The sequence below is a fragment of the Pseudomonas sp. TH39(2020) genome (genome assembly GCF_016650715.1).
GTDB lineage: Bacteria > Pseudomonadota > Gammaproteobacteria > Pseudomonadales > Pseudomonadaceae > Aquipseudomonas > Aquipseudomonas mandelii_C.
This window is the reverse complement of the sequence record NZ_JAEKFF010000006.1, coordinates 2,446,808-2,676,935: the sequence shown is the minus strand read 5'-3', so window position 1 is coordinate 2,676,935 and position 230,128 is coordinate 2,446,808. Positions and strand designations below refer to the sequence as shown.

Genomic DNA, 230,128 nt, shown 5'->3' with positions numbered 1-230,128 from the left:
CCAGTCGCAGTACCTGGTCGCCGACATCGTGACCGTGGGTGTCGTTGAATTTCTTGAAGTGATCGACGTCGCTCATCGCCAGCACGTAATTGCGGCCGAGCCGCTGCATGCGTTCGTTCAGCGCACGACGTCCCGGCAAACCGGTGAGTTCGTCGCGGAACGCCATCTGATATGCCTCGTGCGCCACGGCGGCCGCGATCATCAACATGACCTGGCTGCACATGATGTTCAGGGTAAACGGCAGGATGAAGGTTTTCGGCAACATCCAGAACAAGCCGAGCAAACCGACCAACTGCGCCGCATGCAGCGGTCGCGGGTTGCGCCAGTACTGCCAGGCGAGCAGCACGAAAGAGGCGATGAACACCGGATATGACAGCTGGATCAGGCTCATCCACGCGCCATGCAGTGCCGGCCAGCGAATTTCCGAGAGCCACATCAACAGCGCTTGTGGATAACTTTGTTCGAGACCCAGCGCGACGCTACCGAACGCCAGCAACACAGCGAACCGCGCCACCATGTCTTGAAACAAATGAGTGCGTTCCTGCCACGCGGCGAAGATGCCGAACAGCAGCGGCAACAGCAGGCAACACAAATGGAACACCACGGCTGCGTCTTCGCGGACCTTGCCGTTATCGCGGTAAAAGTCGGTCTGGGTGTCAAGCAGGAAGTAGGCGATGTACACCGTGACCATCAGAAACAGCTCACGCTGACGTCGGTAAACCGCGCAGTAAGCACCGCCGAGCAACAACACCAGGGTTGGCAGTACGTTGAACAGCGAGGTGAAAAAGACGTTCAGATCCTTCACGTACGCAGCCGCCAGCCCCGCGAGCAAAAGCAGTAATGACGGCAGGAAATGGCTGAAACGTACAGCGGAAGAACGCGGCAAGGGTAAAGCTCCGACCCGGCAAACAAAGATGGCATTGTGCCTTCTCTTCGAGCGACATGTCACATCGCCACCCTCTTTAACGGCAGCAAAGGCATTCTTCTTAGCGTTTTAGTCAGGAATATTTACGCGTCGATATCGCGCACAAAAAAGCCGCTGCTCCCGAGGAAGCAGCGGCTTTATGAATCGACAGCGTTGGGCTTAGTAACCCAGCGCGAAGTCTTCTTCTTTCATGTCCATCAGGTTGTTGGCGCCCGACAGCATGGTGACAACGTGAGTGCGGGTACGCGGCAGGATGCGCTGGAAGTAGAAGCGCGCAGTCTGCAGCTTGGCGGTGTAGAACGCCGTTTCGGTGGTGCCGGCAGCCAGTTTCTCGGCAGCCAGACGTGCCATGTCCGCCCAGAAGTAAGCCAGGCAGGCGTAACCGGAGTACATCAGGTAATCCACCGACGCCGCGCCGACTTCTTCGCGATCCTTCATGGCCGCCATACCGACCTTCATGGTCAGCTCGCCCCACTCTTTATTCAGCGCAGCCAATGGCTCGACGAACTCTTTGACCGCTTCGTTGCCTTCGTTGGTCTGGCAGAACTTGTGGACGATCTTGGTGAAGCTTTTCAGGGCTTCGCCTTGAGTCATCAGCACTTTACGGCCCAGCAGGTCGAGTGCCTGGATACCGGTGGTGCCTTCGTACAGCATCGAAATACGGCTGTCGCGAACGTTCTGCTCCATGCCCCACTCTGCGATGAAGCCGTGGCCGCCGTAGATTTGCACGCCGTGGTTGGCGGATTCGAAGCCGACTTCAGTCATGAAGGCTTTGGCGATCGGCGTCATGAACGCCAGCAGTGCGTCGGCCTTCTTCTTCTCTTCTTCGTCCACGCCGTACTTGACGATGTCGACTTGCTTGGCAGTGAAGTAAACCATCGCACGGTTACCTTCGGCGAAGGCTTTCATGGTCAACAGCATGCGACGTACGTCAGGGTGAACGATGATCGGGTCAGCGGCTTTTTCCGGCGCTTTCGGGCCAGTCAGGGAGCGCATTTGCAGACGATCACGAGCGTATTTCAGACCGCCCTGGAAGCCGATCTCGGCGTGAGCCAGACCTTGCAGCGCGGTGCCCAGACGTGCGGTGTTCATGAAGGTGAACATGCAGTTCAGGCCTTTGTTCGCCGGGCCAATCAGGTAACCGGTGGCCGCGTCGAAGTTCATCACGCAGGTGGCGTTACCGTGGATGCCCATCTTGTGTTCCAGGGAACCACAGGTCACAGCGTTGCGTGCGCCGACCGAACCGTCTTCGTTCGGCATGAACTTGGGCACGATGAACAGCGAAATGCCTTTGGTGCCAGCCGGAGCATCCGGCAGACGTGCCAGCACGATGTGGACGATGTTGTCGGCCATGTCGTGTTCACCGGCCGAGATGAAGATCTTGGTGCCAGAGACTTTGTAGGAACCGTCGGCCTGAGGTTCAGCCTTGGTGCGCAGCATGCCCAGGTCGGTGCCGCAATGCGGTTCGGTCAGGCACATGGTGCCGGTCCATTCGCCGGAAACCAGCTTGGTCAGGTAAGCCTCTTGCTGCTCAGGCGTGCCGTGCTCGGAAATGGTGTTCATCGCGCCATGGGACAGGCCTGGGTACATGCCCCACGACCAGTTGGCTTCGCCAACCATTTCGCTGACGGCCAGACCCAGAGACTCCGGCAGGCCTTGGCCGCCGTGCTCTACGTCATGAGCCAGGCTTGGCCAGCCGCCTTCGACGAATTGTTTGTAGGCTTCTTTGAAGCCCGTCGGGGTTTTAACGCCGGACTCGCTCCAGGTGCAGCCTTCGGTGTCACCCACGCGGTTCAGCGGAGCCAGCACCTGCTCACAAAACTTGGCGCCTTCTTCGAGAATGGCGTCAACCATGTCTGGAGTTGCGTCCGAGCAAGCCGGAAGGCTCTGATAGTGCGCTTCGTAGCCGAGCAGTTCGTCACGAACGAAGCGAATATCACGCAAGGGGGCCTTGTAGTCAGGCATAGCGATAAACCTCTGCTGATGTAACCGGGAATGAACGACCGCGTTGATTTGTTGTGACGGTCAAACAGTTGTTTGAAACATACGTTTACGCCTAAATCTTGTCAAGCGCCGATCTTTTGCCGTTCGTCATCACCTGAGGCAAATACCAGACCCACAGCCACGCAACACCGTCGCCTGAGCGATTCGCGGTGGAGGAAAGATTAGTTGAGAGAGAAGGACTCACGCAGAAAAACGCCGCGAATATTCGCGGCGTTGAGGGAACGGGTCCAGCGAGGGTTCAAGCGTAGGTATCAATCAGCGTACCGAGCACTTCATCGGATGCCTTGGCGACTTTGACGCCTAGTTCAACCTGAAATTTGCCTTGGGACATCTCGACCATATTGCTGGCCAGGTCCGACTGCTGACTGCGATCCACCGAACGCAGACGATCGACCTGAGCCTCGGAAGACTGGCTGGTCACCGAACGCTCGATCGTCGTGTTGGCGATCTGCCCAGAGGCTTGATCGACACGGTTCTGCCCTGTCTGAATAGTGCTCAGACCGGCATAAAAAGCGGTGTTTCCTGAGATTTCCATGGGAGAACTCGTCCTACAAAGGATCAACAGCGGCCATTGAACCAGACCCACTGACAAAAGGCCCGACAAAAACACTAATGGCACAGTGCCTCGTCATAGTTAAAACCCCTGCCAGAAAACTCAGTCCAGTAGATCCAGTTGCAGATGCTCCGCCACCGCTTCAGCCGTTACCAACTTGAGTTTCGGTACTCGCCCAAGGCACGGCGCCGGGATCCGCTCAGCGAGTGTCGCAAGGTTTTCTTCCAGGCGCGAAGTCTTCGGATCGATGATATTGGCCACCCACCCCGCCAACTGCAAACCGTCCTGAGCAATCGCCTCGGCCGTCAGCAGCGCATGGTTGATGCAACCCAGGCGCACGCCCACCACCAGGATCACCGGCAGATCCAGCGCCATCGCCAGGTCCGACAGATTGTCCTGATCCGCCAACGGCACTCGCCAACCTCCGGCACCTTCGATCAAGGTGAAGTCCGCTTGCATATCGAGAATTTCCCGCATGGGCGTCAACAGTGATTGCACCGTCAATGCCACGCCGGCCTCCCGCGCTGCCAGGTGCGGCGCGATCGGCGGTTCGAACGCCATAGGGTTGACCTGTGCATAAGTCAAAGGCACTGAGCACTCCGCCAGCAACGCCAACGCATCGGCATTGCGCAAGCCCTTGGGCGTGACATCGCATCCTGAGGCGACCGGTTTGCCCGCCGCCGTGCTCAAACCGGCCGACCGCGCGGCATACAGTAAACCTGCTGCAATGGTGGTCTTGCCGACATCGGTGTCAGTGCCGGTGATGAAATAGGCTGCGCTCATAAGGGTTTCTCCAAAACGGCGTAGACCACTTGATAAGTCGCCGGCAATCCTTCGGCCTGACGAAACCGCTCATAAGCCTCGATCAAACCGAGGATCCGCGCCCTGCCGGTCAAACCACCCGGTCGACCGGGGTTCAGGTTGTGGGCACCCAGCGCCTTCAGTTCATGGGTCAGGCTGCGCACATCCGGGTAATGCAACACGTGCGGTCGGGTTTCCAGACTCGCGACGCTCAACCCACTGTCCGCGCAAAGCTGTTGATAAACCCCGAACTCGCGGAAGCGGTTGACGTGCACCATGCCATCCACCTGTCGCCAGCTGTCACGCAGCTCGAACAGTGTGCCTACGCAAAGACTAGCAAACGCGAAAATCCCACCCGGTTTCAACACCCGATGCGCCTCACTGAGCACCGAAGCGAAGTCCGCGCACCACTGCACCGCCAGGCTGGAGAAGATCAGATCGCAGGTCGAATCCTGCAAGGGCAAGCGCTCGGCATCGCCAGCGATAAAATGCGTTGCACCACCCAATGGCCGGGCGTGATTGAGCATGCCTTCGGCGATGTCCAATGCCAGCCCGTGACTTGCAGGAAATCGCTCGCCCAATGCACGGCTGAAATGCCCGGTGCCGCAGCCCAGGTCCAGCCAGACACCCGGCACGAAGTCCTCTGGCAAACGACTCGACAATTCACTGCCAACGTCGCGCTGCAATTCGGCCACGCTGTCGTAGCTTGCCGCCGCACGGGAAAAAGATGCCGCTACCTGGCGTTTGTCGGGCAAACCGCCGGGCAGGCTGGGAAAGGATAAATCAGTCATCACCGGACTCATGCAAAAAGGCCTGAATCGCCCCCGCCACACCGTGGGGGTCTTCCAGAAGAAACGCGTGACTGGCCTGCTCGATCAGACCAATTTCAACATCCGGCAGCAATGTCAGCAGGTCGCCCGCCGCTTCGGCGGGAACCAGTCCGTCGAGACCAGCGAACAAATGGAGTTGCGGGCCGCGGAACGTCTGCAAAGCCTGGCGGGTATCCAGTTGAGCGAGCAACTCCAGGCCGCTCATCAGCACCTCTGCCGAAGTGTGTGGCGCGCCACCGAGCAACAGCCGAGACAACCCGCGCGGGTCTTCGGCACCCTGAGCGCAGAGCAGCGAGAAACGTTTCAACGTCATGCGAGGATCAGCCTTGCAGCCGGCCAGAAACGCATCGAAGGTTTCGGCAGGCATCGCACTCGGCCATTGCTCATGCGCGACAAAAGAAGGATTGCTCGCCAGGGTCAGCAAGCCGCAGCAGCGATCGCCGCGCCGGGCTGCCAACGCTGAAGCGAGCATGCCGCCCAGCGACCAGCCGCCGAGCCAGGTGTCCTGAGGCACCGTCGAATCCAGCTCATCGAGCCACTCCTCAAGATCGCTCGATTCCAGTTCCGGCAACGGTTCAATTTCGACCCGCAAGTGTTCATCCAGTCCTTGTAACGCCGCCGCCAAAGGCTCCAGGGGAGAAATTCCGAGGCCCCAGCCGGGCAGCAGAATCAGACGATCACGCATGGCTTGGCTCCGGTCCCAGTTGTTGAAAACAATCGGCCAGTCCATTTAACAATAGCTGTACCTGCGCCTCGCTGTGCGCTGCGGTCAGGGTCACCCGTAGTCGGGCGCTGCCAGCGGGCACGGTCGGAGGACGGATCGCAGTGACCATCAGACCGCGTTCACGCAGCATCTGCGACAGTCGAACCGCACGCCCGGCATCGCCGATCATGATCGGCTGGATCGGCGTGAAGCTGTCCATCAACTCCAGGCCTATCTGCTCGGCACCGTGGCGGAACTGGCGGATCAACGTTTTCAGATGCTCACGTCGCCAGTGCTCAGTGCGCAGCAACTCAAGGCTTTTCAGCGTCGCACAGGCCAGCGCCGGCGGCTGGCTGGTGGTGTAAATGTAGGGACGGGCGAACTGAATCAGGCTCTCGATCAGCTCTTCGCTGCCGGCAACAAAAGCACCCGCCGTACCGAAAGCCTTGCCGAGGGTGCCGACCAATACCGGCACATCCTCCTGGCTCAGACCGAAATGCTCGACGATCCCGCCGCCATTGGCACCCAGCGGACCAAAGCCGTGAGCGTCATCGACCATCAACCATGCACCTTTGGCTTTCGCCTCCCGAGCCAGCGCCGGCAGGTCGGCGATGTCGCCGTCCATGCTGAACACGCCGTCGGTGACCACCAGGGTATTGCCGGTCGCCTTCTCGAGACGCTTGGCCAGACTCGCCGCGTCGTTGTGCAGATAGCGATTGAAGCGCGCTCCGGACAACAGACCGGCATCCAGCAGGGACGCGTGATTCAGCCGGTCTTCCAGCACCGTATCGCCCTGCCCGACCAGCGCGGTGACCGCGCCGAGGTTGGCCATGTAACCGGTGGTGAACAACAGTGCGCGCGGGCGACCGGTGAATTCGGCCAAGGCCTCTTCAAGCGCGTGATGCGGACTGCTGTGGCCGATGACCAAATGCGACGCCCCGCCGCCGACGCCCCAACGGGCCGCACCAGCACGCCAGGCTTCGATCACTTGCGGGTGATTGGCCAGGCCCAGGTAGTCGTTGTTACAGAACGCCAGCAACGGCTGACCATCGACCACCACTTCCGGGCCTTGAGGGCTTTCGAGCAATGGGCGTTGGCGGTAGAGATTTTCGGCACGACGGGCAGCAAGGCGTGCGGCGAGATCGAAAGACATGCAGGCCTCGTGGATCAGAATTCAGAAGCGATGTCGCAGAACCTGTGGGAGCGAGCTTGCTCGCGATGGCGTTGGTCCAGTCGACATTCATGTTGAATGTCAGTCCGTCATCGCGAGCTAGCTCGCTCCCACAGTGTTTTGCATTTCAATCAGAGGTATCAGTGGCACGATCAAACAGCAGCGTTATAGAACTGCTCACTGCTCTTCTGCTCAACCAGTGCTTGTTCGATCGCGGCCTGATGCACTTCGTCAGCGTGCTCTTCGCGCGCTTCCGGCAGAATGCCCAAGCGCCCGAACAGTTGCATGTCCTTGTCGGCCTGCGGGTTGGCGGTGGTCAGCAGTTTGTCGCCGTAGAAAATCGAGTTGGCACCAGCGAAGAACGCCAGGGCCTGCATCTGCTCGTTCATCGCTTCGCGGCCGGCGGACAGGCGCACGTGGGATTGCGGCATCAGGATGCGCGCAACCGCGAGCATGCGGATGAAATCGAACGGGTCGATATCGTCGGCATTTTCCAGCGGCGTACCGGCGACTTTTACCAGCATGTTGATCGGCACCGACTCCGGATGCTCCGGCAGGTTGGCCAGCTGGATCAGCAGATTGGCGCGGTCATCGAGGGACTCGCCCATGCCGAGGATGCCGCCAGAGCAGATCTTCATCCCCGACTCACGCACGTAGGCCAGGGTTTGCAGGCGCTCGCTGTAAGTGCGGGTGGTGATGATGCTGCCGTAGAACTCAGGCGAGGTATCGAGGTTGTGGTTGTAGTAGTCGAGGCCCGCATCGGCCAGCGCAACGGTCTGGTCCTGATCGAGACGACCGAGGGTCATGCAGGTCTCCAGGCCCATGGCTTTCACGCCCTTGACCATTTCCAGCACATAAGGCATGTCTTTGGCCGACGGATGTTTCCACGCCGCGCCCATGCAGAAACGGGTCGAACCGATGGCCTTGGCGCGAGCGGCCTCTTCGAGGACCTTCTGCACTTCCATCAGCTTTTCTTTTTCCAGGCCGGTGTTGTAGTGACCGGACTGCGGACAATATTTGCAATCTTCCGGGCAGGCACCGGTTTTGATCGACAGCAGCGTCGACACCTGGACCCGATTGGCGTCGAAATGCGCGCGGTGCACCGTCTGCGCCTGGAACAACAGGTCGTTGAATGGCTGAACGAAGAGTGCTTTGACTTCGGCCAAAGACCAGTCATGACGCAGGGTTGCAGTGGTGCTGGCGCTCATGGGCGTTTCCTTTGTTTTATGCTTGGCAAGCGGCTGGGGAATGGAATACCCACAGACGCGACACGGATGTTCGGCATATTTAAGGAAGACTCATGCGCTGTCAACCACGATACGATGGACCGGTTTACATCTGGTTAAAAAACGAACAGCGCTGTTTGCTCTGTTCAGAACCCGCCGATGAATGCACACCCATCTGCATGGCCTGTGAAACGGAGTTGCCCTGGCTGGGCGATCAATGCCAAACCTGCGCTCTGCCGTTGCCCACCGCTGGCCTGACCTGCGGTCAATGCCTGAAACAACCGCCAGCCTTCGAACGTGTTGCCGCACCATGGGCTTACAGCTTTCCGGTGGACACGTTGATCACACGCTTCAAACATTCTGCGAAGTGGCCATTTGGCCGCCTGCTCGCCGAACTTCTCACTCAGTTCCTGCAACATCGCTTTGATGAAGACCTGAATCGACCCGATGCGCTCATCCCGGTTCCGCTGGCCTCCAAACGACTGCGTAAACGGGGTTTCAACCAGGCCGCGATGCTCGCCCGTTGGCTCAGCACCAGCCTCGACATTCCGTGCGATGAAACGCTGTTGCTGAGGATTCAGGACACCAGCGCCCAACAGGACCTGAATGCCGAGGCCCGCAAAAAGAACCTGCGCAACGCCTTCGCTCTGGCACCCGATGCTTTCATCAACGGTCGTCACCTGGCGCTAGTGGATGACGTACTCACCACCGGCGCCACGGCCCAAGCCCTGGCTCGCCTGCTGATGGACGCCGGCGCTGCGCGGGTGGACGTCTATTGCCTGGCCCGCACACCCAAACCCGGCGATGCGCCCTGACTTGACTCCCGAGCCCCAAGCCGCCAACGTCCTTCCCATCGCCACAGCCCAAAGCGTCTTGCCATGTCCTTGCCTACGTTGTTGTCGCAGCACATTGTCCGTCGTCCGCAGCGTATTGCGTTGCTGCAACACATCGCCGAACAGGGCTCGATCACCCGCGCCGCGAAAAGCGCGGGCCTGAAGCTACAAAGCGGCCTGGGACGCCATCGACGAACTGAACAACCTCGCGCAAAAACCGTTGGTGGAGCGCAGTGTCGGCGGCAAGGGCGGCGGTGGCGCCAAACTCTCCAGCGAAGGCCAGCGCGTATTGCGCCTGTATCAAAAGCTGCAAGCCTTGCAGGCTCAGGTGCTGGAAGCCGCCGAAGATGCCAGCGATCTCGACTTGCTCGGCCGACTGATGCTCAGAACCAGCGCGCGCAATCAACTGCATGGCAAGGTTGTGGCGATTGATACCCAAGGGCACAACGACCGGATTCGTCTTGAATTGGCCGAAGGCTTGAGCATCGATGCGCAGATCACTCACGACAGCACCCTGCGTCTGGACCTCGAAACCGGCACCGAAGTGGTCGCGCTGATCAAGGCCGGTTGGCTGGAGTTACTGGGCATCGATCAAGTGGCAACACCCGGCAATAACTGCCTGAAGGGCATCATCGAAGAAATTCTCGACGCCGAGGACGGCCCCAGCGAAGTGCGCATCGGCCTGCCCAACGGCCAGACACTCTGTGCTCTGGCCGAACCGCTGCACTTGAAAACCCTCGGTCTGGCCGACGATAAACCGGTGCTGGTGCAGTTCGCGCCATCCAACGTTTTACTCGGTACACCGCTTTGAAACACAAGTGTCATTAACGCTCATTAAGGTGACTGCAAAAACCCGCAGGGAGCCTGATGTGAGCCTATTAGAAGACAACCAATCCACCGACCTCGAGAAAATGGTCGGCCTCAGCCGTCGAGGCTTCATCAGCGCCGGCGCCCTTTGCGGTGCAGCAATGTTCCTGGGCGGCAACCTGCTGAGCCGCAGCGTGCTGGCCGCCAGCGTCAGCGCCGGCTCCAGCAAACTGTTGGGTTTTGACAGTATTCCCGCCGCCACCAGCGACGCCATCACCCTGCCGCCAGGTTACAAATCTTCGGTATTGATCAGTTGGGGCCAGCCCCTGCAGAAGAACGGTCCGGCATTCGACCCGAGCGGCAACGGCACGGCCGAACATCAGGAAGTCCAGTTCGGCGACAACAACGACGGCATGAGCCTGTTTGAATTTCCCGGTGACAACAACCGGGCGCTGATGGCGATCAACAACGAATACACCAACTATCGCTACCTCTACGCCCACGGCGGCATGCCGCAATCGGCTGCTGACGTGCGCAAGGCACTGGCCTGTGAAGGCGTGTCGGTGATCGAAGTGCAGCACAAGAACGGCCAGTGGCATTTCGTCCAGGGCTCGCGCTACAACCGGCGCATTCACGGCAACGCGCCGATCAGCCTGAGCGGTCCGGCCGCCGGCCACACGCTGCTGAAAACCAGCGCTGATCCGCACGGCAAGAACGTCCTTGGCACCTTCCAGAACTGCGCCAACGGCAAGACGCCGTGGGGCACGTATCTGACCTGCGAAGAAAACTTCACTGACTGCTTCGGCAGCAGCAATGCCGAACAAAAGTTCGACGCCGCACAGAAACGCTACGGCGCGGTGGCGGCCAGTAAAGAGATCAACTGGCACCCACACGACGAGCGTTTCGACCTGGCGAAAAACCCCAACGAACTCAACCGTCACGGTTGGGTCGTGGAAATCGACCCGTTCGACCCGCAATCGACGCCAGTCAAACGCACTGCACTGGGCCGCTTCAAACATGAAAACGCCGCCCTGGCCGAAACCAGTGACGGTCACGCGGTGGTGTACATGGGCGACGATGAGCGCGGCGAGTTCATCTACAAATTTGTCAGCCGCGACAAGATCAACCACAAAAACCCCAAGGCCAATCGCGATCTGCTGGACCACGGCACCTTGTACGTGGCGCGCTTCGATGCGGGCGACGGCAATGCCGATCACCCAAAAGGCCAGGGCGAATGGATCGAACTGACCCACGGCAAAAACGGCATCGACGCCAGCAGCGGTTTCGCCGATCAGGCCGAAGTGTTGATTCACGCCCGCCTCGCAGCCAGCGTGGTGAAAGCTACGCGCATGGACCGCCCGGAATGGATCGTCGTCAGCCCCAAGGATGGCCAGGTCTATTGCACGCTGACCAACAACGCCAAGCGTGGCGAGGACGGGCAACCGGTGGGCGGGCCGAACCCGCGCGAGAAGAACGTCTACGGGCAGATTTTGCGCTGGCGCACTGACCGTGACGATCACGGCTCGAAAAGCTTTGCCTGGGATCTGTTTGTGGTCGCGGGCAACCCGGGCGTCCACGCCGGCACGCCGAAGGGCGGTTCGTCGAACATCACACCGCAAAACATGTTCAACAGCCCGGACGGCTTGGGTTTCGACAAGGCCGGAAGGTTGTGGATTCTCACCGATGGCGATTCGAGCAATGCCGGTGATTTCGCGGACATGGGCAACAATCAGATGCTGTGTGCCGACCCGATAACCGGGGAGATCCGCCGCTTCATGGTCGGGCCGGTGGGCTGCGAAGTGACAGGAATCAGCTTCTCGCCAGACCAGAAGACCTTGTTTGTCGGGATTCAGCATCCGGGGGAAAACGGCGGGTCGACGTTCCCTGAGCATTTGCCGAATGGCAAGCCGCGGTCTTCGGTGATGGCGATTTCACGGGAAGATGGCGGGATCGTCGGCGCCTGATCGGGCCTCTTCGCGAGCAGGCTCGCTCCCACATTGGATCTGTGGCACACCGCAAATCTCCTGTGGGAGCGAGCCTGCTCGCGAAAGCGTCAGCCCAAACACCACTCATCTCAAGGCCAGGCCCTAAAGACCCCCCGTCTGCGCTACCATGCTTGGCCGGACGCGGCAGCCTGCTGCGCGCAGGAGTCAGCATGGCCCACCCGTTTGCAACCCTCACCCCAGACCTCGTGCTCGATGCCGTCGAAAGCATCGGCTTTCTCAGCGACGCGCGCATTCTGGCGCTCAACAGCTACGAGAACCGTGTCTATCAGGTCGGTATCGAAGACTCCGAGCCGCTGATCGCCAAGTTCTACCGTCCGCAGCGCTGGACCAACGAAGCGATTCTCGAAGAACACCAATTCACCTTCGAACTCGCCGAGTGCGACGTGCCGGTGGTCGCGCCGATGATTCACAACGGTGCCAGCCTGCACGAACACAACGGTTTCCGCTTCACCCTGTTCCCCCGCCGTGGTGGCCGTGCGCCGGAGCCCGGCAATCTCGATCAGTTATATCGCCTGGGGCAACTGCTCGGTCGCCTGCACGCCGTCGGCGCTACAAAATCGTTCGAACACCGCGAAGCGCTGGGCGTGAAAAACTTCGGTCATGACTCGCTGACGACATTGCTCGAAGGCAATTTCGTACCCAAAAGTCTGCTGCCAGCCTACGAGTCCGTGGCTCGTGACCTGCTCAAGCGAGTGGAAGAGGTCTACAACGTTACGCCGCACAAGAACATTCGCATGCACGGCGACTGCCACCCCGGCAACATGATGTGCCGCGACGAGATGTTCCACATCGTCGACCTGGATGACTGCCGCATGGGCCCGGCGGTGCAGGACATCTGGATGATGCTGGCGGGTGATCGTCAGGAATGTCTCGGTCAGTTGTCGGAATTGATGGACGGCTACAGTGAGTTCCACGACTTCGATCCGCGGGAACTGGCTCTGATCGAACCGCTGCGCGCCTTGCGCCTGATGCACTACAGCGCCTGGCTCGCCCGCCGCTGGGACGACCCGGCGTTCCCGCACAGTTTTCCGTGGTTTGGCAGTGAACGGTATTGGGGCGACCAAGTGTTGGCTTTGCGTGAGCAACTGGCTGCACTGAACGAAGAACCGCTGAAGCTCTTCTGACCAACACAGATCCAAATGTGGGAGCGAGCCTGCTCGCGAAAGCGGTGTGTCAGACGACATTGATATCGACTGACCTGTCCTCTTCGCGAGCAGGCTCGCTCCCACAGGTATTGTGTTCACAATTGCCCAACCTAATCAGGTAGGACATCCGTAGACAATTCTCCTTACAATCCCCTCTTTGTTAGCTGCCTAAGCAAGGATTCTGCATGCAAGCTGCCAACCCGCGTCGCGGGTACATCCTGGGCCTGAGTGCCTACATCATCTGGGGACTTTTCCCGCTCTACTTCAAAGCCATCGCCAGCGTGCCCGCCGTGGAGATCATCATCCACCGAGTGCTCTGGTCCGCGCTGTTCGGCACCTTGTTGCTGATGGTCTGGAAACATCCGGGCTGGTGGCGCGAGTTGCGTGATAACCCGAAACGCCTGGCAATCCTGGCCCTGAGCGGCACGCTGATCGCCGCCAACTGGCTGACCTACGTCTGGTCGGTGAACAACGGGCGCATGCTCGAAGCCAGTCTCGGTTATTACATCAACCCGCTGGTGAACGTGCTGTTGGGCATGCTGATACTTGGCGAACGACTGCGGCGCATGCAATGGCTGGCGGTTGGCCTGGCGGCAGTCGGCGTCGCGCAACAGGTCTGGCAAGTCGGCAGTCTGCCGTGGGTGTCGTTGGTGCTGGCGTTGACCTTCGGTTTCTACGGATTGATCCGCAAGCAAGCGCCGGTCAAGGCGCTGCCAGGGCTGGTGGTGGAAACCTGGATGCTGGTGCCGATTGCGGTCGCCTGGTTGCTGTTCAATCAGACCGCCACTAGTGCGCAGCCCGAGTTCTGGACCACATCCCAAGCCTGGTGGCTGGTGGCCGCCGGTCCGGTGACGCTGGTGCCGCTGGTGTGTTTCAACGCGGCTGCACGGCATTTGCCCTACACCACGCTGGGCTTTCTCCAGTACCTGGCGCCGACATTGGTGCTGCTGCAAGCCGTTCTGTTGTTTGGCGAACATTTGTCGTCGAGCACACTCATCGCGTTCATCTTTATCTGGGCGGGCCTGGCGGTTTACAGCATCGACGCGTGGATAAGTCTGCGCCGCCGCAGCTGATCAAAAAACGCACAAAACTCTGCAAGCCACGAATCTCGTGGCCTGCATCGATCCTTCCCAAGGTTATCCACAACGTGATCCCCGGCGTTTGTGCGCAAGTCCCTGAAACTGCTGGTTTTTTGATCAGTTCCTGAAGAGTCCCGGCCGACGTGGCCTAGAGGACGGTCTCTACAGGTTATCCACAGGCAGGTGCACGTATAACTTGGATAACCTGTTCAGGGTTCACTGCGCAGCACCAATTCGACCATCAAATCATCCGCCAGGGTTTCCAGGCGCGATTGCAGCACGTCCAGGGATAGCGTCAAGGGCACTGCGAGAATCGCTTCAGCGTGGAATAAAGGCTCGCTGCTCATCGGCGCCGGACGTACTTCGGTCACCAGACGCTCCAGGTTCACCCCCTGTTCACTCAGCAGACGCGTGATGTCGCGTACGATCCCCGGGCGGTCATTGCCCACCAATTCCATGGCGATCGGTTTCCAGGTGCAGGATTGCTCGATGCCGCTTTCGGCAATCAGCACGCGAATGCCATGGGCGGACAACGCCTGTAAGGCATCTACCAATTCGTCGTAAGCCTCGGCCGGCACGCCCACCCGAAGAATCCCGGCGAACTGCCCGGCCATGCGTGACATGCGGCTCTCCAGCCAGTTGCCGCCGTGCTCGGCGATGCATTGGGCAATGCGCTCGACCTGCCCTGGCTTGTCCGGAGCGAATACAGTGAGTACGAGGTGGTCCATGGCGCAGCCCTCTTTTGTTATAGAAAAAGAAGTATAGGCAAAGGTGGTTGCTGCGCTGAATCGGCTGACGCCTTCGCGAGCAGGCTCGCTCCCACAGGATCCGCGCAGGCCTTTGTGGGAGCGAGCCTGCTCGCGAATGGAGCACCGCCGGTCTAGTAGGAAAAACAAATCGTGTACAAGTTTTTATATTTAACTGGAACAATCCAATAGTTTTTTGAGAACATCCCGCTCCCCGACGTGACTGCAATGCGTCATGGCGTCGCAGAACGACGTAATTAGTCTAATTTTCACAAGCGCAATTCATCATGTAGTATGCCGCAGCGCGCACTACATAACGCTGGATCGATGTCTGCCGCAGGTGCAGCCACAACCCTGAAAGCCCCGTCAGCAAGGCCTCAACGCCGTTGATTGGTCATAACCCAGCCGCCCGCAATGGCATGTACTGGTCGAAAGGTTTGTGGTTTAAATGCCAGAGGCTTGATTGTTAAATTGAAGAGCTGAAAAGCGAAATAGCTGAGCAGAGTGAGGCAAGCAATGACTGAACACGTTCAAGTCGGTGGCCTGCAGGTCGCCAAAGTCCTGTTCGACTTCGTGAACAACGAAGCCATTCCCGGTACCGGCCTCACCGCCGATAAGTTCTGGGCCGGTGCCGACAAGGTCATTCATGACCTGGCGCCGAAGAACAAAGCCCTACTCGCCAAACGCGATGATTTCCAGGCTCGTATCGATGGCTGGCACCAATCCCGTGCCGGTCAGGCGCACGACGCCGTGGCCTATAAAGCCTTCTTGCAAGACATCGGTTATCTGCTGCCAGAAGCGGCTGATTTCCAGGCAACGACGCAAAACGTCGATGACGAAATCGCCCGCATGGCCGGTCCACAGCTTGTGGTTCCGGTGATGAACGCCCGTTTCGCGCTCAATGCCTCGAACGCCCGTTGGGGTTCGCTGTATGACGCGCTCTACGGCACCGATGCCATCAGCGAAGCTGGCGGCGCGGAAAAAGGCAAAGGCTACAACAAGGTTCGCGGCGACAAGGTCATCGCCTTCGCCCGCGCCTTCCTCGACGAAGCCGCGCCATTGGCTGCCGGCACTCACGTCGATTCCACCGGCTACAAGATCGTTGACGGCAAACTGGTGGTCGCCCTTAAAGGCGGCAGCAATACCGGCTTGCGCAACGATGCACAGCTGATCGGTTTCCACGGCGATGCAGCCGCACCGACCGCGATCCTGCTGAAAAACAACGGCCTGCACTTCGAAATACAGGTCGACGCCAGCACCCCGGTCGGCCAGACCGACGCTGCCGGCCTCAAAGACATCCTGATGGAAGCCGCGCTGACCACCATCATGGACTGCGAAGATTCCGTCGCTGCAGTCGATGCCGATGACAAAGTGGTGATCTACCGCAACTGGCTCGGCCTGATGAAGGGCGATCTGTCGGAAGAAGTCTCCAAGGGCGGTCAGACTTTTACCCGCACCATGAACGCCGACCGCACCTACACCGCCCTCGATGGCAGCGAATTGAGCCTGCACGGTCGCTCGCTGTTGTTCGTGCGCAACGTCGGTCACCTGATGACCATCGACGCGATCCTCGATAAAGAGAGCAACGAAGTGCCGGAAGGCATCCTCGACGGTCTGGTCACCAGCCTCGCGGCCATCCACAGCCTCAACGGCAACAACTCGCGCAAGAACAGCCGTACCGGCTCGGTCTACATCGTGAAACCGAAGATGCACGGCCCGGAAGAAGCAGCGTTCACCAACGAGCTGTTCGGTCGCATCGAAGAAGTACTCGGTCTGCCGCGCAACACGCTGAAAGTCGGGATCATGGACGAGGAACGCCGTACCACGGTCAACCTCAAGGCCTGCATCAAGGCTGCCAGCGAGCGTGTAGTGTTCATCAACACCGGTTTCCTCGACCGTACCGGCGATGAAATTCACACCTCCATGGAAGCCGGCCCGATGGTGCGCAAGGCGGACATGAAGGCTGAGAAGTGGATCGGCGCCTACGAGAACTGGAACGTCGATATCGGTTTGAGCACCGGCCTGCAAGGTCGCGCGCAGATCGGTAAAGGCATGTGGGCCATGCCGGACCTGATGGCAGCGATGCTCGAACAGAAAATCGCTCACCCGATGGCCGGTGCCAACACTGCATGGGTTCCATCGCCGACCGCTGCTGCGCTGCATGCGCTGCACTACCACAAGGTCGATGTGTTCGCCCGTCAGGCCGAGTTGGCCAAACGTGCGCGCGCTTCGGTGGATGACATCCTGACCATCCCGCTGGCCGTCAATCCAGACTGGACTGCAGAGCAGATCAAGAACGAACTGGACAACAACGCCCAGGGCATTCTCGGTTATGTGGTGCGCTGGATCGACCAGGGCGTGGGCTGTTCGAAAGTGCCGGACATCAACGACGTCGGCCTGATGGAAGACCGTGCGACGCTGCGGATTTCCAGCCAACACATCGCCAACTGGCTGCGTCACGGCATCGTCACTGAAGATCAGGTCATGGAAAGCCTCAAGCGCATGGCGCCAGTGGTTGACCGTCAGAACGCCAATGACCCGCTGTATCGTCCGCTGGCACCTGACTTCGACAGCAACATCGCCTTCCAGGCGGCGGTCGAACTGGTGGTCGAAGGCACGAAGCAGCCGAACGGCTACACCGAGCCGGTCCTGCACCGTCGCCGCCGCGAGTTCAAGGCTGCCAATGGCCTGTAACTAAACGCTGACGCCGGACAAAAAAAGCCCTGATCGAGAGATCAGGGCTTTTTTGTTTCAACTCGGTACCTACGCATCCATTCCCAACTCATGCTTGACCAGCTCCAACAGCTTGCCGGTATCGACAGGCTTGAGCAGGAAGTCGACCACGCTCAAGTGCATCGCAGCGATCGCATCTTTCACGTCGGCGTCACCGGAAACGATGATGAACGGCATTGCCGCCCGAACCGATTCACGGACCTGGCGGATCAGGTCCAGACCATCGACATTTCCCATCCGCAGATCGGTAATCACCAGGCCAATCGATGGCATCGTCTCCAACATCTTGAGTGCCGTTTCGCCACTGGCGGCAGTCATGCAACGCACCCCGTCCAACGCCAGAATCTCCGACAGCAACTCGCGCGCGTCTTTATCGTCGTCGACGATCAGCACCCGTTGCGGCGGCAGGTCAGGTTCCAGCATGACGTCACTCAGCGCCTTGCGCTCGGCGTCACTCAAAATATCGTGGTCGGACATAGCTTTCTCTACGTTTTCAATCCAATTGCTATCACTTCCGTGTGACATCACCCAGCAGACCTTCAGGGTGCACTTCGTCGGAAAGTTTTCCTATAGCCAATGTAGGAGGTTTTTCCCACAGTTGCGTCAGACATTTCCCAAATACCGACAGCTTCACTGCCTACCTAGACTTACGTCCAATGGGCACCCTGCGCGCGGGGGCCGACCATGGCTGAGTCATCCGACAACAACAATTCAAAAAAAGACTGCGGTAATGGTTATGAGCAAAGAGGACGCCTTCACACAGGCCGGGAAAACCGCGGTGTTGCAAAACATCCAGGGCACATTGCAATTCCTTCAGCGTTTCCCGCCCTTCAATCAAATGGAACACGCCCACCTGGCGTACCTGGTCGAACAGTGTCAGCTGCGTTTTTATGCGCCCGGCGAAAGCATCCTCAAGCCCGCCGACGGTCCGGTTGAGCATTTCTACATCGTCAAGCAAGGCCGGGTCGTGGGTGAACGTCCCCACACGGCCAAGGGTGGGACCGAAACCACCTTCGAAATCACTACCGGCGAATGTTTCCCCCTCGCCGCCCTGCTGGGTGAGCGCGCGACTCGTACCGAACATTTGGCCTCCGAAGACACCTTTTGCCTACAGCTGAACAAGCTGGCGTTCATCAAACTGTTCGCGATTTCCAACGCGTTTCGCGACTTTGCCCTACGCGGCGTGAGCAGCCTGCTGGATCAGGTCAACCAGCAAGTCCAGCAAAAAGCCGTGGAAACTCTCGGCACCCAGTACTCGCTCAATACCCGTCTGGGCGAATTGGCCATGCGCCATCCGGTCACCTGCAGCCCGACCACGCCACTGCGTGAAGCCGTGACCCTGATGCATGAGCAGCAGGTCGGCAGCATTGTGGTGGTCGACGAACATAAAGCGCCGTTGGGGATTTTCACCCTGCGCGACCTGCGCCATGTGGTGGCCGACGGCACTAACGATTTCAACGAAGCTATCGAACGCCACATGACCCGGGCGCCGTTTTACCTGTCGCCGGACCACAGCGCCTTCGATGCGGCAATTGCCATGACCGAGCGGCACATCGCCCACGTCTGCCTGGTGAAGGATCATCGCCTGTGCGGCGTGGTCTCGGAACGTGATCTGTTTTCCCTGCAACGGGTCGATCTGGTGCATCTGGCGCGGACTATCCGCAGCGCCCAGAAGGTGGAAAATCTGGTCGCGATGCGCGGCGAGATCGGCCAACTGGTAGAGCGCATGCTGGCCCACGGCGCCTCTTCAACCCAGATCACGCACATCATCACCCTGCTCAACGACCACACCGTGTGCCGGGTGATCGAACTCACCCTCGCCGAGAAAGGCGACCCCGGAATTCCGTTCAGCTGGCTGTGCTTTGGTAGCGAAGGCCGTCGCGAACAGACGCTGCACACTGATCAGGACAACGGCATTCTGTTCGAAGCCCGGGACGCGGCCCACGCCGCCGAGATTCGCGGCAAATTGCTGCCCATTGCCCAGCAGATCAACCAAAGCCTGGCGCTCTGCGGTTTCACCCTGTGCAAGGGCAACATCATGGCCGGCAACCCGGAGCTGTGTCTGTCCCGGGCCGAGTGGTCACGACGTTTTGCCGCGTTTATCCGCGAGGCCACGCCGGAGAACCTGTTGGGTTCGAGCATTTATTTCGACTTGCGGGTGGTGTGGGGCGACGAGCAAGGCTGCGAGCAGCTGCGTCAGGGCATTCTCGATCAGGTGAATGACAACCGACTGTTCCAACGGATGATGGCCGAGAACGCCCTGCGCAACCGTCCGCCCGTAGGACGTTTCCGTGAGTTCGTACTGGCTCGCAAGAATGGCGAGAAAGCCACCCTGGACTTGAAGGTCCAGGGGCTGACGCCGTTTGTCGACGGTGCCCGACTGCTCGCGTTGGCCCATGGGGTCGAGGCGAACAACACGTTGGAGCGCTTTCGCCAACTGGTGGACAAAGGAGTCATCGAACGCCTGGACGGTGCGGCGTACGAAGAGGCCTATCACTTCATCCAGCAAGCCCGCATGCAGCAACATCAGCTACAGACTCGGGAGAACTTGCCCTACTCCAACCGGGTCGATCCAGACAGCCTCAATCATCTGGATCGACGGATCCTTCGTGAATCCCTGCGCCAGGCACAACGCCTGCAAAGCAGCCTGGCCCTGCGGTATCAGCTATGAGCCTGTTTTCATGGCTGCGCCCGGCAGGTCCGAGCCTTCCCGGTGAACTTCAACAACGTCTGCAACGCTTGCCTTCGGCGGCAGAGCTGGGCGAGTGCAGCCTGCGCGAACAGCGCTGGGTGGTGCTCGACCTGGAAACCACCGGATTGAACCTGAACAGGGATCGGGTGTTGTCCATCGGCGCGGTGGTGATCGAGGACGGGGCCATCGACTTCAGTCAGCAGTTCGAACGCACGTTGCAATGCGCCGACATGAAGTTGGCTCCCAGCGTGTTAATCCATGGCCTGGGACCGAGTGCAATTGCCGCGGGCAGCGACCCTGCTCAGGCCTTGGTCGAATTCATGGAGTTCGTCGGCGACAGCCCGGTGCTGGCGTTTCACGCGCCATTCGATCAGCACATGCTCGGGCGCGCCTTGAAAGATCATCTGGGCTACAAATTGCAGCATCCGTTTCTGGATGTGGCTGATATCGCACCGCTACTTTGCCCCCAGGCGCACATTCGCGATGCCGGGCTGGATCAGTGGATCGACTGGTTCAAACTGGAAGTGTTCGAGCGCCACAATGCCAGTGCCGATGCGCTGGCCACCGCTGAGCTGGCGTTGATTCTGTTCAGCCGGGCGCGGCTGCTGCAGATTCATAGCCCGTTGAATCTGCAGCAGCGGTTGAGTCAGTGGAAGCGCAGACAGCGAGCGCCCTCTTTCTGACAGCCACCGCAATCCTTTGTAGCAGCTGCCGAACGCAGCCTTCGGCAGCTGCTACAAGGTTCGGTGCCGGGTCCAGAATCCCGGTTATCCCCACCCGACCAGCGCCAATTGCTTACCTCCCCCGCCTCTGCCACAATCGCGAACAATTCTCGTTAGTTAATACTTCCCAATCGGTGATGCTGCGTGTCGTCAGTCCAAAGCCCTCAAAGTGAGCTCGTTGGTGCGTTGTATCGCGACCATCGCAGTTGGCTATTGGCCTGGCTGCGACGCAATGTGGCCTGTCCGCAACGGGCCGAAGACCTGAGTCAGGACACTTTCGTGCGTTTGCTGGGTCGTGAAGAGCTGAAGGAGCCGCGCGAACCGCGCGCGTTTCTGGTGGCGATTGCCAAGGGTCTGCTGTTCGACTATTTCCGCCGCGTCGCGCTGGAACAGGCCTACCTCATTGAACTGATGCTGATCCCCGCAGGTGAACAACCGTCGGTGGAGCAACAGCAACTGATTCTCGAAGACCTCAAAGCCATCGACCGCCTGCTTGGCAAGCTCTCAAGCAAAGCCCGGGCGGCGTTTCTCTATAACCGTCTCGACGGCCTCGGCCACGCCGAAATCGCCCAGCGCCTGGGCGTGTCCGTTCCCCGAGTGCGTCAGTACCTGGCCCAGGGCATTCGTCAGTGCTACATCGCGTTGTACGGTGAGCCGGTATGAGCCCGGTCAGCTCTAAACCCGTCTCAGCGCAGGTGCTGGATGCCGCGATTGCCTGGCAGTTGTCCCTGGACTCCGGCAACCCGGTGGAGCGCGAAGAGTTCGCCAAATGGCACGCCGCCCACGAAGAACATGCGCGGGCATGGCGCCAACTGGGCATGCTCGACCAGCGCTTCAGCGTTGCCAGCGGCCCGGCTCGCACTGCTTTACTGCAATCGCGCGAAAGCATTCGCCGGCGTGTGCGCAAACTCGGCAGCGGCGTGGCCAGCATCGTCGCGGTGATCGGGTTGGCGTTGTTCGCCGGTGATCGTTACCTGCCGATCGACTATTGGCTGGCCGACCAGCGCACTGCCACCGGTGAGCAACGCACCCTGCGCCTGACCGACGGCACGCTGATCAACCTCAACACCCACAGTGCCGTGGATGTGCGTTTTGATGAAAAACAACGGCTGATCATCCTCCAGGAAGGGGAAATCCTCGTCGAAACCGGCCATGGCGACGCCCGGCCGTTTATCGTCGAAACCCGCGAAGGCAGCCTGCGCGCGTTGGGGACAAGGTTCTTGGTCAAGCGCGAAGAAGAAGGTACGCGCCTGAGCGTGCTGAAATCGGCGGTAGCGGCCCATCCCGAGTCGAGTCCTGAAGAGCAGATTCTGCGTGAAGGCCAACAAGTCCTGATGCGCAGCAATGGCCTCGGGCCGATCGTCGCGCTCAACCTCGGCGCCGATGCCTGGACCCGCGGCATGCTGGTGGTGGACAACACACGGCTGGAGGACCTGATTCATGAACTCGGTCGTTATCGACGCGGGCATCTTGGCGTTGCTCCAGAAATCGCCGACCTACGCATCACCGGCAGCTTCCCGCTGCACGACACCGATCTGGCCCTGAGCGCCCTGCTGCCGACCCTGCCGGTGCAGATCGAACAGCACACGCCGTGGTGGGTGACGGTAGCGAAGGCTGAAGGCAAGTGATGTTGAGCCAGGTAAGACGCCTTCGCGAGCAGGCTCACTCCCACATTTGAAATGCGTTCCCTTGTGGGAGCGAGCCTGCTCGCGAAGGGGCCATCAGCTTCAGCACAAACCTGATGACATCTGACAATCCATAACGGCTTGTTTACTGAATCGAAATTATTTCCAATCAGCTCTATCACTTTCGGATTCTCGTGCGGCACCTAGGCAATTGAGAAACATTTCCATTCAGGAGCCGCTGTATGTCCCGTTCGCTAGACACCGTGTTGCGCCCCAGTTTGCTGGCGATTGCCATTGCCCTTTGCGCCCCTCTGGCCAGCAGCCAGCTGATGGCCGCTGAACAGGCGTCCAGCGTTCGTGCCTACAACCTGCCGGCCGCGCCCTTGGCCAGCACCCTGAACCAGATCGCCAGCCAGGCGGGTCTGGCGCTGTCGTTGAATCCTTCACTGGCAGCGGGCAAGACCTCGGCGCCGGTCAAAGGCCAATTCGACGCAGCCGGCGCTCTGCGTGAAGCCTTGCGCGGCACCGGTCTGCAACTGGAACAGAGCAGCGCTGGCACTTATAGCCTGGTGGCCGTGCCTGAAGGCGTGATGGCCCTGCCGGAAACCGCCGTCATTGGCGTGGAAAACACCGAAAGTGCCTGGGGACCGGTGCAAGGTTACCTGGCGACCCGCACCGCCGCCGGCACCAAGACCGATACCGCGCTGGTCGAAGCACCTCGCTCGATTTCGATCGCCACCCGCGAGCAAATGGACGACCGCAATGTGCATAGCCTCGATGACGCCGTGCGCTATATGCCCGGCATCGTCGCGAGTAGTTACGGCAGCGACACCCGTGCCGACTGGCTGCGCGTGCGGGGTTTCGAACCGACGCAATTCCTTGATGGCCTGCCACTGCCAAAAGGCGTGTACGCCAACCCGAAACAGGAAACCTGGAACCTCGACCGCCTCGCCCTACTACGCGGACCGGCCTCGTCGGTTTACGGCCAGACCCCGCCAGGCGGCTTGCTGGACATGGTCAGCCGTCGTCCCAGCGCCGAGTCGAGCAGCGAAATCCAAGTGCAATACGGCAGTGACAACCATCGCCAGATAAACTTCGCCAGCACCGGCAAGATCGACGACGAAGGCCAGTTCCTCTACGGTTTGAGCGGTGTGGTGCGCGACAGCGGCACGCAGATCGACCACGTCGACAACAAGCGCTACAACATCGCGCCGAGCCTGACCTGGAACATCGACGAAGACACCCGGTTCACCCTGCTGACGCAATTCACCCGCGACGATACCGGCATCACCAGCCAGTTCTTGCCGGTGCAAGGCACCAGGATCCATTCGCCACTCGGCAAGATTTCCCATCACAAGAACCTCGGCGACCCGGACTGGGAATTTTACGACCGCACCTATTACGCACTGGGCTACGCCTTTGAACATCGTTTGAACGATGTCTGGCAGTTCAAGCAGAACCTGCGCTACACCAAATCGGACCTGTCCTTCCAGGCCCTCACCCCCGGCGCCTACCCGTTCACCCAGGTCGATGCCGAGGGCAACGTTGGCCGCTCGAGCACCAGTGTCGACGAGGACATCAGCCAGTTCGCCGTGGACAACAACTTCCAGGGCGACTTCGCGACCGGCGACATCCGTCACACCCTGTTGATCGGCCTCGATCACCAGCGCACCAACACCAACTACACCTCGATCTTCGGTGACGGTCTGACCACCAACGTCAACAACCCGATCTATGGCCAGCCCATTGTTCGTCCGCCACGTTCGGCGGCGTTCTATGACTACGACCAGAAGACTTACCAGACCGGCCTGTACGTCCAGGACCAGATGGCCCTCGACCAATGGCGTCTGACGTTGGGTGGTCGTGAAGACTGGGTCCACACCGGCACCAGGTTCTTCAACAAAGGCGATGCCACCAACACCGAGCGCGACAAGAACTTCAGCGGCAACGCGGCGATCAGCTACGTGTTCGAATCGGGCTTCGTGCCCTACTTGTCCTACGCCGAGTCGTTCCAGACGACCAGCAACGCCACGGCATCGCCGACCGATTCGTTCAAGCCGACCGAAGGCAAACAGTGGGAACTGGGCATCAAGTACCAACCGCCTGGCAGCAGCACTCTGTTGACCGCTGCGGTCTACGACCTGACCCAGAAAAACGTCTCCGTCACCACGACCAACTCGGACAACGTTTCGATCACCAGCCAGACCGGTGAAGTGAAAGTCAAAGGCCTGGAACTGGAAGCCGTCTCTGACGTGACCGAGAACCTCAAGGTGATCGCCGCTTACACCCTGGCAAAATCCGAAGTGCAGAAAGGCGATTTCAAAGGCAATCGCCTGCAACTGATGCCCAATCAACAGGCTTCGCTGTGGGCCGATTACACCTGGCACAACGGCGTGCTGGACGGTTTCGGCATCGGCGCCGGCGCTCGCTACACCGGCAATACCTACGGCGATCAGGGCAACACCTGGCTGGGCAAGGCCGACGCTTACACGGTGTTCGATGCGGCGGTTCATTACGATCTGGGTCGTCTGGACAACAGCCTGAAAGGTGCCTCCCTGGCCCTGAACGCCACCAACCTGTTCGACAAGGACTACATCTCCACGTGCGACAGTTTCTATTGCTACTACGGCGACCAACGCAGCGTCGTCGCCAGTGCCACTTACAAGTGGTAATGGCCTGACCTTGCACGCCCAAGTCCCGAGCCGTCCGACATGGACGGCTTTGGTATTTCTGAAGGCTATGAAATGAAAAGCAAAACAATTCGCCGCTGGTCCTTCGTCCACACCTGGACCAGCCTGATCTGCACCGTGTTCCTGCTGATGCTCGCGCTGACCGGCCTGCCATTGATCTTTCACCACGAGATCGACCACTTGCTGGGCGATGCCGCTGAACTGAAGGCGATGCCGGCGGACACCCCGCTGCTGAATTTGCAGCAGTTGGTGCGGGCGGCTGAAAAGCATCGGCCCGGCGAGGTCATGCAGTATTTCGGCTTTGACGAAGAAGAGCCCAACGCCGCGATTACGATCATGGCGGCCACCGCCGGCACCGAACCGAACTCGTCTCACACCTTCATGCTCGACGCCCGCACCGGCGAAGCGCTGGAGATGCCGTCGGCCAACGGCGGCTTCATGATGATCATGTTGCGCCTGCACGTGGACATGTTCGCCGGTCTGCCGGGCAAGTTGCTGCTGGCGTTCATGGGCATTCTGTTCGTGGTGGCGATTGTCTCCGGGACGGTGCTGTACCTGCCGTTCATGCGCCGTTTGAAATTTGCCACCGTGCGCCAGGACAAATCCACCCGCCTGCGCTGGCTCGACCTGCACAATTTGATCGGCGTGGTGACGCTGACCTGGGCCTTGGTGGTCGGCGTCACCGGCGTCATCAGCGCCTGCGCCGACCTGCTGATCGCCGCCTGGCGCAACGACAGCCTGAGCGCGATGGTCGCGCCGTACCGCGACGCACCGCCACTGACACAACTGGCGCCCGCGACCCGCTTGCTCGACATCGCCAAGGAAGTCGCACCGGGCATGCAGCCGGACTTCATTGCCTTCCCTGGCACACGCTTCTCCAGCGAACACCATTACGCGGTGTTCATGAAAGGCAGCACTCACTTAACCTCGCACCTGCTGACACCGGTGCTGATCGACGCCAGTACCCTGCAAGTCACCGCCGTGGCCGAACGTCCTTGGTACATGGACGCCATGGGCATGTCTCAACCGTTGCACTTCGGCGATTACGGCGGCATGCCGATGAAGATCCTCTGGGCGACCCTGGATGGGCTGACCATCATCGTGCTCGGTAGCGGGGTTTACCTGTGGGTGGTGCGGCGCAAGGCGGCGAAACCGGTGCTCGATAACGCGGAGAGTCCAGCATGAGGCCGAGGCAGTCGAATTTCTGGAAGGTTTTCTCCACCCCTACAGTCATCGCCCTGCTCAGCGCCGCGGGGTTGTTTGCCGCGTTGCTGGGGGATGGCGTGTGGGACGCGTTGAGCTGGCTTGGCCTGGGCATTCCCGCCGCCCTTGCCCTGCGCGGCCTGCTGCAGCGCCGCTGATCCAAATCGATTGGCGAACTCCTGTAGCAGCTGTCGAGCAGCGCAAGGCTGCGTTCGGCTCGGCAGCTGCTACAGAGCCACAGATCAATGCGCCAACCGCTTGAGCTCCCGGATCAACGCGCTATGCTGCCCAGCACTGCCCCATACCGAGACGCTGCCATGTCCGCCGCCAGCATGACCCTGTTCCACAACCCCTTGTCGCCCTTCGTTCGCAAAGTCATGGTGCTGCTGCATGAAACCGGTCAACAGGACCGCGTGGCGCTGCAAGACTGCGTGCTCACACCGGTCAGCCCGGACCTGATACTCAACGAAGACAATCCGCTGGGTAAAATTCCGGCCTTGCGCCTGGCCGATGGCAACGTCATCCATGACAGCCGGGTGATCCTCGATTACCTCGACCACCAGCACGTCGGCAACCCGCTGATACCGCGCGACGGCTCAGCCCGCTGGCGGCGCCTGACCCTGGCCTCCCTGGCCGATGGGATCATGGACGCTGCGGTGCTGATTCGTTATGAAGTCGCCCTGCGTGCCCCGGAAAAACACTGGGACGAATGGCTCGATGGCCAGCGCGAGAAGATTCGTCGCGGCCTGGCATTGCTGGAAGCGGACGCGATTGCCGAGCTGACCAGCCATTTCGATGTGGCGGCGATCAGTGTTGCCTGTGCGTTGGGTTACCTGGATTTGCGCCATCCGGATCTGGAATGGCGCACGACGAATCCGAAGCTGGCGAACTGGTACTTTGAGGTGAGTCAGCGGCCTTCGATGCTGGCGACTATGCCGAAGGTTTAGAACTTCGCTCGCTGTCAGGGCCTCTTCGCGAGCAGGCTCGCTCCCACAGTTGATCTTTGGTGGGCACGAATTTTGTGTTCACAGGAGATCCCCTGTGGGAGCGAGCTTGCTCGCGATTGCACCACACCGGATCTAACGCAAACAACCCGCGAATCAGCGTCGCCAACACCTCGCCCTCCTGCTGATCCTCACGCAACCCCAACGACCGGCTCATTCCACAGCCCCAATATCAAACGCCAACGGCTTGGCCGACTTCGGCCCAATCCCATACCAGTCCAGCTTGCGGGTCAGCACCATAAACACGCCCAACAACCCGAACAACAGCAGCGAACCCATCAACAACGCGTAATCCTCTGCACTGAGCAAGCCATAGAGCAAGCCATACAACGCCGCCAATCCCGCCGAAAAACTCAAGCCGTGACGCACGCTGCGTAGCACATGGCAGACATAAAACCCGATCAACAACACACAGCTGCCCGCCGATAACAGATACGCCAGGGCAAAGCCGATGTGCTCGGACAGCGACAACAACAGCAGGTAGAAAAACGCCAGGGCGACGCCCACCAGCGCGTACTGGATTGGATGCACGGCCATGCTTTTGAGTACTTCGAACAGGAAGAATCCGGCAAAGGTCAGGGCAATGAACAGCAGCGCGTATTTGATCGCCCGATCACTCTTGAGGTACTGATCCACCGGATCGATGAAACTCACCCCGAAGTTGCGGCTCTTGAACTCGTCACAACGGTCGCTGGTCAGGCAGTTGGTCAAGGCTTCTTCCAGGTTGGTGGAAAAGAACGAAGTCTGCCAATTCGCGGTAAAACCTGTCCCGGTGACTTCACGCTGAGCCGGCAAGTACTTGCCGATAAAGCTCGGGTGAGGCCAGTTGGCCGCCAGTTGCACCTTGCTGGTTTTGCCGACCGGAGTGATCTGCAACTGGCCGGTGCCCTGCAGGCGCAGGTCAAAGGCGAACGCCAGTTCCGCGCCTTTGTGCCTGTCCAGCGCGGGCAACATGACGTGTGCCCCCTCGCCTAGCCAGCCCAGCTGCGTGCCCGGTTCAAAGTCCAGACTCTGACCATTGAGGTCCAGTTTCAGGGCATTTTCGATCCCGCGGATATCGCTGATGCCTATCGTCAGAAACGCTTGATCAAACTGATAATCGGCGAAATCTTCCTTGATGCCCAGCTGCGCGGGAATCGAAAACAGGCCGCTGATGTGGTTGTCGGCGTGGTACAGCCGCGCCTCGTAAATACCCCGCGAGCGCAACTCGGTCTGCACCTTGCCGTCGAGCTCGAAACGCTCCGGCAGAAAATACAGATGGCCGCGTTCTTCGCCGGTTTCCTGGTAGCGCTTGTTGGTTTTCTCATTGGTCTTCCAGATCCGCACCACTTTGCGATACGGCACCACCATCAGCGGCCCGCTGAGTTGCTGGCTATAGCTGGAACTGCGGGCGATGTCTTCGAGGACACCGTCGCGCAGTTGCTGGCGGTCCTGGATCACGCCGTTAATCATCAGGAGCGGGATCAGCAACAACAGAATCAGAAGGGCAATTGCCCCGAGTTTTAGGGTCAGGCTGCGGTTCATGGGACTCTCCCTGTTTGGATGGGGCGAGTCTGGGATTTGTATGTGGAGGGGGTGTGGGGGGAATGTGGAGACTTTATGGAGAGTGTTTTCGACAGGGAAAACCACCCCTCACCCTAACCCTCCCGAAACGTCGGACCGCCCCAGGGGGTAGAGGGGACTGACCGAGGTGTTCCTGAGAAATTTTGCGACCGGGGAAATAGAGTCGAACTCAGGTTTTGAAAAGCTTGAAGATCTGCTCCCTTTCCCCCTCTCCCGCGTGGGGAGAGGGCTGGGGTGAGGGGTGGCTCTAAGCAGGCATACACAACTTGACCTCAACGCCGTCGTCGACATTACCGATGCTTACCGCTCCACCATGCAACTTCACCACCTCCTCAACAAAGTTAAGCCCCAGCCCTGTGCTTTTGCGCCCACTGTCCGGGCGCGGCAGCGAATAGAATCGTTCGCTCAACCGCGGTAACGCATAGTCGGGAATCGCCTCGGCCTGGTTGAACAGTTTGAACTCGATCTGCTCACCGATCCTCTCGGCGCTGAATCGCAGCAAGCCCTGCGCCGGGGTGAAATCCAACGCATTCTCCAGCAAATTACCCAATGCCTGACGCAACAGGAACGGTTCACCGGTCAGCACCAGATCCGCTGCAACGGTGTGCTCCACGCGCAACTGCTTGCCTTCGATGCGCGCCGCCTGAGCGCTCAGCAATTCATCTACCAACTTCGCCAGCGGTACCGCCACCCGTTCCTCCAGCCCTTGGCGTTGCTCGACCAGGGCCAGATTCAACAGGCGTTCGATCAACTGCTGCATCCGCGCGCTTTCGCTGTCGATGTTGCTGACAAAACGCTGTTGCTGGGCCAGCGGCATCTCGCCTTGCAGCAACTCCGCCGCGCCGCGAATCGCCGCCAGCGGGCTTTTCAGTTCGTGGGTCAATGTGTGCACGTAACGCTCAACGTAGGCTTTGCCTTCGAGTTGCGTGCGCATCTGCTCCACCGCCGTCGCCAGTTGCTCGAGTTCACCGCCACGGTAGTGCGGAACCTCGACCCGTCGACCTTCACTGACTGCCTGAGCGTAAGCAGTCAGCCGCCGCAGCGCCGCGCTCAGCCACCAGGACAACAGCGCGCCAAACAGCAGACCGAGGCCGATCAGCCCGGCACCCCAGGCAAGCAATCGCCGTTCGGTGCGATCAACGTATGGCTGCAACGAGCTGTTGGGTTTGGCCACGGTAACCACGCCGATGATCTGGCCGTTGTCGCGGATCGGCGCGCCGACGTGCATCACCGAGGAGTTCGGATCGTCCGGATCGCTGCGGCTGGAACGAGCGCCATATTCGCCTCGCAGGGTCAGTAAAACGTCGTTCCAGCGCGAGTAATCCTGCCCCACAGCCACACCGCTGGAGTCCAGCACCACAACGCCCTTGGCATCGGTGACGTAGATCCGGTGGTTGACCTGATTCTTCGGCAATCCCCAGATGCTCGCCTTCGGTTGTCGTTCGCCATAAGCCTTGAGCAGTTCCGGCCAACGGTTCTGATTCAGGGTGCCGGCCTTGAAGTCGTCGCGCAGAATTTCGGCCATCAGGTTGGCGGTGTCGACCAGCGTTTCTTCGGTTGACTGGCGCACGCCGGGACGGATTTCTTCCATCACGGTGTTCAGAACGAAGTAACCGGTCAGGCCGATAAACAGCACATAAACCAGAAAAATCCGGATCCCCAGAGGCATCAGCTACGCCCCGGGCTGTAACTGTAGCCGAGGCCGCGATGGGTCTGGATCGGCTCCGCGTCGGCCTTCACCTGACGCAATTTGGCGCGCACGCTCTTGATGTGGCTGTCGATGCTGCGCTCGTACCCGGCATCAGCAGCCACGCCCAGCGCATCGAGCAATTGCTCGCGGCTGAAGACGCGTTCGGGTTGGTCCAGCAGGCATTGCAGCAGACGGAACTCATGGCGGGTCAGGGTTAGAAGCTGACCGCGGTAGCTGATCTGCACCCGTTCGCTGTCAATGCGAAACAGCGCCGATGCCACCTCGGCGGTCGCTCGCGGCGCCATGCGTTTGAGAATCGCCCGGACCCGCGCCGCCACTTCCCTTGGGCTGAACGGCTTGACCACGTAATCGTCGGCACCGATTTCCAGGCCTACGACGCGATCGATTTCAGCATCACGGGCGCTGAGGAAGATCACCGGCACTTCGCTGAAACGCCGCAATTGCTTGCAGGTCTCGAAGCCGCTGATGTCCGGCAGACCAATGTCGAGAATGATCAGGTCGGCCGGAGTCTGGCGCTGATGCTCAAGCGCAGCGGCGCCAAGGCTCAGCCAGGTGGTGGTGAAGCCCTCGCCCTGCAAGGCGAAAATCAGGGTGTCGGCAATCGCCGCTTCGTCTTCGACAATCAGGATATGAGGCATGGCGTCCGAGCCCGGGAGTTAAGTGGGCGAACGGTGCCCCAAGGCTCACGTCACGTCAATGAGACCACTTGAAATCAGCAGTCGGGTTTGTCCGCCGTAAAGCGCCGTGCCGGGTTCACCGCCGCGCCGAACTCACGCAAGGCTTTGGCACCGATCAACAAAGGGTAGTTGAAGCTGCTGCGGTCGGTGAGGTTGACCTCAACGGTGCGCTTGACGTTGCCCAGGCACAGTTCCAGATCGACCACCGGACGCTTGGTGGGTTCGACGGCGTCCTTGTCATCCTCGTCTTCTTCGGAGCGGGTCTTGATTTTGCTGATCCGCGCGACCTTGTGTTCGTAGACCTTGTTGCTCGCGCCTTTGGTAGCGAGGCGGAAACGCACCCACTCGTCGCCGTCACGGGTAAAGGTTTCGATGTCTTTGGCCGACAGCGACGCGGTCAGGGCGCCGGTGTCCATCTTGGCCTTGAGGACTTCGCCACCGATTTCCGGCAGCGCGATGTATTCGTAGCGCCCGTACAGGGTCGGCTCAGCGGCCAGGACCGGCAGGGCCACGAGGGAAAGCAGAGCAAGGAGGGATTTCACGTAATGGGCTTCCTTGGGCAATTGGGGCGTCGAACGCGGAATTTTAGACCGCCAGTAGGGAATTCGTTCGTTCTTCAGATCTTTCGCGAGCAGGCTCGCTCCCACAGGGATCTCTATTGTTCACAGTTCATGTGTTCAACACACAAATCCTGTGGGAGCGAGCCTGCTCGCGATGGGGCCGGAATGATCACGACAGGACCAGCATAACCACGTAAAGGTGAAACATTCGTCGTCGCCGATTTGGCCTGCCGTCCGAAGCTGCTTATCATTGCGCGCCCAAAAGCTTTCAAGAGTTATTTATGCGCCGCCTGCTCACCGGCTGTTTCGTTACCCTGCTGCTGTTGCTCAACACCCTGGCCCTGTTCGGGCCGCTGATGGTATTCGCCTTGCTCAAACTGGTCCTGCCCGGGCGCTTGCGTGATTACGCGTCATGGACGGTCATGGGGATCGCCGAGACCTGGGCCGAAATCGACAAGCTGATTTTCCGCCTGTGCATCCCCACGCAATGGGACATCCGCGGCGGCGATGACCTGCGGGTCGACACGTCGTATCTGGTGATCAGCAACCATCAATCCTGGGTCGATATCCCGGCGCTGATCCAAACGCTGAACCGACGCACACCGTTCTTCAAGTTCTTCCTCAAGAAAGAGCTGATCTGGGTACCGTTCCTGGGGTTGGCGTGGTGGGCGCTGGATTACCCGTTCATGAAACGCTACACCAAGGCATTCCTGGCGAAACACCCTGAGTTGGCTGGCAAGGATCTGGAGATCACCAAAGCGGCGTGCGAGTTGTACAAACGTCAGCCGGTGACGGTGGTCAATTACCTGGAAGGCACACGCTATACCGCGGCGAAAAGTGCCCAGCAGCAATCACCCTTTATGCACCTGCTCAGGCCCAAGGCTGGCGGCGTGGCGTTCGTACTGGCAGCAATGGGTGAACAACTGGACGCCGTCCTTGATGTGACGGTGGTGTATCCGCAGCAGACGATCCCGGGATTCTGGGATTTGCTCAGCGGCAACGTGCCGAGGGTCATCATCGACATCAAGACCCGCGAACTCGACCCGGCGCTGTGGCAGGGCGATTACGAAAATGATCCGCCGTTTCGCGACACCCTCCAGAACTGGGTCAACCAGCTCTGGATCGAGAAGGACCTGCGCATCGACGCGTTGCGCGCCGAGCGCCGCTGAATTAGGTACCGGTGCCTGCGCCCCAGATCCCGCCCAGGTTTGTCAGCAGCGACCCGCCGACGCCCTGCTGACCGAAAAATTGCAGAAGCACGGGGGCAAACAGGCCGATCATGCCAGTGTCCATGCCCAATGCGTTGAAGGCACTGTTCAGGTCATTGGTGTTACTCACGTTGCCCAAGACGTTGCCCAGACCTGCCGCTTTACCGGACGAGCCAAGCAAGCCGCTGAGGACGCCCAGTTCACCGCCACCGGACAGTAAGTCGATTCCGGGCACGCTTTTGGCCAACGCCGAGTAGTCGGTCGAACTCAATTGATTCTTCGCCAGACCGAGCATCGCCCCGGCACCGCCAATGGCTTGTTCTGGTGTCACGTTCAATTGGCTGAGCGCACTGAGCAGACCGGCCGTCTGCGCGGTCGGCGCGGCTGCGGCGGCGTCATCGTCCTGCGTGCCGGAGATGGCATTGGCCGCATCGAACAGGCTGAACTGAGCAAAGACCGGACTGGCCGCCAGACACATCAGCGAAGCCAGTGCAAAACCGCGTGAAATCTTCATCCAGACATCCTCATGGGCCATGAAAACCGCCCGGCAATGGGCGGCGAAAAACCGTGGTTTGGACTGGCATCCCGGGGGATTGTTCCCAGCCTTGGCGAGCCCCTGACGAACAGTCGAAAAAGAATTCACCGGCGCTGCATCCAGTCTGGCCCCGCCCGCGTATATCAAGCACGGACAGACACTCCTGGCCGATTCCCTTCACGAGGATCATCACCATGAAACGCACTTCGATCAAAACGCCGTTGATTGCCAGCCTGCTGACCCTGACCCTTGGCGGTGGATTCGCCCTGAACACCGTGCAAGCGGCAGACACGAGCCATGCGGTCATCGTCGGCGGCCAGAGCATGATGCCGAGCAAAGACATCATCGATAACGCGGTGAACTCCGCCGACCACACCACCCTGGTCGCCGCCGTGAAAGCCGCAGGCCTGGTAGATACCCTCAAGGGCAAAGGCCCGTTCACCGTGTTCGCCCCGGTGAACTCGGCTTTCGCCGCCCTGCCGGCCGGCACGGTCGATACTCTGCTCAAACCCGCCAACAAGGCGACCCTGACTCACGTCCTCACCTACCACGTGGTCGCCGGAAAACTCGACATGCTGACCCTGGCCGAGAAGATCAAGGCCGGTGGCGGCAAAGCCGAACTGACCACCGTCGCAGGCGGCAAGCTGTGGGCGATGATGAACGGCCCGCACAACATCACAATCAAGGATGAAAAAGGTGACGTCGCCGACATCACCACCTATGACGTGTACCAGTCCAACGGTGTGATTCAGGTCATCGACAAAGTACTGATGCCGAAAAGCTGAGGGGTGCCGCCGACCCTGTCCATCGGGGTCGGCGGTTTCCGAGGTGGCCGCCCGTGAATGGAACTACCGCGCACCGTGAACTAACCTCTGCCTGCAACCGGCACCTCACGCAGCCCACCTCGATTGCCTGGAGAACTGCCATTCCCATCGCCGACGCCGATCAGCTCAGGCAGCTTCTGGCCCAGTGTTCACTGGGCGACCGCCGCGCTTTCGAGACGCTTTATCGCAGCGTCGGCCCACGGCTGCATGGCGTAGCGCTGCATTTCATGGGACGGCCGGATCTGGCTGAAGAAGTGCTGCAGGAAAGTTTCGTGCGCATCTGGAACAACGCCTCGCGCTATGAGGCGCATCTGTCGGCACCGCTGACCTGGATGATCAACATCACCCGTCATCAGGCCATCGATCAGTTGCGCAAACACCGCGACCGGCCGTTAAGCGACCTTGAAGAACAGGCGCTGGTGGATGAAAGCCCATCGGCCCACGAACAGCTCAGCAGTGCCCGTGAGGCCAACGCCTTGAACCGGTGCCTGGAAAGCCTCGACGGCATGCAGCGTCAATCGATCACCGTGGCTTACTTTCAGGGGTTGTCCTGCTCTGAGCTCGCCGAACACCTGGCCGCGCCGCTGGGCTCGGTGAAATCCTGGATCCGCCGCGGAATGGAGCGACTGCGCAGGTGCCTTGAATCATGAACTATCAAACCCCGACCCTGCGCCGCGCCCTCGCCGCCGATTACGCCATTGGCTTGATGCCGTCTGCCGCTCGACGGCGTTTCGAACAGTTGTTGCTGGAAGACGCCGCATTGCGCGCGGAACTGGCGCAGTGGCAGGAAAGCCTGGTCAGCTTGACCGAAGCCCTGCCGGAGCAGCCGGTGCCGGATCGGGTGTGGCAGGGAATTACGGCGCGGATTGAGCCGCAAGTACTGCACATGCCGGAAAAACGTCGGTTCTGGAGCTGGTTGCGAGTGACGGCTGCGGTTTGCTCGCTGGTGATCGCCGTGACGTTGGGCGTGATTTACAACCGCGACAGCGCGCGTTACAGCGCCACACTGCTGACGGCCGACGCGCAGCCGGCGCTGAAGGTTGAAGCGCATGAGGATTATTTGAACGTTGAGCCGCTGACGCTGGCGGCGGTCGATCCGGGGCGCAGTCTGGAGTTATGGGCGATTCCGGCGGATGGCAAGCCGATTTCCCTTGGGGTGATTCCGGCGGGCGGCAAGGGCCGCGTAGAGCTGAGCGATACGCAGAAGACGTTGATCGGCAAGCCGATTGCGTTGGCGGTCAGTCTTGAGCCGAAGGGTGGTTCGCCGACTGGGCAACCGACGGGGCCGGTGTTGTATCAAGGGGCGTTGGCGGCGTTGTGATCGACTGGAAATCGACCCCTCACCCTAACCCTCTCCCCAGGGGGGCGAGGGGACTGACCGAGTTGTCCTTAGAGCTACATCAACCTGAAATTCCTGAGTCGAACTCAGGTTTGAAAAGCATAGAGATCGGCCCCCTTTCCCCCTCTCCCTCTGGGGAGAGGGCTGGATTTCGAATACGACATACCTCGATCTGCCGACATCAAAAACACAAAAAAGGCGATCCGAAGATCGCCTTTGTTTTGCCTGAAGCCTTACGCCGCACTAAACAACTTGTGCGGATCGATCACAAACTTCTTCGGCACGCCCGCATCAAACTCGCCATAACCACGTGGCGCGTCATCCAGGCTGATCACCTCAACACCAACAATGTCGGCAATGTGGATACGGTCCCACATGATCGCCTGCATCAACTGGCGGTTGTACTTCATCACTGGCGTCTGGCCAGTGTGGAAGCTGTGGGATTTGGCCCAGCCCAGACCGAAGCGGATGCTCAGGCTGCCCATCTTCGCGGCTGCATCGACTGCACCCGGATCTTCAGTCACGTACAGGCCAGGGATACCGATTTTGCCGGCAACCCGAACCACGCCCATCAGCGAGTTGAGCACGGTGGCCGGAGCCTCGTGTTTCACGCCGTCATGGCCGTGACCACGCGCTTCGAAGCCCACGGCGTCGACGGCGCAATCCACTTCTGGCTCGCCCAGCAGTGCAGCGATCTGTTCGTGCAGCGGGGTGTCCAGGGACAGGTCGGCGATTTCGAAACCCTGAGCCTTGGCGTGCGCCAGGCGGACGGTGTTGACGTCACCGATGATCACCACGGCCGCGCCCAACAGGCGAGCGGAAGCGGCAGCGGCCAGACCGACAGGACCGGCACCGGCGATGTACACGGTGCTGCCCGGGCCAACGCCGGCCGTCACTGCGCCGTGGTAACCGGTCGGCAGGATGTCGGAGAGGCAGGTCAGGTCGCGGATTTTTTCCATCGCGCGATCGCGATCCGGAAGTTTCAGCAGGTTGAAGTCGGCATACGGCACCATCGCGTATTCAGCCTGACCACCGGTCCAGTCGCCCATGTCGACATAACCGTAAGCACCGCCGGGACGGGCCGGGTTAACACTCAGACAGACACCGGTGTGCATCTCTTTGCAGGAACGGCAGCGCCCGCAAGCGACGTTGAACGGGACGGACACCAGGTCGCCGATCTGCAGGTTCTCGACGTCGCTGCCCTTCTCGATCACTTCACCGGTGATTTCGTGACCCAGTACCAGGCCAGTTTGCGCCGTGGTACGACCGCGCACCATGTGCTGGTCGGAACCACAGATGTTGGTGGAAACCACACGCAGGATGACAGCGTGATTAATCTTCCTGCCGCGCGGGTCCTGCATTTTCGGATAGTCGATTTTCTGTATTTCGACTTTGCCATTGCCGAGATACACCACACCACGATTGCCAGACATGCTTTCACCTCGCTGTTGTTTTTATGTAGCGGTCGCGTCGCCATGGAGCGGCGGCGCGTTGATTGCTCGGGTTATTGCCTGTGTGTCTTTGCGTTGTTTGTCAGGGCCTCTTCGCGAGCAGGCTCGCTCCCACATTGGATCGGGGTGTACACAAGGTCTGTGACCAACACAAAACCTGTGGGAGCGAGCCTGCTCGCGAAGACGATTTAGAGAACGACCGTACGATTGGCGTTGAGAAACACCCGTCGCTCAATGTGATATCCAACCGCCCGCGCCAACGTCAGCCCTTCGATATCCCGCCCCTTGGCGATCAAATCTTCCGGGTAATGACTGTGGTCCACGGCTTCTACGCCCTGGGCGATGATCGGGCCTTCGTCCAGGTCGTTGTTGATGTAGTGCGCCGTGGCGCCGACCAGTTTCACGCCCTTGTTGTAGGCCTGGTGATAGGGCTTGGCGCCCTTGAAACCCGGCAGCAGGGAGTGATGGATGTTGATCGCCTTGCCGTCGAGTTTGCGGCACAGCTCTGGCGACAGGACTTGCATGTAGCGGGCAAGGATCACCAGTTCGGCGCCGGACTCTTCAATCACCTGCCAGACCTGACGCTCCTGGGACGGTTTGTCGTTCGGGTCCAGCGGGAAGTGGTAGTACGGAATCTGGTGCCAGTCGGCCAGCGGCTTGAGGTCCGGGTGGTTGGAAACCACAGCGGCCACGTCCATCGACAATTGGCCGATGCGCTGGCGGTAGAGCAAGTCGTTGAGGCAGTGATCGGCCTTGGAAACCATGATCACCACTTTCGGGCGGTAGTTCGGCGGCGTCAGCTCGAAAACCATGCCGAAGGCTTTGCCACGCTCTTCCAGACCTGCGCGGAAGGCTTGCTCGTCGAAGCCATCCGGCTGGCGGAATTCCACGCGAATGAAGAAACGGCCCGAAAGCCGATCATCGAAGGAATGGTGCTCGGTGACGTAGCAGCCCTGCTCGAACAGAAAGCGGGTCACCGCATCCACGGTGCCGAGGACGCTTGGGCAGTCGGCGGTCAGAATCCATGTGTCTGGGGCGCGGCTCATAGTGCGGTGACTCCTGTTCATTGTGCTGGGTGTCAGGGAAATCCCCCCCTCACCCTAACCCTCTCCCCAAAGGGGCGAGGGGACTGACCGAGTTGTTCTTGGAGCGACATCGACCTGAAATACCGAGGCGAACTCAAGTTCTGGAAAAGCAATTTCAAGCCAGACACACATTTTGAAAACACTGGAGATCGACTCCCTTTCCCCCTCTCCCCCATGGGGAGAGGGTTGGGGTGAGGGGTCGATCTCAAACCAGTCCTTGATAACAGGACCAACTCGCTCTGCTCTTAAGCCTGAACACTCAACCCGTACTCAGCCGCCGCATCCTGCAACCACAACCACCAGTAATCCGAGAAGCTGCGACGAATCAGCAGTTCCCAGGTGTCTTCCGCGGTGTGGCGGATCACCAGTTGCGACTTGGCAAACACGGTGCCCACAGCCTTGCCCACCGGAAAACTGTTGGGGTGCACGTCGTAGCTGGTGGACTTCATCAGCACCTGGCGCACGTTCGGGCCGCTCAGTTCGAGGAGCTGCTGGCCGCCGCTGACGTTGGTGATCGCGATGTGCAGGTCGCCCAGCGCTTCACGCAGTTTCTGCTCGGCGGCGAATTCTTCACCGGTCGGCACGATCAGCAGCCATTCATCCGGCCCCATCCATTGCAGGCTGGATTCGCCTTTGACGACGACGGTCAGCGCGCCCGGCAATTCGATACCGAGGGCTTTGTGCACACCGGCAGCGAACGCCGCATCGTGGCCATCGCCACGAATGGTCAGGTGGCCGAGGAGTTTTTCTCACGCACGATCACGCCGGCGCTTTTGCGACCCTTGCCCACCAGGCTGGCGAGGTCGGCGTGATGCAGCGACGACTCGGCCTTGGCCCCGGTGGTTGGGCGTTGTTGGTAAACATTGGCTGCGGTCATAAAGCACCTTTCCTGAATTCTGTTGGTTCTGGCCCTTGTGGTGACTGTGCCGCCGCTTTCGCGAGCAGGCTCGCTCCCACACTTGACCGCGATCTCCTGTGGGAGCGAGCCTGCTCGCGAAGGCGGTAGCAGGCACCCCACAGGACCCGAAGCCATTAGATGTTCTGGCGATCACCCTTTGGATCGAAGAACACCGAAGAAACGATTTCCGCCTCGATCACGCTGCCATCGGCCAGCGGTGCGAACACGCGCTCACCGATACGCTTCAAGCCGCCCTTCACAACACCCATGGCAAACGAATAGCCCAGGGAGTTGTGCAAGTAGCTGGAGGTGACGTGACCGACCATGGTCATCGGGATCGCTTGCTTGGTGTTGAACACCAGTTGTGCACCTTCCGGCAGCCATTTGTTCGGATCAATCGGCTTCAGACCGACCAACTGTTTGCGTTGATCACGCACGCAGTCTTCGCGGTTCATGCCACGCTGGCCAATCCACGAGAATGGTTTGGTGCGACCGACACACCAGCCCATGTTCAGGTCGTCCGGGGTCATCGAGCCGTCGGTGTCCTGCCCAACGATGATGAAGCCCTTCTCGGCCCGCAGCACGTGCATGGTCTCGGTGCCGTACGGGGTCAGGTTGTACTTCTTGCCGGCCTCGACGATTTTTTCCAGAACGCCCATGGCGTAGTCGGCCTGAACGTTGACTTCGTACGACAGCTCACCGGTAAACGAAATCCGGAACACCCGCGCCGGCACACCGCCGACCAGGCCTTCTTTCCAGGTCATGAACGGGAAGGCTTCGTTGCTCAGATCAATGTCGGTGACTTCGCTGAGCAGTTTGCGGCTGTTCGGCCCGGACAAGGTCATGGTTGCCCAGTGGTCGGTGACCGAAGTGAAGTACACCTTCAGGTCTGGCCATTCGGTCTGGTGGTAGATTTCCAGCCATTGCAGCACACGTGCAGCGCCGCCAGTGGTGGTGGTCATCACGAAATGGTTGTCGGCCAGGCATGCCGTCACGCCGTCGTCGAACACCATGCCGTCTTCTTTGCACATCAGGCCGTAGCGCGCCTTGCCCACGTCGAGCTTGGTCCAGGCGTTGGTGTAGATACGGTTGAGGAACTCACGCGAATCCGGGCCCTGGATGTCGATCTTGCCCAGGGTCGAAGCGTCCAGCAGGCCGACGCTGTCGCGCACGGCTTTGCATTCGCGCTTCACGGCAGTGTGCAGGTCTTCACCGTTTTTCGGGAAGTACCACGGACGTTTCCACTGACCGACGTCTTCAAATTCGGCGCCGTTCTTCACGTGCCAGTGATGCAGCGCGGTGAAACGCACCGGTTCAAAGATGTGCCCACAGTGACGGCCGGCCACGGCGCCGAAGGTTACCGGCGTGTAGTTCGGACGGAACATCGTGGTGCCCATCTGCGGGATGGTCACGTTCAGCGAACGGGCGGCGATGGCCAGACCGTTGACGTTGCCGAGCTTGCCCTGGTCCGTACCGAAGCCCAGTGCGGTGTAGCGTTTGACGTGCTCGACCGACTCGAAACCTTCGCGGGTCGCCAGTTCGATGGCGGCAGCGGTGACGTCGTTTTGCAGGTCGACGAATTGCTTCGGCGCACGTGCGGTGTTCTTTTCGTGCGGCACCTGGAACAGCGCCAGTGTTGGCTCTTCCAGACGGCTCAGGGCTTTCGGCAAGGTGCCTTCGACCACGCTGAAACCGGCTTCGCTGGCTGCGCGAGCGCCACCTTCAAAACCATCGGCCAGGGAATCGCCGAGGCCGTAGACGCCGTTGATGCCACCGACGCACACGCGTTTCTGCGGTGCTTCGCCCGGTACGAAACCGAGAATGTCTTCACGCCAGATCGGCTTGCCACCCAGGTGCGAGGCCAAGTGAACCACCGGGCTGTAACCGCCGGAACTGGCAACCAGGTCGCATTCAAGCCACTCACCTGGGCTGGTCACGGTGTGCGCTTTGACATCGATCGCGGCAACGCGAGCGGCGGTCACGTGCTTGCTGCCACGCGTCTCGATCACGGCGCTGCCGGTCAGGATGCGAATGCCTTTGGCGCGCGCTTCTTCAACCAGCGCACCGCGCGGATTGCTGCGGGCATCGGCGATGGCCACGACTTGCAGACTGGCGTCGAGCCAATCCAGTGCAACGCGATAGGCGTGGTCGTTGTTGGTCGACAGCACCAGTTTCTTGCCCGGAGCCACGCCGTAACGACGAATGTAAGTCGACACAGCGCCGGCGAGCATGTTGCCCGGCACGTCGTTGTTGCCGTAAACCAGTGGACGCTCGTGAGCGCCGGTCGCCAGCACTACACGCTTGGCGCGAACACGGTGGATGCGCTGACGAACCTGGCCAATCGGGGCGCGGTCGCCGAGGTGATCGGTCAGGCGCTCGTGAATGGTCAGGAAGTTATGGTCGTGGTAGCCGTTGACCGTGGCGCGCGGCAACAGCAGCACGTCCGGGGTGTCTTTCAGCTCGGCGATGACGCTGGCAACCCATTCGGTCGCCGCTTTGCCGTCGAGGCTTTCGCGGGAGTCGAGCAGGCTGCCGCCGAACTCTTCCTGCTCATCGGCCAGGATCACACGAGCACCGCTGCGTGCAGCGGCCAGTGCAGCGGCCAGGCCAGCAGGGCCACCGCCGACGATCAGCACGTCGCAGTGCTGGTTCATGTAGTCGTAGGTGTCCGGATCGTTCTCGGTCGGCGAGCGGCCAAGGCCGGCAGCCTTACGAATGTACTTCTCGTAAGTCATCCAGAACGATTGCGGGTACATGAAGGTTTTGTAGTAGAAGCCCGGCGGCATCAGCTTGCCGCCGACCTTGCCGAGAATCCCCATCATGTCGTTGTTCACGCTTGGCCAGCCGTTGGTGCTAGTGGCGACCAGACCTTGATACAGCGCTTGTTGCGTGGCGCGTACGTTCGGGATCTGCGTGGCTTCGGTCGCGCCGATTTGCAGCACAGCATTCGGCTCTTCGGCACCGGCAGCGAAGATGCCGCGCGGACGGGAATACTTGAAGCTGCGACCGATGATGTCCACACCGTTGGCCAGCAAGGCCGCGGCCAGGGAATCGCCCTCAAAGCCTTTATAGGTCTGGCCGTTGAAGGTGAAGCTCAGCACTTTATTGCGGTCGATCCGTCCGCCGTTGGACAGGCGATTGATCTGGCTCATACCTTCTCTCCCAGAGCCGTGGCGGCCGCTTTCGGGCTGTCGGTCTTGTCGGTGAATTGTGGCTTGGTGCCGATCTTGTAGGTTTCGAGAATCTCGTAGGTCACGGTGTCACGGGTGGCGTTGAAGTACTGACGGCAACCGGCGACGTGATCCCACAGCTCGTGGTGCAGACCGCGAGGGTTATCGCGGAAGAACATGTAGTCGCCCCACTCCTCGTCGGTGCAGTTGGTCGGATCCAGAGGGCGCGGGATGTGCGCCTGGCCGGATGCGTGGAATTCCTCTTCGGAGCGCAGTTCGCCGCAGTGAGGACAGAAGATATGCAACATGGGGATTTCTCCTGTTAGTGGGCAACCGCAGCAGCGCCGTGTTCATCGATCAACGCACCGTTGTGGAAACGGTCGATGGAGAAAGGTGCAGCCAATGGGTGCATTTCACCCTTGGCCAGACTCGCGGCAAACACGTTGCCCGAGCCAGGTGTTGCCTTGAAGCCACCGGTGCCCCAACCGCAGTTGAAGAACATGTTCGGGACCGGAGTTTTCGAAATGATCGGGCATGCATCCGGCGTGGTGTCGACGATGCCGCCCCACTGACGGTTCATGCGTACGCGAGACAACACCGGGAACATCTCGACGATGGCCTGAATGGTGTGCTCGATCACCGGGTACGAACCACGCTGGCCATAGCCGTTGTAGCCGTCGATACCGGCGCCGATCACCAGGTCGCCCTTGTCGGACTGGCTGATGTAACCGTGTACGGCGTTGGACATGATCACGCTGTCGATAATCGGCTTGATCGGTTCGGACACCAGCGCTTGCAGCGGGTGGGATTCGATCGGCAGACGGAAACCGGCGAGTTTGGCCATGTGCCCGGAGTTACCGGCGGTCACTACACCGACGCGCTTGGCACCGATGAAACCTTTGTTGGTTTCAACGCCGATGCATACACCGTTTTCCTTTCGGAAACCGATCACTTCGGTCTGTTGAATCAGGTCCACGCCCAGTGCGTCAGCGGCACGAGCAAAGCCCCACGCCACGGCATCGTGACGGGCCACGCCGCCGCGACGCTGGACAGTTGCGCCCATCACCGGGTAGCGAGTGTTCTTGGAGCAGTCGAGGTACGGAATCTCGTCGGCAACCTGTTTGGCATCGAGCAGTTCGCCGTCCACGCCGTTGAGGCGGTTGGCGCTGACCCGACGCTCGGAATCACGAATGTCCTGCAGGGTGTGGCACAAGTTGTAAACGCCACGCTGGGAGAACATCACGTTGTAGTTCAGGTCCTGGGACAGGCCTTCCCACAATTTCATCGCGTGTTCGTACAGGTGCGCCGACTCGTCCCACAGGTAGTTGGAGCGAACGATGGTGGTGTTGCGCGCGGTGTTACCGCCGCCCAGCCAGCCTTTCTCGACCACGGCCACGTTAGTGATGCCGTGCTCTTTGGCCAGGTAGTAGGCGGTCGCCAGACCATGCCCGCCACCGCCAACGATGACCACGTCATAGACCTTTTTAGGGGTCGGCGTGCGCCACATTTTCTGCCAGTTTTCGTGATGGCTGAGGGAGTGTTTGAAGAGGCCGAAGCCCGAGTAGCGTTGCATAGTCATTTACTCCAAAACCGCGCTCAGCGATAAACCGGGAAGTCCGCGCACAGGGCCGCAACTTGCTGCGCAACATTGGCCTCTACATCGGCGTCGCCGAGGTTGTCGAGGATGTCGCAGATCCAGCCGGCCAGCGTGACGCACTGGGTAACCTTGAAGCCGCGAGTGGTCACCGCCGGGGTGCCGATACGCAGGCCGGAGGTCACGAACGGCGACTGTGGATCGTTCGGGACAGCGTTCTTGTTCACGGTGATGTGGGCGCGACCGAGTGCTGCATCCGCCTCTTTGCCGGTGAGGCCCTGACGGATCAGGCTGACCAGGAACAGGTGGTTATCGGTGCCGCCGGACACTACATCGTAGCCGCGTTTGATAAATACGCCGGCCATGGCCTGGGCGTTGTCGATCACTTGCTGTTGGTAAGCCTTGAAACCAGGTTCCAGCGCTTCCTTGAAGCACACCGCTTTACCGGCAATCACGTGCATCAGCGGGCCGCCCTGGGCACCCGGGAATACTGCCGCGTTGAGCTTCTTCTCGATTTCTTCGTTGGACTTGGCCAGGATCAGGCCGCCACGCGGACCGCGCAGGGTCTTGTGGGTAGTGGTAGTGACCACATCGGCGTATGGCAGCGGATTCGGGTACAGGCCAGCGGCGACCAGACCGGCCACGTGGGCCATGTCGACGAACAGCAGCGCACCGACCTTGTCGGCGATCTGACGGAAACGTGGGAAGTCGAGGGTCTTGGAGTAAGCAGAGAAGCCGGCAACGATCATCTTCGGTTTGCATTCGACAGCCAGGCGCTCGACTTCGTCGTAATCGATCAGCCCGGTTTTAGTGTCAATGCCGTACTGCACGGCGTTGTACAGCTTGCCCGAGGACGACACTTTGGCGCCGTGGGTCAGGTGACCACCGTGGGCCAGACTCATGCCGAGGATGGTGTCGCCTGGCTGGATCAGGGCCAGATACACAGCGCTGTTAGCCGAAGAGCCGGAGTGCGGCTGGACGTTGGCATAGTCGGCACCGAACAGTTGCTTGGCGCGTTCGATGGCCAGCGCTTCAACCTTGTCGACGTGCTCGCAACCACCGTAGTAGCGCTTGCCCGGATAGCCTTCGGCGTATTTGTTGGTCAGGCCACTGCCTTGCGCTTCCATGACGCGTTTGCTGGTGTAGTTCTCTGACGCGATCAGCTCGATGTGATCTTCCTGGCGTTGCTCCTCGGCATTCATCGCCGCCAGCAGTGCATCGTCGTAACCCTTGATCTGGTCTTGCTTGCTGAACATCGCGTCTCTCCCAGCGGCATCTATGCGCCATTCGTCTCGGTAAGGCACTGGTGTTTCGACAGTGCCCTTTGAATGCGATGGTATGACCGGCGCAGACAGGCCAAATGCCTACGGACGCCACGCAAAGGTGCGTTTACGACATGGATCGAAATGGCTGGCCGGACACAACCTTCGAACCAACGAAGATCCCCTGTGGGAGCGAGCCTGCTCGCGATAGCGGCCTCACATTCAACATTGATGTTGCCTGAGCTGCCGCCATCGCGAGCAGGCTCGCTCCCACAGGGTCAGGCGATGACCTGTCGCACTGCCAGCAACAGCAGGAAATGCGCGGGATAGAGCGCATACGCCCAACGGCGCATCGGCGGCGGCTTGAAAGACTGGGCATGTCGCAACAAGAGCAGCCCCAGCAATGGCGCGATCAGACAAGCGGCGATGCCGAGGATGGCTTCAACATTGTGAAACTGCGCGGAGGAATACAGCACTGGCCACTGATTGGCTGCCAGACAGACCAGCCCCGGCAACAGGCTGAAGTACCAGGGACGCTTGATCACCAGCAACATCGCCAGTGGCAACAGGACGCCGTAGAAGCCGAACATCAGTCGCTCCGGGAATAGCGCCGCCAGCAGCAAGGCGCCTGCCGCCAACAGTCGCGTTTGCAGGGTTCGGTCCTGCCAGCCACGGGCCACCAGCAATCCCAGCGCCAACGTGGGCAGCACGTTTAAGGTGTCGGGATCAGGAATGTACATCCGGTAGGGAATTTCGCTGATGGCGCTAAACAGCAGCAACCACCCCAGATAACGCCACTGGCCGTCGGTGGTTACTGCGCGGGCCCGCGCCAGGTTTGCGGCCATTGCCAAACAGAACCACGGGAACGCCAACCGCCCCGGCACATACAGAAGATCGACGGAATAACCGACATATCGCAGGTGATCGAGCACCATGCTCAACAGCGCCAGCCACTTGAGCAGATCCAGTGCCCCATCCCTTTGCGTCATGTGCATAATTGCCCGTCGTCTTTGGATTTTTCTGTCAGACGCATCGCGTGTGCTCCCCGGATGATCTTCGGTAAAGTGCGCACCATCATTGACCACGAGTCGCTTCACCATAAGCGCCTCGATCACGGAAAGCAGGGCCATGACCGATAAGAGCCAACAATTCGCCAGCGACAACTATTCCGGTATCTGCCCTGAAGCCTGGGCTGCCATGGAACAGGCCAACCACGGCCACCAGCGCGCTTATGGCGACGATGAATGGACCGCCCGCGCGTCCGACGATTTCCGCAAACTGTTCGAAACCGACTGCGAAGTGTTCTTCGCCTTCAACGGCACCGCCGCCAACTCCCTGGCCCTGTCGTCGCTGTGCCAGAGTTACCACAGCGTGATCTGCTCGGAAACCGCCCACGTCGAAACCGACGAATGCGGCGCACCGGAATTCTTTTCCAACGGTTCCAAGCTGCTCGTCGCCCGCACTGAAAACGGCAAGCTGACCCCGGAATCGATCCGCGAAATTGCGCTCAAGCGCCAGGACATTCATTACCCGAAACCGCGCGTCGTGACCCTGACCCAGGCGACCGAAGTCGGCAGCGTCTACACCCCGGAAGAAATCCGCGCCATCAGCGCCACGTGCAAAGAACTGGGCCTGAACCTGCACATGGACGGCGCGCGCTTCTCCAACGCCTGCGCTTTCCTTGGCTGCACGCCGGCCGACCTGACGTGGAAGGCCGGCGTCGACGTGTTGTGCTTCGGCGGCACGAAAAACGGCATGGCGGTGGGGGAAGCGATTCTGTTCTTCAACCACAAACTGGCCGAAGACTTCGACTACCGCTGCAAACAGGCTGGGCAACTGGCCTCGAAGATGCGTTTCCTGTCGGCGCCGTGGGTCGGGATTCTGGAAAACGACGCCTGGCTCAAATACGCCCGCCACGCCAACCACTGTGCGCAGTTGCTGGCCGAACTGGTGAGCGACATTCCAGGCGTGGAACTGATGTTCCCGGTGCAGGCCAACGGCGTGTTCCTGCAACTCTCGGAACCGGCCATCGCTGCACTGACGGCCAAGGGCTGGCGCTTCTACACCTTCATCGGCAACGGCGGCGCACGCTTCATGTGCTCGTGGGACACCGAAGAAGAACGCGTACACGAATTGGCGGCGGATATTCGCGAAGTGATGTCCCGCTAATCCCTCCCCCGTAGGAGCTGGTAGGAGCTGTCGAGTGAAACGAGGCTGCGATCTTTTGATCTTAAAAAACCAACATCAAAAGATCGCAGCCTCGTTTCACTCGACAGCTCCTACAGTCTGATCGTTTGCCCTGAAAGACATGGTCTACATTGTTTGTCGAGCCTTCGCTCACATAACAATAATCAGGAGCGCACGCATGTCTTTACAAGGCAAAACCCTGTTCATTACCGGTGCCAGCCGTGGGATTGGTCGTGAGATCGCGCTGCGGGCTGCGCGGGATGGGGCCAACATTGTGATTGCCGCCAAAAGCGCCGCCCCCCACCCCAAACTGCCCGGCACGATTTTCAGCGTGGCCAAGGAAGTTGAAGACGCGGGCGGCAAGGCGTTGGCCTTGCAGGTGGATGTTCGCGATGAACTCGCGGTACGCGAGGCGCTGGCCCAGGCCCACGAACATTTCGGCGCCATTGATGCGCTGATCAACAATGCCGGGGCGATCAAGCTGACCGGTGTTCAACACATCGAGCTCAAGCGCTTCGACCTGATGCACCAGATCAACACCCGCGCCGTGCTCCTGTGCAGCCAGGTCGCCCTGCCCTATCTGAAAAAAACCAATGGTCACATTCTTAACCTGTCGCCACCGTTGAACCTGGCGACGAAATGGTTCGCCCAATACAGCCCCTACACGGTGACCAAATACGGCATGAGCATGCTGACCCTGGGCATGAGTGAGGAATTTGCCAGTTATGGCATCAGCGTCAATTCGTTGTGGCCGCAGACGATGATTGCGACGGCGGCCATCGAGTTTCAGCTTGGCTCGAGGGAATCCTTCAAACACGCACGAACGCCGGCGATCATGGCCGATGCCGCCCATGTCATTCTGGACAGCAGCGGTCGCAGCATTACCGGTCGGTTGCTGATTGATGAAGAGATTCTGAGTGAGCACGGGGTGACGGATTTTGAACAGTATCGGTTTGCGCCTGACACTACCGACCCGCTGATGCCGGACCTGTTTGTCGACTAAAGAAAACAACCGATCAGAAAAGATACAAAACCTGTGGGAGCGAGCCTGCTCGCGAAGGCGTACTGACATTCAACATTGATGTTGACTGATCCGGCGCTTTCGCGAGCAGGCTCGCTCCCACAAGGGATTGGCGTTGCTTAAAACTCGATGCGCACGTCGCCCTTCGGCACGCTGCAGCAGGAAAGAATGAACCCTTCCGCTTCGTCTTCCTCGGTGATCCCGCCGTTGTGCTCCATTTCGACCTCGCCCCCCAGCTTCATCACCTTGCACGTCCCGCAAATCCCCATCCCGCAAGCCTTCGGAATCAACAGCCCCAACTTGGCAGCGGCGGCGTGAACGGTTTCCCCCGGCGCCACACGAATGCTTTTCCCGGACGCGGTGAATTCCACCTGGTGCAGGTCCGCCACGTCGATGTCCGGTGCGTCTGCGGCGATTTCGGCTTGTTCCACCGCATCGGCACGGGCTTCCGCTGGCGTAGCGCCGAAGGATTCCTCGTGATAACGGGACATGTCGAAGCCAACCGCGTCGAGCATGCGCTTGACCGCGTTCATGTAGGGCGTCGGGCCGCAGCAGAACACTTCGCGCTCCATGAAGTCCGGGGCCATCAGTTCGAGCATCTTGTGGTTCAGGTAACCGCGATAACCGGCCCACGGCTCGCCCAGACCATGCTTCTCGCAGATCAGGTGCAGGCTGAAGTTATCGATTCGCGACGCCATGTGTTCCAGCTCGCGGTGATAAATGATGTCTTTGGGCGAACGGGCGCTGTGGATAAACACCATGTCGACGTTGCCGTTGGTGTCGTAGAACCAGCGCGCCATCGACATGACCGGCGTGATACCGACGCCACCGCTGAGGTACAACACCTTCGGCGCGGTGAAGTCCATGGCGTTGAACAACCCGACCGGCCCGTGCACGGCCAGCTCCTGGCCTTCATGCAGCGTGTCGTGCAGCCAGTTGGAGACCTTGCCGCCCGGTACGCGCTTAATGGTCACCGAAAAGCTGTAAGGCACCGACGGCGAGCTGGAAATGGTGTAGGAGCGCATGATCGGCACGCCTTCGATTTCCAGCTCCAGGGTGACAAACTGCCCCGGCTTAAAGAAGAACAGGATCGGCTGGTCGGCCATAAAGCAGAAGGTGCGCACATCCCAGGTTTCCTGGATGACTTTGACGCAACGGACGATGTGTCGACCATTGGCCCAGGTCTGGGTAGTTACCGGATTCAGGAAGCTGTTGGACATGCTGTTCTCCACCGCCGATGGTCGGCCTTATGTTGGCGATTCTGCGTAACGTGCGAACCACCCATTTACCTATCTGCGACATTCACATACTTATCGCGACCAGCCCGCATCTACCGGGGGTTGCGCGTCGGGAACAGATTGGGCCATGTCGCCCATGGATAAGGTTCTGGCGTGCGCCGGCCCCACACTCGCTCCACACAGAGACGATTTCTTTACACCCTTGCGTAGCAAACCGTATCAGCCACTATTTCGCCGGCCGCACAGAATGGCCTTGAGGATCAAATCGATGGACGTCACCGCAAAAATCAGCCTGGGCGATCCGCTGGAACCCGCACGCAAGGCCACCGCACAGATGCTGCAAGAGCGCGAGCGCACTTACTCGCTGCCGCAGCCGTTTTACTCTGACGAGCGGCTGTTTGATATCGACATGCAGGAAATCTTCCAGAAAGAGTGGTTGATCGCCGGTATGGCCTGCGAAATCCCGACCAAGGGCAACTACCTGACCCTGCAAGTCGGCAAGAACCCGATCATCGTGATTCGCGGCGCCGAGGGCGTGATCCATGCGTTCCACAACGTCTGCCGTCACCGTGGTTCGCGGCTGTGCACCAGTGAAAAAGGCAAGGTCGCCAAACTGGTCTGCCACTACCACCAGTGGACGTACGAACTGGACGGTCGCCTGCTGTTCGCCGGCACCGAGATGGGCGCCGACTTCGACATGAAGCAGTACGGCCTCAAACCGGTCAACGTGAAGACTGCCGGCGGCTACATCTTCATCAGCCTGTCGGAGAATCCGCCGGCCATTGATGACTTCCTGTCGACGCTGAACCATTACATGGAACCGTACGACATGGAGAACACCAAGGTGGCAATTACCACCACCTTGATGGAAAAGGCCAACTGGAAACTGGTGCTGGAAAACAACCGCGAGTGCTACCACTGCAACGCGTCGCACCCGGAACTGCTGAAAACCCTGCTGGAATGGGACGACGTCACCGACCCACGAGCCGACCAGGCCTTCAAGGACCACGTCGCCGCCTCCGCCGCTGCCTGGGAAGCCGAGAAGATTCCTTACGCCCACGCCAGCTTCGGTTTGCGTAACCGCATCGTGCGCATGCCGCTGCTCAAAGGCACCGTGTCGATGACCCTGGACGGCAAACAAGGCTGCGCCAAACTCATGGGCCGGATCAAAAACCCGGACCTGGGCTCGATGCGCATCCTGCACCTGCCGCACTCGTGGAACCACTGCATGGGCGATCACATCATCGTGTTCACCGTGTGGCCGATCAGCGCCCAGGAAACCATGGTCACCACCAAGTGGATCGTCCACAAGGACGCGGTCGAAGGCGTGGACTACGACGTGGAGCGCATGCGCCAGGTCTGGGATGCGACCAACGACCAGGACCGTCGCCTGGCCGAAGAGAACCAGCGCGGCATCAACTCCACGGCTTACCAGCCAGGCCCTTACTCCAAGACCTATGAGTTTGGCGTGGTGAACTTTGTGGATTGGTACAGCGAGCGGTTGCTGAATAACCTTGGGGCAGAGCCTGCGGCTTACCTCAAAGGCGTTCCGGTTCAGGGCTGACCTGACCACCCGATCGTTCCCACGCTCCGCGTGGGAATGCCTCTTCGGACGCTCCGCGTTCGGCTCTTGGGACGCGGAGCGTCCCTGGCTGCATTCCCACGCAGAGCGTGGGAACGATCATTGGGCTGATGAAGACCACCTCACGCTGCCATCCTCCCCAATAAACGTCTCTTCGATGTTCTCCCCCACCAACCGCACCTTCACATAACCATTCAGCACCCGATCCGGGTACGCCTCATCCCGCGCATTCTGCGTTTCCGACCACAACACCCGCGAATGCCCGTCCAGTTCACTGGCATTGCCATACGGAATCGCCCCGTGCCCGGCACAACGCGCATGCAGCCCACCTTGAGCCGCGTAGCAGATGCCATTGTGCAAATGCCCCCAATACCAGTAATCCGGCTCACGCCCCAAGGCATCACACACTGTTTGATACAGCGCGGTCTTGTTGTGCCCGGAGATATCAAAACCCTGGTGGTGGCTGAGCACCATGATCTTCTTGCGCTGGGGCAGGTCTTTCATCCAGGCGATCTGCTCCTTGTTCAGCGTGCCGTCCATGTACAGATTGATCGCATCGGAGGCGTAAGCGCTGTCGAGCCCGACCACCAGCCAGTCGTCGTTGTACAACGCGAAATAGCTGGTGCCCTGCTGCGCCGGAAAACGTTTAGCCAGTTCCTTGAAGTAACCGTGGGCACCGCTGTACATCTCGTGGTTGGAATTGAGGGTGAATGAACCGTGCTTGCCCATGGGCCAGCCGACCATGTCGACGTCTTCCTGTGAATGCGAGCCGGCGTAATACACATCCCCGAGGTGAATGGTGAAATCGGCCTGGGCCAGTTGCATCTGGTTGGCCACCGCCACTGCCGGGGCGTGGCTGTCGAACGGTCCGGTGCCCCAGTCGCCAGCGATCGCCAGCACCACGTCGCTGTCCATTTTCATCAGCGCCGGGTTAGTGGCGAACGGTGCGTGATGGCGCAGATTCTCGATCCACTTCAGCAGTGCCTCGCTCCACAGCAGATCCAGCAGTTCCCATTTGCGACATCCGAGCAGGCTGCCGTCCTTGAGCACCCGGGTTTGCAATTCGTCTACCGATTGCGGCAAGGGGGTGGCGTTGCCAATGTGCAGGATCGACAAACCGTGGGACAACTCCCACGGCACGCTCGGCTGATCGTCTGGCAGGTCGCCGTGTTTGAGCACGTACTGCGCCTGATCGTGACCCCGTTGCAGCAGCGCGACGATCGCCTCGAACTCCTCGGGCTCGAGATCGCTGATGAGCTTTTTCCAGGACATCTCCAGCCGCGTGAACAAACCGTGCAGGCGGACCTTGACCTTGTCGTATTCATGTTCCCAATGAGTGACGAGTGACATGTCGGTATTCCTCCATCCGTAGTGGGATTACAGGGTTTTCATGAACTCGATGAGCGCCCGCTTATCGAGTTCCGACAGCTGCGTGCCGTACAGGTGGCCACCGTTGTGGTTGCCCTCAAGACGCGTGTCGTATTTGAAGTCCGCCGAGGCTTTCATTTGCTCACCGCTGGTGACGAAGCCGACCTTGTCCTGGTCGTACACATCGGAGCCAGTGAAGAACACCTGCGGCCGCTGTTCCGGTGGTTGCAGCAAATCCCAGAGGGTCGGCACCGAACCGTTGTGCAAGTACGGCGCACGCAACCAGACGCCGTCGGTCGGCGTGTTGCTGTAGCTCTGGGTCTTGCGGTAGGCGCCAAAATCGAACGGCGATGTCTTGAAGCCGTGGAAGGCCGTCACTAAACCGGTGGTGAACGAGTTCAGCCGATGGGGATCGGTGCCCAGTTCATCAATGTTGGTGGTGACCTGACCGGTGTCGGCGCGGCCAAAATCATGGCAACCGGCACAGTTGTTTTCCCAGACCGGTTTACCCCGGGCAACCTTGGCCTGATCCAGCGCGAACGGCCAGGCCGGTGATTTGTGGCCCAGCAGCCAGTTGGTCACCCGGTTGAAACTGGCCGGCAGCACCGATTCCGGCGTCGCGCCCACGGCCATGGCCGCGGCGTAGTTGCGCTCATGAATGTCATTGTTGTTGCCGTCCCAGTGCAGGTACAGCGACTCCCGGGGTTTCTGGTTCCAGACTTGCGGCAAGTCGACGGTGCCGATAGTCGAGTCATCCGGGAAGCCGAACACCACCATTTTTGTCGGGTTGAAGGTGTCGGTGCGTCCCGGCCCTTGCGGTGCGCGCAGTTGCTGCCAGGCATAGGCCTGTTTCTGTTTGATCAGCGCGCTCGTGGCCATCGGAATGATCAGGTAGCGGGTATACAGGCGCTCGAAGAACCCGAGCTGGAACTTGCTGTTGATCGCGGTCATCACCGCGTCGGTGGTGAATTTCGGATCGCTGGCGCAATCGTAGGCGAACCACTGGAAAGCCTGCAGTTGCAGGGTATTGGCCGGCGCGGTGGCCACCGGGATGGCGACGTCGCTGGTATTGGCCCGATAGGAGCCGGTGTGACACAGGGCGCAGTTGGGCTCCACGGTCGGGTAGCCGATCTGCCGCTTGGCCATGCCGATGGGCAGATCCTTGCCGTTCTCGTAGAGGAAACCGAAGACTTCGTAGCCGCCGGGTTTTGGCATTTTTTCCGGGCATATCTGCGGCAACACGGCGAACAGGTAATAGGGAATCCGCGCTTCGATGCCCAGGCCGATGGCGGCGTACTTGTAGTGATCTTCATCGGAGGCGTATTGCTCTACCGGCACTACCCGCAGCATCTGGTACCAGGTCTGGTAACCGATGAATCCCAGCGCCAGCACCACGACCAGCGTGGCGACCTTGAAGCTGTGCCGCTGCCAGCGTAACGCCCAACCTGCGCGCCATTCCCGCCAGCCGTCGCGAAGCAACGCCAGCGGTCGATTCGCCGGAGCGCTGCCCAGGTACAGCAGGATCCCGAGGATCAGGAACATGCTCAGATCGCCCATCAGCATCGGCACGAACACCTGAGCCTGGTTGCTGGTGTTGATCAGGTAGATCCAGAATGCTACGGCGACCAGTCGCGACAACACGCACAGCCACGAATGCACGACGTATCGGGGTGCGTTGAAGCCTGACGGCATGTAGAACAGGCTGATTCCTACCAGCAGCATGCCGGCGTTTTCCAGCCACGGATCGGAGAGTTGCGGTGGCATCCCGAGCATCGAGGTCAGCAGCGCCGGAGCGAAAAGCGCCGGGATTGCGAAGACCATGTTCATCACGATGCCTAGCCAGATGAAGCGTTGAAACCAGCGGATGTAACTGTCCATATCATCCTTTTCCTTCTAATCCTGAACACCGTCCACTGTGGGAGCGAGCCTGCTCGCGAAAGCGGTGTATCAGGCAACGTCAATGTTGACTGTGCCGCCGCTTTCGCGAGCAGGCTCGCTCCCACAGGTTGTGCGACAAATCTCCAGCCACCGGCAGTGCTAGCCGAGGGCGGTTTTCTCCAGGTGTTGCAGGATGATCGGGTACACATCGACCACCGCATCCTTGCCAAACATGCAGTCGATATGGCCATACCCGGGCACCACATGCCGGCTATAGCGCTCCGGCCCGTGGACCTGGCACACGCGCTCGTAAGTCTTGAGCGTGCTTTCCGGCAGGTAGCACTGGTTGTCCGCGCCGCTGATAAAGCAGATCGGCATGCTCAACCGGTCGAAGTGCGGCATGTAGACATCCTCGCCCTTGAAGTCCACCAGATGCCCTTTGCGCACGATCAGCGCCAGATGCTCGAAGGTGTGCATGTTCGACTCGCCGAACAATTCGTGCAGGTTGTCGTGCAGGGTTTCGTTGAGGGTGTCGTGGCGATACAACGATGCGTACATGAAGGTGATGCGATGGCACACCGGGTTGGTGCAGTAGCCCTGAGCCTCGATCCGGGCGTAGCCGTTGAGGGCTTTGTCATAGAGTTTGTTGAACCAGTTCTCCTTGTTGTCGGCGTAAGCGGTGAGGGATTTGATGCCAATGGCGTCGAGCATCCCCGGCAGGTGCAAGCCGGCCTTCAGGCCTGTCGCTGTGGCCACAACGGTGTCCGCCGCAATCTGCGAGCAGACAACGGAACGTACGCCCTGCAACCCGGCCAGCAATGACATAAAGAAGGTCGTCGCGCCGTAGCAATGCACCACACACTGCACGTCCGGCGCCTGGGTCGCTTGCCGGATCTGTTCAATGGCAGCCTTGAAGTCGTATTGGGCGATCTGGTCGCCGTTCCATTCCTTCTTGCTCGCCGGCAGCAGGATGCTCACCCGCAAGTCCAGCAACCAGACGTCGTACTCGTGCTTGCACAAATACTCCAGCAGGTTGGTCTGGATGGTGTCGGTGGAGAAAATGTTCGACCCCACCCCCAACCCATGAACCAGCATCACCGGCCCTTTGCTGCCGCCCTGATAACGGGTCAGGCGCAGTTCGACGTTGTCTTCGGTCTCGAAGAAATGCACAACCGGGGTCGGCGCATCCAGCGGTCGCTTCAGCCGTGGTGGTGCGTCGGGGTTGAAGTAGATGTCGCCGGCAAACACGCCGCCGTAGCTCTCCCAGAGTATCCCGGCGAAGAACTTGCCGAAGCGCGCCAGCCCTTCGATGCGCTCGCGTTCGTTACGGGCATTGAGCACCTTCATGGTGGTCATTTGCTTGGCGAAATCGGTCGGATGGATGTGCATCACCCCCGAGCCGATCACCTCGCCGGTCTTGTCCGGCCCGCGATACAGCGTCACGTAGAGGGTGCTGGTGTCGTGCCAGATGTTCAGCACACCGTTGTCTTCGGGCACGGTTTTGAAGGCGCTGAAGAAATAGTCGTTGCCGTCCTCGGCGGTCAGTTTCATGTCGTACTTCATGTGCCGCACGCCGACCTGTTCCTGATACTGCTCAAACAGGTTGAACACGCCATTGCTGGCGGTCAGCGGCTGAGGCGACAGGCTCGGCGCGTTGACCGTCCCCACCAGCGTCGCGGCGTGCTCCGGCTCCTTGATCATGCGATTGAGGTCGTTGGCGGTGATGGTCAGGGTGAAATCGATGGGCGAGTTATCCGCCTCACCGCGCTTGGCCGCCGCTTCGTAAACCTTCAGGTCAGTGCTCTGGGCCGCCGTGAACGCCCGGGAGAAGTAGCCTTTCATGGTTTCGGTGAACTGCACGCCAAGGGTTTGTGGTGCCACTTGTTTGCGCGGCGCCGAGGGCAGCGTGTAGTCGATCTGCCATCCGCGATCGGCCGCCAGCAGGCCCATGTTGCGCTCGCTCACCGCCGAAATGGTCAGCAACGGGTTAACGGCCAGGGACGTCGGGATGACCGCGCCATCGGTCACGTACAAACTGGCATAGACATCGGTGCCGCTGGCCCCGCTGAACACCTGGCCCTTGTGGTTGACCACGCCCTGCCCCGCGTCCTCGCCCATGACACAGCCGCCCAACGGATGAACGGAAACGATGCTGTGCTTGAGCAGTTGGGTCCAGATCGGGTTCTCGACCCAGATCCCGCCCAGCGCCTTGGTGCTCAGGTGCAGGCGTTCGTTGCCGATCTTGACGTTTTCCTGCTCGCCGACGCCTGGCCAGTCGATGCGCAACTGATCCTTGCTGTCCAGCACCATGCGGCCCTTGCCGTCGTCGTGACTCATGATCAGGTACGTCTGCATGTTGTGCAGCGCGCCGTAGTACGGGCCACGGACGAAGCTTTCGGCTTCGCGCTCCTTGTACTTCAACTTGCCGGTCAAATTGTCGTCGGTGGGTTTGCCGATCAGCTCGGCGAACCCGGCCATGCTCGGCACCATCGGCCGACCGAGGGCACCGGGGATCGAACCTTCTTCAATGACCATTCGGCTGCGCCAGTCGCCTTCGGTGCGCAGGTCGATGACCGAGGTGATGCACGGGCCAACCGGGTGAAGTTCCTTGGCCGGATGAGCGCCAAAACCGATGCCGTTGATCGGTTGCTCGCAGTTGTGGCCAAAACCGAGGATGTCGCCATTACCGCTCATGTTTTCCCCGAGTTCGCCGGACATCGACAGGCCTTTGTCCCGGGAGCGCAGGAGGATTTCAGTAGAGCCCAGGGTGCCGGCGGAGACGACCACGATGTCGGCTTTGACGAACAGCGTCGGTGCGGAAAACTTCTCGCGACCGCTGTCCAGGTACTGGAAGTGCACGATCCAGCCATCGCCGTCGCGTTCCAGATGCCGCACCTCGGCCTGGCAGAAAATCTCCGCGCCGTGATTCCAGGCGTCCGGCAGGTAGTTCATCAGCGTGGTGTTCTTGGCCTTGTTGTTACAGCCTGAAACGCAGTCACCGCAATGGTTGCAAGGCAATTGCTCAACGCCGACGTGGTTGAGGTTGTTCGGCAGTTTGTCGAAGGTCACGTTGATCGGCGGCCTGTAGAAGTGCGCGCCTTGCTTGAGGTAATCCGCCGACTTCTTGTTGGCTTCGAGTTTGGGCAACACCGGCGAAGTGCTGGGGTACGGCATGGGCTTGAGCATTTCCCGAGCCCGGGCATAACCGTCCTTGAGCAAGGTGTCGCGATGTTCACGCACCGCCAGTGGCCAGCGGGGGTCGTCGAACACACCGGGCTCCGGCTCCAGGGCGACGTTGGCGTTGATCAGCGACGTACCACCCAGGCCGCAACCAACCACCACGTTCTGCTGGGCGTTGACGTGCAGGTCGAACAGGCCAGTGCGCGAGCCGATGTGACCGTCCGGGTCATGCACCTGCAATTCTTCGGTCGCCGCCACCATCGTGTTCGGGTACTCGCCGGGCTGCATTTCCCGCCCTCGCTCCAGCAGGCACACCCGCTTGCCGGCCCGTGACAGGCGCGACGCGGCAATACCGCCGCCGTAACCCGAGCCGATGACGATCACGTCGTAATGTTCCTTGATGTCGCTGATGGGCGTTGCGATCCGAGTCATGGGTCTATTCCTCTGTCAGGCAGATGGGGCAACTCTGCGGTTGCCTGCAATCAATGGGCGAACGAATACCTGGCCACTGAGTGAACTCAGCGGCAGCCAGCGGGGGCATTGGAAAAGGTCAGGCGCTATAGGCGAGCACGCTGATTGGTGGCGTGTCGGTGAATGCGTCTGCGCAACAAAGCCGCCGGCGTGGGCACGCAGGTTGCGCAACGAATGGGGGGCGAGCGATGTGGCTGGCTATCCATCACGCGTTCTCCCTGAACCAGATGTGGATAAGTGACGGCTGTCCTTGTGCCCTGAGAGTGAAGACAGCCGAGAGTTCGAAGTCAAGGAACCCATTTAGACCTGTATGAAATCTGATCTATTCCGTTCAGGCCTATACGGGACGTGGCTTCCAGGGTTTCGCGAACAAGTTATCCACACCTCCACCCACAGTTATTGGGGACAAATGTGGATTTCGTGGAGACTTTCTCCACAGAAAGCGAAGAAAATCCGTGACTTATCCAGAAGCAGGGTTTTGAACAACGATTGGTTGTTTTTTGATCTAAAGCTTGTAAGGCACGTTATACGTGGCTTGCAGAGGATGGCGAACACGTTATCCACAGAAGCGCCAACAGACTTTGGGGGCAACTTGGGCGGATCTGTGGAAAACCGTTGGAAGCCACGATAAATCGGGGTTTGCGCGAGGTTTATCAGCTTAAAACGGTGATTTGATCGTTTTTTGATCACTCGCCTGATAAGCCCGTTTTATATGGCTTGTAGAGGACAGCGAACATCTTATCCACAGATGCGCTAACAGAGATTGGGGGCAAGTATTGGCTCGCGCTGAAAGTTATCCTCTGGAAAAAGCGTGAAAAAACCGCTAGTTAGGCTGGTTGTTTTTTGTACGAAGGGTTGCAGGGCTTGATTTGTATGGGGTGCAGCGATGGGCGAACACCTTATCCACAGAAGCGCTAACAGGGATTGTGGGTAACCACGATCAGATCCTGTTCAAACACGACCGGCCCGAGTCGATGTCCAGATTCAACTCATAGTCATTGAATGCACGCCACCCAAGCAAAAGCGAAGGCACGTACTGACCCAGCAATAACGACGGAGGAATCGTAAAGTCCGGGTAGTAGTTGTAGCTAATCGATTGAATATGGCCCGACAGGCTCAATTCACCCTTGAAGGTCTGGGAAGGCGGCTTATCGGTGACATAAACGGGTGAGTTGCCCGGCGAGGACGACGTCAGGTAATCAGCATTGCCGGTGTCAATAATCGCCGGCATGGCCCGACGATCCAGGCGTGCGGAAATGGTCAGTCTTTGATTGATGTCGATACGCGCATAGGTAACTTGCGAATCGCATCGCGCGGGAGGTTCGGCGTTAAGCTCCAAGGTCTTTTTGGAGACCTTCAAACGCCCCAACTTACCGATCAGATCAAGTCCAAGTAAGTTATCCCGGTCGCTGACAAACACCAGGACGTTTCTGAACTCGCTCGAACCTATCTTTAAAGACTCAAAAACTCCGAGTTTGGCAGACAGGTCACGTTCACCATAGAACGTGCTGTAGCCATAGTGAGAGTCGGTTAATAACCTGATTCCCATCAACTTCGCGGTTTCGTGGTTGACCCGGGTTTGCGGTGCGCCGGTGTCCAGAATGAAGCGCGACGAGACACCATTGGCCGCTTTGACATCAAGGTAGGGCAGCACCTCGTCAGTCACGTGACCGTCATGGGTGTAAGGATGGATAACAAGTACCTCGTGCCGCTTCGCTCTTGTCACCGAAAAATCGCCGACCGTCCGCAGGGTCGCGAGGGATTCGCTGCCGAACATGGAAAACATCGCGTTGAGCTCAGGGTCATTCGCAATTGCCAGAGCATGGCGACGCTTGATCGCAAGATAGTATTCGGGAAGCTGGTTGGCGGTTTTGGCCTCGAACATTCGGGCGAAAACGGACACTGAACAATTCAGGTTTTTTTCAGCATCCAACACCTTGTCGCATTGCTGTTTCATCTGCGCCAGGGAGGCTTTTTGTCCCTGTTCAGACTCCAGCCATTTATAAAAATCCGGATCTTCCTTTCTGGTATCAGCCATCGAACTCGCGGATATACCCAGAAAAAACACAACAAGCATCACGCCACAGATCAGACATGTCTCATGTCGACTGACCGCTTGCATGTTCAACCCATTCTTGAAAACGAGTTTGATGAATTAGCGCTGCTGCCACCCCGCCCCGCTCATGGAAAGCCAGCTCATAGAAGAATGTAGCTCATCAGGGCCTATACATCAGATAGGCCTCACCCGTGACCCGAATCATCGGATGGGGAGTGATCTGGCAGGTATCGACGATACGAAAACCATGTCGCTCGTAAAACCGACGGGCGCCGGTGTTCACGGCGTAGTCGATCAGGCTCAGGCCATTGAGCCCCAACTGGTTGGCACGGTCGTAAGCGTAGGCGAGGAACTGCTTGCCCAGGCCCTGGTTTCGCCAGCCTTCATGCAGCGCCAGGCTGGAAATGTAGAGGGTGTCGGGGATTTCCATCGTGGCATACGGCGCCAGGACTGGATCGGTGACGGGAGCGGCCAGCGGATCGTGACGCATCACGTAGCTGTGCATCATGCCGATGACGCGACCTTGCGCCTCGGCGATGAGGCAGTTTTGATAAGAAAAATCGACGTCGTCACGGGCGTAACGACTGGCGCCTACGTCCAGTAAATCCTGGCCGGGTTGCGCCATCTGGCTCCAGATGTAATCCGCAGCCCCCTCAGACGAAATCTGGAACAAGCGAGCAATCTCCCGCGCATCCGCGCGCAGGGCGGAACGAAATTCAACGGTCATTGTTTCCCCATAAATGTCGGTGACACGAGCACCCTGTGGGAGCGAGCCTGCTCGCGAAATGCGGTGGATCAGTCGCCGGAGATGTTGACTGCGCCCCTTTCGCGAGCAGGCTCGCTCCCACATTAGATGGGTGTTGATAGCTGTTAGCGGACCACGCCTTCTTCGATCAGTAACTTGAGAATGGCTTCGGCACCGGCCTGCGCCGTAACGCCTTTGAGCACCTGACCGCCCCCGCCACTGGCCTTGGCCGTTGCCGCTTTCATCCGGTCGGCGCCGCTCTTGGCCTTGATCACTTTCAAGCGTTTAGGCCGTGGCTTGGCCGGTTGCAGCGTAGCGACCGCCAGCAGTTCATCGTCGATCACTTCGACTTCATCCGCCTGCAACACGCCACGCCGGGCCGGGCCGTAAGCGCTCTGCCGAGGTTTCGGTGCAGCGTTATCCACAGTTGCGAGGAACGGCAGCCGCACTTTCAGGCGACGGCGCTGACCACGTGGCAAGGCTTGCAGCACCAGCGCTGAATTACCGTCAATGGATTCAACTTGAGCCAGCCCCACGACCAGCGGCCAACCCAGGCTTTCGGCCAGCAGGAACGGCAACATGCCCGAGCCTTCACCGGTTTCCGCCTGGCTGCCGGTCAGCACGACCTGAGCCCCTGCGTCGCGCAAATACGCGGTCAATGCCGGCAGTGCATCGGCGCCTGAAGGTTGTTCAAGCACGTGCAGCTGTTCCAGGCCCATGCCCAGATACGCACGCAACGCCGGTTCCGCGACATCGCCGGCATGCAGCACTTGCAGGTTATCCCCAGCCAGCTGCAGACCCAGCTCCACCGCCCGCGCATCCTGTTCCGCGCGACGTGGCCGGCCGGAGGTCGGGTGGGCGCCGATGGACACCAGGCTGATGATTTTCGTGCTCATAACCCTTTCCTTCCCTTAAGCCGCATCGCGCTTGGCTTCGTTGCGGTAAGCCTCTACCGCATCGATCAAGGCTTGAAGAATCTCGGCGCTCTCGCCGATCACCGACAGGTCGGCCCGTTTGATCATGTCGCAGCCAGGGTCGAGGTTGATTGCCACCACCTTGTCGCAGGCACCGATGCCTTGCAGGTGCTGGATCGCCCCGGAAATCCCCACCGCCACATAAACCCGCGCGGTGACCCAGGTGCCAGACGCACCGACCTGACGGTCGCGCGCCATGAAACCATCGTCCACCGCAACACGGGACGCGCCTTCGGTTGCGCCGAGGGCTTCGGCCGTCCTGTGGAAAAGTCCCCAGTCCTTGACCCCGTTGCCGCCGGAGAAGATGAACTCGGCTTCGGCCATCGGAATCGCCGCCGGATCCACCGCCACCGCGCCCAAATCCTCGATGCGCGACAGGCTGCGCGCCACCGCTGTGGATAACTCCACCGGCAAGGCTTCGTGACGGGTTTCGCTGACCGGTTCGGCGCACTCCACGGCCGCCAGAATCAAGCGAGCGACCGGACGCGCAAGGTCTTGCAAGCCCGCACCGGCGCGGCCGATGCATTCCTGATCCTTGACCTGCCAGACCCGCGTGGCCGGGCGTTCGCCCAGCGCTGCGGCAAAGCGTCGACCCAATTCACCACCACCGCTGCGGCTGTCCGGCAGCAACCAGTGACGCGGGCTGAACTGGTTATCCACAGCCCGCAGGCCCTGGACTCGTTGTTCCGGTGCATAACCGCTGAATTCTTCGCCATCCAGCACCAGCAAGCGATCGACGCCTGCGGTGGCGAAGGCGTTTTCCTTGTGTTCACCGAAGACCACAGCCAACACCGCGCCGTCCTTGCCGGCCAATTGGTGAGCCAGGCCCAGCAAGTCGCGGTCGTGGCTGCTCAAGCGGCCGCCGACCATGTCTGGCACCACGCTGATGTAAAACGCAGGTGCAGGCACTTGATGCAGTGGCAATTGCACTTCAACCGCAGCCGAGCGTTTGCTCGCCCCGCCCTGTTGAGCGCCACTGCGGTCGATTCGCTTGATGCCGTTGGGGCCGATAAAACCGATGCCATGGGGATTTTTGCGGATGACGCCGTTAGGCCCCATCCAGCTGTGTTGAGCCGGTTGCATGGCCGCGTGCAGCGGATGCAGACGGTTACGGGCGATCCATTCGGCGCGTGGGTCGCGGCGGATAATGTCGCTCATCAGTGGGCCTCCGCAGGTTCACGTTGGGCCGGTTTGGTCGGCTTGCTCGGGGCAGCGTCTTCGAGCAACGCGTCCGCCACCAGTTCGGCGATGTCCTTGATCAGCGGTCGAGGTTCGACCACGCCTTCGAGCATCGCGGTGCACTGTGGACAACCCACGGCCACCAGTTCGGCGCCGGTTTCGCGGATGTCTTCCATGCGCATGTCGGGGATCCGTTGCTTGCCCGGAATGTCGGTGATTGGCGCACCGCCACCGCCGCCGCAGCAGCGCGAACGGAAACCGGAACGTTGCATCTCTTTCACTTCAATCCCAAGGGCGCGCAGCACTTCACGCGGCGCCTCGTATTCGCCGTTGTAGCGACCGAGATAGCACGGGTCGTGATAAGTCACGCTGCTGCCTTTGTGCTGACCGAGGTTCAGGGCGCCAGCGCCGATGATTTCCGCCATGTAGGTGCTGTGATGCTGCACGAGGTAGTTGCCGTCGAAGGCGCCGTACTCGTTTTTCAGCACGTGGAAGCTGTGCGGGTCGCAGGTGACGATGCGGTTGAAGTTGTATTTGGCCAGGGTCTGGATGTTGCGTTTGGCCAACAGCTGGAAGGTGGCTTCGTCGCCCAGACGCCGGGCCACATCACCGCTGTCACGCTCTTCGAGGCCCAGTACCGCGAAGTCGACCTTGGCCGCTTTCAGCACTTTGACGAAGGCGCGCAGGGTGCGCTGGTTGCGCATGTCGAAGGCACCGTCGCCGACCCAGAACAGCACGTCGACGGATTTCTTCTCGCTCATCAGATTGAGGTTCAAGTCCGCCGCCCAGTTCATCCGCCCACCCGGGGCGAAGCCGCCAGGGTTGTCGGTGGCGATCAGGTTTTCGAGGACTTCGGCACCCTTGTTCGGGGTCGCGCCTTTTTCCAGGGTCAGATGGCGACGCATGTCGACGATGGCGTCGACGTGCTCGATCATCATCGGGCACTCCTCGACACAGGCGCGGCAAGTGGTGCAGGACCACAGGGTTTCAGCGTCCACCAGACCGTTGACGATCGGTTGATGCGGGTTGCCGGCGTGTTCGCCAATCGCTTTGCCTGGATAGGGGCTACCGGCGAATTTGGCATCAGTGCCACCGGCAAGGCCGACGACCATGTCTTGAATCAGCTTTTTCGGGTTCAGCGGCTGGCCGGCGGCGAACGCCGGGCACGCGGCTTCGCACTTGCCGCACTGCACGCAGGCGTCGAAGCCGAGCAGTTGGTTCCAGGTGAAATCCTTGGGTTTTTCCACGCCCAGTGGCGCGTTTGGATCGTTCAGGTCCAGCGGTTTCAAACCGGTGGAACGGCCGCCGCCAAAACGCTCGGCGCGACGGTGCCAGGCCAGGTGCAAAGCACCGGCGAAGGCGTGCTTCATCGGCCCGCCCCAGGTCATGCCGAAGAACAGTTCGCTAACGCCCCACAGCACACCAACGCCGAGGATCGCCGCCACCACCCAACCGCCGAAGTTTTCCGGGAGGATGCCAGCGACCGGCAGGGTCAACAGGAAGAAGCTCGCCGAGAACGCCAACAGGCTTTTCGGCAGACGCATCCATGGCCCTTTGGAAAGGCGAGCCGGTGGGTTGCGACGACGCAGGAACATGAAAATCGCACCGACGAACATCACCGCCGAGGCAATCAACAGGGCAACACCGAGAATGCGATTGTGCAGGCCGAAACCGTGAACCAGGATCGCCAGCACAATGGACGCCACCGCACCGCCAGCCGTGGCGACGTGTGTGTTGGCGATGTATTTGTCCCGCGCGACGACATGGTGCAAATCGACCATATAGCGCTTGGGCATGGCGAACAGGCCGCCGATCAGGTCGACTTTCGAAGCCCGGCCTCGGCGCCACATAGCCACCCGCCGCAACGCGCCGAGGACGGCAAGGCCCAGGGCTGCGAACAACAGGATTGGAAGAAGGGTGTTCAACATGTGGAGCTCCCAAAGACCTCGGGGTCTTGCAGGCTTAACTAGCTGGATACCTTGCTCGATTCCTGTGGGAGCGAGCCTGCTCGCGAAAGCGCTGGGTCAGTCGACATCAATGGCGGCTGACAGATTGCATTCGCGAGCAGGCTCGCTCCCACAGGGTTATCCACAAGCTCTTAGAAATCCTTGCACAACCGCAGCGCGTCGTAGATCGCCGCGTGGGTGTTGCGTTGCGCCACGCAGTCGCCGATGCGGAACAGCAAGTAGCCGTCACCCGGTTGGCTCAGCGAAGGTTGTGGCTTGATCGCGAACAGGGCTTCGATGTCCATCTGGCCTTTGTTGCGCGAGCCTTCCTTCAGGGCGTAGTAGATTTCTTCGTCCGGACGCACGCCGTTCTCGACGACGACCTGGTCCACCACCCGCTCCTCTTTGGCGCCGGTGTATTCGTTTTCCAGCACCGCCACCAGCTTGTCGCCTTCGCGGTAGACCTTCTCCAGCATCATGTCCCCGGTCATGATCACTTCTTTGGGGTACATGCTGCGGTAGTACGTCGGGAACGAGGTGCCGCCAATCGCCACGCCCGGTTTGATGTCGTCAGTGACGATCTCGACCTGGCTGCCCTTGTCGGCGAGGAAGTCGGCGGTCGACATCCCGGTGAACTCGCAAATGGTGTCGTAGACCAGCACGTTCTTGCCCGGTGCAACCTTGCCATCGAGGATGTCCCAGCTGCTGACCACCAGGCCTTCAGCCGCGCCCCAGTGCTCGTTCTGCTCCAGGAATGGGTGACCGCCGACGGCGAGTACCACCACGTCCGGACGCAGGTCGAGAATGGTTGCCGCATCGGCCGCCACGCCCAGGCGCAGGTCGACTTTCAAACGCGCCAGCTCAAGCTGGAACCAGCGGGTGATACCGGCGATCTGGTCCCGTTGCGGGGCTTTCGAAGCGGTCGTGATCTGCCCGCCAATGAATTCTTTCTTCTCGAACAGGGTCACGTCGTGGCCACGTTCAGCAGACACACGAGCGGCTTCCATCCCGGCAGGACCGGCACCGACCACCACAACCTTGCGCTTCACACCGGTCGACTTCTCGATGATGTGCGGCACGCCCATGTATTCACGGGAGGTCGCGGCGTTCTGGATGCACAACACGTCCAGGCCCTGGTACTGACGGTCGATGCAGTAGTTGGCGCCGACGCATTGTTTGATCTGGTCGACCTGACCCATTTTGATTTTGGCGATCAGGTGCGGGTCGGCGATGTGGGCGCGGGTCATGCCGACCATGTCCACGTAGCCGCCTTCCAGAATACGGGTCGCCTGGTTTGGGTCCTTGATGTTCTGCGCGTGCAGCACCGGGGCCTTGACCACTTCTTTGATACCGGCGGCCAAATGCAGGAATGGCTCCGGTGGATAACTCATGTTCGGGATAACGTTGGCCAGGGTGTTATGGGTGTCGCAACCCGAACCCACCACACCGATGAAGTCGATCATGCCGGTGTCGTCGTAGTACTTGGCGATCTGCTTCATGTCCTCGTGGGACAAGCCGTCCGGGTGGAACTCGTCACCGCACAGACGAATGCCGACACAGAAATCCGGGCCGACTTCAGCCCGCACAGCCTTGATCACTTCCAGGCCGAAACGCATGCGATTCTCGAAGCTGCCGCCCCATTCGTCGGTACGTTTGTTGACTCGCGGGCTCCAGAACTGGTCGATCATGTGCTGGTGCACGGCGGACAGCTCGACACCGTCCAGGCCACCGGCCTTGGCCCGCGCGGCGGCGCTGGCGTAGTTGCCGATCACCCGCCAGATTTCTTCCGGTTCGATGGTTTTGCAGGTCGCACGGTGCACCGGTTCACGGATGCCCGATGGCGACAGCAGGGTTGGCCAATGCTCGCCGTCCCAACGGGAACGACGGCCCATGTGGGTAATCTGGATCATGATCTTGGCGCCATGCTTGTGCATGGCATCGGCCAGGTTCTGGAAGTGCGGAATGATCCGGTCGTCGGCCAGGTTGACCGACTTCCACCAGCCTTGCGGGCTGTCGATGGCCACACTGGAGGAACCGCCGCAAATCGCCAGGCCGATCCCGCCCTTGGCTTTCTCTTCGTAATACTTGACGTACCGGTCGGTGGTCATGCCGCCGTCGGTGGCATAGACCTCGGCGTGCGCGGTGCTGAGCACGCGGTTGCGGATGGTCAGTTTGCCGATCTGGATCGGCTGGAACATTGCTTCGAAAGCCATGGCGGGTTCCTCGACTTACAACGGCTTGACGGTGAACAGGCCGTCGTCGTGGCCTTCTTCGGAGCCACCGTAAACCTGTTCGGCAACGGTGCGGATCTTGCTGCCACGGGCTTGCAGAATCTGGTCCATGGCACCGGCAAACCAACCGGTGAACATGTAGTCGACCTTGCGCCCGACCTTGCCGTAGACGTAGACGAACGCCGAGTGTTCGAGCTTGACGCTGGCAGTGCCTTTGTCGAGGTCGATGTCCTGGATCTTGAACAGGCCCCAGCCGCGCTGCGACAGGCGCTTCATGTAGTGCTCGAACACCGCAACGCCTTCCAGGCCGTGGCATTCAGCTTCTTTTTCACACCAGTGCCAGGCGGATTTGTAGCCGGCCTTGTAGAGGATTTCGGCGTAGGCGTCGGCGCCCAGTACTTCCTCGATGCCCATGTGGTTGTTGACGAAGAAATGACGCGGCACGTACAGCATTGGCAGGGCGTCGGAGGTCCAGACACCGGTTTCGCTGTCGACTTCGATTGGCAATTGCGGGGCGATCTTGGCCATGGAAACTTAACTCCAGAAAAATTTTGGTGTTGCCCCCGGCGCGGACGGCCGGGGGAAAGGATTCAGAGGTGCTGCGGCTTACTCGCCCCAGACGTCCTTCAAGACGTTGACCCAGTTCTCGCCCATGATCTTGCGGACCACGCGCTCGGAATGGCCGCGCTTGAGCAGGGTTTCGGTCAGGTTCGGGAACTCGCCGACGGTGCGGATGCCCAGCGGGTTGATGATCTTGCCGAAGCTGGTCAGGCGGCGGGCGTAGCCCTTGTCATGGGTCAGGTATTCGAAGAAGTCCTGGCCATGGCCCTGGGTGAAGTCGGTGCCGATACCGATGGCGTCTTCGCCGACGATATTCATGGTGTATTCGATGGCTTCGGCGTAATCGTCGATGGTCGAATCGATGCCCTTGGCCAGGAATGGCGCGAACATGGTCACGCCGACGAAACCGCCGTGATCGGCGATGAACTTCAGCTCTTCATCGGATTTGTTGCGCGGGTGAATTTTCAGACCCGACGGCAGGCAATGGGAGTAGCAAACCGGTTTCTTCGATTCGAGGATGACTTCTTCGGAGGTTTTCGAACCCACGTGGGACAGGTCGCACATGACGCCGACGCGATTCATCTCGGCGACGATTTCGCGACCGAAACCCGACAGGCCGCCATCACGCTCGTAGCAGCCGGTACCCACCAGGTTTTGCGTGTTGTAGCACATCTGCACGATACCGACGCCCAGCTGCTTGAACACCTCGACGTAGCCGATCTGGTCTTCAAAAGCGTGGGCATTCTGGAAGCCGAAGAGGATGCCGGTCTTGCCCTGCTCTTTGGCTTTGCGGATATCGGCGGTGGTGCGCACCGGAATCACCAGGTCGCTGTTCTCGCGAATCAGCTTCTGGCTGGCGGCGATATTGTTCACGGTGGCCTGGAAGCCCTCCCACACCGACACGGTGCAGTTGGCCGCGGTCAGACCGCCCTTGCGCATGTCTTCGAACAGCTCACGGTTCCACTTGGCAATAATCAGACCGTCGATAACGATGCTGTCGGCGTGCAATTCGGCTGGGCTCATCAGGCTGTCCCCTATTAGCGATTCATGCGCCGAATCGTATGCCGGCGCTTTGGGGCCAGCATATGCCTGAGGGAGGGGGCAGCCGGGTGCAAAAACGACAGGGGGTTTGCCGAAAGCGTCAATCCGCGACAAAGGGTCGTCGCCGGACGTCATGGGCCACCTGTTCAAGGGCCCGCGCATGAGCCAGAATTCGCGGCATTACTGGATGCTTTACTGGAATAAGGGGCGGCGGCGCAATGAAATCGATCTTCCTGGCTTTGGCACTGATAGCGACCGGCGTACACGCGGCGGAAGAGTCCGACGACAACCCCTGCGACAAAGTCGAAAACGAGGTTCAGACCCTGGAATGCTCGGCCTTCAGCAGAACCACCGCCGAACAGTTGCTCAAAGACAACTATCAGGGCCTGAACGAGCGCATGCAAACGGCCTACAGCAAGAACCCGGCGCAACTGGCCGACATCACCGGCAAGCTCAAAGCCGCACAACAGCAGTGGTTGAAGACACGAGATGCGGATTGCGCGGTTGAGGCGTTTCCGGCGACGACCGGTAGCAAGGCATTCACCATCGCGCAGAATGATTGCGTGGCGCGAATGAGTGACGAGCGGTCGGAGTTTTTGGAGTCGATTGGGCAGGAGTAAGCACAAACCCCAGCCAACAAGACCTGTAAGCTGAACATCTTCAGCCAGTAAAGGGATTCAAATGAAAATCTGCGGCATCGAAATCAAAGGCAGCGAAGCCATCATCGCCGTGGCCTCCCTCGACGATCAGGCCCTTAGCCACATCCCGCTGAACACCAAGAAAATCGCCCTCGACGATGACGACGAAGCCGCCAACGTCAAAGTCTTTGCCGCTCAGGTGGCGTCGTTTGTGCGCGAGAACTCCATCGACCGGATCGCGATCAAGAAGCGCAGCAAAAAAGGCGAGTTCGCCGGTGGGCCGACCACGTTCAAGATCGAGGGTGTTTTCCAGTTGCTGGGAAATTGCGAGGTCACACTGCTGTCGCCACAGACGATTAATGCACAGAACAAGAAGTTCGACTTTGAACTTCCGGCCACGCTGAACAAGTATCAGCATGAGGCGTTTAAAGCGGCCTGCTCGGCATTGATGAAGAAGTAACGCCCACAGCGGATCAAAACTGTGGGAGCGAGCCTGCTCGCGATAGCGGTGGATCAGTCGACATCAACTTGAATGACAGACCGCCATCGCGAGCAGGCTCGCTCCCACAGGGGGTCTATGGTGTTGTCGAAATCTGTGTTCAAACCAGTTCTCGCCCATCCCCCAACCGTCGTCGGTCCTCTCGCGGGCACCGGGCAAATTTTGCCCGATAGCTTCGGGTGAAATACGACGGCGATTCAAACCCGCACGCAATACTCACTTCCAACACACTCATGTCCGTCTGCCGCAGCAGCTGCCGGGCTTTTTCCAGTCGTAACCGCAGGTAGAAATTGCTCGGTGTGTCGTTCAGGTGCAACCGAAACAAGCGTTCCAGCTGCCGCCGTGTCACCTTGATCGACTCCGCCAATTCCAGCGTGCTCAGCGGCGGTTCGCTGTGCTGCTCCATCTCCCCAATCACCTGCACCAGTTTCTTGTTGCTGATGCCATAACGCGTGGCGACTTCCATGCGCTGGTGATCTTTGCGTGGGCGAATGCGGCCGAGTACGAATTGTTCGCTGACCTGGATCGCCAGTTCCGGGCCATGGGCCTGGCTGATGAGGTCGAGCATCAGGTCGATGGACGCGGTGCCGCCGGCGGAGGTAATGCGCCGGCGGTCGATCTCGAACAGCTCCTGGGTGACGCTGAGCTGTGGATAGGACTCCTTGAAGGCGTCGATGGCTTCCCAGTGCAGGGTCAGGCGATGGCCGTCGAGCAGGCCGGCTTCGGCGAGGACGAAGCTGCCGGTGTCGATGGCGCCGAGGGTCACGCCTTCGTTGTCCAGGCGGCGCAACCAGTGTTCCAGCGCCGGGGTTGCGAATTTCAGGGGCTCGAAGCCGGCGACCACCAATAGCGTTGCGCCCTTCTTCAGCGGTTCCAGCGCCGCATCAGCGTTGACCGACATGCCATTGCTGGCCAATACCGCCCCGCCATCCGCGCTGAGCACATGCCAGCGGTAGAGCTCGCCACGAAAGCGATTGGCGACTCGCAGCGGCTCGATGGCCGAAATGAAACCGATGGCCGAGAAACCCGGCATCAACAAGAAGTAGAAATCCTGGGACATGGAGCGCACTCGACTGGCAGGTAACGAGAGGGCGGGTAGCGTGTGGACGTTGATACGCCACTTGCACGCGGCATTCAAGAGCGCAGGTCGCCGCAGTGCAAGAGCTGGTCGCCGCAGTGCGTTTTCACAGGGCCTTAGCTGCGTAACTTGGCATCACCGGCACACAAAGATGCCGGAACCCACAATAACGTCTGCCGAGGAACCCGACATGAAACGACTGATCAGCAGCTGTGTTCTTGCACTCAGCGGTACCGCTTTCCTGAGCGCCAGCGTCATGGCGGCCGAACCTGCTTCATGCCAGAACGTGCGCATGGGCGTCGTGAACTGGACCGACGTGATCGCTACCAGTGCCATGACCCAAGTCCTGCTCGATGGCCTCGGCTACAACACCAAACAAACCAGCGCGTCCCAGCAAATCATCTTTGCCGGGATCCGCGACCAGCGCCTGGACTTGTTCCTGGGCTACTGGAACCCGCTGATGACCCAGACCATCACCCCGTTCGTCGCGGCCAATCAGGTCAAGGTGCTTGAGGCGCCAAGCCTGAAAGACGCTCGCGCCACACTCGCGGTACCGACTTACCTCGCCGACAAGGGCCTGAAAACCTTCGCTGACATCGCCAAGTTCGAGAAAGAATTGGGCGGCAAGATCTACGGCATCGAGCCAGGCTCGGGCGCCAATACCCAGATCAAGGCAATGATCGCCAAGAACCAGTTTGGCCTCGGCAAGTTCCAGTTGGTCGAGTCCAGTGAGGCCGGCATGCTCGCGGCGGTGGATCGCGCCGTGCGACGCAAAGAGGCCGTGGTGTTCTTCGGCTGGGCGCCGCATCCGATGAACGTCAACGTGAAGATGACGTACCTCACCGGCAGTGACGACGCCCTGGGCCCGAACGAAGGCATGGCCACGGTCTGGACCGTCACCGCGCCGAAATACGCCGAGCAATGCCCGAACATCGGTCGTTTGCTGAGCAACCTGACCTACACCGCCGAAGACGAGAGCCGGATGATGCAGCCGCTGCTGGATCACAAGGACGCCTTCGAATCGGCCAAGCAATGGTTGAAGGATCACCCGCAAGACAAGCAACGCTGGCTCGAAGGTGTGACCACCTTCGATGGCAAGCCAGCCGCTGAAAACCTGCAACTGACCGCCAAATAAACCCGATTGAACCACCGACTCGCAGCCCGACCGGGCTGCGAACGGAATCATCACGCCTGTAAGGAACCCGCCTCATGAACCACGACGTCATCATCACCTGCGCACTCACCGGTGCTGGCGACACGACCAGCAAAAGCCCACACGTGCCGGTCACCCCGAAACAAATCGCCGCGGCCGCCGTAGAAGCTGCCAAGGCCGGCGCCACTGTCGTTCACTGCCACGTTCGCAATCCCGAAACCGGCAAATTCAGCCGTGATGTAGCACTGTATCGCGAAGTGATGGAGCGCATCCGCGAGGCGGACGTCGACATCATCGTCAACCTCACCGCCGGCATGGGTGGCGACCTGGAAATCGGTGCTGGCGAGAACCCGATGGAGTTCGGCCCGAACACCGACCTGGTCGGCCCGCTGACCCGTCTGGCCCACGTTGAAGAGCTACTGCCGGAAATCTGCACCCTCGATTGCGGCACCCTGAACTTCGGCGACGGCGACACCATTTACGTGTCCACCCCAGCCCAGCTGCGCGCTGGCGCCAAACGCATTCAAGAGCTGGGCGTGAAGGCCGAGCTGGAAATCTTCGACACCGGTCACCTGTGGTTCGCCAAGCAGATGATCAAGGAAGGGTTGCTCGACGACCCGCTGTTTCAACTGTGCCTGGGCATCCCGTGGGGCGCGCCGGCCGACACCACCACCATGAAAGCCATGGTCGACAACCTGCCTGCCAATGCGGTCTGGGCCGGCTTCGGCATCGGTCGCATGCAAATGCCGATGGCTGCGCAAGCGGTGCTGCTCGGCGGCAACGTGCGGGTCGGTCTGGAAGACAACATCTGGCTGGACAAAGGCGTACTGGCGACCAACGGCCAACTGGTCGAACGCGCCTCGGAGATCCTCAGCCGTCTCGGCGCCCGTGTTCTGACGCCGGCGGAAGGCCGGGCAAAAATGGGCCTGACCAAGCGCGGTTAAACACGAACAACTTTTTCCAATTGTGGGAGCGAGCCTGCTCGCGAAGAGGCCGTCACATCCGGCATCTCTGCCGACTGACACTCCGCATTCGCGAGCAGGCTCGCTCCCACATTAGGTCACCGAATTCTTTTAGGACGTCGCCATGAGCTTTATCACTGAAATCAAAACCTTCGCCGCCTTGGGCAGCGGTGTCATCGGCAGCGGTTGGGTGTCCCGCGCCCTCGCTCACGGCCTCGACGTGGTGGCCTGGGACCCGGCGCCCGGTGCCGAAGCCGCGCTGCGCAAACGCGTCGCTAATGCCTGGGGCGCTTTGGAGAAACAGGGCCTTGCGCCGGGTGCGTCGCAGGATCGGCTGCGCTTTGTCGCAACCATTGAAGAATGCGTTCGTGACGCGGATTTCATTCAGGAAAGCGCCCCTGAGCGTCTGGACCTGAAACTGGAACTGCACGCCAAAATCAGCGCGGCGGCCAAGCCCAATGCCTTGATCGGTTCCAGTACTTCCGGCCTGTTGCCGAGCGAGTTCTACGAGAGTTCGACGCACCCGGAACGCTGCGTCGTCGGCCACCCGTTCAACCCGGTTTACCTGCTGCCGCTGGTGGAAGTGGTGGGCGGCAAAAACACGGCTCCCGAAGCCGTTCAAGCGGCCATGAAAGTCTATGAATCCTTGGGCATGCGTCCGCTGCATGTGCGCAAGGAAGTACCCGGTTTTATCGCCGACCGCTTGCTCGAAGCGTTGTGGCGTGAGGCGCTGCACCTGGTTAACGACGGTGTGGCGACCACCGGTGAAATCGATGATGCGATTCGCTTTGGCGCGGGTCTGCGCTGGTCGTTCATGGGCACGTTCTTGACGTACACCCTGGCGGGTGGCGATGCGGGTATGAGGCACTTCATGGCGCAATTCGGGCCGGCGTTGCAGTTGCCGTGGACGTATCTGCCGGCGCCGGAACTGACCGACAAGTTGATTGACGATGTGGTGGATGGCACCAGCGATCAGTTGGGCACGCACAGCATTTCGGCGCTGGAGCGCTATCGTGATGATTGCTTGCTGGCAGTGCTGGAGGCGGTGAAGACCACCAAAGAGAAGCATGGGATGGCGTTCAGCGAATAATAAGCCAGCAAGACCGGCCGCATCGCGAGCAGGCTCGCTCCCACAGGGAATTTGCTGGGTGACACAGTTTAAGTTCACACCTCAAATCAACTGTGGGAGCGATCCTGCTCGCGATGACGGCAGCCCAGTCACCCCAACACTCCGGATCCTCATCATGCCCACCCTCACCACCTACCAAACCAAAATCATCCCCGACTGGGTCGACTACAACGGCCACCTGCGCGACGCCTTCTACCTGCTGATCTTCAGTTACGCCACTGACGCGCTGATGGATCGCCTGGGCATGGACAGCAACAACCGCGAAGCCAGCGGCAACTCGCTGTTTACCCTCGAACTGCACCTCAATTATCTGCACGAAGTGAAGCTCGACGCCGACGTCGAAGTGCACACCCAAATCATCGGCCACGACAGCAAACGCCTGCACCTCTATCACAGCCTGCATCTGGCGGGTGATGAGAAGGAATTGGCGGGCAACGAGCAAATGCTGCTGCACGTCGATCTTGCCGGGCCGCGCTCCGCACCGTTCAGCGAAGACACCTTGAGCAAGCTGCAAGCCATCGTCGCCGAGCAAACCGACCTTCCCGCCCCCGACTACATTGGCCGAGTGATCGCGTTACCCCCTAAAAAATAACAAGGAGATCGCCATTGAACACCGCCGCCGCTTTTGCCGACTTCCGTACTTACCCGTTGATCAGCGCGTTGACCGCCGTACACACCCTGGCGGACCGAATTCAAGTGAAGTGGGCCGATGACCGTGTCAGCCCCTTTCATCATCAGTGGCTGCGGGACAACTGCCCGTGCCCGCTGTGCGTCTACACCGTCACCCGCGAACAAGTGCTGGAAGTCGTCGACGTCGCCGAAAACCTCAAGCCCTCGGACGTCATCGTTGATGCCGAAGGCTGCCTGCGTGTCGACTGGCAGGACGGCCATCTCAGCCGCTTCGATCCTGGCTGGTTACGGGCCCACGCCTACGATGACGAGTCCCGCGCCGAACGCCGGGCTGCCAAGCCAAAAAGCCAGCTCTGGAACAGCAACCTGACGCTGCCGGTGTTCGATTACCAGGCGTTGATGAACGACAACGACGCCTTGCTGCAATGGCTGCTGGCCGTGCGCGATACCGGCCTGACTCAGGTCCGCGGTGTGCCCACCGAGCCTGGCTCGTTGAAGTTGATTGCCCAGCGGATTTCCTTCATCCGCGAGAGCAATTTTGGCGTGCTGTTCAACGTGCAATCCAAGGCCGATGCCGACAGCAATGCCTACACCGCTTTCAACCTGCCGCTGCACAGCGACCTGCCAACCCGGGAGTTGCAACCGGGGCTGCAATTTCTGCATTGCCTGGTGAATGACGCCGAGGGTGGCGAGAGTATTTTCGTCGACGGTTTTGCCATTGCCGAAGCCTTGCGCGATGAAGATCCCGAGGCGTTTAAAAGCCTCTGCGAAATCCCTGTGGAGTTCCGCAACAAAGACCGCCACAGCGACTACCGCTGTCTCGCGCCGATCATCGCGCTGGATGCCTTTGGGCAGGTGTCGGAAATCCGCATGGCGAATTTTCTGCGCGGTCCGTTCGATGCGTCGGTCGAGCAGATGCCCGCTCTCTATCACGCCTACCGCCGCTTTATTGCGATGACCCGGGAAACGCGATTCCGGGTGATGACGCGGTTAAACCCCGGCGAAATGTGGTGTTTCGACAACCGCCGCACCCTCCACGCCCGCAACGCCTTCGACCCCGCCACCGGCGCCCGGCATTTTCAGGGTTGCTATGTCGACCGTGATGAATTGTTGTCGCGCATCCTCGTGTTGCAACGCTAGACCGCGTCATCGTTCATCGCGAGCAGGCTCGCTCCCACAGTTGACCGGGTTCTTTCAGAGTATTGCGGTTGAATGTGGGAGTGAGCCTGCTCGCGATGACGCCAGCCCAGACACCCCATCTCTCCCTGAATTACAGGCAAAAAAAACCCCGATCAAGCCGTGACAGGATCGGGGCAGAGGTGGGTACTGTTGAGGAGCCGTTGCGCGAGGGTGACCAAACCTTCGTGAAGCCAGCTGATCCCAGTGTGCCCACTCTCCCTTCTCGCAAGTTAGCCGAAAACGACCTGTTCATAGGTATTGCGGCCATTGCGACAATTCGTCCTTGCCGCCACTCCGTACCCCTACGAGAATCGAACCACGACACCGTTCCCTGAAGAAGGATTGCGTCATGATGTACGCCGATTTGATTGACCAGGAAGACCTGTTGGGCCAGCTCAAGGCGTTAGGATTTGCAGTACCCCCTGGTGCCACCGCTGAGCAGGCCTGCGAATGCGCGGTACGGGGCTTGAACAACGAACGGGCAATGGAACTGCGGACCATGGTCAAGCAGATGTACACCAGCAGCGCGACCATTCTGCCGGCCGTGCGCCAGGCCATCGACAGGCAATTGCTGCCCGCGTTGGCGGAGTATCAGCAGAGCCGTAGCGCCTGATAAACCGCTTTCGCGAGCAGGCTCGCTCCCACAGTTGACCGATTCCTCTCAGAGGAACGCGATCTAATGTGGGAGCGAGCCTGCTCGCGAATGAAGGCGCCTCGGTTTAGAGTCTTACGCTAGCAAACGTCGACTCATTACGCGCCTGACTCAACGCCGACAACGGCCCGGACAACGGTGACAACACCAGTGCTTGCGGCAGCGGCATCATCGCCACTTGTTGCGTGGTGTTGGAGCCTACGCGCTCGTCACGCGGCGGAATGCCGAAGTATTCGCGGTAGCACTTGGAGAAGTGCGGCGTAGACACGAAGCCACACACCGACGCCACTTCGATGATCGACATCGGCGTTTGCTTGAGCAGTTGCCGAGCGCGGATCAAGCGCAGTTTCAGGTAATAACGCGATGGCGAGCAGTGCAGGTATTTCTGGAACAGCCGCTCCAGCTGACGGCGCGACACGGCGACGTACACCGCCAGTTCGTCGAGGTCGATCGGCTCTTCGAGGTTGGCCTCCATCAGCGCGACGATTTCCTGCAGCTTCGGCTGGTTGGTGCCGAGCATATGCTTGAGCGGCACACGCTGGTGATCCTGCTCGTTGCGGATGCGCTCGTAGACGAACATTTCCGAGATCGCGGCCGACAGTTCACGGCCATGATCGCGGCTGATCAGGTGCAGCATCATGTCCAGCGGCGCGGTACCGCCGGAGCTGGTGAAACGGTTACGGTCGAGGGTGAACAACCGGGTGCTCATGGCCACACGCGGAAACGCTTCCTGCATAGCGGCCAGGCATTCCCAGTGCACGCTGCAATCGAAACCGTCCAGCAAACCGGCGCAGGCCAGCGCCCAGCTACCGGTGCAGACCGCGCCCAGACGCTTGGACTGACGCGCCTGGCTTTGCAGCCATGACACGTGTTCACGGGTAACAGTGCGTTGAATACCAATACCGCCACAGACAATGATGGTGTCCATGGGAGGCGCTTTGTGCATGGAGGCGTCGGGGGTGATCTGCAGACCGTCACTGGCCCAGACCTGACCACCGTCGACGGTCAGAGTGGTCCAGCGATACAGCTCGCGGCCGGACAATTGGTTGGCCATACGCAGGGGTTCTACTGCGGAGGCCAGAGAAATAAGCGTGAAATTGTCCAGCAGCAAAAAGCCGATGGATTGAGGCGCACGGTTCTGGGGTTGGGCCCCGGAGTTGAACGTCGTCATCGCGGTATCTCCTCACACAAAGCGGGTGATGGCCTCAGGCGGAGGCTCTTGTTATTGCCATCGTTCTCGCGTGGGAGACGGGCTTTGTAATGACAGAGCAAATGCCATGCCTAAAGTTGAATGGCCGTTCAATAACTCCTGAAAACGACGTCGCACCGCGTCTATATAAGCCGCGCCGCGAGTGGGGGTTATAAGTGCCATTATCGGCGGGAGGCGCTCTGCCCCGTTGGGCGTGAGCAAATCGGTAGCACTTGTGGGAACAGGGCTACAGCGACCTGGTGAAGAGTGTCACCGCAAGCACAGGTGACAGGCGGTAATGGCCAACTTGGATCCCGGATCTCGGGCAAGTGGCTTATCTGTAAGCGACGCGCCAAAACGTGGCGCGTTTTGATTCCGGTGTTCACTTAGCGCGCAGTTTTGACTGGTCTGACGCTATCGCGAGCAGGCTCGCTCCCACATTTGATCTGCGTCGTTCACAAATCCAGTGTGGGAGCGGCGGTGCGACGATTCGACTTGCTCGCGAAGCAGGCGACTCGGTCTTACTGAATCAGCACTCGACGGCGCTAACCGCCAACCCACCGCGCGATGTCTCTTTATATTTGTCATGCATGTCCGCGCCGGTATCACGCATGGTGCGGATCACCCGATCCAGCGAGATAAAATGCTGACCGTCGCCACGCAGCGCCATCTGCGCTGCGTTAATGGCTTTCACCGCGGCAATCGCATTGCGCTCGATGCACGGGACTTGCACCAGCCCGCCCACCGGGTCGCAGGTCAGACCGAGGTTGTGTTCCAGGCCGATTTCCGCTGCGTTACACAGTTGCTCCGGTGTCGCCCCCAGAATCTCCGCCAGCCCGGCCGCCGCCATGGCGCAGGCCGAACCGACTTCGCCCTGGCAACCGACTTCGGCACCGGAAATCGAAGCGTTCTTCTTGCACAGAATCCCGACCGCTGCCGCACTGAGGAAATAGTCGACCACGTTGGCGTCGGTCACCACCTCGCTGAATTTCATAAAGTAGTGCAGCACCGCCGGAATGATCCCCGCCGCGCCATTGGTCGGTGCAGTCACCATGCGCCCGCCAGCGGCGTTTTCCTCGTTGACCGCCAGGGCGAACAGGTTGACCCACTCCATGGCGCTCAAGGTCGAGCCGATCACATTGGGTTTGTTCAATTCTTGCAGGCTACGGTGCAGTTTGGCCGCGCGACGGCGCACATTCAGGCCGCCGGGCAAGATACCTTCGTGCTTGAGGCCTTGTTCGACGCAATCCTGCATGGCGCGCCAGAGTGTCATCAGGCCGGCGCGGATTTCCTCTTCGCTGCGCCAGACCTTCTCGTTGGCCATCATCAATTCGGCGACGCGCAGGTTGTGCTTCTGGCACAGGCTCAGCAGTTCGACGGCGCTGGAGAAATCGTACGGCAGCACGGTGCGGTCCAGATCGACCACGCCGCTTGAAGCCTGCGCCTCATCGACGACAAAACCGCCGCCGATGGAATAGTAGGTGTCGCGATGCAGCTCGCCGTCATCACCTTCGACGATCAGCGTCATGGCGTTGGGATGGAACGGCAGGTTCTCGTCGATCAGGCGCATGTCCCGGGCCCAGATGAACGGGACCGACAAACGACCGTCGAGCAATAGTGTGTGGGTTTCGCGCAGGGTTTCGATGCGAATGCCGATTTGCGACGGATCGATCGCGTCCGGCCACTCGCCCATCAGGCCCATGATCACTGCGTTGTCGCTGCCGTGACCGATGCCGGTGGCCGATAACGAACCATAAAGCTGAACTTCGACGCGCCTTACTTGTTCCAAAAGACCCTGCTCACGCAAACCTTGCACGAACAACGCCGCGGCCCGCATAGGTCCCACGGTGTGCGAACTGGAAGGGCCGATGCCGATTTTGAACAGGTCGAAAACACTGATAGCCATTACTGCCGAACTCCTGGATGTGCCAACTCCAGACGCAAAAGCGCCCAGTGACGGAGCTGCTACGCTCAAGCTGCAATCCGCCGAGATGGCCGCATCATCAGGCTTTTGTCATGTCGTTCGACGTCTCACACCGACGCACTCATGCCCACCAACGCCGCGAGGCTTTGACGCTGCGTTTTCGCCGTTTTTTTGCGGATCAGAGGGGAAAAAGGGGCTGAAAAAAGCTGTAAACGACGTCACCGACACTGGATGCGACCATCCCTGTACTGGTTACGACGCACCCTGTAGGCGTCAGATTTTCACTGGTACATGATCGTATCGACTCGATTGCAAGGCGCCGTGGTAGAGCTGTCTCCAAAACGCCATCCAACCGCAACCTATAAGTGCGGTGGTCCAGTCGGAACACTGCCAAAAAAAACACCAAGGAGTCCATCCATGAAAGGTTCCCCGTCGTTGTTGTTGGCCGCCATGCTGAGTCTGCCGTTTCTGGCTCAAGCCGCAGAACCGGCTCAGTGCAACACCGTAAACTTCTCCGATGTCGGCTGGACCGATATCACCGCAACAACCGCCACCACCAGCGTCGTCCTCCAGGCACTGGGCTACAAGACCAAAACCACGATGATTTCCGTGCCGGTAACCTACAAGTCCCTGGCCGACGGCAAGAACATGGACGTATTCCTCGGTAACTGGATGCCGACCATGGAAAACGACATCAAGGCTTATCGCGATGCCGGCACCGTGGACGTCGTACGCACCAACCTCACCGGCGCCAAGTACACCCTCGCCGTACCTCAGGCGCTGTATGACAAAGGTCTTCACGACTTCTCTGATATTCCGAAATTCAAGAAAGAACTCGACGGCAAGATCTACGGCATCGAGCCGGGTAACGATGGCAACCGTCTGATTCAGAGTATGATCGACAAGAACGCCTTCGGCTTGAAAGACGCCGGATTCAAGATCGTCGAGTCCAGCGAAGCAGGCATGTTGTCGCAAGTCGACCGCGCCCAGAAACGCGACACCGCCGTGGTGTTCCTCGGCTGGGCGCCGCACCCGATGAACAAGCGCTTCAAGATCCAATATCTCACCGGTGGTGACGATTTCTTCGGCCCGGACTTCGGTGCCGCCACCGTGGCGACCAACACCCGCAAGGGTTATGTCCAGGAATGCAGCAACGTCGGTCAGCTGCTGAAAAACCTGGAGTTCACCGTCGACATGGAAAGCTCGCTGATGGGCAACATCCTGGACGACAAGATGAAGCCTGACGCGGCCGCCAAGGCCTGGCTGAAAAAGAATCCACAGGTCCTCGATACCTGGCTCGCTGGCGTGACCACCATTGACGGTAAACCAGGCCTGGAGGCCGTGAAAGCCAAGCTCGCGCAGTAATCGCTTACGCCGGGCGAGTTCGCTCGCCCGGGCTGTTTATTTCCTTGCATGCGGACGTTCACTACCATGCTGATTGATCAGAAAATCCCTTTAGGCCAGTACATCGCGGGCTTCGTTGAATGGTTGACGCAACATGGCGCCAGCACCTTCGACGCAATCGCCGTGTCACTGGAAACGATGATCCACGGCGTGACTTTTGCGCTGACCTGGTTCAACCCGCTGGCATTGATCGGCCTCATCGCGCTACTGGCACACTTCATTCAACGAAAATGGGGCTTGACCGTTTTTGTCATCGCCTCCTTCCTGCTGATCCTCAATCTGGGGTACTGGCAGGAAACCATGGAAACCCTTGCCCAGGTGTTGTTCGCCACCCTGGTCTGCGTGGTCATCGGCGTGCCGTTGGGCATTGTTGCCGCGCATAAACCGATGTTTTACACACTGATGCGTCCGGTGCTCGATCTGATGCAGACCGTACCGACCTTCGTGTACCTCATTCCTACCCTGACCCTCTTCGGTCTGGGTGTGGTCCCGGGTCTGATTTCTACGGTGGTGTTCGCGATTGCCGCACCTATCCGCCTGACTTACCTGGGTATTCGCGATGTTCCCGCAGAATTGATGGACGCCGGCAAAGCCTTTGGCTGCTCGCGCCGTCAGCTGCTCGCGCGCATCGAACTGCCCTACGCCATGCCAAGCATCGCGGCCGGTATCACCCAGTGCATCATGCTGTCGCTGTCGATGGTGGTGATCGCGGCACTGGTAGGCGCCGACGGCCTGGGCAAACCCGTGGTCAACGCACTGAACACTGCTGATATCGCCCTGGGCTTCGAAGCGGGCCTGGCGATCGTACTGCTGGCGATCATGCTCGACCGTATCTGCAAACAACCCGAAGCCAAAGTAGGGGGTGACGCATGAGCATTATTCGCTTCGAAGACGTCGACGTAATCTTCTCCAAAGACCCGCGCGAGGCCTTGAAACTCCTCGACCAGGGCATGACCCGCGACCAGATCCTGAAAAAGACCGGGCAGATTGTTGGCGTTGAAAAGGCCAGCCTGGACGTCGAAAAAGGTGAAATCTGTGTACTGATGGGCCTGTCCGGCTCCGGCAAGTCCAGCTTGCTGCGCTGCATCAACGGCCTCAATACCGTCAGCCGCGGCAAGTTGTTCGTCGAGCACGAAGGCAAGCAGATCGACATCGCTTCCTGCACCCCGGCGGAACTGAAAATGATGCGCACCAAGCGCATTGCGATGGTGTTCCAGAAGTTCGCCCTGATGCCTTGGCTGACCGTTCGCGAGAACATCAGCTTCGGTCTGGAAATGCAGGGTCGTCCAGAGAAGGAACGGAGAAAACTGGTCGATGAAAAACTTGAGCTGGTGGGCCTGACCCAGTGGCGCAACAAGAAGCCGGACGAGCTCTCCGGTGGTATGCAGCAACGTGTGGGCCTGGCCCGCGCGCTGGCGATGGATGCCGACATTCTGCTGATGGACGAACCGTTCTCGGCCCTTGACCCGCTGATCCGCCAAGGCCTGCAAGACGAACTGCTGGAGCTGCAAAGCAAGCTGAACAAAACCATCGTATTCGTGAGCCACGATCTAGATGAAGCCCTGAAGCTCGGCAGCCGTATTGCGATCATGAAAGACGGTCGCATTGTTCAGTACAGCGTGCCAGAAGAGATCGTATTGAACCCTGCGGACGATTACGTGCGGACCTTCGTGGCCCACACCAATCCGCTGAACGTACTGTGCGGTCGCAGCCTGATGCGCACCCTGGACAACTGCAAACGCATCAACGGTTCGGTATGCCTGGATCCGGGCGGCGATTCGTGGCTGGACCTGGCGGAAGGCAACACCATCAAGGGCGCTCGCCAGAACGGCGCGAGCCTGGATCTGCAGAACTGGGTGCCGGGTCAAGCGGTTGAAGGGTTGGGTCGTCGGCCAACGGTAGTGGATTCGAACATCGGCATGCGCGAAGCGCTGCAGATTCGTTATCAGACGGGTAATAAGCTGGTGCTGCACGACAACAACAAGGTGGTCGGGATTCTCGGTGACAGTGAGCTGTATCACGCACTGCTCGGCAAGAACCTGGGTTAAAGCAACACACACAAAAACGCCGCGAGAGGATCGCGGCGTTTTTGTTTACGGGATATCGGGTCAAACAGCTTTGTCGGTGAAGGCCCCTTCGCGAGCAGGCTCGCTCCCACATTTAACCGTATCTCTCTGGTAGAACTCGGTCACCTGTGGGAGCGAGCCTGCTCGCGAAGAATACGACTCGGTGCTTCAGACAGAAACACCGCGCCCTTCAACCTTTAGCTATAGACACGGCCAAGGAGCTGCCGATGGCTTTCAAACTGATCAAGCACGTCACGGGTGATCTGATCCTGAGTGAAGCCCATCAAGTCGTAGTCCTGACTGCCGTTGTGCAGGTACACCTCGGCGCGGTAGTAACGTGCGCGGGGTTCATCAGCACTTTCAGCCGAAACCATGTCGCTCGCCGCTGCCAGATAGCCGTCCAGGCTTACTTCGTAGACAAAAGGGTTGCCCTCTTCCATCTCGATCCGCAGCCCCATGCAACGCTTCGACTTGCCCAACAGCGTCTGCACATCCAGACCCTGAGCACGCAATTGCACAGCCGCATCTTCCAGCGCCGGGCTGACTTGCTTGTCCATGAAACGCTGAACAATCGACTGATTCGGCTGCAAGTCCAGCTGAGTCAAACGCTCGCTGAAACCACGACGACCGCGGGCTGCGAGCTCCGCTTGCTCCTGTTCGATCTGCACGTCCTGGCGCATCGCCTTGTGCAGGCCAAACATGAAGAACACCAGCACCACCGAGAACGGCAGACCGGCCAGCACCACCATGGTTTGCATGGCTTCGAAGTTACCGGCGAACAGCAGGCCGATGGTCACCAGTGTGATCACCGCCGACCAGAAGATCCGCAGCCAGTGCGGGGCATCTTCGTCGACGTTGCCGCCCTTGCACGAAAGGTTCGCCATCATCACCGCGCCGGAATCCGCCGGGGTCAGGAACAGCACGAAACCGACAAAGATCGACACGCCGATCACGATCTTCGACGCCGGGTAATGCTCAAGCAATTGGTAGATCGCCATGGACGGCTGTTCCAGCGCCGTCTTGCCGAGCTCCACCGCCCCATGGTTCATCACCAGGTCCAGGGCCGAGTTACCGAAGATCGACAGCCACGCCAGGGTGAAACCCAGTGGAATCAGCAGCACGCCGGCCACCAGTTCACGCACCGTGCGACCACGGGAAATACGCGCGATGAACATACCCACGAATGGGGCCCAGGAAATCCACCAGGCCCAGTAGAACAGGGTCCACAGGCCCAACCAGCGGTCAGACTTCTCGCTGTCGCCTTCGTACACATAGAGGTCGAAGGTCTTCAGCACCACGCCGTTCAGGTAGTCGCCGATGTTTTGCACAAAGCCGTTGAGCAGGTGCAGGGTCGGGCCGAACAGCAGCACGAAAATCAACAGGCCGCTGAACAGCACGATGTTCAGGTTGGACAGACGGCGAATACCGTTTTCCACGCCGGATACAGCCGCGATGGTCGCCACGGTGCTCATCACGATGATCACGATCAGCAGGTTGGTGTTGCTGTGTTCCATGCCGAACAGGTTTTCAAGCCCCGACGACACTTGCAGCGAACCAATCCCCAGGTTCGTCACCAGACCCAGCAGGGTCACGAACATGCCGAAACCATCCACCGCATGACCGGCGGCGCCTTTGACCCAACGCTCGCCCACCAGCGGATACAGCGCCGAACGCAACGCCAGCGGCTGGTTATGACGGTAAGCAAAGTAAGCAACGGCCAGGCCGACCAATGCGTAGATCGCCCAGCCGTGCAGGCCCCAGTGCAGGAACGTCAGCTGAACGGCCTGACGTGCAGCGAGGTTGCTGCCGGCAACGCCTTCCGGCGGATTGAAGTAGTGGTCCAGCGGTTCGGAAGCACCAAAGTACAACAGCGAGATGCCGATCCCCGACGAGAACAGCATCCCCGCCCAGGCGCCGTAACTGAAGTCCGGGGTGTCGTCCTTGCTGCCCAGCTTGAGCTTGCCGTAGGACGAAAACGCCAGGCCGACCACGAAAACCAGGTAAGCGGCGATCACCACCATGTAGTACCAGCCGAAGCTGCGGGACAACCAGGCCTGGGCAATACCAAGCAATCTGCCGGCCTCTTGCGGGGCGATGATCAGAATGGCGGTCAACAACAGGATCAACGCGGTAGAGGTGTAGAACACCCAACCGTTGACCGTCACCTTCTCGGGTGGGGTCTTTATAAGAGAGGCAGAACTCATGGCACAGATGCTCCAGGCAGTGCGAGAGAAGAACACAAGGCAACGCGTTACCCGACCAATCGGTTAGTTGGCAGCCGACCAGCGGGTGATATAAAGACAGCCCGAAAAAAGCCCGAAGCCCATGAGCGCCAGTGCGCGTGGGTTTCGAGCGTTTTCGGATGTCGTTTTTCCGCCAACTACATGTAGGAAAAACCTGTAGGCAGCGACGAATTGTCGCAGATCTTATTCTTTGTTGATTGAACGTTCAATCAAAACAAAATAGACTGGCCTTCAATCCGATAGACGTTTTACGTCAGCCGGAAGGCCTAAGGAGATGTGCAAGATGCCCAAGGTCGGTATGCAACCCATCCGCCGCCAGCAGTTGATCGAAGCCACATTGCAGGCGGTAGATCAGGTCGGAATGGGGGACGCCAGCATTGCGCTGATCGCCCGTTTGGCCGGTGTCTCGAATGGCATCATCAGTCACTATTTTCAGGACAAGAACGGCCTGATCGCTGCCACGGCGCAGTATCTGATGAGCGTCCTCAGCGAGAACGTCACCGCGCGCCGTCAGGCGCTGGAGGACAGCAGCCCGCGGGCGCACCTCCAGGTGATTATCGAAGGCAACTTCGACGCCAGCCAGGTCAATGGCCCGGCAATGAAAACCTGGCTGGCCTTCTGGGCCACCAGCATGCACCACCCGTCTTTGCACAGGTTGCAGCGGATCAACGATCACCGTCTGTATTCCAACCTGTGCTGCCAGTTCCGCCGTGTATTGCCGCTTGATCAAGCGCGCAGTGCAGCCCGAGGCCTGGCAGCCCTCATTGACGGTTTGTGGTTGCGCGGCGCGCTGTCGGGAGATGCTTTCGACACCGAGCAGGCGCACCAGATCGCTTACGAATACATGGATTTACAACTGGCCAAGCAGGTGAGTTAGAGCACATATAAACGCTCAGCCCCTGAACTGCTACTGATCGGTGTTGCCACAACCTTATGGCATCACCGCAGTGGCCTACGCCAACCACTTATGCACTTGCGAGGACACTATGGCCCGTTTCGAACTGCAAAAACTTTACATCGATGGCGGTTACTCCGACGCCAGCAGCGACGCCACCTTCGAAGCCATCAACCCGGCTAACGGTGAAGTCCTCGCAACCGTACAGCGTGCGGCCAAGGAAGACGTTGAGCGCGCCGTCGTCAGCGCCGAAAAGGGCCAGAAAATCTGGGCCGCGATGACCGCCATGGAGCGTTCGCGCATCCTGCGTCGTGCCGTCGACATCCTGCGCGAGCGCAACGATGAACTGGCTGCCCTGGAAACCCTGGACACCGGCAAGTCGTTCTCCGAAACCAAGTACGTCGACATCGTCACCGGCGCTGACGTGCTGGAGTACTACGCTGGTCTGGTTCCGGCCATCGAAGGCGAGCAAATCCCGCTGCGCACCACTTCGTTCGTCTACACCCGTCGCGAGCCGCTGGGCGTCGTGGCCGGTATCGGCGCGTGGAACTACCCGATCCAGATCGCCCTGTGGAAATCCGCCCCTGCCCTGGCAGCCGGTAACGCGATGATCTTCAAGCCAAGCGAAGTCACTTCCCTGACCACGCTGAAACTGGCCGAGATCTACACCGAAGCCGGCGTTCCGGCTGGCGTGTTCAACGTGCTGACCGGCAGCGGCCGTGAAGTCGGCACCTGGTTGACCGAGCACCCACGCATCGAAAAGATCTCCTTCACCGGCGGCACCGACACCGGCAAGAAGGTCATGGCCAGCGCTTCCGCCTCGTCGCTGAAAGACGTGACCATGGAACTGGGCGGCAAATCCCCGCTGATCATCTTCGACGACGCCGACCTCGATCGCGCCGCCGACACCGCCATGATGGCCAACTTCTACAGCTCCGGTCAGGTCTGCACCAACGGCACTCGCGTGTTCGTGCCAAGCCACCTGAAAGCCGCGTTCGAAGCCAAGATCGTTGAACGCGTCGCACGCATCCGCGTCGGCAACCCGGAAGACGAGAACACCAACTTCGGCCCACTGGTCAGCTTCGCCCACATGGAAAGCGTGCTGGGTTACATCGCCAAAGGTAAGGAAGAAGGCGCTCGCGTCCTGTGCGGCGGCAGCCGTCTGACCGAAGGCGAATTCGCCAAAGGCGCGTTCGTGGCACCGACCGTGTTCACCGACTGCACCGACGAGATGACCATCGTTCGCGAAGAAATCTTCGGCCCGGTGATGAGCATCCTGACCTACGAAACCGAAGAAGAAGTGATCCGTCGTGCCAACGACACCGACTTCGGCCTGGCCGCTGGCGTTGTCACCAAAGACCTGAACCGCGCTCACCGTGTGATTCATCAACTGGAAGCAGGTATCTGCTGGATCAACGCCTGGGGCGAATCCGACGCCAAGATGCCGGTCGGCGGCTACAAGCAGTCGGGCGTGGGCCGTGAGAACGGCATCAGCTCGCTGAACAACTTCACACGCATCAAATCGGTACAGGTCGAACTGGGCGATTACGCCTCGGTGTTCTAAGCCCCGGCTGAAAACCCTGTAGCAGCTGCCGAGGTACGAGGCTGCGTTGCGTGTCCGCAGGACCGCCCTCAGAGGGCCGCTGCGCGACCCAACGCAGCCTCGTACCTCGGCAGCTGCTACAGGCGACCTGACCAACTTCAAGAGGGTGCATTCAATGTCCCAAGAATTCGATTACATCATCATCGGTGCCGGCTCGGCCGGTAACACCCTGGCGACCCGTCTGACTGAAGACGAAGGCGTCACCGTCCTGCTGCTCGAAGCAGGCGGTCCAGACTACCGTGCAGACTTCCGCACGCAAATGCCGGCCGCTTTGGCGTTCCCGCTGCAAGGTCGTCGCTACAACTGGGGCTACGAAACCGATCCAGAGCCACACATGGACGGTCGCCGGATGGAATGCGGTCGCGGCAAGGGCCTGGGTGGTTCTTCGCTGATCAACGGCATGTGCTACATCCGCGGCAACGCGATGGACTACGACAACTGGGCCAAACTGCCAGGTCTTGAAGACTGGGACTACCTGAACTGCCTGCCGTATTTCCGCAAGGCTGAAACCCGCGACATCGGCCCGAACGACTATCACGGTGGCGAAGGTCCGGTCAGCGTGACCACGCCAAAAGCCGGCAACAACCCGCTGTTCAACGCGATGGTTGAAGCCGGCGTGCAAGCCGGTTACCCGCGTACCGAAGACCTGAACGGTTATCAGCAGGAAGGTTTCGGTCCGATGGACCGCACCGTGACGCCGAACGGCCGTCGCGCCAGCACCGCTCGCGGTTACCTGGACATCGCCAAGAAGCGCTCGACCCTGACCATCGTCACCCACGCCCTGACCGACAAGATCCTGTTTGAAGGCAAGCGTGCGGTCGGCGTGCGTTACCTGATCGGCGCCGCTGAAGAGCGCGTTGAAGCCCGCGCCCGCAAAGAAGTTCTGCTGTGCTCCGGCGCTATCGCTTCGCCGCAGATCCTGCAACGCTCCGGCGTCGGCCCGGCCGAGCTGCTGAAAAAACTCGACATCCCGGTGGTCCATGACCTGCCGGGCGTGGGTGAAAACCTGCAGGATCACCTCGAGTTGTACCTGCAATACGCCTGCACTCAACCGGTCTCGCTGTACCCGTCGCTGCTCTGGTACAACCAGCCGGCCATCGGTGCCGAGTGGCTGTTCAACGGCACCGGTATCGGCGCCAGCAACCAGTTCGAAGCCGGCGGTTTTATCCGTACTCGCGAAGAGTTCGATTGGCCGAACATCCAGTACCACTTCCTGCCGGTCGCGATTAACTACAACGGCAGCAACGGCGTGAAAGAGCACGGTTTCCAGGCGCACATGGGTTCCATGCGTTCGCCGAGCCGCGGTCGCATCCAGGTCAAGTCCAAGGATCCGCGCGAGTACCCGAGCATCCTGTTCAACTACATGGCCACCGAGCAGGACTGGCAGGAATTCCGCGACGGCATCCGCCTGACCCGTGAAATCATGCAACAGCCTGCACTGGACGCTTACCGTGGCCGCGAAATCAGCCCGGGCATCGACGTGCAAACCGACGAGCAGCTCGACAAGTTCATCCGTGAACACGCCGAAACCGCGTTCCACCCATCCTGCTCGTGCAAGATGGGCACCGACGAAATGGCCGTGGTTGATGCCGAAGGTCGTGTGCACGGCATGCAGAGCCTGCGTGTGGTCGATGCCTCGATCATGCCGATCATCACCACCGGCAACCTGAACGCGCCGACGATCATGATCGCCGAGAAAATCGCCGACAAGATCCGTGGTCGCAAGCCGTTGCCGCGTAGCAAGGCTGCCTATTTCGTGGCCGGCGATGCGCCGGTGCGTGGCAAGCCGTTGCGGGATGTGAGCCTGACTGCTCAGTAAGTCTTAACACCGCGGCGGGGCCTTCGCGAGCAGGCTCGCTCCCACATTTGATCTTGGGTGTTCACAGAATTTGTGTTCACTGAAGATCTCTTGTGGGAGCGAGCCTGCTCGCGAAAGCGTCCGACCAAACGACACAGATCTGCCTGCCCCTCCCTCGGTTAACCTTTCCTACACCTCTCCAAGCTTGATCCTACCCCCACGCAGGCCTAATCTAGCGCCACGCAAACGTTTCACCCCCCTCGCAACATCGATACACCGCCACTCCATACCAAGGAGGTTCCCGAATGTTCGATTTCCACCCCCAGCTCAAGCAGCGCTTCGCTGCCTTGCGCACGGGCGCTGAATTCTTTTCGCTGCGTTATGTGCGCGAGTCCGGTCAGTACCTGTCGGTGCGCAAAAACGTTGCCGAACCTCCCAGCCTGAGCCGTGACGAAGGCGCGATGCTGACCGTTCGGGTCAACGGCGTCGAAGCCTACGCGGCGACCAACGACCTGTCGCAACAAGGCCTCCAAGCCGCACTGGAGAAGGCCGAGCAACAAGCCCGCCGACTCAAGCCCCACGCCCTGCTCGACCTCAGCGCGCAAGTGGTCTCCAGCGACCGCGCCGACTACTTTTCGCCGAACCTCGACCAGCCCTTCCCGTCCCTGAGCGATTGCTACCAACTGCTCGGTGCCGAATCCGCCGCCGTGCCCAAGGATGAGCGACTGGTGAACTGGGAAGTGAGCATCGGCATCACCCATGTCGAACAGATCTACCTCAGCAACGCCGGCGCCGAACTGCGCCAGGCCCAGCGGTTCGTCTACCCGAGCCTGGAAGTCACCGCCTACGACGGCAACGACAGCCAGACCCGAACCTTGGGCCGCGAGAACTTCGGTCAACAGGGCGGTTTTGATGTGATCAGCCGCTGTGGCCTGGTCGGCGCCGGTCCAAAAATCGCCGATCAGGCGCTGCAATTGCTGCTGGCGCCGAACACCCCGAAAGGCCCGCGTGACCTGCTGTTGATGCCGGACCAGATGATGCTGCAGATCCACGAGTCCATCGGTCACCCGCTGGAACTGGACCGCATCCTCGGTGACGAGCGCAATTACGCCGGCACCAGTTTCGTCAAGGCCGAAGACTTTGGCAGCCTGCAGTACGGCTCCAAACTGCTCAACGTGACCTTCGACCCGGACATCCCCGAGCAGCTCGCCAGCTATGGCCATGACGACGACGGTACTGCCGCGAGCAAACAATTCCTGATTAAAGAAGGCTTGCTGCTGCGCCCATTGGGCGGCGCGCTGTCGCAGTTTCGCGCGGGCATGGAGGGCGTGGCCAACAGCCGCGCCTGCAGCTGGAACCGTCCGCCGATCGATCGCATGGCCAACCTGAACATCGAGGCCGGCGATCAACCGCTGGAGCAGATGATCGGCAACATCGAGCACGGCATCTTGATGAGCACCAACCGGTCCTGGTCCATCGACGATGCCCGCAACAAGTTCCAGTTCGGCTGTGAATGGGGCCAACTGATCGAAAACGGCGAACTCAAAGGCGTGGTCAAGAATCCGAACTACCGGGCGATTTCCGCGCAGTTCTGGAAAAGCCTCAGCGCCGTTGGCGATGCCAACTCCGTCAAGGTCCTGGGCACGCCGAACTGCGGCAAAGGCGAGCCGAACCAGGTGATCCGTGTCGGCCATGCCTCGCCGGCCTGTGTGTTCAGCAACGTTGATGTGTTTGGGGGAGATGCCTGATGAGTACGTCGAAAAATCAGGCCGAGTCATTCAAAGTCTTGGTCAACTGGGTGCGTGATGCGATTCGCGAGCCGGAACAATTCACCCTCAGCTACGCCGCCGAATCCTCGGCCTTCGTGCGCTTCAACCACGCCAAGGTCCGTCAGGCCGGGCAGGTGCAACAGGCGAGCGTCGGTTTCAAACTGATCAACGAGGGGCGCCACGCCGACCTGAACATCACGCTGTCGGGTGATGCCGCAGTCGATGTGCAGCGCCTGGCCGAAGGTCTGCAACAGCTGCGCGAAACCTTGCCGTTGCTGCCGCAGGATCCCTACCTGCTGCTCAACCACAACGGTTGGCAGAGCAAGAATGTTCAAGATCACCCGCTGCCGGACACCGAGCAGGTGGTCGCTGAAATCACCCAGGCCGCCGAAGGGCTGGACCTGGTGGGTTTCTACGCCGCCGGCCCGATCAGTCGTGGTTTCGCCAGTTCTTCGGGCGCGTTCGGCTGGCATCAGGCCAACAGCTTCAACTTTGATTTCAGTCTGGTCCATGAAAACGGCCAGGCGGTGAAAGCCAGCTACGCCGGGCACGACTGGAACAGCGAAGGGTTTGCCAAGCGCTTTGCGCAGGCACGCGAGCAGTTGGCGTTTCTCGGCAGACCGCAACACACCCTGGCGCCGGGTCAGTACCGCGCGTATCTGGCGCCGGCAGCCCTGGGAGAAATCATGGACATGCTGGGCTGGGGTGGTTTCTCGGCGCAGTCGATTGCCAGCAAAAACAGCCCGCTGCAGAAGCTTTACGCGGGCGACAGTGCGTTCAGCCCATTGGTATCGGTCGATGAAAAGGTCAGCGGTTCGTTGAGCCCGGCATTCTCCGGCGAAGGTTATCCGCGCAGCGATCTGGGGTTGATCGTCAATGGCAAGGCCGGCGCGCAGATGGTCAGTTCACGCAGTGCGGCCGAGTACGGCCTGACCGCCAATGGCGCCAGCGGTGGTGAAATGCCAAGCGCAGTGAACATGGCGGCCGGTACGTTGCCTGATGCAGAGATTCTCAAGCAATTGGGCACTGGCCTGTACATCAGCAACCTCTGGTACCTGAACTACTCGGACCAACCGGCAGCACGCCTGACCGGCATGACGCGGTTTGCGACCTTCTGGGTCGAGAACGGCGAGATTCAGGCGCCGGTGAGCACCATGCGATTTGATGACAGTGCCTACAGTTTGCTGGGATCGCAGCTGGAAGCGTTGACCGAGGAGCGCGAGCTGATGTTGTCGGCAAGCACCTACAGTCAGCGGGCCACAGCGTCGGCGTTGTTGCCGGGGGCGCTGATCAACCGGTTGACCTTGACCCTCTGACACCGATCGTTCCCACGCTCTGCGTGGGAACGATCATCGTCGTCGTATAAATCAAATGAGGTCCCATGCCCAACCGCCCGCCTCTCGACGCTGTCACCGCCCGCTGGGTGCCGTGGGTCGTCGCCATCGCGTTCTTCATGCAATCCCTCGACGGGACCATCCTCAACACCGCCCTGCCCGCCATGGCCCGAGACCTGGCCGAAGACCCTCTGCGCATGCAGGGCGTAATCATCGCCTACATGCTCACCGTCGCGCTGCTGATCCCCGCTTCAGGCTGGATCGCCGACCGTTTCGGCACCAAGAAAATCTTCTTCAGCGCGATCCTGTTGTTCAGCCTCGGCTCGTTGCTCTGCGCGCTGTCGAGCACCCTGAGCATGCTGATTGGCGCACGGGTGATTCAGGGCCTGGGCGGTGCGCTGATGTTGCCGGTCGGGCGACTCGTGGTGTTGCGCGCCTACCCTCGTTCGGAGCTGGTGCGGATCATGGGCTTCATTACCATTCCCGGTCTGCTCGGCCCGTTGATCGGCCCGACCATGGGCGGCTGGATGGTGGAATACCTGACCTGGCACTGGATCTTCCTGATCAACCTGCCGGTCGGCGCTGTCGGTTGCTACGCCGTGTGGAAATTCATCCCCGACCTGCGCGGCACTGAGCGCACCCGCTTCGATAGCCTGGGCTTTTTACTGTTCGGCGCCGCAATGGTCCTGATCACCATCGCCATGGAAGGCCTCGGCGAATTGCACCTGCCGCACTTGCGCGTGATGTTGCTGCTGTTCGGCGGCATGGCCTGTCTGGCGGCGTACTGGTTGCGGGCCGGACACATTGATAATCCGCTGTTCGCGCCGTCATTGTTCAAGACCCGGACGTTTGCCGTGGGCATCCTCGGCAACCTGTTCGCCCGTCTGGGCAGCGGCGCCCTGCCGTTTCTCGTTCCGTTGCTGCTGCAAGTGGCGCTGGGTTACTCGCCGTCCCAGGCCGGGATGAGCATGCTGCCGCTGGCGGCGGCAGCGATGGTCGCCAAGTCGGTGGCGCGGCCGCTGATCGAACGCTTGGGTTATCGCATCGTGCTGACCGGCAACACATTGGCGCTGGGGCTGATGTTGGCGAGCATGGGGCTGGTCAGCGAGCAAACGCCGTATTGGTTGCTGTTGGTGATGCTATCGATTCTGGGGGCGATCAACTCGTTGCAGTTCACCGCAATGAACACCGTAACCCTGATCGACCTCGACGACGCCAGCGCCAGTAGCGGCAACAGCTTGCTGTCGGTGGTCGCGCAATTGTCCCTGAGCCTTGGCGTTGCCTGTGCCGGTGCCTTGCTCGGCGGGTTCACCGCAGAAGTCGGCAACGATGGCGTGGACACGGTTTTGGGCGCGTTCCAGCTGACCTTTGTGACGGTCGGGATCATGGCGATGCTGGCTGCAACCATCTTCTCCCAGCTCTCAAAGGAAGACGGACGGCGCGTCAAGCGTCCGGAAGAGCACATAGAGCCTTAGGGCGAATGGCCACCGGACTGGTACACTGCGCGACATTTTGTTTTGCAGGCCAGTCCCGTGACCACCATCGCCACCGCTTTTAATACTTTGCCGCTGTCCGCTGCCATGCTGGCTAACCTCGACTCCCTCGGTTATGCCCAGATGACGCCGATCCAGGCGCAAAGCTTGCCGGTGATCCTCAAGGGGATGGACCTGATCGCCCAGGCCAAGACCGGCAGCGGCAAGACCGCCGCCTTCGGTATTGGCCTGCTGAACCCGATCAATCCGCGCTTCTTCGGTTGCCAGGCGCTGGTCATCTGCCCGACTCGCGAACTGGCCGACCAGGTTGCCAAGGAAATCCGTCGACTGGCCCGCGCCGAAGACAACATCAAGGTCCTGACCCTGTGTGGCGGCGTGTCGTTCGGCCCGCAAATCGGCTCTCTGGAACATGGCGCGCACATCATCGTCGGCACCCCGGGTCGTATTCAGCAGCACCTGCGCAAGGGTTCGCTGATTCTTCATGGCCTGAATACCCTGATCCTCGACGAAGCCGACCGCATGCTCGACATGGGTTTCTACGATTCCATCGAAGAAATCATCGCCCAGTGCCCGGAACGTCGCCAGACCCTGCTGTTCTCCGCCACGTACCCGACGGGTATCAAGCAGTTGGCGTCGAAATTCATGCGCACCCCTCAGATCGTGAAGGCCGAGGCGTTCCACGACGACACGCAGATCGAGCAGCGCTTCTACGAGATTTCCCCGGAAGAGCGCATGGACGCCGTGGTCAAAGTCCTCGCGCATCATCGTCCGGCCTCCTGCGTCGCCTTCTGCTTCACCAAGCAGCAGGTTCAGGAAACCGTCGATCACCTGACCTCCAAAGGCATCTCCGCCGTCGGCCTGCACGGCGATCTGGAACAGCGTGACCGCGACCAGGTGCTGGCCATGTTCGCCAACCGCAGTACTTCGGTACTGGTCGCCACCGACGTCGCCGCTCGCGGTCTGGACATCGATGCGCTGGACATGGTGATCAACGTCGAACTGGCCCGTGATTCGGAAATCCACATCCACCGTGTCGGCCGTACGGGCCGCGCCGGTGAGAAAGGGATTGCGATCAGCCTGGTTGCACCGTCCGAAGCGCACCGTGCCCAAGCCATCGAGCAACTGCAGCAGTCGCCGTTGAGCTGGGATCAGCTGGACAACCTCAAATCCCAGGGCGGCGCACCGCTGCTGCCGGTGATGAGCACGCTGGTCATCGGCGCTGGCCGTAAAGACAAGGTGCGTCCGGGCGACATTCTTGGCGCACTGACGGGCGATGCCGGTATTCCGGGCGCTCAGGTCGGCAAGATCGCGATTTTCGACTTCCAGGCCTATGTGGCTGTAGAACGCGGGATTGCCAAGCAAGCCTTGCAACGCCTGAATGACGGCAAGATCAAAGGCCGTTCGTTGCGCGTTCGCATTCTGTAAGGACACTGTATTTCCCTGTGGGAGCGAGCCTGCTCGCGATGGCGGACTGTCAAACAACATCTATGTTGAATGTGCAGGCCTCATCGCGAGCAGGCTCGCTCCCACAGTTAGTTTTGTGGTGAGACATCAAGAGGACACCGTTTTGCGCTCTACCGAAGTCGTGATCATTGGCGCTGGCGCCGCAGGTTTGATGTGTGCGCTGACCGCCGCCGGGCGCGGGCGCAAGGTGATGTTGCTCGACCACGCCAACAAGGCCGGCAAGAAAATCCTGATGTCGGGCGGTGGCCGCTGTAATTTCACCAACATGTACACCGAACCGGGCAATTTCCTCTCGCAGAACGAACACTTCTGCAAATCCGCCCTGGCCCGTTACACCCAGTGGGATTTCATTGGCATGGTCGCCAAACACGGCGTGCCATACCACGAGAAAAAACTCGGCCAGCTGTTCTGCGATAACAAATCCAGCGACATCCTCGACATGCTGCTCAACGAGTGCGATCAGGTCGGCGTCAGCCTGCACCTGGACACCTCGATCCAGCACATCGAGAAAATGGAAAGCGGCTACCTGCTGCAGACCACCCTCGATCAGATCACCTGCGAATCGTTAGTGATCGCCACGGGCGGCTTGTCGATCCCGACGCTGGGTGCGACCGGTTTCGGTTATCAGGTGGCCAAGCAGTTCGGCCACGACTTGCTGCCGACCCGCGCCGGGCTGGTGCCATTCACCATCACCGATCAACTCAAGGAGCTTTGCACCGAGCTGTCCGGTACGTCGGTGGATTGCCTGGTGAGCTGCAACGACCAGAGTTTCCGCGAGAACATCCTGTTCACTCACCGCGGCCTCAGTGGTCCGGCGATTTTGCAGATTTCATCGTTCTGGGAATCCGGCGACACGGTGGAGATCAACCTCATGCCGGACCACGACGTTCCGAGCTGGCTGCAACAGCAGCAAGCCGAACGTCCGAACAGCGAGCTGAAAACCCTGCTGGGGGAAATTTTCACCAAGAAGATGGCCAACCTGCTGGCGGATAACTGGTTCGTCTCCAAACCGATGAAGCAGTACACCCACGCGGAAATTGCCGACATCGCCGAAAAACTGGCGAGCTGGAAAGTGGTTCCGGCTGGCACTGAAGGTTATCGCACCGCTGAAGTGACATTGGGCGGCGTCGATACCAACGAGGTGTCGTCCAAGACCATGGAGTCGCTGAAAAGCCCCGGCCTGTATTTCATCGGCGAAGTGCTCGACGTCACCGGGCATCTGGGCGGTTTCAACTTCCAGTGGGCGTGGGCCTCGGGTTACGCCGCCGCGCAATACGTCTGACAAACACAAAACAAAATGTGGGAGCGACGGTGCGACGATTCGACCTGCTCACGAAAGCGGTCTGACAGACAACTTCAATGTTGAATGTGCTGGCCTCTTCGCGAGCAGGCTCGCTCCCACAATGGTCATGCATGAAGCGCAAAGGAACAGATTTTGCTGTCAGATGTGATCGGCGCCATTGCGTCGGCGTCATTACTGGCTCAATTTAGCGTCATTGCCTCGGAAGGCCCTCGCACTTCATGTCATCGACCCCCTTTAGTCAGTCTCTGCGTCGCCTCTGGGCGCTGGATAAATTCAGCTACAGCGTGCGGGTGTTCATCGCCCTGACCGGCAGCATGGCGCTGTGTTGGTACAAGGATGAAATGGGGCTGCTGATCCCGCTGTTCCTCGGGATCATCGCCAGCGCCCTGGCCGAGACCGACGACAGTTGGCAAGGCCGCCTTAACGCACTGGCCGTGACGCTGGTGTGCTTCAGCGTCGCCGCCCTCTCCGTCGAACTGCTCTTCCCCTACCCCGTTATTTTTATCATCGCCCTGGCCCTGGCCAGTTTCGGCCTGACCATGCTCGGCGCCTTGGGTGAACGCTATGGCGCGATTGCCTCGGCGACGTTGATTCTGTCGGTCTACACCATGATCGGCGTGGACCAGCGCGGCGGCGCGGTCACCGATTTCTGGCACGAGCCGGTGCTGCTGGTGGCCGGTGCGGCCTGGTACGGTTTGCTCTCGGTACTGTGGCAGGCGATGTTTTCCAATCAGCCGGTGCAGCAAAGCCTGGCGCGGTTGTTCCGCGAGTTGGGTTACTACCTGAAGCTGAAATCGTCGCTGTTCGAGCCGATCCGGCAGATGGACGTGGAAGCGCGTCGACTGGAACTGGCGCAGCAAAACGGTCGTGTCGTGGCCGCACTGAACGCCGCCAAGGAAATCATCCTGCACCGGGTCGGCGACGGTCGACCGGGCTCGAAACTCAGCCGATACCTGAAGCTGTACTTCCTCGCTCAGGACATCCACGAGCGCGCCAGTTCCTCGCACTACCCTTACAACGCCCTCGCCGATGCCTTCTTTCACAGCGACGTAATGTTCCGCTGCCAGCGCTTGCTGCGCCAGCAAGGCAAGGCCTGCCGAGCGCTGGCCGAGTCGATTCAGATGCGCCAGCCGTTCATCTATGACGCCAGCTTCGCCGAAGCCCTGAGCGACCTGCACGCCTCCCTCGAACACTTGCGCATTCAGAGCAACCCGGCGTGGCGCGGATTGCTGCGATCGTTGCGGGCACTGGCGGCCAACCTCGGCACGCTCGATCGTTTGCTCAGCGACGCCAGCAACCCCGATGCCCTGGCGGACGCCACCGACAGCAGCCTGCTCGACCGTTCGCCACGCAGCCTCAAGGATGTTTGGATTCGGTTACGCACGCAGCTGACACCGACGTCATTGCTGTTCCGTCACGCACTGCGTTTGCCCCTGGCCTTGAGTATCGGCTACGCGATGGTGCATTTGATCCACCCGTCTCAGGGTTACTGGATCATCCTCACCACGCTGTTTGTCTGCCAACCGAACTACGGCGCCACCCGCCGCAAACTCGGCCAACGGATCATCGGCACCGCCATCGGCCTGACCGTGGCCTGGGCGTTGTTCGATCTGTTTCCGAATCCCTTGGTCCAATCGTGCTTCGCAATCGCCGCCGGGGTGGTGTTCTTTATCAACCGCACCACCCGCTACACCTTGGCGACGGCCGCGATCACCTTGATGGTGCTCTTCTGCTTCAACCAGGTCGGGGATGGTTACGGGCTGTTCCTGCCGCGGTTGTTCGATACCTTGCTCGGCAGCCTGATCGCCGGACTCGCCGTGTTCCTCTTCCTACCGGACTGGCAGGGCCGACGCCTGAACAAAGTGCTGGCCAACACCCTCACGTGCAACAGCATTTACCTGCGCCAGATCATGCAGCAATACGCCGCCGGCAAAAGCGACGACCTGGCGTATCGCCTGGCCCGACGCAATGCGCACAACGCCGACGCCGCACTGTCGACGACGCTCGCCAACATGCTGATGGAACCGGGGCATTTCCGTAAGGAAGCGGATGTCGGTTTCCGCTTCCTGGTGCTGTCGCACACCTTGCTCAGTTATTTGTCCGGACTGGGCGCACACCGGGAAACCCAGCTACCACCCGACGTGCGCGAGCATTTGATCGACGGTGCCGGGGTGAGACTGGCCGCCAGCATTGATGAAATTGCCCAAGGATTGGCGAGCAAACTGCCGATTGCGATTCAGAGTGATGAGGAAGAGGCACTGGCCAATACGCTTGAACAGATGCCGGACGAAATCGATGAAGGCCAACGATTGGTGCAGACGCAGTTGGCGTTGATCTGCCGTCAGCTTGGGCCATTGCGCACGTTGGCGGCGCACCTCATCAAGGAAACGATTAAGGATTGAGATCTGCGGTCGCTGGGCGGGCCTCTTCGCGAGCAGGCTCGCTCCCACATTTGATCTCTGTCGTACACAAAATCTGTTCCCACTGGAGACCTAATGTGGGAGCGAGCCTGCTCGCGAAGGGGCCATCAGCCACACCACAACGCTTACATTCCATGTTGCTTCATCAACCGCTGATAACTCCCATCCACTTTCATCGCCGCGATCTCGCGGTCGAAACCGGCGACGATCTGTTCATGCCCGGGGTTCTTCAGGCTGACCAGGATGTGCAGGCTGTTCTCGCTCAGTGGCTGGGGCAAAAACTCCACGGCATTGCGCACCTTGGTTGATTCCCGGGCCAGGTAGTAACGCGCGACGTATTCGTCTTCCAGCGTCAATTTGACCCGGTCGGCGGCGACCATGCGCACCGCCATGGCGAAGTTGTGCACCGGGACTTTCTGCAGCGATACGTCGTCATCGAACGCCGGCGAATAGGCGTAACCGCGCACCACCGCTATCGGGTAGGTATGCAGTTGTTGCAGGTTGTTGTATTCGATCGGCGTGTCTTTGCGCTTGAGAAAGCGCACCCGGTTGAGCAGGTATTCGCCGGAAAACTGGCCAAGCTTCGTGCGATCGTCGGTGTACCAGGCGTTGACCAACACGTCGTATCGACCCTCGCCTACCCCCAGCAAGGCCCGCGCCCAAGGCACTTGTTCAAAGTCACTGGCATAACCGGCCCGGGCCAGCGCTGTGCTGACGATGTCCGTGGCCAACCCACCGTTGACCAGCGTGGCGTCGGTAAAGGGCGGCCAGGCATCGGCGACCAATCGCAGCTTTTCCGCTGCCGCGCCTTGAGTCAGCAACAGCAATCCAATCAAAGCAAAGGCTCGATGCAATTGGGGCATGCTAGAAAATCCTTAGCGGGCGGAACGCCCGACGTGTTTTCAGCCAAAACTCCAAGGCCGCCGTACTGCCAAACCCAGGTACTAACATTAACTCATCGAAGCCACTGCACAGCGCTTCATCTCAGATTACACAAACAAGACAAAGCCGCGCGAAATGAATGATGGCATTTTGGCCTTCATCACAGATTTCTCTGCCTGAAGACATCTTTCGTCTGGGCGCTTAGTATCGGAGCGACGATGTTCAAGGAGTGTGAAAATGACAATCGATTGGGTCTGCAAGCACCACAATGATCTGGGCAAAGAGCAGCTGTACGCCATTCTTCAGCTGCGGGCAGAGGTGTTTGTGGTCGAGCAGAAATGCCTCTATCAGGACATCGACGGCCAGGATCTGGAGGGTGACACCTGTCATTTAATGGCCTGGGACGGGGATCGGCTGGTGGCGTACCTGCGGTTGCTCGACCCGGAGTTACAGGGTGGCGACGTGGTCATCGGCCGAGTGATCATTGCCCCTCAAGCGCGCGGTACAGGGCTTGGGCATGAGTTGATGGCGCAGGCGTTGAAGCAGGCTGAAAAGCGCTGGCCTGAAGTACCGATCTATCTCTCGGCCCAAGCGCATTTACAGGGGTATTACGGGCGGTACGGGTTTGTGGTGGCGGGCGAGGAATTTCTCGAGGATGACATTCCGCATATCGGGATGCGCCGTCCGTAATGATCGTTCCCACGCTCTGCGTGGGAATGCCTCAATGGACGCTCTGCGTCCGCTTTTGGGACGCGGAGCGTCCTGGGCTGCATTCCCACGCAGAGCGTGGGAACGATCGGAGTCGAGAGTTCAAGGATACTCCAGCACCGCTTTGATCTGCCGAAGATTGCGCTCGATCCACCCCCGATCTATCGCCCCCCACTCGCGAATCCGATAGCGCCCGGCATGATTGCGCGCACCATCTTCCTGCTCGAACTCGCAAACAATGTCCAGATCCGCCAATGCCGCGATGGTGTCCTGAGCCGTGCGCCGGGGCATTCCTGTCACTTCGGTCAGCGCCGGGACGCTGCTGGCCAACCCGCTATCAATCAGGTACGCCACGTACAACCGGCGATAGAAGCTGCTCTTGGTCTTGCTTACATCCATCTAAACACTCCCGATTGCGATATTTTGATCTCTATTGCATGTCCCGCCACGTCAGGTACACCCGCACATCGAACTCCACCTGGTGATACCCCGGCAACATGTGTTCGCAAAGCTTGTAGAACGCCTTGTTGTGATCCGACTCTTTGAAGTGCGCCAGCTCATGCACCACGATCATTTTCAGAAACTCGGCAGGTGCATCCTTGAACAATGAAGCAACACGAATTTCTTTCTTGGCCTTGAGCTTGCCGCCCTGCACCCGGGATATCGCGGTGTGCAATCCGAGGGCGCGGTGGGTCAGGTCCAGGCGGTTGTCGAACAACACCTTATCGACGGCCGGGGCGTTACGCAGGTATTCCTGCTTGAGGTCCAGCGTATAGGTGTACAACGCCTTGTCGCTCTGTATCCGGTGTTTTTCCGGGTAACGCTGGCTCAAGTAGTCGCCCAGCCGACCGTCGGCGATCAGCTGGCGCACCTGGTCCTGCAGCGCGGCGGGATAGGCCTGGAGGTATTTCAACGCGGTCATTGGGGCGGCAACACGATTCACGAAAAGGTCGCCAGTGTAGCGAATTCAGCCGGTCAGCGTGTTCCAGTCGAACGGCCGCACAAAGTCGCCGACGTCCTCGGCCATCATCGGCCGTGCGACCAGAAACCCTTGCACGTACTCGCAACCATTGGCTTGCAGCCACTGATATTGCGCAACGGTTTCCACCCCCTCGGCAATCACCAGCATCCCGTACTCCTTGCACAACTCGATCACATTGCGCACCAGCGCCGCATCGCGTGAGGACTCCAGAAGCCGGGCAATCAAATGTCGGTCGAACTTGAGCGTGTCCAACTCCAGATCCCGCAGATGAGACAGCGAACACGGCCCCGAACCAAAGTCATCCAGGGCCACTCGCACACCCAGGTTACGCAGCAGGCGCAGCTGTTTGCGGGTTTCCTCGGGGTTTTGCATCAAGGCCTCTTCGGTGACCTCGACTTCCAGATGGCGCGCCTGCAATCCATGGCGCTCCAGCACCTGGCGCAACTCAGTGACCAGATTGGGCATACCGAATTGCGTACTGCTCAAACTGACGCCCAGCACCAGGTCGTCGGCAAACAAGGTTTCCCAGGCTTTTCGCTGGCTCGCCCCTTGTTGATAGATCCAGCTGCCCAGGCGACTGATCAACCGCGCCTCTTCCAGTAATGGCAAAAACAGCCCCGGCGGTACATCGCCGACGCTCGGATGTTGCCAGCGGATCAGCGCCTCAAACCCGCGAATCTGCCCGCTGGCAATGGCCACCTGAGGTTGATAGACCAAATTGAAATCACGGTTCTCGATCGCCGCGCGCACACTTTCTTCGAGCATCAGCCGCGAGCGTGCCCGGCCGTTCATTTCGTGATCGTAGAAACGATATTGCTGACGGCCGGCGCGCTTGGCTTCGTACATGGCGATGTCTGACGCACGTAACAAGCCGTCGAGATTGGAACCGCAATCCGGGTACGTCGCAATGCCGATGCTGGCGCCCAACGCGATATCCAGACCATCGATCTGCTGACAGATCGATACCCGCTCGATGAGTTTCTCGGCAATTTTTGCCGCTTGCTCGGGGAATTCCAGATCCAGCAAAGCGGTGAACTCATCACCGCCCATGCGCGCCAGAATGTCGAAGGGCCGCAGACAGGCCTTCAACTGCTCGGACACCCACCGCAGCACCCGGTCGCCGGCATCGTGACCGAGGGAATCATTAACCCGCTTGAAGCCGTCAAGGTCCAGATACAGCAGCACCCAGGCGCTGTCGGAGCGGTCGCCACGCAACAGCAGGTTTTCCGCCGTCTGGTAAAAACCGCGACGATTGAGCAGACCGGTCAAGGGGTCAGTGACCGCCTGGAACTCCAGTTGCTGATGCAGATGGCGCACCACCGACATGTCCAGGACCGTCACCACCATCGCCTGTTGTTCGCTGGGCAACGGTGCGCAGGACAGCGCCACGGGCACCTGCTGACCGGGCGCCGTACGCAGCAATGCATCATGCAGGCGCAGGGTTTCACCGCGTTTGTAACCGGCGAACAACTCGGAGTCGGCCCAGATCGGGATGTGCGGTTTTTGCAGGAAATCCAAGAACTCTTTGCCTTGCAGGTCTTGCACCGTGGCATTGAGCAGCCGCGACATCGCCGGATTGGCAAAGCGGATCAGACCGTCCTCACCGACCACCAGGATGCCTTCGGCGGCATTGTCCAGCACCGAGGCATTAAACGCGCGTGCGACCTCCAGATCGTGGCTCAGGCGCTGCAACGCTCGGCGATTGCGCTGATGCTCGAGCAGCGCCTGGACTTTGGGCTTGAGAATTTGCGGGTCGAACGGTTTGAACAGGTAATCCACCGCGCCGCTGGCATAGCCCTTGATCACGGCGTCCTGGGACTGTTCGTTGGCGGTAAGGAAAATGATCGGCGTGAGGCGGGTTCGCTGGCTGCCGCGCATCAGGCGTGCCACTTCAAAACCGTCCATGCCCGGCATCTGCACATCCAGCAGCACCAGGTCGACATCGTGTTCGAGTAACAGACTGAGCGCCTCGAAGCCCGAGGCGGCGGTCATGACCTGCCAGTCCTGGCGCTGCAACAACGCGCGCATGCTGATTAGGTTTTCAGGGTAATCATCGACGATTAAAAGGATTGAGCTGCCTTCAGCTGGCGTGGGTTGCGCGCATTCCATGCTGCTTCTCTTATGCGGGACGTCAGGCCGGTTTCTCGTGAAAACCGGACAAATACCAAGCCTTCACTCTAGACCGGGTTCTGCAAAAGCAGAAGCTATCAGTACGCCATCACTTAACCAAATCGTCCATTTGCCGACTAACGGTCGGCGCTACAGGCCCCTGAAACCGGGAAAGATGGCCTTTTAACAGGATTTTGACGTCACCCGTTTGTCATTTGCGCATTAACAAATTGAACTTCTGCGATTATAAGGATGGCCCCCAAGGCGCGTGCCAGAGCTTCTGGAACGTGCGTGCAGTAAAAAAAACGTGGAAGCTTTTGTCTATGATCGATCTCGCAACCTGGAACCTCAGCGTTCCCGTCGGCAATCCGCCGTACACCGTTGAAACGTCAAAACTGGTGGATGGCTTCAAGGACCAATACTTCCACTCCGACACCGGCACCTTGTTTTTCTGGGCCCCGGTCACCGGTTCCAAAACTGAAAACGCGAAATACCCCCGCACCGAACTTCGCGAAACCTACAGCAATGGCACCCTGAAAAACTGGCTCTACGGGGACGCCGACAATACCCTGCGCGCCACCCTGGCGGTGAATCAGGTACCGAGTTCGGGGAAGATCGTTATTGGCCAGATCCACGCCTATGAAAGCCAGAAACCGATGGTGAAGCTCGAGTATCAGTACTCGACCAGCACACAGTCGGGCAACATCGTCGCCAAGGTTCGTATGCACCCTGATGACGATGCCGCACGGATAATCACCATTGCTACCGGGGTGAAACTGGATCGGGAGTTTTCCTACCTCATCCACCTCAGCCCTAAGGGGGCATTGGGCATTAGCGCTGCGGGCTACCAATGGGACACCGACATCAGTAAGACCTGGAGCGTCAAGCCGCTGTACTTCAAGGCCGGTGTTTATGTGCAGGACCACACCGGGTACACCAGCGAAGGCGGGGAAGTGACGTTCAGCAAGCTGGATATTGATCACAATAAGTAGCCCACCCCCACTGATCGCTCCCACGCGCAGCAAAGGAATGCAGCCCGGGACGCTCCGCGCCCCAACCCTCCCCAAGAACAACTCGATCTCTGTAGCAGCTGCCGAGCCTGCGGGGCTGCGTCCGAGGACGAAGTCCTCGCAAGCCCGGTGAACCAGGCCTGCCTGAATAAATACGCTGTCTGATTTACGACTGCTCCGTCCGAACGCGGCCCGAGCCGAACGCAGCCTCGCAGGCTCGACAGCTGCTACAAAATCCTGGCGTCCGTAAAATTCGTAGGACTACTCCGACCGTGGTGAGGGGGCTTGCCCCCGTTGGGATGCGAAGCAGCCCCAAACCCTGCTACGCAATTTCCTCAGACACACCGCAGCGCCCGGTTCTGTTGCCGCTACGCCACCGAACGAGACCAAACCGTCTCGCCACATGACCGGAAAGGCGTCCTACAGCCCGGTTGCGGCTACCCGAATCGCTGCCTAAAGTTGGCCTGTCGCTGACATCGTTGGCGATAGGGTTTCGCAGCCCTAACGGTACGAGTAGCTCTCCTTTTAGATACGAGGAAGATTTACTTATGACAATGAACAATCCACCCCGCCGCTTCACTCCCATGTCCCAATTCGCCACCGATTACCCCGTCCTGCTCATCGACAGCGACGCCCCGCTACGCGAACTCCACAACTGCGTCAGCGAACGCCTCAACGCCGTCCTCAAATATCTGAACCTCATGGCCTGTACCAGCCTGCCCGACTACGCCGAGAACGACATCAACACCGTCACCAACATCGCCCGGATCATGGTCCAGGATGTGAGCGATGTGTTTCGGGTAATTGAGCAGCGCGGGTTTGACGAGAAATCGAACCGCTAAAATAAGATGGATTCACCTATATCGGACTTTTCTGCCTCGATCCTTAAAAATGTCCGTTATAAGTGACATTGATTCGCCGAGCATTAGCTGCGCCGCTTAAAAATCTCCGACCACAAAAAACCCGCCTCTCGGCGGGTTATTTAATGGTTCTTTAATGGGATTCTTTAATGGGACAGATCTATTTAAGCATCTGACTTTCAAACCGCTCTTGCCGTTGACTGTGGGACAACCAGCGCTTCGATATCGTCGACATTGATCATTGTTTTCTCGTCAGTACCCACCAACGTCAATTCGAGTTTGCCATCAATGCACGTACTAAAAAGACCAGACACTACCTTACCAGCCGTCAGCGTTACATCAATCCGCTCATTACTATTCAGCAACTCTAATCGGGCTGCAATAGGAAGCTGGATACTAGAACCGCCACCAAATTTACTATTTTCCATGGCTACACTCTCCGCACATCAAGACAGACGATAAAGATAAAGAAAGCATAAGAAAGGAGCAGATCTATTTAATCCACCTAACTCTTTCTTCTCGGGTTGCGCATTCACACTAGGTAGCAACCAGCATTAAGTCACCTGTAACAAATGACAGTTTTTAATACGTTTTTGCGATAACAGATATAACTTTAGAGAAATACTGAGAACGGCTTTTCCGGCAGGGGCACGTCTATTTGCTGCTACGTTCTCCTATCACTACAAGGACGTAGGTTATATGCCCAGAATGGGACGTGTTGTGTTACTCAATTATCCGCACCATGTCGTGCAACGCGGCCAACTGACGGGCAATCCTCGATTTATAGACGAAATTGAACAAATCACTGGATTGCGAATATCGCATCGAACGCGCGACAGGCCTGCGAAACAACTCAAATAGAAGTACTAGGGGGCGATTAAATAGATCTGCCCCCTTTTAGATGTTAAGTTTTTTATTGCAAAAAGTTATTAAAAACTGTCATTTATTACAGGTACACCTGGAGAAGACAGCAACTAACATCTTCCATGCAACATGCGAAGCAGAAAGCCAGACAAACAAATAAATCTCTTTTCCACTCTACAAAATCAACCAAGCAAGTTAAATACTCACCAGGAGAAAAAAATGGGCTCTTTAAACGGGACGTTCTACGGGGCTTATGGGGATAATCAAATTTATCTATCCATTACCCACTCTGACGATATTACTGGAGAAATCAGAGGTACTCTTTCGAACTACGGGTCAACCAGCACCGTTAACGGCAGCTACACCATGACTCAGCAATTCGCACAGATTTTCTTGAATACTTGGGGGCCCAGTACGGAACAATGGAGTTTGATAACTTATGACTACAATACGCTATCGGGTACGCGAAACATCATGGGCCCTACAGGCGTAACTCAGCAGCAGATAGCCGGGCTGGGGCGGGTTTGACTGCGTCCAAGCAAAATTCCGGTCATAAGAAACCCGCCTCTCGGCGGGTTTCTTATCAACGCTATAAAACGCTCAGGCTCAATTCACCTTAGCGTTCAACTCACCTTTCAAGTAACGCTGATACATCGCTTCCAGAGAGATCGGCTTGATCTTCGAAGCATTACCCGCAGTACCAAACGCTTCATAACGTGCGATACACACATCACGCATCGCCGTCACGGTCGCGCCGAAGAATTTACGTGGGTCGAACTCGCTCGGGTTGGTAGCCATCAGGCGACGCATCGCACCGGTGGACGCCAGGCGCAGGTCGGTGTCGATGTTGACCTTGCGCACGCCGTGCTTGATGCCTTCGACGATTTCTTCAACCGGTACGCCGTAGGTTTCTTTGATGTCGCCGCCGTACTGGTTGATGATCGCCAGCCAGTCTTGCGGAACCGAAGACGAACCGTGCATCACCAGGTGGGTGTTCGGGATGCGCTTGTGGATTTCTTTGATGCGGTCGATGGCCAGCACGTCGCCGGTAGGCGGCTTGGTGAACTTGTACGCGCCGTGGCTGGTGCCGATGGCGATGGCCAGGGCGTCGACCTGAGTGCGTTTGACGAAGTCAGCGGCTTCTTCCGGGTCGGTCAGCATTTGGCTGTGATCCAGAACGCCTTCGGCGCCGATGCCGTCTTCTTCACCGGCCATGCCGGTTTCCAGCGAACCCAGGCAGCCCAGCTCGCCTTCTACCGATACGCCGCAGGCGTGAGCCATGGCCACGGTTTGTTGGGTGACGCGGATGTTGTAGTCGTAGTCGGTCGGGGTCTTGCCGTCTTCGCCCAGGGAACCGTCCATCATCACCGAGCTGAAGCCCAGTTGAATGGAGCGCTGGCAGACGTCAGGGCTGGTGCCGTGGTCCTGGTGCATGCACACCGGGATGTGCGGGAATTCTTCGATTGCCGCCAGGATCAGGTGACGCAGGAACGGTGCGCCGGCGTATTTGCGAGCACCGGCCGACGCCTGGACGATCACCGGGGAGTCAGTCTTGTCAGCGGCTTCCATGATGGCGCGCATCTGCTCAAGGTTGTTGACGTTAAAGGCTGGAACGCCGTAGCCGTACTCGGCTGCGTGGTCCAGCATCTGGCGCATGCTGATAAGTGCCATTGTGTGTGTATCTCCCGGTTGAGGGTCGTTAATCGTGCCAGCCTGCCGTAGCGACGGCGGCTATTCAAGTTATTGCAGATCGGGGGTCAGCCCTGCCTGCCAATTCGGTGTTGCCTAAATCTTGCGGCGTTACTGCGCTTTGCAACCGCGGCCGATCAAATCATTGGTGGCGACCCAGTACACCAGGCCTTCCTCACCTTTTATGTGAAACGCCAGCATGTCATTGCTGTACAGCGAACCGTCGGCGCCCGGTTCATGCTTCAAGCGGTAGACCTGATCGGCACCGCCCAGGCGAACGTCGACTTCCTTGCGGCTTTCATCGGTGTAGCGCCAGAGCACTTTGGCCTGACTGTCGCAGGTCCAGGTGGACCAGCTGTCCGTCGATTCGGCAGGCTTGAACAGGTTCAAATTAGCGCAACCTGCCAGCAGAGCCAGCGCCGTAACGGCGATAAAACCTTTCATCCATGTTCCTCGACTGACGACGCACGCCGCCAGCCCTGAGTAAAGTGTCAGACCCGTCAAGGGCAGCCATGTTCCTTGGCCGGGGTCTGTGTCTCGTATTTGTCCAGGCCATCAGGCCCGGAACGCTTGTTGATCACCGGGTTGGTTTCGGCCTGCCAGTCGGCCTGGTAGCAGCCTTTATCCTGTTCAGGCGTCTCGGGTACCTTCGGGGCTTTCGGGTTACTCCCGCAAGCTGCCAACGACCCCGCGATAATCAACAGCGCTAATGTTTTGACCATCTGAACACTCCTTTGCCTGGTCAAATGGGCGGCCTCAGGCCTTGGCCCGGCTTTCCAGGACTTCAACGGCCGGCAGCACCTTGCCTTCGACGAATTCGAGGAACGCGCCGCCACCGGTAGAAATGTAGGAGATCTGATCGGCAACGCCATATTTATCGATAGCGGCCAGGGTGTCGCCGCCGCCAGCGATGGAGAATGCCGAGCTTTCTGCGATGGCCTGGGCCAGCACTTTGGTGCCGTTACCGAACTGATCGAATTCGAACACGCCCACCGGGCCGTTCCACAGGATGGTCTTGGACGACTTCAGCAGCTCGGCGAAATTCGCCGCGGTCTGTGGGCCGATGTCCAGAATCATGTCGTCTGCGGCCACATCAGCGATCAGCTTGACGGTAGCGGTGGCGCTTTCAGCGAATTCCTTGGCAACCACGACGTCAACCGGCAGCGGTACGCTGACCTTGGCGGCGATGGCGCGAGCGGTGTCCAGCAGATCAGGCTCGTACAGGGACTTGCCGACCGGGTGACCGGCAGCGGCCAGGAAGGTGTTGGCAATGCCGCCGCCGACGATCAGCTGGTTGCAGATCTGGCTCAGGCTGTTGAGTACGTCGAGTTTGGTCGACACCTTGGAGCCGGCAACAATCGCCGCCATTGGCTGGGCCGGGGCGCCGAGGGCTTTGCCCAGTGCGTCCAGTTCGGCGGCCAGCAACGGGCCAGCGGCCGCGACTTTGGCGAACTTGGCCACGCCATGGGTCGAACCCTCGGCGCGGTGAGCGGTGCCGAAGGCGTCCATCACGAACACGTCGCACAGGGCGGCGTATTGCTGGGCCAGTTCGTCAGCGTTCTTTTTCTCGCCTTTGTTGAAGCGCACGTTTTCGAACAGCACGATGTCGCCGGCCTTCACGTCAACGCCGCCCAGGTAATCGGCCACCAGCGGCACTTCACGCCCCAGGGCCTTGCTCAGGTAGTCAGCGACTGGCTTGAGGCTGTTCTCGGCCGAGAACTCGCCTTCGGTCGGACGGCCAAGGTGCGAGCAGACCATCACGGCCGCACCTTTTTCCAGGGCCAGCTTGATGGTCGGCAGCGAGGCCAGGATTCGCGCATCGCTGGTGACTACACCGTCCTTGACTGGGACGTTGAGGTCTTCGCGGATCAGTACGCGCTTACCTTGCAGATCGAGGTCGGTCATCTTCAACACGGTCATGGGTCGCATTTCCTACTGTTTTGGAGAGGCAGCTGCTTGCAGATAGTGCTCTGCAACGTCCAGCATTCGGTTGGCAAAACCCCATTCGTTGTCGAACCAGGCCAGGATGTTCACCAGCCGTGGGCCGGAAACTCGAGTCTGACTGGCATCGACGATGGCCGAATGTGGGTCGTGGTTGAAATCACAACTGGCGTGAGGCAACTCGGTGTAGGCCAGAAGGCCTTTGAGCGGGCCACTGGTGGCGGCCTCGCGCAAAATCCGGTTGACCTCAGTGGCATCGGTGTCACTCACGGTCTGCATCGTAATGTCGAGGCAAGACACGTTAACCGTCGGCACCCGCACGGCTTTGGCCTGAATTCGCCCGGCAAGTTCCGGTAACAGGCGTTCGATGCCACGCGCCAGACCAGTGGACACCGGAATCACCGACTGAAACGCCGAACGGGTGCGGCGCAAGTCTTCGTGATGATAGGCGTCGATCACTGGCTGATCGTTCATCGCCGAGTGAATGGTGGTGATCGACACGTATTCCAGACCAATGGCCTGATCCAGCAGGCGCAACAGCGGCACGCCGCAGTTGGTGGTGCAGGACGCGTTGGACACCAGCAATTCATCACCGGTCAGGCAATCCTGGTTCACGCCGTAGACGATGGTGGCGTCGACATCCGCCTCGCTGGCCATCGGCTGGGAAAACAGCACCCGCGGCGCGCCGGCGTCGAGGAAACGCTGGCCGTCTTCACGGGTGTGGTAAGCGCCGGAGCACTCCAGCACCAGATCGACACCCAGCGACGCCCAATCGATGCCTTCGGGGGTGGCACTGCGCAGGACCTTCACGCAGTCGCCATTAATATGCAGACAATCGCCGTCGACCTTCACTTCGCCGGGAAAACGCCCGTGAGTGGAGTCAAAGCGTGTCAGGTATTCGATGCTGGCCATGTCAGCCAGATCGTTGATCGCAACAATTTCAAACCCGGCCTTATCGCCTCGCTCAAACAACGCACGCAAGACGCAACGACCAATCCGGCCGTAGCCGTTGAGTGCAACTTTGTAAGGACGCGGTTGAGGCATGGGGTTCTCGATTACCGTGGTGAATCCGTCATTGCAGCGTTGAATGTTCCATCGTCATCGCGAGCAGGCTCGCTCCCACATGGACGGTGTAGATCCCTGTGGGAGCGAGCCTGCTCGCGATAGCGTCAGATCAGACGATACATTTTCTGGATCAGTCTTCCAGCAGCTCTTCAGCCTGACCCAGGATGTTTTCCAGGGTGAAACCGAACTCTTCGAACAACGCAGGCGCAGGCGCCGACTCGCCGTAGGTGGTCATGCCGATCACGCGGCCTTCCAGGCCCACGTACTTGTACCAGTAGTCCGCGTGGGCGGCTTCGATGGCGATACGGGCGCTGACCTGCAACGGCAGAACCGCTTGCTTGTAGCCGGCGTCCTGAGCATCGAACACGCTGGTGCAAGGCATCGAAACAACACGCACTTTGCGACCCTGTTCGGTCAGCTTGTCGTAAGCCTGAACCGCCAGACCCACTTCAGAACCGGTAGAGATCAGGATCAGCTCAGGCTCGCCGTCGCAGTCCTTCAACACGTAACCGCCACGGGCGATGTCGGCGATCTGGAACGCATTGCGGGTTTGGTGTTGCAGGTTCTGACGCGAGAAGATCAGCGCCGAAGGGCCGTCCTTGCGTTCCAGAGCCAGCTTCCAGCACACCGCCGACTCAACGGCATCGGCTGGGCGCCAGGTGTCGAGGTTCGGCGTGCTGCGCAAGCTGGTCAGTTGCTCGATCGGCTGGTGAGTCGGGCCGTCTTCGCCCAGACCGATGGAGTCGTGGGTGTAGACGAACACGACACGCTGCTTCATCAGCGAGGCCATGCGCACGGCGTTGCGGGCGTATTCCATGAACATCAGGAAGGTCGCGCCGTAAGGCACCAGACCGCCGTGCAGGGTCACGCCGTTCATGATCGCGCTCATGCCGAACTCGCGAACGCCGTAGTACATGTAGTTGCCGCTGGCGTCTTCAGCCGAAACACCTTTGCAACCTTTCCATAGGGTCAGGTTGGAACCGGCCAGGTCAGCGGAGCCGCCCAGCAGTTCAGGCAACAACGGGCCGTAGGCATTCAATGCGTTCTGGCTGGCTTTACGGCTGGCGATGGTTTCGCCCTTGGCGGCGACTTCAGCAATATAAGCAGAGGCTTTTTCAGCGAAGTCTTCCGGCAGTTCGCCGCTCAGACGACGAATCAGCTCGTTGGCCAACTCAGGGAAGGCAGCAGAGTAGGCAGCGAAACGCTGATCCCATTCGGCTTCGGCCGCGCGACCGGCTTCCTTGGCGTCCCACTCGGCATAAATGTTGGCCGGGATTTCGAACGGACCGTGGTTCCATTTCAGCGCAGCACGGGTGAGAGCGATTTCCGCGTCACCCAATGGGGCACCGTGGCAGTCTTCCTTGCCTTGCTTGTTCGGCGAACCGAAACCGATGGTGGTCTTGCAGCAGATCAGCGTCGGCAGCTCGCTTTTGCGCGCGGTATCGATTGCGATCTTGATCTCTTCCGGGTCGTGACCGTCGACGTTGCGGATGACCTGCCAGTTATAGGCTTCGAAACGCTTAGGCGTGTCGTCGGTGAACCAGCCTTCCACTTCGCCGTCGATGGAGATGCCATTGTCGTCGTAGAAAGCGATCAGCTTGCCCAGGCCCAACGTACCGGCCAGGGAGCCGACTTCGTGGGAAATGCCTTCCATCATGCAGCCATCACCCAGGAACACGTAGGTGTGGTGGTCGACAACGTTGTGGCCCGGACGGTTGAACTGCGCCGCCAGGATTTTTTCTGCCAGGGCAAAACCAACGGCGTTAGCCAGGCCTTGGCCCAGTGGACCGGTGGTGGTTTCAACGCCTGGGGTGTAGCCGAATTCCGGGTGACCCGGGGTACGGCTGTGCAACTGGCGGAAGTTCTTCAGGTCTTCGATCGACAGATCGTAGCCGGTCAGGTGCAGCAGCGAGTAGATCAACATCGAACCGTGACCGTTGGACAGCACGAAGCGGTCACGGTCGGCGAACGATGGATTGCTCGGGTTGTGCTTCAGGTAGTCACGCCAAAGTACTTCGGCGATATCCGCCATACCCATAGGGGCACCGGGATGGCCGCTGTTGGCTTTTTGCACGGCATCCATGCTGAGGGCACGAATGGCGTTGGCACGCTCACGACGGCTGGGCATCGCTGTTCTCCTGGGGGCTGAATAAAACGAAACGGAAAAAAGGCGAGCATTTTCCCTCACCCACCCGCCTCGGGGCAATGACAGATAATCATCTGGAGGCGTTTTTCCGGTGGATGAAGTCGCATTCGCCTGGTGAAACCTTTCCGCTGACGACTTGTAGAGTGACCCTTTCCCCGAGAAGTGCCATCTATCGAGCAATATCAAAACTTTTTGATATTGCTCTTGCGGTGTTTTCTGACCGTCACTAGACTGCTGGCCTTATGAATTTACGTGTGCCTTCCATTCGACATGACGATTGCGATGAGCTGGCGGCCCTGTGCAAGGCCGGCGGCGATCCTCTGCGGCTGAATGTATTGCGCGCGCTGGCCAACGATTCGTTTGGCGTACTGGAGCTGGCGCAGATTTTTGGCATCGGCCAGTCCGGCATGAGTCATCACCTCAAGGTATTGGCCCAGGCCGCTCTGGTGGCGACGCGCCGTGAAGGCAACGCGATTTTCTACCGTCGCGCCCTGCCCCACACCGACCTGCTGGGCGGCAAATTGCACGCAGCCTTGCTGGAAGAAGTGGACAACCTGACCCTGCCTGCTGAGGTGCAGTCGCGGATCGCTCAGGTCCATGGGCAACGAGCGGCGGCCAGCCAGGACTTTTTCTCACGGGTCGCGGAGAAGTTTCGCGCCCAGCAAGACTTGATCGCCGGTCTGCCGCAATACCGCGAAAGCGTGGTGGCATTGCTCGACAAGCTGAGTTTCAGCGAAGGCGCCACGGCCATCGAAGTCGGCCCCGGCGACGGCGCATTTCTGCCGGAACTGGCGCGCCGCTTCACCCAGGTCACGGCGCTGGACAACAGCCCGGCGATGCTCGAACTGGCGCACCAGGTTTGCGAACGTGAAACGCTGGCTAACGTCAGCCTGCAACTGGCCGATGCATTGAACGGTGTCCGCCTCAAGGCTGACTGCGTTGTACTGAACATGGTGCTGCACCATTTCGCCGCGCCGGCCGAAGCACTCAAGCACATGGCCGACTTGCTGCAACCGGGCGGTAGCCTGCTCGTGACAGAGTTATGTAGCCACAACCAGAGTTGGGCCAGGGAGGCCTGCGGTGATCTATGGTTGGGGTTTGAACAGGACGATTTGGCCCGTTGGGCCACCGCTGCGGGACTCGTTCCCGGGGAAAGCCTCTATGTAGGCTTACGTAATGGTTTCCAGATCCAGGTCCGCCATTTTCAGCGACCGGCTGGCGACACTCACCATCGGTAAATTCAGGAAAAAATCGAGATGAGCGAATACTCCCTCTTCACCTCCGAGTCCGTGTCCGAAGGGCATCCGGACAAAATCGCCGACCAGATTTCCGATGCGGTGCTGGACGCCATCATTGCTGAAGACAAATTCGCCCGTGTAGCGGTCGAGACACTGGTAAAAACCGGCGTTGCAATCATCGCAGGTGAAGTCACCACGTCGGCCTGGGTCGACCTGGAAGAGATCGTGCGTAACGTCATTCTGGACATCGGCTACAACAGCTCCGATGTCGGCTTCGACGGCGCCACTTGCGGCGTGATGAACATCATCGGCAAGCAGTCCCCTGACATCAACCAGGGTGTCGACCGTGCCAAGCCTGAAGATCAAGGCGCCGGCGACCAGGGCCTGATGTTCGGTTACGCCAGCAACGAGACCGACGTGCTGATGCCAGCACCGATCACCTTCTCGCACCAGCTGGTTCAGCGTCAGGCCGAAGCCCGTAAATCCGGCCTGCTGCCTTGGCTGCGCCCGGACGCCAAGTCGCAAGTGACTTGCCGTTACGAAGGCGGCAAGGTTGTCGGTATCGACGCCGTTGTACTGTCGACTCAGCACAACCCTGACGTGTCCTACAAAGACTTGCGCGAAGGCGTGATGGAGCTGATCGTCAAGCACGTACTGCCTGCCGAACTGCTGAGCAAAGACACCCAGTTCCACATCAACCCGACTGGCCAGTTCATCATCGGTGGCCCGGTAGGCGACTGCGGCCTGACCGGTCGCAAGATCATCGTTGACAGCTATGGCGGCATGGCCCGTCATGGCGGCGGCGCGTTCTCCGGTAAAGATCCATCGAAGGTTGACCGTTCGGCCGCCTACGCGGGTCGTTACGTGGCCAAGAACATCGTGGCAGCCGGCCTGGCCGAGCGTTGCGAAATCCAGGTTTCCTACGCGATCGGTGTTGCTCAGCCGACGTCGATCTCGTTGAACACCTTCGGCACCGGCAAAATCAGCGACGACAAAATCGTCAAACTGGTTCGCGAAGTGTTCGACCTGCGTCCATACGCAATCACCACCATGCTCGACCTGCTGCACCCGATGTACCAGGAAACCGCTGCGTACGGCCACTTCGGTCGTACTCCGACCACCAAGACTGTGGGCGATGACACTTTCACCACCTTCACCTGGGAAAAGACCGACCGCGCTGATTCCTTGCGCGCTGCTGCCGGCCTGTAAGACTTCCCCGGCGGTACCAAAAGCCCCGCACGGTTCGCCGTGCGGGGCTTTTTATTGCGCTCACTTTAGACCGAGTCGTGGCCTTCGCGAGCAGGCTCGCTCCCACACTCGTCCCTGTCGCACACAATTTTTGAGTCCGCTGCAGATCCAATGTGGGAGCGAGCCTGCTCGCGAAGGCGGCAGACCAGCCACCATCAGAAACACCCGGCAAAATACCCACCCACCTCGCCCGCAAATACTGACTAGCCTTGAAGCATCTCCCCGAGCAAGGACGCTCACGATGCCGCTCGACCTGCGCGTGTTTTTCAGTTTTCTACTGATGATTTGCTGCCTGACCACCCACGCTGCCGATTGCCCCGACTGGCCACCCGCACGCGCCCTGGACGAAATCACGTCACTGCAGAAACAAATCGACCTCTGGGACGACAGCTATCACCGGCGCGGCCGCTCATTGGTCGCCGATGAACTCTACGATCAGTCCCGTGCACGACTGACCGAATGGCGCACGTGTTTCGACCTGGACCAACCCGCGGAACCGCTACGCACCGCGGGCGGCACTATGCCTCACCCCATCGCACACACGGGCCTGGAAAAACTCCACGATGGTCGCGCCGTCGAAGCCTGGCTAAAAGGACGGAGCGATGTCTGGATTCAGCCCAAGATCGATGGCGTGGCGGTGACGCTGATCTACCGCAAAGGCCTGCTGACTCAGGCAATCAGCCGCGGTGACGGAATAAATGGCCAGGACTGGACGGCTTCGGCGCGCCAGATCGCCGCCATCCCCCAACAATTGCCACAGCCGCTTGACCTGTTGCTGCAAGGTGAACTCTATTGGCGCCTGACCGACCATGTACAGGCACGCGCCGGCAGCCTCAATGCACGCGCCACAGTGGCCGGTTTGATGGCCCGCAAAAAGTTAAGCACCGAGCAAGCCGCCGCGATCGGCCTGTTTGTCTGGGACTGGCCCCAAGGCCCGGCCAGTTTGCCCGCCCGCATCGCCGTCCTGGATGAGTTGGGTTTCCCGAGCGCCGCACCTTACAGTCACTCGATCAAGGTATTTACCGACGCAGAACGCTGGCGCGATCACTGGTATCGCTCGCCCCTGCCCTTCACCAGTGATGGCATCGTCCTGCGCCAGGATCAGCGCCCACCCGCCGAGCGCTGGCAAGCTAAACCGCCTTATTGGAGCGTCGCCTGGAAATACCCTTTTGCCCAGGCCCTGGCCGAGGTGCGCAAAGTCCACTTCAAGATTGGACGGACCGGACGGATCACCCCGGTACTGGAACTGACACCGGTCATGCTCGATGACCGGCAGATCAAGCGAGTCAGTGTGAGCTCACTGCAACGCTGGGAAACACTGGATATCCGGCCCGGAGATCAGGTCGCCATCAGCCTGGCAGGCTTGACCATTCCCAGGCTTGACGGTGTCATGCTGCGCAGCACCCAACGCGCTGAATTGAGCGCACCGCTGGCGGAAGACTTTCATCATTTGAGTTGCTGGCAGCCGACACCGGGGTGCGAAAGCCAATTCCTCGCCCGACTGACCTGGCTCAGCGGCAAGCAGGGCCTGGCGTTACCACATGTCGGCCCTGGCACTTGGGAGAAGCTTTTCGAAACAGGCCGTCTGAATGGCCTGCTGGATTGGTTGACCCTCGATGCTCAAGAGCTTGCTAACATTGACGGCTTCGGCGAACGCAGCAGCGCTCGTCTTTTGAACAGTTTCAATAGTGCCCGACAACGCCCTTTCGCTCGCTGGCTCAAAGCCCTGGGTTTACCGCCGACCGGCCAGGCGCGGCTTGCCGACTCGTGGCAGGAACTGGCACAACGAACTATCGAACAATGGCAGGCAGAAGCGGGCATCGGCCCGGGACGCGCAGCGCAATTGAGCGCATTTTTCCGCGACCCGCAGGTCTTGGCCTTGAGTGAAACATTACGTCTTGCGGAGATTGACGGCTTTTAGCGGCCGGCGATGCCCGCCAACCCGGGAACCCAATGGTGTCGCTGGGCTCAAACACCCCATCGCCACATCGACCCGATCGCTTTTTCACATGGAGCTTTTATGAAACTTCTTTCACCGCTCGCCCTGTTGACCCTTTGCAGCGTGCTGGCCGCTCCACTGATGGCCGCCGAAGAAGCTCCGGGCCTGACCGGCTGCGCCGCAAAGAAGCAGGGCTTTATCAACCAGATTGAACTGGCCAAGTCTCACGGTAACGCCGATCAGCAGGCAGGCCTTGAAACGGCCCTGAGCGAAGTCACTGCTCATTGCACCGACGCGTCCCTGAAGAAAGAACGGGAGAACAAGGTGCTCGACGCCAAGCACGACGTCAGCAAGCGTCAGGCTGACCTCGACAAGGCCATGAACAAAGGCGACGCCGAGAAGATCAACAAGCGCAAAGACAAACTCGCCGAGTCCCGCAAGGAGCTGCAGGACGCACTCGATGAGCTGGATAAGTAAGGATCAGTTCAGGACTCAATGATCCCGGAACTCTTTATGGCAAGCGCTGCAGGCATCTTCGACCTTCTGCACCGCCGGCCCAAGGTTACTGGCCTTGTAAGGCTGAACCTTGCTGGCAATCACCAATTCACCGGTGGCGACTTCAAGGGTGCGGGCCATGTCCTGGAAGTGTTCCTGTTTCTGCCAGACATCGCTCTTGGCGCTGGTGTGATCTTCTTCGCGCACCTGCGGAAAATGTTTCCAGGGTTCACGGGACAACGCATCGAGCTTCACGGCACCGTCAGCGAATTTCGGGCCGTCGAACGGAATGCGACCACGCAACATGCCGCCCAGGTCTTCGCCGGTCTTGAGCATTTGCTTGAAGATCGCCTTGCGCTGGCCCAGCGGCGAGTTGGGATCGACACCACCGCAGGCGGACAACGCCAGGCAGGCCAGCAATACAACAGAAAGTCTTTTAAGAGTCATGGTGGCTTCAGGTCACGGGAAACGGCGGTCAGTATCCTCGCGTCATCGGCAAAGACCAATAGCCCTATTATCAATACGGGTTGTTTGAGCGCATGGAGCACTCAGGCAACCGACAAAGGAATTACTCCATGAACAGCCGTTTCAAGGCATGGCGTCACCACCTCGCCTGGACCCTTCCGATGGTAGCCGTGCTTGCGGGCTGCACCGGTGGCGACAACAACACACCGAAAACCCACGCCCTGGCGACCTACTCCAGCGCCACGTGGGAAGCACTTCCGACGGTGTCCGACAACGACCTGGTCGCCGGCTTCGGTTCGTGGCGCAGCGCCTGTACCCGACTCAAAGCCGACCCGGTGTGGGGCTCGACGTGTGCGGCTGCCACCAACGTGCCGCAAACCGCCAGCGACATTCGTGGCTTCCTCAAGCAGAACCTCGACGTCTACGGCCTGCGCGCCGCCAATGACAATCCCAACGGCTTGATCACCGGCTATTACGAGCCGGTCTACCCCGGCAGCCTGACCCAGACCGAAGTGGCAAACATCCCGGTGTACGGTGTGCCCGAGGACATGATCATCGTCTCGCTGGACAGCATTTATCCGGAACTCAAAGGCAAACGCCTGCGCGGACGACTCGAAGGTCGCGTGCTCAAGCCTTACGACGATGCGGCCAGCATTGAAACCAAAGGGGTCAAGGCACCGGTTGTTGCCTGGCTGACCGATCCGATGAACCTGCAATTCCTGCAAATCCAGGGTTCGGGTCGTATTCAGCTCGACGATGGCCGCCAGTTGCGCATCGCGTATGCCGACCAGAACGGTCACCCGTATCGACCGATCGGCCGCTGGCTGGTGGACCAGGGCGAGCTGAAAAAAGAAGAAGTGACCATGGGCGCCATCAGCAATTGGGCCAAGGCCAATCCGACGCGCATTCCGGAACTGCTGGGCAGCAACCCCAGCTACGTATTCTTCACCCGCAATCCGGACAGCAACGAAGGACCTCGCGGCTCGTTGAACGTACCGCTGACCGCCGGCTACAGCGCGGCGGTGGATCGCAAAGTGATTCCGCTGGGCAGTCTGTTGTGGTTATCGACCACTAAACCGGACGGTACCGCACTGGTACGCCCGGTTGCCGCTCAGGACACCGGCGGCGCAATTGCCGGCGAAGTCCGTGCAGACCTGTTCTGGGGCACGGGCGATGCGGCCGGGCAATTGGCCGGCGACATGAAACAGCAGGGACAGATCTGGATGCTATGGCCTAAAGGCGCAGCCCTGCCTCAAGTGCCTCAGGTGACCGACAAGCTTTAAAGTCAAAAGACCGTAGGCTCCTACATGATCAGGTTCGCCGCAAAATCGCGGATGAGCATCGATCCTGTAGGAGCTGGCGAAGCCTGCGATCTTTTGATCTGGCTCTTAAACAGAAACCACAAAGAAACTGACGATCAACCCCAGCCCCACCAGCCACATCAGCGACCGCAAAATCGCCCAGTCCGCCAAGTAGCAAATGATGTACAGCAGCCGACTGGTGATGAACAACACCGCCAGCACGTTGATCGTCACCAGTTCGGCATTGCCGGCCAGGTGCGCGACGATCACCGCCGCCGCGAACGCGGGAGTCACTTCAAAACTGTTCAGATGCGCCGCATACGCGCGTCGGCCCAAACCATTCAGTGACTCGAGAAAGTCACGGGGGTCATGGTTGTCTTTCGGCCTGAACCCGCCACTGACCCTGGCGATGCTCGTGCAGATATAGGGCAGGAAAATCGCGATCAAAATGCACCACAGAGCAACCGTCATAACGCAATCCCTTCTTCAAGTTTCAAGAGTCGAGCTCCAGTCAAAACTTCATCACCAGCATGCCGATCAGCACCAGCCCACAAGCTAAGAGCCGCGGCCTGCCGAAAGGTTCTTTCAGGTAACGCATGCCGAACAGCACCACCAGGATCACGCTGATCTCGCGCAATGCCGCCGCTTCGGCAATCGAGCCCAGCTGCATGGCCCACAGCACCAGAGCGTAGCTGAACAACACGCAAAACCCGACCGCCAAGCCCAGTCGCCACTGTTCACGCCAGAACAACATGAAGGCCGGTCGTTTACGCACCAGCGCCAGTAACGGGAACGGCCAGGCGCTGAGCAACGTGACCCACACCAGGTAATCCAGCGGATGCGACCAGCGCCGCAACGCCTGGCCATCGATGAAGGTGTAGCAGCCGATGCACAGGCCGATCAACGCCACCACCGGTAGCATCGACCATGGCAATCGCGCACCGCCGCCGCCCTGCCAGAGCAGGCAAAGCATGCCGAACGGGATCAACAAAATCCCGAAGATCTGCTGGTTCGTCAGCACTTCTCCGGCAAAAATCAGCGTCAGTGCCAGCACCACCAGTGGCGACAAGCCACGCGTCAGCGGATAGACCAGCCCGAGATCACCGACCCTATAGGCCTGGATCAGCAAATAGCGATAGAGCAATTCAAACGCCGCCGACGCCAGAATCCACGGCCAGAGGTCCAGGGGTGGCAACGCCACGAACGGCAGCATCAGCACGACAAACAGCATTGCCACGCTGTCCATGCAGGCCACCACCAGCAGCCGTTCCGCACTGAATTTGATCAGGGTATTCCACGCCGCGTGCAACAGCGCCGCTACTAACACCAGTGCTGTTGCAAGCACGGCACACTCCTTATTTTGTCCCGCCCTCTGTAGGAGCTGTCGAGTGAAACGAGGCTGCGATCTTTTGCTCCTGGAAAATCAAGATCAAAAGATCGCAGCCTCGTTTCACTCGACAGCTCCTACGGAGTTCAGCTGGATAATTGATTCGCCATATGTCAGCAGCTGTTTATACTGCAAGCGACCACGCCGCACTCAGTTGCGCACAGACTAATTCCAATAATTTCTGCCACCACCCGCTCTCGTCGAGAACGGGCGTCGGCATGCGTATGCCTGATCAGAGCGTCAAGACTACCGACAGAGACCTTGCGCATGCCACTCGCCTTGCTTGCCCTCGCTGTTGCCGCGTTCGGCATCGGCACCACTGAATTCGTCATCATGGGCTTGCTGCCCGATGTCGCCCGCGACCTTGCCGTCAGCATCCCCCACGCGGGCCTGCTGATCACCGGCTACGCCCTGGGTGTGGTGTTCGGTGCGCCGATCCTCGCGGTCGGCACCGCCAACATGCCGCGCAAAGCCACGCTGCTGGGCATGACCCTGATGTTCATCCTCGGCAACATTCTTTGCGCATTGGCGCCGAACTACGCCACGCTGATGGCCGCACGAGTGATCACCGCGCTCTGCCATGGCGCGTTCTTCGGCATCGGTTCGGTGGTCGCCGCCGGTTTGGTGGCACCGAACAAACGCGCCCAGGCGATTGCGATGATGTTCACTGGCCTGACCCTGGCCAACGTGCTGGGCGTGCCATTGGGCACCGCGCTCGGGCAATACGCCGGCTGGCGCTCGACGTTCTGGGCGGTGTCGGTGATCGGTGTGATCGCGGCTATCGCGCAATGGGTCTGGTTGCCGAAGGACATCGCCATGGACAAGGCCAACCTCGCCAGCGAGTTCAAAGTACTGGGCAAGGTCAACGTTCTGTTGGCCTTGGGCATGAGCGTGCTGGCGTCGACCAGCCTGTTCAGCGTCTTCACTTACATTGCCCCCATCCTGCAAGACATCACCGGGGTCAGCCCGCATGGCGTGACCATCATGTTGCTGCTATTCGGGGTCGGACTGACCGCAGGCAGCATGCTCGGCGGTCGCCTGGCTGACAGTCGCTTGCTGCCGTCGCTGGTGGGCATGGCACTGGCTGTGCTGGTCGTGCTGGCCGCGTTCACACAGACCAGCCACTCAGTGATTCCAGCCGCAATCACGCTGGTGTTGTGGGGCATCTTCGCCTTTGCCCTGTGCCCAATTTTGCAACTGCTAATCATCGATCAGGCCCATGAAGCGCCGAATCTAGGCTCAACGTTGAACCAGAGCGCGTTCAACCTCGGCAACGCAGCCGGTGCGTGGATTGGCGGGCTGGTCGTCGCCAGCGGTGCGGATCTGGCGGACTTGCCGTGGACCGGCGCGCTGGTCAGTGGCTTGACGGTGCTGACGGCGCTTTTCTACATCTATCTGCAACGTCGTAGTGCTGCTGCGGTCAATGTGTCCGGCTGAATAACGGCATCGCCCATGACATTGCCTTCGCGAGCAGGCTCGCTCCCACATGGACAGCGTATCCCCCTGTGGGAGCGAGCCTGCTCGCGAAGAAGCTGACTCGGTGTATCTGCCCAACCCTATCAACCACCTCATCCAAAGGACCCCGGATGCTTGAACTCGTCGCTGCGTTTATCTGCCTCACCACGCTCCTCACCTACGTGAATTTCCGCTTCATCGGCCTGCCCCCGACCATCGGCGTCATGGTCACCGCGCTGATGTTTTCCCTGTTGTTGCAAGGCTTGAGTTTCATTGGCTACCCCGGTCTCGAAGAACGTGTGCAACAGTTGATCGGCCAGATCGACTTCGGCGATCTGCTGATGAACTGGATGCTGTCCTTCCTGCTGTTTGCCGGCGCCTTGCACGTCAATCTGAATGACCTGCGCAGCTATCGCTGGCCCATCGGTTTGCTGGCAACCTTCGGCGTGTTGATCGCCACCGCGGTGATCGGCAGCCTCGCCTATTACATTTTTGCCCTGTTCGGCTGGCACGTAAGCTTCTTGTATTGCCTGCTGTTCGGCGCGCTGATTTCCCCCACCGACCCGATCGCAGTCCTCGGCGTACTGCGGACCGCCAACGCCTCCAAGCCCCTGAAAACCACCATCGTCGGCGAGTCGCTGTTCAACGATGGCACCGCCGTGGTGGTGTTCACCGTGTTGCTGGGCATCGCGCAACTCGGCGAAACCCCGACGGTCGGCGCCACGGCCATGCTGTTCGCCCACGAGGCGATTGGCGGCGTACTGTTTGGTGGGCTGATCGGTTACCTGGTGTACCTGATGATCAAGAGCATCGAACAACACCAGATCGAGGTGATGCTGACCCTGGCGCTGGTCATCGGCGGCTCGGCCATGGCGTCGGAACTGCACGTCTCCGCTCCGATCGCGATGGTGGTCGCCGGCCTGATCATCGGCAACCTGGGCCGCAACCTGGCGATGAACGACATGACCCGAAAGTACCTGGACGGTTTCTGGGAATTGCTCGATGACATGCTCAACGCGCTGCTATTCGCTCTGATCGGCATGGAGTTGTTGCTGCTGCCGTTCAACTGGTTGCACGTGCTGGCGGCGAGTTTGCTGGCGCTGGCGATTCTGCTCTCGCGCCTGCTGACGGTGGCGCCGGCCATCGTGCTGCTGCGGCGCTGGCGCACAGTACCGCGCGGGACGATCCGGATTCTGACCTGGGGTGGTTTGCGCGGGGGTGTTTCGGTGGCGCTGGCCCTGGCCTTGCCGCTGGGTCCGGAGCGCGACTTGCTGCTGAGCATCACCTACATCGTGGTGCTGTCGTCGATCCTGTTGCAGGGCTTGAGCATCGGCAAACTGGTCAAGCACGTGACCAAGGACGAGCCTGCGCCAGCGGCACAGGGCGAGCATCACTGATTACTTTTTGGTCTTCTGCGGGTCGGGCTCCGGGCCTTGATCCGCAGACTTCTTCGGCGGGCCACTCTCGCTGCGAATTTGCGCATGACTGATCAGCGCGAAGATGAAGCTGCCGCCGATGATGTTCCCCGCCAGCGTCGGCCCGGCGAACACCAGCCAGAAATCCTTCCACGGCAACTCGCCAGCAAACACCAGATACGAGACCTCGGCGGACCCGACCACGATGTGGGTGAAATCCCCCAGCGCCATGAGGTAGGTGATGAGGATGATGATCCACATCTTCGCGCTCTCCATGGACGGAATCATCCAGACCATGGTGGCGATCATCCAGCCCGACACAATGCCTTTGGCGAACATCTGGCTGGCGTCGTTCTCCATGATCTTTCGCCCGATATCGAGGAAGGCCAGGTCAGTCTTGCTGTCGAAAATCGGCAGATTCAGCATCACATACGCCACCAGCAACGTGCCGCAGAGGTTACCCACCAGCACCACCGACCACAGGCGTAGCAACCGCCCGAAATTGTTCAGCGTAGGTTTGGTCATGATCGGCAGCACCGCCGTCAGGGTGTTCTCGGTGAACAATTGCTGACGGGCGAGGATCACCGCAAGAAAGCCTGCGCAGTAACCGAAACTGGCGATCACCTTGAAGCCTTCGCCGTCCGGCAGACGGGAATTGAGCAGCCCCATGGCCATCAGCGACAGGCCCATGGTCAGGCCGGCGGCCAACGCCGACCACCACAAGGCGGCGACACTGCGCTCGAGTTCCTGATCGCCCTGGGTGCGGATGATTTCGTGCAGCACCGCCGCCCGCGGCGGCTGGCTCTTGTCGACGTCGTGCTGTTCTTCAGGCGAGAGGTTCGGGGTCTTGCCGTCTTTCTTGGTGTCCATAAAGCTCCTGAACCTGTGGCGTGTCATGTAGGTACGACACGCGGGGTTCGGCGCTGTTCAGTGGTCCGTCAAATCATCGTTAACCAGTAGACCGCTTTCGCGAGCAGGCTCGCTCCCACAATGAATCTCAGTCGTTGTCAGCGTTTGTATTCGCTGAAGATCAAATGTGGGAGCGAGCCTGCTCGCGAAGGGCGCGCCGCCGATATCACTCGTTGATGCCATCATCCTTGAACTGGTCTTTGACGTACTTGATCTCGGTTTGGCCGTGTGCCGCGGGCAAGCCGTCTTCACCCAGATTGACGAAGACAATCTTCTCCACCGTGAGGATGCTTTTGCGGGTGATCTTGTTACGCACTTCGCACTTCAGGGTGATTGAGGTGCGCCCGAACTCGGTGGCGGTGATACCCAGTTCAATGATGTCGCCCTGGCGCGAGGCGCTGACGAAGTTGATCTCGGAAATGTACTTGGTGACCACACGCTGATTGCCCAGCTGGACGATGGCGTAGATCGCCGCTTCTTCGTCGAGCCAGCGCAACAGGCTGCCGCCGAACAGCGTGCCGTTGGGGTTGAGGTCTTCGGGTTTTACCCATTTGCGGGTGTGGAAATTCATATTCACTCCTGAGCGTCTTGCCGAATGATGGTGGGCATCATGGCAGAGCCCGACCTAGAGCTCTATTACGCATCGACTATGGTCTCGATTACCGTTCAGACATTGACCAACAGAAACGCTTTGGAAGTATCGCTCACACGGCTATAATCGCCACCGTTTCAAAACGGTCATCTTCACGTGGCCCGCATGGCCAGTTTTTCAGCTCAAATTCGGATGCCAGAAGTCCAGAGCCAAGGCGCTGTGACGAGTCATAGCCAGCTATGGCGAGGAACAGCAACGTAGGATCTGGGCTTTTGGCGCCGAAGTTGAGCTGAAAAAACTGGCCATGCGGGCCACCTGATACCGTTTTCCCGCCACCTGTCCGAGGGGCGCTGCAGCAGGCTAGACCTGTCAGGCTCGGATGGGGCGTTGCTTGACCGTTATCGGTCAGACACTAAACGCACAACGGCGCCCATTCGCATACATTACGAATGGAGGCTCATCATGAGCGCTGTTATCACGCCTGCAGATTTTAACGATTACAAAGTTGCCGACATGTCCCTGGCTGCCTGGGGCCGTCGCGAAACCATCATCGCCGAATCCGAAATGCCAGCCCTGATGGGTCTGCGCCGCAAGTACGCCGGTGAGCAGCCGCTCAAAGGCGCGAAGATCCTCGGCTGCATCCACATGACCATCCAGACTGCCGTGCTGATCGAAACCCTGGTTGCCCTGGGTGCCGAAGTGCGTTGGTCGTCCTGCAACATTTTCTCGACTCAGGACCAGGCCGCTGCCGCTATCGCTGCTGCCGGCATCGCGGTTTACGCCTGGAAAGGCGAAACCGAAGAAGAGTACGAGTGGTGCCTGGAGCAAACCATCCTCAAAGATGGCGCGCCTTGGGATGCCAACATGATCCTCGACGACGGCGGCGACCTGACCGAGTTGCTGCACAAGAAATACCCGGCGATCCTGGACCGCGTCCACGGCGTTACCGAAGAAACCACCACCGGCGTTCACCGCCTGCTGGACATGTTGGCCAAGGGCGAGCTGAAAATCCCGGCCATCAACGTCAACGACTCGGTGACCAAGAGCAAGAACGACAACAAGTACGGCTGCCGTCACAGCCTGAACGACGCGATCAAGCGCGGTACCGATCACCTGCTGTCCGGCAAGCAAGCGCTGGTCATCGGTTACGGTGACGTGGGCAAGGGTTCGGCCCAGTCCCTGCGTCAGGAAGGCATGATCGTTAAAGTCTCCGAAGTTGACCCGATCTGCGCCATGCAAGCCTGCATGGACGGTTACGAGCTGGTTTCGCCGTTCATCGACGGTATCAACAACGGCACTGAAGCAAGCATCGACAAAGCACTGCTGGGCAAGATCGACCTGATCGTGACCACCACCGGCAACGTCAACGTTTGCGACGCAAACATGCTCAAAGCCCTGAAGAAGCGTGCTGTGGTCTGCAACATCGGTCACTTCGACAACGAAATCGACACGGCTTTCATGCGCAAGAACTGGGCATGGGAAGAAGTGAAGCCACAGGTTCACAAGGTTCACCGTACTGGCCCGGGCACTTTCGACGCTCAGAACGACGACTACCTGATCCTGCTGGCCGAAGGCCGTCTGGTTAACCTGGGCAACGCAACCGGCCACCCAAGCCGCATCATGGACGGTTCGTTCGCCAACCAGGTTCTGGCTCAGATCTTCCTGTTCGGCCAGAAGTACGCCGACCTGTCGCCAGCCCAGAAAGCCGAGCGCCTGACCGTTGAAGTACTGCCGAAGAAACTCGACGAAGAAGTGGCCCTGGAAATGGTCCGCGGTTTCGGCGGCGTTGTGACTCAACTGACCAAGACCCAGGCCGACTACATCGGCGTGACCGTTGAAGGTCCGTTCAAGCCGCACGCTTACCGCTACTGATTCGCCCTGCTGCTCGCTCCCACATGGACCGTGCAAGCCTTCCCGGCTTATGAGTTCCAAGGATATGACCATGTCCCAAGACCGTCGCTACAGCTTCGAGTTCTTCCCTACGAAGACCGATGCTGGGCATGAAAAACTGATCGCCACTGCCCGTCATCTGGCGACCTACAATCCTGACTTCTTCTCCTGCACCTATGGCGCTGGTGGTTCGACCCGTGATCGCACCCTCAACACCGTGTTGCAGCTCGAAAGCGAAGTCAAAGTCCCTGCCGCACCGCATTTGTCCTGCGTTGGCGACAGCAAGGACGACTTGCGCGGCCTGCTGACTCAATACAAGGCAGCCGGCATCTCCCGTATCGTTGCCCTGCGCGGTGACCTGCCTTCCGGCATGGGTATGGCCAGTGGTGAAATGCGCCACGCCAATGACCTGGTTGAATTCATTCGTGAAGAAACCGGCGATCATTTCCACATCGAAGTCGCCGCCTACCCGGAAATGCACCCGCAAGCGCGCAATTTCGAAGACGATCTGACCAACTTCGTGCGCAAGGCCAACGCTGGCGCCAACAGTGCGATCACCCAGTACTTCTTCAACGCCGACAGCTACTTCTACTTCGTCGAGCGTGTACGGGCGATGGGCGTGGACATCCCGATCGTTCCGGGGATCATGCCGATCACCAACTACAGCAAACTGGCGCGATTCTCCGATGCCTGCGGTGCGGAAATTCCGCGCTGGATCCGCAAGCAGCTGGAAGCCTACGGCGACGACACCCAGAGCATTCAAGGCTTTGGTGAGCAAGTCATCACCGAGATGTGCGAACGCCTGCTGCAGGGTGGCGCTCCAGGGCTGCACTTCTACACGCTGAACCAGGCCGAACCGAGCCTGGCGGTGTGGAAAAACCTGAAGTTGCCGCGCTAAAAGCCGTTAAAGCAAGACCAAGAGATCGCAGGCTTCGCCAGCTCCTACATCGGGCGTGTTTAATCCCCGTAGGAGCTTTCGCAGCCTGCGATCTTTTGCTTTTAACGCCCTTTTATTGTGCAGCACACACTGAGTTAGAGCTTCTGGATCCCATTTCTGGCTCTTTCCGGTTTCTCGTCGTAATCTCAAGTCATGCCTTTGATCGCGCAGTTACTGACCATGGTTATTTTTACTTGCCTGAGCTTCGCCGCTCGGGGCGAGAAGCTGCGCATTGTCACTGAGCCGTGGGCGCCATACGTCTATGAGGAAAACGGCAAATCCCTGGGGCTGGACTACGAAACCACGGCCATCGTATTCAAACGCCTGGGGATCGAAGTGGAATGGCAGTTCCTGCCGTGGAAACGCTGCCTGTCGATGCTTGAAACGGGCCAGGCAGATGGCGCGCTGGACATCTTCCACAGCGATGAGCGCGACGCCACCCTGCTCTACCCCGGCGAACCGCTCTCGGAAGTGGAGTTCGTGATGTTCTACGCCAATGAGCGGCCCCACCCTTTTCACACCCTGGCCGACCTGAAAGGGCTGACCATCGGCACGTCCCCAGGCTATCTGTACAGCCAGGACTTCAGCGAATCGACCCTGTTCATTCGCGAACCGGCACCGACCCATGAAGCCAACTTCGGCAAACTGGTGCGCGGGCGGATCGACCTGCTGATCACTGATCGCAGGGTTGGTCAGCACTTACTCGACGAATTGGGCATCCGCGACAAGATTACCGAAAACCCGACCGTCATCAGCCACCAGAGCCAGTACCTGGCAGTACGCCGCAACGCCGGCATGGACTTGTTGGTGCAGCGCTTCGGCGCCGAACTCAAACGCTTCAAGCGCGAGCCTGCGTACGCTGAATTGAGCGCCCGTTACGGCGCCGAACCGGCCGCCGAGATCAAAGCCACCAGAGCCACCGCCGCCAACGGAAAAACCGTTGAGCAGCAGGAAAGCGGCGCGCAGTGATTGCTCTGTTATACTCCGGCCTTCCCGCCAGGCTCACGCCCGGACGCTCGGACTTGTTCAAGGCATCTCGACCCCGCTACAGCGCAGCTTTTCAGCCCGCGCGAGCACTCCAGATGAGCCTTCTTGGCCCAGCAGGACCGGACGGGATTGCGTTCCTCTTAAACGCCATTCGCGCCAGGCAAGACTCCCATTGGGCCAAGCCCTAACTAAAACAGGATTACTCATGTCCTTTGCTTCCCTCGGTCTCTCCGAGGCTTTAGTCCGCGCCATCGAGGCAGCGGGCTATACCGAGCCTACTCCGGTGCAACAGCGGGCCATTCCCGCCGTGTTGCAAGGTCGCGACCTGATGGTCGCGGCTCAGACAGGTACTGGCAAAACCGGCGGCTTCGCCCTTCCGATTCTGGAGCGGTTGTTCCCCAACGGTCACCCGGACAAATCCCAGCGTCACGGCCCGCGCCAACCGCGCGTACTGGTCCTGACCCCTACCCGCGAACTCGCGGCTCAAGTACACGAGAGCTTCAAGGTTTATGCCCGTGACCTGAAGTTCGTCAGCGCCTGCATCTTCGGCGGCGTCGGCATGAACCCACAGGTTCAGGCCATGTCCCGCGGTGTTGACGTGCTGGTGGCCTGCCCTGGCCGCCTGCTCGACCTCGCCGGCCAAGGCAGCGTCGATTTATCCCACGTGGAAATCCTCGTGCTGGACGAAGCCGACCGCATGCTCGACATGGGCTTTGTCCATGACGTGAAAAAGGTCTTGGCCCGTCTGCCGAGCAAACGTCAGAACCTGCTGTTCTCGGCGACCTTCTCCAAAGACATCACCGACCTCGCCGGCAAGCTGCTGCATAACCCGGAACGCATCGAAGTCACGCCGCCGAACACCACGGTCGAGCGTATCGAACAGCGCGTGTTCCGCCTGGCCGCCAGCCACAAGCGTTCGTTGCTGGCGCACCTGATTACCGCTGGCGCCTGGGAACAGGTGCTGGTGTTCACCCGCACCAAGCACGGCGCCAACCGTCTGGCCGAGTACCTGGACAAACACGGCCTCAGCGCCGTTGCGATCCACGGTAACAAGAGCCAGAACGCTCGCACCAAAGCCCTGGCCGACTTCAAGGCCGGCGAAGTGCGCATCCTGGTCGCCACCGACATCGCCGCTCGCGGCCTGGACATCGATCAGTTGCCACACGTGGTCAACTTCGAATTGCCAAACGTCGACGAAGATTACGTTCACCGTATCGGTCGTACCGGCCGTGCCGGTCGTTCGGGCGAAGCGATCTCGCTGGTCGCTCCGGACGAAGAAAAGCTGCTGAAAAGCATCGAACGCATGACCAAGCAGAAGATTGCCGACGGCAACCTGATGGGCTTCGATTCCAGCGCTGTAGAAGCCGAGAAGCCTGAAGTCCGCGAGCGTCCGGATGTGCGTAACCCGCGCAACCCACGTGGCCCGCGCGGCGACGGCCCGAACGGCACCGGTGGTGGTGGCGGTCGTAAAGACAAAGGCAAGGACAAGGGCGGCAAGGAAAAACCTGCAGCCACTGGCCGTGGTGATCGCCCGGCGCGTGAACACAAGCCACGCGAAGGCACTCCGGCCCGCGAACAACAGCGTCCAGCACCACGCGCTGCTGCTGCAGACCGTGCTCCGGACGAGTTCCTGGACGACGATATTGATAACTTCGGTAACCGCGTCGACTACGTTCCTCAAGCCAAACCGGCTCAGGGCCGTGGTCGCCGTCCGGGTGCTCCGGCACAAGGCGCCGCAGCTGGCGCAGGTGCAGGTACTCCACGCACTGGCGGCGGCGGCAAGCCTCAGGGTCGTCAAAGCGGCCCACGCAGCAGCGATGGTGCTACCACCGGCACGCCGCCGGCCAAGCGCAGCGGCCCACGCAATGGTGCTCCACGTGACGGCCAGGCCCGTCGCGAAGAGTCCCGCAACCGCCGCCCGGCCCGTACCGACGACCAGCCTCGTTCGGAACCGGCCGTGCAGAACCCGCGTGGCCCGGCACCGAAGATCATCCATAAAGAGTCGAAAACCGATCGGTTCCCGACTCCTGAGCAACTGGATCAACTGCCAGGCCGTCCGCGCGGCGAGAAACCAGCCTTGCTAACCCGCAATCGCTGAGTGTCACTCACAAAAACGCCCCGACTGGTTCGGGGCGTTTTTGTTTGTACCGATCATCACGATCGTTTTTGGTCAAACCGCCGCACTCACGCAACGCTTCCTTCTTTATGAAAGAGTTTGGCAACGATCATCCAGCGGCCATCGACTTTCATCACGTTCAGATAATCAACCATGACATTGTCGAACAGTCGCAGACGCACCTTGACCATTGCCATTTCCGGAGACATGACGTCAATCATCAAAATCTCATCCAGGCTCGCAAACCCGCGCTCCTGCGGCGACTGACGTCCTTGTACGATGGCGCGATATTCTGCGTAAGGACGCACCGTTACCGCCCCGTCCTGAGCGCTATAGAGGACACAGCCGGGATGGAAAACCTCGTCAAACCGGTTCAAATCCTGGTTTTGCAACGCGCTGAAGTAGTTCTCCAACATTCTCTGAATTTCATTGATTAGCATGTACGGATCCTTGTCGAGCGGAAATGAAGTCACCAACGCTCACTGAGCGTGAGACGGATTATCCGTAGCCTCGTCAATTCATGTATAGCGGCGATTTCTGCCCGGTTCAGTGAATGGAATTCACCTATTGAAACTACCTCCGCTAGCGGCCCTCCGGGCCTTTGAAGCCTTGGCACGATTGGGCAAGGTCAACCTCGCGGCATTGGAACTGCACGTCACCCACAGCGCTGTCAGCCACCAGATACGCTCGCTGGAGGAATACCTGGACGTTAGACTGACTGAACGTAGTGGCCGCGGTGTGGTGCTGACAGAAGAGGGGCGTGTGTACGCCTATCAGATCCGGCAAACCCTGGGTGAAATTGCCGGGGTAACGGAAAGATTCCTGTCCAAAACCCGACACCCGCAACTGACCCTTTCGGTGCTGCCGTCCTTTGGAATGTTTTGGCTATTGCCACGCTTGCAAGGGTTTATCGACGCGCAGCCCGGATTGCGCCTCAAGCTGGCAGCCAGTATGGAGTTTTCAAGTTTCGAGGGCGGCCTGATCGATGCGGCGATCCGGTTTGGCCACGGAAAATGGCCAGATGTGCACTGTGAGCCGTTGATGCAGGACTCCTTGTTGGTCGTCGCCGCGCCGGGATTCAATCTAGGATGCTTGCCTGTCGATGCCGAGTCCGTTCTGGGACATCCATTACTCCACGCCAGTGAAAGCTGGTCGACCTGGCTTGCTGCTGCTGGCGTTGAACAGATGCGTCCGCTCGCGGCACTAGAGTTCACTGACTCGACTTTGATGCTTGAAGCGGCGCGCCTGGGTTATGGAATCGCGCTAACCCGTCGCTCGATTGCTCACGCCATGATCCAGTGCGGGCAACTGGTTAAACTGACCGACGTTGAACCGCTGCACGCATCCCGTTATTTCATGCTTTGGCCGACCCACACACAACGCTCGGCGCAGTTGGCGAGCCTGCTGACTTGGCTACGCAATGAAATCGCCGACTACCAAAGCAGCCTCTCCTGAACACCAGGCAGCAAAACGCCGACCCTGAGGTCGGCGTTTTGATGACGCAAACAGCTTACTTCGCTTTGACACCTTCAAACGTCACATACAGCTCGACCGCGTCGGACGCTGGGCCCAAATCTTTCTGTTTGCCGAAATCGGAACGCTTGATGCTGGTGGTGCCTTCAAAGCCAGCACGGTAGCCGCCCCATGGGTCCTTGCCTTCACCCAGGAAAGTGGCCTTGACCACGACCGGCTTGGTCACGCCCAGCAGGGTCAGGTCACCGGTCACGTCCGCAGTGTCTTTGCCAGCGGCGTTCTTGCCGGTGGGTTTGACGCTGGTGGAAACAAACGTGGCTTTGGCAAACTTGCTCACATTCAGGAAGTCACCGCTGGCGATGTGCTTGTCGCGCTCGGCATGGTTGGTGAATACGCTGGCGGTGTTCACGTTGAACTCGATCTTGCTGGCTTCCGGCTTGGCCGCATCGAAGCTGAACTTGCCATCGATATCCTTGAAGGTACCGGTGATGAAGCTGTAGCCCAGGTGGCTGATCTTGAAGTCAACGAAGGCGTGCTGGCCTTCTTTGTCGACGACGTAGTCAGCCGCCATCACGTTAGCGGACAGCAGAGCAGAACCGATTGCCAGAGCGGCGAGCGTCTTTTTCAACATGCTTTCTATTCCTTTGGAGTCGAGGTTGAGCTTCAAGCTTTGCGGCCCAGCATTCGCGTCAGGGTCGCATCACGATCGATAAAGTGGTGCTTCAGTGCTGCAAACGCATGGAGACCGGAAAAAATGACCAGCACCCACGCCAGATACAGATGAATCACACCAGCGGTGTCTGCCTGATCCGGTAGTCCGGAAACCAGTGCAGGAACTTCAAACAGGCCAAACACCGGAATCCCGACACCTTCTGCGGTGGAAATCAGGTAACCGGCAATCATCACAGCGAACAGACTGAAATACAGGAACAAATGGCCGAACATGGCGCCAATGCGCGTCATGCGGCTATAGCTTTCAAGTGCGGGTGGTGGCGGGCTGATGAAACGCCACAGCACCCGTAGAACCATGACGACTAACAACACCAGGCCAATGCTCTTGTGCAAGTCGGGCGCGTCTTTGCGCCAGACGCTGTAGTAGTCGAGACCGACCATCCACAAGCCCAATGCAAACAGACCGAAGACCACCAGCGCCACGCCCCAGTGCATGAAAATGCTGACCCAACCGTAGCGCGAAGAAGAATTACGTAGCTGCATTGCCCAAATCCTGTGAGAACTGCGCCCAAGACTATCGAGTTATCTATCGAGTTAAAGCGGAAAATTTCGCTTTGAAGTATCGAGAAATACGATCAAGAGTCTGAAATGGGTGAGTTAAGGAAAGATTAAAGACCCCTGTGTAAGAAAAAATGAAGTCCAACTAAAGAACACCTGCGCCATAAGGTTTATTCGATTCTTGATATTGGTTTTCTTCGGGCATAAAAAAACGCGGCATTTCTGCCGCGTTTCTTTAATCCCGAAGCTTACTGCGCTTTGGTATCTGTGGCCGGAGTCGCAGCGGGCTTGACCGCTACTTTCTTCGCCGGTTCAGCCTTCTTCACCGGGGCCTTTTTAGCCTCGGTTTTGGCCGCAGGTTTTTTCGCCGCAGCTTTGACCGGGGCTTTTTTGGCTGGTTCGGCTTTCACCGGGGTCGCTGGTTTCGGCGCTTCTACCGGTGCTGGCGCTGGGGCCGGCTCAGGTGTTGGAGCCGGTGCCGGAGCAACCGGAGCCACTGGCTCTGGCGCCTTGACCGGTGCCGGTTTGTCGTCGGAACCACCGAACAGGTTGGTGAAGAAGTTACCTTTCTTCGCCGCTACCGCGCCGGCCGCCGCAACGGTCGCTGCCGGAACAACCTTCGCCGGTTCAAACGACTTGCCGGCCGCCAGGTCTTCTACCTGACTGGCTGCCCGCTGACCGGTGCGCAATGCACCTTCCAGCGTGCCCGGGTACAAGGTGTCAGTGTGTTCGCCGGCAAAGGCTACACGCTGAATCGGACGCTCCCACAGACGCCAGTACTTGCTGATCTGGCCAGGACCGAATGCCAGGTAAGCGCCGCCCATCGATGGGTCGGTGCTGTAGCGGCGGATTTCATAACCGGTGAACGAACCGCGCGCCTGTGGATAAAAGGCGTGCAGACGGATCAGCACCTGATCGACCATCTGCTTATCGCCGAAGGCTTGCATCACGCGCGCGTTGTCGCCGGACAGGTTGATCACCACGTTGGCGCCGCCCTTCAGCGCCGGCTCAACCCACAACATGCCCAGACCGGCGTTGCTGTAGATCTCGCCGGTCATCCGCGCCTTGCTTTCCCACACGGGCGTCTTGAACTTCAGCATGATCTGGTCGCGCCAACCGTAGTTGGTGCCTTTGATCGCGCCCATGTGCTGGGCATCCAGCGACGGAGTCATCTGAATCTTGTTCAGTGCGCGCAGTGGCACGGCCACAACGACGTAATCAGCCTGGTAGCCAACGCTGCCGACTTTGACGGTCACGCCGTCCTTGTCCTGAGTGATCGCCGAGACCGGAGAGCTGGTCTTGATGGTTTTCAGTTGTTTGACGAAGGCCTGTGCCAGCACCGGGCTGCCGCCGGGCAGGCGCGAAGCACGCAGGTCACGGTCGGCAACGCCAAGGTAGACGCGGCTTTGCTGTGCGAAGTACAGCAGCGACAGGCGCGACGGTTCGTCATAACGGGTACGAATCTGCTGATTCACCAACTGACGTGCCGTGGCTGGCAGGTTCAGACGGTCGAGCCAGTTGGCCACGTTGATCTGGTCCAGCGCGAACAGTGTGCTGTTGGCGGCCGGGTTCTGCGGGTCTGCGATCGAACGCGCCAGATCATCCAGGGTCTTTTCGTAACGTTTCAGCGCTTCGGCGGTGGCCGGCTGTTTGGTCGCCAGATCGGCGGCGGTAAAATATTCACCGTCGATCAGGTAGCCAGGAGTCCGCACGAATTCAGGGGCTGGCGTGGTGGTCAGCTTGAATGTCGAAACGTATTTGTTCAGAACCGGCTGGGTCTTGTCGTTGCCGATCCACTCACTGGTGGCCATGCCAGAGCGACCGCCCATGCTCGGTTTGGCTTCCAGCAGGGTGACCTGCCAGCCCTTGTTTTGCAGTTCGTAAGCAGCGGTGAGGCCGGCCAGCCCTCCTCCGATCACGATCGCGGTTTTATCCTTGGCCAGCGCAGACACGCTGAACAGCCCCAACATCACCAGCGCACAGGCGCGCAGCCAACCAGCAGACATTCAGAGAACTCCGGAAATACACGAGGACATAACGGTTTTACGAGCCAGACGGCTCAAAGAACCGCGAAGAATACGTCAGCCATCAAAAGGCCGCCAGCGACGTCTATCCACCTATACAAAGTAGCTCAATCCACACAATGGGTTGTCCCCGTGACGCGCATTGCATAGGCTTGCCCGATTGTTTGCCCGCGCACGTCGCGAGCCGCCTCGAGGAGACTGAAAATGGGCCTGAATAATCAGTGGATGCAACGCGATCTCGCGGTGTTGTGGCATCCCTGCACCCAGATGAAAGACCACGAACAGCTGCCGCTGATCCCGATCAAACGCGGTGAAGGCGTTTGGCTGGAAGATTTCGAAGGCAAACGCTACCTCGACGCCGTCAGCTCCTGGTGGGTCAACGTGTTTGGTCACGCCAACCCGCGGATCAACCAACGCATCAAGGATCAGGTCGATCAGCTGGAGCACGTGATCCTTGCTGGTTTCAGCCATCAGCCAGTGATCGAGCTGTCCGAGCGCCTGGTGAAAATGACGCCGGAAGGCCTGACCCGGTGCTTCTACGCCGATAACGGTTCGTCCTGTATCGAAGTCGCGCTGAAAATGAGCTTTCACTATTGGCTCAACCGCGGCCAGCCAAACAAGAAGCGCTTCGTCACCCTGACCAACAGCTACCATGGCGAGACCATGGCGGCGATGTCGGTGGGCGACGTGCCGCTGTTCACCGAAACCTACAAGGCCCTGCTGCTGGACACCATCAAGGTGCCGAGCCCCGATTGCTACCTGCGCCCTGATGGCATGAGCTGGGAAGAACATTCGCGCAACATGTTCGCTGCCATGGAACAGACCCTGGCCGAGAACCACGACACCGTCGCTGCGGTGATCGTCGAGCCGCTGATTCAGGGCGCCGGCGGCATGCGCATGTACCACCCGGTTTATCTGAAACTGCTGCGCGAAGCCTGCGACCGCTATGGCGTACACCTGATCCACGACGAAATCGCCGTCGGCTTCGGCCGCACCGGGACGATGTTCGCCTGTGAACAGGCCGGTATCCGCCCGGACTTCCTCTGCCTGTCCAAGGCCCTGACCGGCGGTTACCTGCCGTTGGCGGCCTGCGTGACCACCGAAGATGTCTACAGCGCGTTCTACGACGACTACCCGACCCTGCGCGCCTTCCTGCATTCCCACAGCTACACCGGCAATCCGCTGGCGTGCGCGGCGGCATTGGCGACTTTGGATATCTTCGAAGAAGACAACGTCATCGAGAACAACAAGGCGCTGTCTCTGCGCATGGCCAGCGCCACCGCGCATCTGGCCGATCACCCGAACGTTTCGGAAGTGCGCCAGACCGGCATGGTACTGGCCATCGAGATGGTCAAGGACAAGGCCACCAAGGAAGCTTATCCGTGGCAGGAACGTCGCGGCTTGAAAGTGTTCCAGCATGCGTTGGAGCGTGGTGCTTTACTTCGACCGCTGGGCAGCGTGGTGTACTTCCTGCCGCCGTACGTGATCACGCCTGAACAGATCGACTTTCTGGCCGAAGTGGCCAGCGAAGGCATCGACATTGCGACCCGCGATAGCGTCAGTGTTTCGGTGCCGAAAGACTTTCATCCGGGCTTCCGCGATCCGGGCTAATTGATTTCACTTAAGCTTTCGTGGCGTCAGGGCTGACGCCTTCGCGAGCAGGCTCGCTCCCACAGGATGTACGCGGTCAACTGTGGGAGCGAGCCTGCTCGCGAAGGCGTCGCCATGATCTTCACATGAATTACAGAGACCCAGCATGAGACTGTCCCGCTTCTTTATCGACGCCCCCTTGAGCACCGGCGAACACGAGTTGCCCGAGGCCCAGGCCCATTACATCAGCCGCGTGTTGCGCATGGCCGAGGGTGATGCGCTGCAACTGTTCGACGGTTCGGGCCATGAGTTTCGCGCCACGCTGGTGGAGGTCGGCAAGAAGCGCGTCGTCGTGCAGATTGATGAAAGCTTCGCCGGGCAGGTCGAGTCGCCCTTGCAGATCCATCTCGGCCAGGGCTTGTCCCGTGGCGAGCGGATGGATTGGGCGATTCAGAAAGCCACCGAACTGGGCGTCACTGAAATCACCCCGATCTTCAGCGACCGCTGTGAAGTCCGGCTGAAAGACGAGCGCGCCGACAAACGCCTGATGCACTGGCGCCAGGTGGCGATCAGCGCGTGCGAGCAATGCGGGCGTTCACGGGTGCCGGTGATTCACCCGCCGCTGCTGCTGGCCGATTGGCTGAAGCAGACTCAAGCAGAATTGAAGTTGGTGCTGCATCCGGTGGCCGAGCCGTTGGTGACTCATGCGAAGCCGGCGACGCTGGCGTTTTTGATCGGCCCGGAAGGCGGATTGTCCGACGCTGAAGTCGAGCAGGCCAAGGCTGGCGGCTTTCACGCTGCCCGCCTCGGCCCTCGCGTGTTGCGCACCGAAACCGCACCGGTGGTGGCATTGGCGGTGGCCCAACAACTGTGGGGCGACTTCTGACCCCATGATCGTTCCCACGCTCTGCGTGGGAACGATCAGTCAGGAGCTATTGCACCGGATCACTCACCGGTTTGGCGATGATTGCCTTCAGTTCGCTGGTCATCGGGAATTCCAGGTTCAGGCCTTTGGGTGGAATCGGTTGCTGGAACCAGCGCTGATAGATGCCGTTGATCTCGCCCGAACTGTACAGATCGGCGAGGGTTGAGTTCACCAACTCGAGAAACTGCGGATCGTCCTTGCGCACCATGCAGCTGTAGATTTCCCGCGACTGCTCCTCACCCACCACCACCCAGTTATGCGGATCGCGGGCCTTGGCGCGTTCGCCGTAAAGCAGCGCGTCGTCCATATAGAACGCCGCCGCCCGACCCGACTGCAACATCTGGAAGGCTTCGCCGTGGTCCTTGGCGCTGATCACGAACATATCGACCTTGTGATCGACGTTGTAGCTCTTCAGAAACCGTTCATTGGTGGTGCCGGCGGTGGTCACGACGTTCTTGCCGCGCAGGTCGGCGAAGCTTTTGATGCCGCTGTCCTTCGCCGTGAGCAACTGCCCCTTCACGTAGATAAACCCGTAGGAAAACGCCACTTGCTGCATGCGCTCGGCCGTCACGCCGGTGGAACCGCACTCAAGGTCGACCGTGCCGTTCTGCACCAGCGGAATGCGCGTCTGCGAGGTCACCAGGTTGTACTTCACCTGCAGATCCGGCAGTTCAAGCTTTTGCTTGATGCGCTCGACAATCTTGCTCGCCAGGTCCACCGAATAGCCCATCGGCTGCCCCGTGTGATCACCCACGTAGGAGAACGGCACCGATGCGTCGCGATAGCCCAGCGTGATGCTCTTGGCATTGGCAACCTTGTTCAGCGTGCCGGTCAGTGGCGCTTCGTTGGCCTGGACCTGGCTGGCGAGCAGCAGGCCGAGGGTGCAGCCGATCAACGTGATTTTTTGCATTGTTATTCTCCGTTGTAGGTCAGTTGATTAGCGGCGGGCGGCGATCACGGTGATTTCCACCAGAACCTCTGGACGGGCCAGTTGCGCCTGCAAAGTAGTGCGGGTCGGCGCCTTGCCCGGCGACAACCACTGCGACCAGACCTCGTTCATGGCGGCAAAGTCGCGACCAATGTCGTTCAGGTAAATGGTCGCGTTGAGCAGATGATCCTTGTCGCTGCCAGCTTCGGCCAGCAACGCATCGATTTTCGCCAGCACTTCGGCGGTTTGGCCGGTGACGTCGGGGCTGTCACCCGGAACCTGTCCCGAGAGAAATACCAGATCGCCAAAGGTCACCGCGCCAGAGAGCCGGCTGTTGCTGTTGATACGGTTAATGCTCATCGGTTTTTCCTTTTCAAGTCAGGCGACGCGGGGGCGAGGCCCAGCATTTCGATTGAAGGGGTGCGCCGCGCGATCAACTCGCTGAGCAACCGAGCGCTGCCACAAGCCAGGGTAAAACCCAGGGCGCCATGGCCGAGGTTGAGCCACAGGTTGCGGTACGCCGTAGCGCCAATCAACGGCACGCCGCTGGGGGTGGCCGGACGCATGCCGGCCCATTCGATGGCGGCATCGTAATCGCCGGCATTGGGTAAGGTTTCCTGCGCCTGGCGCTTGATCAGCGCCAGGCGTTTGGGGTCGAGCGCCGGGTCGAAACCGACAATGTCGACCATCGCCGCCACGCGCAGTTGGTCACCGAGGCGGGCATAAACGATTTTGCGGTTGTAATCGGTAATGCTCAGCTCCGGCGCACGATGTTCGGCGCGGATGGGCAAGGTCAGGCTGTAGCCCTTGAGCGGATACAGCGGCAGGTTCATGCCGGGCAATGCCAGCGCCGGACTGCGATGGCCTGCGGCAATCACCAGTTGCTCGACCGGCAGCACTTGCGAACCCATTTCTACGGCCTGCACCGCACCGTCCGCGTGGCGAATGCCGGTCACCTTGCGCCCGAGCAAAAACTCGCAACGCCCCGACACCTTGAGTCGAGCCAGCAGTTGCTGGCAGAAAGCATGGCAATCGGCGACTTCTTCGTCAGGCGTATAAATCGCGCCCACAAACGGCGCCTCGGCCAGTGCAGGCTCCAGCTGTGCGCATTCGGCCCGCGAAAGCACGTGCTGCTGTTGCGGATCAGCCAGGCCATGGCGAGCGTGTTCGAAACTGGCGGTTTCACGAAACGTCACCAGTTTGCCGTTACGCCGCCAGCCGAAACCGTCGAGGCGGTCTTCTTCGCGCCAGCCTTGCAGCGTGGACTGGCTCAGCAGCGCCAGACGCAGCAGGTGCGCGCCATTGCGCTGATTCACCGAACGACGGCAGGCCGCCAGGAAGGACGCCATCCAGCGCCATTGCGCCGGGTCCAGGCGTGGGCGCAGCTTCAACGGCGAGTCACCGCGCAGCATCCAGCCAAGCGCCTGCAACGGTACGCCGGCATCGGCCAGTGGCGCGACGTAACGGTAGGACAACTGGCCGCCGTTAGCGAAACTGGTCTCGCTGCCCAACGAATCCCGGGCCTCGATCAGCGTCACGTCGATGCCGTCGCGCACCAGTGCGTAAGCCGTCGTCAGGCCGATGACGCCACCACCGATGATGCAAACCCGCTGAGCCATGTCTGTCCTTAACCGTTGTTGAAACAGGCTTCAGGTTAGGACCAGGTGACAGCCGTTGAACAATGCATAAAGATGCCTGCCCCATAAACAAAGGTTATGGACTTGCCATGCGACTGCGACACATCGAGATTTTCCAGGCCATTCGCCAGACCGGTTCGGTCAGTGGCGCCGCGCAGTTGCTGCACGTGTCGCAGCCGGCGGTGAGCAAAGTGCTGCAACACGCCGAGCAGCAACTGGGCTTTCCGTTATTCCTGCGGGTGCGCGGCAAATTGCAGGCGACGCCCGAAGCGCTGGAGCTTGAGCGCGAAGTCGACAAGGTCACCGAAAGCCTGCAAGGCGTGCGACGTCTGGCCCAGAGCCTGCGTCGCGAGCCGGGTCACAGCGTACGGATCGGCGCGATCCCGGCGCTGGCCCTGTCGCTGCTGCCGCCGGCCATCAACGAGTGGACGCAACGCTACCCGGACATCGTCTGCGAACTGTCCAGCGCCCACAGCCGTGAGCTGATGCAGAATTTGTTGATGCGCGAAGTGGATGTCGCGCTGACCTTGCAACCGCCGGATCATCCGGGCCTGAAGGCGCAGCCCTTGGCCTGCGGGGTTTTGGTGGCGCTGGCGCCGTTGGGCTATTGGACCGACGACGCCTTGGGCCAACCGTTGCCATTGATCGAACTGGCCGGTGCGCCGCTGATCGGCCTGTCCAGCGCCGACCCGCTGGCGGCCAGGCTCGACAGCTACCTTGAGGCAGTCGATCCGCCGCCACGGGTTCGCATCGCCGTGCAGACCTATTCGCTGGCGCGGGCGATGGTTGAATCCGGTGCCGGGCTGGCGGTGATCGACCCGTTTACCGCGCTCGGCGCGTCCCCCGCCACCACGGCGATTCGACCTCTGGCACCCGCGTTACCGATCACGTTGTATGCAGTCACCCGCGCCGACGAACCGCCACCCCATACCTTGAGCGACTTGTTGCAGGTGTTCAGCCGACGGGCGCAGGCACAACTGGATCGCCTGTGCCCCTGTGGGAGCGAGCCTGCTCGCGAATGCGGTGGATCAGTCAGCGATGATGTCGCCTGACATGACGCTTTCGCGAGCAGGCTCGCTCCCACAGGTTTTTCAAATAGCTGCAGTGCGGTCTACAAGACGTAAAACATAATCGCCACAAAGTGCAGCAAACTCCCGGCGATCACGAACAGGTGCCAGATCCCGTGGGCATGGCGCAAACGACTATCCAGCGCAAAAAAGACAATGCCCACGGTGTACAGCACGCCACCCGATGCCAGCCAGGCGAAACCTGTACTGCCCAACGCCGCCAGTAACGGCTTGACCGCCACCAGCACGATCCAGCCCATCACCGCGTAGATCACGATCGACAGAATCCGCGCTTCCGAACGCGGTTTGATTTCTTGCAGGATGCCGATCAGCGCCAATCCCCAGACAATCCCGAACAGCGTCCAGCCCCACGGCCCGCGCAATGTCACCAGGCAAAAAGGCGTGTAGCTGCCGGCAATCAGCAGGTAGATCGAAAAGTGATCGACCTTCTGCATGATCGCCTTCTTGCGCCCACGCACGCTGTGGTAAACGGTCGACGCGCTGTAAAGCACCAACAAGGTGAACCCGTAAATCGCCACACTGACGATCTTCCACGGGCTGCCGTCCATGCCGGCGATCACCAGCATCCACACCACCCCGACAACCGCTGCCACCGCCCCGACCAGATGCGTCCAGGCGTTCAATCTTTCTCCGTGATACATGCGTTGCTCACCTCAAGATTCGTTGCAACATCGCGCAAGGCTCAGGCCTGAAGGGTAAAAGCGCAATGTTTCAAAACACAAATCCCCCAAGAACCCACATACGTGCACAATCGAGTTATTCGGATAAGAGCCACGCCCATGCTGATCGATGAAGAGTTGACCCTGAAAAAACTCGAGGTGTTCCTGGCCTTCATGCGCACCGGCAACCTGGCCCGTGCCGCTGCCGAATTGCAGACCAGCAACGTCAGCGTGCACCGGGCGATCCATTCCCTGGAAAGCGCCCTGCGCTGCCCGCTGTTCAAGCACGAAGGCCGCAATCTCACGCCCCTGGAAAGCGCTTATGTGCTGGAAGAACGCGCGCAGAAGCTGATTCAGGACGTGGTCGAAACCGTGCGCCTGACCCGCGAAGCCGCCGGGTTCTCCGCCGAGCGTTTCAAGCTCGGCTCGCTGTATTCGCTGACGGTGAAAACGGTGCCGCAGCTGATCATGGGCCTGAAGATCCGCCGCAGCGAACTCAACATCGACCTGATCCTCGGCTCGAACTTCGACCTGCTCTACAAGCTCAAGAACATGGAAGTCGACGCGATCCTGGTGTCGCTGGACGAGAGCGTCAACGACCCGGACTGCGAGCAGATTCAGCTGTTTTCCGACGACATCTTTCTTGCCACACCGGCTGATTCAAGGTTTGCCCAACGGACCGAAGTTGATCTCGCCGAAGTGCGCGACGAGACATTCATTACGCTGACCCAGGGCTTTGCCACGCACCAGGACGGTAATCGGGTGTTCAAGCAGGCGGGGTTCGAACCGAAGGTGGCGATGCAGGTCAACGACATCTTCACCCTCCTGAGCATGGTCAGCTCGGGAGTGGGTTATGCGTTGCTGCCGGGACGGATTGCGGCGGTGTATGAGAACCGGGTGAAGCTGATTCCGTTGCAGGAAAAGTATCGGTTGCAGCAGCACATTGGGGTGGTGTTCTTGAAGGCCAAGGAGCGGGATCCGAATCTGTTGGCGTTGCTGGCGGAGTGTCGGATGTATGCCAATCGCCAGGCTTGAGACCGCGGCGCCCCTATCGCGAGCAGGCTCACTCCCACCCTGGAATGCATTCCACTGTGGGAGCGAGCCTGCTCGCGAAGGCGTCGGTACAATCAGCGAAGATCAGCGGGTCAGCCGACAATCCCGCGAACAATGAAGTACAACAACGAAGGCCCAAGCAAGCACCCAAGCCCGGTGTGGAACGTCGCGGTCAACGCGCCATAAGGCACCAACCGCCGATCCGTCGCCGCCAACCCGGCCGTCACACCACTCACCGTCCCGGCCAGCCCGCCAAACACCATCGCCGAACGTGGGTTATCCAGCCCCATCCAGCGTGCGGCCATCGGCGTGCCGACCATCACAAAAATCGCCTTGATCAACCCGGTGGCAATCGACAACGCCACCACATCCGAACTCGCGCCAATCGCCGCCCCGGTCACCGGCCCGACGATGTAGGTCACCGCACCCGCGCCGATGGTGGTCATGCTGATCGCATCGCGATAACCGAACGCCCAGGCCATGCTTGCGCCGACAATGAATGGCAGGATCGTGCCCAGCAGCAGCGCAATCACACCGATCAAACCGGCCTTTTTCGCTTCGGTGGCTTGCACTTCGAAGGCCGTGGCAACGATCGCAAAGTCCCGCAGCATCGCGCCGCCCATCAGACCGATGCCGGAAAACAGCGTCAGATCCGCCAGGCCTTTTTGCCCGCCCGTCATCGTGCCGCCGACCCAGGCCAGAACAAGCCCGATGACGATGGCAATCGCCGAACCGTGAATCCGTCCGAATGTCAGGCGCTTGGACAGCACCACCGACACCCACATGATCACGCCGACGAACGCGAACGCGGTGACCAGACTGTTATTGGCCAGACCCTTCTCAATGAGTTCCCACATATCAGCGACCTCCTACTGGAGTGCCGACCGGCGTTACTTCCGCCGGTTCATCGGGCAACGGTTCGCCTTTGTGAGTCCGGCTGATCAGCGCAATGGTGCAACCGCAGATCACCACCGAACCGATCGCCGCCAGCACCGCCACCGGGCCGCCGTGCAGGGCGGTGACGACGTTCTGTTGCGCGGCCATCGCGACCACTACCGGAATGTACATGGCGCCCCAGAAGCCGACGCCCATCTCGCAATCCTTGGTCATGCCGCCGCGTTTTTGCATCCACAACCGCGCGCAGATCAACAGGATCATCGCGATCCCGACACCGCCAACGTTGGATTTCACGCCCAGCAACACGCCAAGCATGTCGCCCACGATCACCCCTGCCAGCGTACAAATCGCCAACAGTGCCACACCGTAAATAATCATTGTTGTCGTCCTCAAAGTGCATCGTCGAATGTTGTTTTTGTTGTTCGAAGGCCTGAGTCGGTGTTCTAGGGTTGGCGGCTTCCCTCCTCACGCAACAGCGCCTGCAAGGTATCGAGCCGCGCACCGTCGAAGGCAATCACGGTGCCCTGCTCGAACACCCGGCGAGCCAGCCCGGTCAGCACCGCACCGGGCGGCAGTTCGATCTGTAGACGTACGCCGCGCTCGTAGGCGCTTTGTACCGTGCCGCGCCAATCCACCACGCGGCACATGTTGAAAGCCAGGTCATCGCGCAAGGCTTCGATGTTGATGATGGGCCGGGCGCGACTGCCGCTCAGGTAGCCCAGTGCCGGTGTTTTCAGCTGCACCTTGGCGAAGGCTTCGGCCAGGGTTTTCGCAGGTGCGTCCAGCAGCGGGCAGTGGGACGGCACGCTGACGGCCAGACGTTTGGTCAAGCCCGCACCGCGACCTTTCGCCAACTCGGCGACCGCTTTCATCGCGCCATCGCTGCCGGCAATCACCACCTGGTTATCGGCGTTGATGTTGGCCAGGTAAACCGGCGTGTCGACGCTGTGAACCTGCGCCAGCAAACTTTCCACCGTGGCCAGATCCAGTCCCATGATCGCGGTCATGCCGTAACCCTGTGGATAAGCCTGCTGCATCAATTCACCGCGCAGGCTCACCAGATGCAGCGCATCGCTGAAGCTCAAGGCACCGGCAACCACTGCCGCCGGGTAAGCACCGATGGACAATCCCGCCACGTAATCCGCCGTCATTAACAACTGGCGTGAAGCCGCGACGCCAGCGATCAGCAGGCAGAGCTGCACGGCCCTTGTCGATTTCAACGCCTCGGCAGAATCCAGCCGCAATGTATCTTCGCCAAGCACTTCACTCGCCTCGATCACCGTCTCGCGAGGCAAACGATGCAGCATGCCCGGCTGCTGCGCGCCCTGGCCGGGGAACACCAGCAAGCTGCTCACGCTGCTTGCTCCTGTGGATTCCACGGATCAATCACCAGAAAAGCCTGGCTCGCATTTTTCAGCAAAACCCGACGTGCAGAGCTGGCCCATTCGCGCAAGGCGACTGCACCGAATGGCGTCTGCAACTGCATGTCCACCTGGCAGACAGCAGCATCGAGAATCTTCACCAGTTCCTGCGCCTGCACACGATCCAACGGTCGCGGTGTGCGGAGGATCAAGTCGAGATCGCTGCCCTCATGCAATGCCTGAAAACCGCTGGCCAATTCAAACCCGGCACTGCCGCTGACACCCCAAACCCACTCACAGGAATCGAGCATCGGCCGCAGTTGATTGAGGGCGCGCACTGCCGGTAAATCCCGATCAATCGAGACATGGCAAAGCGCTTCCGGCCGGACTTGTCGCTGGATTGCATCGACCGACATCACCGTTGCATAGCGCTGCTCACGCAAACGTCCACGCACACCGACCGCGATGTGATCCGCCGCGCTCAACGCACGCCGAACCACCACCGGTTGACCCGCACTGATCGACTCGATCACCCACGAAGGTGCATCCGCAGGCAACTGCTCCGGGGTCATCCCCCAGAGCAGGTCGTGGGCCAAAAGCGTGTTCACCACTGCTCTCTCAGCAATTGGCGCACCTGGCTCGACGCCGCGCGGTTGCTCGCGCCCAAGCGGCTGCTCAGGTCTCGGCCACTGGTGGCGACATCGCCAATCGCCTGGGTCAGGCATTCAGTCACCCGCGTCAGATCCGCCGCCGTCGGCTGCTCGATCTGTTCCACCGACAAGGTTTCCCAGAGCAACCCAAGGCTCGCGTAGCTGTCGATGTCATACGCCATCGGCGGCACGCTGGCGGCCAGTGCTTCGAGTTCTTCGACGCTGCGCAACGTCACCCGCGCCGCCGAAGCCTTGCCCATCGCATGAACCATCACGCCCGGATCGCGCAGGGCAATCAGCCGATTAGCCTGATACCCATGAGCGAGAAACGCCCCGGACATTGCTTTGCCCACCAGCAAACCGATCACGGCATGGCCGGCCAGTCGGGCGCGGGCATAACTGTCTGCGGCACCGGCCAGGGCCTGATGAATGCCGAGTGCTTCTTCGCGCCGACCGTAGGCCTGACTCGGCACATCGACGATGGCGATCAAGGCGCGTTTCTGCGATTTATCCAGATCCGCTGCGATGACGTCATCCACGGCTTTGGCCAGTCCCCAACCTTCCAGCAAACCGACCTCGCCATTGCGGGCGCGGACGAAACGGTTGTCGGGATCAGCCACCACCGCGATAAAGCGAACGGGTTGGTCACCCAATACACCGTCGGCAACCTTCAACGAAGCGGGCAAACCATCAACCGGTTTGGCGCCCGCACTCAAGGCGTTGAACCAGTTCAAACCTCTCAGGGAATACGAACTCATGAGCGCTCTCCTTGATACAGATCGCGAACCGTCGACGGCTCGATTTGCGGCTCGGCGTCCAGACGGGCCAATCGTTGCAGGAACAGCTCGGCCTGACGGCTGCGTTGTTGCGCAGGCAAACCTTGCTTGAGCAATTCACCGACCTGCTGCTGAACCTGCGCCACATCGTCAGCGACAAAACGATCCACCAAACCACTGGCGAAACGTTGCTCGCCACCGGTCAGGCTCCAGATGAAAGGACGATCACGGGAGTCGTATTCCTCAAGCCCGGCTTCCTGTTCGATCACTTGCGGACCGTTGAGGCCAAGCCGCGCTTCCTGAGTCACCAGCAAATAACTGCACAACCCGGCGGCAATCGACATCCCGCCAAAGCAGCCGACGCTGCCCGCCACCACACCCACCACTGGCTGGTATTGACGCAGATCGACAATCGCCGCATGAATATCGGCAATCGCCGCCAGCCCGAGGTTGGCTTCCTGCAAACGCACGCCACCGGTTTCCAGCAGCAATACGGCGCGAGTGGGAATGCCATTGCGGTTGTCTTCGGCCGCCAGCTCCAGCGCACCGGCAATCTTCGCCCCGCCGACTTCACCGAGGCTGCCGCCCTGAAACGCGCCTTCGATCGCGGCGATCACCACCGGCAAACCGCCGATGCTGCCCTTGGCGATCACCACGCCGTCATCGGCTTGCGGCACTACGCCCTGACGCGACAGCCACGGCGATATGACGCGCTGAAACGGGTCGAGTAATTCGCGGAAGGTGCCCGCGTCGAGCAAGGCTTTCGCCCGTTGCCGGGCGCCGAGTTCGACGAAGCTGTGTTTGTCGAGGAGCGTTGCATTGTCAATCATGGCCGATCTCCTCAAAGCCTTGTTCCAGACGCAAGCGCACCACGCCAGGCGTCGCGCCGAAATCGTGGATATCGATGGCCATCGCCGGCGGTGTCTGACCGTCGAACATCCGCGCGAACAGATGCTGCCAGCGTTGTTCGGCGCCGTTGACCGAGGTCTGCACCTTGATCGTCAGCTTACCGGCCTGGCCCGGCTCGATCAGCACTTCCAGATCGCCCGAGCCGACACAGCCCACCAGCGTCCGGCCGCGTGGCGGCTGCCCGGCAGGGAATTCAAAAGATAAGGTTTCCATCAGAAAGCTCCGGATTCGATGCGGTCGATGAACAAGCAAGCGGCGAGCAAGTCAGCAGCGCCGCCGGGCGAGGCGTTCAACGCGATCAGTTGTTCATCCAAGTCATGCAAACGACGACGACCGCCGAGGCTGGCACTGCCGCCCGCATCGAGCACGGCTTGCGCGCCGAGTTGCATGGTCTGCAGGCCTTGTTCGCCGGCGCGGTAGAGGACGCAGGTGTCGGCCAGATTTGTCATGATCGCCAGCAAGGCATCGAGCCGGGCGTTCTGCTCACCATGACCGGCGGCGCGGCTGCGTTTGAGTTGCGGCAGCGCCCGTTGAATCACTGCCGGGAAACCGAGCTGCGCTTCTTCACGGGCACCGCGAGCGCCATAACGCTGGGCGACTTGCGCACCGTGGCTCAGAGGACGCGGCGCGTAGCGGTCGTCGAGCAAGGCCAGACGTGCGGCGCGCAAAGTGATCGAGCCTGCAGCCGTGGATTCGGGTTCCAGTGCAGCCGACGCGACCAACAGACCCAAGGCCCAAATCGCCCCGCGATGGGTGTTCACCCCGCCCGTGGTGGCGAGCATCACTTCCTCGCCTTCACGACCGATCAGGCCAATGGCTTCGCGCAGTGGCAGACCGACCTCGCCAAATTCGGTGGCGGCCTCCGCCATTTCCTTGAACGCCGGCCACAGGGACAGCGCCGAGGCGTGCATCAGCCCGAGGTGCAAATCGGTGTGCGCGCCATTGCCGCGACGGTCGACCAGCGCCGGTTTCGGCGACAGGTCCGCTTCGTCAATCAGCACGTCCACGGCCAGATCCGCCAGCCGCTCAGCCAGGGACAGGGTTTTCGGTTGCAGGTTAAAGGCGTGCATTACCAGCTCCTGAACTTGGCGGGCGGGTTGTAGAGGCCACCGGACCACTCGACCAGATCAGCCACGCTTTTAGCCGCCAGCAATTCGCGGGTGGCGTCGGTGCGGCGGATACCGAGGTCTTCGGGCAAGGCGATCAGGCCTTCACGGCGCATGCGCGCGGTGTCTTTCGGGTTGTGGCGCAGACCGATGACGGTGACTCCGGCCACGGCCGCGATCATCGCCTGACGTTCTTCCAGCGAACGCGCCTTGTACAAATAGGCGATGCCTTCTTCGGTCAGCAGGTGGGTGACGTCGTCGCCGTAGATCATGATCGGCGCCAGCGGCATGCCGCTTTTTCTCGCCACTTCGACTGCGTCGAGGGTTTCGACGAAGGTCGGTTTGCCGCCCTCCTGGAAAGTCTCGACCATTTGCACCACGAGTTTCTTGCCCCGCTCCAGCAGCGCTTCGGGCGCATCGTCATGGCGCATGTCGAGCCAGGCTGGGGTGCCGTGACGACGACCGCGCGGGTCATGGCCCATGTTCGGCGCACCACCGAAACCGGCCAGGCGGCCGCGCGTCACGGTGGAGGAATGGCCGTCGCCATCGACTTGCAGCGTGGCGCCGATGAACAGGTCCACCGCGTATTGCCCGGCCAGTTGGCAGAACATCCGGTTGGAGCGCAGGGAGCCATCGCGCCCGGTAAAGAACACGTCGGGCCGGGCGGCGATGTAGTTTTCCATGCCCAATTCGGTGCCGAAGCAATGCACGCTTTCGACCCAACCGCTTTCGATGGCCGGGATCAAGGTTGGGTGCGGATTGAGGGTCCAGTTGCGGCAGATCTTGCCCTTCAGGCCGAGGGATTCGCCGTAGGTCGGCAGGATCAATTCGATGGCGGCGGTGTTGAAACCGATGCCGTGGTTCAGGGACTGGACGTTGTGTTTTTCGTAGATCCCGCGGATCGCCATCATCGCCATCAGCACATGCACAGGCTTGATGTGGCGCGGGTCGCGGGTGAACAGCGGTTCGATGTAAAACGGCTTGTCGGCCACCACCACGAAATCTACCCAGGACGCGGGGATGTCGACGCGGGGCAACTCGCTGACATCGTCCACCAGTTGATTGACCTGGACGATGACGATGCCGTCACTGAAGGCGGCCGGTTCGATCAATGCGGGCGTGTCTTCGGTGCTCGGGCCGGTGTAGATGTTGCCGGCACGGTCGGCCATGAAACCGGCCGAGAGCACGACGTTGGGGATCAGGTCGACCACCAGTCGCGCATAGAGCTCGATGTAGGTGTGAATCGCGCCGATTTCCAGCAGGCCATCTTCCAGCAACTGGCTGATACGCAGGCTCTGGGTGCCGGCGAAAGAGAAGTCGAGTTTGCGGGCGATACCGCGTTCAAACAGGTCCAGATGCTCGGAGCGTCCGACGCTGGGCATGATCATGTGCAGATCATGCAGCTTCGCGGGATCAGCCTTGGCCAGGGAGCGGGAGAGGAAATCCGCCTGCTTCTGGTTATTGCCCTCCAGCACCACACGGTCGCCGGGCAGGATCAATGCCTCCAGCGCCGCAACGATTTTGTCGGTGGGCAAGACCACACCGTCGGCGAGACCCCGTACCAGCTCGAGACGCCGCTGCTTTTCGCTGCGCCGCCGCGTCCATCGCGAGTCGGGGGATATTGTTGTTGTCATGACCACTCCACGGGTTCGCTGTCGTGGGAGTCACCTTAGGAGCATTGGGTGGGGGGCATCAATCAAGCGGAGTGTTGGATTGTTACGGTCAGGGTAATGGTTGGTCTGGTTTTCTTTTGTGTGAGTTAAATCCACCCCTCACCCTAACCCTCTCCCCAGAGGGGCGAGGGGACTGACCGAGGTGTCTTACGCTATACATCGACCTGAAAAACCGAGTCGAACTCAAGTTTTGAAAAGCTTGAAGATCGGCTCCCTTTCCCCCTCTCCCCTCTGAGGAGAGGGGACTGACCGAGATGTTCTTGGAGCTACATTGACCTGAGATATCGAGTTGAACTCAGGTTTTGAAAGGCTTGAAGATCGGCTCCCTTTCCCCTCTCCCCTATGGGGAGAGGGCTGGGGTGAGGGGTGGATTTCGAACACACCTAGTTTTTTGTGTTGAAAAATCCGTCCTCAGAACGCTCCACAGCAATCATCGACAAGTCCCAAAAAAGGACCGATCAGTCCCTTTTTGGGACTCTTCAACCTTCATCAGCCAAATGGGGATTTGTGTTTAAAAGTTTCTCCGCAGGAACGGTGTGAGGCTACGCAGTCTGGCGTCGCTGCCTACAGCAATGCCGGAACCCGCTGACTGGTGCGGTTTTGCGTTGATCTTTATCGTTTCCGGGTCGCTGCCAACCTCAGCGACCGGGATTGGAACCCCGTGGTGTTAACGAGGCAAAAGCGCCTTTCATAACGTATGCTTGCGCACCTTTTAATGTGTGCACTCCGTTATGGCGGCTGTGCGCGGGAGACCTTAGTGTCTGTCGGGTTTTGTCCGTTTGCCCGGGTTCCAACCCGCGTACAGCTGCCACCCCTTCGATTGGAACCCGATGGAGCAGCTGAAACTCATTAAATGGAGCTTCACTATGTTCAAACCAACTCCCAACCCGCCGGAAACCGACACCGGTGCCGATGCATCCCTCGAAGCCGAAAAACTCAAGGAAGCCGCCGACCGCGTCTTTTCCTACTACTTCCCACCCCCTGAAAAACCGGGCAAGCGCCGCAAACATCACCTCTTCAGCGTCTCCCCCGATATTGACACCGAAGCCCTTCTGACCAATGCCTCCGAAGACCTGCTGTCCATCAGCGCCATTGCTGCCGATCTGGCGGACGATGTGGAAGGCTCACGCCGTTCTGTAGCCTTGGCGCTCAGCCGCATGGCGGATGGGGTGCAGTTGTTGGTGGAGCGGGCGCTGGATCATCATGAGACGGCGCAGATGAAGGCTCAGGCCGGAGTTTAGCAGTGAAGTATCCGGTAGCTTGACGGCCGCCTTCGCGGGCAAGCCCGCTCCCACAGGTTTTTTGGTTGCCTCAGATAATGGGCACTGCGCGGACATTGTGGGAGCGGGCTTGCCCGCGATGAGGCGGTGAAATCACCACAGTACCCGGATCAGTTGGCTAACCCTGCTGTAATAAGCAACGCCTCCAACGCCAACAAATTCGGCACCTTGGCCACCTGTTCCCCCACCTGCACCGCCGCCTGTTCCAGCGAACACAACGGCACATCCACATAGCTCAACTGACTATCAAGCTTGTAAGACCGCGGAATCCCCTGCACCAGCAAGGCGATGAATTTCAAATCGGGCCGCCCGCCGAGAGCATTGAGAATCACAATCCGCGCCCGCTCACCGATGACGATTTTCTGCCCACACGCCGACTCGAAACTCAGCAACGGAATCTGCCGGTTCCGCCACATGACCCGCCCGAGGTACCACGGTGGAGTGTCGAGGTCGAAGGCGCTGGGTTGGTAATCGATAAGCTCCGCCACCGCGACGTTAGGCAGGATCAGGTTGCGGTCAGCCAGGGGCAGCAGCAGGCCGGTGAGGTTGCTGGTGCGGTGCTCAAGCATGGGTTTTGCTCCACAGGGTGATGCTTTCGAGCAGCACCGATTCCTGGTACGGCTTGCCGAGGTAGTCGTTGACGCCGATGGCCATGGCGCGGTCGCGGTGTTTCTGCCCGGTGCGGGAGGTGATCATGATGATCGGCAGGTGCTGCAGACGTTCATCGGCGCGTACCTGGGTCGCGACTTCAAAACCGTCCATGCGCGGCATTTCGATGTCCAGCAGCATCAGGTCAGGCATGTGGTCTGCAAGCAGCAGCATGGCGTCGACACCGTCCTTGGCGGTCAGCACGTTCATGCCGTGGCGTTCCAGCAGACGGCTGGTGACCTTGCGCACGGTCACCGAGTCATCGACCACCAGCACCAGCAGCGGTTTATGCGGCTCGACCTCCGCGTCCTGAGTCGCTGACTGTTGCGGCACGCGGGCCTGCATCGCGCGGATGGGCGCCAGCAAGTCGAGAATCAGCACCACCCGCCCATCGCCGAGAATCGTGGCCCCGGACAAACCCTGCACCGCTGCAAACTGCGGGCCGAGGCTTTTGACCACGATCTCGCGAGTGCCAGCCATGGAGTCGACTTGCACCGCAATGTGCCGCTCGTTGCACTGCACCAGCAACACCGGCAGCGGCAGGCTCTGCCCCAGCAGTTTCGGGCGGTGGCTGGTTTTCAGCAGTTCGCCGAGGTAACACAGTTCATAGTGTTGCCCGGCGTATTTGTAGGTCGGCGGATCGAGCCGGTAATGCCCTTCAAGCTCGTTGGGCAGCACGCGAACGATGCCGTCGATGGTGTTCAGCGGGATCGCGTACTGATCATCAAAGCACTGCACCATCAGCGCCCGGTTGACCGACACGGTAAACGGCAGGCGAATCCGGAAGTGCACGCCCTGCCCCGGCACAGAGTCGATGCTCATGCTGCCGCCGAGCTGCCGGACCTCTTCATGCACCACGTCCATGCCGACGCCGCGCCCTGAAATCTGGGTGATTTTCTCGGCGGTGGAGAACCCCGGTTCCAGGATGAATTGCAGTACATCGCGGTCGCTGATGTCGTTGTCCGAGGCCAGCAACCCGCGTTTGATCGCCTTGCGCCGCACCGCGTCCAGCGGCACGCCGGCCCCGTCGTCGCGGATGTCGAAAATGATGTCGCCGCCCTCTCGCGACAGGTCGAGGGTGATACGACCCTGAGCCGGTTTACCCGCCGCGATACGCACCTCGGCGGACTCCAGGCCATGATCCACGGCGTTGCGCAGCATGTGTTCCAACGGCGCGGCCATGCGTTCGAGGACGTTGCGGTCCATCTCGCCTTCGGCATTGCCGACGATAAATTCCACGTCCTTGCCCAGTTCGCTGGAGACCTGCCGGACGATCCGCTTCAAGCGCGGCAGCATCCGTTCGAACGGCACCATGCGCGTGCGCATCAGGCCTTCCTGCAATTCGGTGTTGATGCGGCCCTGCTGTTGCAGCAGGTTCTCCGCGTCCTGATTGCGTCGGTCGAGGGTTTCCTTGAGGTCGAGCAAGTCGGAGGCGGATTCGAACAGCGCGCGCGACAGTTGCTGCAACTGTGAGTGGCGATCCATTTCCAGCGGATCGAATTCTTCGTAGCCCAGGCGTTCGGCTTCGACTTGCTGGCGGCTGAGAATCCGCCCTTGGGTTTCAGTATCGAGGCGACGCAACTGGTCGCGCATGCGCTCGATGGTGGTTTCCATTTCGCTCAGAGTCACACGTGCATCGTTGACCTGTTGTTCGATCCGGCCACGGAAGATCGACGTTTCGCCGGCCAGGTTGACCAGATCGTCGAGCAGTTCCGCCGAGACCTTGACCATGTCCGCGCCGGCATCGGGTTGTGGTGCCGGCGTCTCGACTTTCGGCGTTGCACTCGCCACGACCGGTACCGGTGTTTCGGGCACGGCCGGATGACTGAAATTCTTGATCGCGTCGATCAGTTGATCGGCGGGCGGCAATGGCTGACCGGCACGGGTCGCGTCGAGCATCTGCGCCAGTCGGTCGTGGCTGCTTTGCAACAAGCCGAACAACGCGGCGGTGGGTTGCAGCACGCCAGCGGACAGGCCTTCGTAGAGGAATTCCAGCTCATGGGCGAGGTCGCCGATCGGCGCGATTTCCACCATCCGCGCGCCACCCTTGAGGGTGTGTAAATCACGCAGCAGGGTTTCCACTTCCTGACGATTCGAAGGCTCGGCCTGCCAGCGCACCAGCGCCGCGCCGGAGTTTTCGATGATGTCGAAACCTTCTTCGAGGAAGATCTCCAGAAGCTCCGGATCATGCCCTGGTGAATCCTCGGCCCGTGCCGGTTCGACCGTTTCAACAGTGCTGGCGTTGCCCTGGCGAAACTCGCGAATGGCCTCGATCACCTCACCCGGATCGCCCAATGGCCGCTGGTTCTGCAACTGATCAAGCAGCTGCTCGAGCCGGTCATGACTGTGTTGCAGCAGGTGCGCCAAGGCTTCGCTGTAGGCGTAACGGCGGTCCACCAGCCCTTCATAAAGGCTTTCCAGTTCATGGGCCAGCTCACCGACCGGCTCGACCTCGGCCATCCGCGCACCACCCTTGAGGGTGTGCAAATCTCGCTGCAACGACAACAACGGCGCGGCGTTGTCCGGGTCGCTCAGCCAGCGCTGCAAAGCCTGACCGGCGCTTTCGAGGATATCCACCGCCTCTTCGAGGAAGATCGAAACGATCTCATCGTCCAGCTCAACCTGGGTCGCGGTCTGTTCCAGTTCGGCCGTGGCACTGCCCAGTTCCCGGATGCTCAACGTGCGGCTGCCATCGCTGCGAATCAGCCCCATCGCCGACGGATCCAGGCTCTCATCGAGCAACCCGCGCAAGGCCCGAATGCGTTCCGGTTGCGGGCTGACTTCCTGGCCGGCGGCCAGTTCGTCGAGCATGTTGATCAGCGCTTCATGGGCACTTTGCGCCTCATGGAAAAACGCCTCGCTGACCGCCAGGCTGCTTTCTTCCACCGCACCATAGAGGTCGAGCAAGGCTTCGCAGAGTTCATCCACCGGATGCAGATCAGCCAGGTGCGCGCCTTCGCCGAGGGTGGTCAATTCGTCCAGCAATGCGCTGAGTTCCTGACGCTCGCCGGGATGTTGCTGCCAGCGCTGCAACAGGCTTTCGGCGTCCAGCAGGATGTCCATGCCTTGGGCGAGGAAGTTGTTGATCAGTTGCGGATCACGCTTGATGCGCAACCCGGTATTCGGTGCACTCAGGAGCGTTTCCAGGCGCTCGGCCAGCACCGCCTGGGTTCGCTCGATCAATGAGCGGGCGCCGGGAATCTGCGCCAGTGGATCACGCTTGAGCTGTCGCAAGCCGAGACGGAACAAGCCTTCGGCTTCGAGCAGCAGTTCGACTTCGTCCAGGTCGAGGGCGATCAGGTGCGCCTTGTACTCCCGGGTCAGATGATCCAGCGGTCTTGCCAGCTCGGCGATCGGCAATACGCCAGCCATGGAGGCGCTGCCCTTGAGGGTGTGCAGCGCCCGCTGCAACTCGTCGCTGGCGTGCAATGGCACGTGCTCGGCGGCTTTATCGAGGAAACGGTTGAGGCTGCCCAAATGGGTTTCGGCTTCGTTGCGGAAAATCTCAAGCAGCAGCGGATCGAGGGCTGCGACGTCTTGTGCGTCCTCGTCGGGTATCGGCTCATTGCCCTTGGCCAAGGCGTGGGCGCGTGCGGCCAATTGGTCAACGTCGTTGCGCTGGCGCTGGGCATGGTTGGCAAACTCGGCCACCAGTTCCGGCAGCAGATTCAGCGCATCGCCCAGCAGTTGTTGCACCGCCGACCCTGGCGGAACGCTGCGTTCCAGTATGCGGTTGAGCAGGTTTTCCACCGCCCAGGCCAGTTCGCCCAGCACCAGCGCGCGGACCATCCGGCCACTGCCCTTGAGCGTATGGAAGGCCCGGCGCAGTTCACTCAGGGCCGACTTGCTCTCGGGATCGGCCAACCAGCGCGGCAGGTACTCCCGGAGGATTTCCAGGACTTCACCGGTTTCTTCGAGGAACACTTCCCGCAGCTTCATCGTCCACCGGTTCTTCACCGGTGGGTGGCGGCAACAGGCTTCCCGGGGTGGTCAGGGCGGGCGGGTTGACGGAGGACACAGGGCTGGCCAAGACATCGGCCAGTGACTTGACGGTCTCAGGGTCGTCCAGTTCCTGCAGATCCTGCATGACCTGCGCTTCACTCGGGCTGAGCACATCTTCAAGCACCGGTACCTGCTGCTCGCTGGGGAAAAAGCCGAGTGCGGCCAGGCTTTTTCCGCGACGTCGAGCAACTTTTCGCCCGGCGCTTCGGGGTCGTCGCTGAGGCGCTCCAGGTAATACTCGATGCTGGTGATGACGTCGGCCAGGCTGTCCAGCTCCTGCCAGCCGGGGTGATCCGGATCCAGCAGCAGGTGCTCGCGGATGAAGTGGTTGCACGTTTCGATCAGGCTCGCCGCACGGCTCAACGGAATCATCGCCAGCGCACCGCGCACTTGGGTCAGCAAGGCCGGCAATGGCTGCAAGTGCTGGCGATCCCAGTCGGCGTCGATGTAGTCGACGATCATGTCCTTGGCCTGTTGCAGGCAGATGCGCGCTTCCTTGATCACGATCTGATGGATCTGTGTCAGGTCGGTGGTCGGCAGGCGGCTTTCTTCCTGACTTTCCGGCTCGACGGTGCCGACCATGCCGGCCAGCGTCGCTTCGACGTAGAGCAAGGCCCCGGCAACGTCCATCAGGATCGCGTCGTTGGGCTCACGCTGGCCCTGGGCGAGGCTCAGCACCACCGCCAGTTGATCGATGATGACCTTGCGTGGCTGGCCGAAACCGAGCACCGCCAGGGTGTCGGCGATTTGCCGCAGGGGCGCCAGCAGGCTTTCGAGGTCCGAGGTGTGTTGGCGGTCGCTGCGCACGAACAGGTCGAGGCGCTCCTTGACCCGCACCAGCTCTTCACACAAAGCGGCCAGCACCGAACGCATGGCATCGCGGTCGGGACCGGCCAGCCGTGCTCGTTCTTCGTCGACCATCGCGCTGTCAGGCAGCGCGTCGTCCAGTCCGTAGCGATCTTTCATGGTCAGCATCTGCCCGGTGGGATGTTCGGCCTTGGCAATGTAGAACAGCAAACTCTTGAGTAACTCTAGCGGCGCCGGCTGATTGATGCCCGGCATGCCCTGTTCGAGCAGGCGCTTCAGTTCTTTGTCGGCCTCCTTAAACAGACTGCGCAACGCCGGACTGTTAGCAATCGAGCCACCGCGCATGCCTTCGACCAGCGCCGAGGCGACTTGCCACAACGGGCTCAAGGGCGCGTTGCCGCACAGCCCTTCGAGGCGCGCAAAAACCTTGGTCAGGTAACCGAGATTGGTTTCGCCGTCCTGTTCTCGCAGTAATCCGACCAGGGCCATCTGCAACATCTGCCGCAACTTGCGCAGCACGTTCGGTAAATCCGCCGGCTCCAGCAGCGCCAGCGACGCTTCGTCCTGTGGCGGCAGGTCCGGCAGTTGCGGGCTGAACAGGCTGGTTTCCGACAACAGGCTTTCACCACGAGCGCTGCGCAGATCGTTGATCAGTGGCAACACGACCAGCGGCAGGTCGCGGCGCGCACCTTGCACCCGATCAAGGTAAATCGGCAGCTGCCCAAGGGCTTGCAGCAACAGGTGGAGCGTCTCATCGCGATGACTGACGCGGTTCTGTTGCAAGGCGGTGGTCAGATGTTCCATCTCTTCGGCGAGCAGCGCCGCGCCGTAGAACTCGACCATCTGCAAACTGCCGTGAACCTGATGGACGCATGCCAGGCATTCACTGAGGGCGTGCGTCGCCTGCGGGTCATCAAGCAACGTTTCAATCGCCTGGTGAGCCACTTTCAGCGTTTCGGCAATCTCGCCTTTGACCCACTCGAGGGCCACATAGTCGTGCCGATCACCCATAACCACTCCAAATCACTGCTCTACTCAAAAAAAGCATTCGCTCGCAGGCGTTTCACACTTTATCCACAGCCGCAGCCTTGGCGGCCGGCAAGGTGAAACCGGACACCGAACGCCGCAGCTGGCTGGCCATTTTCGCCAGGTTGCCAATGCTCTCGGCGGTGGCGGTGGAGCCGGACGAGGTCTGCGTGGTGATCTGCTGGATCACGTTCATCGTCAGGGAAATCTGACCGGCCGAGGACGTCTGTTGCTGCGCGGCGTTGGAAATACTCTGGATCAACGCGGCGAGGGTCTTCGACACGCCTTCGATTTCTTCCAGGGCCACTCCGGCATCCTGCGCCAGACGAGCGCCACGCACCACTTCGGTGGTGGTCTGCTCCATGGAAATCACCGCTTCGTTGGTGTCAGTCTGAATCGCCCGCACCAGGGTTTCGATCTGCCGGGTGGCGGCGGACGAGCGCTCGGCCAGCCGCTGGACTTCATCGGCGACCACCGCAAAACCGCGCCCGGCATCACCGGCCATGGAGGCCTGGATCGCCGCGTTGAGCGCAAGAATGTTGGTTTGGTCGGCAATGTCATCGATCAGGCTGACAATGTCGCCGATTTCCTGAGAAGACTCGCCAAGGCGTTTGATGCGCTTGGCGGTGTCTTGAATCTGCTCGCGAATATTGTCCATACCGTGGATGGTGTTGTGCACCACCTCGTTGCCCTTGTTGGCGATTTCCACCGAGCGTTCGGCCACCGCCGATGATTCAGCAGCGTTGGCCGAGACCTGATCGATAGACTGGGCCATGTCGTTGATCGCGGTGGAGGCTTCCGCAATCTGCTGCGCCTGATGCTCCGAAGCCTGGGCCAGGTGCATGGCGGTGGCCTGGGTTTCCTGCACGGCAGCAGCGACCTGGCCAGCGGTGAGGTTGATGGTCGCCACCAGATCGCGCAATTGGTCCACGGAATAGTTGATCGAGTCGGCGATGGTCCCGGTGAAGTCTTCGGTCACCGAGGCGGTCACGGTCAGGTCGCCGTCCGCCAGGTCTTCGATCTCGTCGAGCAGGCGCATGATCGCGTTCTGGTTACGCTCGTTCTTCTCGGCCGTTTCGCGCAGTTGACGATTGGTTTCCCGGACCATCACCAGGCCAATGAGGATGATCGACATCAGCGCCAACAGGCCCAGCACGTAGCCGCCAATGGTGTCAGTGCTGCGCCCGCCAGCCAGGTTTTCGAAACCGCCGGCCAGGTGCGAGGCTTCCTCGAGCAGGGTCTGCGACAGGGTGAAGATATTGGTGGCCGATTCACGGACCTTGAACAGCTCCGGCGAGGTTTCGAGGATTTCATCCACCGAACCCGAGACGAATTCGAACAGCTCGGAAATCTCGATCAACCGCGCACGAGCATCGCGGTCTTCAACCTGGCTGACTTTCAGTGACGGATTGCCCTGGAGCATGCCGTTGAGCACCTGGCCGAATCGCGCCGCATCACGACCGAAGGCGTCGGCGGCCTGCTGCGAGTTTTCATCACCGGACAGCACGGTGTTCACCGCACCGAGAATCCGTTCAGCCAATAGCGACTGACGCTGCGCCATGGCCACCTGCGCGGCCGGGGCCCCGCGCTGGAGGAGCGTTTCGACGACTTTTTCGTACTCGACCTGCAACTGCGGCACGGTTTCGGCCAGGGTCGCGGCGACTTGATGCAGCGACAGCACGGTCTGTTCGCTGGAGAGGATCGCGTCGGTGTTTTTCAGCAAGCGTTCCCAGTCCAGTTGCACGGCGCGCATTTCCGGGCGCACGGTGGATGGCGCTGGCGGCAGGCCGGTGGCTGGGTCGCCTTTCTTCAGATAGCCCCAGCGTTGGGCAAAGTCATTGCGCGCATCGCTCAGCAGCTTGAACGCCGCAGCCTTGCCGGCAGCCGCTTCGGTGGCGTTCTTGGCAATGCGCTGGGACAACACGCGCAGCTCACCGGCGTGGCCGATGTACTGTTTGTCGTACGTGGCCTGGGTGTTGAGGTACGCGAAGTTGGCGAACAGCAGCATGATGAAGACGATCAGCGCGATGAACAGCGCGATGATCTGTGACCGGCTGCGCGACCCTTCTGGCTTGCCTGTTTTTGCTTTTATCATCGGTCCTCGCCTGTTAACCAACACCTGTGAACCTTGCCGAGAACCCTGTGGGAGCGAGCCTGCTCGCGATTCAGGCGCCGCGGTGCATCAGAAAAACCGCGTTATCGTTCAATCGCGAGCAGGCTCGCTCCCACAGGGGATGGTTCGGCGGTCAAATGGCCACGTTCATGAATCCTTGTGACTGCACCAATGCAAACGGGCTGAACACCTGCCAGGTCTGCTCACGCTGAAACCGGCCTTTGATGAATGGTGCAATCGGGCCGCTCAAGGTATCTACCGGCTCAAGGCTGTCCTGGGCAAAGTGCTGCAAGCCGAAAACTTCATCGACCATCAACCCGGTAAACACCTCGTTATGCTCCACCACCAAGACCCGGCGCTGCTTGCGCACAGCTGACAGCTCATGCCCAGGCTCGTTACCAGAAAAGAAGCCACACAAATCGATGATCGGCAACAGACGCCCGCGCAGGTTGGCCACGCCCTTGACCCAGGGTCTGACCCCCGGCAGCTGGGTACACCTCGGCTCGTGCAACACTTCGCTGACCTCGCCCATCGGCGCGACGTACCAGTGTTCGCCCAGACGGAAGCCGATGCCGCTCCAACTGTCTTGTCGGGTCGGCTGGGACGGCAAGTCCGCCGCCAGCAGACGACAACGCTGGTCGATCTGCAGCAGCAGTTCGAAAGCCGTCAGCGACTCGGTCATGGCCGGACGATCAACCGGCCAGCACGTTGTTCAGGGTTTTGATCAGGGTTTCTTCGTCGACCGGTTTGGTCAGGTAGTCCTTGGCGCCCTGGCGCGTGCCCCAGACCTTGTCGGTTTCCTGATCCTTGGTGGTGATGATGATCACCGGGATGTGCCCGGTTTCCGGGTCTTTGGTCAGCTGACGGGTCGCCTGGAAACCGTTGAGGCCAGGCATGACGATGTCCATCAGCACCGCGTCGGGTTTTTCCTGACGGGCCAGCGCCACGCCGTCGGCGCCGTTTTCGGCTTTCAACACTTCATGACCGTGCTTTTCCAGCATGCCGGTCAGTTTGTACATTTCGGTCGGCGAATCATCGACGATCAGAATACGTGCCATGGTCTTCCCCATTCTTGTCGACGCCGGGCCCGCTGGCCGAGCGTCACTGTGCGTGTCCTACTGCGGCAAAACGGCGGCGAAGCCCGGAACATGGGCCTGGATCGCGTTCAGCAGTTCTTCCTTGCTGAAAGGCTTGGTCAAAAACTGGTCGGAGCCGACGATGCGCCCCTTGGCCTTGTCGAACAGCCCGTCCTTGGACGACAGCATAATCACTGGCGTGGACTTGAACGCACTGTTGTTCTTGATTAAAGCGCAGGTCTGATAACCATCCAGACGCGGCATCATGATGTCGACAAAGATAATGCCGGGGTGATTGTCGGCAATCTTGGCCAGGGCATCGAAACCATCGATGGCCGTGATCACTTCACAACCCACGTTCTTCAACAGCGTTTCGGCGGTGCGGCGAATCGTTTTCGAATCGTCGATCACCATGACCTTCAAGGCGCTGGAATGCTGTTCCATATTTGCTCTACCGTCGCCTTTGCGAATCAAATTGTCCGTTTTCGGGTTACCGGCGGCTCGAAACCCTTGATGTTCAAGGGCCAGCGCGACATGGCAGCCTTTTTAGCACAGTCTCCAAAACCAATCTATCGGCCAACCCTGGCAGTGGTTTTTCCTTGACCGGGAACACACTCAGCGCCACTCTGACGCCACTTTTGCAGGTCACTGCGACCCACCCAATTTCGAGGAAAAACCCATGAGCGTTCGCGTCGGGATTGTCATGGACCCTATCGCCAGCATCTCCTATAAAAAGGATAGCTCGCTGGCCATGCTGCTGGCCGCACAGAAGCGCGGCTGGGAACTGTTCTATATGGAACAGGGCGACTTGTACCAGGCCGAAGGCGAAGCGCGGGCGCGGATGCGTCCGTTGAAAGTCTTCGCCAACCCGGAAAAATGGTTCGAGCTCGAAGCCGAGACCGACGCGCTGCTGAGCGATCTGGACGTGATCCTGATGCGCAAGGATCCGCCGTTCGACATGGAATTCGTCTACTCCACTTACCTGCTGGAGCAAGCCGAACGCGCTGGCGTGCTGGTGGTCAACAAGCCGCAAAGCCTGCGCGACTGCAACGAAAAGCTGTTCGCCACGTTGTTCCCGCAGTGCACGCCGCCGACCATCGTCAGCCGTCGCCCGGACGTACTGCGTGAATTCGCCGATCACCACGGCGACGTGATCCTCAAGCCGCTGGATGGCATGGGCGGTTCTTCGATCTTCCGTCACACCGCTGGCCACCCGAACCTGTCGGTGATCCTCGAAACCCTGACCCTGCATGGCAAACAGCAGATCATGATTCAGGGTTACCTGCCGGCGATCGTCGATGGCGACAAGCGCATCCTGATGATCGACGGCGAGCCGGTGGATTACTGCCTGGCGCGAATTCCTGCCGCCGGTGAAACCCGTGGCAACCTCGCCGCCGGTGGCCGTGGCGAAGCCCGACCGTTGACCGAGAAAGATCGCTGGATCGCCGCACAAGTCGGCCCGACCCTGCGTGAAAAAGGCCTGCTGTTCGTCGGTCTCGACGTGATCGGCGAGCATCTGACGGAAATCAACGTCACCAGCCCGACCTGCATTCGCGAGATTGATAATGCGTTTGGCACCGACATCGGTGGCCTGCTGATGGATGCCATCGATCAGAAGCTCAAGGCCCGTTGATATAGAACAGCCAAGAAACGACCAACATTGCGTTATCATCCGCGGCCTGTGAAAAACGCGATGTTGGTTTTTTTGTCATGACGCTCCCGTCCGATCTGCCCGCTGAACTCGCCCATCGTGGCGTGCGCCCGGCTGATCGCCTCGGTTTTACCCTGTTTCTCGCGGCGCTGATTCATTTGGCCTTGCTGTTGGGCGTCGGCTTTACGATGGTCGAACCCAAGCAAATCAGCAAAACCCTGGAAATCACCCTCGCCACCTTCAAAAGCGAAAAGAAGCCTGAGAAAGCCGATTTCCTCGCTCAAGAGAATCAGGAAGGCAGCGGCACCCTGGATAAAAAGGCAATTCCCAAGACCACCGAGGTCGCGCCTTTCCAGGACAATAAGGTGCAGAAAGTCACGCCACCGCCAGCGGCCAAGCCTGAAGTGCAGGAAGCCGCACCGAAGGCAGCCGTGACCACCATCGCGCCCAAGCCAAAAAAGGCCGCGGCCAAAACTGAAGAACCCAAGCCCGCCACCAAACCCGCAGTCGCCGCGCCGACCTTCGACAGTGAACAGCTGTCCAACAGCATCGCCAGCCTGGAAGCGGAACTGGCCAACGAACAACAGTTGTATGCCAAGCGCCCGCGTATCCACCGTCTGAGCGCCGCGTCGACCATGCGCGACAAAGGCGCCTGGTATAAGGACGAGTGGCGCAAGAAAGTCGAGCGCATCGGTAATCTGAATTACCCCGACGAAGCGCGACGCAAGCAGATCTACGGCAACTTGCGCCTGATGGTTTCGATCAACCGCGATGGCTCTCTCTATGAAGTGCTGGTACTGGAGTCGTCCGGGCAACCGCTGCTGGATCAGGCGGCGCAGCGCATCGTGCGGCTGGCGGCGCCATTTTCACCGTTTACCGGAGATTTGTCGGATATCGACCGTCTGGAAATCATCCGCACGTGGAAGTTTGCCCGCGGGGACAAGCTCTCCAGCAACTGACACCTCACAAATCCTCTTTTGGGAGCGAGCCTGCTCGCGAATGCGGTGTGTCAGCCAACATTAATGTCACTGGTACGCCCTCTTCGCGAGCAGGCTCGCTCCCACATTTGATCTCGGTTGTTTGCAGGATTGGGACAATTCCAACGCATCCTCAGCTTGTCAGTTCGCCCCTCCAACGCCACACTAGCGCTCATGAAGAACGTCAGCCCCAGCTACCTCAAGCATCACTTCCTGATCGCCATGCCTCACATGGTCGACCCGAACTTTGCGCACACCTTGACCTACATCGTCGAGCACACGGCCAATGGTGCCATGGGGCTGGTGGTCAATCGTCCGCAAGACCTCAACCTGGCCGATATCCTCGAGCAACTGCGTCCCGACATCGAACCGCCGATGCTCTGCCAGCATGTGCCGATCTTCATCGGCGGCCCGGTGCAGACCGACCGCGGTTTTGTTCTCCACCCCTCCGGGCAGAGTTATCAGGCCACCGTTGAGCTTGATGAGAAACTGGCCCTGTCGACCTCCCAGGACGTACTGTTCGCCATCGCCGACGGCGTCGGTCCGGCGAAAAGCCTGATCGCCCTCGGTTACGCTGGCTGGGAAGCCGGGCAGCTGGAAGCCGAACTGGCCCAGAACGCCTGGCTGACCTGCCCGTTCGATGCCGATATTTTGTTCAACACCAGCAGCGAACTGCGCCTGGAAGCAGCGGCCAAGCACCTGGGCGTCAATCTCAGCCTGCTGACCAGCCAGGCGGGACACGCCTGATGGCCCTGCGCCTGATTTTGGGTTTCGATTACGGCACCAAACAGATCGGCGTTGCGGTCGGCCAGGTGATTACCGGTCAGGCCCGCGAGCTGTGTACCTTGAAGGCACAAAACGGTATTCCCGACTGGAATCAGGTCGAAGCCCTGATTAAAGAGTGGAAACCCGATGCCGTGGTGGTGGGCCTGCCCTTGAACATGGACGGCACGCCGAGCGACATGTGCCTGCGCGCCGAGAAATTCGCCCGCCGCCTCAACGGCCGCTACAACCTGCCCTTCTATACCCACGATGAACGCCTGACCACCTTCGAAGCCAAGGGTGAACGACGTGATCGTGGCGGACAAAAGGGCAGCTATCGCGACAACCCGGTGGACGCCATCGCCGCCGCCCTGCTGCTGCAAGGCTGGCTCGACGAAAACACCGCATTGTTCGAATCCTGAAGAGCCGCAACAAGCGTCTCTACTTAGCGACAACCCGAGCCACCTCTCCAGCAGAGCCCGGCTCGGGCCCAAGAAGGAGCAACCATGAGCCTGCCCAATCCCGCCGAACTGATCAGCCAGATGGCGACCCGTCTCAAGGCGCACCTGGAACACCGTGGCATCAGCGAACCGCGCTACATCGGTATTCGTACCGGCGGCGTCTGGGTCGCCCAGGCGTTGCTCGATGAACTGGGCAGCGATTCGCCCCTCGGCACCCTGGACGTCTCCTTCTACCGCGACGACTTCAGCCAGAACGGCCTGCACCCGCAAGTGCGCCCTTCGGCTCTGCCGTTCGAGATCGAAGGCCAGCACCTGGTGCTGATCGATGACGTGCTGATGAGCGGCCGGACCATCCGCGCCGCCCTCAATGAGCTGTTCGACTACGGCCGCCCGGCCAGCGTGACATTGGTGTGCCTGCTGGACCTGGACGCCGGCGAGCTGCCAATCCGCCCGAACGTGGTCGGCGCGACCCTGTCGCTGGCCGCCCACGAACGGGTGAAACTGTCCGGCCCGGAACTCAAGCTCGAACTGCAAGAGCTCGCCCTTTAATTCGCCCTATTGAGAGTCCCCCTCGCGATGACGCCTCTAGAAACCAAGCGCCCGCTGCAGCTCAATGATCAGGGCCAGCTGCGCCACTTCCTCTCGCTCGACGGTTTACGCCGCGAGCTGCTGACGGAAATCCTCGACACCGCCGACTCGTTCCTCGAAGTCGGTGCCCGGGCGGTGAAGAAAGTCCCGTTGTTGCGCGGCAAGACCGTGTGCAACGTGTTCTTCGAGAACTCCACCCGCACCCGCACCACCTTCGAACTGGCGGCCCAGCGGCTGTCGGCGGACGTGATCACACTGAACGTGTCCACGTCGTCGGCAAGCAAGGGCGAAACCCTGCTCGACACCCTGCGCAACCTGGAAGCCATGGCCGCCGACATGTTCGTCGTGCGTCACGGTGATTCCGGCGCGGCGCACTTCATCGCCGAACATGTCTGCCCGCAAGTGGCGATCATCAACGGCGGCGACGGCCGTCACGCGCACCCGACCCAGGGCATGCTCGACATGCTCACCATCCGTCGGCACAAGGGCGGCTTCGAAAACCTTTCCGTAGCCATCGTCGGCGACATCCTACACTCGCGGGTCGCGCGCTCGAACATGCTGGCGCTGAAAACCCTCGGCTGTCCGGATATCCGCGTGATCGCGCCGAAAACCCTGCTGCCAATCGGCGTCGAGCAGTACGGTGTGAAGGTTTACACCGACATGACCGAAGGCCTGAAAGACGTCGACGTGGTGATCATGCTGCGCCTGCAGCGTGAACGCATGACCGGCGGCCTGTTGCCGAGCGAAGGTGAGTTCTACCGCCTCTTCGGCCTGACCACCGCGCGCCTGGCCGGCGCCAAACCGGATTGCATCGTCATGCACCCGGGGCCGATCAACCGTGGTGTGGAGATTGAGTCGGCGGTGGCCGATGGCCCGCACTCGGTGATCCTCAACCAGGTTACCTATGGCATCGCGATTCGTATGGCCGTGTTGTCCATGGCCATGAGCGGGCAGACTGCCCAGCGCCAATTCGAGCAGGAGAACGCCCAGTGAAGCTCAGCATTCTCGGCGCCCGCGTCATCGATCCAGCCAGCGGCCTGGATCAAGTTACCGATATCCATATTGAAGCCTGCAAGATCATTGCCCTTGGCGCCGCGCCAGCCGGTTTTGTCGCCGTCGACACCCTCGACGCCAAAGGCCTGGTCGCCGCCCCTGGGCTGGTTGACCTGAACGTCGCCCTGCGCGAGCCGGGCTACAGCCGTAAAGGTTCAATCGTCAGTGAAACCCGCGCCGCCGCGGCCGGTGGCGTCACCAGCCTGTGCTGCCCGCCGAAAACCAAACCGGTGCTGGACACCTCGGCCGTGGCCGAACTGATCCTCGACCGCGCCCGCGAAGCCGGCAACACCAAAGTGTTCCCGATCGGCGCCCTGAGCAAAGGCCTGGACGGCGAACAGTTGGCCGAACTGGTCGCCTTGCGCGATGCTGGTTGCGTGGCCTTCGGCAACGGCCTGGACAGTTTCCGCAACACCCGTACGCTGTGTCGGGCGCTGGAATACGCCGCAACATTCGACCTGACGGTGATTTTCAACTCTCAGGACCATGACCTGGCCGAAGGTGGCCTGGCTCACGAAGGCCCGACCGCCAGTTTCCTCGGTTTGCCGGGCATTCCCGAAACCGCCGAAACCGTGGCTCTCGCGCGGGATCTGCTGCTGGTCGAGCAAAGTGGCGTGCGCGCGCACTTCAGCCAGCTCACTAGCGCCCGTGGCGTGGCCCTGATCGCTCAGGCCCAGGCTCGCGGCCTGCCGGTGACGGCCGATGTCGCCCTGTATCAGCTGATCCTGACCGACGAAGCGCTGATCGACTTCAGCAGCCTCTATCACGTCCAGCCGCCGCTGCGCACCCGCGCCGACCGCGATGGCCTGCGTGAAGCGGTGAAATCGGGTGTGATCTCGGCGATCTCCAGTCATCACCAACCCCACGAGCGGGATGCCAAACTGGCGCCGTTCGGGGCCACCGAGCCGGGCATCAGTAGCGTTGAACTGCTGCTGCCGTTGGCGATGACACTGGTTGAGGATGGTTTGCTGGATCTGCCGACGCTATTGGCGCGCTTGAGCACCGGACCTGCCGAGGCATTGCGCCTGCCGGCGGGCAAACTGGCGGTAGGTGGACCGGCGGACATCGTGCTGTTCGATCCGGCGGCTTCGACCGTGGCCGGCGAAACCTGGCTGTCCAAAGGTGAAAACTGCCCGTTCATTGGCCACAGCCTGCCGGGCGTGGTGCGTTACACCCTGGTGGATGGACGCATTAGCCACCAGGCGTAAGCGCGACCTGATCGTTCCCACGCTCCGCGTGGGAATGCAGCCCGGGACGCTCCGCGTCCCTTCCGAAGCGGACGCGGAGCGTCCATTGAGGCATTCCCACGCAGAGCGTGGGAACGATCATCACTGGAAAGCGCCTCTGTTCTGCGCATTGCGAATCGACACCTGATCATTCAGCGTCCAGAAGTCATACAGCACCCCCAGGAAAAACAACCCGCCCGTCACCAGGTACAGCAATCCGCTGATCCACTTCCCCTGATACATGCGGTGTACGCCGAATACCCCAAGAAACGTCAGCAGAATCCACGCTACGTTGTACTCAATGGGCCCGGCGGTAAAACGCAGGTCCGCTTCACGATCCATGGCCGGGATCAGAAACACGTCGATCAGCCAACCGATACCCAACAAACCGAAGGTGAAGAACCAGATCGTCCCCGTCACCGGCTTGCCGTAATAGAAGCGGTGAGCGCCGGTAAAACCGAAAATCCACAGCAGGTAACCGATGACTTTGCTGTGCGTGTCTTGATGCGGAACGGGCGGTTGATAGGTGTTCATGAAGGACCTCGATTCACACGATAGATAAATATTCTTTAAATCTTTGTGACTTTTTTACAGGTTGCCGACGTATGGCAAATGCTACTGTCTCTCCCGTCAAAGCCTTATAACACCTGACTTGTGTCCGACAATCGCGTCCATTTTCTGCTTATTTGGTTCCGTTGACCCCAAGGTTGAATCGACCAACGGGCTCGGAAGGGCCAAAAAAGCTGTTATAAAGTTGCGCGCTAACTTATATGAGCCTTGCCTAATGCGTCCATTTTTCAAGACATGGCTAACCATTTGCCTTTTGATGCCACTGGCCGCCCACGCCACCAATCGTGAGCAACGTCTTCCTAACGTTAATGGTTACACCCAAAAATCCCATGTTTCTGCTCCTTCGAGCAAAAACAAACAGACCGTAAAACGCACTCATCAACTGAGCAGCAACAAAAGCGGCCTGGTTCCGCCAATGGCGACCAATGAAAGCAGCAACGTGCTGAGCCGCGCAGTCAACGTCCTCGGTACACCCTACCGTTGGGGCGGCAGCAGCCCAAGTAAAGGGTTCGACTGCAGTGGCCTGGTGAAATACGCGTTCAACGACGCCACGTTTGACCTGCCGCGCACTTCCAACGCCATGGCCAGCGGTCATGGGGAGAAAGTCGATCGCAAGGATCTGAAGCCTGGCGACCTGATTTTCTTCAACATCAAGAGCCGCCGGGTCAATCACGTTGCCATCTACCTGGGCAACGACCGCTTCATCCACGCACCACGTCGTGGCAAGTCGGTGAGCATCGACACGCTGAAAAAGCCCTACTGGGAAAGCCACTACGTGGTTGCCAAGCGGGTTATGCCGAAAGAGAAGAACACCCTACAGGTTGTTCAACGCTAACCTGATCGCTCCCACGCTCTGCGTGGGAATGCAGCCCGGGACGCTCCGCGTCCCAACAGCGGACGCAGAGCGTCCATTGAGGCATTCCCACGCAGAGCGTGGGAACGATCTACTCCCCCTTCAAAAACCATCCGGCGTGCGCGCCTTCTCCCGCGCATGCTCGCGGCTGATCAAGCCCTTGCTCACCAGCTCCTTCAGGCACATATCCAGCGTCTGCATCCCCAGGTTTCCCCCGGTCTGAATCGACGAATACATCTGCGCCACCTTGTCTTCGCGAATCAGGTTACGGATCGCTGACGTGCCGAGCATGATTTCGTGGGCCGCGATCCGCCCGCCGCCAATCTTCTTGACCAACGCCTGCGATACCACCGCCAGTAACGACTCGGACAGCATCGAACGAACCATCGACTTCTCGTCCCCCGGAAACACATCCACCACCCGATCGATGGTTTTCGCCGCCGATGTCGTGTGCAGCGTGCCAAACACCAGGTGACCGGTTTCGGCGGCGGTCAACGCCAGGCGAATGGTCTCAAGATCGCGCATCTCCCCCACCAGAATCACGTCCGGGTCCTCCCGCAGGGCCGAGCGTAGAGCCGTGGCGAAGCTGCGTGTATCACGATGGACCTCACGCTGATTGATCAAGCATTTGCGCGATTCGTGGACGAACTCGATCGGGTCTTCAATGGTGAGAATGTGGTGATGGCGATGGCTGTTCAGGTGATCGATCATTGCCGCCAGGGTGGTGGATTTGCCGGAACCGGTCGGACCGGTCACCAGCACCAGCCCCCGCGGCGCTTCGGTAATCTTGCGAAACACTTCCCCCATACCGAGGTCGTCCATGCTCAGGACCTTGGACGGAATGGTCCGGAACACCGCGCCAGCACCACGGTTGTGGTTGAACGCGTTAACCCGAAAACGTGCCACGCCGGGCACATCAAAGGAGAAGTCGGTCTCCAGGTGCTTCTCGAAGTCCACCCGCTGGGTGTCGTTCATGATGTCGTAGATCAGCGCCTGCACCTGTTTGTGGTCCAGGGCTGGCAGGTTGATGCGCCGCACATCGCCGTCGACCCGAATCATCGGGGGCAGGCCGGCAGACAGATGCAAGTCGGACGCGCCCTGTTTCGCGCTGAAAGCCAGCAGCTCAGTGATATCCATAGCGTTCCTCAATTCCAGTAGAATGCCGCGAACCTTCAGCCGCCGGCGCCTCTTGATGTCCACGATAGCAGACAACATTGCTCAGGTTAGTTCACGCATCCACGCCGCTGCCGTCGCCGCAAAACGCGACGAAGACAGCGTCCAGCTGCTGGCCGTGAGCAAGACCAAGCCCGCCGAAGCCCTGCGCGAAGCGTATGCCGCCGGCCTCCGCGACTTTGGCGAGAACTACCTGCAGGAAGCCCTGAGCAAACAGCTCGAATTGGCCGACCTGCCCTTGATCTGGCACTTCATCGGCCCCATTCAATCGAACAAGACTCGCGCTATCGCCGAGCACTTCGCCTGGGTGCATTCCGTGGATCGTTTGAAAATCGCACAACGCCTGTCCGAACAACGTCCTGCCGAGTTGCCCCCACTGAACATCTGCATCCAGGTCAACGTCAGCGGTGAAGCCAGCAAGTCCGGCTGCACCCCGGCCGACCTGCCGGCCCTGGCCAATGCCATCAGCGAACTGCCGCGCATCAAGCTGCGCGGGTTGATGGCAATCCCCGAGCCAACTGAAGACCGCGCCGCCCAGGATGCCGCTTTTGCCGCTGTGCAAAGCCTGCAAGCCAGCCTGAACCTGCCGCTCGACACACTTTCCATGGGCATGAGCCACGACCTCGAGTCCGCCATCGCCATGGGCGCCACCTGGGTCCGTATCGGTACAGCCCTGTTTGGCGCTCGCGGCTCTCAACAAATGCATGGCCAGCCTTGAAATATGGCTGACTCCTCTCTTTATAAGGACCTGACATGAGCAAGACTCGTATTGCCTTTATCGGTGCCGGCAACATGGCCGCCAGCCTGATCGGCGGCCTGCGCGCCAAAGGTCTGGATGCCGCGCAGATCCGCGCCAGCGATCCGGGCGCTGACACCCGCGCTCGGGTGAACGCTGAACACGGTATCGAGGTGTTCGCCGACAACGCCGACGCCATCCAGGGCGCCGACGTCGTGGTACTGGCGGTCAAACCTCAAGCGATGAAAGCCGTCTGCGAAGCGCTTCGCCCAAGCCTCAAGCCGAATCAACTGGTGGTCTCGATTGCAGCCGGCATCACCTGCGCCAGCATGAACAACTGGCTCGGCGCCCAACCGATCGTGCGCTGCATGCCCAACACCCCGGCGCTGCTGCGTCAGGGCGTGAGTGGTTTGTTCGCCACGGCTGAAGTGAACACCGAGCAACGCAAACAGGCGCAAGAACTGCTGTCCGCCGTCGGCATCGCACTGTGGCTGGATGAAGAACAACAACTGGACGCGGTCACCGCCGTTTCCGGTTCGGGCCCTGCGTACTTCTTCCTGCTGATCGAAGCCATGACCGCCGCCGGCGTGAAGCTCGGCCTGCCAGCAGACATCGCTGCACAACTGACCCTGCAAACCGCCTTGGGCGCTGCTCACATGGCCGTGGCCAGTGACGTCGACGCTGCGGAACTGCGTCGCCGCGTGACGTCGCCTGCGGGCACGACGGAAGCGGCGATCAAGTCGTTCCAGGCCGGCGGCTTTGAAGCCCTGGTAGAAAAAGCACTCGGCGCCGCTGCGCACCGCTCGGCCGAGATGGCCGAACAATTGGGTCAATAAGGAGCCTTACATGATTGGATTGAACACTGCAGCGGTCTACGTGCTGCAAACCCTCGGCAGCCTGTACCTGCTGATCGTGCTGCTGCGCTTCGTGCTGCAACTGGTACGCGCAAACTTCTACAACCCGCTCTGCCAGTTCGCCGTGAAGGCCACTCAGCCGCTGCTCAAGCCATTGCGCCGGATCATCCCGAGCATGTTCGGCCTGGACATGTCCTCGCTGGTACTGGCGATCCTCGTGCAACTGGCGTTGATGGCCCTGACCTTGCTGCTGACTTACGGCACCACCGGTAACCCGCTGCAATTGCTGATCTGGTCGCTGATTGGCGTGACCGCGCTGTTCCTGAAGATTTTCTTCTTTGCCCTGATCATCAGCGTGATCCTGTCGTGGGTCGCACCGGGCAGCCATAACCCTGGCGCCGAGCTGGTGAACCAGATCTGCGAACCAGCCCTGGCGCCGTTCCGCAAGATTCTGCCCAACCTTGGCGGCCTGGATATCTCGCCGATTCTGGCGTTCATGGTGCTCAAGCTGATCGACATGCTGGTGATCAACAACCTCGCCGCCATGACGATGATGCCGGAAATCCTGCGTCTGCTGATCTGACCCGGTGAGCTACTTTCGCTGGGACGGTGACGACCTGATTCTGGAATGTCACCTGCAACCGGCGGCCCGCAGCGATGATTTCTGCGGGCTGCATGGGGATCGATTGAAGATTCGCCTGACGGCGCCGCCGGTTGAAGGCAAGGCCAATGCGTATTTGATGGCGTTTCTGGCCAAGGCGTTTGGGGTTTCCAAGAGCCAGGTGAGTTTGATTAGCGGGGAGTTGAACCGGCAGAAACGGGTGCGGATCTGTTCGCCGAAGAAGCTGCCGGATTTGCCGGATCTCACCCCACCGTGATCGTTCCCACGCGCAGCAAAGGAATGCAGCCCGGGACGCTCCGCGTCCCAACCGAAGCGGACGCAGAGCGTCCATTGAGGCATTCCCACGCAGAGCGTGGGAACGATCGTTAGCGGCGGGGAAGTTAGCTTGCTGCTAGGGGCAGCGGTCTTTAGACTTACGCCTCATTTCAACGAGAGCAGGGTCGATGCCAGCTGCCTTCCCCCCCGATTCTGTTGGTCTGGTGACGCCGCAAGTGGCGCACTTCAGCGAACCCCTGGCCCTGGCCTGCGGCCGTTCGCTCCCAGCTTATGACCTGATCTACGAAACCTACGGCACGCTGAATGCCGCGGCGAGCAACGCCGTGCTGATCTGCCACGCCTTGTCCGGTCATCATCACGCTGCCGGCTTCCACAGCCCCAACGACCGCAAACCCGGTTGGTGGGATAGCTGCATCGGCCCCGGCAAGCCAATCGACACCAACAAATTCTTCGTGGTCAGCCTGAACAACCTCGGCGGCTGCAACGGCTCCACCGGCCCGAGCAGCATCAATCCGGAAACCGGCAAGCCGTTTGGCGCCGACTTCCCGGTGTTGACCGTGGAAGACTGGGTGCACAGCCAGGCACGCCTGGCAGACCTGCTCGGCATCAGCCAATGGGCCGCCGTGATTGGCGGCAGTCTCGGTGGCATGCAGGCGATGCAGTGGAGCATCACCTACCCCGATCGCATTCGCCACTGCCTGGCCATCGCCTCGGCCCCCAAGCTGTCGGCGCAGAACATCGCGTTCAACGAAGTCGCGCGCCAGGCGATCCTCACTGACCCCGAGTTCCACGGCGGTTCGTTCCAGGAAGCGGGCGTGATCCCCAAGCGTGGCTTGATGCTGGCGCGGATGGTCGGGCACATCACCTACCTGTCCGACGACTCTATGGGCGAGAAATTCGGTCGTGGCCTCAAGAGCGAAAAGCTCAACTACGACTTCCACAGCGTCGAATTCCAGGTCGAAAGCTATTTGCGTTATCAGGGCGAAGAGTTCTCCGGACGCTTCGACGCCAACACGTACCTGCTGATGACCAAGGCGCTGGATTACTTCGACCCGGCAGCGAATTTCGACGATGACCTGGCGAAAACCTTCGCCAATGCCCAGGCCAAGTTCTGCGTGATGTCTTTCACCACCGACTGGCGCTTCTCCCCTGCCCGCTCGCGGGAACTGGTGGACGCGCTGATGGCGGCCAAGAAAGACGTCTGCTACCTCGAGATTGACGCTCCGCAAGGCCACGACGCCTTCCTGATTCCGATCCCGCGCTACCTGCAGGCGTTCAGCAACTACATGAACCGAATTACGTTGTGAGAAAGCCATGAGAGCTGATCTGGAAATCATCCAGGAATGGATTCCCGCCGGTAGCCGCGTACTCGACCTCGGCTGCGGCGATGGCGAATTGCTGACCTGGCTGCGCGACAACAAGCAAGTCACCGGCTATGGCCTGGAAAACGACCCGGACAACATCGCCGAGTGCGTGGCCAAGGGCATCAACGTCATCGAGCAGGACCTGGACAAGGGCCTGGGCAACTTTGCCAGCAACAGCTTCGACGTCGTGGTCATGACCCAGGCGCTGCAAGCCGTGCACTACCCGGACAGAATCCTCGACGAAATGCTGCGCGTCGGCCGCCAGTGCATCATCACCTTCCCCAACTTCGGTCACTGGCGCTGCCGCTGGTACCTGGCGAGCAAGGGCCGGATGCCGGTGTCCGATTTTCTGCCGTACACCTGGTACAACACACCGAACATCCACTTCTGCACCTTCGAAGACTTTGAAGCGTTGTGTCGCGAACGTGAAGCCAAGGTCATTGATCGGCTTGCCGTGGATCAACAGCACCGTCACGGGTGGGCCAGTAAGCTATGGCCTAATCTATTAGGTGAAATCGGTATTTACCGCGTCAGCAGCCCCGGGCTGCAAGACCACAAGGTCGCGGTCTGAGTCACGACACTTCGAGGAGAATGAACATGGGTCGTCTAGCGCTGTTTGTACTTACTGCCTGCCTGAGCGTCACCGCCATGGCCGCCGACGTCATCAAAGGCGAGCGTCAGGAAACTTTTGGCGACGTGACGGTGCACTACAACACCTTCAACTCCACTTTCCTGACACCCGACATCGCCAAAGCGGCCGGGCTGACGCGAAGCAAGAACCAGGGTGTGATCAACGTCTCCGTGCTCAAGGATGGCAAGCCTCTGACCGCTGAAGTCAACGGTACGGTCAAAGACCTCACCAGCCAAAGCGTCTCGTTGAATTTCAAACAGATCACCGAACAGGGCGCTATCTACTACATCGCGCAATATCCGGTCGACCAGCAGGAAACCCGTACCTTCCAGATCAACGTGAAGAACGGCGATAAAATCAACACCATCAATTTCAACCAAGAGCTCTTCCCCGGCGAATGATCAACTTCACGCAACTCGTACTGGCCAGCCACAACGCCGGCAAACTCAAGGAACTTCAGGCCATGCTCGGCGAATCGGTGCAACTGCGCTCGATCGGCGAGTTCAGCAGCGTCGAACCTGAAGAAACCGGCCTCTCGTTCGTCGAAAACGCCATCGTCAAGGCCCGCAATGCCGCGCGCATCTCCGGCCTGCCAGCACTGGCAGACGATTCGGGGTTGGCAGTGGATTTCCTCGGCGGTGCGCCGGGTATCTACTCGGCTCGTTACGCCGATGGTCAGGGCGATGCGGCGAACAACGCCAAACTGCTCGACGTATTGAAGGACGTGCCGCAAGCCGAGCGCGGTGCACAGTTCGTCTGTGTGCTGGCGCTGGTGCGTCACGCCGATGATCCGTTGCCGATTATCTGTGAAGGCCTGTGGCACGGACGAATCCTGCCAGCAGCCAGCGGCGAACACGGTTTTGGTTACGATCCGCTGTTCTGGGTGCCGGAGCGCGATTGCTCCAGCGCCGAGTTGAGCCCGAGCGACAAGAACCTCATCAGCCACCGCGCCCGTGCAATGGATCTGCTGCGCCAGCGTCTGGGCCTGAAATGATCCACGACTCATCCGCGTCGCCGCTGATCTTCGGCGGTGCCGCCCAATCGCCTCGGGCCGCGCTACCCGTGCTGCCGCCCCTGGCGTTGTACATCCACATCCCGTGGTGTGTGCGCAAATGCCCTTATTGCGACTTCAATTCCCACACCGCCAGCCCGGTGCTGCCGGAAGAAGAATATGTGGACGCGTTGCTGGCCGACCTCGATCAGGACCTGCATGCGGTCTATGGTCGTGAGCTGAGTTCGATCTTCTTTGGCGGCGGCACGCCGAGCCTGTTCAGCGCTGAAGCCCTGGGCCGTTTGCTCAAAGGCGTCGAGCAGCGCATTCCGTTTGCCAGCGACATCGAAATCACGCTGGAAGCTAATCCCGGGACGTTCGAACAAGAGAAGTTCGTCGCCTACCGCGCGCTGGGCATCAATCGCCTGTCGATCGGCATCCAGAGCTTTCAGGAAGAGAAACTCAAGGCGTTGGGGCGGATTCACAACGGTGACGAAGCGGTACGTGCCGCCGGCATGGCCCGTCAGGCCGGGTTCGACAACTTCAATCTGGACCTGATGCACGGTTTGCCCGATCAGTCCCTGGACGACGCCCTGAGCGACCTGCGTCAGGCCATTGCCCTGAAGCCGACCCACTTGTCCTGGTATCAACTGACCCTGGAACCCAACACGGTGTTCTGGAACCAGCCGCCGACGCTGCCGGAAGACGACACGCTGTGGGACATTCAGGAGGCCGGCCAGGCGCTGTTGGCCGAGCACGGTTACGCGCAATACGAAGTCTCGGCGTATGCCCAACCCGGCCGTCCGGCGCGGCATAATCTCAATTACTGGAGTTTCGGCGACTTCATCGGCATCGGCGCCGGGGCTCACGGCAAGCTCAGCCACCCGGACGGGCGCATCGTTCGTACCTGGAAGACCCGCTTGCCGAAGGACTACCTCAACCCGGCCAAAAGCTTCAAGGCCGGGGAAAAAGCCCTGACCAATGAAGAACTGCCGTTCGAGTTTCTGATGAACGCCTTGCGCCTGACCGAGGGCGTGGAATCGCGACTGTATCCGGAGCGCACCGGGCTGAGCCTGGAAAGCCTCGCCGAAGTCCGTCACGAAGCCGAACAAAGTGGCTTGTTGCAGGTCGAACCGTCACGTCTGGCGGCCACCGAGCGCGGACAACTCTTCCTCAATGACTTGCTGCAGACATTTTTGAGCTGATTTCAGCCTTAAGGGAAAACGAATGGATTTGATACTCGACCTGCTCGCCACCGCGTCCCGCTGGAGCCGTAGCAACCTGTCTGAAATCGCTCTGGCACTGGTGGGTTGTCTGCTGGTGTTGTTTGGCGCGGATATCAAAGGCTGGGTCGACGCACGTCTGGGCAGCATCGCCGGCGCCTTGCGCGTCCCGCTGATGGCCCTGTTGTGCATGGTCGGCAGCGGCGTCGCGCTGATCTACGCCACGCCGTGGATCATCAAAGGCCTGAGCCAGTTCAACAACTACAGCCTGGCGCCGGTGTTGTTGGTGGTGCTGGTGTTGATCGGCGTCGTCGCAGACCGCCGCTGACTTCAGCTACAACCGAAAACAACTGTGGGAGCGAGCCTGCTCGCGAAGGCGTCATAACATTCAACATCATCGTTGAATGTCAGACCGCTTTCGCGAGCAGGCTCGCTCCCACAGTTGGTAGTGCGTAGGGTTTAGGACTGTTTTTCGAACTTCAAATCCCACACGCCATGCCCAAGACGTTCGCCGCGGCGTTCGAACTTGGTGATCGGGCGCTCGGCCGGGCGCGGGACGCATTTGCCGTCTTCGGCCAGGTTGCGATAACCCGGCGCAACGTTCATCACTTCCAGCATGTACTCGGCGTACGGTTCCCAGTCGGTGGCCATGTGCAGCACTCCGCCGACCTTCAACTTGCTGCGCACCAGTTCAGCGAACGACGCCTGAACGATGCGACGCTTGTGGTGGCGACTCTTGTGCCACGGGTCCGGGAAAAACAGCATCAGGCGATCGAGGCTGTTGTCGGCCACACAGCGGTTGAGCACTTCGATCGCGTCGCAATCGTAGACCCGCAGGTTGGTCAGGCCCTGAGTGAGCACGCCATTGAGCAGCGCGCCAACACCCGGACGGTGCACTTCAACGCCGATGAAATCCTGCTCTGGCGAGGCCGCGGCCATTTCCAGCAGCGAATGGCCCATGCCAAAACCGATTTCCAGCGAGCGCGGCGCCGAGCGACCAAACACCTGATCGAAGTCCACCGGCGCGTCGGCCAGCGGCAGCACGAACAGCGGCGTGCCCTGTTCCAGACCGCGTTGCTGGCCTTCGGTCATGCGCCCGGCGCGCATCACGAAACTCTTGATGCGACGGTGTTGGCGCTCGTCGCCTTCTTCCGGCTGGATAGGCGTGTCGTTTGATTCAGTCATCAATGGCTCTTACTTGATCAGACCATCCAGCGGCGAGGAGGCGCTGGCATAGAGTTTTTTCGGCATGCGGCCGGCGAGGTAGGCCAAGCGACCTGCAACGATGGCGTGTTTCATGGCTTCAGCCATCATGATCGGCTGCTGGGCATGGGCGATGGCCGAGTTCATCAGCACCGCTTCGCAACCCAGTTCCATGGCGATGGTAGCGTCGGAAGCGGTACCGACACCGGCATCCACCAGCACAGGAATCTTGGCTTCTTCGAGGATGATCTGCAGGTTGTACGGGTTGCAGATCCCCAGGCCCGTGCCGATCAGACCAGCCAGCGGCATCACCGCGATAACGCCGATTTCCGCCAATTGACGGGCGATGATCGGGTCATCGCTGGTGTAAACCATCACGTCGAAGCCTTCCTTGACCAGCACTTCGGCGGCCTTGAGGGTTTCGATCACGTTAGGGAACAGGGTTTTCTGGTCCGCCAACACTTCCAGCTTCACCAGGTTGTGGCCACCAAGCAGCTCACGGGCCAGGCGGCAGGTGCGCACAGCCTCGGTAGCGTCGAAGCAACCGGCGGTGTTAGGCAGGAAGGTGTAGCGATCCGGCGACAGGACTTCGAGCAGGTTCGGTTCGCCCGGGTTCTGGCCGAGGTTGGTGCGGCGCACGGCGAAGGTGACGATCTCGGCACCCGAGGCTTCGATGGCCAGGCGGGTTTCTTCCATGTCGCGGTACTTGCCGGTGCCTACCAGCAAACGTGACTGGTAAGTACGACCGGCCAGGACGAAGGGCTTGTCGCTACGAACGATGCTCATGGGAAATCCTCTGTTGGGGTGAGGTTCTTGCAGAATTCTGTGCCCTTAAGGGCCGGGCGACTAGCCGCCGCCGATAGCGTGAACCACTTCGACGGAATCGCCGTCGTTTAGCGTGGTTTCTGCGTGCTGGCTGCGCGGGACGATATCCAGATTGAGTTCGACCGCCACCCGGCGCCCGGTCAGTTCCAGACGGGTCAGCAGTGCCGCAACGGTTTCACCGTCGGGCAGTTCAAGGGATTCGCCGTTCAACTGAATGCGCATACCGAATGCCGCCATCATTTTTAGGGGCTGGCATTCTAGCCCGATCAGTCTTGGCGACCCAAGCCATTCGTCATGAAATGGACTGCTCGGTCAGCTCAACCGCCAGGCGGCAAGCCCCAGGCACAACCAGCCGACCAGAAATGCCAGCCCGCCGAAGGGGGTGATGATCCCTAGCTTGCTGACGCCGGTCACGGTCAACAGGTACAGACTGCCGGAAAACAACAGTATGCCAATGACAAACGATGCACCCGCCCAGGTGATCAGGCGCCCGGGAATCTGCGTGGCCAACAGTGCAACGCCCAGCAACGCTAAGGTGTGCACCAATTGGTAGGTCACGCCGGTGTGGAAAATCGTCAGGTACTCGGGGGTCAGGCGGCTTTTCAAACCATGGGCGGCAAACGCGCCAAGGGCAACGCCGGTGAAGCCGAAAAAAGCGGCCAGCATCAGAAAGCCACGCAGCATGAAGAACTCCAGTCAGACTCGATCCACAGGGTCTGTATAATGGCCCGCTCAACGGGTTCGGCCAAGCCATCTCTATGCTGCGTTTATTTTTACGACGATTCATGAAGGCCCTGCTCTGGTTCGCGGGTGGCAGCGTATTGCTGGTGCTGATCTTTCGCGTGGTACCGCCACCGGGAACCGCGTTGATGGTCGAGCGCAAGGTCGAATCCTGGTTCGACGGCGAGCCCATCGACCTGCAACGCACCTGGAAACCCTGGGATGAAATTTCCGATGACCTGAAAGTCGCAGTGATTGCCGGCGAAGATCAGAAATTCCCGGAGCATTGGGGCTTTGACTTTGGCGCGATCCAGGCCGCACTGGCCCACAACGAACTCGGCGGAACGGTTCGCGGCGCCAGCACCCTGAGCCAGCAGGTCTCGAAGAATCTGTTTCTGTGGTCCGGCCGCAGCTGGCTGCGCAAAGGCCTGGAAGCCTGGTTTACCGGGCTGATCGAAGTGTTCTGGCCCAAGCAGCGAATTCTTGAGGTTTACCTCAACAGCGTTGAGTGGGATGACGGTGTGTTTGGCGCTGAAGCAGCAGCCAGGCATCACTTTGGCGTCGGCGCTCGTTCGCTGTCCCGGCAGCAGGCCAGTTTGCTGGCGGCGGTGCTACCTAACCCGCGGGTGTGGAGTGCCAGTCATCCAACCAGCTATGTCGCACGGCGGGCGGGATGGATTCGACAGCAGATGAGTCAGCTCGGTGGCGATAGCTACCTTGTAGGGATCAATGATTCACGCCGCGCGCCTTGGGCTCAATAACACTGCAAATCCCCTGTGTGGGCTTGCTCGCGAAAGCGATTGATCATTCATATTCATATCGACTGACCTGACGCCTTCGCGAGCAGGCTCGTTCCCACAGGGGCCGGCGCCAGACGAAAAAACGGACACAAACAAAAACGCCCCGATCAATGATCGGGGCGTTTTTTTATGCCTGAGCTGCGGTTAGGCGGCGATCGACAGCTTGAGCTTGTTCATCGCGCTCTTCTCGAGCTGACGAATACGCTCGGCCGACACGTTGTACTTCTGCGCCAGGTCATGCAGCGTGGCTTTTTCTTCTGCCAGCCAGCGCTGGTAGAGGATGTCACGGCTGCGGTCGTCCAGCACTTCAAGCGCTTCGTGCAGGTTGTGATTGGAGTTGTCGCTCCAGTCGGCATCTTCCAGCTGACGGGCCGGGTCGTACCGGTGGTCTTCCAGATAGTTGGCCGGCGATTGGAAAGCACTGTCGTCGTCCGCTTCCGCGGCCGGGTCGAAGGCCATGTCATGGCCGGTCAGGCGACTTTCCATCTCACGCACTTCCCGAGGCTCTACACCGAGGCTTTCCGCCACACGGTGAACTTCCTCGTTGTTCAGCCACGCCAGACGCTTCTTCTGGCTGCGCAGGTTGAAGAACAGCTTGCGCTGGGCCTTGGTGGTCGCGACTTTCACAATGCGCCAGTTGCGCAGGATGAACTCGTGGATTTCCGCCTTGATCCAGTGCACAGCGAACGAAACCAGACGCACACCCATTTCCGGGTTGAAGCGCTTCACAGCCTTCATCAGGCCGACGTTGCCTTCCTGGATCAGGTCAGCCTGAGCCAGACCGTAGCCGGAATAGCTACGGGCGATATGTACAACAAAACGCAGGTGAGCGAGCACCATCTGCCGAGCCGCCCCCAAATCCTGCTCATAATAGAGACTCTCGGCCAGTTCGCGCTCCTGCTCCGGCGTCAGCAATGGAATGCTGTTCACCGTGTGCACATAGGCCTCCAGGTTTGCACCCGGGACCAGAGCATATGCAGGTTGCAAAGAATTGGTCATACGAAAAAACCTCCGACTTACATAACTCGTGCAGTTCAGCACTGCGAAAATTGACCGGAAACCGAAAGACAAGTTCCCATAAACGCTGAAAGGTCAATACGAGCAAAATGATATTACTTAGGCGCAAGCTCCCTCAGGTGGCGTGCGACTGCAATCCATGCACCGATATACCCCAACAGCACCGCGCCAAGCAAGAGAGACAGACCGTCGGCAACTGGCACTCCGGCCAGCGCGAAATCACTGCCGTACAAACCGGCCAGCCCAACCACTGCGTCATTCAGCCAATCAAGGCCGAACGCCAATACGCCCCAGGAAAGAATCCCCGCACCGAAGCCATAAAGCGCACCCATGTACAGAAAGGGCCTGCGCACATAGCTGTCAGTGCCGCCGACGAGTTTAATCACTTCTATCTCTGTGCGGCGGTTTTCAATATGAAGACGAATGGTATTGCCTATCACCAAAAGTAATGCAGAAACCAGAAGCACGGTCAGACCGAAGACAAAACGGTCACCCAGCTTGAGGATGGCTGCCAGACGCTCGACCCAGACTAGATCAAGTTGCGCCTGTTGTACCTTGGGCAACTCGGAAAGTTTTTGTCGTAATGCTTCAAGGGCTGGCTTATCGACCTCGTTCGGCGTCACCAAAACCACGCCCGGCAGCGGGTTTTCCGGCAGTTCCTTGAGCGCCTCGCCCAGACCTGATTGCTGCTGGAACTCTTCCAGCGCCTGATCGCGGCCGACATATTCCGCATCAGCTACGCCAGGCATGCCTTTGATCTGCTCGCGCAACGACTCGCCTTCAGCAGGGCTGGCCTCGATTTGCAGGTACAGGGAAATCTGCGCCGCACGCTGCCAGGAACCGCCGAGACGCTCGACGTTACTTAGCAAAAGTGACAGGCCCATCGGCAAACTCAGGGCAACCGCCATCACCATGCAGGTGAAGAAGCTACCGATGGGCTGCTTGCCCAAACGACGCAAGCTATCGAGCAGGCTGGCGCGATGACTCTCGACCCAGGCACGAAACAGTGTGGCGAAATCCGGGCCGTCATCATCGTCGCGTTTTTTCTTCTGCGGTTGCTGATCGGCGGCCTTCGGGGCCACGCGCTCGGAAACCTTGGGGCTGCGTGTCGCACTCATACGCCGGCCTCCCCGTCACCGATCAATCGGCCGCGTTGCAGGGTCAGCATGCGGTGGCGCATGCGGGCGATCAGTGCCAGGTCGTGACTGGCAATCAGCACGCTGGTGCCCAAACGGTTGATGTCTTCGAACACGCCCATGATTTCTGCCGCCAGACGTGGATCGAGGTTACCGGTCGGTTCGTCCGCCAGCAGCAAGGCCGGGCGATGAACGATGGCGCGGGCGATGCCGACGCGCTGTTGCTGACCGGTGGACAGGTCGCCAGGGTACAAGTCGGTCTTGTCCGACAGCGCCACGCGCTCCAGCGCCGAATCCACACGCTTGGCGATCTCGGCCTTGGACAGCCCCAGGATCTGCAAGGGCAGCGCGATGTTGTTGAACACCGTGCGATCGAACAGCAGCTGGTGATTCTGGAACACCACGCCGATCTGGCGTCGCAGGTAAGGAATCTGTGCGTTGCTGATGGTGCTCAGGTCTTGCCCGGCCAGCAGCAATTTGCCGGTGGTCGGACGCTCCATCGCCAGCAGCAGGCGCAACAAGGTGCTTTTACCGGCACCAGAGTGGCCGGTCACAAACAAAAACTCGCCCCGACGGACTCGAAAGCTCAGCTCATGCAAGCCGACGTGACCGTTCGGGTAGCGCTTACCGACCTGTTCGAAACGAATCATGAACGCTCCCGCTCGGCAAACAATGCCTGGACAAAGGGTTCTGCTTCAAAAGTACGCAAATCATCGATGCCTTCACCGACGCCGATGTAGCGAATCGGCAAGCCAAACTGCTTGGCGAGGGCGAAAATCACCCCGCCTTTGGCGGTGCCATCGAGCTTGGTCAGCGCCAGGCCGGTCAGTTCGACGGTCTGGTTGAATTGTTTGGCCTGGCTGATTGCGTTCTGCCCCGTACCGGCATCGAGCACCAACAGCACCTCGTGAGGCGCGTCGGCATCGAGTTTGCTGATAACCCGGCGAACCTTCTTCAGCTCTTCCATCAAATTGTCTTTGGTGTGCAGGCGACCGGCGGTGTCGGCGATCAATACGTCGATGCCACGGGCCTTGGCCGCTTGCACGGCATCGAAGATAACCGAAGCCGAGTCCGCGCCGGTGTGCTGGGCGATGACCGGGATCTTGTTGCGCTCGCCCCAGACCTGCAATTGTTCGACGGCGGCGGCGCGGAAAGTATCGCCGGCCGCGAGCATGACTTTCTTGCCTTCGAGCTGCAGCTTCTTCGCCAGCTTACCGATGGTGGTGGTCTTGCCGGCACCATTGACGCCGACGACCAGGATGACGAACGGCTTGGTCTGCGAGGTGATTTTCAGCGGTTGCTCGACGGGCTTGAGCATGGCCGCCAGTTCCGCTTGCAGGGATTTGTACAGCGCATCGGCATCGGCCAATTCTTTACGGGCGACCTTCTGGGTCAGATGCTTAATGATCACCGACGTCGCCTCGACGCCAACGTCGGCGGTCAGCAGGCGGGTTTCGATGTCTTCGAGCAGCTCGTCATCGATGATCTTCTTGCCTAGGAACAGGCTGGCCATGCCTTCGCCGATGCTGGCGCTGGTCTTGGACAAGCCCTGTTTCAGGCGGGCGAAGAAACCGGCTTTGGTTTCTTCGGTACGCGCAGGCTCGGCAGGCGCTTCGACGGGAACGACGGGGGCGGCGGCAACGGGAGCGACGACCGGTGCCGGCGCTTGAACAACCGGGGCAACCGGGGCAACGAATGCGGGCACCACAGGCTCTGGAACAACCGGCTCAGGCTCGGCTACCACAACTGGCACGACAACTGGCTCAACCACTGCTGGCTGAACGGGCTCAGGAGCAAATGCAGTCGGTGCCGGAATCGGCGGCGTTACGTGGGGCGCCAGCTCGTCTTCGACCAATGCCACCGGCTCTTCCGCCACGGGCAACGTCAGCCATGGCTCGGCAACGGGCGTGAGCGGCACCTGGGCCACGACTTCGGCGACAACATCAGGCTCAGGCTCGGTGACCGGTTGCAGCACCCGCTCGGCGATCGGCAAGACAATCGGCGCAAGCTCTTCTTCTATTACCGGCGCAGGCGTGGGCTCAGAAAGTGGCTGTGGCTGTTCGACGACGGGTTCCTGCGGCTTTTTGCGCAGCCATCCGAACAGGCTTTTCTTCTCACCAGCCGCAGCTGGGGCTTTCTTGTCGTCGTTGGAACCAAACATGGAGGACGGCTATCTCACGGTAGCGACGCGCCAAAGGGCGCCTCGGCAAATAAATATTCGATGCAGAACAGACTGCGATTGACCCAGCTTGTTCACGCGCAACATTTTGTCGAGGTGCAAACAGCACCTCAAAGGTCGACTAATACGAAGGACTGGAACGGCATCGTCGGCGAAAACGCAGAGTTTAGCTGACAAACTCAAAGCTTTAGCCGTAAACCCAAACAACCTGCTGACCGATCAAAGGCCTGATAGGCGTGGCCGCCAGTAAAACGGATCAGTATCCTAGCACCCTCTCGCCCGCCGACGCTAAGACCAAGCGGGCAGCCCCAAAGGTTTAAAAACGAATGAATGCTCTAGCCCGCCGCGCTGCAGGCCTGCTGCTCAGCACAGTTTGTCTGCCCCTCTCGGCCCTGGCTGCCGATCCACAACCCACTCACGAATTCACCCTCGATAACGGCCTGAAGGTCGTCGTGCGCGAAGACCATCGTGCGCCAGTGGTGGTTTCCCAAGTCTGGTACAAGGTCGGCTCCAGCTACGAGACTCCGGGTCAGACCGGTTTGTCCCACGCCCTGGAACACATGATGTTCAAGGGCAGCGAGAAAGTCGGCCCCGGCGAAGCGTCGCTGATCCTGCGCGACCTCGGCGCCGAAGAGAACGCGTTCACCAGCGATGACTTCACGGCGTATTACCAGGTGCTGGCCCGCGACCGTCTGGGCGTGGCCTTCGAGCTGGAAGCCGACCGCATGGCCAGCCTGCGCCTGCCGGCCGACGAGTTCGCCCGCGAGATCGAAGTCATTAAAGAAGAACGTCGCCTGCGCACCGACGACAAGCCGATGTCCAAGGCCTACGAACGCTTCAAGGCCATGGCCTACCCGGCCAGCGGTTACCACACGCCAACCATCGGCTGGATGGCTGACCTTGACCGCATGAAAGTCGAAGAGCTGCGCCACTGGTACCAATCCTGGTACGTGCCGAACAACGCCACGTTGGTGGTGGTGGGCGACGTGACCCCGGACGAGGTCAAAACCCTGGCCCAGCGCTATTTCGGCCCGATCGCCAAACGTGATGTACCACCGGCGAAAATCCCGCTGGAACTGGCCGAACCCGGCGAACGGCAGATCACCCTGCATGTGCAGACCCAACTGCCAAGCCTGATGCTGGGTTTCAACGTGCCAAGCATCGCCACCGCTGAAGACAAACGCTCGGTCAACGCCTTGCGCCTGATTTCCGCCCTGCTCGACGGCGGCTACAGCGGACGTATCCCGACACAACTGGAGCGCGGCGAAGAGCTGGTCTCCGGCGGTTCGTCGAGTTACGACGCCTATACCCGTGGCGACAGCCTGTTCACCTTGTCGGCAACGCCCAATACCCAGAAAAAGAAAACCATGGCTCAGGCTGAAGCGGGCCTGTGGAAGCTGCTCGAACAGCTGAAAACCACCGCGCCGTCCGCTGAAGAACTGGAACGCGTCCGCGCGCAGGTCATCGCCGGCCTGGTTTACGAGCGTGACTCGATCACCAGCCAGGCCACCGCTATTGGACAACTGGAAACCGTCGGCCTGTCGTGGAAGCTGATGGACACCGAACTCGCCGAGCTGGAAAGCGTGACCCCGCAAGACATCCAGAAAGCCGCCAAGCTGTATTTCACCCGCGAACGTCTCAGCGTCGCCCATGTATTGCCAGAGGAGACGACTCATGAGTGAGCGTAAAAAACCGCGCCTGGCGCTGATTGGCCTGATCGCTGTCGCCTTGATCGGGTCTGCCGCGTTCTACTTCTCAAAGACCGACGAATCCAGGGCCAGCGAAGCCCTCGACAAGGCCAAGACCAGCCAGAAACTGCAATCACTGGCCGAACTCGACGGCAAAGCGCCCAGCCACCGCACCCTGGACGTGCAGACCTGGAAAACCGCCGAGGGCGCCAAGGTGCTGTTCGTTGAAGCCCGGGAGCTGCCGATGTTCGACATGCGCCTGATCTTCGCCGCCGGCAGCAGTCAGGACGGCGACGCACCTGGCCTCGCCGTGCTGACCAACGCCATGCTCAACGAAGGGGTGGCCGGCAAAGATGTCGGCGCCATCGCTCAGGGCTTCGAAGGCTTGGGCGCAGACTTTGGCAACGGCGCATTTAAAGACATGGCACTGGCTTCCCTGCGCAGCCTCAGTGCCGCGGACAAACGCGAACCGGCCCTGAAGTTGTTCTCTGAAGTCATCGGCAAACCGACCTTCCCGGCCGATTCCTTTGCGCGCATCAAGAACCAGATGCTCGCCGGTTTCGAGTACCAGAAGCAGAACCCGGGCAAACTGGCGAGCCTGGAGCTGATGAATCGCCTGTACGGCGATCACCCGTACGCGCATTCCAGCGACGGCACGGCGAAAACCGTTCCGGCGATTACCGTGGCGCAACTGCGGGCGTTCCATGAGAAAGCCTATGCGGCTGGCAACGTGGTGATTGCGCTGGTGGGCGACCTGTCTCGCACCGAGGCCGAAGCGATTGCCGCACAAGTCTCCGGCGCGTTGCCAAAAGGCCCGGAGCTGGCGAAAATCCCGCAACCGGAGGAACCGAAAGCCAGCATCGGCCACATTGAGTTTCCGTCCAAGCAGACCAACCTGATGCTCGCGCAATTGGGCATCGACCGTGACGACCCGGACTACGCGGCACTGTCCATGGGCAACCAGATCCTCGGTGGCGGTGGTTTCGGTACACGACTGATGAGCGAAGTACGCGAGAAGCGCGGCCTGACTTACGGTGTCTATTCGGGCTTCACCCCGATGCAGGCGCGCGGCCCGTTCATGATCAACCTGCAAACCCGCGCCGAGATGAGCGAAGGTACGCTGAAACTGGTGCAGGACGTGCTCGCCGACTACCTTAAAACCGGCCCGACCCAGAAAGAACTCGACGACGCCAAGCGTGAATTGGCCGGCAGCTTCCCACTGTCCACCGCCAGCAACGCCGATATCGTCGGCCAACTCGGCGCCATGGGTTTCTACAACCTGCCGCTGAGTTATCTGGATGACTTTATGCGCGAGTCCCAGAGCCTGACAGTCGAGCAAGTCAAAACCGCACTGAACAAACACTTGAGCACGGACAAAATGGTCATCGTCAGCGCTGGCCCGACCGTGCCGCAAAAGCCGTTACCGGCCCCAACTGATAAACCTGCCGAGCAACCGCTCGGGGTTCCGGAGCATTAATGGCCACTCGTCCTAAAAAACCCGTACACAACGTCCATAACGGCGTGAACCAACTGCGCATCATCGGCGGTGAATGGGGCAGCCGGAAGCTGAGCTTCCCGGATGCCCCGGGCTTGCGCCCGACCCCGGACCGGGTGCGTGAAACCCTGTTCAACTGGCTCGCGCCTTATGTCGCTGGCGCCAAGGTTCTGGACCCGTTCGCCGGCAGCGGCGCGTTGTTCCTCGAAGCCTTGTCCCGTGGCGCGGCCATGGGTCAGGCGCTGGACGCCAGTAACATCGCGGTCGCCAGCATCAAGGAACATCTGGGCACGTTGCGCTGCACCACCGGCCAGATTCAGACCGCCGATGCCCTGCGCTACCTGGAAACCCAGACAGCGACTGCTTACGACCTGGTGTTCCTCGATCCGCCGTTCAACCAGAACCTGTTGCCAGGCGTTTGCGCATTACTTGAAGAGCGTCAGTGGCTGACCGATGAAGCATGGATCTACACTGAAAGCGAGAATGCGCCATCGAGCCTTGGCTTACCAGGCAACTGGCGCCTGCACCGGGAGCAGAAATCCGGGCGGGTGTATTACGCGTTGTGGCAACGTATGGCAGAGATTGCCGGTTAATCAACCGGCCTGAAAAAGGTGCGCGCCTTAAACGAGGCTCGCACCGCTGCATCGAGAACCATCGTGCCCCATCTGTCAGAACGCTTCACCCCCGCCTTCGGCCTCGGCAACCCGCACTTGCAAACCTTGTGGGGACCGCTGTGGCGCAAAACCACACACATCGAACGCCAACGCGAACGCCTGTGGCTTGAGGATGGTGACTTTCTCGATCTCGACTGGCACGGCCCGCACAGCGCCAATGCACCACTGGTACTGGTGTTGCACGGCCTGACCGGCTCTTCAAATTCGCCTTACGTGGCCGGGATGCAGAAAGCACTGGGCGCCCAAGGCTGGGCCAGCGTCGCGCTGAACTGGCGCGGCTGTTCGGGCGAGCCAAATCTGTTGCCGCGCAGCTACCACTCCGGCATCAGTGAAGACCTGGCCGAAACCATCAAACACCTGAAAGCCCAACGACCGCTCGCGCCGTTGTATGCGGTTGGCTATTCCCTGGGCGGCAATGTGTTGCTCAAGCACTTGGGCGAATCCGGCAGCAATAGTGGCGTGGTCGGTGCGGTGGCGGTGTCGGTGCCGTTTCGGCTCGATCAATGCGCCGACCGTATCGGCCAGGGTTTCTCGAAGGTCTATCAGGCGCATTTCATGCGCGAGATGGTGGCCTACATCAAGAACAAACAACGACAGTTCCAGCATGACGGACGCGAGGAAGGACTGGCGGCATTGACCGCGCTGGGCTCGCTGGAGAACATGCGCACGTTCTGGGATTTCGATGGCCGGGTCACCGCGCCGCTGAACGGGTTCGTTGATGCCAAGGATTACTATCAACGCGCCTCAAGTCGCTATTTCCTTGGCGAAATTCGTACGCCAACCCTGATCATTCAAGCGGCCGATGACCCGTTTGTCTTTCCTCATAGCCTGCCGCACGCCGACGAATTGTCTGCCTGCACTCAATTCGAGTTACAGACCAAGGGTGGGCATGTCGGCTTCGTCGATGGCTCGTTCAGGCAACCGGGTTACTACCTGGAACGCCGCATCCCGCAGTGGCTGACCGCCGTGGGTCGCCAGTAAGGCCATGGACGTCGATCAGGGCGAGTCGATCCGATTCTGGCAAACAGCGCCACTGGCCGGCGTCGAGTTATTGTCCGCGCGCTACATCGAACACCGTTTCGCTCCCCATGTGCATGACGGTTATGTGATCGGCATGATCATGGCCGGCGCCCAACGCTATCGCTATCGCGGTGCCGAACACCTGGCCGGTAGCGGCACGCTGGTGCTGATCAATCCGGACGAACTGCACACTGGCCATAAAGGCACGGAGGATGGTTGGTTGTATCGGGCGTTCTATCCGGACAGCAGTCAGATTCTGTCGCTGTTGGCGGAGCTGGAACTGCCGACCAACAACTTGCCGGCGTTCGGCGCGACGCTGTATCGCGATCCGGATCTGGTGAAGGGTTTCTGCCAACTGCATCGTTTACTGGAAAGTCCGTCCACTGCCTTGCAACAACAAACGGTCTGGCGGGAAATGATGCTGTCGCTGCTGCAACGGCACGCGGCCGTGCCGATTGCCGGCAAGCCGGGCAAGGAACATCGGGCGGTGACGCTGGCCAAGGATCTGTTGCATGCACAGTTGGCGACGCCGCCCTCGCTGGAAGAACTGGCAGCGGCGGTCAACCTTTCGCCCTTCCACTTCGCCCGGGTGTTCCGCCGCGCCACGGGCATGCCGCCGCATACCTGGCTGATGCAGCAGCGCATCGCTCGGGCGCGGGCGTTGTTACAGAACGGTTGTTTGCCGCTGGAAGTGGCGACGCAGTTGGGGTTTGCTGATCAGAGTCATCTGAGTCGGCAGTTCAAGCAGGTTTACGGGGTTGGGCCGGGGGCATATCGAAGTTCCCGCCTACGGTGATATCTCAACGCATCAATTACCCCCTGTGGGAGCGAGCCTGCTCGCGAAGGCGGTGGGCCAGTAGACATCAATGCTGACTGACACTCCGCTTTCGCGAGCAGGCTCGCTCCCACATGGGTTAAGCGTTTATTCGCCGATGGCGATGCCGTGCGCAGGATCGTTGATCCACTCGCTCCATGAACCGGCATACAACGAACCCAACGGATAACCGGCCAGGCACAGCGCGAACAGGTTGTGACAGGCCGTCACGCCAGAACCGCAGTACGCCACCAGATCGGTCGGCGAACGATCACCGAGCTTCTCGGCAAAACGCTGTTTGAGCTGATCGGCCGGCAGAAAACGCCCGTCGCTGCCCAGGTTGTCGGTGAACGCTGCACATTGCGCGCCGGGGATGTGCCCGGCAATCGGGTCGATCGGCTCTACTTCGCCCTTGAAACGCGGTAATCCGCGGGCATCGAGCAAGGTCAGCGCGGGCTGGCCGAGACGTCGCTGGAGCTGTTCGGCGCTCAAGATCAGCGCGTTGTCAGGCGTCCCCGTGAAGGTGCCACGTTCAATCTGCGGCGCATCAAGACTCAGGGGCAAACCGGCCGCGTGCCAGGCCTTGAGCCCGCCATCCAGAATGAACACGCCGTCACGTTTGCCCAGCCAGGTCAGCAACCACCAGGCCCGCGCCGCGTAGGCACCCGGACCGTCGTCGTACAAAATCACGTCGCTGTCGGCGTTGACGCCCCAGGCTTGCAGACGTTCGATCAAGTCTTCAGGTTCAGGCAACGGATGGCGCCCGGTCACACCCTTGACCACTGTCCCGCTCAAATCACGCTCAAGATCGGCAAAGCTCGACCCGGCGATATGCCCTTCGGCATAGCTGCGCTGACCGTAGTCCGGGTCTTCGAGGGCAAAACGACAATCCAGAATCACCAGCCCCGGCTGCTCCTTTTTCAGGTCCAACGCTTGCGGGCTGATCAGTTGCGCAATGGGCATAACGGGCTCCTGTGATTGGGCAATGTTTGATCCTACTGCACTTTCTATCCCACTTCTTCAAGCGCTTGGGCCAGCGGCACGTAAAACTCCTCGAACAGCGCATTCACCGCATCGCGGGACTGATCCGTGACAAAACCGGCCTCCAGCACCAGCACCTGATACACCCCACGTTTGATGGCCTGTTCGCTCAGGTGATTGGAATTTTCACGGGTGGTGCAGAGAAAACGCACCCAGGACGTCAGGATGATCCAGGCGTTGAGCGTCAGGGATTCGATCTGAACCTTGTCCATCTGCAGGATGCCGGCCTCAACGAAGCCCGCGTAGATGTGCGTGCCATAGATCAGACAGCGCTGGGAAAAGCGCCGATAGCGGGCGGCCAGCTCCGGATCACTGTCGAGCAGGTGCTCCAGATCGCGGTGCAAAAACCGGTAGCGCCACATGGCGGCCAGCAGTTCCTGAAGGTAGAAGCGCTTGTCTTCGACCGTGGCGGCACGACCCTGGGGCGGGCGCAGGAAGCTGTCCACCAGGCTTTCGTACTCACTGAACAGCACGGCGATGATCGCCTGCTTGTTGGGGAAGTGGTAGTAGAGGTTGCCCGGGGAAATTTCCATATGGGCAGCAATGTGGTTGGTGCTGATGCTGCGCTCACCCTGCTGATTGAACAGCTCCAGGCTGTTCTGCACGATGCGCTCGCTGGTTTTGATCCGAGGGGCCATGGCTTGGGCTTTAATTCAAAGTGCGTTGACGGGCATCTTACGACCTATCCGCGAGTGGATAAAACAAAGCTGCGCCAGGATGTCATTTGACTTTATAGAGCATAGACTCTAAAAAGTCCCTCATTACAATAAATCCGGAGCCGACCATGACTGCTGACATCGCCTACCTGCAGAACCTGCAGCAGCCCCTGGAAGAGCTCCAGACCCTGTTCGACGCCCAACGCGCGGCGTATGCCGCCAATCCGATGCCGCCCGCCGCCCAGCGCCAGCAATGGCTAAAAGCCCTGCGCGATCTGTTGAGCAATGAGCGTCAGGCACTGATCGATGCCATCAGCCAGGATTTCAGCCACCGCAGCGCCGATGAAACCCTGCTTGCCGAACTGATGCCCAGCCTGCACGGCATTCACTACGCCAGTCAGCACCTCAAAGGCTGGATGAAGGCGTCGAAGCGCAAGGTCGGGATTGCCTTTCAACCTGCGGCGGCCAAAGTCGTTTATCAACCTTTGGGTGTGGTCGGGGTGATCGTGCCGTGGAACTACCCGCTGTATCTGGCCATCGGGCCATTGGTAGGCGCGTTGTCGGCAGGCAATCGGGTGATGCTCAAGCTCAGCGAATCGACCCCCGCCACCGGTGTGTTGCTCAAGGAACTGCTGGGCCGAATCTTCCCGCAAGACCTGGTCTGCGTGGTACTGGGCGAAGCCGATATCGGTGTAGCGTTCTCCAGATTGCGTTTCGATCACCTGCTGTTCACCGGCGCCACCAGCATCGGCAAACACGTGATGCGTGCGGCGGCCGAGAACCTGACCCCGGTGACCCTCGAACTCGGCGGCAAATCCCCGGCCATCGTCTCTCGCGACGTGCCGCTCAAGGATGCTGCCGAACGCATCGCCTTCGGCAAGACGCTCAACGCCGGGCAGACTTGCGTGGCCCCGGACTATGTCCTGGTGCCGGAAGATCGCGTCGGAGCTTTCGTCGAAGCCTATCGTCAGGCGGTTCGCGGGTTTTATCCGACATTGACCGACAACCCGGACTACACCGCGATCATCAATGACCGGCAATTGGCGCGCCTCAACGGCTACATCAGCGACGCCACCAGCAAGGGCGCGCTGCTGATTCCGCTGTTCGACAAAGGCCAGGGGCGCCGCATGAGCCACAGCCTGCTGCTCAACGTCAGCAACGACATGATGGTGATGCAGGACGAAATCTTCGGCCCGCTGTTGCCGATCGTTCCGTACAAGGATCTGGATCAGGCCTTTGCCTATATCAATGAACGACCCCGTCCGCTGGCCCTGTATTACTTCGGCTACGACAAGCGTGAGCAACACCGCGTACTTCACGAAACCCATTCCGGCGGTGTGTGCCTGAACGACACCCTGCTGCACGTCGCTCAGGACGACATGCCATTTGGCGGTATCGGCGCCTCGGGCATGGGCCATTATCACGGCCACGAAGGTTTCCTGACCTTCAGCAAAGCCAAAGGTGTGCTGATCAAACAGCGGTTCAATGCGGCGAAATTGATCTACCCGCCGTACGGAAAATCCATTCAGAAGCTGATTCAGAAGCTGTTTATCCGCTAACGATCACCACTGGGTAATAACAAGAATGAGCCCAAGCCTGTCCGATACACCCGCGTTGTCACGGCGCGGATTGCTTAAATTCAGCCTGGGTGCCAGCGCTTTTCTCGTCACCGCCGGTTTGGGCGCAAGCCTCAGTGGCTGCTCATCGAGCGTACCGGCGAGCGGTTTCGCGATTCTGCGCAGCGGTGACTTGCTGTTTCTGCGGGCTCTGATTCCGGTGATGCTCGACGGTGCTGTGTCCGTCGAAAAAATGCCGACGGCCGTCGGTGAAACCCTGCACTGCCTGGATAACGGTTTGAATCATCTCTCGCCGGAAATGCTCAAGCTGACCCGGCAGTTATTCGACGTGCTGGGAATGAGCATCACCCGCGGCCCACTGACCGGGATCTGGGGCAGTTGGGAAAACGCCAGCAGCGAGGAGATCCGGCACTTTCTGGATCGCTGGGAAAACAGCTCGTTAAGTCTGCTACGCATGGGCCACAGCTCATTGCTGCAACTGGTGATGATGGCTTGGTACAGCCGGTCGGAGTCGTGGGCGCATTGCGGGTATCCCGGACCGCCTACGGTTTAAGACCGAGTCGACCCTTTCGCGAGCAGGCTCGCTCCCACAGGGGGTACGCGATCCAATGTGGGAGCGAGCCTGCTCGCGAAGGCGCCAGCCGTCTCACAACAGCTTCCAAAAATAAAAAGAGAGACCAACGATGCCCGTACCCGATCCGTTCCGCGAAGGCCTGGCCCGTGGCTGGAAAACCTACAACGGCTCACAACTGACCCAGGACCTGACCCTCGAAGCGGACGTGGCGATTATCGGCAGCGGCGCTGGCGGTGGCACCACCGCCGAAATCCTCAGCGCCGCGGGCTACAAGGTATTGCTGATCGAAGAAGGCCCGCTCAAGACCAGCAGCGATTTCAAGATGCTCGAAGACCAGGCCTACACCAGCCTCTACCAGGAAGGTATCGGCCGCATGAGCAAGGACGGCGCGATCACCATCCTTCAGGGCCGGGCGGTGGGCGGCACCACACTGATCAACTGGACCTCAAGTTTTCGCACGCCGGCCCCGACCCTCGACCACTGGGCCAAGGAACACGACGTCAAAGGCCACACGCCGGCCGAGATGGCGCCATGGTTCGAGACAATGGAGCAACGCCTGGGCGTCGCCCCCTGGATGATCCCGCCCAACGCCAACAACGACGTGATCCGCAAAGGCTGCGAAAAACTCGGTTACGCCTGGCATGTGATCCCGCGCAATGTGCGTGGTTGCTGGAACCTTGGCTACTGCGGCATGGGTTGCCCGACCAACGCCAAGCAATCGATGCTGGTCACGACCATCCCGGCGACCCTGGAAAAAGGTGGAGAGTTGCTCTATCTGGCTCGCGCCGAAAAGCTCTTGATCAGCGGCGACAAGGTCACGGGCTTGCATTGCGTAGCGATGGACGACCGCTGCGTCTCACCTACCGGACACACGATCACAGTCAAGGCGCGGCATTACGTGCTGGCCGGTGGCGGGATCAATAGCCCGGCGTTGCTTCTGCGCTCCGAGGCGCCCGATCCGCACAAACGGCTGGGTAAACGGACTTTTTTACACCTGGTGAACATGTCGGCCGGGCTGTTCGACGAGGTGATCAACCCGTTTTATGGCGCGCCACAGTCGATCTATTCCGACCATTTTCAATGGCAGGACGGCACCACCGGAAAAATGTCTTACAAACTCGAAGTGCCGCCGCTGCACCCGGCACTGGCCACGACCCTGCTCGGCGGTTTCGGCAAGGAAAACGCCCAGCACATGGAAAACCTGCCCCACACCCACGCCATGCTGGCGTTGCTGCGGGATGGTTTTCACCCGGACAGCCCCGGCGGCAGCGTCGAGTTGCGCGGTGACGGCACGCCGGTGCTCGACTATCAGGTTTCACCCTATGCCTGGGACGGATTGCGTCGGGCGTTCCACAGCATGGCCGAGATCCAGTTCGCGGGCGGTGCCCATGCGGTGATGCCGATGCACGCTGACGCTCGCTACGTGAAAACCCTCGCCGAAGCGCGCACGCTTATCGACGGACTGAACCTTGAGCTGTATCGGACACGCCTGGGCAGTGCCCATGTGATGGGCGGTTGTGCCATGGGTGAAGACCCGAAAAACGCCGTGACCGACAGCCTCGGCCGGCATCATCAGTTAGGCAATCTGTCGATTCATGACGGCTCGCTGTTCCCCACCAGCATTGGCGCAAACCCGCAATTGTCGGTCTACGGACTGACGGCGCAGTTGGCAACTTCTTTGGCCGAACGTTTGAAAAACCCATGAAAAGGGAGAATATTCCAATCGTCTATAGCGCTTTCTTACCCAAAAGGCGACTTGGCCGACCGGGAAGGCTGCGATACCATCCGACTCCCCAACGGACTCCCGCCAGGACGACGCGATGAACCGAGTGTTGTACCCAGGTACCTTCGACCCTATTACCAAGGGCCATGGCGATCTGGTCGAACGCGCCGCGCGCCTGTTCGATCATGTGATCATCGCCGTCGCCGCCAGCCCGAAGAAAAACCCGTTGTTTCCCCTGGAACAGCGTGTGGCGCTGGCCCGCGAGGTCACTAAACATCTGCCCAACGTTGAAGTCGTCGGCTTCTCGACGTTGCTGGCGCATTTCGCCAAAGAGAAGAACGCCAACGTGTTCCTGCGTGGTTTGCGCGCGGTATCGGACTTCGAATACGAATTCCAGCTGGCCAACATGAACCGTCAGCTGGCGCCGGATGTGGAAAGTCTGTTTCTTACCCCGTCCGAACGTTATTCGTACATTTCCTCGACGCTGGTCCGTGAAATCGCAGCCCTGGGCGGTGATATCACCAAGTTCGTCCACCCTGTGGTGGCGGACGCCCTGAACGAGCGCTTCAAGAAGTAACAACCGCTCAAGCGGCGCCCGCGTGCACTGCGGGCGCCAATGCGGCACAATTGTGCGCATTGGTTTATTGCGCCCGGGCCTTCCGCCCTGGCTGGAGTTAGCATGTCCCTGATTATCACCGACGATTGCATCAACTGCGACGTCTGCGAACCCGAGTGTCCGAACGCCGCCATCTCCCAGGGCGAAGAGATCTACGTGATCGACCCGAACCTGTGCACACAGTGCGTCGGCCACTACGACGAACCTCAGTGCCAACAGGTGTGCCCGGTGGATTGCATTCCGCTGGACGAGGCGCATCCGGAGACTGAAGAGCAGTTGATGGAGAAGTACCGGAAGCTTACCGGCAAGGCTTGATTCAGATAGTTTTGTAGCGGCTGTGCCGGCCTCATCGCGAGCAGGCTCGCTCCCACAGTTAATCGCGGTCTACTGTGGGAGCGAGCCTGCTCGCGATGAGGCCATCAGCCACACCAAAGATGTAACTGACTTTCACTCCCGCTGTTCAAACCCCTCTCCGACACACCCCAGACACCGCACGAACGCCGCTTTCGCCGGGTCGACCACCAACGCCTGTCCCGCATCGCCGACGCCGCCGCCCAGCACGGTAAACGGCAACGACACCACAAACGCTCCGGCACCAATCACCGTCGCCACGACCAGCAAGGGTCGGGCAATCAGCAAATCGCCGAGCATGGCGTACGCCGGGGGGTTCTGGATGGTGTAACGCGGGTCGCCGCTACCCGTGTTTGCTGCCAGCGCTGGCACACCGACGCTCAGCAGCAAAACGACGACAACGGTTCGAAACAGGTTCATGGCACGGTCCTTGGGCTAGGCAGTCAGAACACTGACTATAGACCCTGGGCGTTTCAGCTCTGACAACGCGGGCAAAAGACGCTGGCGCGCTGCCCGAGCTTCACTTCCCGCAGCTCCGTGCCACAGACCTTGCAGGGCGCACCGCCCCGGCCGTACACGAACAGTTCCTGCTGGAAATAACCCGGCTGACCGTCACCGCCGATAAAGTCGCGCAGTGTGGTGCCGCCGCGCTCGATAGCGGCCGCCAGGATGCGCTTGATCTCGATCGCCAGTTTCAGATAACGCGCCCGAGAGATGCTTTTGGCCTCGCGACGCGGGTCGATACCGGCGGCGAACAACGCTTCGGTTGCGTAGATATTGCCCACGCCGACCACCACCGCGTTGTCCATGATGAACGGTTTGACCGCCATGGATCGCCCGCGGGACTGCTGGAACAAGCGCTCACCGTCGAACAGGTCGGTCAACGGCTCCGGCCCCAGGCGAATCAACAACTCATGGTTGAGTGGATCGAGACTCCAGAGCATCGCGCCAAACCGGCGCGGGTCGGTGTAACGCAAGGCCAGGCCGGATTCCAGTTCGATGTCCACATGCTCATGCTTGGCCACCGGCGTGCCGATTTCCACCAGACGCAGATTTCCCGACATCCCCAAATGGCTGATCAGCGTGCCGACTTCGGCATTAATCAGCAGGTACTTCGCGCGTCGCTCCACCAACACGATGCGCTGGCCAGACAGCCGCACATCCAGGTCTTCGGGAATTGGCCAGCGCAAGCGCCGCTCACGCACGATCACCCGGCTGACGCGCTGGCCTTCCAGGTGTGGCGCAATTCCGCGGCGAGTGGTTTCGACTTCAGGCAGTTCCGGCATGGTGCTCTCGAATCAGGCGGTGCAACGCTCAGCGGTGAGCGCCAAGGTCGCGAATCGTTTGTTTAAGTGTCTCAAAGTCGTAGTCCGAGAGGCCGACGTAATCGAGAACCAGCGGTGCGATGCTGTCCCACTCGTGGTCATCACGCTGGTTGCCCAGCACCCGGAAGGACGCACAAATGTGCTCGGCCATTTTCAGGATCGCCAGCAGGTTTTTCAGCTGACTGTTGCGCGACGACTCATCGCTGAAGATCGCCAACGCATTGTGGTGATTGGCGATGGCGGCGGTCACATGCTCCGGCAGGCGCCAGGATTTGGCGGTGTAATAACCCACCACCGCATGATTGGTATTGAACACCCGATTCTCAGTGTCCACCACCCGACATTCGGCGCTGGCGCTGGCGTAAGCCTCTTCCAGAACGGTCATGTAGTTGGGGAAGCGCTGGAGCATCAGCGGCACACCGCAGTCATGGAACAGACCCAGGGCGTACGCTTCATCGCCGGCCTGGGCGCCGATGCGCTTGGCCAGGGTCAGGCAGGTCATCGCCACGTCCTGAGCGGTATCCCAGAAACGATTCAAGGTAACGATGGTGTCGTCGTTCATCTCGCCCTTGATCGACTGCGCGTTGATCAGGTTGATGATCGAGCGGCTGCCCAGCAGATTCACCGCGCGCTGAATCGAGGCGATCTTGTTGCTCAAGCCGTAATACGGCGAGTTGACGATTTTCAACAAGGCGCCAGAGAGGCCCGGGTCCTGGGAGATCAGCTTCGCGATCACCTCCAGATCCGGATCGGGCATGTACTGTTCCATCTGCAAATCCACCATGATTTGCGGCTGGGCCGGCACGCTGATGCCTTGCAGGGACTGTTGAATCTGTTCGGAAGTCAGCTCTGGGGACATAAGTACACACTCTGGGACAGGCGGCGATTCTAACCCTTATAAAGTTGGATCCGACACCTTGGCCGGTGCATCGACTGAAGTTTCATCAAAGCTCGGACCTTCCTCACCGCATGTCCATCCGCCAAACCGTGGCCGTGCACAACACGCTATACTCCCGCTCTTTTTTCCGGAGCGACGTCATGTCCCTGCCTAGCCTGCGCCTCAAAGCCAACGCCGACCGTCGCCTGCGAAACGGCCACTTGTGGGTCTACAGCAACGAAATCGATGTAGCCGCTACTCCTTTGCACGGTTTCAAGGCCGGCGACCAGGCGATCCTCGAAGCAGCCAGCGGCAAGCCGCTGGGCATCGTTGCCATGAGCCCGAACAACCTGATCTGCGCCCGCCTCTTGTCGCGCGACATCAAGTTGCCGCTGGACAAGTCGTTGCTGGTGCATCGCCTGAACGTCGCGCTGTCCCTGCGTGATCGCCTGTTCGACAAGCCGTTCTATCGCCTGGTCTACGGCGATTCCGACCTGCTGCCAGGTCTGGTAGTCGACCGTTTCGGCGACATCCTGGTGGTACAGATCGCTTCGGCAACCATGGAAGCCCATAAAGAAGACGTGATCGCAGCGCTGACCCAAGTGATCAAGCCTAGCGGCATCCTGTTCAAGAACGACTCCGCTGCCCGTGATGCCGAAGGCCTCAACCGCTACGTCGAAACCGTGTTCGGCCTGGTGCCGGAGTGGGTTGCCCTGGAAGAAAACGGCGTGAAATTCGAAGCGCCCGTCATCCAGGGACAAAAAACCGGCTGGTTCTACGACCACCGCATGAACCGCGCGCGTCTGGCACCTTACGCCAAAGGCAAACGCGTGCTGGACCTGTATAGCTACATTGGTGGCTGGGGCGTGCAAGCGGCTGCGTTCGGCGCCAGTGAAGTGTTCTGCGTCGACGCATCGGCCTTCGCCCTCGACGGCGTCGAGCGCAACGCTGCGCTGAACGGTTTCGCCGACAAGATGACCTGCATTGAAGGTGACGTGTTCGAAGCCCTGAAAGAGCTGAAAGCCAGCGAAGAGCGTTTCGACGTGATCGTTGCCGATCCTCCGGCGTTCATCAAACGCAAAAAAGACATGAAGAACGGTGAAGGTGCCTACCGTCGCCTGAACGAGCAAGCCATGCGCCTGCTCAGCAAGGACGGCATCCTGGTCAGCGCTTCGTGCTCGATGCACCTGCCCGAGGACGATCTGCAGAACATCCTGCTCACCAGCGCCCGTCACCTGGACCGCAACATCCAGATGCTGGAGCGTGGCGGTCAGGGCCCAGATCACCCGGTTCACCCGGCCATCGCCGAAACCCGCTACATCAAGAGCATCACCTGCCGCCTGCTGCCAAACAGCTGATTTCGCCGGTTTGACGGGGAGCCAGCCGGCTCCCCGTTCTGTTATCTGTTATTGAACTCTCCAACTTCCTACACCAGCGGTCTTAATGACTTGCAGGACGTTTCGCTTTGTCTTTTATTTTAACGGACAGAACTTACAAGATTCATCCAGCCCGCAGATCAATCCGACAAAATTACTGGAACATTCCTACCCAATCTCCCCTTGATAAGAACTCATTACAAACTATGATTAAGTCGTCACAAAGGAGTGACACTCACTATCAATTACAAGGAGTTCAAAACATGAAAGCAATTACTCTGGAAACCAACAAAATCGCCAACCTGGCTTTTCTGGTTGCTCCAAAAGCCCGCTAAGTAAATGAAACGCTGGGGAGTGCCGGCTACCCAGCGTTTTCTATGGCAAAGACCAGAGTGAGTCGCCAATCATGCAGATTAACCCTTATATATTCATACTGCCTCGCACGCCCGACCAAATAGTCTGGGATTACAAGAACCACAAACAGTTCGAATTGAATCTTGAATACTCAACCCGCCTCGCACACCTTATTGACAACCCTGAAACGTTTGATGACAACAACATAATAGACACGCAACTCCTGAACGCGGGAATACTCACACCTTCAATACAAGACTCCCTTGAATGGGGCTGGGATGAACTGTCGAAGATATTTCATATCGGCACCAAGAACATTCCTTGTAAATATGTCCCCCTGGATATTAATGAATGGTCGAGAAACTATCTGGACCATTGCGCCGAAGTACTGGCCACTCCTGCCCCGGAGGTCAGACTCACAGAACGCCCGACAAGCGAGCGGATTGCCCTGCCCCAACCTCCCTGTCTGCCGCAGAGCGCACTTGCAAAGACCTTGATCGACCGAAAGACCTGTCGCTCCTTCACGGGTGAAAGGGTTTCTCTCGCCGATGTGGGCACACTTTTGTATTTGTCCCTTGGCTATCTGCGTGAGCGCGATAACGACATCGACGAAACCATCGCTGAAGGTCTCGGCGCCCGGCGTAGCAGTCCATCCGGTGGCGGGCTGAATGCCTGCGAAGGTTTTCTTCATGTTCAAAACGTCAGAGGCCTGAATCCCGGGCTCTACGCCTACCACCCCGACGAACATGCGTTGAGCTTCGTCAATCCGGTGCCTGAGTCGCCCTTGGGCCAGTTGTTGTGTGGGCAGCATTTCATCAACAACCTGCCAGTCGGCCTGTTCATCACCGCTCGCTTCGACAAACTGTGGTGGAAATATGAACACTCGCGGGCCTACCGAATGGCTTACGTCGAGGCAGGTCATATTTCCCAGACCTTTCAACTGGTGGCCACCGCACTTGGGTTAAGCACCTGGCTGACCGGTGCGCTGGCGGACGATCAGGTCGAAACGTTGCTGGGGATCGAGGACAGCGCCGAACAAGCGTTGTTTTTTGTGGGCTGCGGCCAGAGTGACGGACAAGTGATGTGCAAGGAATTGAAAGCGCTGCTGCGCAACCGAGGTTCACAACAATGACCGAGCCCCGCACAGGCGAGCTGTCACTGCCCGACGCCTGGGCACAGCGCTTCACACTCGGCGACTGGAATGCCCGCGCCTCGGTACGAACCAGCGAGCACACCTATCAATTGCCATCAGATCTGGAACGGCAACTGGAAACACGACACTGGTTCCCGCCCGCCTTCCTGCCCTACCTGAATCACCCGGTGATCGAAGCAGCCGGCAGCGCGATCACCCATCGTTTATCGGCCAACCATCTGGTGTATTTCCTCGACTACACCACCCGGCTCGAACATCGAATCGTCAACCGCTCCGTGGAAACCATCGTCCACGATGAGCTCGGCGTGTCCATCCCCCGACGGATGAAAACAGCCGCCCTCCAGCTTTATACCGATGAGGGTTATCACGCGCTGTTCTCCAATAGTCTCGCCGAGCAGATAGCCGACCTCTATGGCATGACCCAACGCCCGGTGATGCCGCACCGCATTACCCGACTGAACACCCTGCTTGACCACGCACCTGACAGGCATAAGGCGCTGGCCTGGTTTCTCGTCGGTTTCGTGTCCGAGACCATCATCGCCAGGGAACTGCTCGAGGTTTGTCGCAACGAGCTGGTGTCCAGCGTCCAGGAAATGCTCAGGGACCACCTCACCGACGAGGCCCGACACAGTCGTTATTTTTGCGAGGTGTTCCATTATCTGTGGCTGACCCTGAACAGCAGCCAACGCACGTTCGCCGCGAAGCTGCTGGTGGACATCATCCTGATGTTCTTTGAGGCCGATGAGCGATGGCTGAAGGAAAGCCTGAACAGCGTGGGCCTCAGGGAGAATTGCGTCGCAGAAATCCTCAGTGCCCTGACCGGCCCGCAAGCCTGCCTTCAGCGCGCCCGATCAGGTGCAGGCGCGACGCTACAGGCAATGGAAAAGGCAGGTTTTTTCGACCTGCCTTTTAACCAGCAGCTCTTCGCACAGGCAGGACTTGTCGATGGATGAAGGAAAATCTGCGGTCAGCGTCAAACACCGCCGCTCTGCGATCACCCTGTTAATGACCATGGTGATGCTCGGAGTCTTTCCTCTGGATGTCCTGCTGCCATCGTTCCCGGCGCTGGCCGAACACTTCCGGACCACGCCAGGTGACATCGCATTTTCCATCAGCCTGTTTGCCATCGGGATCGCACTTTCCCAACTACTGGTCGGGCCACTCTCGGATGTCATCGGGCGCAAAAGTCTGCTGCTGGCGGGAATGGCGGTCTCGATTGTCGGTGCGACTGGATGCGTGCTGTCCACCGACTACGCCTGGTTCCTGATGTTCCGGGTGGTGCAGGCCATCGGCTGCGGTTGCTTCGTGCTCTCGCAGGCGCTGGTCCAGGACCTATTCGACGGCAAGGAGCGGGATCAACTGCGGATTCTGATGGTCACCGCCAGCGGGATCTTCATTTCCGTCTCGCCACTGGCTGGCACCCTGTTGCAACAGGCACTGGACTGGCCCGCAAGCTTCATTGTCTTTATTGCCCTCGCCGCCGCCGTGTTCCTTAAGGCGTGCTTCTTTCTTGAAAACCGGCACACCGCCACAACCCCGCGCCGAAGCATTCTTCAGTCCTACCGGCGCGTCTGTCGCGATGCGGGTTTCCTCGGCTATTGGCTGATCGCCGCCATCGCCTTCACCTGCCACTTTTCCTTCATTGTCATCTCGCCCCTGATCTTCATGGAGCAGCTACAACTGTCGGCCTACGAGTTTTCCCTGACACTGCTGCTGTATGGCGCGGCCTACATCATCGGCGGCATTGTCGCTCGAGTCCTCGATGGACGAATCGCGTCCAATACACAGATCGTCGTCGGCCTGGGCCTGATCTTTGTTTCGGGGCTGGTGATGCTCCTACTCTCAAACCTGCTGGGGCTTTCTACCCTGACGGTGCTGATCCCGATGATCATTTGCACCGCCGGCACGACCATCGCTCGCCCTGTTGCCACCTCCAAAGCCATGGAAATGTTCCCGGACATGGCCGGCACCTCGGCGTCGGCCGGGAACACGCTGGTCTTCATCTTTGGCGGGCTCATCAGCGCCCTGATCACCCTGAGCGCAACTCACCTGCAAACGACTCTGGCGCTGAGTTTCCTCGTCCTGAGCACTGTCGGCGTTTCCCTCAACACACTGATCACACGTCGGCAGTTGACACTGAATAGCGGGTGATAGCTGCCGGCCGTCATCCCACACACCCCGTCAGCGCTGGATCCCCCTTTTCCGGCATTCCCTCCTGACGCCAGCCGTGTAGAATCGCGACATTCATCGCCAGTCATCCCCCGGCGGGTTTATGAGCTCAAGCTGAAGCGCGCGGCGATCCCGCAAAGTTATCGGCAACTTCCGGACACCCGGCCATTTCTGAGTGTTCCAGACGTCAATAGAAGCTCACTTCCCTTTTGATACCTGATTAGCCGCCCGGAGTGCTTCATGCCTGATTACCGCTCGAAAACATCCACCCACGGCCGCAACATGGCCGGCGCCCGCGCACTGTGGCGCGCTACGGGGATGAAAGATGACGACTTCAAAAAGCCGATCATCGCCATTGCCAACTCCTTCACCCAGTTCGTACCGGGCCACGTCCACCTCAAGGACCTGGGCCAACTGGTCGCCCGCGAAATCGAACGCGCCGGCGGTGTAGCCAAAGAATTCAACACCATCGCCGTGGATGACGGCATCGCCATGGGCCACGACGGCATGCTGTATTCGCTGCCGAGCCGCGAGATCATCGCCGACTCCGTCGAATACATGGTCAACGCCCACTGCGCCGACGCCATCGTCTGCATCTCCAACTGCGACAAGATCACCCCTGGCATGTTGATGGCCGCCTTGCGCCTGAACATCCCGGTGATCTTCGTCTCCGGCGGCCCGATGGAAGCCGGCAAGACCAAACTGGCCAGCCACGGTCTCGACCTCGTCGATGCCATGGTGATCGCCGCCGACTCCAGCGCTTCTGACGAGAAAGTCGCTGAGTACGAGCGTAGCGCCTGCCCGACCTGCGGTTCGTGCTCCGGCATGTTCACCGCCAACTCGATGAACTGCCTGGTCGAAGCCCTCGGCCTGGCATTGCCGGGCAACGGTTCGACCCTGGCCACCCACAGCGACCGCGAACAGCTGTTCCTGCAGGCCGGCCGCACCATCGTCGAGCTGTGCAAGCGTTACTACGGCGAGAACGACGAGTCGGTATTGCCGCGCAACATCGCCAACTTCAAGGCGTTCGAAAACGCCATGACGCTGGACATCGCGATGGGCGGCTCCACCAACACCATCCTGCACTTGCTGGCCGCGGCCCAGGAAGCCGAGATCGACTTCGACCTGAAGGACATCGATCGTCTGTCCCGCCACGTGCCGCAACTGTGCAAAGTCGCGCCGAACATCCAGAAGTACCACATGGAAGACGTGCACCGTGCCGGCGGGATCTTCAGCATCCTCGGCTCGCTGTCCCGTGGAGGTCTGCTGCACACCGACCTGCCGACCGTGCACAGCAAAACCCTGGCCGAAGGCATCGCCAAGTGGGACATCACCCAGACCACCGACGAAGCGGTGCATCACTTCTTCAAGGCCGGTCCTGCGGGCATCCCGACGCAAACCGCGTTCAGCCAGTCGACCCGTTGGGAAACCCTGGACGACGACCGTGAAAACGGCTGCATCCGCAGTGTTGAACACGCTTACTCGAAAGAAGGCGGCCTGGCCGTTCTGTACGGCAACATCGCGCTGGACGGCTGCGTGGTGAAAACCGCCGGCGTCGACGAGTCGATTCATGTCTTCGAAGGCAACGCGAAGATCTTCGAAAGCCAGGACAGCGCCGTACGCGGCATCCTCGCTGACGAAGTGAAGGCCGGCGACATCGTGATCATCCGTTACGAAGGCCCGAAAGGTGGCCCGGGCATGCAGGAAATGCTGTACCCGACGTCTTACCTGAAATCCAAAGGCCTGGGCAAAGCCTGTGCCCTGCTCACCGATGGTCGCTTCTCCGGCGGCACCTCGGGCTTGTCCATCGGCCACGCTTCGCCAGAAGCGGCGGCGGGTGGTGCGATTGGTCTGGTGCAGGATGGCGACAAAGTGCTGATCGACATTCCGAACCGCTCGATCAACTTGTTGATCAGCGACGAAGAAATGGCCGGCCGTCGTGCAGAGCAGGATCAGAAAGGCTGGAAGCCTGTGGAAAAACGTCCACGCAAGGTGACCACCGCACTGAAGGCCTATGCCCTGTTGGCAACCAGCGCCGATAAGGGTGCCGTGCGTAACAAAGCGATGCTCGACGGGCTGTAAGGCTTAATCGTCGAACAAAAAAATACCCCGCCAAGTGCGGGGTATTTTTTTGCGGCGACCTCGGTCAAATGTGGGAGCGGGCTTGCTCGCGAAAGGTCCGTCACATCCGACATTGATGTCGACTGACCCACCGCCTTCGCGAGCAAGCCCGCTCCCACATTTGTTAAATGTCAGCTGTGAGGGCAAGCCTGGTCTCGGTTACTGAATCTCTTCAGGCTTGACGATCACCCAGTTCTTGTCCGCCGTGACCTGCAACCCTTCCTTGGCCTGAGCTGCGGCGTGCTTGGCCATCATGCCGTTAATCTGGGTCATGTATTTGTCTTTGCGGTTGACCCACAGGTGGATGCCACCCTTGGCCACGTCGACATCGTGGAACAGCATGTAACCGTCGCTGGTCGGAGTATCGCCGCCCACCAGTACCGGTTTTTTCCACTCATCGATGTAGGTCAGGATCGCTGCGTGCTTGCCGGCCATCCAGGTCGCCGGGGTCCACAGGTACGGGGTCAGTTCGAGGCCAAGGTTAGCCTTCTCGTCGTACTTGCCCGCGGTGATCTGCTTGCGCGCCGTGGTCAGCTCGCCGGTCTTGCGGTCCTTGAGCAGCGTGGTCACGCCGATTACGTTCTGCGGTTTGACGTTGTAGCCGTACTTCGGATCGGCAGCGACCATGCGCACCAGTTCTTCGGAGGCGGCGGTCATCACGTAGACCTCGATGCCGTTCTCCATCAGCTTGTTGTAGAGCTCTTTTTGGCCGGTGAAGATTTTTGGCGGATTGACGTCGAGGTTCTTGACCGCGTCGCCTTCGTAATACGTCGCCGGCACCGGTTTACCGGACGCCATCAACTCATCGACATAGCCTTTGAGTTCCTGGAGGGTGAAGCCGGAAAACACTTGAGCGACCCATGGGTAGCAAACCATGTCGTCGACTTCGCAGAGTCGATAGTAGTAGCTGAACAGGCTTTCCTTGTGGTCGGCAGTGTCCTTGAACGGCATCAGCTTCAGGGAGGGGTCGAGCTTCTCGCGGGTGATCAGGCCCTTGTTCTCCATGAACGGCAGCAACGACTCTTCGAGGTCGTAGCGGTAACTGGTGTTGTCCATGTCGAACACCGCGTAGTTACCTTTGTTGGCGTTGGCGGCAATCATTGCGTCCAGCGCCTTGGCCTGATCGGCTGGCCAATGCTTCAAATCCGTGGCGAATACCTGGCCGGCCAGGCCCAGGCAGAGTGCGGCGACCAGAAATTTCGGTGCGAGCTTCATCGGCATGCTTCCCTTATTAAAAGACCCTGATTCAAAGAGATCGACGCTATCAAATTAATATGACACTCCTCGTCTACCTGCGACCGCTCACGTCCCTTTCGCGTCAGCTGCATCCCCGACAGCGACACGCGCTTATTCCAAAAACGACAGTTTCAAGATGTTTTTGATATTAATTCATTAGATATCAAGCTGTTAGGCTTGCCGGTTCGCGGCTGCCCCGGAAGGTAGCCGGCACAAGTCTTTATCGGAGTTCCAATGAATCTGCCGCTGATCCTCAATCTGCTGGTGTTCCTCGCCCTGCTCTTTGGCCTGGCGCAAACCCGTCACACCACGTGGAGCCTGGCAAAAAAAGTCCTGCTCGCGTTGGTGCTGGGCGTGGTGTTCGGTGTGGCTCTGCACACCGTTTACGGTGCCGGCAACCCGGTACTGAAAGCCTCGATCGGCTGGTTCGATCTGGTGGGCAACGGTTACGTGCAGTTGCTGCAAATGATCGTGATCCCGCTGGTGTTCGCCTCGATCCTCAGCGCCGTAGCCCGTCTGCACAACGCCTCGTCGCTGGGCAAGATCAGCTTCCTGACCATCGGCACGCTGCTGTTCACCACGGCCATTGCGGCGCTGATCGGTATCGGCTTGACCAACCTCTTCGGCCTGACCGCCGAAGGCCTGGTGGCCGGTACTCAGGAAATGGCCCGCCTGCAAACCATCCAGACCGACTACGCGGGCAAGGTTGCCGACCTGAATGTGCCGCAGCTGTTGCTGTCGTTCATTCCGCAAAATCCGTTCGCCGACCTCGCTCGCGCCAAGCCGACCTCGATCATCAGCGTGGTGATTTTTGCTGCGTTCCTTGGGGTCGCGGCGCTGCAACTGTTGAAAGATGACGTCGAGAAAGGTCAGAAAGTGATCAACGCCATCGACACCCTGCAAGCCTGGGTGATGCGTCTGGTGCGTCTGGTGATGAAGCTGACCCCGTACGGCGTATTGGCGCTGATGACCAAAGTGGTCGCCGGCTCCAACCTGCAGGACATCATCAAACTCGGCAGTTTCGTGGTGGTTTCCTACATCGGGCTGGGCCTGATGTTTGTGGTCCATGGCCTGCTGGTGTCGGCGGCCGGGATCAATCCGCTGCGCTTTTTCCGCAAGATCTGGCCGGTGCTGACATTTGCCTTCACCAGCCGCTCCAGTGCCGCGACCATCCCACTGAGCATCGAAGCCCAGACCAGCCGTTTGGGTATTCCACAATCCATCGCCAGTTTCGCCGCGTCGTTCGGCGCGACCATTGGCCAGAATGGCTGTGCCGGTCTGTACCCGGCGATGTTGGCAGTGATGGTTGCACCGACTGTGGGCATCAACCCGCTGGACCCGCTGTGGATTGCGACGCTGGTGGCGATTGTGACGCTGAGTTCGGCGGGCGTGGCCGGCGTGGGCGGTGGCGCGACGTTTGCCGCGTTGATCGTGTTGCCGGCGATGGGCTTGCCGGTGTCACTGGTGGCGTTGCTGATTTCGGTTGAGCCGCTGATTGATATGGGCCGTACGGCGTTGAACGTGAGTGGTTCGATAACAGCCGGTGCGATCACCAGCCAGATCATGCAGCAGACCGATAAAGAGCTGCTGGATGCGGATGAGCATTCGGAGTTGGCTGACGCTTAAGTCGTTCAGCGACTGAGTGGGCCTCTTCGCGAGCAGGCTCGCTCCCACATGGTTCGGCGGTGTTCACACAATGTGAGCCTCACCTCAAACCACTGTGGGAGCGAGCCTGCTCGCGAAGCTTTTAAGCTTTCTCCCAAACTTCGAAGTTGTACGCAGGCTTGTCATCTACGGCCGGATTCTCGGTGTTCGACACCAACGTCCACTCTTTCAAATCAAACTCCGGAAACCACGCATCCCCTTCCGGGCTCAGCGCCACGCGCGTCAAATACAACCGATCAGCCTGCGCCAACCCTTGCGCATACAACTGCGCCCCACCAATCAGCATCAGCTCATCGACGCCTTGTTCCCGAGCCCACTCTTCAGCGCGAACCACTGCAGCCGCAAGCGACGGATAAACCTCCGCGCCTTCCAGCAGCAGATCCGCCTGACGGCTGACCACGATGTTCAACCGGCCCGGCAACGGACGACCGAGGGATTCCCAGGTCTTGCGACCCATGATGATCGGCTTGCCGAGGGTCGTGGCCTTGAAGTATTTGAAGTCCCCCGGCAAGTGCCAGGGCATGCTGTTGTCGACGCCGATCACACGGTTTTCACCGAGGGCTGCAATCAGGCTGAGGGGGAGTGATTTAGTCATGCCGGCGAGGATACCAGAGCCTCCCGTACCCCGATAAGCGTCACAGCGGTTATGCTCACCGTTCAATTGAGCGACGGGATGCCGCGTGACTGAACTGACTCCACTGCAAAACCTCTGGCTGACCGAGACGGTGCGCCTGCGTGAAGAACACGCCGGCCCCCTGGATGATCTGGAAGCCAACCGACTGGCCCGCAGCGCGGGCGGCGATCTGCCGACACGCATTCAACGCCGCGCCCTGTGGCTGGCCGAGCGCGACGGACTGATCAGAGCCCTCAAACATTGGCTGCAAGGCGCACGTCTGGCGCTGATCGTGATGGCGGTGCTGGCCATTGCCAGCGGCGCCGGCCTGGCGTTTGCCGCGTTGGGCGACGGACAAACTCCGGTGAATGTGTTCTGGGCTTTAGGCAGTTTGCTCGGACTGAACCTGATTCTGTTGCTGAGCTGGGCCTTGGGCCTGGTCTTCGCTGGCGAACACGGCGCCACCCTCGGCCGCTTGTGGTTATGGCTCAGCGAAAAACTCGCTCGCGATGCCAAAGCGGCGCAACTGGCCCCAGCCCTGCTGCTCTTGCTGCAACGACAGAAACTCAATCGCTGGGCGGTCGGCGTACTGGTCAACGGTTTGTGGTTGCTGGCAATGCTCAGCGCGCTGGTGATGCTATTAATGCTGATGGCGACCCGGCGTTATGGCTTCGTCTGGGAAACCACGCTCCTCGGCGGCGACACCTTCGTCGCCTTGACTCAAGCCCTCGGCGCCCTACCGGCCATGCTGGGTTTCAACGTTCCGACCGTGGAAATGATCCGCGCCAGCGGCGATACCGCGCTCAACATCGAAAGCGCCCGTCAGGCCTGGGCAACATGGCTGGTCGGCGTGCTGGTGGTCTACGGTGTTTTGCCGCGACTGTTGCTGGCGCTGTTTTGCCTGTGGCGCTGGAAAACCGGGCAAGCGGCATTGCGTCTGGATTTGAATCTGCCCGGTTACGCCCAACTGCGCGAACGGCTGATGCCGACCAGTGAACGCCTGGGCATCAGCGACGCCGCCCCCGAACAGCTTCATCAAATTGAAAAGGGGATCAGCGACCTGCCAAGCGATGGCGCGCTATTGGTGGCCATCGAGCTGGACAATCAACGCCCCTGGCCGCCGCCACTGCCGAAAACCGTGAACAACGCCGGCATCCTCGACAGCCGCGAATCGCGGCACAAACTCCTCGAACAGCTGAGCCGCTTTCCCCGGCCCGCCTGGCCATCGCTTGCGATCCGCGACGTTCGCCGGACCGCGGCAGTCTGGCACTGATCGCCGAACTGGCTCGCAGCGCCAGCGCCACCCGCGTCTGGCTGCTGCAAGCTCCGCCGGGCGAAGCGCTGGACGCCGAAAGGCTGGGTGACTGGCACGTGGCGCTGCAACAGCTGGACTTGCCGTTCGCCGATTGCGCGCCGTTGAACTGGCTGGAGAGCGGCCATGACTAACCCCTGGAAACCGCCCTTGAAGCTCGCCGTGGTCGGCCACACCAACGTCGGCAAAACCTCGTTGCTGCGCACCCTGACCCGTGATGTCGGTTTCGGTGAGGTGTCCCATCGCCCCAGCACCACACGACACGTCGAAGGCGCGCGGTTGTCGGTGGACGGCGAGCCGTTGCTCGACCTCTACGACACCCCTGGCCTGGAAGACGCCATCGCCCTGCTCGACTACCTCGAACGTCTGGAACGCCCCGGCGAACGCCTCGACGGCCCGGCACGTCTTGCGCGCTTTCTTGAGGGCAGCGAAGCGCGGCAGCGTTTCGAACAAGAAGCCAAGGTGCTGCGGCAACTGCTGACCTGCGACGCCGGTCTCTACGTGATCGACGCCCGGGAACCGGTCCTGGCCAAGTACCGCGACGAACTGGAAGTGCTGGCCAGTTGCGGTAAACCGCTGTTGCCGGTGCTGAATTTTGTCAGCAGCGCCAACCACCGCGAACCGGATTGGCGCGAAGCGTTGGCACGCCTCGGCTTGCATGCGCTGGTGCGCTTTGACAGCGTTGCACCGCCGGAGGATGGCGAACGTCGACTGTATGAAAGCCTCGCGCTGCTGCTGGAAAACGCCCGCCCGCAACTGGAACGTTTGATCGCCGATCAGCAAGCCCAACGCCAGGCCCGGCAACAAAGTGCGGCGCGGCTGATTGCCGAATTATTGATCGACTGCGCCGCGTGCCGGCGCAGCGTGGTCAGCGAAGCCGAGCAAGAACAGCAGGCAATCAATGAACTGCGCAAAGCAGTTCGCCAACGGGAACAACGCTGCGTCGAAGCGCTGCTCAAGCTCTACGCCTTCCGTCCACAGGACGCGGCGGCCAGTGATTTGCCGCTGCTCGATGGCCGCTGGGGTGACGACCTGTTCAACCCGGAAACCCTGAAACAACTCGGCGTGCGAGTCGGTGGCGGTATCGCGGCCGGCGCGGCAGCCGGTGCCGGAGTCGACTTGCTGGTAGGCGGCCTGACCCTCGGTGCGGCCGCATTGGCTGGCGCGATTGCCGGTGGCGCCCTGCAAACGGCCCGCAGTTATGGCAGTCGGTTGATGGGCAAGATCAAAGGCCAGCGAGAACTGACCGTCGATGACAGCGTGCTGCGGCTATTGGCGCTGCGTCAGCGACAACTGCTGCAAGCCCTGAATACGCGTGGCCATGCGGCGATGGACAGCATTCAAGTGGCCACCCCCAGGACAAGACCTGGCGCGAAGGCAAACTGCCCGAACCGCTGAACAAGGCCCGGGCGCATCCGCAGTGGTCATCGCTCAATCCCCATCCGAAGTTGAGCCAGGCGGAACGGCAGGAGCAGGTTGAGGTGTTGGCGCAGCAACTCTGAATCTGATCGTTCCCACGCTCCCGCGTGGGAATGCAGCCCGTGACGCTCCGCGTCACTGGACGCGGAGCGTCCCTTGAGGCATTCCCACGCAGAGCGTGGGAACGATCAACCGTCGCTCCCACATTGGAATGCGTTCCCCCTGTGGGAGCGACGGTGCGACGATTCGACCTGCTCGCGAAGGCCGTTACTCGGTTTCGGTATTGATCACCGCCAACCCAGCTTCAAAAACTGCTTTACCAACGCTGTGACACGACTTCGATCCGTGCGATTCGAGCGCCCGAAGCAGCCGTTGCCTCACGCGGTAAATCCTCATCCTCGATAAACCGGTAAAGCACGGTATCGGCTTGCCCCTGGCCGGTGGAGTCCTGAGCGATTACTTTCAAGTAACGCGTGAACGGGCTCACTACCATTTGAATTCCAGGTAAGTACGACTCAATAACGACACCAGTTCCTGATCCGTGGCATCGATATCTCCATCGTTATCCGCATCGAAGTGAATCACCCAGTCCAGCGTGCCGTTGTTATCCGTGTCGTAGCTCGCTGCGGTGGAAGTCAGGGTTTTGTCAGTCGGTTTGCCGATGCCTTCGTGAAAGTGCAGGCGCACAGTATCTGGTGAACAATCGCGGCCAATGTTTTCGGTGAATATCTTCAGATAGCGCTTGGACAAGTTTCGACGATTGAACCACCCTAACTTCAAAAAAGTCGTGGCAAAAACCCTGAGTAAAAGTTCGTCCTGAAAACTTCTCTTACCATCGTTGTTCACGTCACCGACCTGCCAGTCAACAATCCCATCGGCGGTGTTATCCACGGCGTAGGCCTCGCGGACAAGCACGTCTTTACCTTTGCATTGTTCAAAAAAATAAAGGCGTACGGTATCGGCTTTGCAATCTTTACTTCTGTCTTCGGCAATTACTTTCAAATAACGCATACAGGTTTGGCTCATTGAAAAAAGGTCCACTCACGGTAGCTCGCTCACGGCGGCCTTTATGTGAGAGCGATCTCTTTTTTCCGTAGGCCAGTTCATCATGAGGGGAAAGCTACACACCTCTTCGCGAGCAGGCTCGCTCCCACAGTAGTTTCGCAGTGGACACAGAATCTTTGGTCGACACGCTCACCTTGTGGAAGCGAGCCTGTCAGTGACTTTAGGCCGCCAACAGCCGCACCGCTTTGTTCTTCAACACCGCCAGATCAATCACCGGCACATGCATCTCTTTCGCCATTTCATCCCACTGGCGCATGCGCAAGCTCACGGTACACTGCGGGTCCTGCTCGAACGCCTCAGCCTCTTCAGCCGTCATCATTCCGCCCTGATATTCCAGCGTCCGGCGGCTGGCTTCGCTCAAGCGCTCGTAGTATCCCGGTTCTTTAAGTGTCAGATACCGCTTGGCTTGAACGTGGTACTCCACCAGCCGCGCCATGCGATCGCTGAAGCCGGCGCGGCGCAGGTAATCGGCGCCCAGGCGCTCATGACTGACCACGCCAAACCCGCCCATGTTCTCGGCACTCTCGGCGCAGATATGCCCGATGTCGTGGAAGAACGCGGCCAGCACCACTTCGTCATCGAAGCCCTCGGCCATGGCCAGTTCGGCGGCCTGGGACATGTGCTCGATCTGCGACACCGGCTCGCCGATGTAGTCGCTGTCGCCAAAGCGTTCGTACAACCCAAACACCTCGGCGATCACTTGCTCATTGCGGTCCATCAATGCTCTCCCAACAACGTCGCTACGTTACGTTCAGCCATCGCCGGCCCGACGCTCATGCCGACACCCGTGTGCATCAGTGCCACGCTCACTCCCGGCATCGGACGCAGGAACGAGAACGGCCCCGGTCCACGAGAACCATAGACGCCCTGCCAGCGTTCGACCACTTGCACCTTGCAACCCAGGGTGTGTTCCGCGAGCTCAATCATCCAGTTGTCCACCTGCTCGGCGTTGAACGGCGACGGGTCGCTGCCGTAGTGGTGGGAGTCGCCGATGATCAATTCACCATACGGCGTCGGACTGATCAGCAGGTGAATACCGTTTTCATGCAGGTGCGGTTCGTCTCGCAGAATCTGCGCCTGCACCGCCGCCGCTTCCGGCAGATCGGCGAAGGCGCCGTAGTGCACGCAGCTCAAACCGGTGAGCAGCGCGTGTTGCAGGTTGAGGTTGATTTGCGGTCGAGCGCGGAGCATTTGCAGGCGGCAGATTTGCGGGTTGAGCTCGGCGATTGGCTCAGCCAGCAGCGTCTGATAATCGTGGCCGGAACAGACGATGATCTGCTCGGCACTGAAGGTTCCGGCGGTGCTGTGCAAGCGGCCGGGCTCGATGTCGCGCACGAGTGTGGAGAAGTGAAACGTGACGCCGAGTTCGCGGCGCAGGTAGTCGATCAGCGCTGGAATCGCTTCACGGGAATACAGTTGCTGATCGTCCATCCCGTGCAACGCGGCGCGGTGATGGCGGAACTGTCCGCCGTATAGATCGCGCAATGCTGCGCCGCGCAGCAGATCGACACGGTAACCGTGTTCCACGGCGCGGCCGGCGCAGAAGGCTTCCAGCAGGTGTTCTTCAGCGTCGGTGCGAGCGAACAGGTACGAGCCATTGCGCTTGAGTTGCAGGCCGGCGAGTTGTGCCCATTGGCCCCAGATCTCGCGGCTGGCCTTGGCCAGTTCGAGCATCGGGCCCGGTGGCTGGCCGGTGACCAGAGCCTGACCGAAGTTGCGCACCGAGGCGCCGAGCGGCGTTTCGCTGCGTTCGAAAACGCTGACCTTGAGACCGCGCCTGGCGGCAGCGTAGGCGTGGGACAGGCCGAGGATGCCGGCGCCTACAATCAGCATGTCGTTGTGTTGTGTCATGGGGGTTTTGTCCTGAATTCACGACCGCTATCGCGAGCAGGCTCGCTCCCACAGTTGATTGGGGACAACCCCAAATCTCCATCCACTGGAGATCCAATGTGGGAGCGAGCCTGCTCGCGAAGGGGCCCTGTCAGCCGATGAAGATCTTACTTGGCGACCACTTTCTCGGACTTGCCGTCATAGCGCTTGCGCCACTCGCTCAGGATTTCATCGCGATTCTTCGACGCCCAGGCAAAGTCGTTCTTGATCAAACGCTGCTCATAATCCGCCGGTAATTCGGTCTGCGGCTTGGCAATACCTGGCTGCGCGAGCACTGCGAAGTTCTCTTTATAAAGCTCCATCGCCGCCGGGCTGGCGGAGAAGTCAGCCAGTTTCTTCGCGGCCTCTTCATGCGGTGTGCCCTTGATCACAGCCGTCGCTTCGATCTCCCAGCCCAGGCCTTCTTTCGGCAGGATGATGTCCAGCGGCGCGCCCTGACGCTTCAGCTGAACAGCCGGGTATTCAAAGGAAATGCCGATCGGGAATTCACCCGAAGCCGCCAGCTTGCACGGCTTGGAGCCGGAGTGAACGTACTGGCCGATGTTCTGGTGCAGGTCGTCCATGTACTGCCACCCCTGCTTCTCGCCGAAGGTTTGCAGCCAGGCGCTGACGTCGAGGAAACCGGTGCCGGACGAGGCCGGGTTGGGCATCACGATCTTGCCTTTGTACTCAGGCTTGGTCAGGTCCTGCCAGCTCACCGGCTTGCTCAGGCCCTGCTTCTCGGCTTCGACGGTGTTGAAGCAAATGGTCGCGGCCCAGACGTCCATGCCGACCCAGGCTGGCGGGTTGGCGGCGTCGCGGTAGTTGCCGCCGATCTTGCCCAGGTCCTTCGGTGCGTAGCTTTGCAGCATGCCTTGCTGATCGAGAATCGCCAGGCTTGAAGCGGCCAGGCCCCAGACGGCGTCAGCCTGTGGGCGGGCTTTTTCGGCCAGCAGTTTCGCAGTGATGATCCCGGTGGAGTCGCGCACCCACTTGATCTCGACGTCCGGGTTGGCCTTTTCGAAGGCTTCTTTGTAGGTCTTCAGTTGTTCGGCTTCGAGGGCGGTGTACACCGTCAACTCGGTTTTCGCCGCAAAGGCGTTCAGGCTGAAAGCGGTGAGGACAGCAGCGGCCAGGGCCAGGGGCTTGAACATGATCTTTTCCTGTTTTTGAGTTGAGGGGCTTTCGGTTTCAGGAGCGGCGAATCAATTGCCAGGCGCGGTCTGCCGCCAGGCCTGGGAGCGACGCAGCAAACCGCGCGAAGCCCAGGCCAGCAGCAGGGACACGCCCGCCGAGGTGAACAGAATCAAAGTCGACATCGCCGCCGCGCCGCCGACGTTACCGGCGTCGTCCATGTTCAGCACCGCCACTGCCGCGAGGATGGTGTCGGGGCTGTAGAGGAAGATCGCCGCCGAAACGGTGGTCATGGCCGATACGAACAGGTAGCGCACGATGTCCAGCAGCGCCGGCAGGCAGATCGGCACGGTGACGCGCAGGTAATGCCGATACAGCGGCGCCTTGAGCGACAGCGCGGCAGCTTCGAACTCGGCGTCGAGTTGGCGCAGTGCGGTGGTCGCGGTCATTTGCGCGGTGGTCAAATAGTGAGCAATGGTGCAGACCACCAGCAGGGTCATGGTCCCGTAAAGCACATGCAGCGGGTTGCCGCTGAGGTTGAAGAAAAAGACGTAACCCAAACCCAGCACCAGACCCGGCACCGCCATCGGTACGAAACTGAGCATGCGCAGTGTCAGATTCAGTCCGCGCTGGCCCTTGGTTTTTTCCATCAGGTACGCGCCGGTGAAGATCAGCACGCTGCCGATCAGCGCCGTGCACAAGGCCATCTTCACGCTGTTGCCATAGGCCAGCCAGCCACCGCCTGCGGTGTCATTGAACTGATAGTGGTTGAGCGACAGCGACAGGTTGTACGGCCAGAATTTCACCAGTGACGAATACACCGCCATGCCGAACACCAGCAGCAATACCGCGCAGATCAGCAGCACGATGGTCAGGTAGCAGCCGTCCCGCAGTTTCGACGGCGTCGGTTGAAAGACCTGTGCCCGACCGCTCATGGAGTCGCCGTGACGCCGACGCAGCCAGGCGTCGACACCGAAGCTGAACAACGCCGGCAGCAGCAGGACCATGCCGATCAACGCGCCGCGACCGAATTGTTGCTGGCCGACCACGGCCTTGTAGGCTTCCAGCGCCAGCACCTGATAATCGCCACCGACCACCACGGGCACGCCGAAGTCGGTGATGGTCAAAGTGAACACCAGACAGAACGCCGCGAACACAGCCTGACGCGTTGCCGGCCAAGTGATGCTGCGAAAGGCTTTCGCCGAACTGGCGCCCATGCTGGAGGCAGCATCGAACAGTCGCGCATCCGCCAGGGACAGCGCCGACAGCAGAATCATCAGCGCGTGTGGGAAGGTGTAGATGACCTCACCCAGAACAATGCCCCAGAAGCCGTAGATATTGTCCGAGAGCAAACCGCGCAACATGCCCTGGTTGCCGAACAGATAAACCAGCGCAATGCCCGGCAACATCGACGGCGCCATCAACGGCAACAGCGACATCCCGCGCCAGATGCCTTTGCACGGTATCAACGTGCGTTGCAGAGCGTAGGCAAACAGGTAAGCCAGCGGTACGACAATCGCCGCAACGCTGAGGGAAACTTTCAGGCTATTGCCGAGCAACCAGTGGAAATTCGCACTGGTCACCAATTCACGGGCGGCCACCAGACCGCCGCCCTGCCCGGCTTCCGAGCTGAAACCGCGCCAGAAGATCGCCAGCAACGGCATCAGCACCGCAACGCCGAGCAACACCAGTAACAGCACCTTGCCGCCGACCACGAACACCCGGTCGCCGATCTCGGCACGGGAGGTCTGCCGAACCTGCTTGTGCGGTATCGGCAGCGCGAGGTTCGCGCTCATCAGGCAAACACCTGCAGGCTGCGCGGAGGCAAGGCGACCATGATCTGCTGGGCGCCGAGGCGCGGCATGGCTTCCGGCGCGAGTTCCGCCAGCAATGCATGGCCTGGTAATTGATCAAGTTCGAAGCTCATGCGGCAGCGGTTGCCGAGGAAGGTGATCTCGCGAACCTTGGCCGGGAACAGGTTTTCTTCATGCACGGGCGGGTTGACGTTGATCGCTTCGGGGCGGCAAAACAGACGACCCGATGCGGCGTTGCCCGAATCGGCGGCCAGGCGCATGTTCATCCCGCCGACCTGGGCGTGGCTGTCGCTGCTGCGCTGGAATGGCAGCCAGTTGCCCTGACCGACGAACTCCGCCACAAAGGGTGTGGCCGGGCGGTCGTAGATTTCCTGTGGCGTGGCGTATTGCTCGACCTTGCCGTTGTTCATCACGGCGATGCGGTCGGCCATCAGCATGGCTTCGTCCTGATTGTGGGTGACCATCAGGGTGGTGACGCCGAGGTTGCGCTGCAGTTGGCGCAGTTCGGTGCACAAATGCTCGCGTACGCGGGCGTCGAGGGCCGACATCGGTTCGTCCAGCAACAACAAGGACGGCGCCGGCGCCAGGGCCCGAGCCAGCGCGACGCGTTGCTGTTGGCCGCCAGACAACTGGCCAGGATACTTTTTCTCACTGCCGATCAGGCCAACCAGCTCCAGCATCTGACCGACACGCTTGCGCACTTCATCGCGACCACTGCCGGCGAGGCCGTAGGCGATGTTCGCTTCGACGGTGAGATTGGGGAACAGCGCGTAGGACTGAAACAGAATGCCGTAGTCCCGAGCCTGGGGCGCCAGGTGGGAAACGTCGCGATCGCCGAGGTACAACTCGCCGCTGTCCTGCTTCTCAAGACCGGCGATGCAGCGCAGCAAGGTGGTTTTGCCGCAGCCCGACGGACCGAGCAGACACACCAGCTCACCGGCCGCCACGTCGAGGGAAACGTTATCCAGCGCGGTGAAGGCGCCGAAGCGTTTCTGCACGCCGCGCACTTTCATCGGGGCGCCGGGGTTGGTCAGGGCAGTTGCGATCGAGTGGTTCATGGACAGGCCTCATCAAGCAGATGAGGCCCATCCTAGGTTTGTAATGCGTCCGTCATGTGGCAGTGAGGCAAAAACGGCTGATAGTGGTATTCGAGGATTTGGGTTGGCGTTATTGGTTGTCTGGTCTGGCGCCTTCGCGAGCAGGCTCGCTCCCACAGTTGACCGCGTACCCACGTGGGAGCGAGCCTGCTCGCGAAGAGGCCGGCACAGTCACCACTGAACTCAAGCCGGAGCCATTTCCTGCGCCAACCCCAGAAACGCCGCCGGCAGTCGCGCGCCTTTGCGCTCCTTGAGGCAGTACAAATACTCGGGAATCTGCGGCGCATTCTCGATGGTCAGCACGCGCAGTTGCGGATCATGCGGCACTTCCTGCCGGGCAATGATGCTGATGCCGATATTGCGCAACACCGCCTCACGGATTGACTCACGGCTGCCAATCTCCAGCAGCGGCCCGAAACTCACCCCGGCGCTGGCCAGCAATTCCTCGGTCAGGCGTCGAGTGGTCGAGCCCGATTCGCGCATCAATAACGTATGCCCGGCCAACGCACTGAGCGGCACATGGTCGTGGACCGCCAGCGGATGATTGCGATGCACCGCCAGCACCAGCGGATCGCTGCCGAGCACCCGGCGAATCAGCCGCGCATCCTCCAGTAACTGCGAAGAGGCAGCGACATCGACCCGGTAATCCTCCAAGGCTTCAAGCACCTGCTGGGAGTTACCGATTTCCACTGACACCTCCACCTGCGGCAAGCGCTCGCGAAAGGTCTTCACCAGATCGAGGATGTAATACGGTGCCGTGGCGGCAATGCGCAACGTGCCCTGGACCTGACCGCTGTTGCGCAGGAAAAACTCGATGTCGGCTTCCTGCTGCAACAGCGCCTTGACCATCGGCAACAGCCGCGCACCTTCATCGCTGACACTGAGGCGGCGGCCGCCACGGTAGAACAACTCAACCGAGTACTGACTTTCCAGATTGCGAATCTGTGTGGTCACCGTGGGTTGGCTCAGGCCGAGCTTTTTCGCCGCCAGGGTAATGCTGCCCAGGCGGGCAACCATGTAAAACGCCTTCAGCTCGGCACTCAGCACACCCTTCCCTCATCGTCTTATTTACGCAGCAGGCGCAAACCGTTAAACACCACCAACAGGCTCACGCCCATGTCGGCGAACACCGCCATCCACATGGTGGCGATCCCGGCGAAGGTTACCCCAAGAAAGATCGCTTTGATGACCAATGCCAAGGCGATGTTCTGTTTGAGGATGCTTGAGGTTTGCCGTGACAGCCGGATGAAGGTCGGGATCTTGCGCAGATCATCGTCCATCAGGGCGACATCGGCAGTCTCGATGGCGGTATCAGTGCCCGCCGCCGCCATGGCAAAACCGATCTCGGCTCGCGCCAGCGCCGGCGCGTCGTTGATGCCGTCGCCGACCATGCCGACGATATGGCCCTGTGCATAAAGGGCTTCGATGGCTTCCAGCTTTTCGGTCGGCAACAGGTCGCCCTTGGCCTCGTCGATGCCGACTTGCGCGGCAATCGCCTGAGCGGTGTGGACGTTGTCACCGGTCAGTATCAGGGTTTTGATGCCCAGCTCGTGCAGTTGCTGGATTGCTTCGCGGCTGGACTCTTTCACGGTGTCGGCCACGGCGAACAGCGCCAATGGGCCGGACTTGTCGAGCAGCAGCACCACGGACTTGCCCTGTTGCTCCAGCGCGAACAGCTTTTCTTCCAGTTCGGGCGAGCACAGGTTCAGTTCTTCCACTAAACGGTGATTACCCAGGTGGTAAACCTGACCGTTAATTTCGCCGCGCACACCGCGACCGGCCAGCGCCTCAAAGTTATCCACAGTCAGCGCTGCGAGTTGTTTATCCACAGCCGCTTTGGCAATGGCCAAGGACACCGGGTGATCGGAGCGACCGGCCAGCGCCGCCGCAATCGCCGGGGCCAATTCATCGGCAGTTGGATCAAGGGACAAATAATCAGTCTGCACCGGTTTGCCGTGCGTGATCGTGCCGGTCTTGTCCAACGCCAGGTAATCGAGCTTGTAACCGCCCTCCAGATAGACGCCGCCCTTCACCAGAATGCCTTTGCGCGCCGCTGCCGCGAGGCCGCTGACGATGGTCACCGGGGTGGAAATCACCAACGCGCATGGGCAGGCGACCACCAGCAACACCAACGCCCGGTAGATCCAGTCAAACCACAGCGCGCCCATAAACAGTGGCGGAATCACCGCCACCGCGAGCGCCAGGATAAACACTGCTGGCGTATAGATTTTCGAGAAGCTGTCGACGAAGCGCTGGGTCGGTGCTCGCGCGCCCTGGGCCTGTTCTACGGCGTGGATGATTCGCGCCAGAGTCGAGTTGTTGGCCGCCGCGGTCACGGCGTATTCCAGAGACCCAGCCTGGTTGATGGTGCCGGCAAAGACTTTGTCACCGACAGTCTTCTCAACCGGCAGGCTTTCACCGGTGATCGGCGCCTGATCGATGGTTGAACTGCCCGCCACCACTTCACCGTCCAGACCAATCCGCTCACCGGGACGTACCCGCACTCGCGCACCCAACTCGATGGATTTGACAGGCAGCAAGACCCAACTGCCGTCGGCCTGCTGCACCGTGGCCTGTTCCGGGGTCATCTGCATCAGGCCGCCGATGGCGTTGCGCGCCCGGTCCAGCGACTTGGCTTCGATCAACTCGGCCACGGTGAACAGGAACATCACCATCGCCGCTTCCGGCCACTGACCGATCAGGATCGCACCAGTCACCGCGATGCTCATCAGCGCGTTGATGTTCAGGTTGAGGTTTTTAAGTGCGATCCAGCCCTTTTTATAGGTGCCGAGGCCGCCGCTGAGAATCGAGATCAGCGCGATGACCGCCACAACCCAGTTCGGCGCAGCGTTGGTGAAGTGGATAACTTCGGCGACCAGTGCGCCAACACCCGACAGCGCCAAGGGCCACCAGGGCTTTCTCTCGGGAGCCGGTGCTGGCAGTTCAGCGCCCTGCTCTATCGGCTCGGCCTGCATGCCGAGGGACTTGATCGCGTCGATGATCGGCGCGGTGCTCGGCAGGTCATGGGTGACGCCCAACACGCGGTTGATCAGGTTGAATTCCAGCTGCTGCACGCCCACGAGTTTGCCGAGTTTGTTCTCGATCAGCGTCTGCTCGGTCGGGCAATCCATGGCGTCGATGCGGAAATTGCTCAGTCGCGCGCCGGCCGTTGGGGTTTCGCTGAGTTTGATCAGCGACGGTGCCGCCACTTTGGACGAACAGCAGGAATCCCCGTGGCTGCCATGGTCATGTTTCTGTACAGGCTGCAGCTTGTGGCTGTGATCGTGATCGTGATCGTGATCGTGATCGTGATCGTGATCAGCCTCGGGTTTGTTGGTGTGAAGGGAATCGCTCATTGGGTCGCGTCCGGAAAAGGTGCCTGTTGCCAAGTAAAGACCCTGTAGCCACTATAGGGTCAAGCACCCTTTTGGAGATTGTCGTCATGAAGATCGGAGAACTGGCCAAACTCACCGACTGCGCCGTGGAAACCATCCGCTACTACGAGCGCGAAAACCTGCTGCCGGAGCCGGCCCGCAGCGACGGCAACTACCGCGTGTACACCCAGGCCCACGCCGAGCGCCTGACTTTCATCCGCAACTGCCGCACGCTCGACATGACGCTGGAGGAAATCCGCAGCCTGCTGGCCCTGCGCGACAGTCCGCAGGATCAGTGCGAAAGCGTGAATGCCCTGATCGACGAACACATTCATCACGTGAAGGCGCGGATCGATGGGTTGATGGCGTTGCAGGCACAACTGCTCGACCTGCGCCAACGTTGCAGCGAAGGGCCGGATATCGATCAGTGCGGGATTTTGCAGCGGCTGGAGGTCAGCGGCGGGGTTGTGGCGACGGAGGTTGAGCATTCGCATGTGGGCCGCAGTCACGGTCATTAGCTACACCACAAAACAACTGTGGGAGCGAGCCTGCTCGCGAAAGCGGTGGGTCAGTCGACATCAATGTTGAGTGACTAACCGCATTCGCGAGCAGGCTCGCTCCCACAGGGTTGTGCGCTAAGGCTTAGACCGCCATCGGCGCCGTCATTGGGGCGTGGTGCTCGTAACCTTCCAGCGAAAAATCGCTCGGCTCGATCAACTCCAGCCACTCCGGCTGATAAACACCGGTCTTGGCAAACTCCGGCACACGGTCGCTGATCACCAGTTTCGGCATCGGGAACGGCTCGCGCTTGAGCTGTTCATTGAGCATGTCCAGGTGGTTTTCGTAGACGTGGGCATCACCGATGAAATAGGTGAACCAACGCGGCGTGTAGCCGGTCAGGCGACCGATCAGGCTCAGCAAAGCGGCGCCTTCGGTGAGGTTGAACGGCGTGCCCAGGCCCAGGTCGTTCGAACGGATGTAGAGGGTCAAAGAAATCTCTTTGGTCTCCACATTCGGGTGGAACTGATACAGCAGATGGCACGGCGGCAAAGCCATTTCATCGAGCTGCGCGACGTTCCAGCCGTGGAACAGAATGCGGCGGCTGCCCGGATCCTTGATGATGGTGTCGACGCACTGGCGGATCTGGTCGATCGCCTTGTACAGCACCACATAAGCCTGACCGTCTTCTTCGCCTTCAGCGATTTGGCGATAACCTTGGCTCAGGGTCTGCTCGATGGCGGCCTGGTTGCTGACCGGAATCTGCTTGTACGCCGGCCATTTGCGCCATTGCACGCCGTAGATCTCCCCAAGGTCGTCCTCACCCTGGCGGAACGGGTTGGCCAGCCACTGCGCGTTTTCGTTGGCGTTCTGATCCCAGACCTTGCAGCCCAGCGCACGGAACTCGGCGGCGTTGTTCACCCCGCGCAGAAAACCGCACATCTCGCCGATGGCCGATTTGAAGGCCATTTTGCGGGTGGTGATTGCCGGAAAACCTTCCTTCAGGTCATAACGCAGCATCGCGCCAGGGAAGCTGATGGTGTTCACGCCGGTGCGGTTGGCCTGTTTGGTGCCGTTCTTGATGACGTGGGCGACCAGTTCGAGATATTGCTTCATGAGTTACCTGTGTCCTTGAACCCGGGACTGTCGCCCCGGGGTTCGAATTTATACGGCCGCCGCTGGAGCCGCCGGTGCACGGTGATACGCCAGCCAGATCAGGTACAGACCGCCGACGATCATCGGTACGCACAGTACCTGACCCATGGTCAGCCAGTTCCAGGCCAGATAGCCCAGTTGCGCGTCCGGTACGCGGACGAATTCGACGATGAAACGGAAAATGCCATAGAACAGCGCGAACATCCCGGACACCGCCATGGTCGGCCGCGGCTTGCGCGAGAACAACCAGAGAATGGCGAACAGCGCTACGCCTTCGAGCGCGAACTGGTACAGCTGCGACGGGTGACGCGCCAGTTGCGCCGGATCGGTCGGGAAGACCATCGCCCACGGCACATCGGTGGCCTTGCCCCACAACTCGGCGTTGATGAAGTTGCCGATACGTCCGGCGCCCAGACCGATCGGCACCATCGGTGCAACGAAGTCCATCAGCTGGAAGAACGACTTGCCGTTCTTTTTACCGAACCACAACGCGGCCAACATCACGCCGATGAACCCGCCGTGGAACGACATACCGCCCTTCCACACTTCAAAGATCAACAGCGGGTTGGCGATGTAAGCACTCAGATCGTAGAACAGTACATAGCCCAACCGCCCGCCGACAATGACCCCCATCGACATCCAGAACACCATGTCGGAGAGCTTCTCTTTACTCCAGGTCGGGTCGAAGCGGTTCAACCGGCTCGACGCCAGCAGCCAGGCGCCGCCGATGCCGATCAGGTACATCAAGCCGTACCAGTGGATTTTCAGCGGACCGATGGCCAATGCCACCGGGTCGATCTGCGGGTAAGGCAGCATTGCGACTCCTCGTTAGAGTTGAAACCTTTAAAATTCCCGGGCGACGCTGTCACGCCAGGATTAAGCCAGGATTGCGGTGTGTCAGAGCAAAAAGTTCAGGCCAACGCAGAACAGCAAAGCGGCGAACAGTCTTTTCAGCAACTTCGGCGACAGGCTGTGGGCCAGTCGTGCGCCGAGGCGGGCGAAGAACATGCTGGTCAGGGCGATCCCCAGCAACGCCGGCAAATAAACAAACCCGAGACTATGGGCCGGCAGCAATGGATCGTGCCAGCCCAGAATCATGAAAAATAATGCACTGGACAAGGCAATCGGCAAGCCGCAGGCGGATGAAGTCGCCACCGCTTGCTGCATCGGTACACTGCGCCAGGTCAGAAACGGCACCGTCAGCGAGCCGCCGCCAATCCCGAAAATCGCCGAGGCCCAGCCAATCACACTGCCGGCCACGGTCAGACCGACTTTACCCGGCACCGTTCGACTGGCCTTGGGTTTGAAATCCAGTGCCAGTTGCGCAGCGATGACCAGGGCGAAGACGCCAATGATTTTCTGCAGATTGGGCCCGGAGATCGCCTCGGCCGTCAACGCGCCGAAACCGGCACCCATGAGAATACCGAGGGTCATCCAGGCAAAAATCGGCCAACGTACGGCACCACGACGGTGATGTTCGCGGATCGCATTGACCGAGGTGAAGATGATCGTCGCCAGGGACGTGCCGACCGCCAGGTGCGTGAGGATCGACGGATCGAACCCTTGCAGCTTGAAACTGTAAACCAGCACCGGAACGATAATGATCCCGCCGCCGACCCCGAACAGCCCGGCCAGCACACCTGCACAGGCGCCGAGCGCCAGATAGAGCAGAAATTCCATGCGCATCCCCAAATGAGAGCGGCATGGTAACGGATGCATGGCCTCAAGCTCCACTGGATGGCGATGGATACCCACACGATGACTGAGTAGAGTGGGCAGAAAACACACAAGGACTGCCTTATGTGCCTGATTGTTTTCGCTTGGCGACCGGGTCACGCCCAGCCGCTGATCGTGGCGGCCAACCGCGACGAATTCTATGCCCGGCCCAGCCTGCCTCTGGCGCAATGGCCCGAAGCACTGCACGTGCATGCCGGTCGCGATCTGGAGGCGGGGGGCACCTGGCTTGGTGTTGGCGCCCATGGACGCTTCGCCGCGCTGACCAATATCCGCGATCCGCACCAGCCACCCGCACGCACCTCGCGAGGGGAGCTGGTGGCGCGATTTCTTAGCGGGGATATGCCGATAGATGACTATTTGAGCGACGTTGTTGCACGTTCGCTGGAGTATTCCGGATTTAATCTGCTGATCGGCAACGCCAACGAGCTATGGCACTTCAATGCCCGGGAGACTGAGGCGGTGATGCTGCCACCGGGGGTTTATGGGTTGTCGAACGCCGGGCTGGATACGCCATGGCCGAAGCTGCTCAGGGCGCGGGCAGCGCTGGAGGAAGTGCTGGACGATCCGCAACCCCAGGCTTTATTGGCGTTGCTGAGCGATCCGCAGGCGGCGCCATTTGCCGAACTGCCGGATACCGGGGTCGGGTTGGCCACCGAGACGTTGCTGTCGAGTGTATTTATTGCCAGTCCGACTTATGGGACGCGAGCGAGTACGGCGTTGATTGTTCAGGCGGATGGGACGCGGTGGATGGTGGAGCGGAGTTTTGGGCCGTATGGCGGGCATTTGGGGGAAGTGGAGATCAGGGTTTAGATTGGTGCTGTCAGGGCTGGCCTCATCGCGAGCAGGCTCGCTCCCACAGGGGACTTGTGTAGATCACAAATCAAATGTGGGAGCGAGCCTGCTCGCGATGGGGCCATCAGCGTTTTATAGGGTTTTGGCCGAAGCCGGATTAATCATCCGCGCCAACCCAAGGTTCTTCAGCGCCAATTGCAGCGAACTGTGGATAACTTGCGGGTTGTCGATGGTCATCAGCTCCGCGAGCAACTCCTTGGCCTTGCTCAGATTGATCTGACGCAACATCCACTTCACTTTCGGCAAGTTGGTGGCGTTCATCGACAGGCTGTCGAAGCCCATCGCCATCAACAGCACCGCCGCCGCCGGATCGCCTGCCATCTCACCGCAGATGCTCACTGGCTTGCCTTCGGCATGAGCGTCACGCACCACGC

General features: G+C 60.0%; 204 protein-coding genes, 6 pseudogenes and 1 riboswitch (2 of these 211 cut by a window edge). Of the genes and pseudogenes, 102 read left to right on the top strand and 108 right to left on the bottom strand.

From position 1 onward, the window contains the following. The 8 genes from JFU47_RS19940 to bioB form a co-directional block, all read right to left on the bottom strand. Positions 1–886, bottom strand: partial view of a GGDEF domain-containing protein gene (locus JFU47_RS19940; RefSeq protein WP_201185105.1) — the 5' portion only. Its footprint begins 404 nt before the window's first position; the window shows 886 of its 1,290 coding nt (coding positions 1–886); it begins with the start codon at positions 884–886; the stop codon falls past the left edge of the window. Positions 887–1,084: 198 nt separating this feature from the next. Next, positions 1,085–2,890, bottom strand: coding sequence for a phenylacyl-CoA dehydrogenase (locus tag JFU47_RS19935; protein WP_140674692.1), 1,806 nt, complete (start codon positions 2,888–2,890; stop codon positions 1,085–1,087). A gap of 277 nt (positions 2,891–3,167) precedes the next feature. After that, complete coding sequence (locus tag JFU47_RS19930; RefSeq protein ID WP_129440603.1) at positions 3,168–3,464, bottom strand: pyrroloquinoline quinone biosynthesis protein PqqE; 297 nt, start codon at positions 3,462–3,464, stop codon at positions 3,168–3,170. Positions 3,465–3,584: 120 nt separating this feature from the next. Further along, entirely contained in the window at positions 3,585–4,265 is a 681-nt protein-coding gene (gene bioD / locus JFU47_RS19925; protein WP_140674695.1) for a dethiobiotin synthase, read from the bottom strand. Beyond that, positions 4,262–5,074 carry a malonyl-ACP O-methyltransferase BioC gene (gene bioC / locus JFU47_RS19920; RefSeq protein ID WP_140674698.1) on the bottom strand — a complete coding sequence of 271 codons (813 nt, stop codon included), beginning with the start codon at positions 5,072–5,074 and terminating at the stop codon, positions 4,262–4,264. The genes bioD and bioC overlap by 4 nt, the downstream gene beginning before the upstream one ends. Beyond that, positions 5,067–5,798: an alpha/beta fold hydrolase gene (locus JFU47_RS19915; protein WP_201185103.1), complete on the bottom strand. Its 732-nt coding sequence runs from the start codon at positions 5,796–5,798 to the stop codon at positions 5,067–5,069. The genes bioC and JFU47_RS19915 overlap by 8 nt, the downstream gene beginning before the upstream one ends. Then, entirely contained in the window at positions 5,791–6,969 is a 1,179-nt protein-coding gene (gene bioF, locus JFU47_RS19910; protein WP_201185094.1) for an 8-amino-7-oxononanoate synthase, read from the bottom strand. The genes JFU47_RS19915 and bioF overlap by 8 nt, the downstream gene beginning before the upstream one ends. Positions 6,970–7,139: 170 nt before the next feature. After that, positions 7,140–8,195: a biotin synthase BioB gene (gene bioB, locus JFU47_RS19905; protein ID WP_129440595.1), complete on the bottom strand. Its 1,056-nt coding sequence runs from the start codon at positions 8,193–8,195 to the stop codon at positions 7,140–7,142. A 92-nt stretch (positions 8,196–8,287) separates the two neighbouring features. On the opposite strand from bioB, the gene JFU47_RS19900 reads away from it, so the two are divergent. From JFU47_RS19900 to rarD, 5 genes and pseudogenes are all read left to right on the top strand, one after another. Continuing rightward, positions 8,288–9,028: a ComF family protein gene (locus JFU47_RS19900; RefSeq protein ID WP_201185092.1), complete on the top strand. Its 741-nt coding sequence runs from the start codon at positions 8,288–8,290 to the stop codon at positions 9,026–9,028. A gap of 63 nt (positions 9,029–9,091) precedes the next feature. Next, positions 9,092–9,857, top strand: a pseudogene (locus JFU47_RS19895) (TOBE domain-containing protein). A gap of 58 nt (positions 9,858–9,915) precedes the next feature. Continuing rightward, positions 9,916–11,817 carry an alkaline phosphatase PhoX gene (locus JFU47_RS19890; protein WP_201185090.1) on the top strand — a complete coding sequence of 634 codons (1,902 nt, stop codon included), beginning with the start codon at positions 9,916–9,918 and terminating at the stop codon, positions 11,815–11,817. 191 nt (positions 11,818–12,008) lie between these two features. Beyond that, on the top strand, positions 12,009–12,983 hold the full coding sequence (locus JFU47_RS19885; RefSeq protein WP_201185087.1) for a serine/threonine protein kinase: 975 nt from the start codon (positions 12,009–12,011) through the stop codon (positions 12,981–12,983). A gap of 206 nt (positions 12,984–13,189) precedes the next feature. Continuing rightward, positions 13,190–14,077 (top strand): EamA family transporter RarD, encoded by an 888-nt coding sequence (gene rarD / locus JFU47_RS19880; RefSeq protein WP_201185080.1) that lies wholly within the window; start codon positions 13,190–13,192, stop codon positions 14,075–14,077. Between the two features lie 215 nt (positions 14,078–14,292). On the opposite strand, the gene JFU47_RS19875 is transcribed toward rarD, so the two are convergent. Then, on the bottom strand, positions 14,293–14,811 hold the full coding sequence (locus JFU47_RS19875; protein WP_007947710.1) for a glycine cleavage system protein R: 519 nt from the start codon (positions 14,809–14,811) through the stop codon (positions 14,293–14,295). A 534-nt stretch (positions 14,812–15,345) separates the two neighbouring features. Here JFU47_RS19875 and JFU47_RS19870 point away from each other — a divergent pair. Then, positions 15,346–17,523, top strand: coding sequence for a malate synthase G (locus JFU47_RS19870; protein ID WP_201185078.1), 2,178 nt, complete (start codon positions 15,346–15,348; stop codon positions 17,521–17,523). Positions 17,524–17,592: 69 nt separating this feature from the next. Here JFU47_RS19870 and JFU47_RS19865 read toward each other — a convergent pair whose 3' ends face one another. Next, entirely contained in the window at positions 17,593–18,039 is a 447-nt protein-coding gene (locus JFU47_RS19865; protein WP_056741267.1) for a response regulator, read from the bottom strand. A gap of 253 nt (positions 18,040–18,292) precedes the next feature. On the opposite strand from JFU47_RS19865, the gene JFU47_RS19860 reads away from it, so the two are divergent. From JFU47_RS19860 to JFU47_RS19825, 8 genes are all read left to right on the top strand, one after another. Next, positions 18,293–20,233, top strand: a complete 1,941-nt coding sequence (locus JFU47_RS19860) for a putative nucleotidyltransferase substrate binding domain-containing protein (protein WP_201185074.1) — start codon at positions 18,293–18,295, stop codon at positions 20,231–20,233. After that, positions 20,230–20,937: a 3'-5' exonuclease gene (locus JFU47_RS19855; protein ID WP_201185070.1), complete on the top strand. Its 708-nt coding sequence runs from the start codon at positions 20,230–20,232 to the stop codon at positions 20,935–20,937. Before JFU47_RS19860 ends, JFU47_RS19855 begins: the two co-directional genes overlap by 4 nt. Positions 20,938–21,120: 183 nt before the next feature. Beyond that, entirely contained in the window at positions 21,121–21,639 is a 519-nt protein-coding gene (locus JFU47_RS19850; protein WP_201185068.1) for an RNA polymerase sigma factor, read from the top strand. Then, on the top strand, positions 21,636–22,604 hold the full coding sequence (locus JFU47_RS19845) for a FecR domain-containing protein (protein ID WP_201185067.1): 969 nt from the start codon (positions 21,636–21,638) through the stop codon (positions 22,602–22,604). The genes JFU47_RS19850 and JFU47_RS19845 overlap by 4 nt, the downstream gene beginning before the upstream one ends. 239 nt (positions 22,605–22,843) lie before the next feature. Continuing rightward, on the top strand, positions 22,844–25,273 hold the full coding sequence (locus tag JFU47_RS19840) for a TonB-dependent siderophore receptor (protein WP_201185066.1): 2,430 nt from the start codon (positions 22,844–22,846) through the stop codon (positions 25,271–25,273). Between the two features lie 72 nt (positions 25,274–25,345). Next, entirely contained in the window at positions 25,346–26,476 is a 1,131-nt protein-coding gene (locus JFU47_RS19835) for a PepSY-associated TM helix domain-containing protein (protein ID WP_201185065.1), read from the top strand. After that, positions 26,473–26,652: a hypothetical protein gene (locus JFU47_RS19830; RefSeq protein ID WP_008147122.1), complete on the top strand. Its 180-nt coding sequence runs from the start codon at positions 26,473–26,475 to the stop codon at positions 26,650–26,652. The genes JFU47_RS19835 and JFU47_RS19830 overlap by 4 nt, the downstream gene beginning before the upstream one ends. A 159-nt stretch (positions 26,653–26,811) precedes the next feature. Continuing rightward, on the top strand, positions 26,812–27,441 hold the full coding sequence (locus JFU47_RS19825; protein WP_201185062.1) for a glutathione S-transferase: 630 nt from the start codon (positions 26,812–26,814) through the stop codon (positions 27,439–27,441). 210 nt (positions 27,442–27,651) lie between these two features. Here JFU47_RS19825 and creD read toward each other — a convergent pair whose 3' ends face one another. The 4 genes from creD to rloA2 all read right to left on the bottom strand — a co-directional run bounded on the left by creD (position 27,652) and on the right by rloA2 (position 31,991). Next, positions 27,652–29,022, bottom strand: coding sequence for a cell envelope integrity protein CreD (gene creD, locus JFU47_RS19820; protein WP_140674749.1), 1,371 nt, complete (start codon positions 29,020–29,022; stop codon positions 27,652–27,654). Positions 29,023–29,308: 286 nt separating this feature from the next. Beyond that, positions 29,309–30,730: a two-component system sensor histidine kinase CreC gene (creC, locus tag JFU47_RS19815; protein ID WP_201185061.1), complete on the bottom strand. Its 1,422-nt coding sequence runs from the start codon at positions 30,728–30,730 to the stop codon at positions 29,309–29,311. Continuing rightward, positions 30,730–31,410: a two-component system response regulator CreB gene (gene creB / locus JFU47_RS19810; protein ID WP_008147111.1), complete on the bottom strand. Its 681-nt coding sequence runs from the start codon at positions 31,408–31,410 to the stop codon at positions 30,730–30,732. The genes creC and creB overlap by 1 nt, the downstream gene beginning before the upstream one ends. A gap of 74 nt (positions 31,411–31,484) precedes the next feature. Continuing rightward, positions 31,485–31,991, bottom strand: coding sequence for a retropepsin-like aspartic peptidase RloA2 (gene rloA2, locus JFU47_RS19805; RefSeq protein ID WP_201185059.1), 507 nt, complete (start codon positions 31,989–31,991; stop codon positions 31,485–31,487). Between the two features lie 299 nt (positions 31,992–32,290). On the opposite strand from rloA2, the gene JFU47_RS19800 reads away from it, so the two are divergent. Next, positions 32,291–33,178 (top strand): acyltransferase, encoded by an 888-nt coding sequence (locus JFU47_RS19800; protein ID WP_201185058.1) that lies wholly within the window; start codon positions 32,291–32,293, stop codon positions 33,176–33,178. Between the two features lies 1 nt (position 33,179). Here the strand turns inward: JFU47_RS19800 and JFU47_RS19795 are convergent, their stop codons facing one another. Further along, the gene (locus JFU47_RS19795; protein WP_201185056.1) at positions 33,180–33,731 is read right to left on the bottom strand and encodes a DUF2780 domain-containing protein; all 552 of its coding nucleotides are present in this window, start codon (positions 33,729–33,731) and stop codon (positions 33,180–33,182) included. 215 nt (positions 33,732–33,946) lie between these two features. Here JFU47_RS19795 and JFU47_RS19790 point away from each other — a divergent pair, with 215 nt between their 5' ends. The 3 genes from JFU47_RS19790 to JFU47_RS19780 are packed head-to-tail and all read left to right on the top strand — an operon-like array spanning position 33,947 to position 35,897. Further along, positions 33,947–34,537: a fasciclin domain-containing protein gene (locus JFU47_RS19790; RefSeq protein ID WP_201185053.1), complete on the top strand. Its 591-nt coding sequence runs from the start codon at positions 33,947–33,949 to the stop codon at positions 34,535–34,537. Positions 34,538–34,590: 53 nt separating this feature from the next. Next, on the top strand, positions 34,591–35,226 hold the full coding sequence (locus JFU47_RS19785) for a sigma-70 family RNA polymerase sigma factor (protein WP_140674767.1): 636 nt from the start codon (positions 34,591–34,593) through the stop codon (positions 35,224–35,226). Further along, a complete protein-coding gene (locus JFU47_RS19780) occupies positions 35,223–35,897 on the top strand; it encodes an anti-sigma factor (protein WP_201185051.1) in 675 nt (224 codons plus the stop codon). Before JFU47_RS19785 ends, JFU47_RS19780 begins: the two co-directional genes overlap by 4 nt. Positions 35,898–36,148: 251 nt before the next feature. On the opposite strand, the gene fdhA is transcribed toward JFU47_RS19780, so the two are convergent. The 8 genes and pseudogenes from fdhA to JFU47_RS19740 all read right to left on the bottom strand — a co-directional run bounded on the left by fdhA (position 36,149) and on the right by JFU47_RS19740 (position 46,370). Further along, positions 36,149–37,348, bottom strand: a complete 1,200-nt coding sequence (gene fdhA / locus JFU47_RS19775; protein ID WP_007947729.1) for a formaldehyde dehydrogenase, glutathione-independent — start codon at positions 37,346–37,348, stop codon at positions 36,149–36,151. 206 nt (positions 37,349–37,554) lie between these two features. Then, entirely contained in the window at positions 37,555–38,412 is an 858-nt protein-coding gene (gene purU, locus JFU47_RS19770) for a formyltetrahydrofolate deformylase (protein WP_010467046.1), read from the bottom strand. A gap of 284 nt (positions 38,413–38,696) precedes the next feature. Beyond that, a pseudogene (locus tag JFU47_RS19765) lies at positions 38,697–39,328 on the bottom strand (sarcosine oxidase subunit gamma). A gap of 155 nt (positions 39,329–39,483) precedes the next feature. Beyond that, a complete protein-coding gene (locus JFU47_RS19760; RefSeq protein ID WP_201185050.1) occupies positions 39,484–42,501 on the bottom strand; it encodes a sarcosine oxidase subunit alpha in 3,018 nt (1,005 codons plus the stop codon). Then, on the bottom strand, positions 42,498–42,827 hold the full coding sequence (locus JFU47_RS19755; RefSeq protein WP_008147095.1) for a sarcosine oxidase subunit delta: 330 nt from the start codon (positions 42,825–42,827) through the stop codon (positions 42,498–42,500). The genes JFU47_RS19760 and JFU47_RS19755 overlap by 4 nt, the downstream gene beginning before the upstream one ends. Positions 42,828–42,841: 14 nt before the next feature. Then, complete coding sequence (locus tag JFU47_RS19750; protein WP_007947735.1) at positions 42,842–44,092, bottom strand: sarcosine oxidase subunit beta; 1,251 nt, start codon at positions 44,090–44,092, stop codon at positions 42,842–42,844. 23 nt (positions 44,093–44,115) lie between these two features. Next, complete coding sequence (glyA, locus tag JFU47_RS19745; protein WP_201185048.1) at positions 44,116–45,369, bottom strand: serine hydroxymethyltransferase; 1,254 nt, start codon at positions 45,367–45,369, stop codon at positions 44,116–44,118. A 284-nt stretch (positions 45,370–45,653) separates the two neighbouring features. Next, the gene (locus JFU47_RS19740) at positions 45,654–46,370 is read right to left on the bottom strand and encodes a TraX family protein (protein ID WP_201185047.1); all 717 of its coding nucleotides are present in this window, start codon (positions 46,368–46,370) and stop codon (positions 45,654–45,656) included. Positions 46,371–46,503: 133 nt separating this feature from the next. Between JFU47_RS19740 and JFU47_RS19735 the strand changes: the two genes are divergently transcribed. After that, positions 46,504–47,544, top strand: a complete 1,041-nt coding sequence (locus tag JFU47_RS19735; protein ID WP_201185045.1) for a threonine aldolase family protein — start codon at positions 46,504–46,506, stop codon at positions 47,542–47,544. Positions 47,545–47,740: 196 nt separating this feature from the next. Next, complete coding sequence (locus JFU47_RS19730; protein WP_201185043.1) at positions 47,741–48,565, top strand: SDR family oxidoreductase; 825 nt, start codon at positions 47,741–47,743, stop codon at positions 48,563–48,565. Positions 48,566–48,702: 137 nt separating this feature from the next. Here the strand turns inward: JFU47_RS19730 and gbcB are convergent, their stop codons facing one another. Beyond that, positions 48,703–49,803, bottom strand: coding sequence for a glycine-betaine demethylase subunit GbcB (gbcB, locus tag JFU47_RS19725; protein ID WP_201185042.1), 1,101 nt, complete (start codon positions 49,801–49,803; stop codon positions 48,703–48,705). A gap of 286 nt (positions 49,804–50,089) precedes the next feature. Between gbcB and gbcA the strand changes: the two genes are divergently transcribed. After that, positions 50,090–51,385 (top strand): glycine-betaine demethylase subunit GbcA, encoded by a 1,296-nt coding sequence (gene gbcA, locus JFU47_RS19720; protein ID WP_201185037.1) that lies wholly within the window; start codon positions 50,090–50,092, stop codon positions 51,383–51,385. Between the two features lie 117 nt (positions 51,386–51,502). Here the strand turns inward: gbcA and JFU47_RS19715 are convergent, their stop codons facing one another. The 11 genes from JFU47_RS19715 to JFU47_RS19665 form a co-directional block, all read right to left on the bottom strand. Further along, positions 51,503–52,753, bottom strand: a complete 1,251-nt coding sequence (locus JFU47_RS19715) for a metallophosphoesterase family protein (protein ID WP_201185030.1) — start codon at positions 52,751–52,753, stop codon at positions 51,503–51,505. A 27-nt stretch (positions 52,754–52,780) separates the two neighbouring features. Beyond that, complete coding sequence (locus tag JFU47_RS19710; RefSeq protein WP_201185014.1) at positions 52,781–54,649, bottom strand: c-type cytochrome; 1,869 nt, start codon at positions 54,647–54,649, stop codon at positions 52,781–52,783. 159 nt (positions 54,650–54,808) lie between these two features. After that, complete coding sequence (locus tag JFU47_RS19705; RefSeq protein ID WP_201185012.1) at positions 54,809–58,261, bottom strand: alpha/beta fold hydrolase; 3,453 nt, start codon at positions 58,259–58,261, stop codon at positions 54,809–54,811. Between the two features lie 979 nt (positions 58,262–59,240). Next, positions 59,241–60,422: a retropepsin-like aspartic protease gene (locus JFU47_RS19700; RefSeq protein ID WP_201185010.1), complete on the bottom strand. Its 1,182-nt coding sequence runs from the start codon at positions 60,420–60,422 to the stop codon at positions 59,241–59,243. Positions 60,423–60,516: 94 nt separating this feature from the next. Then, the gene (locus tag JFU47_RS19695) at positions 60,517–61,083 is read right to left on the bottom strand and encodes a GNAT family N-acetyltransferase (RefSeq protein ID WP_201185008.1); all 567 of its coding nucleotides are present in this window, start codon (positions 61,081–61,083) and stop codon (positions 60,517–60,519) included. A 143-nt stretch (positions 61,084–61,226) separates the two neighbouring features. Beyond that, complete coding sequence (gene etfB / locus JFU47_RS19690; protein WP_140674811.1) at positions 61,227–61,997, bottom strand: electron transfer flavoprotein subunit beta; 771 nt, start codon at positions 61,995–61,997, stop codon at positions 61,227–61,229. A gap of 15 nt (positions 61,998–62,012) precedes the next feature. Further along, entirely contained in the window at positions 62,013–63,233 is a 1,221-nt protein-coding gene (etfA, locus tag JFU47_RS19685) for an electron transfer flavoprotein subunit alpha (RefSeq protein ID WP_140893677.1), read from the bottom strand. Beyond that, positions 63,233–65,182 (bottom strand): dimethylglycine demethylation protein DgcB, encoded by a 1,950-nt coding sequence (dgcB, locus tag JFU47_RS19680; protein WP_140674817.1) that lies wholly within the window; start codon positions 65,180–65,182, stop codon positions 63,233–63,235. Before dgcB ends, etfA begins: the two co-directional genes overlap by 1 nt. A gap of 170 nt (positions 65,183–65,352) precedes the next feature. Beyond that, positions 65,353–67,413: a dimethylglycine demethylation protein DgcA gene (gene dgcA, locus JFU47_RS19675; RefSeq protein ID WP_201185007.1), complete on the bottom strand. Its 2,061-nt coding sequence runs from the start codon at positions 67,411–67,413 to the stop codon at positions 65,353–65,355. A gap of 15 nt (positions 67,414–67,428) precedes the next feature. Beyond that, a complete protein-coding gene (locus JFU47_RS19670) occupies positions 67,429–67,959 on the bottom strand; it encodes a DUF5943 domain-containing protein (RefSeq protein ID WP_008033249.1) in 531 nt (176 codons plus the stop codon). A gap of 78 nt (positions 67,960–68,037) precedes the next feature. After that, positions 68,038–69,015, bottom strand: a complete 978-nt coding sequence (locus JFU47_RS19665; RefSeq protein WP_008033250.1) for a dipeptidase — start codon at positions 69,013–69,015, stop codon at positions 68,038–68,040. A gap of 236 nt (positions 69,016–69,251) precedes the next feature. Between JFU47_RS19665 and JFU47_RS19660 the strand changes: the two genes are divergently transcribed. Together JFU47_RS19660 and JFU47_RS19655 are read left to right on the top strand one after the other, a co-directional pair. Beyond that, complete coding sequence (locus tag JFU47_RS19660; protein ID WP_140674829.1) at positions 69,252–69,653, top strand: lysozyme inhibitor LprI family protein; 402 nt, start codon at positions 69,252–69,254, stop codon at positions 69,651–69,653. A gap of 61 nt (positions 69,654–69,714) precedes the next feature. After that, positions 69,715–70,131, top strand: a complete 417-nt coding sequence (locus JFU47_RS19655; RefSeq protein ID WP_140674833.1) for a DUF3010 family protein — start codon at positions 69,715–69,717, stop codon at positions 70,129–70,131. 139 nt (positions 70,132–70,270) lie between these two features. Here the strand turns inward: JFU47_RS19655 and JFU47_RS19650 are convergent, their stop codons facing one another. After that, a complete protein-coding gene (locus tag JFU47_RS19650) occupies positions 70,271–71,230 on the bottom strand; it encodes a GlxA family transcriptional regulator (RefSeq protein ID WP_140674838.1) in 960 nt (319 codons plus the stop codon). 208 nt (positions 71,231–71,438) lie between these two features. On the opposite strand from JFU47_RS19650, the gene choX reads away from it, so the two are divergent. The 6 genes from choX (at position 71,439) to JFU47_RS19620 (ending at position 76,914) form a co-directional block, all read left to right on the top strand. Next, positions 71,439–72,383, top strand: a complete 945-nt coding sequence (gene choX, locus JFU47_RS19645; RefSeq protein WP_201185004.1) for a choline ABC transporter substrate-binding protein — start codon at positions 71,439–71,441, stop codon at positions 72,381–72,383. A 74-nt stretch (positions 72,384–72,457) separates the two neighbouring features. Next, the gene (locus JFU47_RS19640) at positions 72,458–73,345 is read left to right on the top strand and encodes a 3-keto-5-aminohexanoate cleavage protein (RefSeq protein ID WP_140674841.1); all 888 of its coding nucleotides are present in this window, start codon (positions 72,458–72,460) and stop codon (positions 73,343–73,345) included. Between the two features lie 142 nt (positions 73,346–73,487). Beyond that, positions 73,488–74,453, top strand: coding sequence for an L-carnitine dehydrogenase (locus tag JFU47_RS19635; protein WP_102614905.1), 966 nt, complete (start codon positions 73,488–73,490; stop codon positions 74,451–74,453). 154 nt (positions 74,454–74,607) lie between these two features. Beyond that, the gene (locus tag JFU47_RS19630; RefSeq protein WP_008151919.1) at positions 74,608–75,084 is read left to right on the top strand and encodes a thioesterase family protein; all 477 of its coding nucleotides are present in this window, start codon (positions 74,608–74,610) and stop codon (positions 75,082–75,084) included. Between the two features lie 14 nt (positions 75,085–75,098). Next, positions 75,099–76,262 (top strand): gamma-butyrobetaine dioxygenase, encoded by a 1,164-nt coding sequence (locus JFU47_RS19625; protein ID WP_201185002.1) that lies wholly within the window; start codon positions 75,099–75,101, stop codon positions 76,260–76,262. Between the two features lie 388 nt (positions 76,263–76,650). Beyond that, positions 76,651–76,914: a hypothetical protein gene (locus tag JFU47_RS19620; protein WP_046045296.1), complete on the top strand. Its 264-nt coding sequence runs from the start codon at positions 76,651–76,653 to the stop codon at positions 76,912–76,914. 106 nt (positions 76,915–77,020) lie between these two features. Here JFU47_RS19620 and gbdR read toward each other — a convergent pair whose 3' ends face one another. Next, on the bottom strand, positions 77,021–78,124 hold the full coding sequence (gene gbdR, locus JFU47_RS19615) for a choline metabolism transcriptional regulator GbdR (RefSeq protein ID WP_123368585.1): 1,104 nt from the start codon (positions 78,122–78,124) through the stop codon (positions 77,021–77,023). 547 nt (positions 78,125–78,671) lie between these two features. Next, positions 78,672–80,048 (bottom strand): L-serine ammonia-lyase, encoded by a 1,377-nt coding sequence (locus tag JFU47_RS19610; RefSeq protein WP_201185000.1) that lies wholly within the window; start codon positions 80,046–80,048, stop codon positions 78,672–78,674. 435 nt (positions 80,049–80,483) lie between these two features. Here JFU47_RS19610 and JFU47_RS19605 point away from each other — a divergent pair, with 435 nt between their 5' ends. The 3 genes from JFU47_RS19605 (at position 80,484) to choV (ending at position 83,518) form a co-directional block, all read left to right on the top strand. Beyond that, the gene (locus JFU47_RS19605) at positions 80,484–81,431 is read left to right on the top strand and encodes a choline ABC transporter substrate-binding protein (protein WP_201184999.1); all 948 of its coding nucleotides are present in this window, start codon (positions 80,484–80,486) and stop codon (positions 81,429–81,431) included. Between the two features lie 66 nt (positions 81,432–81,497). Then, positions 81,498–82,343 carry a choline ABC transporter permease subunit gene (gene choW, locus JFU47_RS19600; protein WP_140674859.1) on the top strand — a complete coding sequence of 282 codons (846 nt, stop codon included), beginning with the start codon at positions 81,498–81,500 and terminating at the stop codon, positions 82,341–82,343. Then, positions 82,340–83,518: a choline ABC transporter ATP-binding protein gene (gene choV / locus JFU47_RS19595; protein WP_129440470.1), complete on the top strand. Its 1,179-nt coding sequence runs from the start codon at positions 82,340–82,342 to the stop codon at positions 83,516–83,518. Before choW ends, choV begins: the two co-directional genes overlap by 4 nt. A 215-nt stretch (positions 83,519–83,733) precedes the next feature. On the opposite strand, the gene JFU47_RS19590 is transcribed toward choV, so the two are convergent. Beyond that, positions 83,734–85,683 carry a BCCT family transporter gene (locus JFU47_RS19590; RefSeq protein WP_342215390.1) on the bottom strand — a complete coding sequence of 650 codons (1,950 nt, stop codon included), beginning with the start codon at positions 85,681–85,683 and terminating at the stop codon, positions 83,734–83,736. 379 nt (positions 85,684–86,062) lie between these two features. Here JFU47_RS19590 and betI point away from each other — a divergent pair, with 379 nt between their 5' ends. The 9 genes from betI to yccS all read left to right on the top strand — a co-directional run bounded on the left by betI (position 86,063) and on the right by yccS (position 99,840). Further along, positions 86,063–86,656, top strand: a complete 594-nt coding sequence (gene betI, locus JFU47_RS19585; protein WP_056739053.1) for a transcriptional regulator BetI — start codon at positions 86,063–86,065, stop codon at positions 86,654–86,656. A 109-nt stretch (positions 86,657–86,765) separates the two neighbouring features. After that, positions 86,766–88,238 (top strand): betaine-aldehyde dehydrogenase, encoded by a 1,473-nt coding sequence (gene betB, locus JFU47_RS19580; protein ID WP_140893686.1) that lies wholly within the window; start codon positions 86,766–86,768, stop codon positions 88,236–88,238. Positions 88,239–88,392: 154 nt separating this feature from the next. After that, positions 88,393–90,096 (top strand): choline dehydrogenase, encoded by a 1,704-nt coding sequence (betA, locus tag JFU47_RS19575; protein WP_201184995.1) that lies wholly within the window; start codon positions 88,393–88,395, stop codon positions 90,094–90,096. 284 nt (positions 90,097–90,380) lie between these two features. Further along, positions 90,381–91,823, top strand: coding sequence for a TldD/PmbA family protein (locus JFU47_RS19570; protein WP_201184994.1), 1,443 nt, complete (start codon positions 90,381–90,383; stop codon positions 91,821–91,823). Beyond that, on the top strand, positions 91,823–93,160 hold the full coding sequence (locus tag JFU47_RS19565) for a TldD/PmbA family protein (protein ID WP_201184992.1): 1,338 nt from the start codon (positions 91,823–91,825) through the stop codon (positions 93,158–93,160). Before JFU47_RS19570 ends, JFU47_RS19565 begins: the two co-directional genes overlap by 1 nt. Before the next feature lie 65 nt (positions 93,161–93,225). Further along, a complete protein-coding gene (gene mdtD, locus JFU47_RS19560; protein WP_140674878.1) occupies positions 93,226–94,653 on the top strand; it encodes a multidrug transporter subunit MdtD in 1,428 nt (475 codons plus the stop codon). Positions 94,654–94,758: 105 nt separating this feature from the next. Continuing rightward, entirely contained in the window at positions 94,759–96,096 is a 1,338-nt protein-coding gene (gene dbpA / locus JFU47_RS19555; RefSeq protein ID WP_240050476.1) for an ATP-dependent RNA helicase DbpA, read from the top strand. A gap of 142 nt (positions 96,097–96,238) precedes the next feature. Beyond that, positions 96,239–97,417: an NAD(P)/FAD-dependent oxidoreductase gene (locus JFU47_RS19550; RefSeq protein ID WP_123368572.1), complete on the top strand. Its 1,179-nt coding sequence runs from the start codon at positions 96,239–96,241 to the stop codon at positions 97,415–97,417. A gap of 239 nt (positions 97,418–97,656) precedes the next feature. Beyond that, positions 97,657–99,840 carry a YccS family putative transporter gene (gene yccS, locus JFU47_RS19545; RefSeq protein ID WP_140674888.1) on the top strand — a complete coding sequence of 728 codons (2,184 nt, stop codon included), beginning with the start codon at positions 97,657–97,659 and terminating at the stop codon, positions 99,838–99,840. Positions 99,841–99,983: 143 nt separating this feature from the next. On the opposite strand, the gene JFU47_RS19540 is transcribed toward yccS, so the two are convergent. Further along, a complete protein-coding gene (locus JFU47_RS19540; RefSeq protein WP_201184991.1) occupies positions 99,984–100,721 on the bottom strand; it encodes a substrate-binding periplasmic protein in 738 nt (245 codons plus the stop codon). A 256-nt stretch (positions 100,722–100,977) separates the two neighbouring features. Between JFU47_RS19540 and JFU47_RS19535 the strand changes: the two genes are divergently transcribed. Beyond that, entirely contained in the window at positions 100,978–101,430 is a 453-nt protein-coding gene (locus JFU47_RS19535; protein WP_201184989.1) for a GNAT family N-acetyltransferase, read from the top strand. A gap of 120 nt (positions 101,431–101,550) precedes the next feature. On the opposite strand, the gene JFU47_RS19530 is transcribed toward JFU47_RS19535, so the two are convergent. From JFU47_RS19530 to JFU47_RS19520, 3 genes are read right to left on the bottom strand one after another with little or no spacing between them, the layout of a single operon-like run. Beyond that, the gene (locus JFU47_RS19530; RefSeq protein WP_123369167.1) at positions 101,551–101,847 is read right to left on the bottom strand and encodes a winged helix-turn-helix domain-containing protein; all 297 of its coding nucleotides are present in this window, start codon (positions 101,845–101,847) and stop codon (positions 101,551–101,553) included. A 31-nt stretch (positions 101,848–101,878) separates the two neighbouring features. Then, positions 101,879–102,370 (bottom strand): M48 metallopeptidase family protein, encoded by a 492-nt coding sequence (locus JFU47_RS19525; RefSeq protein ID WP_201185282.1) that lies wholly within the window; start codon positions 102,368–102,370, stop codon positions 101,879–101,881. A gap of 45 nt (positions 102,371–102,415) precedes the next feature. Continuing rightward, on the bottom strand, positions 102,416–104,539 hold the full coding sequence (locus JFU47_RS19520; RefSeq protein WP_201184987.1) for a putative bifunctional diguanylate cyclase/phosphodiesterase: 2,124 nt from the start codon (positions 104,537–104,539) through the stop codon (positions 102,416–102,418). Positions 104,540–104,862: 323 nt separating this feature from the next. Between JFU47_RS19520 and JFU47_RS19515 the strand changes: the two genes are divergently transcribed. Then, entirely contained in the window at positions 104,863–105,531 is a 669-nt protein-coding gene (locus tag JFU47_RS19515) for a polysaccharide lyase family 7 protein (protein WP_201184985.1), read from the top strand. A gap of 566 nt (positions 105,532–106,097) precedes the next feature. Beyond that, positions 106,098–106,391 carry a fructose-bisphosphate aldolase gene (locus JFU47_RS19510; RefSeq protein ID WP_140674909.1) on the top strand — a complete coding sequence of 98 codons (294 nt, stop codon included), beginning with the start codon at positions 106,098–106,100 and terminating at the stop codon, positions 106,389–106,391. A gap of 197 nt (positions 106,392–106,588) precedes the next feature. On the opposite strand, the gene JFU47_RS19505 is transcribed toward JFU47_RS19510, so the two are convergent. Beyond that, positions 106,589–106,837 carry a hypothetical protein gene (locus tag JFU47_RS19505; protein WP_201184984.1) on the bottom strand — a complete coding sequence of 83 codons (249 nt, stop codon included), beginning with the start codon at positions 106,835–106,837 and terminating at the stop codon, positions 106,589–106,591. A 319-nt stretch (positions 106,838–107,156) separates the two neighbouring features. Here JFU47_RS19505 and JFU47_RS33150 point away from each other — a divergent pair. Next, a pseudogene (locus tag JFU47_RS33150) lies at positions 107,157–107,270 on the top strand (transposase); the annotation flags it as partial. A 222-nt stretch (positions 107,271–107,492) separates the two neighbouring features. Continuing rightward, positions 107,493–107,801: a hypothetical protein gene (locus tag JFU47_RS19500; RefSeq protein ID WP_201184982.1), complete on the top strand. Its 309-nt coding sequence runs from the start codon at positions 107,493–107,495 to the stop codon at positions 107,799–107,801. 78 nt (positions 107,802–107,879) lie between these two features. Here JFU47_RS19500 and fba read toward each other — a convergent pair whose 3' ends face one another. The 6 genes from fba to tkt form a co-directional block, all read right to left on the bottom strand. After that, positions 107,880–108,944, bottom strand: a complete 1,065-nt coding sequence (fba, locus tag JFU47_RS19495; RefSeq protein WP_149416425.1) for a class II fructose-bisphosphate aldolase — start codon at positions 108,942–108,944, stop codon at positions 107,880–107,882. Positions 108,945–109,073: 129 nt separating this feature from the next. Beyond that, on the bottom strand, positions 109,074–109,406 hold the full coding sequence (locus tag JFU47_RS19490) for an MliC family protein (RefSeq protein ID WP_201184980.1): 333 nt from the start codon (positions 109,404–109,406) through the stop codon (positions 109,074–109,076). 56 nt (positions 109,407–109,462) lie between these two features. After that, the gene (locus tag JFU47_RS19485; protein WP_046045274.1) at positions 109,463–109,684 is read right to left on the bottom strand and encodes a hypothetical protein; all 222 of its coding nucleotides are present in this window, start codon (positions 109,682–109,684) and stop codon (positions 109,463–109,465) included. A gap of 34 nt (positions 109,685–109,718) precedes the next feature. Further along, positions 109,719–110,882: a phosphoglycerate kinase gene (locus JFU47_RS19480; RefSeq protein ID WP_033060390.1), complete on the bottom strand. Its 1,164-nt coding sequence runs from the start codon at positions 110,880–110,882 to the stop codon at positions 109,719–109,721. A gap of 12 nt (positions 110,883–110,894) precedes the next feature. Continuing rightward, positions 110,895–111,947 (bottom strand): erythrose-4-phosphate dehydrogenase, encoded by a 1,053-nt coding sequence (epd, locus tag JFU47_RS19475; protein ID WP_046052460.1) that lies wholly within the window; start codon positions 111,945–111,947, stop codon positions 110,895–110,897. Between the two features lie 151 nt (positions 111,948–112,098). Next, positions 112,099–114,096 (bottom strand): transketolase, encoded by a 1,998-nt coding sequence (gene tkt / locus JFU47_RS19470; RefSeq protein ID WP_201184979.1) that lies wholly within the window; start codon positions 114,094–114,096, stop codon positions 112,099–112,101. A 260-nt stretch (positions 114,097–114,356) separates the two neighbouring features. Here tkt and JFU47_RS19465 point away from each other — a divergent pair, with 260 nt between their 5' ends. The 4 genes from JFU47_RS19465 to JFU47_RS19450 all read left to right on the top strand — a co-directional run bounded on the left by JFU47_RS19465 (position 114,357) and on the right by JFU47_RS19450 (position 119,016). Then, the gene (locus JFU47_RS19465) at positions 114,357–115,352 is read left to right on the top strand and encodes an ArsR/SmtB family transcription factor (RefSeq protein WP_201184977.1); all 996 of its coding nucleotides are present in this window, start codon (positions 114,357–114,359) and stop codon (positions 115,350–115,352) included. Between the two features lie 18 nt (positions 115,353–115,370). Next, positions 115,371–116,561, top strand: a complete 1,191-nt coding sequence (gene metK / locus JFU47_RS19460) for a methionine adenosyltransferase (RefSeq protein WP_192409197.1) — start codon at positions 115,371–115,373, stop codon at positions 116,559–116,561. A gap of 280 nt (positions 116,562–116,841) precedes the next feature. After that, the gene (gene ligB, locus JFU47_RS19455) at positions 116,842–118,521 is read left to right on the top strand and encodes an NAD-dependent DNA ligase LigB (protein ID WP_201184975.1); all 1,680 of its coding nucleotides are present in this window, start codon (positions 116,842–116,844) and stop codon (positions 118,519–118,521) included. A 99-nt stretch (positions 118,522–118,620) separates the two neighbouring features. Further along, positions 118,621–119,016: a DUF1090 domain-containing protein gene (locus tag JFU47_RS19450; RefSeq protein ID WP_140674927.1), complete on the top strand. Its 396-nt coding sequence runs from the start codon at positions 118,621–118,623 to the stop codon at positions 119,014–119,016. Positions 119,017–119,031: 15 nt separating this feature from the next. Here the strand turns inward: JFU47_RS19450 and JFU47_RS19445 are convergent, their stop codons facing one another. After that, on the bottom strand, positions 119,032–119,481 hold the full coding sequence (locus JFU47_RS19445; protein ID WP_140674930.1) for a c-type cytochrome: 450 nt from the start codon (positions 119,479–119,481) through the stop codon (positions 119,032–119,034). Between the two features lie 128 nt (positions 119,482–119,609). On the opposite strand from JFU47_RS19445, the gene mltA reads away from it, so the two are divergent. Beyond that, entirely contained in the window at positions 119,610–120,782 is a 1,173-nt protein-coding gene (gene mltA / locus JFU47_RS19440; protein WP_140893694.1) for a murein transglycosylase A, read from the top strand. A 105-nt stretch (positions 120,783–120,887) separates the two neighbouring features. Here the strand turns inward: mltA and JFU47_RS19435 are convergent, their stop codons facing one another. Next, positions 120,888–121,271 carry an MAPEG family protein gene (locus JFU47_RS19435; protein WP_123369154.1) on the bottom strand — a complete coding sequence of 128 codons (384 nt, stop codon included), beginning with the start codon at positions 121,269–121,271 and terminating at the stop codon, positions 120,888–120,890. 40 nt (positions 121,272–121,311) lie between these two features. Then, positions 121,312–122,145 (bottom strand): EamA family transporter, encoded by an 834-nt coding sequence (locus JFU47_RS19430; protein WP_201184973.1) that lies wholly within the window; start codon positions 122,143–122,145, stop codon positions 121,312–121,314. 309 nt (positions 122,146–122,454) lie between these two features. On the opposite strand from JFU47_RS19430, the gene JFU47_RS19425 reads away from it, so the two are divergent. Together JFU47_RS19425 and JFU47_RS19420 are read left to right on the top strand one after the other, a co-directional pair. Then, complete coding sequence (locus tag JFU47_RS19425; protein WP_201184971.1) at positions 122,455–123,624, top strand: MFS transporter; 1,170 nt, start codon at positions 122,455–122,457, stop codon at positions 123,622–123,624. Positions 123,625–123,773: 149 nt separating this feature from the next. Continuing rightward, complete coding sequence (locus tag JFU47_RS19420; protein ID WP_140674942.1) at positions 123,774–125,039, top strand: cation:proton antiporter; 1,266 nt, start codon at positions 123,774–123,776, stop codon at positions 125,037–125,039. Here JFU47_RS19420 and JFU47_RS19415 read toward each other — a convergent pair whose 3' ends face one another. Both JFU47_RS19415 and JFU47_RS19410 read right to left on the bottom strand, forming a co-directional pair. Continuing rightward, positions 125,040–125,927, bottom strand: coding sequence for a formate/nitrite transporter family protein (locus JFU47_RS19415; protein ID WP_201184969.1), 888 nt, complete (start codon positions 125,925–125,927; stop codon positions 125,040–125,042). 205 nt (positions 125,928–126,132) lie between these two features. Then, complete coding sequence (locus JFU47_RS19410) at positions 126,133–126,537, bottom strand: acyl-CoA thioesterase (protein ID WP_201184968.1); 405 nt, start codon at positions 126,535–126,537, stop codon at positions 126,133–126,135. Between the two features lie 357 nt (positions 126,538–126,894). Next, positions 126,895–126,997: riboswitch (S-adenosyl-L-homocysteine riboswitch) on the top strand. Between the two features lie 23 nt (positions 126,998–127,020). Between JFU47_RS19410 and ahcY the strand changes: the two genes are divergently transcribed. The 4 genes from ahcY to JFU47_RS19390 all read left to right on the top strand — a co-directional run bounded on the left by ahcY (position 127,021) and on the right by JFU47_RS19390 (position 132,470). Then, a complete protein-coding gene (ahcY, locus tag JFU47_RS19405; protein ID WP_201184966.1) occupies positions 127,021–128,430 on the top strand; it encodes an adenosylhomocysteinase in 1,410 nt (469 codons plus the stop codon). A 70-nt stretch (positions 128,431–128,500) separates the two neighbouring features. Then, positions 128,501–129,346, top strand: coding sequence for a methylenetetrahydrofolate reductase [NAD(P)H] (gene metF, locus JFU47_RS19400; RefSeq protein ID WP_201184964.1), 846 nt, complete (start codon positions 128,501–128,503; stop codon positions 129,344–129,346). A gap of 192 nt (positions 129,347–129,538) precedes the next feature. Further along, entirely contained in the window at positions 129,539–130,354 is an 816-nt protein-coding gene (locus JFU47_RS19395; protein WP_201184962.1) for a substrate-binding periplasmic protein, read from the top strand. Between the two features lie 223 nt (positions 130,355–130,577). Continuing rightward, on the top strand, positions 130,578–132,470 hold the full coding sequence (locus tag JFU47_RS19390) for a DEAD/DEAH box helicase (RefSeq protein ID WP_201184960.1): 1,893 nt from the start codon (positions 130,578–130,580) through the stop codon (positions 132,468–132,470). Positions 132,471–132,556: 86 nt separating this feature from the next. Here JFU47_RS19390 and JFU47_RS19385 read toward each other — a convergent pair whose 3' ends face one another. Next, positions 132,557–132,928: a nuclear transport factor 2 family protein gene (locus tag JFU47_RS19385; RefSeq protein ID WP_201184958.1), complete on the bottom strand. Its 372-nt coding sequence runs from the start codon at positions 132,926–132,928 to the stop codon at positions 132,557–132,559. 178 nt (positions 132,929–133,106) lie between these two features. Between JFU47_RS19385 and JFU47_RS19380 the strand changes: the two genes are divergently transcribed. Continuing rightward, positions 133,107–133,943: a LysR substrate-binding domain-containing protein gene (locus tag JFU47_RS19380; RefSeq protein WP_242485126.1), complete on the top strand. Its 837-nt coding sequence runs from the start codon at positions 133,107–133,109 to the stop codon at positions 133,941–133,943. A 55-nt stretch (positions 133,944–133,998) separates the two neighbouring features. Here the strand turns inward: JFU47_RS19380 and JFU47_RS19375 are convergent, their stop codons facing one another. From JFU47_RS19375 to JFU47_RS19365, 3 genes are all read right to left on the bottom strand, one after another. Beyond that, positions 133,999–134,592 carry a YceI family protein gene (locus tag JFU47_RS19375; RefSeq protein ID WP_201184953.1) on the bottom strand — a complete coding sequence of 198 codons (594 nt, stop codon included), beginning with the start codon at positions 134,590–134,592 and terminating at the stop codon, positions 133,999–134,001. Positions 134,593–134,624: 32 nt separating this feature from the next. Next, complete coding sequence (locus tag JFU47_RS19370) at positions 134,625–135,176, bottom strand: cytochrome b (protein ID WP_201184951.1); 552 nt, start codon at positions 135,174–135,176, stop codon at positions 134,625–134,627. A gap of 263 nt (positions 135,177–135,439) precedes the next feature. Continuing rightward, positions 135,440–137,197, bottom strand: coding sequence for a flavin monoamine oxidase family protein (locus JFU47_RS19365; protein WP_201184949.1), 1,758 nt, complete (start codon positions 137,195–137,197; stop codon positions 135,440–135,442). A gap of 222 nt (positions 137,198–137,419) precedes the next feature. On the opposite strand from JFU47_RS19365, the gene JFU47_RS19360 reads away from it, so the two are divergent. Continuing rightward, on the top strand, positions 137,420–138,826 hold the full coding sequence (locus JFU47_RS19360) for an adenosylmethionine--8-amino-7-oxononanoate transaminase (protein ID WP_201184947.1): 1,407 nt from the start codon (positions 137,420–137,422) through the stop codon (positions 138,824–138,826). Between the two features lie 145 nt (positions 138,827–138,971). Further along, entirely contained in the window at positions 138,972–139,691 is a 720-nt protein-coding gene (locus tag JFU47_RS19355) for a 16S rRNA (uracil(1498)-N(3))-methyltransferase (protein WP_201184945.1), read from the top strand. Positions 139,692–139,737: 46 nt separating this feature from the next. On the opposite strand, the gene JFU47_RS19350 is transcribed toward JFU47_RS19355, so the two are convergent. From JFU47_RS19350 to JFU47_RS19340, 3 genes are read right to left on the bottom strand one after another with little or no spacing between them, the layout of a single operon-like run. Continuing rightward, complete coding sequence (locus JFU47_RS19350; protein ID WP_140893698.1) at positions 139,738–140,640, bottom strand: transporter substrate-binding domain-containing protein; 903 nt, start codon at positions 140,638–140,640, stop codon at positions 139,738–139,740. A gap of 27 nt (positions 140,641–140,667) precedes the next feature. Continuing rightward, positions 140,668–141,018, bottom strand: coding sequence for a RidA family protein (locus JFU47_RS19345; RefSeq protein ID WP_123369137.1), 351 nt, complete (start codon positions 141,016–141,018; stop codon positions 140,668–140,670). After that, positions 141,015–142,277, bottom strand: coding sequence for a D-amino acid dehydrogenase (locus JFU47_RS19340; RefSeq protein ID WP_201184943.1), 1,263 nt, complete (start codon positions 142,275–142,277; stop codon positions 141,015–141,017). The genes JFU47_RS19345 and JFU47_RS19340 overlap by 4 nt, the downstream gene beginning before the upstream one ends. A gap of 107 nt (positions 142,278–142,384) precedes the next feature. Between JFU47_RS19340 and JFU47_RS19335 the strand changes: the two genes are divergently transcribed. After that, on the top strand, positions 142,385–143,347 hold the full coding sequence (locus JFU47_RS19335; protein ID WP_201184941.1) for a LysR family transcriptional regulator: 963 nt from the start codon (positions 142,385–142,387) through the stop codon (positions 143,345–143,347). A 59-nt stretch (positions 143,348–143,406) separates the two neighbouring features. On the opposite strand, the gene trhA is transcribed toward JFU47_RS19335, so the two are convergent. Then, positions 143,407–144,024, bottom strand: coding sequence for a PAQR family membrane homeostasis protein TrhA (gene trhA, locus JFU47_RS19330; protein ID WP_201184939.1), 618 nt, complete (start codon positions 144,022–144,024; stop codon positions 143,407–143,409). Positions 144,025–144,162: 138 nt separating this feature from the next. On the opposite strand from trhA, the gene JFU47_RS19325 reads away from it, so the two are divergent. Then, positions 144,163–145,077: a LysR family transcriptional regulator gene (locus JFU47_RS19325; RefSeq protein WP_140674988.1), complete on the top strand. Its 915-nt coding sequence runs from the start codon at positions 144,163–144,165 to the stop codon at positions 145,075–145,077. A gap of 110 nt (positions 145,078–145,187) precedes the next feature. On the opposite strand, the gene madM is transcribed toward JFU47_RS19325, so the two are convergent. The 9 genes from madM to mdcA all read right to left on the bottom strand — a co-directional run bounded on the left by madM (position 145,188) and on the right by mdcA (position 152,428). Then, positions 145,188–145,952 (bottom strand): malonate transporter subunit MadM, encoded by a 765-nt coding sequence (madM, locus tag JFU47_RS19320; RefSeq protein WP_140674991.1) that lies wholly within the window; start codon positions 145,950–145,952, stop codon positions 145,188–145,190. 1 nt (position 145,953) lies between these two features. Then, positions 145,954–146,370 carry a malonate transporter subunit MadL gene (gene madL / locus JFU47_RS19315; protein ID WP_201184936.1) on the bottom strand — a complete coding sequence of 139 codons (417 nt, stop codon included), beginning with the start codon at positions 146,368–146,370 and terminating at the stop codon, positions 145,954–145,956. Positions 146,371–146,435: 65 nt separating this feature from the next. Continuing rightward, positions 146,436–147,347 (bottom strand): malonate decarboxylase subunit epsilon, encoded by a 912-nt coding sequence (mdcH, locus tag JFU47_RS19310; RefSeq protein ID WP_201184934.1) that lies wholly within the window; start codon positions 147,345–147,347, stop codon positions 146,436–146,438. Beyond that, positions 147,344–147,964 carry a malonate decarboxylase holo-ACP synthase gene (locus tag JFU47_RS19305; protein WP_201184932.1) on the bottom strand — a complete coding sequence of 207 codons (621 nt, stop codon included), beginning with the start codon at positions 147,962–147,964 and terminating at the stop codon, positions 147,344–147,346. Before JFU47_RS19305 ends, mdcH begins: the two co-directional genes overlap by 4 nt. Further along, positions 147,958–148,761 carry a biotin-independent malonate decarboxylase subunit gamma gene (mdcE, locus tag JFU47_RS19300; RefSeq protein ID WP_201184929.1) on the bottom strand — a complete coding sequence of 268 codons (804 nt, stop codon included), beginning with the start codon at positions 148,759–148,761 and terminating at the stop codon, positions 147,958–147,960. Before mdcE ends, JFU47_RS19305 begins: the two co-directional genes overlap by 7 nt. Then, entirely contained in the window at positions 148,758–149,609 is an 852-nt protein-coding gene (locus JFU47_RS19295) for a biotin-independent malonate decarboxylase subunit beta (protein ID WP_201184927.1), read from the bottom strand. Before JFU47_RS19295 ends, mdcE begins: the two co-directional genes overlap by 4 nt. Further along, the gene (locus tag JFU47_RS19290; RefSeq protein WP_008026217.1) at positions 149,602–149,901 is read right to left on the bottom strand and encodes a malonate decarboxylase subunit delta; all 300 of its coding nucleotides are present in this window, start codon (positions 149,899–149,901) and stop codon (positions 149,602–149,604) included. The genes JFU47_RS19295 and JFU47_RS19290 overlap by 8 nt, the downstream gene beginning before the upstream one ends. After that, on the bottom strand, positions 149,901–150,758 hold the full coding sequence (locus JFU47_RS19285) for a triphosphoribosyl-dephospho-CoA synthase (protein WP_201184925.1): 858 nt from the start codon (positions 150,756–150,758) through the stop codon (positions 149,901–149,903). Before JFU47_RS19285 ends, JFU47_RS19290 begins: the two co-directional genes overlap by 1 nt. Continuing rightward, on the bottom strand, positions 150,758–152,428 hold the full coding sequence (gene mdcA / locus JFU47_RS19280; protein ID WP_134420658.1) for a malonate decarboxylase subunit alpha: 1,671 nt from the start codon (positions 152,426–152,428) through the stop codon (positions 150,758–150,760). Before mdcA ends, JFU47_RS19285 begins: the two co-directional genes overlap by 1 nt. Before the next feature lie 905 nt (positions 152,429–153,333). Here mdcA and JFU47_RS19275 point away from each other — a divergent pair. Further along, complete coding sequence (locus JFU47_RS19275; RefSeq protein ID WP_201184923.1) at positions 153,334–153,708, top strand: DUF6124 family protein; 375 nt, start codon at positions 153,334–153,336, stop codon at positions 153,706–153,708. A 149-nt stretch (positions 153,709–153,857) separates the two neighbouring features. Here JFU47_RS19275 and JFU47_RS19270 read toward each other — a convergent pair whose 3' ends face one another. From JFU47_RS19270 to pilG, 6 genes and pseudogenes are all read right to left on the bottom strand, one after another. After that, positions 153,858–154,316 carry a chemotaxis protein CheW gene (locus tag JFU47_RS19270; protein ID WP_201184921.1) on the bottom strand — a complete coding sequence of 153 codons (459 nt, stop codon included), beginning with the start codon at positions 154,314–154,316 and terminating at the stop codon, positions 153,858–153,860. Next, positions 154,309–160,215, bottom strand: a pseudogene (locus tag JFU47_RS19265) (Hpt domain-containing protein). The gene JFU47_RS19270 and the pseudogene JFU47_RS19265 overlap by 8 nt, the downstream one beginning before the upstream one ends. Positions 160,216–160,267: 52 nt before the next feature. After that, a complete protein-coding gene (locus JFU47_RS19260) occupies positions 160,268–162,325 on the bottom strand; it encodes a methyl-accepting chemotaxis protein (RefSeq protein ID WP_201184919.1) in 2,058 nt (685 codons plus the stop codon). 151 nt (positions 162,326–162,476) lie between these two features. Further along, positions 162,477–163,025 (bottom strand): chemotaxis protein CheW, encoded by a 549-nt coding sequence (locus JFU47_RS19255; RefSeq protein ID WP_140675023.1) that lies wholly within the window; start codon positions 163,023–163,025, stop codon positions 162,477–162,479. Between the two features lie 10 nt (positions 163,026–163,035). Then, positions 163,036–163,401, bottom strand: coding sequence for a twitching motility response regulator PilH (pilH, locus tag JFU47_RS19250; protein ID WP_008068134.1), 366 nt, complete (start codon positions 163,399–163,401; stop codon positions 163,036–163,038). Positions 163,402–163,458: 57 nt separating this feature from the next. Continuing rightward, on the bottom strand, positions 163,459–163,863 hold the full coding sequence (gene pilG / locus JFU47_RS19245) for a twitching motility response regulator PilG (protein WP_008152601.1): 405 nt from the start codon (positions 163,861–163,863) through the stop codon (positions 163,459–163,461). Between the two features lie 235 nt (positions 163,864–164,098). Here pilG and gshB point away from each other — a divergent pair, with 235 nt between their 5' ends. The 7 genes from gshB (at position 164,099) to JFU47_RS19210 (ending at position 170,119) form a co-directional block, all read left to right on the top strand. Beyond that, a complete protein-coding gene (gene gshB / locus JFU47_RS19240) occupies positions 164,099–165,052 on the top strand; it encodes a glutathione synthase (protein WP_008152603.1) in 954 nt (317 codons plus the stop codon). Between the two features lie 77 nt (positions 165,053–165,129). After that, positions 165,130–166,029, top strand: coding sequence for an energy transducer TonB (locus tag JFU47_RS19235; protein WP_201184917.1), 900 nt, complete (start codon positions 165,130–165,132; stop codon positions 166,027–166,029). 192 nt (positions 166,030–166,221) lie between these two features. After that, a complete protein-coding gene (locus tag JFU47_RS19230; RefSeq protein WP_140675032.1) occupies positions 166,222–166,794 on the top strand; it encodes a YqgE/AlgH family protein in 573 nt (190 codons plus the stop codon). Continuing rightward, complete coding sequence (gene ruvX, locus JFU47_RS19225; RefSeq protein ID WP_005792259.1) at positions 166,794–167,231, top strand: Holliday junction resolvase RuvX; 438 nt, start codon at positions 166,794–166,796, stop codon at positions 167,229–167,231. The genes JFU47_RS19230 and ruvX overlap by 1 nt, the downstream gene beginning before the upstream one ends. An 84-nt stretch (positions 167,232–167,315) precedes the next feature. Next, a complete protein-coding gene (pyrR, locus tag JFU47_RS19220) occupies positions 167,316–167,819 on the top strand; it encodes a bifunctional pyr operon transcriptional regulator/uracil phosphoribosyltransferase PyrR (protein ID WP_201184914.1) in 504 nt (167 codons plus the stop codon). 27 nt (positions 167,820–167,846) lie between these two features. Continuing rightward, positions 167,847–168,851, top strand: coding sequence for an aspartate carbamoyltransferase catalytic subunit (locus JFU47_RS19215; protein ID WP_074871640.1), 1,005 nt, complete (start codon positions 167,847–167,849; stop codon positions 168,849–168,851). Then, positions 168,848–170,119 carry a dihydroorotase gene (locus tag JFU47_RS19210; RefSeq protein WP_140675035.1) on the top strand — a complete coding sequence of 424 codons (1,272 nt, stop codon included), beginning with the start codon at positions 168,848–168,850 and terminating at the stop codon, positions 170,117–170,119. The genes JFU47_RS19215 and JFU47_RS19210 overlap by 4 nt, the downstream gene beginning before the upstream one ends. A 120-nt stretch (positions 170,120–170,239) precedes the next feature. Here JFU47_RS19210 and JFU47_RS19205 read toward each other — a convergent pair whose 3' ends face one another. Continuing rightward, positions 170,240–170,671 (bottom strand): NINE protein, encoded by a 432-nt coding sequence (locus JFU47_RS19205; RefSeq protein ID WP_201184912.1) that lies wholly within the window; start codon positions 170,669–170,671, stop codon positions 170,240–170,242. Positions 170,672–170,921: 250 nt separating this feature from the next. On the opposite strand from JFU47_RS19205, the gene JFU47_RS19200 reads away from it, so the two are divergent. Then, positions 170,922–171,542 carry a C40 family peptidase gene (locus tag JFU47_RS19200; RefSeq protein ID WP_201184910.1) on the top strand — a complete coding sequence of 207 codons (621 nt, stop codon included), beginning with the start codon at positions 170,922–170,924 and terminating at the stop codon, positions 171,540–171,542. 120 nt (positions 171,543–171,662) lie between these two features. On the opposite strand, the gene JFU47_RS19195 is transcribed toward JFU47_RS19200, so the two are convergent. Continuing rightward, the gene (locus tag JFU47_RS19195; protein WP_140675044.1) at positions 171,663–172,697 is read right to left on the bottom strand and encodes a type IV pilus twitching motility protein PilT; all 1,035 of its coding nucleotides are present in this window, start codon (positions 172,695–172,697) and stop codon (positions 171,663–171,665) included. A gap of 55 nt (positions 172,698–172,752) precedes the next feature. Between JFU47_RS19195 and JFU47_RS19190 the strand changes: the two genes are divergently transcribed. The 10 genes from JFU47_RS19190 to JFU47_RS19145 all read left to right on the top strand — a co-directional run bounded on the left by JFU47_RS19190 (position 172,753) and on the right by JFU47_RS19145 (position 179,758). Continuing rightward, the gene (locus JFU47_RS19190) at positions 172,753–173,451 is read left to right on the top strand and encodes a YggS family pyridoxal phosphate-dependent enzyme (protein ID WP_201184908.1); all 699 of its coding nucleotides are present in this window, start codon (positions 172,753–172,755) and stop codon (positions 173,449–173,451) included. Positions 173,452–173,486: 35 nt separating this feature from the next. Further along, positions 173,487–174,305 carry a pyrroline-5-carboxylate reductase gene (proC, locus tag JFU47_RS19185; protein WP_201184906.1) on the top strand — a complete coding sequence of 273 codons (819 nt, stop codon included), beginning with the start codon at positions 173,487–173,489 and terminating at the stop codon, positions 174,303–174,305. Positions 174,306–174,315: 10 nt separating this feature from the next. After that, positions 174,316–174,906 carry a YggT family protein gene (locus JFU47_RS19180; protein ID WP_017341276.1) on the top strand — a complete coding sequence of 197 codons (591 nt, stop codon included), beginning with the start codon at positions 174,316–174,318 and terminating at the stop codon, positions 174,904–174,906. A 4-nt stretch (positions 174,907–174,910) separates the two neighbouring features. Next, a complete protein-coding gene (locus JFU47_RS19175) occupies positions 174,911–175,201 on the top strand; it encodes a DUF167 family protein (protein WP_201184903.1) in 291 nt (96 codons plus the stop codon). A gap of 187 nt (positions 175,202–175,388) precedes the next feature. Then, on the top strand, positions 175,389–176,528 hold the full coding sequence (gene metX, locus JFU47_RS19170; protein WP_201184902.1) for a homoserine O-succinyltransferase MetX: 1,140 nt from the start codon (positions 175,389–175,391) through the stop codon (positions 176,526–176,528). A gap of 7 nt (positions 176,529–176,535) precedes the next feature. After that, positions 176,536–177,156 carry a methionine biosynthesis protein MetW gene (metW, locus tag JFU47_RS19165; protein WP_123368496.1) on the top strand — a complete coding sequence of 207 codons (621 nt, stop codon included), beginning with the start codon at positions 176,536–176,538 and terminating at the stop codon, positions 177,154–177,156. A 26-nt stretch (positions 177,157–177,182) separates the two neighbouring features. Further along, on the top strand, positions 177,183–177,617 hold the full coding sequence (locus JFU47_RS19160; protein ID WP_140675059.1) for a DUF4426 domain-containing protein: 435 nt from the start codon (positions 177,183–177,185) through the stop codon (positions 177,615–177,617). Then, entirely contained in the window at positions 177,614–178,210 is a 597-nt protein-coding gene (gene rdgB, locus JFU47_RS19155) for an RdgB/HAM1 family non-canonical purine NTP pyrophosphatase (RefSeq protein ID WP_201184899.1), read from the top strand. Before JFU47_RS19160 ends, rdgB begins: the two co-directional genes overlap by 4 nt. Beyond that, positions 178,207–179,412 carry a radical SAM family heme chaperone HemW gene (gene hemW / locus JFU47_RS19150; protein ID WP_140675065.1) on the top strand — a complete coding sequence of 402 codons (1,206 nt, stop codon included), beginning with the start codon at positions 178,207–178,209 and terminating at the stop codon, positions 179,410–179,412. The genes rdgB and hemW overlap by 4 nt, the downstream gene beginning before the upstream one ends. Positions 179,413–179,434: 22 nt before the next feature. Then, positions 179,435–179,758 carry a DUF3392 domain-containing protein gene (locus JFU47_RS19145; protein ID WP_033060485.1) on the top strand — a complete coding sequence of 108 codons (324 nt, stop codon included), beginning with the start codon at positions 179,435–179,437 and terminating at the stop codon, positions 179,756–179,758. Positions 179,759–179,889: 131 nt separating this feature from the next. Here JFU47_RS19145 and trmB read toward each other — a convergent pair whose 3' ends face one another. The 4 genes from trmB to JFU47_RS19125 all read right to left on the bottom strand — a co-directional run bounded on the left by trmB (position 179,890) and on the right by JFU47_RS19125 (position 182,142). Then, a complete protein-coding gene (gene trmB / locus JFU47_RS19140) occupies positions 179,890–180,615 on the bottom strand; it encodes a tRNA (guanosine(46)-N7)-methyltransferase TrmB (protein ID WP_140893705.1) in 726 nt (241 codons plus the stop codon). A gap of 9 nt (positions 180,616–180,624) precedes the next feature. Next, positions 180,625–181,419 carry a thiazole synthase gene (locus JFU47_RS19135; protein ID WP_008068101.1) on the bottom strand — a complete coding sequence of 265 codons (795 nt, stop codon included), beginning with the start codon at positions 181,417–181,419 and terminating at the stop codon, positions 180,625–180,627. 60 nt (positions 181,420–181,479) lie between these two features. Next, positions 181,480–181,680 carry a sulfur carrier protein ThiS gene (gene thiS, locus JFU47_RS19130; RefSeq protein ID WP_007897898.1) on the bottom strand — a complete coding sequence of 67 codons (201 nt, stop codon included), beginning with the start codon at positions 181,678–181,680 and terminating at the stop codon, positions 181,480–181,482. A gap of 90 nt (positions 181,681–181,770) precedes the next feature. Continuing rightward, a complete protein-coding gene (locus JFU47_RS19125; protein ID WP_201184897.1) occupies positions 181,771–182,142 on the bottom strand; it encodes a DUF423 domain-containing protein in 372 nt (123 codons plus the stop codon). Between the two features lie 74 nt (positions 182,143–182,216). Here JFU47_RS19125 and mtgA point away from each other — a divergent pair, with 74 nt between their 5' ends. Then, entirely contained in the window at positions 182,217–182,939 is a 723-nt protein-coding gene (gene mtgA, locus JFU47_RS19120) for a monofunctional biosynthetic peptidoglycan transglycosylase (RefSeq protein ID WP_201184895.1), read from the top strand. A 183-nt stretch (positions 182,940–183,122) separates the two neighbouring features. Here mtgA and rpoH read toward each other — a convergent pair whose 3' ends face one another. From rpoH to ftsY, 4 genes are all read right to left on the bottom strand, one after another. Further along, positions 183,123–183,977, bottom strand: a complete 855-nt coding sequence (gene rpoH, locus JFU47_RS19115) for an RNA polymerase sigma factor RpoH (protein ID WP_007897890.1) — start codon at positions 183,975–183,977, stop codon at positions 183,123–183,125. Positions 183,978–184,090: 113 nt separating this feature from the next. After that, positions 184,091–185,113 (bottom strand): permease-like cell division protein FtsX, encoded by a 1,023-nt coding sequence (gene ftsX, locus JFU47_RS19110; RefSeq protein ID WP_008152652.1) that lies wholly within the window; start codon positions 185,111–185,113, stop codon positions 184,091–184,093. Next, on the bottom strand, positions 185,110–185,781 hold the full coding sequence (ftsE, locus tag JFU47_RS19105) for a cell division ATP-binding protein FtsE (protein WP_008152655.1): 672 nt from the start codon (positions 185,779–185,781) through the stop codon (positions 185,110–185,112). The genes ftsX and ftsE overlap by 4 nt, the downstream gene beginning before the upstream one ends. Next, complete coding sequence (gene ftsY / locus JFU47_RS19100) at positions 185,778–187,292, bottom strand: signal recognition particle-docking protein FtsY (protein ID WP_201184893.1); 1,515 nt, start codon at positions 187,290–187,292, stop codon at positions 185,778–185,780. The genes ftsE and ftsY overlap by 4 nt, the downstream gene beginning before the upstream one ends. A gap of 344 nt (positions 187,293–187,636) precedes the next feature. On the opposite strand from ftsY, the gene JFU47_RS19095 reads away from it, so the two are divergent. From JFU47_RS19095 to JFU47_RS19075, 5 genes are all read left to right on the top strand, one after another. Next, a complete protein-coding gene (locus tag JFU47_RS19095; protein WP_140675083.1) occupies positions 187,637–188,992 on the top strand; it encodes a M16 family metallopeptidase in 1,356 nt (451 codons plus the stop codon). Continuing rightward, entirely contained in the window at positions 188,985–190,475 is a 1,491-nt protein-coding gene (locus JFU47_RS19090) for a M16 family metallopeptidase (RefSeq protein ID WP_201184891.1), read from the top strand. The genes JFU47_RS19095 and JFU47_RS19090 overlap by 8 nt, the downstream gene beginning before the upstream one ends. Next, a complete protein-coding gene (rsmD, locus tag JFU47_RS19085) occupies positions 190,475–191,086 on the top strand; it encodes a 16S rRNA (guanine(966)-N(2))-methyltransferase RsmD (RefSeq protein WP_201184889.1) in 612 nt (203 codons plus the stop codon). The genes JFU47_RS19090 and rsmD overlap by 1 nt, the downstream gene beginning before the upstream one ends. A gap of 63 nt (positions 191,087–191,149) precedes the next feature. Beyond that, the gene (locus JFU47_RS19080) at positions 191,150–192,148 is read left to right on the top strand and encodes a hydrolase (RefSeq protein ID WP_201184887.1); all 999 of its coding nucleotides are present in this window, start codon (positions 191,150–191,152) and stop codon (positions 192,146–192,148) included. Positions 192,149–192,152: 4 nt separating this feature from the next. After that, on the top strand, positions 192,153–192,983 hold the full coding sequence (locus JFU47_RS19075; RefSeq protein WP_201184885.1) for an AraC family transcriptional regulator: 831 nt from the start codon (positions 192,153–192,155) through the stop codon (positions 192,981–192,983). A gap of 126 nt (positions 192,984–193,109) precedes the next feature. Here the strand turns inward: JFU47_RS19075 and JFU47_RS19070 are convergent, their stop codons facing one another. Further along, positions 193,110–193,964 (bottom strand): sulfurtransferase, encoded by an 855-nt coding sequence (locus JFU47_RS19070; protein WP_140675095.1) that lies wholly within the window; start codon positions 193,962–193,964, stop codon positions 193,110–193,112. 44 nt (positions 193,965–194,008) lie between these two features. Beyond that, on the bottom strand, positions 194,009–194,680 hold the full coding sequence (locus JFU47_RS19065; protein WP_123368510.1) for a TetR/AcrR family transcriptional regulator: 672 nt from the start codon (positions 194,678–194,680) through the stop codon (positions 194,009–194,011). A 146-nt stretch (positions 194,681–194,826) separates the two neighbouring features. On the opposite strand from JFU47_RS19065, the gene JFU47_RS19060 reads away from it, so the two are divergent. From JFU47_RS19060 to JFU47_RS19040, 5 genes are all read left to right on the top strand, one after another. After that, complete coding sequence (locus JFU47_RS19060; protein ID WP_140675098.1) at positions 194,827–196,257, top strand: coniferyl aldehyde dehydrogenase; 1,431 nt, start codon at positions 194,827–194,829, stop codon at positions 196,255–196,257. A 25-nt stretch (positions 196,258–196,282) separates the two neighbouring features. Next, positions 196,283–196,828 carry a twin-arginine translocation pathway signal protein gene (locus tag JFU47_RS19055; protein ID WP_201184883.1) on the top strand — a complete coding sequence of 182 codons (546 nt, stop codon included), beginning with the start codon at positions 196,283–196,285 and terminating at the stop codon, positions 196,826–196,828. 130 nt (positions 196,829–196,958) lie between these two features. Further along, positions 196,959–198,554 carry a GMC family oxidoreductase gene (locus tag JFU47_RS19050; RefSeq protein ID WP_201184881.1) on the top strand — a complete coding sequence of 532 codons (1,596 nt, stop codon included), beginning with the start codon at positions 196,959–196,961 and terminating at the stop codon, positions 198,552–198,554. Between the two features lie 115 nt (positions 198,555–198,669). Further along, positions 198,670–199,149: a pantetheine-phosphate adenylyltransferase gene (gene coaD, locus JFU47_RS19045; protein ID WP_123368514.1), complete on the top strand. Its 480-nt coding sequence runs from the start codon at positions 198,670–198,672 to the stop codon at positions 199,147–199,149. A 102-nt stretch (positions 199,150–199,251) separates the two neighbouring features. Further along, a complete protein-coding gene (locus JFU47_RS19040) occupies positions 199,252–199,503 on the top strand; it encodes a YfhL family 4Fe-4S dicluster ferredoxin (protein WP_008150569.1) in 252 nt (83 codons plus the stop codon). Between the two features lie 132 nt (positions 199,504–199,635). Here JFU47_RS19040 and JFU47_RS19035 read toward each other — a convergent pair whose 3' ends face one another. Genes JFU47_RS19035 through JFU47_RS19025 form a run of 3 tightly spaced genes read right to left on the bottom strand, consistent with a single transcriptional unit; the run spans position 199,636 to position 201,669 of the window. Then, a complete protein-coding gene (locus JFU47_RS19035) occupies positions 199,636–199,959 on the bottom strand; it encodes a multidrug transporter (RefSeq protein ID WP_140894920.1) in 324 nt (107 codons plus the stop codon). Between the two features lie 53 nt (positions 199,960–200,012). Further along, positions 200,013–200,825 carry a bifunctional DNA-formamidopyrimidine glycosylase/DNA-(apurinic or apyrimidinic site) lyase gene (gene mutM, locus JFU47_RS19030; protein WP_033060513.1) on the bottom strand — a complete coding sequence of 271 codons (813 nt, stop codon included), beginning with the start codon at positions 200,823–200,825 and terminating at the stop codon, positions 200,013–200,015. A gap of 28 nt (positions 200,826–200,853) precedes the next feature. Then, positions 200,854–201,669: an HDOD domain-containing protein gene (locus JFU47_RS19025; RefSeq protein WP_201185274.1), complete on the bottom strand. Its 816-nt coding sequence runs from the start codon at positions 201,667–201,669 to the stop codon at positions 200,854–200,856. A 233-nt stretch (positions 201,670–201,902) separates the two neighbouring features. Here JFU47_RS19025 and JFU47_RS19020 point away from each other — a divergent pair, with 233 nt between their 5' ends. The 5 genes from JFU47_RS19020 to ilvD all read left to right on the top strand — a co-directional run bounded on the left by JFU47_RS19020 (position 201,903) and on the right by ilvD (position 208,875). Continuing rightward, entirely contained in the window at positions 201,903–203,099 is a 1,197-nt protein-coding gene (locus JFU47_RS19020) for a class I SAM-dependent rRNA methyltransferase (protein ID WP_033060516.1), read from the top strand. Between the two features lie 424 nt (positions 203,100–203,523). Then, positions 203,524–204,603, top strand: coding sequence for a SagB family peptide dehydrogenase (locus JFU47_RS19015; RefSeq protein WP_201184880.1), 1,080 nt, complete (start codon positions 203,524–203,526; stop codon positions 204,601–204,603). Beyond that, positions 204,600–205,577, top strand: coding sequence for a diiron oxygenase (locus JFU47_RS19010; protein ID WP_201184877.1), 978 nt, complete (start codon positions 204,600–204,602; stop codon positions 205,575–205,577). The genes JFU47_RS19015 and JFU47_RS19010 overlap by 4 nt, the downstream gene beginning before the upstream one ends. After that, positions 205,570–206,775: a multidrug effflux MFS transporter gene (locus tag JFU47_RS19005; RefSeq protein ID WP_201184875.1), complete on the top strand. Its 1,206-nt coding sequence runs from the start codon at positions 205,570–205,572 to the stop codon at positions 206,773–206,775. The genes JFU47_RS19010 and JFU47_RS19005 overlap by 8 nt, the downstream gene beginning before the upstream one ends. 258 nt (positions 206,776–207,033) lie before the next feature. After that, positions 207,034–208,875 carry a dihydroxy-acid dehydratase gene (ilvD, locus tag JFU47_RS19000; RefSeq protein WP_201184873.1) on the top strand — a complete coding sequence of 614 codons (1,842 nt, stop codon included), beginning with the start codon at positions 207,034–207,036 and terminating at the stop codon, positions 208,873–208,875. Between the two features lie 198 nt (positions 208,876–209,073). Here ilvD and JFU47_RS18995 read toward each other — a convergent pair whose 3' ends face one another. Further along, positions 209,074–210,129 (bottom strand): haloacid dehalogenase-like hydrolase, encoded by a 1,056-nt coding sequence (locus JFU47_RS18995; RefSeq protein ID WP_201184871.1) that lies wholly within the window; start codon positions 210,127–210,129, stop codon positions 209,074–209,076. Between the two features lie 255 nt (positions 210,130–210,384). On the opposite strand from JFU47_RS18995, the gene JFU47_RS18990 reads away from it, so the two are divergent. After that, entirely contained in the window at positions 210,385–211,776 is a 1,392-nt protein-coding gene (locus JFU47_RS18990; RefSeq protein WP_201184869.1) for an L-cystine transporter, read from the top strand. A 121-nt stretch (positions 211,777–211,897) separates the two neighbouring features. Here JFU47_RS18990 and JFU47_RS18985 read toward each other — a convergent pair whose 3' ends face one another. Further along, positions 211,898–212,410 (bottom strand): dihydrofolate reductase, encoded by a 513-nt coding sequence (locus JFU47_RS18985; RefSeq protein ID WP_201184867.1) that lies wholly within the window; start codon positions 212,408–212,410, stop codon positions 211,898–211,900. 85 nt (positions 212,411–212,495) lie between these two features. Here JFU47_RS18985 and JFU47_RS18980 point away from each other — a divergent pair. Continuing rightward, a pseudogene (locus JFU47_RS18980) lies at positions 212,496–213,874 on the top strand (DUF2868 domain-containing protein). Next, positions 213,867–215,242: pseudogene (locus JFU47_RS18975) on the top strand (GTPase/DUF3482 domain-containing protein). The pseudogenes JFU47_RS18980 and JFU47_RS18975 overlap by 8 nt, the downstream one beginning before the upstream one ends. A gap of 233 nt (positions 215,243–215,475) precedes the next feature. Here the strand turns inward: JFU47_RS18975 and JFU47_RS18970 are convergent. The 9 genes from JFU47_RS18970 to JFU47_RS18930 all read right to left on the bottom strand — a co-directional run bounded on the left by JFU47_RS18970 (position 215,476) and on the right by JFU47_RS18930 (position 225,494). Further along, the gene (locus JFU47_RS18970) at positions 215,476–215,652 is read right to left on the bottom strand and encodes a hypothetical protein (protein WP_201184865.1); all 177 of its coding nucleotides are present in this window, start codon (positions 215,650–215,652) and stop codon (positions 215,476–215,478) included. Further along, on the bottom strand, positions 215,646–216,170 hold the full coding sequence (locus tag JFU47_RS18965) for a hypothetical protein (protein ID WP_140675143.1): 525 nt from the start codon (positions 216,168–216,170) through the stop codon (positions 215,646–215,648). Before JFU47_RS18965 ends, JFU47_RS18970 begins: the two co-directional genes overlap by 7 nt. A 214-nt stretch (positions 216,171–216,384) precedes the next feature. Beyond that, on the bottom strand, positions 216,385–216,942 hold the full coding sequence (locus tag JFU47_RS18960) for a phosphonate degradation HD-domain oxygenase (protein WP_201184863.1): 558 nt from the start codon (positions 216,940–216,942) through the stop codon (positions 216,385–216,387). Beyond that, positions 216,942–218,075, bottom strand: coding sequence for a TIGR03364 family FAD-dependent oxidoreductase (locus JFU47_RS18955; protein ID WP_201184861.1), 1,134 nt, complete (start codon positions 218,073–218,075; stop codon positions 216,942–216,944). The genes JFU47_RS18960 and JFU47_RS18955 overlap by 1 nt, the downstream gene beginning before the upstream one ends. A gap of 146 nt (positions 218,076–218,221) precedes the next feature. After that, complete coding sequence (locus tag JFU47_RS18950) at positions 218,222–219,247, bottom strand: putative 2-aminoethylphosphonate ABC transporter substrate-binding protein (RefSeq protein ID WP_201184859.1); 1,026 nt, start codon at positions 219,245–219,247, stop codon at positions 218,222–218,224. Between the two features lie 51 nt (positions 219,248–219,298). Beyond that, entirely contained in the window at positions 219,299–221,023 is a 1,725-nt protein-coding gene (locus tag JFU47_RS18945) for a putative 2-aminoethylphosphonate ABC transporter permease subunit (RefSeq protein ID WP_201184857.1), read from the bottom strand. Further along, the gene (locus JFU47_RS18940) at positions 221,023–222,099 is read right to left on the bottom strand and encodes a putative 2-aminoethylphosphonate ABC transporter ATP-binding protein (RefSeq protein WP_123368532.1); all 1,077 of its coding nucleotides are present in this window, start codon (positions 222,097–222,099) and stop codon (positions 221,023–221,025) included. Before JFU47_RS18940 ends, JFU47_RS18945 begins: the two co-directional genes overlap by 1 nt. Positions 222,100–222,321: 222 nt before the next feature. Then, positions 222,322–223,185, bottom strand: a complete 864-nt coding sequence (locus tag JFU47_RS18935) for a LysR family transcriptional regulator (protein WP_056738879.1) — start codon at positions 223,183–223,185, stop codon at positions 222,322–222,324. Between the two features lie 17 nt (positions 223,186–223,202). Next, positions 223,203–225,494 carry a heavy metal translocating P-type ATPase gene (locus JFU47_RS18930; RefSeq protein ID WP_201184855.1) on the bottom strand — a complete coding sequence of 764 codons (2,292 nt, stop codon included), beginning with the start codon at positions 225,492–225,494 and terminating at the stop codon, positions 223,203–223,205. Between the two features lie 86 nt (positions 225,495–225,580). Between JFU47_RS18930 and cadR the strand changes: the two genes are divergently transcribed. After that, a complete protein-coding gene (gene cadR, locus JFU47_RS18925) occupies positions 225,581–226,030 on the top strand; it encodes a Cd(II)/Pb(II)-responsive transcriptional regulator (RefSeq protein ID WP_140675167.1) in 450 nt (149 codons plus the stop codon). Positions 226,031–226,154: 124 nt separating this feature from the next. On the opposite strand, the gene JFU47_RS18920 is transcribed toward cadR, so the two are convergent. The 3 genes from JFU47_RS18920 to JFU47_RS18910 all read right to left on the bottom strand — a co-directional run bounded on the left by JFU47_RS18920 (position 226,155) and on the right by JFU47_RS18910 (position 228,845). Beyond that, on the bottom strand, positions 226,155–227,126 hold the full coding sequence (locus JFU47_RS18920) for a thymidylate synthase (protein WP_033060541.1): 972 nt from the start codon (positions 227,124–227,126) through the stop codon (positions 226,155–226,157). A 48-nt stretch (positions 227,127–227,174) separates the two neighbouring features. Further along, entirely contained in the window at positions 227,175–227,981 is an 807-nt protein-coding gene (gene lgt / locus JFU47_RS18915) for a prolipoprotein diacylglyceryl transferase (RefSeq protein WP_123368536.1), read from the bottom strand. Positions 227,982–228,062: 81 nt separating this feature from the next. After that, the gene (locus JFU47_RS18910; protein ID WP_140676133.1) at positions 228,063–228,845 is read right to left on the bottom strand and encodes a sulfite exporter TauE/SafE family protein; all 783 of its coding nucleotides are present in this window, start codon (positions 228,843–228,845) and stop codon (positions 228,063–228,065) included. 120 nt (positions 228,846–228,965) lie between these two features. Here JFU47_RS18910 and JFU47_RS18905 point away from each other — a divergent pair, with 120 nt between their 5' ends. After that, positions 228,966–229,712 carry an NRDE family protein gene (locus tag JFU47_RS18905; protein ID WP_201184853.1) on the top strand — a complete coding sequence of 249 codons (747 nt, stop codon included), beginning with the start codon at positions 228,966–228,968 and terminating at the stop codon, positions 229,710–229,712. Positions 229,713–229,826: 114 nt separating this feature from the next. Here JFU47_RS18905 and ptsP read toward each other — a convergent pair whose 3' ends face one another. Further along, a protein-coding gene (gene ptsP / locus JFU47_RS18900; protein WP_123368538.1) for a phosphoenolpyruvate--protein phosphotransferase crosses the window boundary here: on the bottom strand, positions 229,827–230,128 show its end. It continues 1,978 nt past the right edge of the window; the window shows 302 of its 2,280 coding nt (coding positions 1,979–2,280); its start codon lies off the right edge, out of view; it ends in the stop codon at positions 229,827–229,829.

What these genes read in the sequence shown, in the direction of transcription:
- JFU47_RS19060 (WP_140675098.1), top strand. Translation starts at nt 194,827, where the DNA reads ATGACTGCTGACATCGCCTACCTGCAGAACCTGCAGCAGCCCCTGGAA.
- JFU47_RS18920 (WP_033060541.1), bottom strand. Translation starts at nt 227,126, where the DNA reads ATGAAGCAATATCTCGAACTGGTCGCCCACGTCATCAAGAACGGCACC.
- JFU47_RS19630 (WP_008151919.1), top strand. Translation starts at nt 74,608, where the DNA reads ATGCCCACCCTCACCACCTACCAAACCAAAATCATCCCCGACTGGGTC.
- JFU47_RS19035 (WP_140894920.1), bottom strand. Translation starts at nt 199,959, where the DNA reads ATGAACCTGTTTCGAACCGTTGTCGTCGTTTTGCTGCTGAGCGTCGGT.
- JFU47_RS19845 (WP_201185067.1), top strand. Translation starts at nt 21,636, where the DNA reads ATGAGCCCGGTCAGCTCTAAACCCGTCTCAGCGCAGGTGCTGGATGCC.
- creB (WP_008147111.1), bottom strand. Translation starts at nt 31,410, where the DNA reads ATGCCTCATATCCTGATTGTCGAAGACGAAGCGGCGATTGCCGACACC.
- fba (WP_149416425.1), bottom strand. Translation starts at nt 108,944, where the DNA reads ATGGCACTTATCAGCATGCGCCAGATGCTGGACCACGCAGCCGAGTAC.
- mtgA (WP_201184895.1), top strand. Translation starts at nt 182,217, where the DNA reads ATGCTGCGTTTATTTTTACGACGATTCATGAAGGCCCTGCTCTGGTTC.
- bioC (WP_140674698.1), bottom strand. Translation starts at nt 5,074, where the DNA reads ATGACTGATTTATCCTTTCCCAGCCTGCCCGGCGGTTTGCCCGACAAA.
- lgt (WP_123368536.1), bottom strand. Translation starts at nt 227,981, where the DNA reads ATGCTGCCTTACCCGCAGATCGACCCGGTGGCATTGGCCATCGGTCCG.
- JFU47_RS19020 (WP_033060516.1), top strand. Translation starts at nt 201,903, where the DNA reads ATGTCCCTGCCTAGCCTGCGCCTCAAAGCCAACGCCGACCGTCGCCTG.
- JFU47_RS19540 (WP_201184991.1), bottom strand. Translation starts at nt 100,721, where the DNA reads ATGCCCCAATTGCATCGAGCCTTTGCTTTGATTGGATTGCTGTTGCTG.
- JFU47_RS19070 (WP_140675095.1), bottom strand. Translation starts at nt 193,964, where the DNA reads ATGCCCATTGCGCAACTGATCAGCCCGCAAGCGTTGGACCTGAAAAAG.
- JFU47_RS18970 (WP_201184865.1), bottom strand. Translation starts at nt 215,652, where the DNA reads ATGGTAGTGAGCCCGTTCACGCGTTACTTGAAAGTAATCGCTCAGGAC.
- JFU47_RS18945 (WP_201184857.1), bottom strand. Translation starts at nt 221,023, where the DNA reads ATGAGCGCGAACCTCGCGCTGCCGATACCGCACAAGCAGGTTCGGCAG.
- JFU47_RS19125 (WP_201184897.1), bottom strand. Translation starts at nt 182,142, where the DNA reads ATGCTGCGTGGCTTTCTGATGCTGGCCGCTTTTTTCGGCTTCACCGGC.
- JFU47_RS19385 (WP_201184958.1), bottom strand. Translation starts at nt 132,928, where the DNA reads ATGCTAATCAATGAAATTCAGAGAATGTTGGAGAACTACTTCAGCGCG.
- bioD (WP_140674695.1), bottom strand. Translation starts at nt 4,265, where the DNA reads ATGAGCGCAGCCTATTTCATCACCGGCACTGACACCGATGTCGGCAAG.
- JFU47_RS19230 (WP_140675032.1), top strand. Translation starts at nt 166,222, where the DNA reads ATGAAGAACGTCAGCCCCAGCTACCTCAAGCATCACTTCCTGATCGCC.
- glyA (WP_201185048.1), bottom strand. Translation starts at nt 45,369, where the DNA reads ATGTTCAGCAAGCAAGACCAGATCAAGGGTTACGACGATGCACTGCTG.
- JFU47_RS19420 (WP_140674942.1), top strand. Translation starts at nt 123,774, where the DNA reads ATGCTTGAACTCGTCGCTGCGTTTATCTGCCTCACCACGCTCCTCACC.
- JFU47_RS18950 (WP_201184859.1), bottom strand. Translation starts at nt 219,247, where the DNA reads ATGTTCAAGCCCCTGGCCCTGGCCGCTGCTGTCCTCACCGCTTTCAGC.
- JFU47_RS19065 (WP_123368510.1), bottom strand. Translation starts at nt 194,680, where the DNA reads ATGGCCCCTCGGATCAAAACCAGCGAGCGCATCGTGCAGAACAGCCTG.
- JFU47_RS19710 (WP_201185014.1), bottom strand. Translation starts at nt 54,649, where the DNA reads ATGGACAGTTACATCCGCTGGTTTCAACGCTTCATCTGGCTAGGCATC.
- JFU47_RS19390 (WP_201184960.1), top strand. Translation starts at nt 130,578, where the DNA reads ATGTCCTTTGCTTCCCTCGGTCTCTCCGAGGCTTTAGTCCGCGCCATC.
- JFU47_RS19270 (WP_201184921.1), bottom strand. Translation starts at nt 154,316, where the DNA reads ATGCTTGAGCACCGCACCAGCAACCTCACCGGCCTGCTGCTGCCCCTG.
- JFU47_RS19480 (WP_033060390.1), bottom strand. Translation starts at nt 110,882, where the DNA reads ATGACCGTGTTGAAGATGACCGACCTCGATCTGCAAGGTAAGCGCGTA.
- JFU47_RS19340 (WP_201184943.1), bottom strand. Translation starts at nt 142,277, where the DNA reads ATGGCTCAGCGGGTTTGCATCATCGGTGGTGGCGTCATCGGCCTGACG.
- JFU47_RS18965 (WP_140675143.1), bottom strand. Translation starts at nt 216,170, where the DNA reads ATGCGTTATTTGAAAGTAATTGCCGAAGACAGAAGTAAAGATTGCAAA.
- JFU47_RS19860 (WP_201185074.1), top strand. Translation starts at nt 18,293, where the DNA reads ATGGTTATGAGCAAAGAGGACGCCTTCACACAGGCCGGGAAAACCGCG.
- JFU47_RS19750 (WP_007947735.1), bottom strand. Translation starts at nt 44,092, where the DNA reads ATGCAACGCTACTCGGGCTTCGGCCTCTTCAAACACTCCCTCAGCCAT.
- JFU47_RS19865 (WP_056741267.1), bottom strand. Translation starts at nt 18,039, where the DNA reads ATGTCCGACCACGATATTTTGAGTGACGCCGAGCGCAAGGCGCTGAGT.
- JFU47_RS19395 (WP_201184962.1), top strand. Translation starts at nt 129,539, where the DNA reads ATGCCTTTGATCGCGCAGTTACTGACCATGGTTATTTTTACTTGCCTG.
- JFU47_RS18940 (WP_123368532.1), bottom strand. Translation starts at nt 222,099, where the DNA reads ATGAACCACTCGATCGCAACTGCCCTGACCAACCCCGGCGCCCCGATG.
- JFU47_RS19635 (WP_102614905.1), top strand. Translation starts at nt 73,488, where the DNA reads ATGAGCTTTATCACTGAAATCAAAACCTTCGCCGCCTTGGGCAGCGGT.
- JFU47_RS19700 (WP_201185010.1), bottom strand. Translation starts at nt 60,422, where the DNA reads ATGCAAGCGGTCAGTCGACATGAGACATGTCTGATCTGTGGCGTGATG.
- JFU47_RS19410 (WP_201184968.1), bottom strand. Translation starts at nt 126,537, where the DNA reads ATGAATTTCCACACCCGCAAATGGGTAAAACCCGAAGACCTCAACCCC.
- rarD (WP_201185080.1), top strand. Translation starts at nt 13,190, where the DNA reads ATGCAAGCTGCCAACCCGCGTCGCGGGTACATCCTGGGCCTGAGTGCC.
- gbcA (WP_201185037.1), top strand. Translation starts at nt 50,090, where the DNA reads ATGGACGTCACCGCAAAAATCAGCCTGGGCGATCCGCTGGAACCCGCA.
- JFU47_RS19350 (WP_140893698.1), bottom strand. Translation starts at nt 140,640, where the DNA reads ATGCAAAAAATCACGTTGATCGGCTGCACCCTCGGCCTGCTGCTCGCC.
- JFU47_RS19010 (WP_201184877.1), top strand. Translation starts at nt 204,600, where the DNA reads ATGACCGAGCCCCGCACAGGCGAGCTGTCACTGCCCGACGCCTGGGCA.
- madM (WP_140674991.1), bottom strand. Translation starts at nt 145,952, where the DNA reads ATGTGGGAACTCATTGAGAAGGGTCTGGCCAATAACAGTCTGGTCACC.
- choX (WP_201185004.1), top strand. Translation starts at nt 71,439, where the DNA reads ATGAAACGACTGATCAGCAGCTGTGTTCTTGCACTCAGCGGTACCGCT.
- JFU47_RS19900 (WP_201185092.1), top strand. Translation starts at nt 8,288, where the DNA reads ATGCGCTGTCAACCACGATACGATGGACCGGTTTACATCTGGTTAAAA.
- JFU47_RS19660 (WP_140674829.1), top strand. Translation starts at nt 69,252, where the DNA reads ATGAAATCGATCTTCCTGGCTTTGGCACTGATAGCGACCGGCGTACAC.
- JFU47_RS19935 (WP_140674692.1), bottom strand. Translation starts at nt 2,890, where the DNA reads ATGCCTGACTACAAGGCCCCCTTGCGTGATATTCGCTTCGTTCGTGAC.
- JFU47_RS19375 (WP_201184953.1), bottom strand. Translation starts at nt 134,592, where the DNA reads ATGTTGAAAAAGACGCTCGCCGCTCTGGCAATCGGTTCTGCTCTGCTG.
- dbpA (WP_240050476.1), top strand. Translation starts at nt 94,759, where the DNA reads ATGCTGGCTAACCTCGACTCCCTCGGTTATGCCCAGATGACGCCGATC.
- JFU47_RS19795 (WP_201185056.1), bottom strand. Translation starts at nt 33,731, where the DNA reads ATGAAGATTTCACGCGGTTTTGCACTGGCTTCGCTGATGTGTCTGGCG.
- thiS (WP_007897898.1), bottom strand. Translation starts at nt 181,680, where the DNA reads ATGCGCATTCAGTTGAACGGCGAATCCCTTGAACTGCCCGACGGTGAA.
- JFU47_RS19255 (WP_140675023.1), bottom strand. Translation starts at nt 163,025, where the DNA reads ATGACCGAGTCGCTGACGGCTTTCGAACTGCTGCTGCAGATCGACCAG.
- JFU47_RS19415 (WP_201184969.1), bottom strand. Translation starts at nt 125,927, where the DNA reads ATGGACACCAAGAAAGACGGCAAGACCCCGAACCTCTCGCCTGAAGAA.
- ligB (WP_201184975.1), top strand. Translation starts at nt 116,842, where the DNA reads ATGCCGCTCGACCTGCGCGTGTTTTTCAGTTTTCTACTGATGATTTGC.
- JFU47_RS19510 (WP_140674909.1), top strand. Translation starts at nt 106,098, where the DNA reads ATGACAATGAACAATCCACCCCGCCGCTTCACTCCCATGTCCCAATTC.
- JFU47_RS19485 (WP_046045274.1), bottom strand. Translation starts at nt 109,684, where the DNA reads ATGGTCAAAACATTAGCGCTGTTGATTATCGCGGGGTCGTTGGCAGCT.
- ahcY (WP_201184966.1), top strand. Translation starts at nt 127,021, where the DNA reads ATGAGCGCTGTTATCACGCCTGCAGATTTTAACGATTACAAAGTTGCC.
- JFU47_RS19715 (WP_201185030.1), bottom strand. Translation starts at nt 52,753, where the DNA reads ATGTCACTCGTCACTCATTGGGAACATGAATACGACAAGGTCAAGGTC.
- JFU47_RS19295 (WP_201184927.1), bottom strand. Translation starts at nt 149,609, where the DNA reads ATGATTGACAATGCAACGCTCCTCGACAAACACAGCTTCGTCGAACTC.
- JFU47_RS19040 (WP_008150569.1), top strand. Translation starts at nt 199,252, where the DNA reads ATGTCCCTGATTATCACCGACGATTGCATCAACTGCGACGTCTGCGAA.
- gbcB (WP_201185042.1), bottom strand. Translation starts at nt 49,803, where the DNA reads ATGTCCAACAGCTTCCTGAATCCGGTAACTACCCAGACCTGGGCCAAT.
- JFU47_RS19665 (WP_008033250.1), bottom strand. Translation starts at nt 69,015, where the DNA reads ATGAGCCCAGCCGAATTGCACGCCGACAGCATCGTTATCGACGGTCTG.
- JFU47_RS19145 (WP_033060485.1), top strand. Translation starts at nt 179,435, where the DNA reads ATGGATTTGATACTCGACCTGCTCGCCACCGCGTCCCGCTGGAGCCGT.
- ftsE (WP_008152655.1), bottom strand. Translation starts at nt 185,781, where the DNA reads ATGATTCGTTTCGAACAGGTCGGTAAGCGCTACCCGAACGGTCACGTC.
- JFU47_RS19015 (WP_201184880.1), top strand. Translation starts at nt 203,524, where the DNA reads ATGCAGATTAACCCTTATATATTCATACTGCCTCGCACGCCCGACCAA.
- JFU47_RS19655 (WP_140674833.1), top strand. Translation starts at nt 69,715, where the DNA reads ATGAAAATCTGCGGCATCGAAATCAAAGGCAGCGAAGCCATCATCGCC.
- JFU47_RS19515 (WP_201184985.1), top strand. Translation starts at nt 104,863, where the DNA reads ATGATCGATCTCGCAACCTGGAACCTCAGCGTTCCCGTCGGCAATCCG.
- etfA (WP_140893677.1), bottom strand. Translation starts at nt 63,233, where the DNA reads ATGAGCGACATTATCCGCCGCGACCCACGCGCCGAATGGATCGCCCGT.
- dgcA (WP_201185007.1), bottom strand. Translation starts at nt 67,413, where the DNA reads ATGGCTTTCGAAGCAATGTTCCAGCCGATCCAGATCGGCAAACTGACC.
- JFU47_RS19855 (WP_201185070.1), top strand. Translation starts at nt 20,230, where the DNA reads ATGAGCCTGTTTTCATGGCTGCGCCCGGCAGGTCCGAGCCTTCCCGGT.
- JFU47_RS19740 (WP_201185047.1), bottom strand. Translation starts at nt 46,370, where the DNA reads ATGCACATGACGCAAAGGGATGGGGCACTGGATCTGCTCAAGTGGCTG.
- JFU47_RS19730 (WP_201185043.1), top strand. Translation starts at nt 47,741, where the DNA reads ATGTCTTTACAAGGCAAAACCCTGTTCATTACCGGTGCCAGCCGTGGG.
- mdtD (WP_140674878.1), top strand. Translation starts at nt 93,226, where the DNA reads ATGCCCAACCGCCCGCCTCTCGACGCTGTCACCGCCCGCTGGGTGCCG.
- JFU47_RS19445 (WP_140674930.1), bottom strand. Translation starts at nt 119,481, where the DNA reads ATGACTCTTAAAAGACTTTCTGTTGTATTGCTGGCCTGCCTGGCGTTG.
- JFU47_RS19790 (WP_201185053.1), top strand. Translation starts at nt 33,947, where the DNA reads ATGAAACGCACTTCGATCAAAACGCCGTTGATTGCCAGCCTGCTGACC.
- pyrR (WP_201184914.1), top strand. Translation starts at nt 167,316, where the DNA reads ATGAGCCTGCCCAATCCCGCCGAACTGATCAGCCAGATGGCGACCCGT.
- JFU47_RS19285 (WP_201184925.1), bottom strand. Translation starts at nt 150,758, where the DNA reads ATGCACGCCTTTAACCTGCAACCGAAAACCCTGTCCCTGGCTGAGCGG.
- JFU47_RS19135 (WP_008068101.1), bottom strand. Translation starts at nt 181,419, where the DNA reads ATGAGCATCGTTCGTAGCGACAAGCCCTTCGTCCTGGCCGGTCGTACT.
- JFU47_RS19620 (WP_046045296.1), top strand. Translation starts at nt 76,651, where the DNA reads ATGATGTACGCCGATTTGATTGACCAGGAAGACCTGTTGGGCCAGCTC.
- hemW (WP_140675065.1), top strand. Translation starts at nt 178,207, where the DNA reads ATGATCCACGACTCATCCGCGTCGCCGCTGATCTTCGGCGGTGCCGCC.
- JFU47_RS19830 (WP_008147122.1), top strand. Translation starts at nt 26,473, where the DNA reads ATGAGGCCGAGGCAGTCGAATTTCTGGAAGGTTTTCTCCACCCCTACA.
- JFU47_RS19520 (WP_201184987.1), bottom strand. Translation starts at nt 104,539, where the DNA reads ATGGAATGCGCGCAACCCACGCCAGCTGAAGGCAGCTCAATCCTTTTA.
- betI (WP_056739053.1), top strand. Translation starts at nt 86,063, where the DNA reads ATGCCCAAGGTCGGTATGCAACCCATCCGCCGCCAGCAGTTGATCGAA.
- JFU47_RS19435 (WP_123369154.1), bottom strand. Translation starts at nt 121,271, where the DNA reads ATGACGGTTGCTCTGTGGTGCATTTTGATCGCGATTTTCCTGCCCTAT.
- JFU47_RS19465 (WP_201184977.1), top strand. Translation starts at nt 114,357, where the DNA reads ATGAATTTACGTGTGCCTTCCATTCGACATGACGATTGCGATGAGCTG.
- JFU47_RS19235 (WP_201184917.1), top strand. Translation starts at nt 165,130, where the DNA reads ATGACGCTCCCGTCCGATCTGCCCGCTGAACTCGCCCATCGTGGCGTG.
- mltA (WP_140893694.1), top strand. Translation starts at nt 119,610, where the DNA reads ATGAACAGCCGTTTCAAGGCATGGCGTCACCACCTCGCCTGGACCCTT.
- madL (WP_201184936.1), bottom strand. Translation starts at nt 146,370, where the DNA reads ATGATTATTTACGGTGTGGCACTGTTGGCGATTTGTACGCTGGCAGGG.
- ftsY (WP_201184893.1), bottom strand. Translation starts at nt 187,292, where the DNA reads ATGTTTGGTTCCAACGACGACAAGAAAGCCCCAGCTGCGGCTGGTGAG.
- JFU47_RS19610 (WP_201185000.1), bottom strand. Translation starts at nt 80,048, where the DNA reads ATGGCTATCAGTGTTTTCGACCTGTTCAAAATCGGCATCGGCCCTTCC.
- JFU47_RS19565 (WP_201184992.1), top strand. Translation starts at nt 91,823, where the DNA reads ATGAGTACGTCGAAAAATCAGGCCGAGTCATTCAAAGTCTTGGTCAAC.
- JFU47_RS19760 (WP_201185050.1), bottom strand. Translation starts at nt 42,501, where the DNA reads ATGAGCCAGATCAATCGCCTGTCCAACGGCGGACGGATCGACCGCAAT.
- JFU47_RS19355 (WP_201184945.1), top strand. Translation starts at nt 138,972, where the DNA reads ATGAGACTGTCCCGCTTCTTTATCGACGCCCCCTTGAGCACCGGCGAA.
- JFU47_RS19095 (WP_140675083.1), top strand. Translation starts at nt 187,637, where the DNA reads ATGAATGCTCTAGCCCGCCGCGCTGCAGGCCTGCTGCTCAGCACAGTT.
- JFU47_RS19570 (WP_201184994.1), top strand. Translation starts at nt 90,381, where the DNA reads ATGTTCGATTTCCACCCCCAGCTCAAGCAGCGCTTCGCTGCCTTGCGC.
- JFU47_RS19325 (WP_140674988.1), top strand. Translation starts at nt 144,163, where the DNA reads ATGCTGATCGATGAAGAGTTGACCCTGAAAAAACTCGAGGTGTTCCTG.
- ruvX (WP_005792259.1), top strand. Translation starts at nt 166,794, where the DNA reads ATGGCCCTGCGCCTGATTTTGGGTTTCGATTACGGCACCAAACAGATC.
- JFU47_RS19640 (WP_140674841.1), top strand. Translation starts at nt 72,458, where the DNA reads ATGAACCACGACGTCATCATCACCTGCGCACTCACCGGTGCTGGCGAC.
- JFU47_RS19505 (WP_201184984.1), bottom strand. Translation starts at nt 106,837, where the DNA reads ATGGAAAATAGTAAATTTGGTGGCGGTTCTAGTATCCAGCTTCCTATT.
- JFU47_RS19605 (WP_201184999.1), top strand. Translation starts at nt 80,484, where the DNA reads ATGAAAGGTTCCCCGTCGTTGTTGTTGGCCGCCATGCTGAGTCTGCCG.
- JFU47_RS19535 (WP_201184989.1), top strand. Translation starts at nt 100,978, where the DNA reads ATGACAATCGATTGGGTCTGCAAGCACCACAATGATCTGGGCAAAGAG.
- JFU47_RS18930 (WP_201184855.1), bottom strand. Translation starts at nt 225,494, where the DNA reads ATGAGCGATTCCCTTCACACCAACAAACCCGAGGCTGATCACGATCAC.
- gbdR (WP_123368585.1), bottom strand. Translation starts at nt 78,124, where the DNA reads ATGACGACGTTCAACTCCGGGGCCCAACCCCAGAACCGTGCGCCTCAA.
- JFU47_RS19345 (WP_123369137.1), bottom strand. Translation starts at nt 141,018, where the DNA reads ATGAGCATTAACCGTATCAACAGCAACAGCCGGCTCTCTGGCGCGGTG.
- JFU47_RS19530 (WP_123369167.1), bottom strand. Translation starts at nt 101,847, where the DNA reads ATGGATGTAAGCAAGACCAAGAGCAGCTTCTATCGCCGGTTGTACGTG.
- bioB (WP_129440595.1), bottom strand. Translation starts at nt 8,195, where the DNA reads ATGAGCGCCAGCACCACTGCAACCCTGCGTCATGACTGGTCTTTGGCC.
- JFU47_RS18905 (WP_201184853.1), top strand. Translation starts at nt 228,966, where the DNA reads ATGTGCCTGATTGTTTTCGCTTGGCGACCGGGTCACGCCCAGCCGCTG.
- JFU47_RS18985 (WP_201184867.1), bottom strand. Translation starts at nt 212,410, where the DNA reads ATGACTAAATCACTCCCCCTCAGCCTGATTGCAGCCCTCGGTGAAAAC.
- JFU47_RS19365 (WP_201184949.1), bottom strand. Translation starts at nt 137,197, where the DNA reads ATGTCTGCTGGTTGGCTGCGCGCCTGTGCGCTGGTGATGTTGGGGCTG.
- JFU47_RS19195 (WP_140675044.1), bottom strand. Translation starts at nt 172,697, where the DNA reads ATGGATATCACTGAGCTGCTGGCTTTCAGCGCGAAACAGGGCGCGTCC.
- metF (WP_201184964.1), top strand. Translation starts at nt 128,501, where the DNA reads ATGTCCCAAGACCGTCGCTACAGCTTCGAGTTCTTCCCTACGAAGACC.
- JFU47_RS19930 (WP_129440603.1), bottom strand. Translation starts at nt 3,464, where the DNA reads ATGGAAATCTCAGGAAACACCGCTTTTTATGCCGGTCTGAGCACTATT.
- JFU47_RS18955 (WP_201184861.1), bottom strand. Translation starts at nt 218,075, where the DNA reads ATGACACAACACAACGACATGCTGATTGTAGGCGCCGGCATCCTCGGC.
- trhA (WP_201184939.1), bottom strand. Translation starts at nt 144,024, where the DNA reads ATGTATCACGGAGAAAGATTGAACGCCTGGACGCATCTGGTCGGGGCG.
- tkt (WP_201184979.1), bottom strand. Translation starts at nt 114,096, where the DNA reads ATGCCCAGCCGTCGTGAGCGTGCCAACGCCATTCGTGCCCTCAGCATG.
- betB (WP_140893686.1), top strand. Translation starts at nt 86,766, where the DNA reads ATGGCCCGTTTCGAACTGCAAAAACTTTACATCGATGGCGGTTACTCC.
- metK (WP_192409197.1), top strand. Translation starts at nt 115,371, where the DNA reads ATGAGCGAATACTCCCTCTTCACCTCCGAGTCCGTGTCCGAAGGGCAT.
- coaD (WP_123368514.1), top strand. Translation starts at nt 198,670, where the DNA reads ATGAACCGAGTGTTGTACCCAGGTACCTTCGACCCTATTACCAAGGGC.
- JFU47_RS19050 (WP_201184881.1), top strand. Translation starts at nt 196,959, where the DNA reads ATGCCCGTACCCGATCCGTTCCGCGAAGGCCTGGCCCGTGGCTGGAAA.
- ftsX (WP_008152652.1), bottom strand. Translation starts at nt 185,113, where the DNA reads ATGAGTGCGACACGCAGCCCCAAGGTTTCCGAGCGCGTGGCCCCGAAG.
- JFU47_RS19360 (WP_201184947.1), top strand. Translation starts at nt 137,420, where the DNA reads ATGGGCCTGAATAATCAGTGGATGCAACGCGATCTCGCGGTGTTGTGG.
- JFU47_RS19370 (WP_201184951.1), bottom strand. Translation starts at nt 135,176, where the DNA reads ATGCAGCTACGTAATTCTTCTTCGCGCTACGGTTGGGTCAGCATTTTC.
- creD (WP_140674749.1), bottom strand. Translation starts at nt 29,022, where the DNA reads ATGAACCGCAGCCTGACCCTAAAACTCGGGGCAATTGCCCTTCTGATT.
- JFU47_RS19205 (WP_201184912.1), bottom strand. Translation starts at nt 170,671, where the DNA reads ATGAACACCTATCAACCGCCCGTTCCGCATCAAGACACGCACAGCAAA.
- JFU47_RS19870 (WP_201185078.1), top strand. Translation starts at nt 15,346, where the DNA reads ATGACTGAACACGTTCAAGTCGGTGGCCTGCAGGTCGCCAAAGTCCTG.
- JFU47_RS18910 (WP_140676133.1), bottom strand. Translation starts at nt 228,845, where the DNA reads ATGGAATTTCTGCTCTATCTGGCGCTCGGCGCCTGTGCAGGTGTGCTG.
- cadR (WP_140675167.1), top strand. Translation starts at nt 225,581, where the DNA reads ATGAAGATCGGAGAACTGGCCAAACTCACCGACTGCGCCGTGGAAACC.
- JFU47_RS18990 (WP_201184869.1), top strand. Translation starts at nt 210,385, where the DNA reads ATGAATCTGCCGCTGATCCTCAATCTGCTGGTGTTCCTCGCCCTGCTC.
- JFU47_RS19885 (WP_201185087.1), top strand. Translation starts at nt 12,009, where the DNA reads ATGGCCCACCCGTTTGCAACCCTCACCCCAGACCTCGTGCTCGATGCC.
- JFU47_RS19735 (WP_201185045.1), top strand. Translation starts at nt 46,504, where the DNA reads ATGACCGATAAGAGCCAACAATTCGCCAGCGACAACTATTCCGGTATC.
- epd (WP_046052460.1), bottom strand. Translation starts at nt 111,947, where the DNA reads ATGCCTCAACCGCGTCCTTACAAAGTTGCACTCAACGGCTACGGCCGG.
- JFU47_RS19490 (WP_201184980.1), bottom strand. Translation starts at nt 109,406, where the DNA reads ATGAAAGGTTTTATCGCCGTTACGGCGCTGGCTCTGCTGGCAGGTTGC.
- ilvD (WP_201184873.1), top strand. Translation starts at nt 207,034, where the DNA reads ATGCCTGATTACCGCTCGAAAACATCCACCCACGGCCGCAACATGGCC.
- gshB (WP_008152603.1), top strand. Translation starts at nt 164,099, where the DNA reads ATGAGCGTTCGCGTCGGGATTGTCATGGACCCTATCGCCAGCATCTCC.
- JFU47_RS19275 (WP_201184923.1), top strand. Translation starts at nt 153,334, where the DNA reads ATGTTCAAACCAACTCCCAACCCGCCGGAAACCGACACCGGTGCCGAT.
- JFU47_RS19755 (WP_008147095.1), bottom strand. Translation starts at nt 42,827, where the DNA reads ATGTTGCATATCTTCTGTCCTCACTGCGGCGAACTGCGCTCCGAAGAG.
- JFU47_RS18995 (WP_201184871.1), bottom strand. Translation starts at nt 210,129, where the DNA reads ATGAAGCTCGCACCGAAATTTCTGGTCGCCGCACTCTGCCTGGGCCTG.
- JFU47_RS19055 (WP_201184883.1), top strand. Translation starts at nt 196,283, where the DNA reads ATGAGCCCAAGCCTGTCCGATACACCCGCGTTGTCACGGCGCGGATTG.
- JFU47_RS19670 (WP_008033249.1), bottom strand. Translation starts at nt 67,959, where the DNA reads ATGGCCAAGATCGCCCCGCAATTGCCAATCGAAGTCGACAGCGAAACC.
- JFU47_RS19200 (WP_201184910.1), top strand. Translation starts at nt 170,922, where the DNA reads ATGCGTCCATTTTTCAAGACATGGCTAACCATTTGCCTTTTGATGCCA.
- JFU47_RS19800 (WP_201185058.1), top strand. Translation starts at nt 32,291, where the DNA reads ATGCGCCGCCTGCTCACCGGCTGTTTCGTTACCCTGCTGCTGTTGCTC.
- JFU47_RS19835 (WP_201185065.1), top strand. Translation starts at nt 25,346, where the DNA reads ATGAAAAGCAAAACAATTCGCCGCTGGTCCTTCGTCCACACCTGGACC.
- JFU47_RS19840 (WP_201185066.1), top strand. Translation starts at nt 22,844, where the DNA reads ATGTCCCGTTCGCTAGACACCGTGTTGCGCCCCAGTTTGCTGGCGATT.
- JFU47_RS19180 (WP_017341276.1), top strand. Translation starts at nt 174,316, where the DNA reads ATGATTGGATTGAACACTGCAGCGGTCTACGTGCTGCAAACCCTCGGC.
- pilH (WP_008068134.1), bottom strand. Translation starts at nt 163,401, where the DNA reads ATGGCACGTATTCTGATCGTCGATGATTCGCCGACCGAAATGTACAAA.
- mutM (WP_033060513.1), bottom strand. Translation starts at nt 200,825, where the DNA reads ATGCCGGAACTGCCTGAAGTCGAAACCACTCGCCGCGGAATTGCGCCA.
- JFU47_RS19335 (WP_201184941.1), top strand. Translation starts at nt 142,385, where the DNA reads ATGCGACTGCGACACATCGAGATTTTCCAGGCCATTCGCCAGACCGGT.
- JFU47_RS19915 (WP_201185103.1), bottom strand. Translation starts at nt 5,798, where the DNA reads ATGCGTGATCGTCTGATTCTGCTGCCCGGCTGGGGCCTCGGAATTTCT.
- dgcB (WP_140674817.1), bottom strand. Translation starts at nt 65,182, where the DNA reads ATGTTGAACACCCTTCTTCCAATCCTGTTGTTCGCAGCCCTGGGCCTT.
- yccS (WP_140674888.1), top strand. Translation starts at nt 97,657, where the DNA reads ATGTCATCGACCCCCTTTAGTCAGTCTCTGCGTCGCCTCTGGGCGCTG.
- choV (WP_129440470.1), top strand. Translation starts at nt 82,340, where the DNA reads ATGAGCATTATTCGCTTCGAAGACGTCGACGTAATCTTCTCCAAAGAC.
- JFU47_RS19190 (WP_201184908.1), top strand. Translation starts at nt 172,753, where the DNA reads ATGTCCACGATAGCAGACAACATTGCTCAGGTTAGTTCACGCATCCAC.
- JFU47_RS19875 (WP_007947710.1), bottom strand. Translation starts at nt 14,811, where the DNA reads ATGGACCACCTCGTACTCACTGTATTCGCTCCGGACAAGCCAGGGCAG.
- JFU47_RS19425 (WP_201184971.1), top strand. Translation starts at nt 122,455, where the DNA reads ATGCCACTCGCCTTGCTTGCCCTCGCTGTTGCCGCGTTCGGCATCGGC.
- metW (WP_123368496.1), top strand. Translation starts at nt 176,536, where the DNA reads ATGAGAGCTGATCTGGAAATCATCCAGGAATGGATTCCCGCCGGTAGC.
- JFU47_RS19260 (WP_201184919.1), bottom strand. Translation starts at nt 162,325, where the DNA reads ATGATAAAAGCAAAAACAGGCAAGCCAGAAGGGTCGCGCAGCCGGTCA.
- JFU47_RS19290 (WP_008026217.1), bottom strand. Translation starts at nt 149,901, where the DNA reads ATGGAAACCTTATCTTTTGAATTCCCTGCCGGGCAGCCGCCACGCGGC.
- rsmD (WP_201184889.1), top strand. Translation starts at nt 190,475, where the DNA reads ATGGCCACTCGTCCTAAAAAACCCGTACACAACGTCCATAACGGCGTG.
- proC (WP_201184906.1), top strand. Translation starts at nt 173,487, where the DNA reads ATGAGCAAGACTCGTATTGCCTTTATCGGTGCCGGCAACATGGCCGCC.
- pilG (WP_008152601.1), bottom strand. Translation starts at nt 163,863, where the DNA reads ATGGAACAGCATTCCAGCGCCTTGAAGGTCATGGTGATCGACGATTCG.
- JFU47_RS19705 (WP_201185012.1), bottom strand. Translation starts at nt 58,261, where the DNA reads ATGACTCGGATCGCAACGCCCATCAGCGACATCAAGGAACATTACGAC.
- choW (WP_140674859.1), top strand. Translation starts at nt 81,498, where the DNA reads ATGCTGATTGATCAGAAAATCCCTTTAGGCCAGTACATCGCGGGCTTC.
- creC (WP_201185061.1), bottom strand. Translation starts at nt 30,730, where the DNA reads ATGCCTCTGGGGATCCGGATTTTTCTGGTTTATGTGCTGTTTATCGGC.
- JFU47_RS19160 (WP_140675059.1), top strand. Translation starts at nt 177,183, where the DNA reads ATGGGTCGTCTAGCGCTGTTTGTACTTACTGCCTGCCTGAGCGTCACC.
- JFU47_RS19500 (WP_201184982.1), top strand. Translation starts at nt 107,493, where the DNA reads ATGGGCTCTTTAAACGGGACGTTCTACGGGGCTTATGGGGATAATCAA.
- JFU47_RS18960 (WP_201184863.1), bottom strand. Translation starts at nt 216,942, where the DNA reads ATGGACCGCAATGAGCAAGTGATCGCCGAGGTGTTTGGGTTGTACGAA.
- bioF (WP_201185094.1), bottom strand. Translation starts at nt 6,969, where the DNA reads ATGTCTTTCGATCTCGCCGCACGCCTTGCTGCCCGTCGTGCCGAAAAT.
- JFU47_RS19005 (WP_201184875.1), top strand. Translation starts at nt 205,570, where the DNA reads ATGGATGAAGGAAAATCTGCGGTCAGCGTCAAACACCGCCGCTCTGCG.
- mdcE (WP_201184929.1), bottom strand. Translation starts at nt 148,761, where the DNA reads ATGAGTTCGTATTCCCTGAGAGGTTTGAACTGGTTCAACGCCTTGAGT.
- fdhA (WP_007947729.1), bottom strand. Translation starts at nt 37,348, where the DNA reads ATGTCTGGCAATCGTGGTGTGGTGTATCTCGGCAATGGCAAAGTCGAA.
- JFU47_RS19825 (WP_201185062.1), top strand. Translation starts at nt 26,812, where the DNA reads ATGTCCGCCGCCAGCATGACCCTGTTCCACAACCCCTTGTCGCCCTTC.
- JFU47_RS19780 (WP_201185051.1), top strand. Translation starts at nt 35,223, where the DNA reads ATGAACTATCAAACCCCGACCCTGCGCCGCGCCCTCGCCGCCGATTAC.
- etfB (WP_140674811.1), bottom strand. Translation starts at nt 61,997, where the DNA reads ATGAGCACGAAAATCATCAGCCTGGTGTCCATCGGCGCCCACCCGACC.
- JFU47_RS19695 (WP_201185008.1), bottom strand. Translation starts at nt 61,083, where the DNA reads ATGACCGTTGAATTTCGTTCCGCCCTGCGCGCGGATGCGCGGGAGATT.
- JFU47_RS19450 (WP_140674927.1), top strand. Translation starts at nt 118,621, where the DNA reads ATGAAACTTCTTTCACCGCTCGCCCTGTTGACCCTTTGCAGCGTGCTG.
- JFU47_RS19215 (WP_074871640.1), top strand. Translation starts at nt 167,847, where the DNA reads ATGACGCCTCTAGAAACCAAGCGCCCGCTGCAGCTCAATGATCAGGGC.
- trmB (WP_140893705.1), bottom strand. Translation starts at nt 180,615, where the DNA reads ATGACTGAATCAAACGACACGCCTATCCAGCCGGAAGAAGGCGACGAG.
- JFU47_RS19650 (WP_140674838.1), bottom strand. Translation starts at nt 71,230, where the DNA reads ATGTCCCAGGATTTCTACTTCTTGTTGATGCCGGGTTTCTCGGCCATC.
- rdgB (WP_201184899.1), top strand. Translation starts at nt 177,614, where the DNA reads ATGATCAACTTCACGCAACTCGTACTGGCCAGCCACAACGCCGGCAAA.
- mdcA (WP_134420658.1), bottom strand. Translation starts at nt 152,428, where the DNA reads ATGACAACAACAATATCCCCCGACTCGCGATGGACGCGGCGGCGCAGC.
- JFU47_RS19090 (WP_201184891.1), top strand. Translation starts at nt 188,985, where the DNA reads ATGAGTGAGCGTAAAAAACCGCGCCTGGCGCTGATTGGCCTGATCGCT.
- JFU47_RS19525 (WP_201185282.1), bottom strand. Translation starts at nt 102,370, where the DNA reads ATGACCGCGTTGAAATACCTCCAGGCCTATCCCGCCGCGCTGCAGGAC.
- betA (WP_201184995.1), top strand. Translation starts at nt 88,393, where the DNA reads ATGTCCCAAGAATTCGATTACATCATCATCGGTGCCGGCTCGGCCGGT.
- JFU47_RS19075 (WP_201184885.1), top strand. Translation starts at nt 192,153, where the DNA reads ATGGACGTCGATCAGGGCGAGTCGATCCGATTCTGGCAAACAGCGCCA.
- metX (WP_201184902.1), top strand. Translation starts at nt 175,389, where the DNA reads ATGCCAGCTGCCTTCCCCCCCGATTCTGTTGGTCTGGTGACGCCGCAA.
- rpoH (WP_007897890.1), bottom strand. Translation starts at nt 183,977, where the DNA reads ATGACCAATTCTTTGCAACCTGCATATGCTCTGGTCCCGGGTGCAAAC.
- purU (WP_010467046.1), bottom strand. Translation starts at nt 38,412, where the DNA reads ATGAGCCGCGCCCCAGACACATGGATTCTGACCGCCGACTGCCCAAGC.